Below are 230,686 nucleotides of genomic sequence, written 5' to 3'. Positions count from 1 at the left end.
CCAATCACTTCAGCCCAGGCCGGCATCACCGCGTGACGACCGCCCATGATGGTGGTCTTGATGGTTTCCGGCTCGCCGCCCCAGCGCCAGTCGGCGTCGGTCAGGTTAGGGAAACCGTAGGCACCCTTGGCGTCGGAACCGTGGCACACCGAGCAGTTGGAGGCGAACAAACGGCCACCCATCTTCAGTGCTTGCGGATCCTTGGCCACTTCTTCGATTGGCATGGCAGCGAACTTGGCGAAGATCGGACCGAACTTGGCGTCCGAGCGGGCCATTTCCTTTTCCCACTCGTGCACGCCGGTCCAGCCGGTCTGGCCATTGGCGAACGCGGTCTGCTTGTCGTTATCGAGGTAGTTGTAGCCCGGCAGCAGGCCTTTCCAGTTGCCCAGGCCCGGGTACAGCACCAGGTAACCCAAGGCAAAAATGATGGTGCCGACAAACAGCATGAACCACCATTTCGGCAGTGGGTTGTCGTACTCCTCGATCCCGTCGAAGGAGTGCCCAACCGTCTCGTCCGTCTGTTCGCTGCGCTGGCCCTTGCGGGTCGACAGCAGCAGCCAGGTCAGGGAAAAGATCGTACCGAGACTGAGGACTGTGACGTACAGACTCCAGAATGTAGTCATTCTTTGTTACTCCTAGAAGCTTGCTCGACGTGCTTGATGGCTTCGGGATCATCCGCAAAAGGCAACAAGGTCGCGTCTTCAAACTCCGACTTGCGCTTGGGGCTGAACACCCACAACGCCAGACCGATGAAGGCCACCATCACGACAACGGTGCCCAGGCCACGAATCATCCCGATATCCATCTAGATCACCGTTTGCTTTTGATGATGGTGCCCAGGCCTTGCAGATAGGCCACCAGCGCGTCCATTTCGGTTTTGCCCTTCACGGCATCCTTGGCCCCGGCGATGTCTTCGTCGGTGTAAGGAACGCCGAGCGTGCGCAACACTTCCATTTTCTTGGCAGTGTCTTTGCCGTCGAGCTTGTTTTCTACGAGGAACGGGTAAGCCGGCATTTTCGACTCAGGCACGACGTTGCGCGGGTTGTACAAGTGCGCACGCTGCCAGTCATCGGAGTAACGACCGCCAACACGGGCCAGATCTGGCCCGGTACGTTTGGAACCCCACAGGAACGGGTGATCCCAGACGCTTTCACCGGCTACCGAGTAGTGCCCATAGCGTTCGGTTTCGGCACGGAACGGACGGATCATCTGCGAGTGGCAGCCGACACAGCCGTTGGCGATGTAAACGTCGCGGCCTTCCAGTTCCAGCGCCGAACGCGGCTTCATGCCTTCGACCGGCTTGTTGGTGACGTCCTGGAAAAACAGCGGAACGATTTGGGTCAGGCCGCCAACGCTGACGGCGATGACCATGAAGAAGGCCAGCAGGCCAATATTCTTCTCGACAGCTTCATGCTTCATCAGTGAGCTCCAACGACAGCGATCTGGGCAGCGGCTTCGGCTTCAGCCGGGTTCGAGGCGCGCACGGTGCGCCAGACGTTGTAAGCCATCAGGAACATGCCGCTGGCGAAGAAAGCACCGCCCAAGGCGCGAACGATGTAGCCCGGGTGGCTGGCTTGCAGCGCTTCAACGAACGAGTAGGTGAGGGTGCCGTCGTCGTTGATTGCACGCCACATCAGGCCCTGCGTGATGCCGTTGACCCACATCGAAGCGATGTAGAGCACGGTGCCGATGGTCGCGAGCCAGAAGTGCGCGTTGATCAGGCCGACACTGTGCATCTGCGCACGGCCGAACAGGCGCGGGATCATGTGGTAGATCGCGCCGATTGAGATCATCGCTACCCAGCCGAGAGCGCCAGCGTGTACGTGGCCAATGGTCCAGTCGGTGTAGTGCGAGAGCGAGTTGACGGTCTTGATCGCCATCATCGGCCCTTCGAAGGTCGACATGCCGTAGAACGCCAACGAGACCACGAGGAAGCGCAGGATCGGGTCGGTGCGCAGCTTATGCCAGGCGCCCGACAGGGTCATCATGCCGTTGATCATGCCGCCCCAGCTTGGCGCCAGAAGGATGATCGACATCGCCATGCCCAGCGATTGTGCCCAATCCGGCAGTGCGGTGTAGTGCAGGTGGTGCGGACCGGCCCAGATGTACAGGGTGATCAGCGCCCAGAAGTGCACGATCGACAGGCGATAGGAGTAGATCGGACGCTCGGCCTGTTTCGGCACGAAGTAGTACATCATCCCGAGGAAACCGGTGGTCAGGAAGAAGCCCACCGCGTTGTGGCCGTACCACCACTGGATCATCGCATCGGTCGCGCCGGAGTAGGCGGAGTAGGACTTGAAGAAGCTCACCGGCAGGGAGGCGTGGTTGACGATGTGCAGCATCGCCGTGACGACGATGAACGCGCCGTAGAACCAGTTACCCACATAAATGTGCTTGGTTTTGCGCTTGGTGATGGTGCCGAAGAACACCAGACCGTAGGTGACCCAGACAATCGCCAGCAGAATAGCCAGTGGCCATTCCAGTTCCGCGTATTCCTTGGTGGTGGTGTAACCCAGCGGCAAGGTAATGATCGCGCCGACGATCACCGCTTGCCAGCCCCAGAAGGTGAAGGCCGCGAGGCTGTCGGAAATCAGTCGCGTCTGGCAGGTTCGCTGCACGACATAGTAGGAAGTGGCAAACAGTGCACAGCCACCGAAGGCAAAAATCACCAGGTTTGTGTGCAACGGGCGCAGGCGTCCAAAGCTCGTCCACGGCAGACCGAAGTTCAATTCCGGCCAGACCAGTTGCGAGGCGATGAAGACACCGAGCCCCATGCCAAGGATCCCCCAGACCACCGTCATGATGGCGAACTGGCGGACTACCTTATAGTTATAAGCAGTCGGACTGATTGCTGTGCTCATTCTAAGGTTCCACGGTTTGGGTGTTTTATTAGGATTAAAATCGGCCGCAAGTATGCAGAGAGCAGGGGGTCATTGCAACGCGCCATGACCTGGGTCAATGCTTTCCAACGCTGATTCTGCGGCCTTTCCATGCGCCGCGTAAGGACAAAATTGGCCTCGGACAAAATGTCGCAGCGGACGAAAAAAGCGAGGGGTTCAGGTCGCTTGTAACGGGGTGTGTTCAAACGCTCAGTTCGGGTGACGGACGGTAAATGGCACGACAGCCGGTATCTACCGGCGTTTGCGGCCACATCAGTCAGCCGGTTCGCGGAACACAGCAGTCAGCATTGACCTGGAACCGGCACAAGCCAGTCCGCATCGAGCAAGCGTAGACCCGAATCAGAGGAACCGAAAGGAGAGGGTGTGAAGGGGTGCGACAATGCGTCGCAAAGGGGCTGGATGCTGCCGCACCGAGAATGGTGCGGCAGAGGTGTACGCAATGATTACTTCTTGTTGTCTTCAGTAATAAGTTTTTCTGTATTCAATCCATGTGACAGGCTGTACACATAAGCGGCAAGTAATTGCACTTTATCGTTGCCCAACAGTTCGTTCTGCGCTGGCATGTGACCCTGGCGACCATGGCGAATGGTCTGCTCGAGTTGGGTCAGGCTGGTGCCATAGATAAACCCGGCCGGGTGCGTCAGATTCGGCGCCCCCATGGCTTCAGTACCTTGGCCGGTTGTCCCATGACAGGCCACGCAAGTAGTGCTGAACGCCTGCTGTCCGGCTTGCAGGTCAGCCTTGTTATCGGCTGGCAATGGCAGACCGGCCAGTTCGTGACGGACGTACGCCGCGACGTTTTTCACCCCGGCTTCGCCCAACACTTCGCCCCAGGCCGGCATTGCCGCCATCCGGCCACCCATGATGGTGGTCTTGATGGTGTCGGCGTCGCCACCCCAGCGCCAGTCGCTGTCGGCGAGGTTAGGGAAACCGAACGCGCCTTTGGCGTCTGAGCCGTGGCACACCGAGCAGTTGGAGGCGAACAGGCGGCCACCCATCTTCAGCGCCTGCGGATCCTTCGCCACTTCTTCCAGCGGCATGGCGGCGAACTTGGCGAAGATCGGCCCGAATTTGGCGTCGGCCTTGTTCATTTCCTTTTCCCACTCGTGCACGCCGGTCCAGCCATCCTCGTAACCCGGCAGGATGCCTTTCCAGTTGCCCAGGCCCGGATAGAGGATCAGATAGCCCACGGAAAACACCAGCGTGCCGGCGAACAGCATGAACCACCACTGCGGCAGCGGGTTGTCGTACTCCTCGATGCCGTCGAAGCTGTGGCCCATGGTCTGGTCGACGCTGCCCTTGGTCTCGCCCCGGCGCGTGCCGATCAGCAGCCACGTCAGGCCGATCAGGCTGCCGATGGTCAGTACGCAGATCCACGTACTCCAGAAGGTGGTCATGGCCGGGTACTCCTTGTCTCATTTACTGGGGTTGTGTCGGGTTGCGGCTCGTCGGCGAACGGCAGCAGACGCGCTTCGGCGAATTCCGGGGTGCGCTTGCGGTTGAATACCCACAAGGTCAAACCGACGAACGCTACAAACACGACAACGGTGCCTAAACCACGGATCAGCCCTGTGCTCATTTCAATGACCATGGCTCACCTCTTGCTCTTGATCGCAGTGCCGAGCACTTGCAGGTAGGAGACGAGGGCGTCCATTTCGGTCTTGCCCTTGAGGCTGGCCACCGCGCCGCTGATGTCGTCGTCGGTGTACGGCACGCCGAGGGTGCGCATGGTCTTGAGCTTGGTTTCGGTGTGGCTGCTGTCTACCGCTTGCGTGACCAGCCACGGATAGGCCGGCATTTTCGATTCCGGTACGACGTTGCGCGGGTTGTACAAGTGCGCGCGGTGCCAGTCATCCGAGTAACGCGCGCCGACCCGGGCGAGGTCCGGACCGGTACGTTTCGAACCCCACAGGAACGGGTGATCCCACACGCTTTCGCCCGCAACCGAGTAGTGCCCGTAGCGCTCGGTTTCGGCGCGGAACGGGCGGATCATCTGCGAGTGGCAACCGACGCAGCCTTCGCGGATGTAGATGTCGCGGCCTTCCAGTTGCAGCGCGGTGTAGGGCTTCATGCCTTCCACCGGTTTGTTGGTGACGTCCTGGAAGAACAGCGGGACGATCTGGGTCAGGCCGCCGATGCTCACGGCAAAGACCATGAGCAACATCAACAGGCCGACGTTCTTTTCAATCGTTTCGTGTTTCATGGCGGACTCCTCAGGCCATCTGCGCGGCAGCAACGACGTCAGCAGGCTGCGAGGCCCGCACGGTGCGCCAGGTGTTGTAAGCCATCAGGAACATGCCGCTGAGGAAGATCGCGCCACCAATCAGCCGCACGACGAAGCCTGGGTGGCTGGCCACCAGGGTTTCGACGAAGGAGTAGGTCAGCGTGCCGTCCTCGTTTACCGCGCGCCACATCAAGCCTTGGGCGATGCCGTTGACCCACATCGACGCGATGTAGAGCACGGTGCCGATGGTCGCGAGCCAGAAGTGCGCGTTGATCAAACCGACGCTGTGCATCTGCGCCTTGCCGAAGATTTTCGGGATCATGTGGTACAGCGCGCCGATCGAGATCATCGCCACCCAGCCGAGGGCGCCGGCATGTACGTGGCCGATGGTCCAGTCGGTGTAGTGGGAGAGGGCGTTGACGGTCTTGATCGCCATCATCGGACCTTCGAAGGTCGACATGCCGTAGAACGCCAGCGAGACCACAAGGAAACGCAGGATCGGGTCGCTGCGCAATTTATGCCAGGCGCCTGAGAGGGTCATCATGCCGTTGATCATGCCGCCCCAGCTCGGTGCCAGCAGAATCAGCGACATCACCATGCCCAGCGACTGTGCCCAGTCTGGCAGCGCGGTGTAGTGCAAGTGGTGCGGGCCGGCCCAGATGTACAGGGTGATCAATGCCCAGAAGTGCACGATCGACAGGCGATACGAATACACCGGACGCTCGGCCTGTTTCGGTACGAAGTAGTACATCATCCCGAGGAAACCGGCGGTGAGGAAAAAGCCTACGGCGTTGTGGCCGTACCACCATTGCACCATCGCGTCGGTTGCACCGGCGTACACCGAGTAGGACTTGGTGAAACTCACCGGCAATTCAAGGTTGTTGACGATGTGCAGAATCGCCACGGTGATGATGAACGCGCCGAAGAACCAGTTGCCCACGTAGATGTGCTTGGTCTTGCGCTGCATGATCGTGCCGAAGAACACGATGGCGTAGGCGACCCAGACGATGGTGATCAGGATGTCGATCGGCCATTCCAGTTCGGCATATTCCTTGGAGCTGGTGTAACCCAGTGGCAGGCTGATCGCCGCCAGCAGGATCACCAACTGCCAGCCCCAGAAGCAGAACGCGGCGATTTTTGGTGCAAACAACTGGGTTTGGCAGGTGCGTTGCACCGAGTAAAACGAACTGGCGAACAGCGCACAGCCGCCGAACGCGAAGATCACCGCGTTGGTGTGCAGCGGGCGCAGACGGCCGAAACTGGTCCAGGGTAAATTGAAGTTGAGTTCGGGCCAGACCAATTGAGCCGCGAGAAAAACCCCGAGGCCCATGCCGACGATGCCCCACACCACCGTCATAATGGCGAATTGGCGGACCACCTTGTAGTTGTAGGCGGTACTGATAGAAGTGTTCATGGTTCCCCATCCACGGTTCAGCCGAAGTGAGCGCGCGCAAGACACGCGGCGAATCCTTCGTCTGGAGTTATAGGCAGACTAAAAGCGAGGCAAGCATGGACAAACAGCACAAGGCCAGTATTGACGGGGATCAATGGGCGCAGTGTGTGCGTGATCATGGGTGGCTCTGGGATGCCGCCAACGGTAAGGCTGCGGCGACGTTGATCCTTGCTCACGGTGCTGGTGCGCCGATGGATAGCGAGTGGATGACGGATATGGCTGGGCGCCTTGCCGGGCTTGGGGTGAATGTGTTGCGGTTTGAGTTTCCTTATATGGCGCAGCGGCGCGTTGATGGGGTGAAGCGGCCGCCGAATCCTGCGGGGAAATTGCAGGAATGCTGGCGTGAGGTGTATGCCGAGGTGCGGCGTCATGTCGCTGGGGTTTTGGCCGTTGGCGGGAAGTCTATGGGTGGGCGGATGGCGAGTCTCTTGGCTGACGAATTGGGCGCTGATGCGTTGGTGTGTTTGGGGTATCCGTTTTATGCGGTGGGGAAGCCGGAGAAGCCTCGGGTTGAGCATTTGGCTTCTTTGCAGACGCGGACTTTGATTGTGCAAGGCGAGCGGGATGCGCTGGGCAATCGTGAGGCGGTTGAGGCTTACACCTTGTCTCCGAGTATTGAGGTGGCGTGGCTAGCGGCCGGGGATCATGACTTGAAGCCGCTCAAGGTTTCCGGATTTACCCATGAACAGCATTTGGCCAGCGCCGCGCAGAAAGTAGCCGAGTTTCTCAGCAAGTGACCGAGCTGGGCTGAGATTTTGAACTGCATGAAGATCTGCTCCCTTTCCCCCTCGCCCCCATGGGGGAGAGGGCTGGGGTGAGGGGGATCGATTTCAGCTGCGACATATTTTTTGGGTACATATCCGTTGCTGCGGTAACGGCCACTTAGGGTTCCGCCCTTACGGCGGGTCACCTTTTCCAAACGCCGAAAAGGTAACCCAAAAGGCTTGCTCCTACGTACGGCCCGCTCGCTAAGGCTCGGGGTCCCTTCGCTCCGGGATCGATCCGGGCGCAGCGCCTACGGTTTGCTTCGCTGCACCTCCTCTCGCTGTGTTTGGCTTCGCCAAACGGTCGCTGCGCTCCCACCCCCGGATCAATCCCTCACTCAGCCTTCCGACGTCGCCCGTGGATCAAGATCAAAAGCAGGCGAGCTGACACTCGGCCTATTGAGTGGTTAAGGGCCAAGCGGTGTTCGGCTGTTAATTTGTGTTGTGACTGCCCTCACACCAGCCCTCTCCCGAGGGAGAGAAAGCCGATTTGTGGGCTTTTCAAAGCCTGAGTTCAACGCGCTATTGCATGTCGGCGTACCTCTCCCAAACACCGCGATCAGTCCCCTCTCCCTCTGGGAGAGGGCTAGGGTGAGGGGCGATTTCGCTGACACGATAAAAAACTGGAAGCGCTCTCTGTCCAGCATTTCCTGCGCGTAAACATGATTCCGTGAGCGCGTTTAAAGTACACAGCCCGTTACGCCACGGGGCCTACAACACCTTGCGCCGTTACCTACGCGTACGCCAGAATCCGCCTGCTTACGCGGCTATGAGGTGGGTTGTATCGTGTCCCTGTCACTGAAAAACAGTGATCGGGTTTGGTAGCCCGCTTCGAAACCGTATGGCGTCACCGTATGCAGTCCCTTTTTGGGGGCTCAGATTTTTATGGTGGGCATGCGTGGGGCTCATTCGTGAGCGCCGGGTTTCCCGTTTCGACCGGTCTACCAACCCACGTATGGCCACCACCCACTCGTTTGGTAGCGAGGGTGATGGCTCCTAATATTCGAAACTGGAGTTACACCTATGTTCAAAATCACACCAAACCCGCCCGTTACCGATCCAATCCCACACGACCCCGCGATTAGCCCGCAAAAGATCAAAGAAGCAACCGACCGCGCCCTCGACTACTACCTCCGACCCGAAGCCCTGGGTGCTCCACCAAGCTCGCCAAAATTTCGCCCGGTCTATCTCGTCGACCCCACGCTGGATGACGAAACGCTGCTGGTCGAGGCGAGCGAGTCGCTTTCATACGCCCATGCCATGGCCGGTAACATCGCCCACTCAATCGGCGGCCCGGAGCGCAAACCGCTGCTGGCGCTGCAACAGGTGATCATGCTCAACGAACTTTTGGTCAATCGACTGCTGGATAAGCTGAAGTTGCCTCAGTAATTTCGCTGGCTGTTATGGCCTCATCGCGAGCAGGCTCACTCCTACAAGGGATTGTCGTTGGACACAAATCTGTGATCCCACTACGTTCCAAAGTGGGAGCGAGCCTGCTCGCGAAAAGCGCTCTGCCAAGCACTATCACTTTCAGACAAGCAACAAAAAACCCGGAAGCTTTCGCCGTCCGGGCTTTCAAGATCAAAAGATCGCAGCCTTCGGCAGCTCCTACATTGGAATGCATGTTCCTGTAGGAGCTGCCGAAGGCTGCGATCTTTTTGATTTACTGGGTAATGGGTAGCCTGCCAGTGATCACAAATTTATCGAACACTTTCTGACCATCGCGCGCAGCTTGTCGAACATCAAGGAATGTCAGCTCATCACGAACTTTCTGTTTTGCGGGTTTTCGGGCGGGGGTTGTATTCATGCTGGCCGGTCTGTGTGATTGGGTAGCGACCGGCAAACGATAGAACCTGGCTTCATCAAGCACCAGTCGGCGCATTCTGGGCGAGTTGTAGGCAGTGTCTGCATTGCTTGAGTGAGCTCGTCGTCGGCAGAGACGGCCTCATCGCGAGCAGGCTCGCTCCTACAAGGGATTGTGGTCGGGCACAAAAGCTGTGTTCATCGCAGACCCCATGTAGGAGTGAGCCTGATCGCGATGGCGGTCTGCCGGCCCCCAAAAATTCCAGATCACAAACAAAAGGCCCGGAAGCGCTCGCTTGCCGGGCTTTCAAATGTAAAACGGGCTACGCGGGATTGCTGCGCTATTTCAGCGTCCCGTCGCTGCCTACTTCACGCTTTGCACGTGCATATCCACCGCAATCCCGTCGCCTTTATCCGTACTAGCGTGATAGAAAAAACCGTAATCCACCAGATAGTAATAATGATCCATCGGCACGGGCTTCAAGCTCTTGCGCTGATCACGGCAACTGATCGCTTTGGCGTTACCACTCAACGCCGGGTTCAGCAGTTTGGCGGGTGATTCGCTGTCGACGGTGCAATCCACGGTAACCGGTTCTTCCCCCAGCGAGCCGATCAGGTTGCTGTTGATGCTGCCTTGGCGGGTGTAGCCCAGTTGGCTGCCGACGCGCATTTGCTGCCAATCACCTCGGAAACTCAAATTGTCGATCACAAGGGTGTTGCGGGACAGTTTGGCCTGTTCCCGACCGGACAGGGTGAGCAGGCCGCGCCAGCTGATTTGATGGCCGACGAGGTTTTCGCTCTTATGGTCAATGCTCAGTTGTTGGCTGGCCGGGTCGCTGGAAATGAAGTATTCGGTGCGTTCCGGCCAGCTCTTTTTGCTATTGCTGGCGGTCCCGACGAGGTCCAGGTAAGTCAGGGTCTTGAGTGGTTTCGGCAGGTGCAGCTGTTCGATGCTTTTCAGCACGTTCGGGTTGATGTCGGGGATAGCGTTGGCATCTACCGTCGCTTTGCTGCGTCGGGTCAGCGCCGGCAGGCTGGCGATTGACGTTGGTGCGTTGCACACCAGTTCAACCATCTTTGACTTGTCCGCCTCGGACGCCGTGATCGCTTTGGTCTCGGGGAACATGTCGACTTTGCCGTCGGTGACCTGGTTGTCGGCGTTGAGGAAATAGCGGGCCAGCAGCGTGGAATTGCGTGTGGCGCAATCGAACGTGTAATGCTCGCGAGTTTGGGTGAACGGTGCGCTATTGACCAGGTTGAGGCGGGTTTTCGGCTCGTCGTAGGCCATCCATACATCGACTTGCCCGGCCTTGTTTTGCAGGTTGTTTTTATCGACCAGCAACCAGCGACCCGTGTCGTCTTCCGCCACTTTGCGCCAATCGGCGACGGGCAGGTTTTTGCATGCCTGGAGGAAGTCGCGGTTGTTCAGCAGTGTGGCGTGGTAACGCTCGGGCAACGCCCTCGCCGGCGCATAGTGGCCCGGATTGCCCGGATAAATGTGGCGCATCAACAGGAATGAATACACTTCGTTGATCTGCGCCGTGCTGCAGGCCGCCGAGTACTGGAAGCGCTGTACCACCACGGATTGCGGATCGCGCGGCTCGATCACCTGAAAGTTGATGACGTCGCCTTCACGCATCAGGCTGTTGGGTGTCAACGGCTGGGCCAGCAACACTGCCTGGCGGTCGGTATTTTTGGGCTGGGTGACGCAAGCGGCCAGCAGCAATGTGCTGATGCAAAGAATGATGCGCTGCACGGAACTCTCCGGGGGATCGATTGAAAGAGGCATTACGATTCATATAGCTCTGCTTGGGCTCAGCGCAGCGCCATCACCCTTACTCGTTCAAATCCTTGACCAGATAGTCGCCGACAATCTGCGAAACACCGGTCAACGCGGTGCGTACCAGTTCCGGTTCAGTGCGATAGCGCAGCGGCTCATAACCGTAGGTGTTGGCGCCGTTAAACGCGGTGATCGGCTCGTTGCGCTGCCAGATCAACTCGTCGCCGCGCTTCATCACGCCGTTGACCGCGATGGTCGGGTAAACCACGCTGCTGAAGCCCTGGGTCAGGGCGAAGCCCCAGTTGAATACGGTCAGTTCAATCTGCGCGTCCGCCGGTTCGTTGTCGCCGACGATTTTGAAGCGGCCGCTGGCGGCGAGTTTTTCTTCGAAGCTCGTTTTCACCAAGTCGCCGAGGTTGATGTTGGCGGTTTCCATGTTGTACAGGATCGCATCGACGGTCGACATGGAGGCCAAGTCGCCGGCCTTCAAACCAGCGGCAAAACCGGCACCGCCGAGTGCCGCTGTACCGATTTTGCCAGCGCCCGCCGCCAGACCTACGCCGGTGCCGACGCCCGCGCCAATGGCGGCGCCCCATGCTTGTTCGCGTCCCATATAGCTCATTTCCCGGGGTTTCCATGACACCGCGAGGATTTTCACGGTGTGGATTTGGGTACGGTATTCGGGCTTGAATTTCTGGTTGGCGCATCCGGCCAGGAACAGAACGGCGAACATCAGGACAGCGATCTTCTTCATGAAGGACTCACAACAAGAAACGGACTTGCGGAGGTTGTCGTCCGCATGCAGGAATTCTGAAGGGGTAGTGGCTACTAATGTGCCACTATTGCGGCGATAGAGTTCCGGCGCCTGAATTCAGCTGCTGCCAGGACGTTGAAGCGCGCATCGGAAAACTCGCTGGACACACGCACAGCCCCATACGCTAGCGTCTCGCGCTCTAATGCGAGAGACCTGTCATGGATGACCTGTTGACTACATTATCCAGGCGCATGAAATACTGGTGTGCACGTCGTTCGCGGCGCTGTTGGCGAGTCAGCCGTTGCTGGTCCTGGCGGAAAACGTCAACGGGAAAACTCTCTATTCCCAGTGATGCGCGGTGTGCCAGACGTCACCAATCCCGGAACCAATAGAACCGGACAGCTTTCGCCGTCCGGGTTTCCAAGGTCAAAAAGATCGCAGCCTGCGGCAGCTCCTACACCGATTATCTGTAGGAGCTGCCGCAGGCTGCGATTTTTTGCTGTTAGCGGTTAAACCGCTCCACCAACGAGTACTGCGTATTCGCCGTCTTCGTCAGCTCTTCACTCAACAACGCCGAGTTATGCGCCTGTTCCGACGTCTGATCCGCCAGCTCCGAAATATTGCTGATGTTGCGGCTGATCTCTTCAGCCACCGCACTTTGCTCTTCGGTCGCGGCCGCAATCTGCGTGGTCATGTCGGTGATGTTGGCCACCGCTTCGCTGATGCCGACCAACGCCTGATCCGCTTCCAGCACCCGCGCCACACCTTCTTCAGCCTGGCGATGCCCGGCTTCCATGGTTTGCACGGCACTCGAAGCCGTCTGCTGCAACTTGGCGATCAGGGCATGAATCTGCCCGGTCGATTCGCTGGTGCGTTGCGCCAGTTGACGCACTTCGTCAGCCACCACGGCAAAGCCACGGCCCATCTCACCGGCACGCGCTGCTTCAATCGCAGCGTTCAGGGCGAGCAGGTTGGTCTGGTCAGCGATGCCTTTGATCACATCCACCACGCCGCCGATTTCGTCGCTGTCCTTGGCCAGTTGGGTCACGGTCAAACCGGTTTCACCGACAACTACCGACAGACGCTGGATGGCTTCGCGGGTTTCCCCGGCGATGTCACGACCGCGACCGGTCAGGCGATTGGCTTCCTGAGTGGCGTCAGCGGTGCGCTGGACGTGGCTCGCCACTTCCTGGGTGGTCGCGGCCATCTGGTTGACGGCGGTGGCGACTTGTTCGGTTTCCACACGCTGGCGTTCCAGGCCGGTGGAGCTGTTGTGCGCCAGGACGTCGGATTGCTTGGCCTGATCGGTCAAGTGTTCGGCGGTGTCCTGCAGACGGGTCAGGCAGGTTTTCAGGCGTGCTTCCTGGCTGAGGATCGACATTTCCAGACGCGCCTGGGCGCCACGGCTGTCGGTGTACATCTGCGCGATCAGCGGGTCGGAGGTGGTCTGCTCGGCCAGGCGCAGCAGGCGTTTGAGCCCGCGTTGCTGCCATTGCAGGCCCATCAGGCCCAGCGGCACCGACAGACCGGCGGCGAGGGCGAAGCCCCACTGCGAGTTCAGGGTCGCGCCGATCATGAAACTCAACTGGCTGACCAGAATGAACGGCAGCCAGTCTTGCAACACCGGCAGCCATTTATCAGTGGAAGGGATCGCCGACTTGCCTTGGTTGATGCGTTGGTAGAGCGCTTCGGCACGGCGGATCTGTTCGGCAGTGGGTTTGACACGCACTGACTCGTAGCCGATCACCTGACTGCCATCGAACACCGGAGTCACGTAGGCGTTCACCCAGTAGTGGTCGCCGGATTTGCAGCGATTCTTGACAATGCCCATCCATGGCAAGCCTTGTTTCAATGTGCCCCACATGTGCGAAAACACCGCCGCCGGTACGTCTGGGTGACGGACCAGGTTGTGCGGCGCACGGATCAGTTCTTCACGCGAAAACCCGCTGATCTCGACGAAAGCGTCGTTGCAGTAGGTGATCACGCCCTTGGCGTCGGTTGTGGAAATCAACCGCTGCTGAGCCGGGAAAGTCCGTTCGCGTTGTGTAATGGGCTGGTTGTTACGCATGGTTTTTCAATCCGCAAGGCTTTGAAAGGTTGTCGGCGGTGACAGCTTTTTATTGAAATTTTTTTTCAATAATCAGCACGGCGTCGCAAAATGGCGCTTGCTTCAGCCGGCGAGCATCGGATAGGTGAACAGGCCGAAATGCAGCAGGTTCAGGCCGAAATGCGTGGCGATCGCCGCGCCGAGCCCGCCAAAACGGTAGGCCAGACCATAGCCGACACCCGCCAGACCCGCCAGCAACACCCAGGTCCAGCCTGCGCCGGCATGCACCAGACCAAACAGCAGCGAGGCCAGCAGCAGGGCGAGATTTTCTCCGTAAGGAAGATTTTTGAAACGCTGACTGAGGCCGCCCTGTATATAGCCGCGAAACAGCGCTTCCTCGACCAAGGTCACCAGCAGCAGATTGTTCAGCACCCACAGCCACGCTTGATCAGGCCACTTCGGTGCCCAGGCGATCACGCCCAGCAACAGCGCGCCGCCAAGGGCAAGAACCGCGCTCAGCGTCAGGGCGAGGGCGGTGGCGTAGACGCTCAGGCGCAACGAACGTCGCCCGACAATCCACGGGCACACCAGCAACAACCAGAAGCCAACCAGCGGTTTGTCGAGGTTCAGGTACATCGCGAACGGCACGGCGTTGTCGGTGAAGCGTTGCGGATCAATGGCGCGACCGTTGGCGAAGCCCGGTAGCCAGTGTAGAGCCAGCGCCAAAGCCAGCACGATAAACAGACCATGGCCGAGAAAACGTGCGACCGGCACCTGTTGTTGGCGAACGGCAAAACCGGCGAACACCAGCAGCCCGATGGAAATCAGCGCCAGCCAGCCGAGGTGGCCGTAACTCAGCGCCCATCCGTAACCGAGGCTGAGAAGCGCCAGATAGAGCCATGGCAAAGCCTTCATCGAAAGTCCCTGTGCAAATTTGTGGAAGGGCTTTCTACACGGGTGGGGGCGTGGGGACAAGTGAAGGTGAAGGGGGAAACTGGGGCAGCACACAAACCTATGGTCAACCCCTTTACCTGTGGGAGCTGGCTTGCCAGCGATGAGGCCTGTTCAGCCGACATCTTCATCGACTGGTCCACCGCTATCGCTGGCAAGCCAGCTCCCACAGGGTTTTGTGTTTGCCTGGGAATCAACGCAAGTTAAGTTTCGCCGCCGCACGCTCGGTGATTTCCGTGCGCAGCTTCAGCGATGGCGCTGCACGCAAACGTGCCTCATCGACAATCTCACTCGGCGCAGTCTCCGGGCTGCCCGCGTTGAACGGCGGCGCCGGGGCATATTCCAATTGCAACTGGATCAGCTGCGCCGCATCGGCACCCACCAACTCTTCAGCCAGCACCAAGGCGAAATCAATCCCCGCCGTGATCCCGCCGCCGGTAAACAAATTGCCGTCACGCACCACCCGATCCTTCACCGCGATCGCCCCCAGCGTCGGCAGCAGATCGTGATACGCCCAATGCGTGGTCGCCCGTTTGCCTTGCAGCAGACCCGCCGCGCCGAGCACCAGCGAACCGGTGCACACCGATGTCACGTACTTTGCCAGCTCAGCCTGACGCTTGATGAAAGCCAGTGTCAGCTCATCTTCCATCAGCGCGCCGACGCCACCACCACCCGGTACACAGATCACATCCAGATCCGGGCAATCCTCAAACGTGGTGGTCGGTTTCAGCAGCAGTCCGGTACTGGCGGTGACCGGCATCAGATCCTTCCAGATCAAGTGCACCTGCACGTTCGGCAGCGAGGCGAGCACGTCATACGGCCCGGTCAGGTCGAGTTGCTGAACCTGCGGAAACAACAGAAAACCGATCTGCAACGTCATCGTTCTTACTCCATGAAAAGGGCTGGACGGCTTCACTGTAGGCGCGTAGGTTCTGGCGCATACGCCAATCACCCCACGAATTACGCCAAATGCCCAAAGCCATCCACGTACTCGCGTTTGCCAACATGCAGATCCTCGACGTCACCGGCCCCTTGCAGGTGTTCGCCTCGGCCAACGACATCGCCCGTCAGCGCGGCTTGCCGATCCCGTATGCGCCGAGCGTGATTGCCAGCGGCGGCGGGGCGGTGATGTCGTCGGCGGGGTTGGCGGTGTTGGCCGAGCCGTTGCCGCAACTGCCCAGCGACACGTTGATCATCGCCGGTGGCTGGGGCATTTATCCGGCGGCCGAAGATGTGCTGTTGGTGGATTGGGTGCGCGAACACGCCGGCAAATGTCGACGCGTGGCCTCCGTGTGTACGGGGGCATTTCTGTTGGCGGCGAGCGGCTGGCTCGATGGCCGTCGCGTGGTTACCCACTGGACGCGATGCGAACAACTGGCGCAGCAACATCCGAATTTGCACGTCGAGGCCAATCCGATTTTCATCAATGACGGCCCGGTCTGGACCTCGGCGGGGGTCACGGCCGGCATCGATCTGGCCTTGGCCATGGTTGAAGAGGATCTGGGCAGCGACATCGCCCTGGACGTCGCCCGGCACCTCGTGGTGTTTCTGAAACGTCCGGGCGGGCAATCGCAATTCAGCGTGACCTTATCCTTGCAGAATCAGGGCAATCGCTTTGATGAACTGCACGCGTGGATCGCCGAAAACCTCACCTGCGACCTTGGCATCCCGACCCTCGCAGAACAAGCCGGGATGAGCGAACGCAGTTTCGTCCGCCACTACCGCGCCGACACCGGCCAGACCCCGGCGCGGGCGATCGAATTGATTCGCGTCGAAACCGCCCGGCGCTTGCTCAGTGACACCGGTTTGCCGGTCAAACGCATCGCCGCCAATTGCGGTTTTGGCAGTGAAGAGACGTTGCGGCGCAGCTTCCTGCGGGCCATGGGGGTAACTCCGCAGGCTTATCGGGAGCGGTTTTCGGTCAAGGCTGGAGCAGATCCAGTGATGCCTTGAATCAAGCCTCAGCTTCCGCCACCTGATTAAAATACTTCGTCCGATCCGGGGTAAACGTCACCCGCATCTTCGTCCGCGAACACGTCAGCGCACGTTCTGCACTCAAATCAATATCCAGATCCTCACCGCGCAAGCCTTGCCACTGCGCCAGATACTTCAGCGAGCCAAATTTCTCGTTTTTCTTCAGGCTGCGGCTCACGCCACCTTTCCAGCCGAGCACGGGCAGTTCGCCGGCGAGACATTTTTGCGCGAGGTCGGGGAAGCGGGTGGCGCGCTGGCGGCCGATTTCCCAGCACTTGATCAGGCCTTTGTCCGCGGCTTCCCAGAGTTGGGTGCGGGTCAGGCCGCTGCGAAGCGGCGTGTCGATGGTGCGCTGGACGTGCTGGGACATTCTGGTTCCTTGAATTCGGGTTTTATTGGACAGCTCCGCTGTGCCCGTTGCGGTGGATGGTAGGGGTGGATGTAACAGCTGGCAACAGGGTATTTCCGGGTGTGACTGCGAGTTGCAGGGCAGGCACGGTTCAGGGGATGTTGACCATTTGTAGTCTTACGGCAGTTGAAAACTGTGCTGAGGGAGCTTGCTCCCGCTCGGCTGTGCAGCAGGCGCAAAGTCAGGCAACCCGGTGCTTCAGTGGGATTGGGGAGGCAGGTTTCAGGGCCGCTTCGCGACCCGGCGGGAGCAAGCTCCCTCGCCATAGGGGGTGGGAGTGAGCCTGCTTTTGCGTAGGTGTCAGTCCTACAATTGGCTGTTGATGCGGACTATTTCCTACAGCCTTTGGTGACAATTACGGCTGCCAGTAACTCTTTTCCCCACTCAGCTTGCGGTCGAGAAAACTCGCCGCACTGATCAACGCCAGATGCGTCAAGGCTTGCGGGGTATTACCCAAGTGCCGGCCATGGGCGTCGAACTCTTCGGCGTAGAGACCCAGCGGATTGGCATAGCGCAGCAATTGCTCAAACTCCAGATGGGCTTTTTCAACCTGCCCCGCGCGAGCAAGGCATTCGACGTACCAGAACGAACACGCGGCGAAGGCGCCTTCAGTGCCGGCCAGGCCATCGATATTGCTGTCGTCATTGCGATAGCGATAAACCATGCCATCGCGCACCAAGGTCTTTTCGATGGCTTCTAGGGTCGACAACCAGCGCGGATCCTTGGCGCTGACGAAACGCACCAACGGCATCAACAACATTGAGCCATCCAGCGCAGTGCCGCCCTTGTACTGAACGAAATGCCCGCGCTCCTCATTCCAGAAGTTGTCCCAGATGTCGGCGTAGATCGCCTGCCGGGTCGAGTCCCATTGCGCAAACGGTGCCGGTAGCGAGCGTTTCGAGGCCAGGCGAATCGCCCGGTCCAGCGCTACCCAGCACATCAGCCGCGAGTGCAGGAAGTGATGCTGCTCACCGCGCATTTCCCAAATGCCGACATCGGCGGTCTGCCACGTTTCACAGACTTGATCGACCACTTCGCGCACATGTTTCCAGCCCTCGTGGGAAATTGCGTCGCCGTATTTGTTGACCAGATACACCGCATCCATCAGCTCGCCGAAGATATCCAGTTGAATCTGATCGTAAGCGCCGTTGCCGATGCGCACCGGTTGCGCACCGCCGTGACCGGACAGGTGCGACAGCTCGGTTTCCGGCAATTCCTGACGACCATCGATGGCGTACAGAATGTTCAACTTCACCGGCTTGCCGCAGCAGTCGCTGACCCGTCCGCGCAGCCAGCCCATATAGGCGTTGGCCTCGCCGACAAAGCCCAGGCGCATGAACGCGTACACCGTGAACGAGGCATCGCGGATCCATGTGTAGCGGTAGTCCCAGTTACGTTCGCCGCCCGGCGTTTCCGGTAGACCGAAAGTGGCGGCGGCGAGAATGGCGCCGTGTTTGCGTGAGGTCAGCAGCTTCAACGCGAGGGCCGAGCGGTTGACCATTTCCCGCCAGCGCCCGCGGTAAATCGACTGACCGATCCAGTCGCGCCAGAACTTCAATGTGCGTTCCATGCACAAGTGTCCGGCGCCTTCGGCGAATCGTGGATCATCGGTCGCCCCGAGCATGAACGCCGCCGTTTCATTTTGCTTGAGCGTGAATTGTGCCACCGCCGCTTGCGCGTCGATCTGCATCGGCTGGTCCGAAGCCAGGCGCAGTGACGGTTGGCCGGAAGCGCTAAATGTCACGTCTTGTTGATCCATCTGAGCTCGGGTGTCGGCTCGGGCGTAATCGTGGCGCACGGCGCAGCGCATGGTGAAAGTCGCTTCGCCGCTGACCACGCGCACCCGACGCATCAACAGCGGCAGGTCATCGGCGTTGTCCGCCACTGGCAGCAGATCGGTGACTTCGACCACGGCGCGTTCACTCAGCCAGCGGGTTTGCAGAACGTTAGTGTCGGGCAGGTAAATCTGTTCGCGGCGGGCGTCGGGCAAGTCCGGCGCCAACTGGAAAATCCCCGCGTCCGGGGTGTCCAGCAACGAACAGAAAATCGACGGACTGTCGAACTCCGGCCAGCAGAAAAAATCCACACTGCCACGGTCGTTGATCAGTGCCGCGCTGCGCATGTCGCCGATGATGCCGTGGGCGTCGATTGGGCTTTGTCGTTCCAGGTGATGCTCAGCCATTGCCGCGAAACTCCGGATAGAGGCTCATGCCGCCGTCGATGAACAGGGTGGTGCCAACGATGTAATCGGCGGCATCCGAGGCGAGAAAGACCACGGCGTTGGCGACGTCTTGCGCGTCGCCGATGCGCCCGTAGGGAATCAGATCAAGCAGCTTTTCGCCGGCAGCGCCTTCGGTGGCATCTTTATTGATCGCCGTGCGAATCGCCCCCGGCGCGATGCCGTTGATGCGAATGCGTTGGTGGCTGACTTCCTGTGCAAGGGTCTGCATCAGCTGATCGACACCACCCTTGGACGCGGCGTAATTGACGTGCCCGGCCCAGGGAATGCGCTGGTGCACCGAACTCATGTGGATGATCTTGCCGGCCGCGCGGGACACGCCTTCACGAACGCCCTGGCGATTGAAAATCCGCAGGGCAGCGCGGGCGCAGAGGAACTGCCCGGTGAGGTTGACGCCGATCACCGCGTTCCAGTCGTCGAGGGTCATGTCCACAGCGGCGGCATCTTTTTGCATACCCGAGTTGGCCAGCAGAATATCCAGCGAACCGAAGGCATCGATGGCCGCCGAGAACAGACGCTCAACCTCGTCTTCCTTGGAGACATCAGCGCGAATGGCGATGGCCTGCCCACCGTCAGCAATGATTTGCCGGGCCAGTGCTTCGGCAGGTTCTGCCTGACGGTTGTAGTTGATGACCACTGCCGCGCCGGCAGCGGCCAGGGCTTTGGCGCACGCGTGGCCGATGCCGGAGCTGGCGCCGGTGATCAGGGCTGTTTGTCGGGCGAGGGAAATATGCATGCAAAATCGCGCCTTGAGTGAGGGCCTACATAGCTGACCGGTTGCCAATAGTGAGAGTTCATTCGGCAGAAAGGGCTGTGGTGATCTCGCCGACGCTTTCGCGAGCAGGCTCGCTCCCACACTGGATCGGCGTCGTACACAAATCCTCCTGTGGGAGTGAGCCTGCTCGCGATGGGGGCTTCACATTCCACCAACAATTCCGCGCTTCCACGCCACCCGACCCTATGGCAACTTGGCGGCCCTTGATGAGGCTGCAGTCCATGGCAAACCCCTACCGCGAATTGTTCAACGCCCCCGGCGCACGGAATTTTGTCCTGGCCGGAATGATCGCGCGCATGCCGATCTCCATGACCGGTATCGGCGTGATCACCATGCTGTCGCAGTTGAAGGGCGGGTATGCGCTGGCCGGCGCGGTGGCGGCAACCTTTGCCCTGGCCACAGCGTTTTGCGCGCCGCAGGTATCGCGTCTGGTTGACCGTTATGGGCAGCGACGCATTCTGCCGGTATCGGCATTGATCGGCGGCGGGGCACTGCTGATGTTGCTGCTGTGCACGCGGTTGCAGGCGCCGAACTGGACGCTGTTTATCTTTGCCGCGCTGGCCGGGTGCATGCCGAGCATGTCGGCGATGGTGCGGGCGCGCTGGACGGAGATCTATCGCGGCCAACCGCAGTTACAGACGGCTTATGCGCTGGAGTCAGTACTCGATGAAGTCTGCTTTATCGTCGGTGCGCCGCTGTCGGTGGGGCTGTGCGTGACGCTGTTTCCCGAGGCCGGACCACTGGCGGGACTGTTGATGCTGGCGGTCGGCGTCACCGCGTTTGTCGCCCAGCGCAGTACCGAGCCCTCGGTGCATCCGCATGAGCCACACCATCAAGGCTCGATCATTCGCTCCACGGACATGCAGTGGCTGCTGTTGTTGATGACCGCCATGGGCGTCATCGTCGGCGTGATCGATGTGGTCAGCGTCGCGTTCGCCCAGCAACAGGGGCAGCCGGCGGCAGCGAGCATCGTGTTGTCGGTGTACGGAATCGGTTCTTTCCTGTCCGGTATCGCGTTCGGTGCGATGCGCTCGAAGCTGCCGTTGCCGCAGCTGTTTTTGTACGGTGGAGTGGCGACGGCGGTGACCACATTGCCGCTGTTGCTGGCGAGCAATATTGTTGGATTGTCGGTGGCGGTATTCGTCGCCGGGCTGTTCTTCTCACCGACGCTGATTGTGGCGATGGCGTTGATCGAGCGCATTGTGCCGCCGGCCAAGCTCACTGAAGGCCTGACCTGGCTGGTGACCGGTTTGAGTATCGGCGTGGCGGTGGGCGCCGCCGGCGCAGGTGCGCTGGTCGATGCCTTCGGCGCGCGCAGCGGCTTCTGGCTGGCGATTGCTGCCGGGGCGGTAGTCCTCGCATCGGCGGTGCAGAGTTTCCGTCATTTGAAGTGATCGGCTAACCGACTAATTCCCGCGCTATCTCATCCGTTCTCTTTTACAGATAACCCTATTGAGGTAAACGCGGTGACAAAGCTGACACTGCTGTGCCTGCCCTATTCGGGCGCCAGCGCCATGGTCTACAGCCGCTGGCGGCGCCAACTGCCGTCGTGGCTGCACTTGCAACCGGTGGAATTGCCCGGGCGCGGTGCCCGTTTCGACGAACCCCTGCAGATCGACATGCGTGCGCTGGCCCGGCAACTGGCCCGCGAGCACAAGGCTGGCTTGCAGGCGCCTTACGCACTGTTCGGGCATAGCCTCGGCGCGCTGCTGGCGTGCGAGATGGCGCATGCCTTTCGCGAACTCGGAGTACCGGAACCGGTGGCGTTGTTCGCTTCCGGTACTGCTGCGCCGACGATGCGCAGTGACTACGATCGCGGCTTTGCCGAAGCGCGCAGCGATGAGGAATTGATCGATCAACTGCGCACCTTCCAGGGCACCAGCGAAGAAGTATTGGCCAACAAAGAACTGATGAGCCTGACCCTGCCGGTGCTGCGCGCCGACTTCATGATGTGCGGGCGTTTCACGCCGGCGCAGCGGCCGTTGCTCAATTGCCCGGTGCACGTGCTGGGCGGCAAGGAAGACCGCGCGACCACCGAGCAACTGATCGGCTGGAGCAAGGAAACCCTGGGCAGTTTTTCCGTGGACATGATGACCGGTGGGCATTTCTTCATTCATGAACACGAAGCCCGGGTCATCCGCACGATCAAGACCCATCTGGAAGTCCATCACCGCCGTCATGCGCAGGCTACGGCACCGGCGTTTTAGCGCGCGGTTCACCTATCGAGTGATTACAGGAGGCCAGTCATGGCTGTTGCTGTGGGATTTTCCGTTCGGCCACTGCTGCCGCAACGGGGGCGCTTGCCGTTGTTGGTGGAAGCGACCGATGCGGACACTGACTTGTTGGCGGTGTTCGATGAATTGAAAGAACTGGTGGACGAGCATCTGCTGCGCGACGGCGGGCTGCTGTTTCGCGGCTTCCGTCTGAACGGTGCCGAACAGTTCCGGCAGTTTGCGGCCAGTTTTGGCCATCCGTTGTTGAACTATGAATTCGGCTCGACGCCGCGCACCAACGTGACGCAGGGCGTGTACACCTCGACCGAATACCCGGCGCACCAGAGCATTCCGCTGCACAACGAGCAGGCTTATTCCCGCGACTGGCCGATGAAGATCTGGTTCTACAGCATGATCGCCGCCAAGTCCGGCGGCGAGACGCCGATTGCCGACAGCCGTGAAGTTTATCGGCGCATTCCGTTGGCAATTCGCGAGCGCTTCGTCAGCAAAGGGCTGATGTATGTGCGCAACTTCGGCAACGGCTTGGATGTGGCTTGGGAAGACGTGTTCAACACCGACGATCGCGAGGTCGTCGAGGCCTACTGCAAGGCTCACGGCATTGTCTGCGAATGGAAGGACGACGGTGAATTGCGCACCCGCCAGACTTGTCAGGCGGTGGCGGTGCATCCGGTGACCGGCGACAACGTCTGGTTCAATCAGGCGCACCTGTTCCACATTTCCAACCTGCAAGCGGAAGTGCGCGAAAGCCTGCTCGATATCGTCGACGAAGAGGACTTGCCGCGTAACGTCTATTACGGCGATGGTTCGGCGATTGAAGACGAGGTGCTGGCGCAGATTCGCGCGGTGCTCGATGAGTGCGCGATCAGTTTTCCTTGGCAGGAGGGCGATGTGCTGATGCTCGACAACATGCTCTCGGCGCATGCGCGTTCGCCATTCGAGGGGCCGCGCAAAGTGATTGTCGCCATGGCTGAAGGGCATTCACAGGGGCCGCTCTGAGCAATCCCCACACCTGGTGGTAAAGCAGCCGAAGCCGGTCTCGTACCGGCTTCGGCGTTTGTGTGCCTACCGTCGGGCCGCTGTTGCGCCAGCGCGCTAAATCATCGCGTTTGTCATTCGTTCTTGTTGATACGACCGGGTCTCCTGGTCACGCCGCCGATCAGCAAGGACCCCATGCATGAATGCCGCAGACGCCCAGAAACTAGCCCGTCGTTTTATCGAACTGCCACAGGACAAACGCCGTTTGTTCCTCGCCGGCATGGCCCGTGAGGGCATCGATTTTGCGCAGCTTCCCATGACTGCCTGTGACGGAATCGCCGAGCGCGACGGGCTTTCGTACGCCCAGCAGCGGATGTGGTTTCTTTGGCAACTGGACCCGCACAGTGCCGCTTACAACTTGCCGATGGCGGTGCGCCTGACGGGCGACCTGCAAGCGCAGGCGCTGGAGCAGGCGTTCAGTCTACTGGCGGCGCGGCACGAGTGCTTGCGCACCACCTTTGGTCAGGAGGGTGAGCGCGCGTTTCAGCGTGTCGCCGAACCGCAGCCGTTGAAACTGCCGATCACTGATCTGAGTGCGCTGCCCGAGACCCAGCGCTGGCCGCTGGCGCAACAGCACATGATGGCTGAGGCCGCTCAGGCCTTCGATCTCGAGAACGGTCCGCTGCTCAGCCTGCGCCTGTTGCGTCTGGCCGAGCAGGAGCATGTGTTGCTGCTGACCTTGCACCACATCATCGCCGATGGCTGGTCGATGAATATTCTCATCGATGAATTCATGCGCACTTACGATGCTCTGGTGGCGGGGCGCGAGCCGTCATTGCCGGCACTTACCGTGCACTACCGCGATTTCGCCCTGTGGCAACGCAGTTGGCTGGAGGCCGGTGAGCGCGAACGTCAGCTGGATTACTGGCGCACGCAATTGGGCGACGAGCATCCGCTGCTTGAGCTGCCGACCGATCGTGCCTATCCGGCGCAATCCAGTCATCAGGGCGCGCGTCTGGAAGCGGTGATCGACGCAGCGCTGCGCCAAGAGCTGAAAAGCCTCGCGCAACGTCAGGGCGTGACGCTGTTCGTGGTGCTGTTGGCGGCGTTCAAAACGTTGTTGCATCGCTACAGCGGCCAGACCGACATCCGCGTCGGCGGGTTGATTGCCAACCGTACGCGCAGCGAAACCGAAGGGCTGATCGGCTTCTTCGTCAACACGCAGATCCTGCGCAGTGAAGTCACCGCACAAACCCGTTTTGCCGATCTGTTGCAAAGCCTGCGTCAGGCTGCGCTCGGCGCCCAGATTCATCAGGATCTGCCGTTCGATGCCTTGATCGAAGCCTTACAACCGGCGCGCAGCCAAAGCCACAACCCGTTGTTCCAGGTGATGTTCAACCACCAGCCGCTGGTGACCGACTTGCACGATGTGCAACTTGAGTCCGGTTTGCAGGTGGGCTATTTGACTGAGGAGCAATTGGCCGGCAGCGGTCGCCAACATGCCGCCACCAGCGACCTGATGCTCGACACCCGCGAGGAGGGCGAGCAGTTGTTCGCGGCGTTCACCTACGCCACCGATATTTTTGATGCCACCACCATTGCTGCTATGGCCGGGCATTGGCGCAACATCCTCGCGTCCGTGTGCCGCGATCCGCAGCAAATCGTCGGCGAAGTCGAACTGCTGGCGGAGGCGGAACGTGCACAACTCATTCAGGCCACCGAAGCAGAACCTGTGTTCGCCAGCGTGCAGACCCTGTTCGAAGCGCAAGTAGCGCGCACGCCACAGGCATTGGCAGTGATTCTGGCGACCGAGCCGTCGCCGGCACTCAGCTATGCCGAGTTGAACACCCGCAGTAATCGTCTGGCCCATCAGTTGCGCGCTCGCGGTGTCGGCCCTGATGTGCTGGTCGGTGTCGCGTTGGGGCGCTCGCTGGAACTGGCGGTGGCGTTGCTGGCGGTGCTCAAGGCCGGCGGCGCCTACGTGCCGTTGGATCCGCAAACCCCGGCCGAACGCTTGCGCCATGTGCTAGATGACAGCGGTTTGAAATTGCTGCTGACCGATCACGCCAGCCTCGCCAGCCTGCCGGATCTGGATGGCGTCGATTGCCTGTGCCTGGAGCAACTGGCCGACAGTGATCAGGCCCACAATCTGCCGGTGACGGTCGCCGCGCAAAACCTCGCCTATGTGATCTACACCTCCGGTTCCACCGGGCGCCCGAAAGGAGTCGCGGTCAGCCACGGCGCGCTGAGCGAGTTCATCGCCCGCGCCATTGATTACAGCGACCTGCGTGAAGGCGATCGCGTTCTGCAGTTCGCCACCAGCAGCTTCGACGGCTTTGTCGAGCAGTTTTTCCCGCCGCTGTGCCACGGCGCCGCAGTCGTCCTGCGCGATGCGCGGTTGTGGGACAGCGCGGCGTTGCATCAAGTGATTGTCGATCACGGCATCACCTTGGCCGACTTGCCGGCGGCTTATTGGTATTGGCTGGTGCAGGAATTTGCCGCTAATCCACCGAGCGGCTTCGGTGCGCTGCGGCAGATTCACGTCGGCGGCGAAGCGATGGCGGTGGACGGTTTGCGCTTGTGGCAACAGGCCGGTTTGGGCCATGTGCACTTGCTCAATACCTACGGGCCGACCGAGGCCACGGTGGTGTCGAGCATTCACGATTGCACGGCATTGACGGCAGACGCCGTGTCGTGGCGCGGCATCCCGATCGGCCACGGTCTCGACGCGCGCCGTTTATACGTGCTGGACGATGATTTGAACCTTCTGCCGCAAGGCGCGGTGGGTGAGTTGTACATCGGTGGTCCGGGCCTGGCGCGGGGTTATCACCGCCAGCCGATGCTCAGCGCCGAGCGTTTTATCGCCGACCCGTTTGCCGATGGCCAGCGCCTGTACCGCACCGGTGACCGCGCGCGCTTGCGACCTGACGGAGCCGTGGAGTACATCGGTAGGGCCGATCATCAAGTGAAGATTCGCGGTTTCCGCATCGAGTTGGGCGAAATCGAATCGCGCCTGCAGCAATGCCCTGGCGTTCGCGAAGCCGTGGTGCTGGCGGTGCCGCTCAGCGGCGGCCAGCAACTGGTGGCCTACGTAGTCGCCGATCAGGCCACGCTCGAAAACGCCGCGACGCAAGCGGCGTTCCGTCAGCAAATTCGCGCTGCCCTGCAAGCCCATTTGCCGGACTACATGGTGCCGGGCCACTTGCTGTTGCTGGCGAACCTGCCGCTGACACCCAGCGGCAAGCTCGATCGCAAGGCGTTGCCGGCGCCGGATCCGGCGCAGTTGCAGGGCGATTATCGCGCCCCGCAATCGGACGCCGAGTTGTGTCTGGCGCAGATCTGGGCGGATGTTTTGCAAGTTTCGCGGGTGGGTCTTGACGATCACTTTTTTGAACTGGGCGGCCACTCGCTGTTGGCCGCGCAAGTGATTGCCCGGGTGAAAAGTCAGCAGGGCGTGGTGCTGCCGCTACGCAGCCTGTTCGAGAAACCGCTGCTGATCGATCTGGCCGCCGTGTTGGCGCAACTGGCAGATGGCGCAACGAACGACGACTGGTCCGACATGGATCAGTTCATGAGTGCTTTGGAAGGAGAAGAAGTATGAGCGGCACAATGTCGGAACGTATCGCGAAGAGGTTCGTCGGCTTGCCGCTGGAACAGCGTCGGCTGTTTCTGGCCAAGTTGCGCGAAGATGGCAAGGACTTCAGCCTGTTGCCGCTGCCGGTCAGTCGTCACGATATCGCGCCGATTCCGTTGTCGTTCGCTCAGCAGCGCCTGCTGTTTCTCTGGCAACTCGAACCGCAAAGCGCTGCTTACAACATGGCCGCCGGCCTGCGCCTGAATGGGCGTCTGGACGAAGCGGCGCTGCAGCGCTCCTTCGATCATCTGGTGGCGCGCCATGAGGTCCTGCGCACGGTGTTCCAGACTGACGGTGATCAGCCGCATCAGGTGATCCTTGAACAGCAACCGCTGGCCGTGGAGCGTATCGACCTGACCCGCCTGCCGGCAGCAGAACGCGAGCAAGCGTTGGCGCAACAGGTGCAGACCGTCACTGCAAGGCCTTTCGATTTGCGCCACGGGCCGCTGCTGCGCGCCAGTCTGTTTGCCCTGGCCGACGAGGAATTCGTGCTGGTGGTGAGCATGCACCACATCGTCTCTGACGGCTGGTCGATGGACGTGATGGTCAAGGAATTCGTCCAGTGCTATCAGGCGTTCAGCCTCGAACGCGAACCGCAATTGCCGGCGCTGGCGCTGCAATACGCCGACTATGCGATCTGGCAGCGCCGCTGGCTGGAAGCCGGCGAGGGCGAGCGTCAACTTGATTACTGGCGCCAGCAACTGGGTGAAGAACATCCGCTGCTGGAAGTGGCGCCGGACTTTGCCCGGCCACTGACGCAAAGCTTCGAAGGCCAGACCCTGAGTTTTGATTTCGGTGCGCCGCTATCCCTGCAACTCAACGCCTTCGCCCGTAGCCAAGGCATCAGTCTGTTCATGCTGGTGCTGGCCGGGTTCTCGCTGTTTCTGTCGCGGCAGGCCGGGCAGCGCGACATTCGTGTCGGCGTGCCGAATGCCAACCGTGGCCGTGCTGAAGTCGAAGGGCTGATCGGCTTTTTCGTCAACACCCAAGTGCTGCGTTGCGAGGTGGATGAGCGCGGCAGTTTCGAGGATTTGCTGGCGCGGGTGCGTGAAGCTTCGTTCGGCGCGCAGGCGCATCAGGAGTTGCCGTTCGAGCAACTGGTGGACGAGTTGGTGGCTGAACGCACCCTCGGCCACAACCCGCTGTTCCAGGCCAAGTTCAACCAGAACGTCGGCATGCAGAAACAGCGCGCGATGGCTCTGCCAGGGCTGACTGTCGCCGAGTATCCGCTGGACAAGGACGGCACCCACTTCGATCTGGCGCTGGACATCACCGATGACGGCACGCTGATTCACGGTCAGATGACCTATGCCAGCGACCTCTATCGCCCGCAGACCGTCGAAGCTTTCGTGCCGGCCTTGCTCGGTCTGTTCAGCGAATTGCTGAAAGCGCCGCAGGCACCGTTGCACAGTGTTGCGTTGATCTTGCCAGCACCGCTCCCGGCACCCGCCGAGCCGGCGTTGTTGGTGTTGCAGCACTGGGATCGTGAAGTCGCGCGCCAGCCCGAAGCATTGGCCGCGCGCGACTTGAATCAGGCCTTGAGTTTTCAGGGGCTGGATCAGGCGGCCAATCGACTGGCCCATCATTTGCGCGCCCAAGGCGTGCGCGACGGCCAGCCGGTGGCAGTGCTGATGGAGCGTTCGCTGGACTGGCTGACTTCTGTGCTGGCGATCTTCAAGGCGGGCGCGGTGTACATGCCGCTGGACGTCAAGGCGCCGGACGCACGCCTGCAGCAGATGCTTGGCGCTGCGAAAGCACGGCTGCTGTTGTGCGCCGAAGGCGATGCGCGTGTCTCCGCGCTGGCGGTCGATGGCTGTCAGGGCATCGCCTTTGCAGCGCAGCAGTGGCAGTCAATGCTGGACACTTGCCCAGCCGTGACGCTGTGCGCGCAATCACCGGCGTACGTGATTCACACCTCCGGTTCCACCGGGCAACCGAAAGGCGTACTGGTCAGCCACGGTGCGCTGGGCAGTTATGTGCGCGGTGTGCTGGAACGGATGGCGCCGACGGCGGACAGCAGCATGGCGCTGGTCTCGACCATTGCTGCGGATCTGGGCTTTACCGTGCTCTTCGGTGCGCTGTGTTCCGGGCGCCTGTTGCATGTCTTGCCGGAAGAATTGGGCTTCGATCCGGACCGCTTTGCCGAGTACATGGCCACGCATCAAGTGGGCATGCTGAAAATCGTCCCGGGCCATCTGGCCGCGTTGTTGCAGGCCGCGCGGGCTGCCGACGTGCTGCCGGAACACGCGTTGATTGTCGGCGGTGAAGCGTGCTCGCCGGCGCTGGTCGAGCGCGTGCGCCAGCTCAAACCGGGCTGCCGCCTCATCAACCACTACGGGCCGAGCGAAACCACGGTGGGCGTGCTGGCCCATGAAGTCGGTGATCTGAGCCTGACGCGCAGCGTACCGGTCGGTAGCACACTGGCCGGCGCTCACGTTTACGTGCTCGACGATGTGCTGAACAACGTCGCCGATCAGGTGGCTGGCGAGTTGTATATCGGTGGTGACAGCGTGGCGCTGGGCTACCTGAATCAGCCGGGGCTGACGGCCGAGCGCTTCCTGCCCGATCCGTTTGGCGCGCCGGGTGCGCGGGTGTACCGCAGTGGTGACCGGGTACGCCGCAATCGTCAGCAAACGGTGGAATTCATCGGCCGTGCCGACGATCAAGTCAAGGTGCGCGGTTATCGCGTGGAGCCGGCGGAAGTCGCGCGGGTGTTGCTGGGCCTCGACGGCATCAGTGAAGCGGCGGTGCTGGCGCTGTCACTGGATGACGACCCGACGCGTCTGCAACTGGTCGCGTGGTGTGTGCCGGCGGCGGGGCTGACCTTGCAGGCGCAGGCGCTGCGCGAGCAATTGCAGGCGTGCCTGCCGGATTACATGGTGCCGGCGCAGATTGTGCTGCTGGAAACATTGCCGCTGACGGCCAACGGCAAGCTCGACAAGCGTGCTTTGCCGGTGCCGGGCGTGGTCACTCAGCACTTCGTCGCGCCGCAAGGTGAAGTTGAAGAGAAACTCGCGGCGATCTGGGCCGATGTGCTCAAGCTTGAACGCGTGGGCAGCAGCGACAACTTCTTCGAACTGGGTGGTGATTCGATCCTCAGCTTGCAGATCATTGCCCGGGCCAAACGCCAGGGCATCAAGCTGAGCCCCAAGCAATTGTTCGAAAAACAGACCATCGGCCAACTGGCCGCCGTGGCCAAACTGATCGAAGCCAAACCTGTCGCGGCTGCGCTACCGGCGGCTCGCGGACCGTTGCCATTGCTGCCGATTCAGGCACGTTTCTTCGAGACCGCGATTGCCCAGCGTCAGCACTGGAACCAGTCGGTGATGTTGCAGCCGACCACGCCGCTCGACGCCGCGCATCTGCGCACGGCGCTGGCCGCGCTGATCGAACAGCACGACGCATTGGCGCTGAGCTTCCAGGCGTCCGCCGACGTGTGGCAGGCAATGCCGCAGACCCAGCGTGATCCGCAGCTGTTGTGGGTGCGTGAGCTGGACAGCCTGGACGCTTTGCCGGCATTGGCCGATGTGGCCCAGCGCAGCCTGAATCTGCAACAAGGGCACTTGGTGCGGGCGGTGTTGGTGAATCTGCCGAATGCTGAGCAACGCCTGTTGCTGGTTATCCATCACCTGGTGGTCGACGGCGTGTCGTGGCGCATTCTGCTCGAAGACCTGCAGCTCGCTTACGCCGCTTTGGCGGCGGGCACGCCGCTGGTCTTGCCGGGCAAAAGCAGCTCGCTGCACAGCTGGGCCGAACATCTGCAGCGTTACGCGCAGAGTGAGGCGCTGGCCGCTGAGAGCGCCTACTGGCGGCAAACCCTGGCGGCGGGCGACGCGCAACTGCCACGGGATTTCCCGCTGGACACCCAGACCCGCGCACAAGCGGCCCGGGCCAGCACGCGCTTGAGTCAGACGCTGACCCATAAGCTGCTAAAAGTGGCGCCAGCGGCGTATCGCACGCAGATCAACGACCTGTTGCTGACGGCCCTGGCGCGGGTGTTGTGTGACTGGAGCGAACAGCCTTCGGTACTGATTCAGCTCGAAGGTCATGGTCGTGAAGACTTGTTCGACGACATCGACCTGAGCCGCACCGTGGGCTGGTTCAGCAGCTTGTTTCCGGTGCGCCTGACCCCTGAATCGACGCCGGGTGCGTCGCTGTGCGCGATCAAGGAACAGTTGCGGGCGGTGCCGGGCAAAGGCATCGGGTTTGGCGTGCTGCGTTACTTGAGCCAATCCGCCGAGTTGCAGGGATTGCCGCAGCCGCGCGTGACCTTCAACTACCTCGGCCAGTTCGACGGCGCGTTCAACGCCGACGCGGGTGCGCTGTTCGTGCCAAGCGGCGAAAGCACCGGCGCTAATCAGGACGCGGCAGCGCCGCTGGGTAACTGGCTGAGCGTTGACGGTCAGGTCTACGGCGGTGAGCTGGAATTGACCTGGACCTTCGGCAGCGGCATGTATCGCGCAGAAACCGTCGCGGCGCTGGCCGAAGCCTACCGGCGCGAGCTGGAGCGTTTGATCGAACATTGCTGCGACAGTGGCGAGGCGGCTGTGACGCCGTCGGACTTCAGTCTGGCAACGCTGACCCAGGCACAACTGTCGGCGCTGCCGATCCCGGCCCGCGACATCGTTGACCTCTATCCGCTGTCGCCGATGCAGCAGGGCATTCTGTTCCACAGCGTCAACGATCCGGACAGCCCGGCGTACACCAATCAATTGCGTGTGGATGTGCAACAACTCGACGCCGAGCGCTTCAATCAGGCCTGGCAGCAAACCGTTGATGCCCACGAGATCCTGCGCACCGCATTTGTCTGGCCACAAGACGCTGGCGCCGCAGTACAAGTGGTGCGTCAAAGTGCGCAGATGCCATGGCGCGTGCAGGACTGGCGCGGTCGTGCTGACCTCGGCACGGCGCTGGAGCAACTGGCCAGCGAGGACTTGGCCAACGGTTTCGACCTGACTGGCGCGCCGCTGTTGCGGGTGACGCTGGTGCGCACGGACGAGGCCACGCATCACCTGATTTACACCTGCCATCACATCCTCATGGACGGCTGGAGCACCTCGCAGTTGTTCGGCGAAGTGCTGCAGCGTTATGCCGGCCTGACCCCGGCGGTCGGGCAGGGGCGCTATCGCGATTACATCGAATGGCTGGATCAGCGCGATCAGCAGGCCAGCCGCGATTTCTGGACGACAGCCCTCGCTGATCTTGATGAGCCGACGCGTCTGGCCAGTGCCGTGTCGGGCGGGCAGCACGCGGCCAGCGGTTACGCCGATCACGCGCATGTATTCAGCGAAACCTTGACGGCGAACTTGAACCGCTTCGCCCGCGAGCAGAAAGTCACCCTCAACACCTTGGTGCAAGCGGCGTGGCTGGTGCTGTTGCAGCGTTATACCGGGCAGGACCATGTGGCCTTCGGCGCCACGGTTGCCGGGCGTCCGACGGATTTGCCGGGCGTCGAGCAGCAGATCGGTCTGTTCATCAACACTTTGCCGGTGGTCGCGGCGCCGTCCGCCGAGATCGTCGTCAGCCAGTGGCTGCAACAGGTGCAGGACGTCAATCTGGCACTGCGTGAACACGAGCACACGCCGCTCTACGACATTCAGCGTTGGGCCGGTGCCGGTAACGGCGCGTTGTTCGACAGCATTCTGGTGTTCGAAAACTACCCGATGGCCGAAGCGCTGCAACAAGGCCCGGCCACCGGTCTGAAGTTCTCGGCGATTCGTCGTCAGGAACAGACCAACTACCCGTTGACGCTGGTGGCGGTCACCGGGCGTGAGCTGAGCCTGGGGATCAGTTACGACCGGGCCAGTTTCGATGCGGCCGCAATCAGCGGTTTGAGCGCGCAACTGGAGAGCCTGCTGACGCAGTTCCTCGCCGATGCTTCTCTGCCGCTGGGCGATTTGCAATTGCTTGCAGAACCGCAGCGTCAACAAGCCATCGCTTGGGGCAAGGCTGACCTCACGGCAACGGACGCGCGCACGGTGCTGGAACACCTCGCCGCGCAAGTGCAGCGCCAACCGCAAGCGCATGCGGTGCTGTTCGCCGAACAACAGATCGATTACCAAAGCCTCGATACTCGGGCCAACCGTCTGGCGCACAAGCTGCAGGCACTGGGTGTCGGACCGGAGGTGCGCGTCGGCGTGTGCATGCGACGCACGCCAGATATGCTCGTGGCGTTGTTGGCCATTCTCAAGGCCGGTGGCGCGTATGTGCCGCTGGATCCGGACTACCCGCAGGAACGCTTGCTGCACATGCTCGATGACAGCCGCGCCGCCGTGCTGATCACCGAACCGGCCGCACTGGCGCTGCTGCCTGAAAACTTGAGTGCGCAGGTGTTGTTGGTGGAAGAGGGCGCGTTGAGCGCGTTCCCGACAACGGCACCGCTGGCGAATGTCACTGCACAGAATCTGGCGTACGTCATCTACACCTCCGGTTCCACCGGCAAACCGAAAGGCGTAGCCATCACCCACGGCAACCTGTCGGCGCTGATTCAGTGGTCGGCCGGGGTCTATCGCGAAGAACAGTTGCGTGGCGTGCTGGCGTCGACGTCGATCTGCTTCGACCTGTCGGTCTGGGAGATTTTCGTCACCCTGGCCTGCGGGGGTTGCCTGGTGTTGGCGGACAATGCGCTGGCGCTGGCCGATTTGCCGGCCCGCGAACAGGTCACCCTGATCAACACGGTGCCGTCGGCGATTGCCGCGCTGCAACGGGCCGGGCAGATTCCGCATTCGGTGGCGACCATCAATCTGGCCGGTGAACCGCTCAAGCAGAGCCTGGTCGACACGCTGTACGCGAGCACGTCGGTGCAGCAGGTCTATGACCTCTACGGGCCGTCGGAAGACACCACCTATTCGACCTTCACCCTGCGCACAACCCAGGGGCAGGCGAACATCGGCAGACCGTTGCCGAACACCGTGGCCTATCTGCTCGACAGCCAGTTGCAAGTACTGCCGAGTGGCGTGCCCGCCGAGTTGTACCTGGGCGGTGCCGGTGTGACCCGGGGTTATCTGCTGCGCGCAGCGCTGACCGCCGAGCGCTTTGTGCCGAACCCGTACGCCAGCAACGGCGAACGCCTGTATCGCACCGGCGATCTGGTACGCCAGGGCAGCGATGACAACATCGAGTACATCGGCCGGGCCGACCATCAGGTGAAGATTCGCGGCTTCCGTATCGAACTCAGCGAAATCGAAGCGCGACTGCTGGAGCAGGACGACATCCGTGAAGCGGTGGTGCTCGCTCAGGACGGAGCCGCCGGCAAACACCTGCACGCCTATGTGGTGGTGGCGCAGGCTGTGGTCGATCAACCGGTGTTGGCGGAACACTTGCGCAATGCACTGGCCAGTCGCTTGCCGGCGCACATGGTGCCAGGCCACTTGCACCTGATCGACGCCATTCCGCTGACTCCCAACGGCAAGCTCGATCGCAAGGCGCTGATGGCCTTGGGCGACGGCCCGACGCAGCAGCACTATCAGGCGCCGCAAAGCGATTTGCAGTGGGAGGTGGCGACGATCTGGCAGGAGGTGCTGGAGGTCGAGCAGGTGGGCCTCGCGGACAACTTCTTCCAGCTCGGCGGGCATTCGTTGCTGGCCACGCTGGTGGTGACCCGGATCAAGGAGCGTCTGGGCGACAAGGTGCCGCTAAAAGAGTTGTTCGAAACCGATACCCTCAAGGCGTTCTGCGCGCGAATCGAGGCTCTGCGCGTCGAAATGTCGCCCGTTCAGGATGAATTGGCTAAATCCCTGGAGGCCCTCAAACGTCTATCCCTCGATGATCTGGAAAAACTGATTTCTTGAGAGGGAAAAACGCGTGCAAGAGTTAATCGAGTCGGTAGGACAACTTTCGGCTAAGCAAAGAAAGGCTCTGGCGGTTCTGCTCAAGCAGAAAGGCGTCAACCTCTTTGACATTGCCCCGGTTTTCAAGCGCACGGCTGAAGAGCCGTTGCTGCTGTCCTACGCTCAGCAGCGCCAGTGGTTTCTCTGGCAGTGGGCGCCGCACAGTGCGGCCTACAACATTCCGACGGCCCTGCGTTTGCAGGGTCCGCTGGATGTCAGCGCGCTGGAGCGCAGCGTTCAGGCGCTGATCGAACGACACGAAACCTTGCGCACGGTGTTCTCCCAGGAAACCGCGCAACCCTTGCAAGTGGTCCTGCCCGCAGGGCCCTTTGCACTGGAGATCCATCAACTGAGCGCTGAGCTGGCCAACGACGCGGATGCCTCGATCCAGACGTTCGTGCAGACCCAGAGCCAGAAAACTTTCGACCTGCAGCACGGCCCGCTTTTGCGCGCAGCGCTGCTGCAAGTCGGCCCCAATGACCATGTGCTGGTGCTGACCCTGCACCACATCGTCTCCGATGGCTGGTCGCTGCAAGTGATGATCGAGGAACTGGTGCAGCTCTACGCCGGTTTCAACCTCGATCACGACGCCGGTCTGCCGGCGCTGCCGATTCAATACGCCGACTACGCCTTGTGGCAGCGGCAGTGGATGGAGGCCGGTGAACAGGAGCGGCAACTGGCCTACTGGCAAGAGAAACTCGGTGGCGAACAACCGGTGCTGGAACTGCCGATGGATCGCCCGCGCACCATCGAGCAAAGCTTCGCTGGCGCCAGCCATAACCTGATTCTCGACCCGGCGCTGAGCAACGCGCTCAAAGCCTTCGCCCGGCAAGAAAACGTCACCCTGTTCGTGGTCTTGCTGGCCTCGTTCCAGGCCTTGTTGCATCGCTACAGCGGTCAGGCCGACATCCGCGTCGGCGTGCCAAATGCCAACCGTGGCCGGGTAGAGATCGAGCGGCTGATCGGCTTCTTCGTCAACACTCAGGTGCTCAAGGCCGACATCGATGGGCAGATGTCCTTTGTCGATCTGCTGCGTCAGGTCAAACAGACCGCGCAAGAAGCGCAGGCCCATCAGGACTTGCCGTTCGAGCAACTGGTCGAAGCGCTGGAACCGGGCCGCAGCCTCAGTCACAGCCCGCTGTTCCAGGTGATGTTCAACCATCAGGCCGAGCGCCGCGTGAGTGTCGAAACCCGTTTGAATGGCCTGAGCATCGAGCCACTGGAATGGCAGAGCCAGACCGCGCAGTTCGACCTGACCCTCAACACCACCGAACAAGCCCATGGCATCGAAGCCGTACTGAAATACGCCACCGATCTGTTCGACGCCGCGACCATTGAGCGTCTGGCACAACACTGGAACGCGCTGTTGCAGGCCATCGTCGCCGAGCCGACCCAGCGCATTGGCCAGTTGCTGATGCTCGATGCCGGCCAGCAGCAACAATTGCTCGCGCAGTGGAACCCTGAGCGCATCGAACAACCGCTCGGACAGTGCATTCACCAAGCCATTGAAGCGCAGGCCGAGCGTTATCCCGACGCGATCGCCGTGACGTACGACGGGCAACGCCTGACGTACGCCGAACTCAATCGCCGCGCCAACCAGTGGGCGCATGCGCTGATCGCCCGTGGCGTTGGCCCGGACGTGCGTGTTGGCGTGGCGGTCGAGCGTTCGCTGGACATGATTGTCGCCATCCTCGCTGTGCTTAAGGCCGGTGGCGCTTATGTGCCGCTGGATCCGGGCTACCCGGATGATCGCTTGAGCTACATGATCGCGGACAGCGGCATCGAGCTGCTGCTGACCCAAGGCCATCTGCTTGCGCAACTGCCGGTACCGTCAGGGCTGGCGTGCCTCGATCTGAATCAGACCCCAGAGCCCGACAACGAAACCAACCCGCTGTGCCTGACCACGTCGGACAGCCTGGCGTACGTCATTTACACCTCCGGTTCCACCGGTAAACCGAAAGGCGCATTGCTGCCGCACGGCAACGTCATGCGGCTGTTCAGCGCCACCGAACACTGGTTCGATTTCGGCCCGCAGGACAGCTGGACGCTGTTCCATTCCTACGCCTTTGACTTCTCGGTTTGGGAGATTTTCGGCGCGCTGTTGTATGGCGGCAAACTGGTGGTGGTGCCCCACGACGTCAGCCGTTCACCGGAGGATTTCTACACGCTGCTGTGCGATGAAAACGTCACCGTGTTGAACCAGACGCCGTCGGCGTTCAAGCCCTTGATGCAGGTCGCCAGCGAGTCATCGCGCAACAACGCTCTGCGCTACGTGGTGTTCGGCGGCGAGGCGCTGGAAGTGCAGAGCCTGCGCCCGTGGTTCGAACGTTTCGGCGACCGTGCGCCCACGCTGATCAACATGTATGGCATCACTGAAACCACCGTGCACGTGACCTACCGGCCGTTGTCGATGGCCGATCTTGAACAAAGCCACAGCAGCCCGATTGGCGAGCCGATTGTCGACCTGTCGTGGTACTTGCTCGATGGCTCGCTGAACCTGGTGCCACAAGGTTGCATCGGTGAGTTGTATATCGCCGGTGCCGGTCTGGCCCGGGGTTATCTGAATCAGGCCGGCATGACCGCCACACGTTTTGTGCCAGACCCCTTCAATCCGCAGGCCGGCGAGCGTCTGTATCGCACCGGCGACCTAGCGCGGCTGCGCGGCGACGGGGTGATCGAGTACATCGGGCGGATCGACCATCAGGTGAAGATTCGCGGTTTCCGTATCGAGCTTGGCGAAATCGAAGCGCAACTGCTCAAGCACGCCGACGTGCGCGAAGCGGTGGTGCTGGCGGTCGACGGTATCAGCGGCCAGCAACTGGCAACCTGGATTGTCGCCAACGAGGCGCTGGATACCGAAGGGCAGGGCACACTGCGCGATTCGATCAAGGCGCATCTGCGCGAAACCCTGCCTGATTACATGGTTCCGGTCAGTTGGGCGTTCCTTGAACGCCTGCCGCTGACGGCCAACGGCAAACTCGATCGCAAGCAACTGCCGCACCCGGAAGTTGCGCAGGCGCAGGAAGTCTATGCCGCACCGCGCAACGAACTGGAACAGCGTCTGGCCGAGATCTGGCAGGACGTGTTGAAGGTCGAGCGTGTCGGCCTCAACGACAACTTCTTCGAGCTGGGCGGCGACTCGATCATTTCGATTCAGGTGGTCAGCCGCGCGCGTCAGGCGGGCATTCGCTTCACCCCCAAAGACATCTTCCAGCATCAGACCGTGCAACGTCTGGCGACCGTCGCGCAACAGAGCGACGCGGTGCAAATGCAGCAGGGCGAAGTGCTCGGCGACGCAGTGCTGACACCGATCCAGCATTACTTTTTCAACAGCGACATTCCGGCGCGGCATCACTGGAACCAGTCGATCCTGCTGACCCCGGCCAGCGCACTGCACGCGGCGCCGCTGGAGCAGGCGCTGGTGCAGTTGCAGCGCCACCACGACGCCTTGCGCCTGCGTTACCGGCAAACCAACGATGGCTGGCAGCAGAGCCACGCGCCGGCGGATCAGGCGCAAACCTTGTTGCGCACGGTCACCCTGGACGACAGCGCAGCATTGCCAGCGCTGTGCCTGGACTTGCAACGCAGCCTCGATTTGCTCGATGGTCCGCTGATTCGTGCAGTGTTGGTTGACTTGCCGGACGCCACTCAGCGTCTGCTGCTGGTGATCCATCACCTGGTGGTCGATGGCGTGTCGTGGCGGATTCTGCTGGAAGATCTGCAAAGCGCTTATCAACAACTGAGCAGCGGTCAGGCTGTGCGTCTGCCGGCCAAGACCAGCGCGTTCAAGGATTGGGGCGAGCGTCTGCAGAAGCATGCCCGTAGCGCTGAACTGGAAAGCGAACTGGATTACTGGCGCGGGCAACTGCGCGATGAGTCGGTCGAACTGCCGCTGGACAACCCGCATGGCCAGTTGAGCAACCGTTTCGAGCGCAGCGTCGATACGCGTCTCGACGCCGAACGCACTCGCCAGTTGCTGCAACAGGCACCTGCGGTTTATCGCACCCAGGTCAACGACCTGCTGCTGACCGCGCTGGCCCGCGTGCTGTGCCAATGGACGAACACCGATAGCGCCCTGGTGCAGCTTGAAGGCCATGGTCGCGAAGACCTGTTCGATGACGTCGACCTCAGCCGCACGGTGGGTTGGTTCACCAGCATGTTCCCGGTGCGCCTGACCCCGGACGCCAGTCTGGAAACCTCGATCAAAGGCATCAAGGAGCAACTGCGCGCGATCCCGAACAAAGGCATCGGTTATGGCTTGCTGCGTCATCTGGGCAGCGCCGAGTCGCAAGGGGTCTTGAACGAACTGGCGCAACCGAAGGTGACGTTCAACTACCTCGGCCAGTTCGACAACAACTTCGATGAACACGCCCTGTGGGTGCCGGCCACTGAAGACAAGGGCGCCGGTCAGGACGAAAACGCGCCGATGGCCAACTGGCTGACCATCGATGGCCGGGTTTATCAGGGCCAGTTGAGCCTGACCTGGACTTACAGCGGCGATGTCTTTGAAGAGGCGACCATCAACGCGTTGGCCCGCGCTTATGAAGTAGCGCTGAGCGAGTTGATCGACCATTGCCTGAACCATCCGAGCGGCGGTTTGACGCCATCGGACGTGCCGTTGGCCGGGTTGTCCCAGGCGCATCTGGATAGCTTGCCGATCGCTGCCCAGCGCATCGAGGACATCTATCCGCTGGCGCCGATGCAGCAAGGCATCCTGTTTCACAGCCTGTACGACGCCGATGCCAGCGCCTATGTCTATCAGATGCTGCTGGATATCGACGGCCTCGACGTGGCGCGTTTCCAGCAGGCCTGGCAGCGCGTGGTGGATCGCCATGAAGTGCTGCGCGCCGGTTTTATCTGGGGCCGCGATGGCCTCGATGCGCCGCTGCAAGTGATCAATCGCCAGTTGACCCTGGAAATGCCCGAAGTCGATGTGCGCGGTGTGGCGGACTTGCCGGCCGTGCTCGAAGCGCGGGCGCAGGCTGATCGCGCACGCGGTTTCGATCTGCAGAACCCGCCGCTGCTGCGTCTGTGCCTGCTGCGCACCGGCGATGACCGCCATCGTTTGATTTTCACCTGCCACCACATCCTCATGGATGGTTGGAGCAACTCGCGGATGTTCGGCGAGGTGTTGCAGGATTACGCCGGTCAGCCGGTACCAAGCGCGCAGGGCCGTTATCGCGACTTCCTCGTCTGGCTGCAAGGTCAGGACAAGGCGGGCGCAGAGGCATTCTGGCGCGGACAACTGGCCGCACTGGACGAACCGACCCGACTGGCTTCGGCCTGTCACGGGCGTACCGTGCCGGGGCCTGGCAAACAGATGCATCGCCTGCATTTCGACCAAGCCTTCACTCAGCGCCTGAACGGTTTCTCCCGTCAGCAGCAAGTGACCCTCAACAGTCTGGTGCAAGCCGCGTGGTTGCTGGTGTTGCAGCGCTACACCGGCCAGGCCACGGTAGCCTTTGGTGCGACTGTGTCCGGACGTCCGGTGGATCTGCCGGGCATCGAGCAGCAATTGGGCCTGTTCATCAACACCTTGCCGGTGATCGCCAGCCCGCAAGCCACGCTCAGCGTCGGCGACTGGGTGCGCAGCGTGCAGGACAAAAACCTGTTGCTGCGCGACTACGAGCAGACGCCGTTGCAGGACATCCAGCGTCTGGCCCAGCTGAGCGGCGAAGCGTTGTTCGACACCTTGCTGGTGTTTGAAAACTATCCGGTGTCCGAAGCGCTGGAAGCCAATCCGGGCGGTCTGCGTTTCGCTGGCCTGGAGCATCGCGAGCAAACCAACTACGGCCTGACCCTGATCGCCGGGGCCAGCGATGTCTTGAACCTGGACTTCAACTACCTCACCGAACACTTTGCCGAACGCAGCGTGCTAGGTCTGGCGGGGCATCTGGAAGAAGTGCTGCGTCAATTCATCGAGGCGCCGCAGCGTCTGCTCGGTGAGATCGGCCTGTTGCCACTCGCCGAACGCCAGACCCTGGCGCAATGGAACGACCATCAGGCCGCGTATCCGGCTGAGCGGTTGATCCCGCAAAGTTTTGAACGTCGCGTCGCGGCACATCCGCAGGCACTGGCGCTGAGTCATGCCGGCGTCGCCCTGAGCTATGCCGAGCTCAATCAACGCGCTAACCAGTTGGCTCATCATCTTGTCGCACTGGGTGTCGGCGCGGAAATCCGTGTAGGCGTGGCGATGCCGCGTTCGGCGGAGCTGGTCATTGCCCTGATGGCGGTGCTCAAGGCCGGTGGCACCTATGTGCCGCTGGACCCGGATTACCCGGCGGATCGCGTGGCCTACATGCTCGACGACAGTCAGGCGAAAGTCTTGCTCACGCAGCAGTCGCTGCTGGCGCAACTGCCGCAGACCGATGCGCAGGTGGTGCTGGTCGAGGCGGGTGGTGCAGCATTTGCCGAGCAGCCTGCGGACAATCTTCCTGCGCGGGGAGATTCGGCCAATCTGGCCTACGTGATCTACACCTCCGGCTCTACCGGCAAGCCGAAAGGCGTGGCCATTGCCCATCGCAACGTGCAGGCGCTGATTCACTGGTCCGCCGAGGTCTACAGCGAAGACGATCTGCAAGGTGTACTGGCGTCGACGTCGGTGTGCTTCGACCTGTCGGTGTGGGAGATCTTCGTCACCCTCGCACGCGGCGGCTCGATCGTCATGGCGCGCAATGCCCTGGAACTGCCGGACTTGCCGGAGCGCGATCAGGTGCGCCTGATCAACACCGTGCCGTCGGCGATTGCCGCGCTGCAACGCACCGGGCAAATTCCGCCGGGCGTGCGCATTATCAACCTCGCCGGCGAGCCACTGAAGCAGAGCCTGGTCGACACGCTCTACCGCGAGACGGCGGTGGAGCACGTCTACGACCTGTACGGGCCGTCGGAAGACACCACCTATTCGACCTGCACCCGCCGCGAACTGGGTGGTCTGGCGAACATCGGCCGGCCGCTGGTCAACACCACGGCGTACCTGCTTGATGGTCAATTGCAGCAAGCGCCGCTGGGCGTGGCGGCCGAACTGTACCTGGCCGGCGACGGCATCACCCGTGGCTATTTGTTCCGCCCCGGCCTGACCGCCGAACGTTTCGTGCCCAATCCATTCTCGAGCAGCGGCGAACGCATGTACCGCACCGGCGACCTGACCCGCTTCAGCGATGACGGCCGGATCGAATACGTCGGCCGCATCGATCATCAGGTCAAGGTGCGCGGTTTCCGCATCGAACTGGGTGAAATCGAAGCGCGTCTGCTCGCTCAGGACAGCGTGCGCGAAGGCGTGGTGCTGGCGGTGGATGGCCACAGCGGTCAGCAACTGGTGGCGTATGTGGTGCCGAGTGACAGCAGCCTCAGCCTCGAACAATTGGACGATTTGAGTGAAACGCTGCAGGCCGCGCTGAAGGCGCATCTGCCGGAATACATGGTGCCGGCGCAGTGGCTGTTCCTCGAACAGTTGCCGCTGACCCCCAACGGAAAACTCGACCGCAAAGCCTTGCCTGCAGCGGACGTCAGCCAGTCGCAGCGCGAATACGTGGCGCCATCGACGCCGTTGGAGCAGCAACTCGCCGAGGTCTGGCAGGACATTCTGAAGATCGAACGGGTCGGCGTGACCGACAACTACTTTGCGCTGGGCGGCGATTCGATCATCTCGATTCAACTGGTCAGCCGTGCGCGCCAGCAGGGGATTCGCTTCACCCCCAAAGACCTGTTCCAGCAGCAGACCGTGCAGAAGCTCGCCGCTGTGGTTGCGCTCGAGTCGTCGACCGACGAGGCGCCGGCGGATTATCCGCTGGCGCAACTCGATCAGGCGCAGCTCGATGCGTTGCCGGTGCCGGCCGACCAGATCGAGGATGTCTACCCGCTGTCGCCGATGCAGGAAGGCATGCTCTTTCACACGCTGTCGGATAACGGCAGCAGCCTTTACGTGCAACAGGTCAGCCTGCCGATCAAGGGCCTGGACGTGGAGCGCTTCCGTCAGGCGTGGGAATTTGTCATCGCCCGTCAGGCGATTCTGCGCACCAGTTTCCATTGGCAGGACGGCCTGGCCAAACCGTTGCAGGTGGTGCATCGCCATGCGCCGTTGCAAATGCAGGTACTTGATTGGCGTGATCGGGAGACGAGCGAGGAACTGATTGCCGAGTTCGCCAGCGCTGACCGTGCGCTCGGTTTCAATCTGGCCGATGCGCGTTTGTTGCGGGTGACCCTGCTGCGCCTGAGCGAAGATCAGTACCAGATGATCTGGACCAGCCACCACATCCTCATGGACGGCTGGAGCAGTTCGCGGCTGTTCGGTGAGGTGCTGCAGTATTACGCCAAGGGCGAAATCATCGGCGAGAACGGTCGCTACCGCGACTTTATCGCCTGGTTGCAGGCGCAGGATCAGGACGCTCAGGAGCTGTTCTGGAAGGCGCGGCTGGCGGCGGTCAACGAGCCGACGGCACTGAGCCAGGCGATGCACCCGCGCCACAGCGCCGATGTCGCCGGTCACGATGCAATCTATTCGAACTGGGATAAAGCGCAGACCGCGCGGCTGTTGCAGTTCTGTCGCGACCTGCGCATCACCCCCAACACGCTGATTCAGGGTGCATGGTTGCTGCTGTTGCAACGCTACACCGGGCAGCAGACGGTGACCTTTGGCGCCACGGTGTCGGGGCGTCCGGAAAGTCTGGCGAATGTCGGCAACATGCTCGGTCTGTTTATCAACACCTTGCCGATCATTCAGACCCCGCAAGCCGATCAGCGTCTGGCTGACTGGCTGGGCGAAGTGCAGGCCTACAACCTCGACATCCGTGATTATTCCCAGGCGCCGCTGGCGGATGTACAGCGCTGGTCCAGCCTCGGTGGGCAGGCGTTGTTCGACAGCATCGTGGTGTTCGAAAACTTCCCGATCGACGATCGCTTGCAGGAAGACAACGACACCGATCTGACCTTCGGCAAATCCATCGGCCATGGCGTGACCAACGTGCCGATGGACCTCGCGGTGATGCTCGGCGACGAGTTGTCGATCGAATACCTGTACCTGCGCAGCCACTTCAGCGCCGAGGCGGTTGTCGGTATTCGCCAGACCATGGAAAACACCCTCGCCGCGATGCTGGCGGCGCCGTACGAACGCCTCGGTAATTTGCAGCGCCTGAGCGGCGAGCAATGGCAAGCGGCGCAAGCCTGGAGCGCTGAACCGGCACACACCCATCAAGCCGCGCTGTTGCCGGAACTGATCAGCCGTCACGCGCAACAGCAGCCGCAGGCCATCGCCCTGCAATGCGCCGGAATGAACCTGACCTACGCCGAACTCGAGCAACGCGCCAACCGACTGGCGCACTGCCTGATCGAACAAGGTGCCGGGCCGGAAGTGGTGATCGGCGTGGCCTTGCCGCGTTCGCTGGAAATGGTCGTGAGCTTCCTCGCCGTGCTCAAGAGCGGGGCGGCGTACGTGCCGCTGGACATCGACTATCCGCCGGAGCGTCTGGCCTACATGATCGAAGATTCCGGCATGGCGCTGTTGCTGACCCAGAGCAGTCTGCGCAGCACGTTGCCGGCGCCGCAAGGCCTGCTGCGCCTGGAAATCGATCACCTCGATGAAAGCCGCTACGCCGACCACGCCCCCGAACGTCGCGTGCAGGAGCAGGGCCTGGCCTATTTGGTCTACACCTCGGGTTCCACCGGCCGGCCGAAAGGCGTCGCGGTGACCCAAGGCCCGCTGAGCATGCACTGTCAGGCCATCGCCGAGCTGTACGAAATGGACGCCAGCAGTTGCGAGCTGCACTTTATGTCGTTCGCCTTCGACGGGGCCCATGAGCGCTGGTTGAGCACCTTGTACAGCGGCGGTCGTCTGCTGATTCGCGACGGTTGCCTGTGGACGCCGGAGCAGACCTATCAGGCGCTGCACGACTACGGCATCACCATTGCCTGCTTCCCGCCGGCCTATCTCAAGCAACTGGCCGAGTACGCGGCGGCCAGCGGTATTGCGCCGCCACCCGTGCGCATCTATTGCTTCGGCGGTGACGCGGTGCCGGATCAGACCTTCGAGCAGGTCAAAGCTGCGCTGCGTCCGCAGTACTTCACCAACGGCTACGGCCCGACCGAAACCGTGGTCACGCCGATGCTCTGGAAAGTCCCGGTCAGCCAGCATTGCGAAGCGGCGTACGCGCCGATCGGCCGCGCCGTGGGGGCACGCTCGCTGTACGTGCTGGACGAAGACCTGAACCCGCTGCCGCCAGGCTTTGCCGGTGAGTTGTACATCGGTGGCTATGGCGTCGCCCGGGGTTATCACGGCCGTCCGGACCTGACCTGCGAGCGCTTCGTACCCAATCCGTTCGCGGCGGGCGAGCGCCTGTATCGCAGCGGCGATCTGGTGCGTTTACGCGCCGACGGTGTGGTTGATTACGTCGGCCGTATCGACCATCAGGTCAAGGTGCGCGGCTTCCGCATCGAACTGGGTGAAGTCGAGGCCAGTCTGCGCCAGTTGCCGTCGGTGACTGATGCACTGGTGATCGCCCGGGACAATGCCTCCGGCAAGCAACTGATCGGTTATGTGGTCACCGCGACCGGTGCAGACATTGGCGATGAACTCAAGGCGGGCCTGCGCGCCTCGTTGCCGGAATACATGGTGCCGGCGCAGATCGTCTGCCTGAACGCTTTCCCGGTAACGCCTAACGGCAAGCTGGATCGCAAGGCGCTGCCGGAACCGGAATTCAAAACCGAAGAATACGTCGCCCCGCGCAATGAGCAGGAAAGCCTGCTCGCGGACATCTGGGCGCAGGTGCTGCAGGTCGAACAAGTGGGCATCAGCGACAACTTCTTCGAACTGGGCGGCGATTCGATTTTGAGTTTGCAGGTGATCTCCCGCGTCAGAAACCACCCGACGTTGCAGATGGATCTCAAGCTGCGCGACCTGATGCGTTATCAGACCATCGCCGGCATCGTCGAGCAGGAAGCGGCGAAGGAGGGCACGGCACAACCGCAGACGGACGTCACGCACGTGGCCGCCGAGGGCTTGTTCAATCTCTTGCCGATTCAGGAGTGGTTCTTTGCTGAAGGCATGGCCGAGGCGCATCACTACAACCAGTCATTACTGTTGAGCGCGCGCCAGCCGCTGGACCTCGATGCGCTCGAGCAGGCACTGGGCTGGATCGAGCAACATCACGACTCGTTGCGCCTGCGTTTCTCCCACGAAGGCGGGCGCTGGATGCAGCGTTACTGCGACCTCAGTGAACAGGGCGAGACGTTGCTCTGGCGCCGCGAGGCGGACAACAGCGAGCAGGTCGAAGCCTTGGCCAACCTTGCCCAGCGCAGCTTGAAACTCGATGACGGGCCGGTCTGGCGGGTGATGCACGTCGCCTTGCCGGATGGCCAGGCGCGCCTGCTCGTGGTGATTCATCACTTGGTGGTCGACACCGTGTCGTGGCGAATTCTGCTCGACGATTTGAAAGTGGCGTACGAGGCGTGCGTGCAGGGGCTGCAACCGAAACTGCCGATTCGCACCAGCAGTTACCGATCGTTCGCCGAAGCCTTGCAGGCGCAGGCGCCGGTGATTGCCGAGCAGGAACTGGGGTATTGGCTGGAGCAACTGGATCAGCCGGGCGTCGACTTGCCGTGCGACAACCTGCGCGGCAAAAACCTCGTGCGTCAGCAGGCGCAGGCGCGGCTCAAATTGTCTCGCGAGCACACTGAACAACTGCTCAAACAGGCCCCGGCGGTGTATGGCACGCAGATCAACGACCTGCTGTTGTCGGCGCTCAGCCGTGCCCTGTGCCGCTGGAGTCAACAACCGTCGGCACTGATCCTGCTCGAAGGCCATGGTCGTGAAGACCTGTTCGAGGCCATCGACCTGAGCCGCAGCCTGGGCTGGTTCACCAGCATGTTCCCGGTGCGTTTGCGCCCCGACAGCGACGACATCGGCCAGTCGATCGTCAATGTGCAGGCACAGTTGGCAGCGGTGCCGCAGAAAGGCATCGGCTATGGCGTGCTGCGGCATCTGGCAGGCGCTGAGGTGTCGAGGCAACTGGCCGAGCTGCCGCAAGCGCGGGTCACGTTCAACTACCTGGGGCAATTCGACCAGAGCTTCGACGAGCAGGCCCTGCTGGTGCCGGCGCTGGAAGAAACCGGTGACAACTACAGCCTCAAAGCCAATTTGGGCAACTGGCTGGAAATTGTCGGCCAGGTCTATGACGGTCAGTTGGCCTTGCGTTGCATCTACAGCAGCCAGCGTTATCGCGCCGGCACCATGGATGCCTTGATGAGCGATTACCAGCGTGAGCTGGAAGCGTTGGTCGAGCATTGCATGGCACGCGCGGGCTGATCGCCACACGTTCAGTCATCTTCGGGGGCGCTGCCGCGGCGCGCCCCTTTTTTGCCGATACAAGGATTTAAGCGATGTCGTTACACCCTGATCTGGAAGCCTTCCTCGATCTGGCCCAAGACAGCCAGGACGCCGGCCTGCCGGCCATGCACCAAATGACCCCGAACGAAGCCCGCGCGACTTTCGAACAGACCACTGCGCAACTGCGCTGGCCGGCGCCTGAAGACCTGTTGGTCAGCGCAATCGACACGTCGGCACGTGATGGTGCGCCGTTGGCATTGCGTCTGTATCGCCCCAATGCTGCGGTCTCGCCGATGCCGCTGCTGGTGTATTTCCATGGTGGTGGTTTTGTTGTCGGCAGCCTCGACTCTCACGACGGTGTGTGCCGCGAGTTTTGTCAGCGCACGCCGTGTGCGGTGTTGTCGGTGGGCTATCGACTGGCCCCGGAGCATCGTTTTCCAACGGCATTGGAGGATGGCGAAGACGCTTTGTCGTGGTTAGCGGAAAACGCCGTAAGTCTTGGGCTTGATACCTCGCGCGTGGCGTTTGGTGGCGATAGTGCCGGCGCGACGTTGGCTACGGTGCTGGCGATTCAGGCCGTGGTGCAACCGCATACTGTGGCCATCGCACCCAAGGCGCAGTTGTTGTGCTATCCGGTGACCGATGCTTCGCGTGTGCACGATTCGCGGTTGTTGTTTAGCGAGGGGTATTTGTTGGAGAGCGATACGCTTGACTGGTTTTATCAGCATTACGCCCGCAGTCCGCAAGATTATCTGGACTGGCGTTTTTCGCCGTTGTTGGCGGAGGATCTGCAGGGGGTGGCGCCGGCGATTGTGTTGTTGGCGGGTTTTGATCCGTTGTTTGATGAGGGGCAGGCTTACGCTGATAAGTTGCGGGGGCAGGGGGTGAGTGTTGAGGTTGAGCATTGTCCTGGGCTGACGCATGATTTGCTGCGGATGGCTTCGGTGATGCCTGATGTTTTGCGGGTGCATGAACGCCTGAGCCGGGCGTTGGCGGGGGTGTTGGTTTGATTTTTGGGGGGGGTGGTTTTTGGGTGAATATCCGTTGCTGCGGTAATGGCGGCTTAGGGTTCCGCCCTTACGGCGGGTCACTTTTTACAAACGCCTAAAAAGTAACCAAAAACGCTTGCTCCTACGTGCGGCCCGCTCGCTGGGGCTCGGGGTTCCTTCGCTGCGGGATCGATCCGGGCGCAGCGTCTCCGGTTTGCTTCGCTGCACCTCCTCTCGCTGTGTTTGGCTGCGCCAAACGGTCGCTGCGCTCCCACGCCCGGATCAATCCCTCCACTCAGCCTTCCGACGTCGCCTTACAGATCAAGAGCGGCAGCCGAGCTAACGCTCATCCTGTTGAGTGGTGAGGAGCAACAGCGTGCTCGGCTTTGGATTGGTGTTGGAGCTGCCCCTCACCCCAGCCCTCTCCCGGAGGGAGAGGGGGCCGATTTTTGGGCTTTTCAAAATCTGAGTTCAACGCGTCATCGCACCTCGGCGTAGCTCGCTCAATCATCTCGATCAGTCCTCTCTCCTTCAGGGATAGGGGGCTGATTTGTGAGCCTTTCAGAATCTGAGTTCAACGCGGTATCGCAAGTCGGCGTAGCTCGCCCAAACACCTCGATCGGCCCACTCTTTTTCTTGGAGGGTGAGGGGGCTGATTTGTTTGCTTTTTAGAGCCTGAGTTCAGCGCGGTATCGCATGTCGGCGTAGCTCGCCCAAACACCTCGATCGGCCCACTCTTTTTCTTGGAGGGTGAGGGGGCTGATTTGTTTGCTTTTTGGAGCCTGAGTTCAGCGCGGTATTGCATGTCGGCGTAGCTCGCCCAAACACCTCAATCAGTCCTCTCTTTTTCTTGGAGGGCGAGGGGCTGATTTGTTTGCTTTTCAGAGCCTGAGCTCAGCGCGGTATCGCACGTCGGCGTAGCTCTCCCAAACACCTCAATCAGTCCCCTCTCCCTCCGGGAGGGCTAGGGTGAGGGGCTTTTGATCTGGCTTTTGATCTGGCTTCGGCTTTTGATCTTTTGCCCCATCGGCAGGCCGAGCGGAGGTGTTCATCCGGGGGTTAGGCGCGCAGCGCCGTGCGGCGTAGCCGCATACATCGATAGGAGGTGCAGCGCAGCAAACCGTAGGCGATGCCCCCGGATGGACACCGTAGCGAGGGAACACTGAGCCTCAGCGAAGTGCCGTACGCCGGGGCAAAGCCTTTTGGGTTACCTTTTCGGCGTTTGGAAAAGGTAACTCGCTGTAAGAGCGAAACCGCCAGCGGCAACACCCGCAGCAACGGATATGCCCCCAAAACCCAAAGAGCATGGTCGGCCCGAAGGCCGCCAAGACCAACAGGCGAAAAAAAGCCCCGCCAAAGCGGGGCTCTCTCACATCACACCCAATCAGAAATCAGCCTTGACCGACATCACGAAGTTACGCGGATCACCATAGAAGTTACCGAACCCTTCGGTACCAATGGTCGAGTAGTAACGCTTGTCAAACAGGTTGTTCCCGTTAAGCGCCACCGACCAGGTGTCATCGATACGGTAGCCAATGCGACCGTTCCAGACCGCATAACCGGCGCCATCAATGTTGTCACCGCCCAAAGGCGAAGTCCGGTAGTTGCCCGTCTGCGCGTTGACACCCGCACCGATCGTCACGCGATCCAGCGGCCCGCTCAGGCTGTAGTCACCCCAGACACGCAGCAAATGGCGCGGCACGTAGGAGTTGTAGACCACGCCATCCTGCGTGGCGTCGGCATCTTCCAGCACTTTGGTCTGGGTGTAGGTGTAACCGGCGAGCAATTGCAGGCGATCAATCACCTCACCGCTGACTTCCGCTTCGAAGCCCTGCGCGCGAACCTTGCCGGAGTTGATCGAGCAAGAACTGTCTTCGCAACGCGGGTCATCCTGGGCGGCATCTTTCTGAATGGTGCGGAACAGGTTGAAGGAGCTGTTCAGACGACCGTCGAACCACTCACCCTTGATCCCCAGCTCGTAGCTCTGGCCAACCAATGGCTTGAGGGTGCTGCCATCGATGGTCTTGTAAGCGCCTTGCGGGGTGAAGATGTCGGTGTAGCTGGCGTAGGCGGTCAGGTTGTCGTTGAGGTCGAACAGCACACCGGCGAACGGCGTGACCTGGCCGGTTTCCGTGGACTTGGTGTCGACCTGGGTGCCTTCGCCACGGAAGTACTGCACCGAATCGGTGTCGGACTTGTACCAGCTGACACGGCTGCCCAGTACCAGGGTCAGCGGATCAGCCAGTTTCAGGCGGGCGATCGAGTAGGCGCCGTATTGCTTGATGTGCATGTCCACCGGGCCGCCACGGGAAGCGTTGGCCAGGTAGTAGCTTTCGTCCGGTTGCGGGATGTGGTGGTTCGGGTCGAGCACGTTCTGCCGTTGTGGCAGCGCGGCGACGGCGTAGAAGTCATCCTTGTGCGAACGGCTGGCGTTGGCGCCGATGGTCAGTTCATGTTGCTGGCCGAAGGCGTCGAATTTGCCGTCGACATAGGCATCGAAGCCGTAGTCGCGCTGGTCGTAGTCGTAAATGCTACCCAGCATCAGCGTATTCGAAGCCGTGGCACCGACCGGCACTGCACCGCTCGGGAAGGCGTATTCCATGTCCTGGGTGTTGCGCGAATACACCCCGGCGACTTTCAGCGACCAGTCGTCGTTGAACTGGTGTTTCAGGTCGGCGAAGTAGGTGGCGCGTTTGCTGCGCTGGTTGTTCCACGCGGTGTTCAGGCAGGTGGAGCGCTTGAGGTGCAGGTCGGATCCGTCGGCGTAACGCGGCAGGCCGCCCCAGCATGGCGTAGCGTCGACGTCTTCCCAGGCGAAACCCAGACCCAGGGTGGTGTCGGGGCTGAGGTCGAAGTCCAGGGCGCCGTAGTAGATCTGGTCTTTGCGGCTGGCCACGTCATAGAAATATTGACGGGTCTGTTCGGTGACCACGGCGCGACCACGGATGGTGCCGGAATCGTTCAGCGGGCCGCCGGTATCGACCTGGCCACGATAGTTGTCCCAGGTGCCTGCCGACAGCGAGAGCTGCGTGTGCGCAGTGTCCTGGCCGCGTTTGCGTACGAAGTTGACGCCACCGGCGGTGCCGCCTGCGCCTTTCATCATGCCGGCTGCGCCACGCAGAACTTCCACGCGGTCATAAATGGCCATGTCGCTGTTGAAGCTGTCGGCCTGCACGTAGCTGCTGCCGATATCCAGCGGCACGCCGTCGTACTGGTACTGGCCAGTCATACGGAAGCCGCGGGAGTAGAAATACTTGCCGCCCATGGGCGAGTCATACACGGTAATGCCCGGGGTCTTCTCCATCACCTGTTCGATGGTGTTGAGGTTCTGGTCATCGAGCATCTTGCGGGTCATCACCGTGACCGACTGCGGGGTTTCCTTCAGCGAGTGCACGCCCTTGCCAATGGTCACGCCGCCGGTGGTGTAGGAGTTGCTGCCCTCGGTGGTGGCACCGAGGCGGCTGGCGTTGACGTTGGTCGGGGCCAGTTCCATCGCGCTGCCGGTGGCCGGGCCGAGCACGGTCACGGTGTTGCCGTCACGCTGGTAGCGGATGCCGGTGCCGTTAAGCATCGCCTTGAGTGACTCGTCGTCCTGGTAGCGGCCGTTGAGCGCGGTCGAACGCAAACCTTGCAGGCTTTCCGGACTGTAGATGATTTGCAGGCTGGTCTGCTGGCCAAGGGTTTGCAGTGCCTGGGCCAGTGGCTGCGACGGGATGTTCAGGGTCCATTCCTGGGCCTGAACATACGGCGCTGCCGTGAATGTCAGTGCCAGACCAAGGCCGGTGCCGGCCAGTCGAGTGCGTGTCGCGCCGTGCATCAGCAGGGCTCGAGTCAGAGGGCGAAGCATGAAACGGGATGCGGACATGAGGTTAAGACCTTGGCAGGTATAGTTGTTAATGGTTCTTATTCATCTCATTAAGACGAGGAAGCCGCGGCAAACCGGAAAATTATTTTTCCGGCCCGGCCGCGGCCTCGTCGATCAAGCGGTTTGCAGTTCGCTCTTGACCTTGCCGGCCTCCATGCGCACCAGTTGATCGGCGACGTCGAAGTAACGGTCATCGTGGGAAATGACGATGATGGTCTTGCCCAGACGTTTGAGGTCAGGCAGCAACTCGGTGTAGAAAATTCGCCGGAAGGTCGGGTCCTGATCGGCCGCCCATTCATCGAACACCAGCACCGGCCGCTCTTCGAGCCAGGCATTGACCAGGGCCAGGCGCTTGCGCTGGCCGGTGGACAAATCGGTGGTGCTGAACGCGCCGTCGCGCACGCTGACCTTGTGCGCGATCTCCAGACGTTCGAGGTAGCGGGTCGCGTCCTGCGGGACTTCGCGGTCGCCCTGAATCAGATCGTCGAACAGGTAGTAGTCGGCAAAAATCGTCGTGAAATTCTGCCGGTAGTCATCGCGATTAAGCGCGGTGATCGGCTGATCGTTGACGCGGATTTCGCCTTCGGTTGGCGCGTACAAGCCCAGCAGCAGTTTGATCAGCGTGGTTTTGCCGCAGCCGTTTTCACCGACGATAAACACGATGTCGCCCTGTTCGATGCGCAGGTTGACCGGCCCCAGACGGAACGGTTCGCTGCCTTCCACGGGTGGGAAGGCGTAACGCACGTTGTGCAGTTCCAGGCTGTTGACCGCACCGGGTTTCTTGCCCTGATCCTCCAGCAGCAGATGCGGTTCGGGCGAGGAGAATTGCTCGCTCAGTTCGGCGATGCGGCGGAAGGCAATCTGCGCACGGCTGATGATCGGCAAGGTGCTGACCAGGTGCTCCAGCGGCCCCTTCATGTACAGCAGCACCAGGACGAAGCCGCTCATCACTGCTTTGTCGCCGCTGGGCCAGAAGGATTGCAGGGCCAGGGCCATGCCGATGACCACGAAGAACAGCATCGAACCGAAGGACTTGGCGATGACGAAGGTGTTGATGGATTTGATCTGGGTGTCGCAGATCTTCTCGGCGGTTTTTTGAATCCCGGCGACAAACATGCGCTGGCGACGCGGGCGATGAATGCGCAGTTCCTTAGCACCCTCGGCAATCGCGTTGTAATGCTTTTGCAGTTCATCTTCGGAATCGCGTGCAGCGTAGAAACCGCGCATGCCCTTGGCCCGGGCAATCGCCTGAATGGTCGTACCGATCGCAATCGCCACCAACATCATCAGGAACATCGGCCAGGACAGCAGCGCCAGATAGCCGAGGCAGCCGAGGGTAACGGTCATGGAAATCGCCAGCGGGGCGAAGGCGAAGGCGAAGTCGCTGATGGTGTCGACGTCGTGGGTCAGCACCGGGATCAAGCGATGGCTGCGGTAACGTTCGATCTGGTCGATCGGCGCCGACAGGACTTTCTCCCCCAGCTCTTTGCGCAATTTGGCGATGATGTGCTGGCCGACGTAGTTGGTGCCGATGTCGGACAAAATCGTCGTCAATAAGGCCAACGCACAGAGGCCAGCGAAGATCATTACCACGGTGCGGGTCAGGCCGTCGTCGGAGTGCAGGGCATTGTTGATGGTCGCCAGCAGCACGGTGACGCTCAGGCCGCCGATCATGCCGAGCACGATGGACACAGAGACGATCAGGCGGAAGGGCTTGAGCAAGGCGAACAATTCGTTGATCGCCCCACGCGTAGGCTTGGTCATGGAGGATTCCTGCTTCGGTGCGGAGGGAGTGCCGGTACTTAAGGAAAACGAATGGTCACGGACTTTCTTTAAACGACCGCAGGCGGGGCTGCGGTCGGGATGGGCAGGATCAGAGGTCGCGCACTACGCGAAACCCGAGCCAGTCGCCTTTGCTGGTCGGCCAGCTGCTGTTGCGGTTGCCGGAGCGCGAGAACACCGGCGCCTCGCCCCAATCGTTGCCGCGCATGACCTGACGCTCGCAGTTTTCCTGGGTCCATGGGCGACCGTCGTTGGGTACGCCGGAGTAATCCTTGTGATAGCAGTCGGCGGTCCATTCGTAGACGTTGCCGTGAGCGTCGTAAACGCCGAAGGCATTGGCCGGGAACGTCCCGGCAGGGGAGGTGAAGTTGTAACCGTCGGCGGCGCCATAGGTGTTGGCGTGTTTGGAGATCTGGTAGTTGTTGCCTTCATCGAACGGGAAAGGGAAGGGCCCGGTGCTGCCGCCGCGTGCGGCGTACTCGCGGATCGATTCGCTTTGCAAGCGATAGGCATGACCGGTTTTTTTCGACAACCAATCGATGTAGCCCTGGGCTTCGGCGACGTTCATGCACACGGCCGGGTCGCGGGCGGTCTGTTTGAATTCCGGTTTGCCGGCGGTGCAGCGGCGGCCCGGGCGATCATCGAAGTCGTAAGGCTTGTTGCCGGTTTCGCGCACGTACGCGTCCCACTCGCCGACCAGCACCTGGAAGCGGCTGATGGCGAAGGGTTTGCTGAAGGTCACTGCGTGGCGCGGGCCTTCGTCCGGTTCGCGGCCGACTTCGTCGTCCGGGGTGCCCATGGTGAAGGTGCCGGTTGGCAGCACGACCATTTCCGGGCAGTCCTTGCAGTCCTTGAACACTTTGCCTGGCGCCGGCACTGTCGCCGCTTGAGCTGCGCCGGGCAACAGGCCGGCGCACAGCGCGGTCAGGGCCAGCGCGGGCAAGGCCTTGAAGGTGAAACAGGCATGGGGCTTTTTCATGAGTCGTCTCTGTGAAAAGGAAACTGGAGTCGAGGGATCAGGCGCGGCGTTTTTTACCGAGCAGGGCCATGAAGCGGTCCACTTCGGCTTCGTTGTTGAGCAGGCCCGGCGCGGTGCGAATCACCGGGCCGACATCGCGGCTGACCGCATCGCAGATCACCCGGTTTTGCATCAGGTAGGCGGCTACTTCATCGCTGTCCTGACCCTTGGCCCGGAAGAAAGTGAAACCGGCAGAAAACTGCGGATCGAGCGGAGTCACCAGCTCGATGTTCGACTGTTCTTGCAGACGCTGCTTCAGGTAGCTGTTGAGCTGATGAATGCGCGCCTGAACGTCAGCCTTGCCCAGTTGCAGGTGCAACTTGAACGCTTCGTCCACCGCCCAGCGATGCTCGAAAGCGTGGTAACCGCCCGGGGTCATGATCGTGGCGAAAGAAGTGGCTTCGGAGAATGTCGGCACACTCGGGCTGACGTATTTCAGCTCTTCGCTGCGGCTGCACACGATGCCGGTGCCGCGCGGACCGAACATCCACTTGTGGGTGCCGGCGATAAAGAAGTCGCAGTTCATCTGCGGGAAACTCAGGTCGTCGACACCGAAACCGTGCACGCCGTCGACCACGTAAATCAGCCGATCCTTGTCGTCGCGTTGACGGTTGTGTTCATCGACCAGCCGCGAGATAGCGCTGATCGGCAATTTCACACCGCTGCCCGAATGCACCCAGGTCATGCCGAGTACGCGGGTCTCAGGGCGAATGTTGCGGTTGATCGTGTCGAGCACCTGATCCAGGGAAATGCTTTGCGGGTTGTCGAACAGCCTGAGTTTGCGCACCCGGGTGCCATCGCGGCGGCTGCGGAAATCGAGAATGTTGCGGGTGGAATAGTGCTCGTGCTCGGTGGTGAGGATTTCCTGATCCGCGCGCACTTGCACGCTGCCATAAATCATCGCCAGACCTTCGGTGGTGCTACCGGTGAGGGCGATCTGGCCGGGCTTGGCTTGCAGGTATTGGCCGGCCCAGACCCGCACGTTGTGCTGCAATTGTTCGTTGCTGCCCTGATCCCAATCCATCGCCAGTCCCGGATTGCGGTCGAGCGTGGCGCGATGGCGTTCGATGGCTTCGCGCACGGGTTTGGGGTGCGAGGTGATCAGGAAGTTAGCGAAGTGAATCGCCTGCGGGTCCTGATCGAACAGCTGGCGCAATTGCGTCCATTTGTTCACGGAGGCCACGGGCGCGGTCGCGGCCATTGCCGGCGCTGTGAGGCTGGCGCCGAACGGCAGAGTGGCCGCCATCATACCGACCTGTTTCAGAAAGGTCCGGCGGTCAGTCATGGCTTGGCAGTGTCCTGACGGGAAATCAGTGCCGGTTTCGCGGATTTCTGTACCTGATCCCAGACGCGCATAAAGTTGCCGCCCCACAGCTTGGCGATGTCCGCTTCGGAGTAGCCGCGCTGTATCAATTCGGCGGTGACGTTGCGGATTTCGCCAACGTTTTCCCAACCCTTGATGCCGCCGCCGTCGTTGAAGTCGGACGAGATGCCGACATGGTCGATACCGATTTTGCGCACGGTGTAATCGATGGCGTCACCGAGATCCTTGAGGGTGGCTTTCGGCTCTTCTTCAAGGATGCCGTAGAGGCCGCTGGCGTACTGGCCGAGTTTCTGTTCCGACCAGGCCGTGATGATCGGGTCGCCCGGCATCAGCGCCATGGCCAGGTTTGGCAGTGGCGGCAGATCGAAGCGTGCGCGCAGGGCATTGAGTTTGTCCTGCGTGCCCTGAGTCAGCGGTTTGAGGTACTGCGAGAAGCCGACCACCTGAACCACGCCGCCGCTGTTCTTGATCAGCTGCAATTCCTTGTCGCTGAGGTTGCGCGGAATATCCACCGCCGCACGCGGCGCCGAGTGTGAGGCCACCAACGGTGTGCGGCTCAGCTGTGCAACCTGTTCCAGGCCTTTGGTCGACATCTGCGAAACGTCGATGATCACGCCCAGATCGTTCAAACGCTGCACTGCTTGCTTGCCGATATCGGAGAGACCGTCGAGGGCGTCCGGCGAGTCATTGAAGAACGGCAGCGGCCGCGAGGAGTCCGCCCAGCTGTTGTTGCCGATGTAGCTGAAGCCGAACATGCGCATGCCGCGTCCGGCCCACAGGTCCAGTTTGCTCAGGTCGTTGCCCAGCGGGTAGGCGTTGAGCATGCTGATGAAAATCGCAAACTTGCCTTCGCCATGCAGGCGGCGGAAATCATCCGGGGTGTAGGCGATGCCGACCTGATTGGGGAAGTCGCGGACCATGCCGGTGATGATCTTGTAACGGACTTCCTGTTGGTTGCGGGCCTCTTCGACAAAACCTTCGGTGGGGCGATGCGGGGCGTTAGGGCCGTTCCACATTTCCGGCCAGCCGAACACCGTCAGCGCAGCGCCCGACAAGCGCCCGCGGTTGGCCTTGATCAGGTCGAACTGGCCGGAGCCGTCCTTGTCGGCTTCGTTGCCGTGGGCGCCGAAACTCAGCGGTACGGTGATGTGGCTGTCGAAGGAGAGAATGCGATCCTGCAACTCGGTCGCCTGTTTCATCACCTTTACCGGGTAGCCAGGGTTGTCCCGAAACCAGTAATCCCAGGCCAGAAACCCTGCGCCGGCGCTGATCGCCAAGGCCAGCGGCAGGCCGATAAATAGAGCCTTTTTCGAACGCGGTTTTGTCATTGCCATCTCATTCAGGTTCGCCGTCGAGGTGCAGGCGCAGGGGCCTTTGCTATCTGGGAGGAACGAGTGGCCGGGCGGGTAATTTAGTCGCGCGCAGGAAAAGCGCTGACGGCGCGTAGCGATCTTTTGCCGGGGCCGTAAATTTCCCCGGCGAGCAAACGTTCTAGCTTGGATAAAGCCTGCTTCATGGCTGACACAGGTAGGGCAATGACGATCTCTCGACGCTGGTTCATGGCGGGCATGGCACTCACGGGCGCCGCGCTGCCTGCCGCTTTTTATGCACATCGTGAGCTGACCCGCGAGGAGTTTCCGATCACCCCGGGCGAGGCTACGGTCGATCTGGCCGATACCGCCGGACAGCAGTTGGCGGACAACCTGCGCGGCGTCTGGGATATCCGTTTCAGCGGATCTGCGGCCGGGCTTGATGGCTTGCCACGCGACGGCCTCGAGTTGTTTCTCGACATTGCCCACCGGGGGCGCGGTTTGCGCGGGTTTCTCGATACCGGTGCCAACCTGCGCTCAGAAGCGCCTGCGCGTTACCAAGTGATCGGCGATCTGGCGCCGGGCAACGGCGCCGAAATGTACTGGCGGCTGATGCGCACCGATGCGTCGCAAGCGCCGCCGGTCTACGAATTCAAAGTCAAACTCGACGAAGTCTGGGCGGCGTTCGGTAATGCCGGCAGCGGCACGTTCACCGGGCAAGTGTTGCGCCTCGATCGGCCGTTGGCGCTGCCTGAACTGGACAATCATTTCATCGCCATCAAGCGACGTTTTCCCGAGGCCCGCGAACGCACCGGTTTGAACCCGACGCTGTTGGCGTGGCTGGTGGCGCCGGAACATCGCCTGTTCCACCAGCTCTGGCACGCCAGCCGCGACAAGTGGCACAAGCTCTCGGAGAAAAAACGCGACGCCCTGCGCGGTATTGGCTGGCAACCCGGCCCCCGTGACAAGGAGCGCGATGCCCGTGGGCCCAGCAAGGATCGTAACGGCTCTGGTATCGATTTTTTCTTCATGCACCGACACATGCTCGGCAAGGCCCGTTCGATGCAGGATTTGCCGTCATGGCAGGCCTTCCCGATGCCGCAGCCGGAACTGGAGCGTGACCGCCAGGGCTTCGCCCGTTACTTCGACAATCACGACGGCGATGCACTACCACCGACGTGGCTGACTGAAGGTGACGACGAGTACACCAAGTGGGTCAGCGATATCAAAGCGGCCGAGACCTATCACAGTAATTTCCAGGTGTGGGAATCGCAGTACCGCGACCCGCGCTACCTGGCGAAACTCAGCCTCGGCCAGTTCGGTTCGGAAGTCGAATTGGGTCTGCACGACTGGCTGCACATGCGCTGGGCGTCGGTGGCGCGGGATCCGTCCAACGACATTCCGGTGCCGATGGCGCGCGATCAGGCAGATTTTGCCGCGCGCTGGTATGCGCCGGAAAACGACTTTCTCGGCGACCCGTTTTCCTCGCACGTGAACCCGGTGTTCTGGCGTTTCCACGGCTGGATCGATGATCGCATCGAGGACTGGTTCCGCGCCCACGAGCGTTTTCATCCGGGCGAAGTCAGCCGGCTGGAAGTCAACGGTGTGCCGTGGTTTGCGCCGGGTCGCTGGGTTGAGGTCGATGACCCGTGGCTGGGGCCGGACACCCATGGCTGCAGCACCGTGCCGGGGTTGCAGATCGGGCGCTCGGTGGAGATGGATCCTGAGACGATGAAGCTGGCGTTGCGCATCACCTTTGGCGATGAAGACAACATGGCCGACCTGTTCCGCAAAGTGCCGCAGCGACCGTGGTACGCGCGGCATCTGAAAGTGAAAGGGCGGCAACTCTGAGCGCAAAAAAATCGCAGCCCGGTGCTGCGATTTTTTTTGCCTAGGGATCTTGGTTGCCTGACCTAGCGCCTTCGCGAGCAGGGGGGCTTTGTAAACGACGCAGATCCAATGTGGGAGCGAGCCTGCTCGCGAAGGCGTCAGTCCAGTCGATAATTTTCGCTCAGATAACCTGCCAGCCCCCGCCCAGCGCCTTGTACAGGGCAATGCTCGCCTGCAGTCGCGACAAGCGCAATTGCACATTCATATCCTGCGCCGCATACAAGGTGCGCTGGGTTTGCAGCACCGTCAGCAAGTCTTCGGCACCGGCCTGGTAGCGGCTCTGGGCAATGTCGAACGCGGTCTGCGCCTGGCTCAGTTCTTCGCTTTGCCACTGGCGCTGTTCGTCGAGGCCGCGAATGCTGCTCAGGGCTTTTTCCACGTCAGCGAAGCCATTGATGATCGCCCCTCGATAGGTTTCCAGCAGTTCGTCCTGACGCGCGTTGGCCTTGTCGCGCTCGGCGCTCAGGCGGCCGTTGTTGAAGATCGGCGCGGTCAATCCGGAAGACAGGTTGTAGAACGTGGTGCGCAGCAGATCCGCCGCCAAATCGGCGCCAGTGCCGAGGCTGGCGGTCAGGGTGATTTTCGGCAGCATGGCGGCGCGGGCCACGCTGACGTCAGCCTGGGCCGCCGCCAGTTTGGCTTCGGCGCTGGCGATGTCCGGACGCCGGCTCAGCAGATCGCTGGGCACACCACTGGCGATGTTCGGCCATTGCAACTGTTCGAATGACTGTTGCGGTGCCGACAATGCCTGCACCGGTTGGCCGAGCAGGGCGGCGAGGGTGATCAAGGCTTCGCGGGCCTGTTGCTGCACCAGTGGCAATTTGCGCTGCTGTTCCGCTACCAGGCTTTTTTGCTGGGCCAGTTCCAGTGCGGTGGCGCTGCCGGCGTCGAAGCGGGTTTGCACCAAGTGCAGGACGTTCTGCGCGTTGGCCAGATTGAGCTCGGCAATGCGTGCCTGTTCGCGCAATGCCAAGGCCTGCGTGTAACTGTTGGCGACGCCGCTTTGCAGGGTCAGTTCGACGGTGGCACGGTCGAATTCGCTGGCCTGTACACCGAACACGGCGCTGTCGCGCACCGCGCGTTTACCGCCCCAGAAGTCTATTTCGTAACTGGCGCTCAGCTCGGCGTCGTAGTAATCCAGCGAGCGATTATCCGGGCTGACGTCGAGTTGGCTGTAGCCTTTGCCGTGCAACAGTTTCTGCCGGTTGGCATTGAGACCGGCCTTGATTTCCGGGAGCAGCGGGGCGCCGGCAATCGTCGCGCTGGCCTGGGCTTGCCTGACCCGCGCAACAGCGGCGCCGAGGTCATGGCTGCCCAGTCGCGCCTGTTCGACCAGTCGATCCAGCTCGGGGCTGCCGAACTGGGTCCACCATTGGCGGTTGCTCTGCACGGCACCAGGCTGCTCAGGTGATTGCCACGCGGCCGGTGGCAGCACGCCGCTGTCGGGGCGTGGCGCAGGGCTGTTGCAGGCCGCCAGCAACAGGCTGGCGGCAAGAATTGTCAGTGGCGCTTTCATAGGTCGATCATTCACTGGTAAGGGCCGTGACCGGGTCGAGCCGGGCAGCCTTGCGGGCAGGCATGAAGCCGAAGAGGACGCCGGTGGCCAGCGCGCAGGCGAACGCACCGATGACGGCCAGCCATTGAAACGCGATCGCCACGCCGCTGAACAACAGCACGCCGCCGACCAGCATCGCCAGGCTGATACCGGCCAGGCCGCCAACCACCGAAAGCATCACCGCTTCGGTGAGAAACTGGCGCAGGATGTCGCGCTGACGCGCGCCCGTGGCCATGCGGATACCGATTTCCCGGGTGCGTTCGCGCACGGTCATGAGCATGATGTTCATCACCCCGATACCGCCGACCAGCAACGAGATCGCGGCGATGGCGCCGAGCATCAGCGACAGCGTGCCCTGCGTGCGTGCTTCGGCTTGAATCATTGCGGCGTTGTTGGTCAGTTCGAAATCCTTCTTGCCATTGTGTCGCCGCAGCATCGCCTGTTCGATCGCCTGCTCGGCGTCTTTGACTTTGCGTGCGTCCTTGGCGGCGATCACCACGTATTCCGGATTACGGCTGCCGAACAGGCGCGTGCTGGCCGCCGAGTAGGGCACGGCGATGCGGTTGTCGCTGTCGGAATCGCCGGAGCTCGAGCCCTTTTCCGCCAGAACACCGAGCACCTGAAACGGCACGTTTTCGATCAGGATGTATTGGCCGATCGGATCGGCGACATCCTTGAGCAGCTTGTCGCGCACCTTGGTGCCGATCACCGCCACGGCGGCGGCGCTGTCTTCATCGGCCTGGCTGAAGTAACTGCCCTGAACCACCGGCCAGTTGAAGATGCTCGGGAAATTGGTGTCGTTGCCACCGACGTAACTGCTGTGGTCGGCATTGCCGAAACGCACGCCAGCGGTCGAGCCGTTGACCGGCATGATCCGCTCGACCTGGGGCAGGGCAGCCAGCTCGGCGACGTCGTCGAGGGTGATGATGCCCGGTGGTGTGCGCGGATTGGGTGCGGCGCCGCTGAGGTAGATGATGTTGGAGCCGAAGGCGCCCATTTGCGCCATCACCTGGCGTTTGCTGCCTTCGCCCACCGCGAGCATCACCACCACCGATGCCACGCCGATGACGATCCCGAGCAGGGTCAGCGCGGTGCGAAAACGATTGATCCACATGACCCGCCACGCCGCTTGCACGGCGTCGACCAGTTCAGCTTTCCAGGCGCCGGTCTGGGTGCTGCCGCTGCTCAGGCGCTGGCGCAGATCCACCGCTTGCAGGGCGCCGGGGTTGGCGCTGCGCGGTGGGGCTGACGGGTGTTCGGCGGTGTCGCTGATGATCAGCCCGTCACGAATTTCAATGATGCGCTTGGCTCGTTGTGCGACTTCGCGGTCGTGGGTGATGAGAATCACCACATGGCCCTGACTGGCGAGCTCATCGAGCAGGGTCATGACCTCGGCGCCGCTGTGGCTGTCGAGGGCGCCGGTGGGTTCGTCGGCGAGGATAATGTGGCCGCCGTTCATCAACGCCCGGGCAATCGACACCCGCTGTTGCTGACCGCCGGAAAGCTGATGCGGACGGTTGCCGGTGCGGCTGCCCAGGCCGAGCCGCTCCAGCAAGGCGCTGGCGCGCGCGTGGCGTTCGGCGGCCGGGGTGCCAGCGTAGATGGCCGGCATCTCGACGTTTTCCTGGGCAGAACCGGACGGAATCAGGTGATAACCCTGGAATACAAAACCAAACGCTTCGCGGCGCAGCCAGGCCAGTTCGTCAGTGTCGAGTCGGGCGACGTCTTCCCCGGCGAAGCGATATTCGCCGCTGGTAGGGCGGTCGAGGCAGCCGAGGATATTCATTAATGTCGACTTGCCGGAGCCGGACGCCCCGACGATGGCGACGAACTCACCGGCATGAATCGACAGATCAATGCCGCGTAATACTTCCACCAGCGGGCTGTCATTGCCGCCATAGGATTTGCGGATCTGCCGCAGGTCAATCAGTGGCGTTTGCATTCAGCCTCCGCTGCCGGTGGCCGGCGCGCTGAGAATGTGATCGCCTTCGGCCAGGCCTTCAAGCACTTGGGTGCGCAAGCGGTCGCTGATGCCGGTGCGCACTTCGCGGGGCTGGATTTCGCCATTGGCGGCGACGATCTGCGCCCGTTGCCATTGTGGGCGTGAGCCGGGTTGCAGGGCGGCGCTGGGCACGGTGAGGGTGTCTTGCGCCTGTTGCGCCACAAAGAACACCTGCGCAGTCATGTCGGTCATCAGGCTGTTGTCGGCGTTGTCGACGTCGAGCAATACGGTGTAGAGCACCACGCGTTCGCTGCCGCTGCGCCCGCTGGTGGGGCTGCCACCCTGATTCTGTTCGAGCGGGCGCGGCGGCACCGGCAGAATTTGCCGGACGGTGCTGCTCCAGCGCCTACTGCCGCCGCTGAGCGTGGTGAAGTAGGCGGTCATGCCGGGTTTGACGTGGCCGATGTCCGCTTCGGAAACCTCGGCCCACACGGTCATCGGCGAAAGCCGGGCGATGCGCAGAATCAGCGGGGTTTGCTGCTGCGCGTTGAGCGTCTGGCCTTCGCGGGCGCCGACGGCGACGACGGTGCCGCTCATCGGCGCATAAATACGCGTGTAGCCGAGCTCCGCTTCATCACTGCGCAGGCTGGCTTGAGCCTGGCGGATCTGCGCCTGGAACATGTCGATGCGTGCCTGCGTGGCGCGGACTTCGGCGCGGGCGGTCTGCACGTCTTCCTCACGGGTGGCGCCACCGGCGGCGAGTTTCTGCTGGCGCTGGTATTTCTGTTGCGCGAGGTCGTGCTGGGCGCGTTGCTCCTGCAACTGTGCCTTGAGGTTTTCGATGGAAAACCGCCCGGCATCCAGTTTGGCCTTTTGCGTGGAGGGGTCGATCTCTACCAGTAACTGGCCTTCCTTGACCGTGTCGCCAGCCTCGACATGAATCTTCTGGATCTGCCCGGATGCCTGCGCACCGACGTCCACATAACGACGTGGCTGCAACGTACCCAGTGCGGTCACGCTGTTTTCGATACTGCTACGCGTCACCTGCACCGTGGCGAGGGCGTCGCGCCCGGGCGGCAGGACTTGCCACGCGGCAACGGCGATCACGGGAATCAGGCAAAGGGCGGCGAACAGGGCGCGTCGGGCGGGGCGGGGACGTTTCATGCAGGGTTCCGGCCAGTGGAATCGGCCCGTCATTCGGCCAGTACACAGGCGTGCAGGGGCGCTGAACGCTGTCGCATGGCACGACAGATACGGGGAGCTGTCCTGTAAACGATGAATGCACAAGGGAATTTAAGCGCCGTACACATCAAGTAACAGGTAGCCAGACGCGACTATTTGGGGCGGATGTGGAAACAACTCTTTAAATCTATATGAGAATTACTATAAATTACGCACCTCACGTTGCCACTATCTTGCTACTGCGTTTGCGGCGGCTGGATCAGTGTGCTCAAGGACAGGAACTGCATCGATGCGGTCGGGAGTCATGTTGGAAAACTACTATCGCGAGCTGGTGTGTTTCCTTAACGCCAAGCTGGGCAACCGTCAGGTGGCCGAAGATGTGGTGCATGACGCTTATGTACGGGTACTGGAGCGTTCCAGCGACACACCGATCGAACAACCGCGGGCCTTCCTTTATCGCACGGCATTGAACCTGGTTATCGATGATCATCGGCGCAACGCCTTGCGCCAGGTCGAATCGCTCGATGTACTGGACAGCGAAGAGCGCTATTTCACCCCGTCGCCCCACGGCACCCTCGACCACGGTCAACGTCTGGAGATGCTCCAGCGCGCGTTGGCCGAGTTGCCGCCGCGCTGCCGGGAAAGTTTTCTGCTGCGCAAGATCGAAGGTCTGTCCCATCCGGAAATTGCCGAGCATCTAGGGATTTCCAAGGCGTTGGTGGAAAAGCACATCGTCAACGCCATGAAACATTGCCGCTTGCGCATCAAACAATGGGACGCCCATTGATCCTTGCTGGTTAAATTTCCGTTCATCGTCCTCGTTCCTACTCAACAGACGACCTGCTGACCTGATTCAGGCCGGTCAGGCCACCCAGGCTTTATCCCCGCGTTGAGGGGTTCATCCAGAGGACACTGGAAATGACACAGGCAATTGCATCGCCCATCGTTCACGACCTGATCGGCGTCGGTTTCGGCCCTTCGAACCTGGCACTGGCCATCGCTCTGCAAGAGCGCGGCCCGACCCAGGGCGAGCTGGATGTGCTGTTCCTCGACAAACAGGCCAACTACAGCTGGCACGGCAACACCTTGTCGACGCAGAGCGAGTTGCAGATTTCCTTCCTCAAGGATCTGGTGACCCTGCGCAATCCGACCAGCCCGTACTCGTTCGTCAATTACCTCAAGTATCACGGTCGTCTGGTCGACTTTATCAACCTCGGCACCTTCTATCCGTGCCGCATGGAGTACAACGACTACCTGCGCTGGGTCGCCGGGCAGTTCACCGAGCAGAGCCGTTACGGCGAAGAAGTGCTGACCATCGAGCCAGTGCTGCACAACCACCAGGTTGAAGCGCTGCGGGTAATTTCCCGCGATAGCCAGGGCCTGCAACATGTACGCACCACCCGTTCGGTGGTGGTCAGCGCCGGTGGCACACCGCGTATTCCGGAGGCGTTCAAAGCGCTGAAGGGCGATAGCCGCGTGTTCCACCACTCGCAATACCTCTCGCAAATGGCCAGGCAGCCGTGCGTGAACAATCAGCCAATGAGCATCGCGATCATCGGCGGCGGGCAGAGCGCGGCGGAGGCCTTTATCGATCTGAACGATTCGTTCCCGTCGGTGCAGGTCGACATGATCCTGCGCGGCTCAGCCTTGAAGCCTGCTGACGACAGCCCGTTCGTCAACGAAGTGTTCTCGCCGGAGTTCACTGATCTGGTGTTCCAGCAGAACAGCGTCGAGCGTGAGCGTCTGGTCAACGAGTACCACAACACCAACTATTCGGTGGTCGACATCGACCTGATCGAGCGCATCTACGGCATCTTCTATCGGCAGAAAGTCTCGGGTGTTGCCCGCCACGCGTTCCGTACCCTGACCACCGTCGAGAAAGCCAGCGCCACCGAAAACGGTATCGAACTGGCCGTGCGCAACAACGCCACCGGCGAAGTCACTGTACGCAATTACGACGCGGTGGTCCTGGCCACCGGTTACGAGCGGCAGATGCACCGCAAACTGCTGGCGCCGCTGGAAGAATACCTGGGCGATTTCGAGGTCGATCGCAATTACAAACTGATCACCGACGAACGCTGCCAGGCCGGCATCTACATGCAGGGCTTCTGCCAGGCCAGCCATGGTCTGAGCGACACGTTGCTGTCGGTGCTGCCGATTCGTGCGGACGAGATTGCAGGTTCGTTGTATGAACACGGCAAGAACCGTGGGCATCGGTCGATGGCGGATTTGTTGTTGGCAACTGCCAGCTAACGCCGATTTCCAGGCCAGATCATTCCCACGCTCTGCGTGGGAATGCCTCAACGGACGCTCCGCGTTCGGCCTTCGATAGGGACGCGGAGCGTCCCGGGCTGCATTCCCACGCAGAGCGTGGGAACGATCATCCTGAACCCTTCCTGAACATCCCCCACATTCCCCGACACACTGCCTTTTGCGGGTTTACTCTCCAGACATCGGGGCGTAAGCTTCGCGCGTTTTCATCAATAGCGGAGACCCACAGTGGGTACTTGTTCGAGTGACAGTTGTCGGCCGGTCTCGGTAACCGGCAGATTCTCGGCAAGATAACGCGCAGCCTTTCTCTGCCGTTGTCTCGCCGTAACAGCGAGCAGCGGCATCCCGTGCATGACCCGTCCTGGGCCATGTCTGGACGTTCCTTCTCATCGACGCTGAACAGAGCGTGATTTCGACTACACAGTCGTGATCGCAGCCCTATCGACACGCCTGTCGTTTCTGACCGGCGCGCCAGGCCTTGCCGTGCCGGTTTTTCCGGTGGACGAGGCGCGGCCGTACCTGCTTGACGGTTTCCCGGCTGACCATAGGGGCAACAGCCATGAAACTTACGCTCAAGGAATTCTTCGCAGGTTTTCTGCGGACCCGCCACATCGCCCGGCACTTCCGTCGTCTGGCGCTGCTGGAATCGATCAACGACACCACGGTCAGCCGTGAAGTCCCGCCGACTTTGGCCAACACCCTGGTCGATGCCGCGCATTGCGACAGCGGTGTGTTGCTCTCGTCATTGGGCACGCACTCCGATGGCCTCACCGATTTCGAAGTCGATGCGCTGCGTGCGCAATACGGTCTCAACGAAGTCGAACACGAACAACCGCTGCCATGGTGGATTCACCTGTGGCACTGCTACAAAAACCCGTTCAACTTGCTGCTGACGTTGTTGGCGGTGATCTCGTGGCTGACCGAAGACCTCAAGGCCGCCGTGGTGATTTTCTCCATGGTGGTGCTGTCGACGTTGCTGCGCTTCTGGCAGGAAAGCAAATCCAACCAGGCTGCCGACGCGCTGAAAGCCATGGTCAGCAACACCGCCACGGTGATGCGCCGTGACGCCCCACGCAGCGAATTGCCGATCAAGCAATTGGTGCCGGGCGATCTGATCGTCCTCTCGGCCGGTGACATGATTCCTGCCGATTGCCGCGTGCTTAGCGCCAAGGATCTGTTCGTCAGCCAAGCGGCGATGACCGGCGAATCGATGCCGGTGGAGAAGTTTCCGCGTCAGGCTGATCGCGACACGCGCAATCCTCTGGAGCTGGACAACATCCTGTTCATGGGCACCAACGTTGTCTCCGGCACGGCGGTGGCGGTGATTCTCACCACGGGCAACAGCACCTATTTCGGTGCGCTGGCCCAGCGTGTCGGCGCAACCGATCGCGCGGTGACTTCGTTCCAGCAAGGCGTGAATAAAGTCAGCTGGCTGTTGATCCGTTTCATGTTCGTGATGGCGCCGCTGGTGCTGTTCATCAACGGTTTCACCAAGGGTGACTGGACCGAAGCATTGCTGTTCGCGCTGTCGATTGCCGTCGGCCTGACCCCGGAAATGCTGCCGATGATCGTCACCTCGACGCTGGCCAAAGGCGCGGTGTTCCTGTCGCGTAAAAAAGTCATCGTCAAACGTCTCGATGCGATCCAGAACTTCGGCGCCATGGACGTGCTGTGCACCGACAAGACCGGCACGCTGACCCAGGACAAGATCTTCCTCGCGCGCAATGTCGATGTCTGGGGCGAAGACTCCGATGACGTGCTGGAAATGGCTTACCTGAACAGCTACTACCAGACCGGCCTGAAAAACCTGCTCGATGTCGCGGTGCTGGAACACGTGGAAATCCACCGTGAACTGAAAGTCGGCACGGCGTTTCGCAAGGTCGACGAGATCCCGTTCGACTTCAATCGTCGGCGTATGTCGGTGGTGGTCGAAGGACGTGGCCAGCCACATCAGTTGATTTGCAAAGGTGCCGTGGAAGAAGTCTTGGCGGTGTGCAGCCGCGTGCGTCACGGTGAGGTCGATGAAGCCTTGAGCGATGAATTGCTGACCCGGATTCGTCAGGTCACCGCAGCATTCAACGCTGAAGGCTTGCGCGTGGTGGCGGTGGCCGCCCGCTCGATGCCTGAAGGTCGCGAGATTTATAGCCTGGCCGATGAACAGGAACTGACGCTGATCGGCTATGTGGCGTTCCTCGATCCCCCGAAGGAAAGCACCGCGCCGGCGCTCAAGGCCTTGGCCGAACATGGCGTGGCGGTAAAAGTGCTGACCGGCGACAACGAACTGGTGACCGCGAAAATCTGCCGCGAAGTCGGTCTGGCTCAGCAGGGTTTGCTACTGGGTAACGACGTTGAACGCATGAGCGATGCCGAACTGGCGGTTGCCGTAGAGACCACCAACGTCTTCGCCAAACTGACGCCGTCGCACAAGGAGCGCATCGTGCGCATCCTCAAAGGCAACGGCCATGTGGTCGGCTTCATGGGTGACGGCATCAACGACGCTCCAGCCCTGCGCACCGCCGACATCGGTATATCCGTGGACAGTGCGGTGGACATCGCCAAGGAAGCCGCCGACATCATCCTCCTGGAAAAGAGCCTGATGGTGCTGGAGGAGGGCGTACTCGAAGGGCGGCGCACCTTCGCCAACATGCTCAAGTACATCAAGATGACCGCCAGCTCCAACTTCGGCAATGTGTTCTCGGTGCTGGTCGCCAGTGCGTTCATTCCGTTCCTGCCGATGCTGCCGATGCATCTGCTGGTGCAGAACCTGCTCTACGACATTTCGCAGATCGCCATTCCATTCGATAACGTCGATGAGGACATGCTGAAAAAACCACAACGCTGGCAGCCGGGTGACGTCGGGCGCTTCATGCTGTTCTTCGGCCCGATCAGTTCGATCTTTGACATCACCACGTTCGCCTTGATGTGGTACGTATTCGATGCCAACACCCCGGATCACCAGACCCTGTTTCAGTCCGGCTGGTTCGTGGTCGGGTTGCTGACCCAGACGCTGATCGTGCACATGATCCGCACGCCGAAGATTCCGTTCCTGCAAAGCCGCGCGGCCATGCCGCTGCTGGTCATGACCGGGATCATCATGGCGGTCGGCATCTTCCTGCCGATGGGGCCGCTGGCGCATTACTTCAAACTGCAGGCGTTGCCATCGCTGTACTTCGTGTTCCTGCCGGTGATTCTGCTGGCGTACATGGCGCTGACCCAGGCAGTGAAAGGGTTCTACATCCGCCGGTTCGGCTGGCAGTAATGCTGCCCCCTGTAGGAGTGAGCCTGCTCGCGATAGCAATCGGTCAGTCAACATTGCAATGACTGACACACCGCTATCGCGAGCAGGCTCACTCCTACAAAGGTTATGTGTTTCAAGGACAAGACTATGCAAGCCATCAACAACCTCAACCTCGATTCGCTGCTCGACACCCTCGTCAGCCTCAGTGCCGCCTTCATCCTCGGTGGCCTGATCGGTTTCGAACGTCAGTACCGGCAACGCACCGCCGGCCTGCGCACCAACGTGCTGGTCGCCGTCGGCGCAGCGATTTTCGTCGACATGGCCAACCGTCTCGCTGGCGCCGAAGGTGCGGTGCGCGTGGTTGCTTACGTGGTCTCCGGCATCGGCTTTCTCGGCGCCGGGGTGATCATGCGCGAAGAGGGCAACGTGCGCGGTCTCAATACCGCCGCGACCCTGTGGACCTCCGCGGCGGTCGGTGCCTGTGCCGGGGCCGATCTGCTCGCCGAAGCCGTACTCGGCACGCTATTCATTCTGGCCGCCAACACCTTGCTGCGGCCGATCGTCAACAACATCAACCGCCAGCCACTGGACGTGGTCTCGGCGGAAGTCACCAACATCGTCTACGTCATCGCCCGACGCTCCCAGCAAACCGCCGTGTTCGCCTTGCTTGAGGCCGAGCTTGAACGCAGCAACTACCCGGCCAGCGATGTTGATGTGCATGCCTTCGGCGCCGATGAAATCGAAATCGAAGCGACGCTGGCGACAACGTCGGTCGATGGCGATGAACTGGATGCGCTGGTGGCGCGGATTTCCACATCGGCGCTGGTGGTGCAGGCGTTCTGGAGTCCGAGTACCACGGAATGATCGTTTTCGGTTGCTGAGAATTGTCCTACAAGGCGGCAAGAAAGAACCTACATTTTCACCCTTGGGTCTCGATCACTATTTGTTCCGGAGCAGAGATGCCCGGCGTCCTGATGACTCGATGCGTTATTACGGAAGTGCAATGAATACCTGGAAAGTTCGGCAGGGAATGGCCGGAAAGAGGGGGGAACCATTCGTTGCAGATTCCGTGATGAAGGTTGTTCGCTACAGCGAGCAAGCCTGTTGTCGCTGATGAGTAATTGGGAGAGCCAGGCCGCTGGGCCGAATAAACAACTATCCCAAGAGATGTAAAAAATGAAAAAGATCGTCGCTGTTACCGCCGCTACCGTTGTCATGGGTCTCGCTTCTTTCGCCAATGCTGCGACGCCGGCTTCCGGCAACCCTGGCACCGTACGTTTCATTGGTGAAATCGTATCCGGCGCCTGCGGTATCGACGCCAGCTCTCTGGACCAGACCGTTTCCCTGGGTCAGGTGCCATCGAACCAGTTCAAGGCGATCGGTGATCGTTCGACGCCGACCAAGTTCGACATCATCCTGACCGACTGCGACACCACCACCCAGAAGAACGCCCGCTTCACCTTCAGCGGTGTGCAGGATCCAGCGGTTCCGGGCCTGTTCGCCACTACCGGTCTGGCGCAGAACGTCGGCATCCGTCTGCAGGCCAGCGCTGGCGAAATGCTCGATAACGGCACCGAGCAGGTCGCTCCGGTTGTGCTGCAAAACGGCAACAACACCGTGACCTTCGCCGCCATGTATGAAGCCACCGCTGCGACCGTCACCACCGGTGAAGCAGACAGCGTTGCGAACTTCACCGTGGCCTACAACTGATACCTCGGTATCGCACGTTGTAAGAGAAAGGGGTGAAAACCCCTTTTTTCTTTTCCGTCAAAGTTCTGATAAAGGCTATTTCCCGTGTACGGCCGAAAACTTTTCGTGTCTTGCGTGTTGATCTCCTGTGCGCGTTATTCAAACGCTGTGGAGTTTAATTCGGAGTTCCTGAATATCGATAAAAACGACGATATCAGTCTCGGACAGTTTGCCCACGCCCAATACACTGTGCCCGGTCGTTACTTGCTGGATATCACCGTCAATCAGCGTTATTTCGGTTCACGTTCGATCGAGTTCAAGAGCGGCGCCAACCCGCAAGAAAGTTACGCCTGTCTGCCCGAAGACCTGGTGGCGACCTTTGGTCTCAAGCCTGCGTTGCTCAAAAGCCTGCCGCGTCTGGCTGAGGGGCAATGTGTGGATTTGCGTGGCATTGAAAATGCCTCGATCAAGTACATGAAAAACCTTGGACGTCTGTCGATCAGCCTGCCGCAGGCCTCGTTCGAGTATGACGATCCCAACTACATTCCGCCTGCCGCCTGGAGCGACGGGCTCAACGGCGCGTTGCTTGATTACCGAGTGATCGCCAACAGCCGCGAAACCAATACGCCGTCCGGCGATTCGCGTTCATTGCAAAGCTATGGCACGGCCGGGGTCAACCTCGATGCCTGGCGCATCCGCGCCGATTATCAGGCGCGGCAAGAGTCAGGTAGCCAGAATAATGATCCCCACGGCGAAGCGTTCCAGTTGAACCGCTTGTACGCCTATCGCGCGTTGCCATCGATACGTTCGAAGCTGTCGGTCGGTGAGGACTATCTGAACTCCGATGTGTTCGACACCTTTGCCCTGCGCGGAGCGACCCTGAGCAGCGATGACCGCATGTTGCCGCCGAACCTGCGCGGTTATGCGCCGCTGATCAGTGGCGTGGCGCGTACCAACGCGACCGTCACCGTATCCCAGCAGGGTCGTGTGTTGTACTCGACCACGGTGACACCGGGTGCGTTCAGCCTTCAGGATCTCAACAGCAGCGTGCAAGGCACACTGGATGTGACCGTGCGCGAAGAGGATGGCAGCGAACAAACGTTTACCGTAGCCACCGCCGCAGTTCCGTTTCTGTCCCGTGAAGGCGAGTTGCGTTACAAGGTTTCCGCCGGCCAGCCGCGCCTGACCGGTAACGGCGGCACAGAGCCTGAGTTTGTCGCCTCGGAAGCGGCCTATGGTCTGCCAAGGGACTGGACGATCTACGGTGGCGTGCTAGCTGCCTCGGGTTATCAGTCGAATGCCATCGGTATCGGCAAGGACCTTGGCGTATTCGGCGCAGTGTCTGGTGATGTCACCACGTCTCGGGCGAAGCTGCGCTGGAACGGCGAAACCGTGGCCGGCAACTCTTACAGAATCAACTATTCCAAGCGTTTTGACGCCATTGGCACCGACCTGCGGTTTCTGGGTTATCGCTTTTCCGACAAGACCTTCACCAACTTTTCGCAGTTTGTCGGCGATGCTGATTCCTATGCGATGAACTCGGGCAAGCAACGTTATTCGGTGACCCTGGCCAAGCATTTTTCCTGGTTATCGACGAGTTTTTCCTACGACCATTCGACTTATTGGGACGCGCCGGCAGCCGATCGTTTCGGCATGACCGTGGCGCGCAGTTTTTCCCTTGGCAACGTCAAGAACATCACCGCAAACCTGTCGGCTTACCAGACGCAAAACAGTCGGCAGAATGACTCGCAGATCTACCTCGGTGTGACGGTGCCACTGGGGGGCAATTCGATGGCCTCCAGTAACCTGCAGCGCTCGGGCTCCGGCGATTCGTCCGCCAGTGTCGGCTACAGCCATGACGACGGCGAAGGCGTGAACTATCAGGTGTATGGCGGCGTTGGCGACAACCGCTACGTCAACGCCTATGTCGGTAAACGCGCTTCGAGTTACCGCGCCAACGCGTCGGCCTCCACCGATGGCAGCACCTATCGCTCGCTGACCGGCGAACTCGACAGCTCACTGGTCGCCACCCGTTATGGGGTCTCGGCCCATGGCAATGGCACCAATGGCGATACGCGCCTGCTGGTGTCCACCGATGGCGTACCGGACGTGGCCTTCACCGGGCAGACCCGCACCAACCGGGACGGCTATGCGGTGATGGATGGCTTGCCCTCGTTTCAGGCTTACGAAGCGCGGGTCAACGTCGAAAAACTGCCGCTCAACACCGAAGTGTCCAACCCGATCCAGCGTCTGGCGCTGACCGAGGGGGCCATCGGCTACGTCAATTTCGCCACAGGGCAGGGCCGCAACGCATTTGTCGTATTGACCCGCAACGACGGTAAGCCGGTGCCTTTCGGCGCATCGGTGCAGGACAAGAACACCAACCGGGAGGTGGGCATCGTCGGCGAGGCGGGCGTCACTTATCTGTTGGGCATCAAGGTTGGGGCTGAACTGGTAGCGCGTTGGGATGACGCCGGCCAATGCAGTCTGGCCAAACTCCCTGAGGAGGACGTGGTGAGCAATATCGCCAAGCCTGCCCAGTGTCTGTAACCGCGTCTTCCAATGAACCCGGAGTCATCATGTCTCGTTTTGCCTTGTTTACTGCTCACCGTCTGTTTCTGGCCGCGGGCCTTAGTCTGCCGCTGTTGGCCAGCGCCGCTGTGGTGCCGGATCGCACCCGGCTGGTGTTCGAGGAAAGTGCACCATCGGTCAGCGTCACAGTCAGCAACAAAAACCCGCAGCTGCCATTCATTGTGCAGTCGTGGATCGAAAACGAGAGTGGCCAGAAAGTCACCTCACCGTTCATGGTCCTGCCACCGCTGCAGCGCATCGAGCCGAACGAAAGCAGTGTGCTGCGTATCGTGAAATTGCCCGAACTGGCCCTGCCGGCTGACCGCGAGTCAGTGTTCTATTTGAACATTCGCGAGATTCCGCCGAAGAGCCAGGCCGTCAACTCGATGCAGATCGCCTTGCAGTCGAAGATCAAATTGTTCTATCGCCCGGCAGCGGTGAAGCGTGAGCGTGGTGAAGACCTCGCGCTGGGCCTGAACCTGAAAATCGACCCGGCAGCGAAACAGCTGATTGTCGATAACCCGACACCGTTTCACATCACTGTGGTCGGGCTGCTGGCCGGCCCGGAAAAAACCAGAATGCCGATCGATACGGTGATGATCGCGCCACGCGGCAATGCGCGCTTTGCCCTGAGCAACACCGCGTTCAGCACCTTGCGGGTGTCGAACATGAATGACTTTGGTGGCCAGTCCGACACGCTGTTCAACTGCGTGGCGAACGTCTGCAAAGGCGTGAGACCGTGAGCCTGTTCTCTACGCTGACCCGGCTGGCCGCGGCCGCAGTGCTGCTGGGCGCGTCGCAGTTGGCTTCGGCGATGGTCTGCAAGTCGCTGGACGGCGGCAGCTACCTGAGCGAATACATTGGCCCGGTGTCGGTGCCGGACACCGTGCCGGACGGCACGATCATCTGGCGCTCGAAAACCCATGTGGTGCCGGCCGACTGCTGGAAACTCTTCGATCTGCACTTCAGGGAAGACGATCCGATCTACTTCTATGGCAACCCGGCAGGACTCAATGCCACCCCGTGGGGCATCGAATTCGGTCTGGTGTATCGCGGCGTGACAGCCTGGGACGGCGACTGGAGCTCCAACCCGACCCAGGGCGTGAACAGCGGATTCGTATCCCGTGGTTGCCCGGACGCGACCAGCGGCGCTGACATGCTCGCGTGTTCACGGGTGACGCCCAGCATTGCGTTTCAGGTGGTGATCCGCAAACGCGGATTGTTGCCCTTGCAGCGTCCCTCGCAAGACACCTACGACGTGTTCCAGTTCGACGGTCTCTATGGCTTGAATGGCGGGCCGAGCAACCCGGCGGGCAACTTCCGTTTTCAACTCTCCGGGTTGCAGAACATTGTCGGCACTGCGTGCACAGTCGACGTCACGGTGACGCCGGAGCCGGGCATTGTCGACTTTGGCGTGATCCAGAAAACCACCACCGGTTTTTCCCCACCCAATCCGACCGGCCCCTTCAACCTGGCCCTGGAGAAAAAGTGCAGCAGCGCGATCAACATCGGTGCGACGTTTGTGACCACCCACCAACAGGGCCTCTACAACATCTTGCCATCCGCCGATAGTCAGTTCGGCATTCAGGTGCGCGATGCCCACAACAATCTGGTGCAGATCAACGAGCCTTTCCCTCTGGCGAATTTTCCGGCGGACGTCAGCCATATCGATGTGCCGTTCAGCGCGTCGGTGGTGTCGCTGGGCAATCCCGAGGTCGGACCGTTCGAAGCGATCATGGTTGTGCAGATCGTTTACTACTGATGACGCATTAGCTTCTGGGAAATTTCCTACATTGACGCAGGATAAGTCCTGCGTTCAACCCTGCTGGCGCAGGCCACTATCCGGTCTCCCGGGTCAATTGAGTGATTAAAGGAAGATGACCTCCCCACGTATTCTGGTGCTGGAAAATCATGAGTTTGCCCGCAACGTGCTGGTCAGGATGTTGCAACGCCTGAGCGTGCGTGACGTGTTGCAAGCACCGGATGCCGAGCAGGCCATGGTGCAGATGCACCTGCAGGGCGGGGTCGATATCGTGATCTGCGACCTCACTGACCGGGGCCTCGATTGCCTGGAATTCCTCCGTGTTGCCAGCCACAGCGGTATGGTGCGCGCGGTGTTGCTGTGCAGTGAACTCCCCCCGGAGCTGGCGCGTACCTTGGGGCAAATGGCCTCGCTGGGCGGTCTGCAATTGCTCGGAGTGCTGAGCCGGCCGGTGCAGCTGCGTGCGTTGAACCGCCTGTTGTATCGCTATAAACACGGGCGGATCCCGCCAGTGCTGGCGCCACCGAGCAAAGAGTTGCCCCACGAAGATGAAGTGCGCCGCGGGCTGGCGCTGGGTGAGTTTCGGGCGTGGTTTCAGCCGCAGTTTCAATTACACAGCGGTGCGGTGATCGGCGTGGAAGCGCTGGTGCGTTGGCAGCATCCCGCGCGCGGGACGCTGTTGCCTTGCGACTTTCTCTCCGCCGTGCTGGCGTATGACTTGACCGACCAGATGTTCAAACAGTTGCTTGAGCAGGGCCTGAACCTGCTGGACATTTTGCGTCATCGTGGTGTGGCCTTGCAGTTGGCGTTCAATCTGCATGCCTCGCAACTGACCCATAGTGCTCTGGTGGAACACATCAAACGGGCGCTGGAGCGGCACGGGTTCAACGGATCGGTTCTGATGCTCGAACTGGCGGAGAACGGTTTGCTCGATTGCCCGCCCGGCACGCAGGAGAACTTGTTGCGTTTGCGCCTGCTCGGCTGCGGATTAGCGGTCGACGACTTCGGTGTCGGGTTTTCCTCGTTGAAGCTGATGTGCCAGTTACCGTTCACCCAGATAAAACTCGATGGCCGTTTTGTCCAGCACCTCGACCGTCAACGCAACCGGGCGATGGTCGCCAGTACGAGGGTGCTGGCTCGTTCGTTAGGAATGGATCTGGTGATCGAAGGCATCAGCAGCCCAAAGGTGCTTGAGCATGTGCGCGAGCTGGAGTGCGAAATGGGTCAGGGTTATTACCTGTCCCGTCCCATGAGCGGACATGACTTGCTGCAATGGCTGGAGAAGCCAGAGGGCGAGCGCTGATCGTTGTGCGGTGCTGTGCGGTGTTTTCCAAGAATTTTCCTACAATTCTGTGGTGCTCGTGTATGTTCTGCACGTGGAGCATCTGGACTGCTGTCCCATTGTTATTTGTGGCGTTGCCAAGTAGTTGATCAACGTCTTACAGGGGTTTTTATGTTGAAAGCGATCATCGTGGACGATCACCCGTTCATTCGCTCTGCGGTCAAGATGCTGTTGAAACAGGAACATTTCGAAGTCGTCGCGGAAGCGGACAATGGCGCCGATGCTGTGCAGCTGGCCCGCGAACATACCCCCGACCTGATCATTCTGGACATCGCCATGCCCAAGCTCGACGGCCTGGAGGTGATCTCGCGTATCCGCGCGCTGAACCTGTCTTGCAAGGTCCTGGTGCTGACGTCGCAGTCGGCACAGTTCTATTCCATGCGCTGCATGAAGGCTGGCGCAGCCGGATACATGTCGAAAACCAACGACCTCGACGAGTTGGTCAAAGCCATCAAGGTGGTGATGGACGGCTATACCTTCTTCCCCAATCTGGCCAGTAGCTCGGTGCGCCGCAGCGATGCGCAGGCCACCGATCTGGAACTGATTCAAAGTCTGTCTGATCGCGAGTTGACGATCCTGCAGCAACTGGCCAAGGGTTTGAGCAACAAGGAAATCGGCGAAGCCATGCTGTTAAGCAACAAAACTGTCAGCACTTACAAGACGCGGCTGATTGAGAAACTCAACGTCAAGTCGGTGGTGTACCTCGCCGATTTTGCCAAGCGTAACAACCTGCTCTAGATGATTATTTTCGTCAGAAATTGCCTGGCCGGTCTGGCACTGTTCGGCTCAATGTCGTTGCTGCAGGCCATGGCCGCGACGCAGCCCGATACATTGCAATTGCTCGGTCGCTCGGATGTCGACGAGTATGCCGTGCCACTCGATGAGCCGGACTGGAGCTGGTTGCGCCGTAAGGGGCGTCTGTTGCTCGGCGACAGCAGCCCTGATTACGCGCCTTTTGCGATCACCGGCAACGGCAATGATTACGAAGGCCTGACGGCCGATTACGCACAACTGATCGAACAATTGCTGCACGTCACGGTCGAGGTCCGGCGCTACGCCTCGCGCGGCGATCTGCTGACGGCGCTGAAGCACGGCCAGATCGATATGATCGGCACCGCTAACGGTTTTGAGGCGGCGGATCCCGAACTGGCAATCTCTTCGCCTTACGCTGACGATAACCCGACCCTGGTGACGCGCATCGATGAGAGTCAAAACCTGCCGGAAGACCTGGCGGGCAAACGGGTGGCGATGCTCTATCACTACCTGCCACCGGAAACGGTCAAGGCGTTTTACCCAAAAGCCGACGTGCAACTGTATCCCTCGACACTGACGGCGATCGGTGCCGTGGCGTTCGGTCAGGCTGACGTCTATCTGGGCGACCTGCTCAGCTCCAATTACCTGGTCAAGAAGAACTACCTCAACAACGTTCAGCTCAGCGATTTTTCGCGCATGGAAACCCAGCCCTTCAGTTTTGCCGTGACCCGGGAAAACACCCGGTTGTTGCACATTCTCGATGCGGCGTTGAAGGTTATTCCTGCGGAAGAGCGTATGAGCATCCGGCGCCGCTGGAGTGTCGGCGGGGTGGCCATTCCCGGCCAGCATCGGCTGCATTTCAGCGTGAACGAACAGCGTTGGCTGGATCACCATCCGCGTATCAAAGTCGCGATCAACGAAAACTTTCTGCCGTTGACCTTTGTCGATCAGGCCGGAAACTTTCGCGGCATCAGCGCTGACGTGCTGGCCAAGATCAGCCTGCGCACGGGTCTGCAATTCGATATGCAGCGCGTAGATTCGGTGGGCGACCTGATCGGCGAGGTGACCAGCGGCAAGGCCGACATGCTCGCCGCTTTCACCCCGAGTACTGAGCGCGAAGGCGAACTGCGCTTTACCCGGCCGTACCTGATCAATCCGTTCGTGTTGGTCATGCGCCGTGGCGACGAGCCGCAGACGCTCGATCAACTGGCCGGCAAACGTCTGGCGCTGATTCGCGGCAATGTCTTGCGTGAATACCTCGTCGAGCAATACCCCAATGTGCAGTTGGTGCCGGCGGACAATGCTGCCGAAGCCATGGAGATGGTCGCGCTGGGAGAGGTCGACGGCGCGATCAACTCACTGGTCAGTGCCCGCTACACGATCTCGCGTCAGTACCGCGACAAATTGCAGGTCACCAGTACCGTCGGCACCCAGCCTGCACGCATCGCACTGGCCACCAGTCGCGGTGCGCTGGAGCTGTACTCGATTCTCGACAAGGCCCTGTTGAGCATCAGCCCGGAGGAAATGGATGAGCTGACCAACCGCTGGCGCAGCGAAGTGGTGGTGAATGACAGTTATTGGCTGCGCAATCGCGGCATGATCATCCAGGGCTTCGTGATCGCCGGCGTGTTGCTGTTGGTGGCGCTGGGCTGGATCGCTTATCTGCGTCTGTTGATGCGCAAGCGCCGTCAGGCGGAAATCGCGCTGAACGATCAGATGGAGTTCATGCGCGTGCTGATCGACGGCACGCCGCATCCGATCTACGTGCGCGATCGCGAAGGTCGCCTGGTGATCTGCAACAGTGGTTATCTGCAAGTGTTTGGCACCGAGCGCGAAGCGGTCATCGGCAAGTTGGTCACGGACGGCGTGCTCAGCGATATGCAGCAAGCACAGACGTTTCAGGATGATTATCTACGGGTGATGGAGGACGGCTTGCCGAGCATCCAGGACCGCAGCCTGAATCTGGCGGACGGCCGCGCGCTGACCATCTATCATTGGATGCTGCCATACCGTGGCAGCGATGGTGCCGTCACCGGCATGATCGCTGGCTGGATCGATGTCAGCGAGCGTCAGCATCTGTTGCAGGAACTGCAAATCGCCAAAGATGTTGCCGATGACGCCAACCGCGCCAAAACCACGTTCCTGGCAACCATGAGCCATGAAATTCGGACGCCGATGAACGCCATCATCGGCATGCTCGAACTGGCGCTGAAAAAGGCCGATCAAGGTGTGCTGGATCGCTTTGCCGTTGAAGTGGCCTCGGGCGCAGCGCGGGGCTTGCTGGACCTGATTGGCGACATTCTCGATATTGCACGGATCGAGTCCGGGCGCCTGTCGCTGGCGCCGGAACGCGCCAATCTGCGTGAACTGATTGAATCGGTTGCGCGCATTTTTGAAGGCCTGGCGCGCCAGAAACAGTTGCGTCTGCAACTGGATCTGGACGCCCTGAGCAACGTCGACGTGTTGATCGATCCGCTGCGTTTCAAGCAAGTGTTGTCGAACCTGTTGAGCAATGCGATCAAGTTCACCGATGTGGGCAAGGTGGTATTGAGCGTGCAGGTCGAGACCGGCAGTGATGATCGACTGCGCCTTTGCTTGCGCGTGACCGACAGTGGGCGCGGCATCTCGCTTGTGGATCAGGCGCAATTGTTCACGCCGTTTTCCCAGGCTGCCAACCATGGTCAGTCGGCCCAGGGCGGCTCCGGGCTGGGGCTGATGATCAGTCGCACCTTGTGCGAAATGATGGGCGGCAGCCTCACGCTGACCAGCGAGTTGGGGCAGGGCACGCAGATCGAGGTGCGGTTGAATCTACCGACACTCGATCCTCTGGACGCCGCGCCGGTCGAGGAAAACGTGGCACTGCAGGCCAGTCACTGTCTGAATATTCTGGTGATTGACGATTACCCGGCCAACCGTCTGCTGCTGTCGCAGCAGTTGAGTTATCTGGGCCACCGGGTGACGGATGCCGAGGACGGCGCCCATGGTCTGCGTGCCTGGCGCAATCAGACGTTCGACGTGGTCATCACCGACTGCAACATGCCGATCATGAATGGTTACGAACTGGCCCGGGCGATCCGCGATGAAGAGGCGACGCGAGGATTGGCGCGCAGCCTGGTGTTGGGGTTTACCGCCAATGCGCTGGCCGAGGAGAAGGATCGTTGCGCAGAGGCCGGCATGGACGATTGCCTGTTCAAACCGATCAGCCTCAGGGATCTGAATCTGCGTCTGGCCGCAGTCGTTCCACGGCCTCGTTCACCGACTGAAGACGAGCCCGGCGATGTCGGCATCGGTGACATCGATCTGGGCAGCCTCGAACAATTGACCCGTGGCGACCGCGCGTCGATCAACAGTCTGTTGAGCGATCTGGCCACGAGCAATGCGCAGGACATGGCCAAACTGATGCGCCTGTTTACCCAGCACGACATGCCCGGGCTCGCTAATCTGGCCCACCGGGTCAAGGGCGGCGCACGCATTATCAAGGCGCACTCACTGATCCAGGCTTGTGAAGCGCTGGAAGTTGCCAGCGAAGGTCTCGACACGCAGGTTCTGACCGAAGCGGTGGATGCCTTGCAGCAATCGATGGAGCGTTTGGCGGCACAACTGGATGAGCGTCTGGCGTAGCAATCTATTTCCATTTTCCCTGTCGTTCTTGCGAATTTTCCTACATTCGTCACTGGCTCTCTGTCGCTAACGTGCGGTGGTCTCGGCATACAGCCGAGCTCACTTCACTGGTTAACATTTGGAGCTGTTGATGACCCTTCCACGTATGTCTTCCCGTGCACGATTGGCCGTCTGTGGACTGGCCGTCGCTGCGGCGTTGAGTGCCTGCGCCAGCGCGCCGCTTCCAGAGCAACAGATCAGCTTGTCCAAGGACGCGGTCAACCGTGCGGTGTCGGCCGAAGCAACCCAATACGCACCGTTGGAAATGAAGGCAGCGCAAGACAAGATGTTCCAGATGGAACGCGCCCTCGGTGAGAAAAATTACCCGCAAGCCAAGTTGTTGGCCGAACAGATCGAAGCCGATGCCAACCTCGCCGAACGTAAATCGCGCGCTGTGAAATGGCAGAAACAATTGGCTGACGCGCGCAATGGCATTGAGGTGCTCAAGCAGGAAATGCTGCAAGACCCGGTCACCGGTTTCAATCCGCCAGCCAGCGCTCAATAAGGACTTGTTCATGTCGAATTTCAAACTGTTGCCCATCGCTTCGCTGATCGCTCTGACACTGGCCGGTTGCGCCACGCCGCCTGAAAACCCGCAACTGCTGCAAGCCCGCGAACAGTTCGCGGCGCTGCAAAACAAGCCGGAAGCCAACACCCTCGCAGCTATTGAAACCAAGTCTGCCTTTACGGCGTTGAACGCGGCCGACCAGGCGTCGCAGAAGGACCGCCAGGCACCGCAAGTCGATCAATTGGCCTATCTGGCCAGCCAGAAAATCGCCCTGGCCGAGCAGACCATTGCCGGCCGCCAAGCCGAGGCGGGTCTGAAGAAAATCGACGCCGAGCGTACCCAGGTGCAACTCGACGTGCGCACTCAGCAGCTCAAGGCGCTGCAAGCGATGAAAGCGCAGAAAACCCAGCGCGGGGAAGTCGTGACCTTCGGCGATGTGCTGTTCGACACCGGCAAGGCCGATCTCAAGTACGGCAGCCAGCGCAACTTCGAACAACTGGCGCAGTATCTGGCGGCCAACCCTGAACGCAAGGTGCGCATCGAAGGGTTTACCGACGATGTCGGCGGTGACGATTTCAATCAGCGTCTGTCGGAGCGGCGCGCAGACGCCGTGGCTTTCGCGCTCAAGCAAATGGGCATCGGCGCTGATCGGCTGATCACCAAAGGCTACGGCAAGCAATTTCCGATTGCCGATAACGGCAATGCTCGCTCCCGTCAGCTCAACCGTCGGGTGGAGGTCATCATCTCTTACGGTTCAAGCGTGGTCGGTGCACGCGGCTGATGAGCGATCAAGCGAGCCTGCAACGGGCTCGCTTTCTTGCATCTGAGCATGGGTCAAGACCGATCAATGTTCTTGGGAAATTTCCTACAAAGACAAGGAAAAATCCTACTCAGAAAGTCCCTTCGATTCTCTAAATTGCCGGTTCCCCGAGTGCGAACCGGTTCCCTCAAAGGTTCTGACTCAACTCTATTTACGCCGTTGCCCAAGAGGGCGCACGTGAGGTTCTGTTGATGAAAACCCGTTCCCCGTTGTTCCAGCGCAACCCTGTCGCCGTGGCCGTCGCCATTGCGTTTTTGCTGCCACTGCACGCCAGTGCCTATACCTCTTCAGTCAATGGCGGGGCAGTGATTTATGACGAAAGCGTTACCACCGGCGTGCAATCGATCGGAACCAACGGCACGGCCCATCGCACCACGGTCAGCGGTAGTGGGACGCAGAGCGTATTTCAGAACGGTGTGACCTACGACACCGTAGTAGACAGTGCGACACAAAACGTTCTCAGTGGCGTCAGCCATGGCACGGTGGTCAATAACGGCGGCTCACAGATGGTGGGCACCAGCGGTATTGCCAATGACACCGTGCTCAATGCCAGTCAGCAGACCGTCACTCGTTCCACGGCCAACCGCACGCTGATCAATGCGGGCAGCGTACAGACGCTGGATATCATGGCGATTGCCAACGATAGCCAGGTCGGTGCTGGCGGTACGCAAAACCTGATCAACATGGCGGTGGCTAACGGCAGCGTGATTAACGCAGGCGGTGAGCAAACCCTGCGCCGTGGCCTGGTCGGCGGGGCGGTGGCCAATGACACGCGCGTGCAGGGTGGTACCCAAAGCGTGTACGCCACTGGCACGGCCAATAACAGTACGGTCAGCAACGGTGGTCAGGTCAATCTCTACACGGGTGCCCAAGCCAATGGCCTTGTGGCAGACGCAGGTGGCACGGTGAATGTCATGGAGAACGGCGTGAACACGGTGGACTCGCTGACCCTCAATGGCGGGCGTCTGGCATTCGCGCCGGGCAGCGACGGTACGTTCAAGACGCTTACGGTCAATGCTCTTTCCGGTAGCGGCAGCATTTTGATGAATACCGATATCGCCAATCAGCGTGATGATTTGCTGATCGTGCAAGGCGCCGGCATGGCCAGTGGTGATCACACGTTGATCGTCGGCGATAGCGGTAATGAACCGACGACCTCCGATGGCCGCTTGCTGTTGGTCGATACGAACGGCGGCAGCGCGAAATTCGCCCTGTATGGCGGCCACGTCGATGCGGGTGCATTCCGCTATACCTTGCGCCAACAGGGTGATGACTGGGTACTGGCGAGCGGGGGAGCGATTCCGGTTGATCCGGTAACGCCGGTGGATCCAGAGACGCCAGTAGACCCCGGCAATCCTGTGGAGCCAGTGACGCCAGTTGATCCGGTCAATCCAGTGGATCCGGTGGGCCCTGTGACGCCACCGCCGCGCCCGATCGACCCGGCGCCGGAAAACCTGTCCAAAGGGGCCAACGCCGCCATCGCCGCGCACACCGCCGGCGCCAGCCTGTGGAACGCGCAGATGAACGCTCTGGTCAAGCGCCTCGGCGAGTTGCGCATGGGCGAGGATGACGGGGGGCTCTGGACCCGCGCCATCGGCAAGCGTTTCGATGTGAGCGAGCATTCCAGCCGCGCCTATTCCCAGGACGTCAGCGGTCTGGAAATCGGTGCCGACAAGGCTTTCGCAGTGGACAGCGGCAAGATTTATGTCGGTGGCATGGTCGGTACTGCGCGTTCCGATCTGGATTTCGGTGAAGGGGCGTCGGGCGATATCGACAGCCGCATGTTCGGCATTTACGCCACTTACCTCAATGACAATGGCGTCTACGTTGACAGCGTCCTGAAGTACAGCCGTTTCGATACGGACATCAAAACGCCGAACAATCTGGGGCAAGCGGTAAAAGGTTCCTACAGCACTAATGGTGTCGGTGCTGATATCGAGGTTGGCAAGCGCATCAATCTGAAGGATGGCTGGTTCGTCGAGCCGCAACTGGAAATCACTGCGACCCGCACCCAAGGGGCCAGTTACACCGCCAGCAACGGCCTGCGCGTCAAGTCCGATGATCTGGATTCACTGCAAAGCCGTGTCGGTTCGCTGTTCGGTCGCAGCCTGGAGCTGAGCAATGGCATGAAGGCCCAACCGTATGTCAAAGCGTCGTACATCACCGAGCATGCCGGCAGCAGCAAGGTCAGCGTCAATGGCAACAAACTCGATGCCGAGCTGCCGGGCAACCGCGTCGAACTCGGCTTCGGCGGCGTATTGCAGGTCAGTGAGAAAAGCAAGATCTCGCTGGATGCCGAGTACGCCAAGGGCAATGGCATCGAACAGCCATTCGGAGTGAGCCTGGGGTATCGCTACCTTTGGTGAGGCGGGTTGCCACGTCGGATCCTTCCGACGTGGCGTTGTTCTTCAAAGGGTGTCGGAGATTTCTTGGTGTTTTTTCAGACTCGTCCTACATGCTTTGACGACTGTTTTGCCTAGTGTGTCGCCTCTTACGCCGCGAGCGGCGACCTTTTCTACCTCTGTCGAAACCAATGTCCTACAAAAGCTGGCGAATTCTGATTGCCGACGAGGAGCCTGCGTTGCACGCCCGAATCGGCAAGACCTTTAAAGAACTGGGCTGTCGCGAACTGACGCGGGTGCACTCGTTTCGTGAGTTGTTGGGCGTGACCCATTACTCCAGCGAGCCCTTCCAGCACTTTGACCTGATGATCATCAACGCGGGGTTGATCGCCGCCACTGGCGTGGATTGGGTGCGGTTCTTTGCAAGCAATGCACAGATTCGCCACGGCGTGATTCATGACACCGTTCGCGGCCAGCCGCAGGCTCAGACGATTTATGCCAACCACCGACGACAGTTGATGCTGATCCGTACCCCGGACCGGCAAACCCTTGGCCCTTTGCTGGAGCACCTCGATGTTCATGAACAATCCCACAACCGTTGAGATCTCTGCTGGCGAGTCGAATACGCGATTGGCCACGACACACCATGCTCCCGGCATCGACGACTCAATCGCCGTGCCTGCTCTGCCGCTGCGTGTGTTGGTGTTGGAAGACCATGCGTTCCAGCGCTCGGTGGCGGTCAACATGCTGCGTACGCTGGGTTGTCGCGAAATCTTCGAGGCCAGTGACGGAGCTCAGGCGCTGGCGCTCTTGCAGGAAGTCGGTACCGTCGATGTCGCCCTGTGCGATTTGCAGATGGAGGGGATGGACGGGCTGGAGTTTCTGCAGCGGGTGGGGGCCTCGGGGCAGGTCAAGTCGGTGATCATCAGTAGTTCGCTGTCGGCAGACCTACGTCGTGCGGTGCATCAGATGGTGGCGTTGCTTGGCCTGGAACTGCTGGGCGATGTAGGCAAGCCTTTGCATGTGCAAGTGCTGGCGAATCTGCTGAGCAAATCCCTCGACAGGCCTGCTCTGGCGCAACCCACGGCCGCTGCCGTGACGCTGGCCAGTGAGGCATCGGTTCGTCAGGCGTTGGCGCAGCAGCAATTGCAGGCCTGGTATCAGCCCAAATTCAACCTGCAGACCGGTGAGGTCTGTGGTGTAGAGGTGCTATGCCGCTGGCTCCATCCGACCCACGGCATCCTTTCGCCCGCTTTGTTCATGCCTGTACTGGAGCGTTGCGGGTTGCTCGACGAGCTACTGTTTGCGCAGATCGAGCAGGCACTGGGCGTGCAACGAAGTGCCCGTGCACAGGGAGTTTTCCTGAATGTTGCGTTCAATCTGCACGCTGTGCAGTTGGCCAATGCGCAGCTCACGACCACGTTGAAGAACCTTCTGGCGCACCACGGCGCTTGCGGTGCAGGCCTGACTTTCGAACTGACCGAAAGCGGTCTGCTAGAAGCGCCGGCCACCAGCCTGGAAAGCCTCGTCCGCCTGCGAATGATGGGCTGTCGTCTATCGATCGATGACTTCGGCGCCGGCTTCTCATCTTTGCAGCGCTTGTGTCAGTTGCCGTTCAACGAGATCAAGCTCGACGCCGAATTCATCCGCAATCTTGAGCACGAACCGCGATGCCGGGCGGCGATCAGCAGCACACTGGCGTTGGGTGAAACCCTCGGCATGAGCGTGGTGATCGAAGGGATCGAGACCGATGCACAGCGCCGTGAACTGTTGGCATTGGGGTGTTCCCAAGGGCAGGGCTATTGGTATGCGCGGCCGATGTCCGGGGCTGATCTGTTGCTTTGGTTGCAGCAGCACAGTGATCGGCGTGACTTGGATGAGTGAACCTTCTTTTAGGAAAAGTCCTACAGATCCTGTCGTGTGGCTTGCGTAGTCTTGCCGCACCCAAAAACCGTGACACCGGGAGATTGAGCATGATCAATAAAGCCCTGCGCATCCTGATAGCAGATTCGCAGCATTTCCACCGGATGAAAATCGAGCGTCTGTTCAACAGCCTCGATTACTACCGCGTGGCCCCGGTGCAAAGCCTCACTGAGCTGTTGACGCTGGTGGACTACGGTTGTGAGCCGTTCGATGTGGTGGTCATCAATGCCGAACTGGCGGCGCGTTCGCTGGATCTGCTGGGGTTTTTCCTTGATAACCCGCAGATTCGTCAGGCGTTGATCTATAACGAAGGCACGGCGCCGTTGCAACAGACCTCGGGGTTCGCTCAGGAGAATGTGCAGATCAGTCATTTGACGTTGCCTTCAAAACAGTCGATCAGTCAGTTGATGGCGCTGGTCGATGTGCCCGCAAAACCAGGTAAACCGGCCGCTCACAAGCCACACCCGCTGATGCAGTACGTTGCGCATGCATAAAAAGTCCCCGGCCGCAACTGTCAGACCTGACAGGTGCTTTGCTCCCCGTTCCATGCAACAGTCCCTGTGCAGCCACTGAGTCTGGATCAGCCCCCATCGGTGGCCTGACCGTCAGTCTTTGCACCGGGAGTGGCCATGAAGTTAGCGCTGATCGTCGACGATCATCCGGTGGTGCGTGCCGCCATCCGGATCGTGTTGCAAGCCGAAGGATTCAAGCAGATCTACGAGGCGTCCCAAGGCAACGAGGTGATCTCGCTTATTCGTGAACACAAGCCTCAATTGGTGATCCTCGACCTGAATCTGCCAGTGCTCGGCGGGCTGGAGGTGCTGGCCCGGATCAAGGCCAATGATCTTCATTGTCGAGTGCTGGTGTTCAGTACACACGAGCCGATGTTCTATCAGGAACGCTGTGTGCGCGCCGGGGCCATGGCCTACGTGACCAAAACCAATCAGTTGGAGCAGTTGCGCAATGCCATCCGGGCGGTGGTGTCGGGGCATACCTTTTTCTCTGCGCTCCCGGACCATTTCAGTACGCTGAATGCCGTGCAGATCACGGAAAAACAGATGATCGAGCAGCTCTCCGACCGTGAGTTGAGCATTTTCGCGCAACTGGGGCGGGGCAAGTCCAACAAGGCGATTGCTGAGGACATGCACCTGAGTCACAAAACCGTCAGCACCTATAAGACCCGTCTGATGAAAAAACTCGGGGTGAACTCAGCGGTACACTTGCGCGATTTCGCCAAGCGCAATCATGTGATCTGAGCGGACAGACATGAGGCAGGGGCGCCGGATTGTCTGGCTGTGGCTGTGGCTGTGGCTGACGCTGATGGCCACCTGTTGGGCAAGCGACACGCCGCAGGTGCTGCAAGTGCTGACCCGTACCGGACTGGAAAATGTCCAGCTGCGCCTGGATGAACAGGACCGGCAATGGCTGCGTCAGCATCCGGTGTTGCGCATGGGCATTTCCGGGCCGGATTACCCGCCGTTCGAGATCACCCGTAATCAACAGGAACTCGAAGGGCTGACCGCCGATTACGCCGACCTGCTGGGGCAGTTGCTCGGCGTGCGCATCGAAGTCCGCCGTTTCGCCAACCGCGATGCCGTGATGGCGGCACTCAAACGCGGCGATCTCGATCTGCTGGGGACCTCCAACAGTTTTGAAGCCGCCGACCCGGCCTTCATCCTGTCCCGTGCCTACGCCGAAGATCAGCCGATGCTGGTGACTCGACTCGATGAACAATTGCCCACCGATCTGGCCGGCAAGCGCCTGGCCATGGTCGAGGACTATCTGCCTCTGGCCAGCGTGCAGGCGTTTTATCCCCGGGCAAGTGTGCAGCGTTACCCGTCGGCGATGGATGCGCTCGGTGCGGTGGCCTTCGGCGCGGACGATGTTTATCTGGGCGACTTCATCAGTGCCAACTACCTGATCAACACCAATTATCGTAACGACCTGCAATTGGCCGGTCCGGCCGGGCTGGACGCCAATTCGTTCGGCTTCGCGCTGTTGCGCAGCGATGGGCGCCTCAAACGCATCGTCGACAAGGCATTGACGGCCATCCCCATGGAGCGGCGCCAGCGCATCGAGCTACGCTGGAGCGTCGGCCTCGCCGATATGGCTGAACAGTCGCGGGTGCAGCTCAGTGCGAATGAGCAGGAATGGCTGGACCAGCATCCAGTTGTCCGAGTTGGAGCCATCGAAGATTTCGCGCCGCTGACATTTTTTGATGCCGATGGCCGTTTCAGCGGACTGTCGGCGCAACTGCTGAGTCTGATCAGCCAGCGCAGCGGGTTGAACTTCGAGATCGTGCGCGGGACGTCGCTGGATCGGCAGATCGAACAGCTCAAGGCCGGTGAACTGGATGTATTGCCGGTGGTGACACCGAGCAGCGAGCGCGAAGCCGAACTGCAATTTACCCGTGCCTACCTGAATAATCCGTTTGTGCTGGTCAGCGCAATCACCGCGCAGGGACCGCTCAACCTCGATGATCTGGCCGATAAACGGCTGGCGATTTATCGCGGCCATCCGTTACGTGCTTACCTGTTAAGCCGCGTGCCGCGCATCCGTCTGGTCGAAGTCAAAAGCCCCGCTGAAGGCGTGGCGTTGATTGCCAAGGGTCAGGTCGATGCCACGGTGAGTTCATTGCTGGTGGCGCGCTTTCTGATCGCACGTCACTACCGTGAGCGTCTGCGCATTACCGGCACCATCGGCGATCAACCGGCGCGCATTGCGTTGGCGACGGCACCGCAGATGACGGCATTGCATTCGATCCTGAACAAGGCGTTGTTGAGCATCGCCCCGCCACAGATGGACGAACTGGTAGAGCGCTGGAGCCACGATGTGGTGGTGGAAGACAGTTATTGGTTACGCCATCGTCGCGAGATTCTCCTCGGTTTTGCCGGTGCGGCGGTGTTGCTGGCGCTTGCGCTGGCCTGGATCGTTTTTCAACGCCAACAGATTCGCCGGCGCCAGCAATGGTTGCAGCAATTGCAGGAAGCCAAGGACGTGGCAGATGATGCCAATCGCGCCAAGACCACGTTTCTGGCGACCATGAGCCATGAAATTCGCACGCCGATGAACGCCTTGATCGGCATGCTCGAACTGGCCTTGAAGCGCGCCGAGGAAGGCGTGACCGATCGCTTGGCGATTCAGGTGGCATCCAACGCCGGGCAACAGTTGCTGGCGTTGATCGGCGACATCCTCGACATCGCGCGGATCGAGACCGGGCATTTGTCCCTCGTGCCTGAGCGTGCCAACCTGCGTGAGCAGGTGGTGTCGGTGTGTCGAGTGTTTGAAGGGCTGGCGCGGCAGAAGCGCTTGTTGTGGCACATCGAACTTGATGCCCGCAGCAACATTGACGTGCTGATTGATCCGACGCGCTTCAAACAAGTGCTGTCGAATCTGTTGAGCAACGCGATCAAGTTCACCGAGGAGGGCGAGGTCAGTCTACGGCTGACGGTGACCACCGCGACGGCGGAACGCCTGAGTGTGAAAGTGCTTATTGAAGACAGCGGGGTGGGGATTAACGCCGACGACCGACGACGGCTGTTCAACCCTTTCGTGCAGGCGAGCCATGACTCGCAATCAGCCCGCAGTGGTTCCGGGCTGGGGCTGGTCATCAGTCGCAACCTCTGTGAAATGATGGGCGGTACGCTGCGGCTTGACAGTGCACCGGGTGAAGGCACACGCGTCGAAGTCAGTCTTGAACTGCCGTTGTTGGCTGCTCTGGCTCGCGCGCCAAGTGCTCCGCAAGCAGCGCTTGCGGTAACGGCTTCACTGAGTGTTCTGGTGGTGGACGATCATCCGGTGAACCGATTGCTGTTGTGCTGGCAGTTGAGTGAACTCGGCCATCGCACCGTCGACACCGAGAACGGTGATGAAGGCCTGAAGCAGTGGCGGGCGCAGGCGTTCGATGTGGTGATCACCGATTGCAACATGCCGCGGCGCAACGGTTACCAACTGGCGCGGGCCATCCGCGATGCCGAGTCGCATGCCGGCCGCAAGCCTTGTCTGATCCTCGGCTTTACCGCCAATGCGCAAGCTGAGGAAAGGACGCGCTGCCTGAATGCCGGCATGGACGAATGCCTGTTCAAACCGATCCGCTTGCACGACCTGGCGCAGGCGTTGACGGCTGCCAGTCATTGCGAGAAGACGGTGGACCCCGGCGAGGTGGCCGCGCTGACGGAAATCGACCTGAGCACGCTGGAGCAAATGGCTGGGGATGATCGTGCCTTGATCGAACAGTTGCGCAAGGAAGTGTTGAACAGCGTGCGCCTCGATCTGCAACGTCTGGAGCTTTTGCAGCAGGAGCAGGATCGCGCAGGGTTGCGCGAGCTGGCGCATCACATCAAGGGTGGGGCGCAGATGGTCGGCGCGGCGCGGGTGGTGGCGGCATGTGTAGCGCTCGAGCAGGCGTGTCGCGAGACGCACGCGGCGCCGCTGGACGTGGCGAGCGAGACGTTGCGCAAGGCCATGGCCGGACTCGCGCAACGCTTGCAAATCTGACGGGCGCCGGCTCAGTCCCAGTGCGGCGCGATGCCTTTCGGGCTGGTCAGGCGATGGTCGCGATCAAGCGTGGCAATCAGCGCCATATCGGCGTCGCTCAGTGTCAGCGCTGTAGCGGTAAGGTTGCTTTGCAGGTTGGCGCGCTTGGTCGACGACGGAATCACCGCGTAGCCAGACTGCATGGCCCAGGCCAGGGTGATTTGCGCCGGGGTGGCTTGCAGGCGCTGGGCGATCTGCTGGATCAGCGGATCTTGCAGCACTTCGCCGTAGGCGAGGGTCATGTACGAGGTGATGTGGATGCCTTGGCTCTGGGCGAACTCGACCACTTTGCGGTTTTGCAGGTACGGGTGCAGTTCAATCTGATTAGTAGCGATGTTGTCGGCACCGACCGCCGCGATCGCCTGTTGCATCAGCTCGATGGTGAAGTTGGAAACACCGATCTGTCGGGTCAGGCCCAGACGCTTGGCTTCGAGCAGGGCGCCCATAAACTCTTCGACCGGCACTTGGTTTTCCGGCGACGGCCAGTGAATCAGCGTCAGGTCGAGGTAGTCGGTCTGCAGTTTTTGCAGGCTTTCCTTGAGGCTGTCGATCAAGCGATCCTGGGCGAAGTTGGCGACCCAGATCTTGCTGGTGATGAACAGCTCTTCGCGCGGTATGCCGCTGGCTGCGATGGCCTCGCCGACGTCGGCTTCGTTTTCGTAGATTTGCGCGGTGTCGATGGCCCGGTAGCCGAGTTCGAGAGCGGTGCTCACCGAATCAATGACGACCTGGCCTTGCAGGCGAAATGTACCCAGACCAAAAGCGGGAACAGACATGAAAAACTCCAGGGTTGCAGTGGGAATGGGCAGGAGTATCGGCGTCTGCATCGTTGAGAAAAACCGCTGGCGGGGCAAAGCACTGTTGATCAGAAGTCATGAATCATTTTCAGGATTTGTGTTGTCCGGGCTGGCCTCTTCGCGAGCAGGCTCGCTTCCACAGGAGATCTGTGGTGTTCACAAAATCCTTGTGGGAGCGAGCCTGCTCGCGAAGGGCGCACCACCGATTCAGGCAATGTCACTGTGGGCAAATTCCTCGCCGAGAAAATCAATCAACGTGCGCACCGACGGCAATAACCCGCGCCGCGAAGGGAAAATCGCATGCACTACGCCGCACTTCGGCGCCCAACCGGGAATCAACTCCACCACACGACCGGCCGCAATGTCCTCACGCACCACCACACTCGGCAAATGCGCCACGCCAACGCCGGCAATCACCGCCTGACGCAGGGCAATCAAATCATCGGTGACCATGCGTGGCGTATGGCGAATCAGTGCCGTGTTGTCATTCGGCCCGAGCAGCTCCCATTGATATTCGCGCTGCGCCGCGCCCCAGTGCAGGCTCGGCAAGCCGTTGAGGTCGGCAGGTGAGGGCGGTGACGACAGGCGTTCGACAAACTGCGGGCTGCCGACCACCGATTGCGTGCTGTTGCCCAGCACCTTCATGACCATGTCGGTGTTCTCCAGCGGCGGAAAACGCACGCGCAAGGCAATGTCGAAGCCTTCGTGCAGCAGATCGACGCGGCGGTTGGTGCTCTCGATAAACAATTCCACTAGCGGGTATTTGAGCATGTAACGGGTGAGCATCGGCCCGACCCACGAGTTGAGCAGCGCTGTCGGGCAACTCAGGCGCACCAGTCCCTGCGGTTCGGAGCGGTTGCGTTCGATCAGCTCGGCGGCGCTTTCGGCTTCGACGCGCATGGCCAGGCAGCGCTGGTAATAGGCCTGACCGATTTCGGTCAACGAACAATGGCGGCTGGTGCGGTGAAGCAAGCGCACGCCAAGGCGTTCTTCCAGTTCGGAAATCCGTCGGCTGAGCTTCGATTTGGGCATGTCCAGTGCGCGCCCGGCGGCGGCGAAACCATGATGTTCGACCACTTGGGTAAAGTAGTAAAGGGTGTTGAGGTCTTCCACCATCGTTCTCCATATAGAACGCTAAGGCTGATTTTTGCAGTCTAGTGCATTAATGGTCATGGATTTAAGCTTGATCCATCGCGTCACTCACCCAAATTGGAGACAACCATGAAAAACATCATCGGTATCTACACCAGCCCGCGCGGCCATTGGGTCGGCGATGGTTTCCCGGTTCGCACGCTGTTTTCCTACGACAACCTGGGCAAACACATCAGCCCGTTCCTGCTGCTCGATCACGCCGGTCCAGCCGATTTCACCCCGACCATCGAACGGCGTGGCGTTGGTCAGCATCCGCACCGTGGTTTCGAAACCGTGACTATTGTTTATGAAGGCGAGGTTCAGCACCGCGATTCGACCGGTAGTGGCGGTGTGATCGGCCCGGGCGATGTGCAATGGATGACTGCGGCTTCCGGGATCCTCCACGAGGAATTCCATTCGGAAAACTTCGCCAAAACCGGCGGCAAACTGGAAATGGTCCAGTTGTGGGTCAACCTGCCGGCCAAAGACAAAATGGCCGCGCCGGGCTACCAGACCATTCTCGACAGCGACATCCCGAGCATTGCGCTCAAGGACAACGCCGGTCGCCTGCGCCTGATCGCCGGTGAGTTCGATGGCCACACCGGCCCGTCGCGGACTTTCACACCGATTGATGTGTGGGATCTGCGCCTGAACGCCGGCAAGTTGCTGACGCTGGATTTGCACGAAGGCCGCAACACCGCGCTGGTGGTGCTCAAAGGTTCGGTGCAGGTCAACGGTGTGGAATCGGTGCGTGAAGGGCAGTTGGCGCTGTTCGAGCGTGACGGCCATCAACTGACACTCGAAGCCAGCCAGGACGCGGTGGTGTTGCTGCTCAGCGGCGAGCCGATCGACGAACCGATCGTCGGCCACGGCCCGTTCGTGATGAACACCGAGCAGGAAATCCACCAGGCCTTCGCCGACTTCCAGTCCGGCCGCTTCGGTCAGATGCACGCTTAACGCACCACCACTGCGCTCTACACAGGACGCGTAGGCCGGTTCGCAGGCCAGGGATGGCTGTTGCCAATAGAAAAGAGGAAACGCCCATGAACACGCCCGTCCGGGCCAGATCAACGCCTGGGACAACGAAGATTTCGTCAAGGCGATCAAGGCCACTGGCAAGAAGCAATTGATCATTGCCGGTGTGGTGACTGAGGTTTGCGTGGCGTTCCCGGCGCTGTCGGCGCTGGAAGAGGGCTTCGATGTGTTCGTGGTGACGGACGCCTCCGGCACATTCAACGAACTGACCCGTGAATCGGCGTGGAACCGCATGTCCAGCGCTGGCGCGCAATTGATGACCTGGTTCGGTCTGGCCTGCGAGCTGCACCGCGACTGGCGCAACGACATCGAAGGGCTGGGCACGTTGTTCTCCAATCACATCCCGGATTACCGCAACCTGATGACCAGCTACAGCACCGACTAACGGTACATAACTCAAGTCCTATGCAATAAATGTAGGAGTGAGCCTGCTCGCGATGGCGGAGTGTCAGTCGAACTCTCTTTGACTGATACCCTGCCATCGCGAGCAGGCTCACTCCTACATGGGTTTTGTGGTGTTTTTGCGGGCGGGTTCATCCTCTGAAATCAATTGCTCCTACACTTGCTCAATCTGTGCGATCTTCTCGCGATTGGCCCCCGTCGGAGTTGTTTGATGCTGTCTCTGCTCACCGAACATCCGTTGTTCTGCGCGTTGATCCTGATCCTCCTCGATCTGGGTTTATGGCGTCTGATCAGTTCCCATGGCAGCGAGTGGAAACTGCTGGTGCGGGTGCTGATTTTCAGCCTGTTCAGCGTGCTGCTGTTCAACGAAGGCCTCAATCCCATGGAGCCGGCGCCGTGGGCCGACAACGTGCCGCTGCACCTAGCGGCGACTGGCCTGCAGATTGGCTGGTGGCTGTTCGGTGCGCGCACCCTGACGGTGTTGATCGGCGCGGTGATGATGCAGCGGGTCGGCCACACCGGGCGGTTGTTGCAGGACTTGCTCGGCGCGGTGATTTTCCTCATCGCGATCATCGCGGCGCTGGCCTATGTGCTGGATCTGCCGGTCAAAGGCGTACTGGCGACCTCCGGGGCGTTGGCGATCATTGTCGGTCTGGCCTTGCAGAGCACGCTCAGCGATGTGTTTTCCGGGATCGTCCTCAACACCACCAAGCCTTATCAACTCGATGACTGGATTTCCATCGACGGCACCGAAGGCCGGGTTACCGATATCGACTGGCGCGCCACGCGCCTGCAAACCAGTCAGGGCAGCATGGCGGTGATCCCCAACTCGCTGGCGGCCAAGGCCAAGATCATCAATTTCAGCCGGCCGAGCAATATGTTTGGTGTCGCGGTCAGCGTGCAGGTAAGCCCGCATGCGCGGCCCAATTCGGTGATCGATGCGCTGGAGCGGGCGATGCAGGGCTGTCGCCAGTTGCTCGACATACCTGCGCCGAGCGTCGCACTGAAAAGCTCCGGCAGCAGTGGCGCGGAATACGAGATCAGCGGTTTCGTCGCCTCAATGGGCGAGAAACGGGTGGTGCGCAATCAGTTGTTCGATCTGGCCTATCGGCACTTGCAGGCCTCCGGGGTCAATCTGCTGTCGAGCGATGAAAGTGCTGCGCCGACCAACCTGTCGCGGCCCCGGGCGTTGCTCGACAGCTCGCCGATTTTCTCAACCCTGCGCCAGGAAGAGAAGGACACCTTCAGCCAGAACATGAGCCTGCAAACCTTCCGCGCCGGCGAAGTCATTCTGGCGGGCGGGGAGGTCAGCGATCACTTGTTCATTATCGAGTCCGGTGTGGTGTCGGTGACGTTGAAGCGCCACGGTACACCGTTCGAGTCCGGGCGCATGGGGCCGGGCGAGGTGATTGGCGAGGCAGGAATCTTGTCCGATACCGCGTTGCCGGCGGACTTTTCGGCGAAGACCTTTTGCGCGTTGTATCGCATCGAGAAGTCGTACCTTAAACCGTGCCTCGATGCGCGTCATGACATCCACGACGCGATGCAGACGCTGCTCGATTTCCGCCTGCACAAGGCGCAATCCCTGACCGAGGAAGCGCCGGCGGTTGTACCCAAAAGAGGCTTTTTGCAGTGGCTGCGTAATCGCGCCTGAAGGGTCAGGTAGCGAGTTTCTGTTCCAGGTGCAGACGCACCTGTGGCCATTCGTCATCGATGATGCTGAAGCGCACCGAGTTGCGCTTGCGCCCGTCCGGCATGATCCGCTCGTGGCGGACAATACCTTCCTGCTGCGCGCCAAGCCGCAGGATCGCGTTGCGCGACTTCTGGTTGTTCTCGTCGGTGGTGAACTGCACGCGCACGCAGTCGAGCACTTCGAAGGCGTGACGCAGCATCAGGTATTTGGCTTCGGTGTTGACGAAGGATTTCTGCCAGCTCGCGGAGATCCAGCTGCTGCCGATTTCCAGTTTGCGATTGAGCGGGTCGATCTTCCAGAAGCGCGTCGAGCCGATGACTTGGCCGCTATCTTTCAACACGATCACGAACGGCATCACCGTGCCGGCGTCACGGCCATCGAGTGCCTTTTTCAGATAACTGTCGACAGTGCTGGGCGAAGGCACCACGGTGACGGTGAGGTTCCACAACTCGCCGTCAGCGGCAGCGTGGAGCAGGGCGTCGGCATCTGAATACTGGAGCGGGCGCAAGAGGATGCGCTGACCTTGCAGCGTGGTTTGCATGGGATTCCGGTCTCGGCAGTGCGGGCAAAAGGCGAGTGCCCATTACGCCGCACGAGAATGATCCGATGCAACCGGCGCGATGATCACGGGGTCACAATTTTTACAGCCCTTGGGCAGGAGCCTCAGCCGATGAAAAACCTGCGAATCGCCACTTACAACGTCAACGGTTTACGCGCACGTCTGCCGAACCTGCTGGATTGGCTCAAGCGCGAGCAGCCGGACATCGCCTGCCTGCAAGAACTCAAATCCGTCGACACGGCGTTTCCCGCCGCCGAACTGGAAGCCGCCGGTTACGGCGCAATCTGGCAGGGCCAGGCCGCGTGGAACGGCGTGGCGATTCTCGCCCGTGACGCGCAACCGCTGGAGAGCCGCCGCGGACTGCCCGGCGACCCTGATGACAAGCACAGTCGTTATCTGGAAGCGGCGGTGCATGGCGTGTTGGTCGGTTGCCTATACCTGCCCAACGGCAACCCGCAGCCGGGGCCGAAATTCGATTACAAACTGGCCTGGTTTGAACGATTGATCAGCTACGCCAAAGACCTGCAAAGCAGCGATCACCCGGTGGTGCTGGCCGGCGACTACAACGTCGTGCCCACCGACATGGACATCTACAACACTCGCTCCTGGCTCAAGGATGCGCTGCTGCAACCCGAGAGCCGCGAGTGTTATCAGCGCTTGCTCGATCAGGGCTGGACCGATTCGCTGCGGCATCTGTATCCCGAGGATCGGCTCTATACGTTTTGGGATTACTTTCGGCAGCATTGGCAAACCAACTCCGGTCTGCGCATCGATCATCTGCTGCTCAACCCGGCGCTGAGTCCTTATCTGCATGAAGCCGGCGTAGACGCCTGGGTGCGCAATGAACCGCACGCCAGCGACCATGCGCCGACGTGGATTCGCATCGGTTCCCGCAAGAAGCGCTAGCGGGCGATTGGCGAAATCAATTGTCGAAAACAGTGCCTGATCCCGTATACATGGCGACCATCAACGCAGTGACCTGCGGCCCCATGCATAAGGATCGAGCAATGAGTGAGCCCCGCCTGACGAATCTGAAGCTGTACCTGCAACGTCTGGGTTTTGAAACGCCACCGGAACCGACACTGGTGACCCTGCGCTTGCTGCAACTGCGCCATACCGGCGTGTTCCCTTTCGAGAATCTTGCGACGATTACCGGCGCGCCGGTGTTGATCGATCTGCCGTCCATTGAAGAGAAAGTCCTGCTCGGTGGGCGCGGCGGTTACTGCTATGAACTGAATAACTTGTTCTTTGCCCTGTTGCTGGAACTGGGCTTCGACGCTCGGGCCATCAGCGGGCGCGTGGTAATGAATCAGCCCGAAGGCAGCTGGACAGCGCGCACACACCGTTTGAGTCTGGTGACTATCGACGACGTGCGCTACATCACAGATGTCGGCTTCGGTGGCATGGTGCCGACTGCACCGCTGCTCCTTGACACCGAGACTGAGCAACCAACGCCTCACGAACCTTATCGCATTGAGAAACAGGCCGACGGCTACATGCTGCGTGCCAACGTGGCGGGTGAATGGCGGCCGATGTACCTGTTCGACCTGCAACGCCAGGAAGACATCGATTACACCATTGGCAACTGGTACGTCTCGACCCATCCTGAGTCACCGTTCAGTCAGCGCCTGATGGTTGCGCGCACCGGTGAGGGCTGGCGCAAGACGCTGAACAACGGCAGCTTCGCTGTTCACCGCATGGGCGCCGAGAGCGAGCGGCGTGATATCGCGGACGCCGGGGATCTACTCGGTCTGCTTGAGGTTGAGTTCGGGATTCGGGTCGCGAGCCCGGAGTTGTTGAGGCCGGTGCTAGGACGCCTTATCGAGTCTGGTCAGGGATCTTCAGCGTAAGCATCGACCTGGATCGTGAACAGATTGATCTTGGCCCACGACTCCCGTTGCCTGACCTCTGTCTCCTCTGAGCCAATGCTGATGAGGTAGTTGATGCCTGTTGCCGGGTCTCTGAAACCATTTTGGGTCGAGTCCCAGACACAACAGGCGCGCGTGATCGGCGAAATCCCGAAGTGCTGTTCAAGGTACTGTTCGGCTTTCGAAGCATTGGCCCCGGACACTTCATAGCTGGCGGAAAATGGCTGGCCCATGCGGTCAAGCGCCTGTGTGCAGCCTTTGAATTCAACAAACGATGGCTTGTCTGCGAGCTTCGACAGAAAGTCATCACAGCCAAAGTCGGCACTGGCGCTGTTGGCAACGACCAGCAACAGCGCGGGTATTAATCGGATAAGTAGCAACCGTTTCAATTATTTCTCCACCAGCAATTCACCGACATATTTCCCGCCTTCACCTTTAACTCGCCGGCAGATCAGGTAGTCGTAGATGTCGTTCCATTTGATCAGCTCATAAAAGGTGACACAGCCGTCGGACAAATGACCGACGTGGATGTAACGACTGCTGTTGCCTTTTGTGCCTTGCAGTTCGATTGGAAACCAGACGTCGGTGCAATGCAGATTACCTTGTGCCTTGTAGCCATCCGTGGAGATATTTCCGTGGGAGCGGTCCGGGGCCATGATCCGGTGGCGTCCGGGAGGGATCGGGGTAAATTCGCCGCCCCACTGGCTGTTCAGCGTCACCTTCGCCGTTTTGCCATTGAAACTGACCTGTGCCCATTGCTGCAGGAGTTTGCCTTTAAATTCCGAGACCGCATGAACCGGTGCACCGGTGTACTTGACCTTGACGGTGGCCGGCGCCGTTGGCGGGGTATCCATCAGGTACTTCAAGGCATTTTCGGTTTTCAGGCTGGCCGTCTGCCCGACGAACTCCGAATTGCCGTCGGCAATCCGGAAGTAGGTTCGACCACCGGACTCTTTGGTGAAGGTCACTTTGGTGTATTCGCAGAGGGCGATGAGCGTGCCTTTTGGTTCGAGTTTTACACTCAGCCAGCCGTTTTCGTCGGCTCGTTTGGTGTATTTGGTGACAACGGCTGCGGGATGCGTACTGCCACCCTGTCGATTCGAGGGAGCCCGGTTATTGCTGAGGATTGCCTGCGCCATGCTGGTTACAACTCCTTTCAGGTGAATTCAGCCACTGGTTCTTCCTGTTCAGGCCAGGTCGTCAGGCTCCAGATGCAGCAGTTCGCTCGCTCGGGTCGATACTCTCTGGGTCAGTCCGCGCTCATTGGTGACGCCACGGATTACCTTGCCAGACGCGGTGGTGATTTTGTAAGCAAAGTCGGGGACAGGCTCGCCGTCGGCGTCCAGTAACGTGAACTGTTCATCGAAACCCAAGTTGATCGGCGGAACGGGACTGATCGGCGCGCCACCACCACTCTGGCCAATGATGACGGTGCCGGAACCGCCGACGATAACGTCGCCGTGGCTGCCCTGACTGCCTTGGGTGGCGGCGTTTTTACCGTTGATGAAGACGGTTGCGGAAATGTTGCCGCTGATGGCGCTGCCGCAAGAGGCTGGATCGCCAAGGCGCGCGGCAGGCAGACCATCGAAGAATACGTCGGGAGAACCGGCAACTATTTTCTGCGCCGCATGGGCAGGGCATGTTGTGGCGTCTGTGGCGCGTGCAGCGGGTTTTCCACTCATGGTGACTTCCTTTTCTTGCCCGGCTGGGGGCATCCGTTGGTCCGTACAGCATGGCTTCTGATCGTGCCACGTGATGAGGGGGTACTCAAGACATCAGGCCGTTTGAGTGACGAGTAACCCGTGCCTGATATTTTGTATACAAAACCATGGACACTTGTCGCGAGTTTTGAATACAGTGTGCGCATAACAAAAACCAGGGAACCCCCCACCATGAAAACGCCCCATGTTTCACACCAACGGCCCGAGGACGAAAATCTCGGGGTCGGCGCGAATATGGCTTACGGCCTGCAACATGTTCTGACCATGTACGGCGGTATCGTTGCGGTGCCACTGATCATCGGCCAGGCGGCCGGCCTGTCGCCGGCGGACATTGGTTTGCTGATTGCTGCTTCATTGTTTGCGGGGGGGCTGGCGACGCTGCTGCAAACCCTGGGTCTACCGTTTTTTGGTTGTCAGTTGCCGCTGGTGCAGGGCGTGTCGTTCTCCGGTGTGGCGACCATGGTCGCGATCGTCAGCAGTGGCGGGGAGGGCGGCTTCCAGTCGGTGCTTGGCGCAGTGATTGCCGCGTCCTTGATCGGCTTATTGATTACGCCGGTGTTCTCGCGAATCACCAAGTTCTTCCCGCCGCTGGTCACCGGCATCGTGATCACCACCATCGGCTTGACGCTGATGCCGGTGGCCGCACGCTGGGCCATGGGCGGCAACAGCCATGCGCCGGACTTCGGCAGCATGCAGAACATCGGTCTGGCGGCGGTCACGCTGGTGCTGGTGTTGCTGCTGAGCAAGGTCGGCAGCTCGACCATCTCGCGTCTGTCGATCCTGTTGGCCATGGTGATCGGCACGGTGCTGGCGGTGTTCCTTGGCATGGCGGATTTCTCCAGCGTCACCACGGGGCCGATGTTTGGCTTCCCGACGCCGTTCCATTTCGGCATGCCGACCTTCCACTTCGCCGCAATTCTGTCGATGTGCATCGTGGTCATGGTGACCCTGGTGGAAACTTCGGCGGACATTCTTGCGGTCGGTGAAATCATCGGCACCAAGGTCGATTCCAAACGCCTGGGCAATGGCCTGCGGGCAGACATGCTGTCGAGCATGTTTGCGCCGATTTTCGGTTCGTTCACCCAGAGCGCCTTCGCCCAGAACGTCGGGCTGGTGGCGGTTACCGGGATCAAGAGCCGTTACGTGGTCGCTACTGGCGGTATCTTCCTGGTGATTCTTGGTCTGCTGCCGTTCATGGGCCGGGTTATCGCAGCAGTGCCGACGTCGGTACTCGGCGGCGCCGGTATCGTGCTGTTCGGCACGGTGGCAGCGAGCGGTATCCGTACGCTGTCGAAGGTTGATTACCGCAACAACGTCAACCTGATCATCGTCGCCACTTCGATCGGTTTCGGCATGATCCCGATTGCCGCACCGAACTTCTACGATCACTTCCCAAGCTGGTTCGCGACCATTTTCCACTCGGGCATCAGCTCGTCGGCGATCATGGCGATCCTGCTCAACCTGGCTTTCAACCACTTCACCGCCGGTAACTCGGATCAGCAGTCGGTGTTTGCGGCGGCGGAAGAGCGGACCCTGCGCTATCGCGACTTGGCGGCGCTGCGTGAAGGCGATTACTTCAGCGACGGCAAGCTGCATGACTGCGATGGCAAGGAAGTGCCGGTCATTGAGCCTGATGATCACGATCATGGGCAGGGTGCGTCGAAGGTGCAGGTAAAGAGTAGCGAGCACGTCTGACGGCTGTCTCTAAACAAAAAGGGCCGATCTATTACACACAGATCGGCCCTTTTTCATTTCAAGATCAAAAGATCGCAGCCTTCGGCAGCTCCTACACAGATCTCATGCTCCGCCGATTCTGCGGATGAACGCTGAATCTGTAGGAGCTGCCGAAGGCTGCGATCTTCAGATCTTTTCGAGCGCCCACAAAAAAGCCCCTGAATCTTTCGATTCAGGGGCTTTGCTATTTGGCTCCACAACCTGGACTCGAACCAGGGACCCAATGATTAACAGTCATTTGCTCTACCAACTGAGCTATTGCGGAATTGGTGCGTATGTTACTGATTCAAAAAGAGAAGTCAAGCGCCGGTTGTAAAATTAGCTGAATCCTCGGGACGAACGGTGACTTGTCAGCGATTGGCGGTTACCAGAACTGCGGTAGAGGTCTACCATGGGCGCCCGGAAGTGGTCACACGCGCTGCCGGCCATTCGCCGAAAAAGGTCTGCGTCATGAACCATTTATCCCGCAACAGCGAGGTGTTCGCATGAGCATCGCGCAAATCAGCCTACCCAAGGGCGTTGGCCCTCACGCCGAAAAACTCTTCGATGCAATCACCCAGGCCAGCACCGCTGAGGAATTGAACCGCGCCGGTGGCAAGGCCGAAGGCTTCGTCCTGGGTCTTGAAAGCACCAAGGCGATCAAGAGTCAGATCGCCGAATCGCTGTACGTCGTTTATGACGACGCCGCGAGTCAGCGTGCGATCGAACTGGCTTAACTGCCGAAGGTGATGGTGCCCATCATCAGTTTGGCGTAAGCCGCGGTGGCGGCCAGTTGCACCAGCCACAGGACCAGGCCACCCAGGAACACCCCGGCGGCGACTTGCAGTACCAGGCTCTTTTCGCGCTTGGCCGATGCGCGGGGGATGAAATCATCCAGATCGTCACGGTCGGCGCGCAGGTTGTCGTTTTTCATATTGGGTCTCTTCAGAAATCTCGGGTGTACACAAAACCTGTAGGCCTTCGCCTGCTCGCGATAGCGTCGTGTCAGTCGAAGCTTCATTACCTGACACGCCGCTATCGCGAGCAGGCTAACTCCTACATTTTGGATTTGTGTGCAGTCTAGAGGGTATGGGGCGTTATCCGGGACAAATAAAAAACGGGAAGCCCCAAGGCTTCCCGTTTTTCATCACAGTGCGAAATCAGATGACCTGAACAATCGCATCCGTTACCGCCTTGATGTTGCTCTGGTTCAGCGCAGCCACGCAGATGCGGCCGGTGTCCAGGGCGTAGATGCCGAACTCGTTACGCAGGCGATGCACTTGTTCAGTGGTCAGGCCTGAGTAGGAGAACATGCCGCGCTGACGACCGACGAAGCTGAAGTCGCGGCCCGGGGCTTTCTCTGCCAGCAGGGCAACCATCTGCTCGCGCATGCCGCGAATGCGCAGACGCATTTCCGCCAGCTCGGCTTCCCATTGTGCACGCAGTTCCGGGCTGTTCAATACAGCTGCAACGATGCTTGCGCCGTGGGTCGGCGGGTTGGAGTAGTTGGTGCGGATCACACGCTTGACCTGCGACAGCACGCGCGCGCTTTCTTCTTTCGATTCGCTGATGATCGACAGCGCACCAACGCGCTCGCCGTACAGCGAGAACGATTTGGAGAACGAGCTCGAAACGAAGAAAGTCAGACCGGACTCAGCGAACAGGCGCACGGCCGCGGCGTCTTCATCGATGCCGTCGCCAAAGCCTTGATAGGCCATGTCGAGGAACGGCACGTGACCTTTGGCTTTAACCACTTCCAGCACGTTGTTCCAGTCCGCCGGGGTCAGGTCGACGCCGGTCGGGTTGTGGCAGCAGGCGTGCAGGACAACGATCGAGCCGTTCGGCAGGGCGTTGAGGTCGTCGAGCATGCCGGCACGATTCACATCGTGGCTGGCTGCGTCGTAGTAACGGTAGTTCTGCACCGGGAAACCGGCGGTTTCGAACAGGGCGCGGTGGTTTTCCCAGCTTGGGTCACTGATCGCCACAACGGCGTTCGGCAGCAGTTGCTTGAGGAAGTCGGCACCGATCTTCAGTGCGCCGGTCCCGCCGACGGCCTGAGTGGTGATGACGCGACCGGCGCTGATCAGCGGCGAGTCGTTGCCGAACAGCAGCTTTTGCACGGCCTGGTCGTAGGCGGCGATACCATCGATCGGCAGGTAGCCGCGCGAAGCGTGTTGAGCGGCGCGAACGGTTTCGGCTTCGATCACGGCGCGCAGAAGTGGAATTCGCCCCTCTTCGTTGCAGTAAACACCCACGCCCAGGTTGACCTTGGTGGTCCGGGTATCGGCGTTGAATGCTTCGTTGAGGCCCAGGATTGGATCGCGGGGTGCCATTTCGACAGCGGAGAACAGGCTCATTATTGCGGCGGCTCTGAATGGAGAATGGAGGGACGTGTCGCGCTCCAGCCGGATGCACTAGAGCGGTGCACAAACGGGGAGCTAGTATAGAGGCCATTACTGAATAATGGCGACAGGCGATTCGGCTTTTAGGGTAAGTTTTTCCGATTATTTCTTGACCGTTAGTCGACTGCTCGTGTCAGAGTCTTTACCGGATGTAGGACGTTTGCCTTGAAAGGTGAGGCAATCGCCACCACATTGAGCACAATCCAGGTTTTTTCTTGCGCGACACCGGTCGTTTGCGGTCGTCCCCGTGGTGTTCCGCTTTGCTCGGAATGCCGCGATCCCAGAGGTGTATATGTCCGAATTCCAGCTCGTCACCCGCTTCGAGCCCGCCGGCGACCAGCCAGAAGCCATCCGCCAATTGGTGGAGGGCATCGAGGCCGGGCTGGCGCACCAGACGCTGCTCGGTGTGACCGGCTCGGGCAAGACCTTCAGCATCGCCAATGTCATTTCGCAGATTCAGCGCCCGACCCTGGTGCTGGCGCCGAACAAGACCCTTGCTGCGCAGCTGTACGGTGAGTTCAAGGCGTTCTTCCCGAATAACGCCGTCGAGTATTTTGTTTCCTACTACGACTACTACCAGCCCGAAGCCTATGTGCCGTCGTCCGACACCTTCATCGAGAAGGATGCGTCGATCAACGACCACATCGAGCAGATGCGCCTGTCCGCAACCAAAGCGTTGCTGGAACGTAAAGACGCGATCATCGTCACCACGGTGTCGTGCATCTACGGTCTGGGTAGCCCGGAAACCTATTTGAAGATGGTGCTGCACGTCGATCGCGGCGACAAACTCGATCAGCGTGCGCTGCTGCGGCGGCTGGCCGACTTGCAATACACGCGCAATGACATGGACTTTGCCCGCGCGACTTTCCGTGTGCGCGGCGACGTGATCGACATCTATCCGGCGGAATCCGATCTGGAAGCGATCCGCATCGAGCTGTTCGATGACGAGGTCGAAAGCATTTCCGCGTTCGACCCGCTGACCGGCGAAGTCATCCGCAAGATGCCGCGCTTCACCTTTTACCCGAAGAGCCACTATGTAACGCCACGCGAAACCCTGCTCGACGCCATCGAACACATCAAGGTCGAATTGCAGGAACGCCTCGAATACCTGCGCAGCAACAACAAACTGGTCGAAGCCCAGCGTCTTGAACAGCGCACCCGTTTCGACCTGGAGATGATCCTCGAGTTGGGTTATTGCAACGGCATCGAGAACTACTCGCGCTACCTGTCCGGTCGCCCGGCCGGCGCGGCGCCGCCAACGCTCTACGATTATCTGCCGGCCGATGCTTTGCTGGTGATCGACGAATCCCACGTCAGCGTGCCGCAGGTCGGCGCGATGTATAAGGGCGACCGTTCGCGTAAGGAAACCCTCGTTGAATACGGCTTCCGTTTGCCGTCGGCGCTGGACAACCGGCCGATGCGGTTTGACGAGTGGGAAGGGGTCAGCCCGCAGACCATTTTCGTCTCGGCGACGCCGGGCAACTACGAAGCCGAGCACGCCGGGCGGGTGGTTGAGCAAGTGGTGCGGCCGACTGGCCTGGTCGACCCGCAGGTTGAAGTGCGTCCGGCGCTGACTCAGGTCGACGATCTGCTCTCGGAAATCAGCAAACGCGTGGCGGTCGAGGAGCGGGTGCTGGTCACCACGCTGACCAAACGCATGGCCGAAGACCTTACCGATTACCTCGCCGATCACGGCGTGCGCGTGCGTTATCTGCACTCGGATATCGACACCGTTGAGCGCGTGGAAATCATCCGTGATCTGCGCCTCGGTACCTTTGATGTGCTGGTCGGGATCAACTTGCTGCGTGAAGGCCTGGACATGCCGGAAGTGTCGCTGGTGGCGATCCTCGACGCCGACAAAGAAGGCTTTCTGCGTTCCGAGCGTTCGCTGATTCAGACCATCGGCCGGGCGGCGCGTAACCTCAATGGTCGGGCGATTCTTTACGCCGATCGGATGACTGGTTCGATGGAGCGGGCGATTGGCGAAACCGAGCGGCGTCGCGACAAGCAGATCGCCTTCAACCTGGAAAACGGCATCACTCCGCGCGGGGTGATCAAGGACGTCGCCGACATCATGGAAGGCGCCACCGTGCCGGGTTCGCGCAGCAAGAAGCGCAAAGGCATGGCCAAAGCCGCCGAAGAGAACGCCAAGTACGAAGCAGAACTGCGTTCGCCGAGCGAGATCACCAAGCGTATTCGTGCGCTGGAAGAGAAGATGTATCAGCTGGCGCGGGATCTGGAGTTTGAAGCGGCGGCGCAGATGCGCGACGAGATTGCCAAACTGCGCGAACGGCTTTTGGCTGTGTAAGGAGGATCGTTCCCACGCTCTGCGTGGGAATGCAGCCCCGGACGCTCCGCGTCCGCTGTGACGCAGAGCGTCGCCGGAGTCATTCCCACGCGGAGCATGGGAACGATCAGTTGCAGTTAGTGGGACTCCCCAGCCTTCAGCCCTTGCGGCAATTTCTTGGTCAACAAAATCGCCAACATGCTGATCCCCAGCGCAATCCCGACAAAGTGAAACGCATCGTTGTAAGCCATGATCGCCGCCTGCTGATGGACGATCTCGCTCAGCTTGCCCAACGCCGCCGTATCACTGCCAAACCGATCAGTCATCGACGCCAACCGCTCGGCCACCTGCGGATTGGTCGGCACCACCGCCTCGCGCAAATAATCGAAGTAAGTCTTGGTGCGCGCATCCAGAAGCGTCGCCAACAAAGCAATCCCGATCGCACCGCCGAGGTTACGCAGAATATTGAACAGACTCGACGCCGACCCCGCATCCTGCGGCAAAATGTAAGCCGTGGCGATCAGCGAAATGGTCACCATGATCAGCGGCTGCCCCAGCGCTCGAATGATCTGGATCTGATTGAACTGCGGCCCGGCAAAATCCGGGTTGAGCACCCCCGATGAAAAACTCGCCAACCCGAACAGCCCAAAGCCGATCGTGCACAGCCATTTCGGCGAAACAAACTTCATCAGTTTGGGCACCAGCGGAATCAGGAACAGCTGCGGCACGCCCATCCACATGATCACTTCGCCGATCTGCAGGGCGTTGTAGTTCTGGATCTGCGCCAGATACAGCGGCAACAGATAGATTGAACCGTACAACCCGACACCCATGCCCAGACTGGAAATACTCGACAGACCGAAATTGCGATTACGCAGGATGCCCAGATTGATCAGCGGATTCGGTTTGGAAATCTGCACGATCACAAAGGTAATCAGGCTGAGCAGGGCAATGCTGCCCAGGGTCACGATCAGGCTCGACTCCAGCCAATCCTTGCGATGGCCTTCTTCAAGGAATACCTGCAGACAACCGAGGCCAATCCCCAGCGTGAGAATGCCGGTGTAGTCGGTGCTTTTCAGCAGTTCCCAGTGCGCTTCTTTCTTCTCCAGCCCGTACATCAGGCCGGCAATCATGATCAGGCCCGGCGGAATGTTGATGTAGAAGATGTATTCCCAACCCCAGTTTTCCGTGAGCCAGCCGCCCAGCGTCGGGCCGATGGATGGGGCGAAGGTCGCGGTCATGGCAAACATCGCCATGCCTTTGGCGCGGTGGTGTTCGGGGAGTTTGATCAAGGTCAGGGTGAACGCCAGCGGGATCAGCGCGCCGCCGGTAAAACCCTGCATGGCGCGGAAGACGATCATGCTCTCCAGGCTCCAGGCCATCGAGCACAGCAGCGATGAAACCAGAAAGCCCAGCGACACCCACACCGCCAGCCGTCGTGCCGACAGCAGTTGCACCAGCCACGCGGTCAGCGGAATCATGATGATTTCCGCGACCAGATACGAGGTGGAAATCCACGAGCCTTCTTCCAGCGTCGCCGACAGTGCACCCTGAATATCTTTCAGTGACGAGTTGGTGATCTGGATGTCGAGCACGGCCATAAAGGCTCCGAGCATCACGCTCATCACCGCAATCCAATCGCGCCGGGTCGGTTCGCCGACCGGGCGGATCAGTGCATCACCGGCCATTGTCCGGGGCGTCTTTGATGTTCACTTTGGCAGTGACGGACATGCCCGGGCGGATCTTGCCGTGCAGCGGGTTGTCGGCCTTGAAGGTCAGTTTCACCGGAATCCGTTGCACGACTTTGGTGAAGTTGCCGGTGGCGTTGTCCGGCGGCAGCAGGCTGAATTGCGCGCCGGACGCGGCGAACAGGCTGTCGACCCGCGCTTCGATCGGCGTGTCGCCATAGGCATCGAAGGTCAGCTCGGCTTTCTGCCCGGGTTGCATGCGGCCGATCTGGGTTTCCTTGAAGTTGGCCTGCACCCAGATATCTTCGTCCGGGACGATCGACAGCAGGTAAGCGCCAGCCTGCACCACTTGGCCGTTACGGGCGGCGCGCTGGCCGACCAGACCACTGATTGGTGCGTGGATTTCGCTGCGGGTCAGGTTGAGTTCGGCTTGCGCCAGATCGGCGCGGGCGTTGGCGATCTGTGCGTCGAGGCGTTTGATTTCTGCGTTCAGGGCGTTGACCTGCTGACGCTGACCTTGCGCATCGGCCTGCGCCTTGGCCACTTGCGAACGGGCGATATGAGCGTCAGCGGAGAGGGTGGTCACGCGTTCTTCGGAAACGTAACCGGGCTTGCGCAGGGTTTCGGCACGCGACAAATCCATCTGCGAGCGCCCGAGCGTTGCTTGGGTGGTTGCCACTTGTGCGTCGCTGGAAGCAATCAGACTGGCTTGCTGAGTCAATTTGCTTTGCGCTTGCAGGCGCTCGGCTTCGCGGGTGGCGAGGGCGGCATTGGCGCGATCGATGGCCAGACGGAAGTCATTCGGTTCGAGGCGCACCAGCAACTGGCCTTTTTCCACGTGTTGATTGTCCTGCACCAGCACTTCATCGATGCGCGCGCTCAACTGGCTCGAGACACGGGTGATTTCGCCCTGGACATAAGCGTTGTCGGTGCTTTCATAAAAGCGTCCCTTGAAGAACCAATGGGCGAAAAAGCCCCCGGCGACCAGCAGGACGAGCAGTAGGAAAATCAACAGGCGACGCTTGAGTTGGGCAGGCATGGGCAAACTGTAGTCGATGAATTGTAAGGAAAGTTATCAGCAGGCGAATCTGGCATACAGCCGATAAACGGTAAATGCCATCCGCTGATATTTGCCCATTCACCACGGCTTACGGGCGTTCCAGACGCAAACTTGGCTTAAATGCCCTGCCCGCTGGAGCGGGGCGGGTGTCGCCTGTTACCATTCGCCGCTTGATTGTTTTGCTTTTCATTCTTTTCGAGACATGCCATGACCACCGTCCGCACTCGCATCGCGCCATCGCCTACCGGGGACCCCCACGTAGGTACCGCTTACATCGCATTGTTCAACTACTGCTTTGCCAAGCAGCATGGCGGTGAGTTCATCCTGCGCATCGAAGACACCGACCAGTTGCGTTCGACCCGCGAGTCCGAACAGCAGATCTTCGACGCCCTGCGCTGGTTGGGTATCGAATGGAGCGAAGGCCCGGACGTTGGTGGCCCGCACGGTCCATACCGTCAGAGCGAGCGCGGCGACATCTATCAGAAGTACTGCCAGCAACTGGTCGACATGGGTCACGCGTTCCCGTGCTTCTGCACCGCTGAAGAGCTGGATCAGATGCGCGCCGAGCAAATGGCTCGCGGCGAGACCCCGCGCTACGACGGCCGCGCACTGTTGCTGTCGAAAGAAGAAGTCGCCGCCCGTCTGGCCGCTGGCGAGCCGCACGTTATCCGCATGAAAGTGCCGAGTGAAGGCGTTTGCGTGGTGCCGGACATGCTCCGTGGCGACGTCGAGATCCCGTGGGATCGCATGGACATGCAAGTGCTGATGAAGACCGACGGCCTGCCGACATACTTCCTCGCCAATGTGGTTGACGACCACCTGATGGGCATCACCCACGTGCTGCGGGGCGAAGAGTGGCTGCCATCGGCACCGAAACTGATTCTGCTTTACGAGTACTTCGGCTGGGAGCAACCAGAGCTGTGCTACATGCCGCTGCTGCGTAACCCGGACAAGAGCAAGCTGTCCAAGCGCAAGAACCCTACCTCGGTGACATTCTACGAGCGCATGGGCTTCATGCCGGAAGCGATGCTCAACTACCTCGGCCGCATGGGCTGGTCGATGCCGGACGAGCGCGAGAAGTTCTCGCTGCAGGAAATGGTCGACAACTTCGATCTCAAGCGTGTCTCGCTGGGCGGGCCGATCTTCGACATCGAGAAGCTGTCGTGGCTCAACGGCCAGTGGCTGCGTGATCTGCCGGTGGAAGAGTTCGCTGCACGCGTGCAGAAGTGGGCGTTCAATTCCGAATACATGATGAAGATCGCGCCGCACGTTCAGGGCCGCGTTGAAACCTTCAGCCAGGTTGCCCCGTTGGGCGGGTTCTTCTTCGCCGGCGGCGTCAATCCGGATGCCAAGCTGTTTGAATCGAAAAAGCTTTCGGGCGATCAGGTTCGCCAGTTGATGCAGTTGATCCTGTGGAAGCTGGAAAGCCTGCGTCAGTGGGAGAAGGACAACATCACCGCGACGATTCAGGCCGTGGTCGAATCGCTGGAGTTGAAACTGCGCGATGCGATGCCGCTGATGTTTGCTGCGATCACCGGTCAGGCGAGTTCCGTCTCGGTGCTCGATGCCATGGAAATCCTTGGCCCGGATCTGACCCGTTATCGTCTGCGGCAGGCGATTGACCTGCTGGGTGGCGTGTCGAAGAAAGAAAACAAAGAGTGGGAAAAGCTGCTGGGCGCTATCGCCTAAGCGCTTGCGGCTTTGTGCAGGAGCTGCCGAAGGCTGCGATCTTTTGATCGTGCCTTCGGCGCTTCTCCCGAATTTACGGGGGGAGGGCGGTAAGTGATTGTTATGCCGACGAAAAATTTTGAAATTTTTCAAAAATAAGTTTGACAGGCTTTCGATACGCCCTTAAGATTCGCCCCGTCCTCAGCGATGACATCAACGATGAGGGGCTATAGCTCAGCTGGGAGAGCGCTTGCATGGCATGCAAGAGGTCGACGGTTCGATCCCGTCTAGCTCCACCAATTTACACTTCGAAGCCTGGCCACACCGGCTCCGAAGCGATCAACACTCAGCGTTGATCAGTTGTATAGAAGGGTTTGCGTCCCCTTCGTCTAGTGGCCTAGGACACCGCCCTTTCACGGCGGTAACAGGGGTTCGAGTCCCCTAGGGGACGCCAGTTTTACAGAAGTGATGTTGCAAAATGTCACTCCGCCGCGAGGCGAAAAATCCGGGGCTATAGCTCAGCTGGGAGAGCGCCTGCATGGCATGCAGGAGGTCAGCGGTTCGATCCCGCTTAGCTCCACCAATTTACAGTTCAAGGTCTGGCCACACCGGCCTTGAATCGATCAGTTCTCAGCGCTGATCAGTTGTATAGAAGGTTTGTGTCCCCTTCGTCTAGTGGCCTAGGACACCGCCCTTTCACGGCGGTAACAGGGGTTCGAGTCCCCTAGGGGACGCCACGATTACCCGCTCTGCGGGATTTTATAAGGGTCATTCAATTATTGAATGGCCCTTTTGTTTGTCTGGCGTTTGGCCAATTCTCCTTTTTCCTTACACTGTGCATCAGACCAGCGGTCATATCCTTGACTTGCGGAATATTATTATGCGAATAATATTCTAGTCGTAATATTCGGAGGCAACGATGAACGATAAAAAAGCTCAAACCCGCGAACGCATCCTCAAGGCTGCCAGCGCCGCACTGATCCAGCGTGGCCCGGCTGACCCTAGCGTGGGCGAAGTGATGGGCGCGGCCGGCCTGACCGTTGGCGGTTTCTATGCGCACTTCGAAAGCAAGGACGCGATGATGCTGGAAGCGTTCAAGCAGCTTCTCGGCCGCCGCCGCGACCTGATTGCCGACATGGATGCCGAACTGACCGGGGAAGAGCGCCGCGCCTTGGTCGCCGCGTTTTACCTGTCGCGCAAGCATCGTGATTCCAGCGACGCGGCATGCCCGATTCCAGCGTCGATCGGCGAGCTGGGGCGTTTGCCGGAATCGTTCCGCATCGCGCTGAACGAGCACCTGGAATTGATGATTGCGCAGTTGGCGTCCAGCCCCGAGGACACCGACAAAGCCCTGGCCGACGTGGCCTTGATGGTGGGTGGTCTGGCACTCGCAAGAGCGCTCGGCCCGGGAGATTTATCCGATCGATTGCTGCGCGCTGCTAAGTCGGCGGTGCGTTGACCTGAAGGCAACACGCCTGAGGAGAGAGCGATGAACACGTTGAAGTGGGTTCGTGGCGTTAATGGCACCTTGGGCTGGATTGCACCGAAACGCGTGGCGAGCAAAATGCGTCTGGCATTCATGACGCCACGTTCGCTGCCTCTTCGTGATTGGGAGTTGCCGCTGCTGGCCAGTTCCGAACGCATCACTTTGCGCTTTGGCCTCTCGGCGCTGCGCTGGGGCCAAGGCCCGACAGTGCTGCTGATGCACGGCTGGGAAGGGCGGCCAACCCAGTTCGCCGCGCTGATTACTGCGCTGGTCGATGCCGGGTATACCGTCGTCGCGTTGGATGGTCCGGCTCACGGTCGTTCGCCGGGGCGTGAAGCCAATGTCGTGTTGTTCGCTCGGGCAATGCTCGAAGCCGCTGCCGAGTTGCCGCCATTGCAAGCGGTGATCGGTCACTCCATGGGCGGCGCCAGCGCCATGCTCGCCGTGCAACTGGGCTTGCGCACCGAAACCCTCGTCAGCATCGCCGCACCTGCGCGAATTCTGGGTGTACTGCGCGGTTTCGCCCGCTACGTCGGTATGCCGCCGCGAGCGCGCTCCGCCTTCATCCGTCAGGTCGAGCAAGATGTCGGTATGCGCGCCGCGACGCTCGACGTTGCCCACTATCAACTGGATATGCCCGGCCTGATCGTGCATGCCGAGGACGACAATTTCGTCTCGGTCAAGGAATCGCAACTGATCCACGAATCCTGGTTCGACAGTCGCCTATTGCGTCTTGAAGGCGGCGGGCACCAGCGCGTGCTAGCCGACCCTCGGGTGATTGATGGCGTGTTATCACTGCTGGCCGGCCGCAGCCTTCAGGCGCGCCAATCGGCCTGAGCTCCGTTACACTGCTCCGGTTGAATACTTTGACCAGGAGTGGGGCATGGGTTGGGATCGGGCAACGCCGTTTACCATTGATCTGCAAGTAGGCGCTGAGGATATCGACGGGTTGGGCCACGCGAATAACGCCGTATACGTGACCTGGCTCGAGCGCTGCGCCTGGCGCCACTCGCAGCGTCTGGGCCTGGATCTGGTCGAGTATCGGCGACTGGATCGGGCGATGGCCGTGGTCCGTCACGAGATCGATTATCTCGCCGCCGCCTATGAAGGCGACGAACTGCAATTGGCAACCTGGATTGTCGATTGGGATCAACGCTTGAAGATGACCCGGCATTTCCAGCTCAAGCGCCCGAGCGACAACACCACGTTGTTGCGCGCGCAGACCACGTTTGTCTGTATCGAGCTGTCCACGGGCAAGCCAAAGCGCATGCCGGCCGAGTTCGTCGAGGGCTACGGACCGGCGATCCTGGCACTAGCCTGACCCGATCCCTGTAGGAGCTGCCGAAGGCTGCGATCTTTTGATCTTGATCTGCAAACAGCAAAATCAAAAGATCGCAGCCTTCGGCAGCTCCTACAAGGGATCTGCGGATTTGCGCGATATCCAGTAAACTGCCGCACGTTTTTCTTCAAGTAGTGTTTTCCCATGCAAATTGCTCTGGCGCCCATGGAGGGGTTGGTCGACGACATTCTCCGCGACGTGCTGACCCGCGTTGGCGGCATCGACTGGTGTGTGACCGAGTTCATTCGGGTCAACGACCAGTTGCTCACGCCGGCCTATTTCCACAAGTTCGGCCCGGAGTTGCTCAACGGTGCCCGCACCGCCTCCGGTGTGCCATTGCGCGTGCAATTGCTCGGTTCCGACCCGGTTTGCCTGGCGGAAAACGCTGCACTGGCCTGCGAACTCGGCTCCGAAGTCATCGACCTCAACTTCGGCTGCCCGGCCAAGACCGTGAACAAGTCCCGTGGCGGCGCGGTACTGCTCAAAGAGCCGGAGCTGCTTAACCAGATCGTCGAGCACGTGCGTCGCGCTGTACCCGCGCACATTCCCGTCACCGCAAAAATGCGCCTGGGCTTCGACAGCCCCGACGGTTCGCTGGTCTGCGCCACTGCGCTGGCTGAAGGCGGCGCCGAGCACATTGTGGTTCATGCCCGAACCAAAATGGACGGCTACAAGCCGCCGGCGCATTGGGAGTGGATTCCGCGCGTGCAGGAGGTGGTCAAAGTCCCGGTGTTCGCCAACGGTGATATCTGGAGCGTCGAAGACTGGCGGCGTTGCCGCGAAATCAGTGGCGTGGAAGACATCATGCTCGGTCGCGGTCTGGTCTCGCGCCCGGATCTGGCCAAACAGATCGCTGCCGCTCGCGCTGGTGAAGAAGTGGTTGAGATGACCTGGGCCGAGCTGATGCCGCTGATCCAGGACTTCTGGCTGCAAGCCAAAGCGCAGATGACTGCACGCCAATCGCCAGGCCGCTTGAAGCAATGGCTGGCCATGCTGACGCGCAATTATCCCGAGGCTGCCGAGCTGTTCACCGTTCTGCGTCGTGAAACTGAGCCGGATCATGTCTCGCGTCTGCTCGGTCTGCCAGTGGCTGAAGCGGCCTGAAAAAAATCTGCAAATAATCTCTTGAAATCATTTCAGCGGTCCCTATCTAAGGGGTACGCGATGCCGAATTCGGGTCGCGGAGTCAAAAAACCTTGCTGATTGTTTTCAGGAGATTTGAACCATGAGTACTGCATTTTCCCTCGCGCCACTGTTCCGTTCCTCGGTAGGTTTCGACCGTTTCAACGACCTGTTCGAAACCGCCCTGCGCAACGAGCCAGGCAGCAGCTACCCACCTTACAACGTCGAAAAGCACGGTGATGACCAATACCGCATTGTCGTAGCGGCAGCCGGTTTCCAGGAAGAAGACCTGGAACTGCAAGTCGAGAAAGGTGTGCTGACCATCAGTGGCGGCAAGCGTGATGCCAACGAAGGCGTGACCTTCCTGCACCAGGGCATCGCCCAACGTGCTTTCAAGCTGTCCTTCCGCCTGGCCGATCACATCGAGATCAAGGCTGCGGATCTGAAAAACGGTCTGCTGAGCATCGACCTGTTGCGAGTGATCCCGGAAGAAGCGAAAGCCAAACGCATCCCGATCAACGGGGTGGAGAAGCCGGCGTTGCAGCACTGAGTCATGTGCCGCAACACAATCGTCTGAACCGGCGATGAGCCGCTGAATGAAGGCCCCGATACGTCGGGGCCTTTTTTGTGCGCGCAAAGAAAGCGGACGCAACGTTTGCCGCTGCCTCTGTGGCTCTTTACAATCCGCGCCAACAAAGCCGGCACTCCCTAATTCCCGCTGGCCCCGGAGCCTTTGTTCATGGACGAAATGGAACAGCGCTGGCTATACGCGCTTTCTGCGCCTTTGGTCGCCCTCAATCCCGACGCCGATTACACCGCACCCACCTATTGCTTTGACCTCAAACATGTCGATGTCGAAGGTGGTTGGGGCATCACTACGCGCGAACAACTGTTGGACATGCTGCGTACTGCCGATGACGGCCACGCTACGCAGTTGAACGAAGCCTATCGGCAATGGGAGCGGTGTCTGCCGTCCGAATGGCAGGCCTTGCTCGCAACACTCGACACTCGCCAGCGAGCTTTCTACGAATTCGCCAGTCGCACATTTGGCGAGTGCGGTTCAGGTGGCATCCGTGCCTGGGACCTTGGCCGCATGGGTTTTCTGCTGCGTTCTGCGGTGCTGCACGGCTGGATCGATCTCACCGAAAGCCTTTGGCTGCATGGTCGCATGGCGGCACGCGCGCGCTACTACTACGACAGTTGGACGAGCTACCTTAACGGCTTTGTCTTCGGCAAAGCCTTCTGGCATTGCCTGGGCAACAAGGATGAAGAGCTGGAACACGAATATGACCGGCAAGGCGATTACATAGGCACCACCGTGGTCATCAGCAAGCTTGATCGTGATGCGCGCGCGCTGTTCGCACAATTGCCGTGGGACATGCCCCTGCATCCACCCGAGCGGCCTGATTCGCTAGGGGAGTTCGACTGGTCATGAGCTGCTGGATTCGCTTGGGTATCGAGCCCACCAAAGACAACGACGTCATTCGCGGCGCCTATCGCGCGCGCTTGCCGCAGCACCACCCGGAAACCGATCCGGAAGGTTTTCAGGCGTTGCGTGAGGCCTATGAACTGGCACTACGCTTTGCCCGCGAGGAAGCCGAGGAACCGGATCAACCGGTTGCAGGTGAGGTCAGTCCTGCCGATCAGACGATGGCCGACTTTGAAGCATTGCTGCTTGATCCAGCGCGTCGCTTTCACCCGGTGGCCTGGCAGGCATTCAACCTTGAGCTGGACCGTCTGCCGCTGGAGGTACTGGACGAAGTTTGCTGGCCATTGCTACGTGAGTTGCTCGACGCCGGCCCGATTTCCCATGTCTGCGCCCGTTTGTTGGCCCAGCGCCTGGGATGGGCAAGCCGCATGCTGGATCTGGATTTCGACAACGCACGGCATGTCGACGAGTTTTTGCAGCGGATCAGCGCGGCGGATCCGTTCGACACCTCGTTGATGAGCCATTGGCCCGCTGTCGCGCAACTGGAAACTCTCTGGTATGTGCGCACCCTGAATCACCTGCACCGAGAGGCGTCGCTCGACGACTACCGTCATTTCGCCGGCCTGCACACTTGCATCCCGCTGCCTGCTGATGACGGGTTATTACAACGCCTGGCCATACAGTTCAGTCAGGCTGATATCGCCAACAAAGACTTTCTCGACATTATCAGCGAGCAGCACCGGCTTGCACCTGAAGATGTCGACTGGCTGTATCTGTTGGCCTGTCAGCGCAGTGCGCTGGGAATGGAAGAGTTGGCACTGCAGGCGTGGGTGCGGCTCTGGCGCGAACATCAGCATCCGAAAGCGGCGACGTGGTTACTGGCATTGTGCGCGCGACATCAGCCTCAGCGCCTGCCGCTGCTGATTCAGGCCTTTGATCGTCTGGAAAACTTCCGCGACTGGTCCGAGGATCTGAGCGATGTCAGCCAAGAGTACGGCAGTCCATCGCAGCGCCCGGAGACACTCGGGCGTTGGTTTAGGGCCAGGCAACTCGAGTTGCAGGACATTGCCGGTGCATTTGTCGAATGGCGTATCAGTGGTGACGAGTTGCCGTTGTTGGCGGCGCTGATCATTGACAGTGATGACCGGCCGCTGCAAACGCTTTACCAGCATGCCTGGGCTTTGCACCGTGGTGATGTGCCATTGCTGCGACGCATCATGGAGGCATCCGAGCCGGAGGATGTGCTCGATCAACTGGTGCTGGAAGGCTTGCAGTATCAGGCCGGGCAGCAGATCTGCTGGTTGACCCGGGCGCCGATTCCTCAGGCCCTGGAAGCGTTTCTGGCCAGTGACTCGACACTGCCGCCGGCGCTGGAAAAGGGCGAACCGCTTGAGCTCAGCCTGCTGTGGATGCGCCGTTTGCGCACTTACGACGCCCGATCGCTGGCGCGGCTTGCCGAAGCGTTCAGTCTCGACAAACGTGACGAACGGCTTGCGGGGTTCAAGTTGCAAGCGCAACTGGCCGCGCAAGGCATGCTGCTTCCGGCCGTCGATAGCTATTCTGATGTCTGGGAATGGCATCGTCAGGCGATTTACCTGCTGGCCACCCTCGACGATCCGACGCGTTGGCTGGACGCGCAATCGGCACACTGCGTCGACACCATGAATATTGCGCGTGAACACCCCTTGGCCCGTTTGCAGCCGCTGCTCTGTCGCCTGAATCGCGAGCAGGGCTGTGCCAGTGGCCTGCTCGGCTGGCTGCAAGCAGCGGATCCGGTGCACTCGCTGCTCGCGCGCAAGTTGTTCAGTGTGCATGAGGCGCTCGACAGCACTCGGCTGTTGGGTAATGACCGTTTGTTCGAGTGCATGCGCAGCGACATCGCCAGCTTCAACGAAGATTTGCTCGGGCGCATGCTCTTGGGTGGAGTCCTTTACCACGACCCGTTGCTCACTGCGCAACAGCGCAAATACCTGCTGGAAAGTATCACCGAGGTGGTCAATCCTCAGGACTGGTTCGACGGCTTCCGTCACAGTCTGATCAAGGGTGAGCCTGTTCACCCGCCCCGTGAGGCTCTCACGGAGGAGGGTGTCAGCGACGCCTTTTACCTGGCGCTGGATGTGCTGAAGGATCTGGTGCGTTTTGGCAATCTGGGCGTGCCAAGGCAGAAAGTTCTGTTGCGCATGCAGCGGGCCAAGGATGACCCGGAGAATGGACTCGGTCTGCGCTTCGCATTCAGCGCATTGCTGTCGTGGTCTGAGCGTTTGCTGCTGGCCAAGGCAGAGACCCGTCCAACCCCCGCCGGAGCGTTCTGGCGCCTGGGTACCCGGCTGGGGCGCGGGGCGTTTATCTGGCAGGTGATTGGCGCGTTGCTGGTGACGCCCGTGGCGGCGTTGCTCAGCGGTACGCCCGTGTCCGGCATCGTCGTGTTGCTACTGGGCCTGGCGTTTCTGCTCGGTGCGGTCCTGCGCCGTTTGCATGACATGGGGCGGGGCATTCCGATGTTACTGATTTTGGTAATGCTGGCGCCGGTGTTGCCGTTCCTGCCGCTGATACTGTTCGGTTTTCCCGGAGAGAAGCTGCCCAATCGTTATGGCGTGCCACCGGACAGTGGCGGTGAAGACACCTTGTCCGGTGGTTTGCAGGCGACCTTGCGGCGACTTATCGGCTAGAGGCGCAACTCATCCAGTACCTTGTTGAGTTGTGAGCGGTGGCTGGCGATTTCTTCCGATCGCTGGCCGCCCAGCACCGTGGTGAAACTGTCCAGCCAGTCGGCAATCCGCTGGCGTTCTTCGCCCAGACTCTGCGTCCACGCCCGTTCCAGTCGAGCCAGCAGGGTTCGGTTGGGCAGAGTGTCGCGGGGGTGAATTTTCAGTGTACTCAAGCGTTCATGACTGGTTTGCCGCGATTGCGCATCGAGTCCGGTCGGGCTGCGGTCAATGCTGTGGCTGTGGCGTTCGCCCGTCCCTGGCAGGGTGACGTCAACTTCGAGCAAACCGTTGATGTCATAACTGAAGCGCACATCCAGCGCCTGGATATCATCGCTGGGCGTCAGCGTGACATCGAAAGCATCGATAAAAATGTTGTCGCGTACCCACGGACGTTCGCCCTGATAGACCGCAATACGAATGACTTCCTGCCGTGGAGATGTCGTGTGGTAACGCTCCACCCTTGAGGTCGGAATGATGGTATTGCGCTCGATGATGGGCGAGAAAGCGCCTTTGATGTCTTCGCCGCGCATGGTCGAAATGCCCAGCGTGTAAGGGCAGACATCCGTCAGAATCAACTCTTCAACCGCCCCGTCACGCGCCTTGCACGCCGCTTGCGTCGCCGCCCCGAGCGCAACAATGGTATCCGGATCAAGATGCCGGTAAGGCAGGCGCCCGAACAGCGTGGCGACCATTTGCTGCACCGCCGGCATGCGCGTCGCGCCGCCGACCAGTACCAGGCTGTCGAGGTCGCGCGGCTTGAGTCGGGCATCGCGCAGGGCCTGTTCGATCGGCGCGCGCAAACGCGCCAGCAACGGCTCCCAGATTTTCACCGCAGCGGCTTCGTCCAGCGACCGTTCGAACGTCTGGTCAGCATGACGCCAGCTCAGTTGTTGAATGCCTTCGCCGAGTTTGCATTTCAGTTGCTCCAGCGCGTCGCCGAGGCTGGCCATGCTTTGCGCATCGACCATGGCCGGGGTCAGTTGCCAGTGCTTCAGGCAGGCCTGCAACAGCGCGGCAGTGAAGTCTTCGCCGCCGAGAAAGTTGTCGCCGGTGGAGGCGTGCACTTCGATCAGTGGCAACGCGTATTCCAGTACCGTGACGTCGAAGGTGCCGCCGCCCAGATCGAAGATCAGCGTGCGTTCGAATTTCTGTTCATGCAGCCCGTAAGCCATCGCGGCGGCGGTCGGCTCGTTGATCAGGCGTGTCACCGAGAGCCCAGCCAGTTCGGCGGCAAACAGCGTGCGTTTGCGTTGTTCGTCGCTGAAGTACGCCGGCACGGAAATCACTGCTTCCGAAACCGCGTGGCCGAGAAAGGCTTCGGCGTCCTGCTTGAGTGAGCCGAGTACCAGCGCCGACAACTCTTCCGGGCTGAACTGACGTGTACCGAGCTGGACTTGTTTATCGCTGCCCATGAAGCGCTTGAACGCTGCAGCGGTGCGATCAGGGTGCGTGGTCAGGCGCGCGCGCGCGGCTTTACCGACCAGAATCGTGTCGTCTTCATCAATACTGACTACTGATGGCGTCAGCACATCACCCAGGGCGTTGGGAATCAGTCGGGCCTGACCGTCCTGCCAGACGGCGATCAGACTGTTGGTGGTGCCAAGGTCGATGCCCAGCAGAGCCGGGCGGGGGAGGGTTGCATCCTGCATGAAAGATCTCGAAACGGCGCAAAAACCGCGACCCTACAGGTTGCCGCAAACCGTGGCAATTGTGCGTCTGTTGCAACGTGCACCGGTTATGGCAGGAGCTTTTTCAGATCCTCCAGAGCAACCGGTCGACTGTGCAGATAACCCTGATACAAATGGCAGCCCAAGCCTTGCAGGAACGCCAATTGCTCCGGGGTTTCCACGCCCTCGGCAATCACCTCCAGCTCCAGACTGCGCGCCATGGCGACGATCGCGCGAATGATCTCGGCATCGTTCGGATCGGTCGTGGCATCGCGAATAAACGATTGATCGATTTTCAACGTGTCCACCGGCAGGCGCTTGAGATAGGTCAGCGACGAATAACCGGTGCCGAAGTCATCCATCGCAAAGCTCACACCGAGCTTTTTCAGCCGGCGCATTTTACTGATGGTGTCTTCGAGGTTCTGGATGACGATGCCTTCGGTGATTTCCAGTTTCAGCAACGAGCACGGCAGGCCGTGGCTGCTCATGCTGTGCTCGATGCGTTCGACGAAGTCGTTCTGGCGGAACTGCCGTGGACTGATGTTCACGCACAGGCTGAAATTCAGCGGGTCGACCAGTTTCAGCGCAATCAGTTGTTTGAAGGCATTGCAGGCTTCGTCGAGGATCCAGGTGCCGACTTCGAGAATCAGGCCGCTGTCTTCCAGCACTTTGATGAACTCGGTAGGCGACTGCGCGCCCAGTTCCGGGTGATTCCAGCGCACCAGGGCTTCGGCACCGATGATGCGGTTGTCGCGGGCATCCACCTGCGGCTGAAAGTGCACGTTGAACTCACCGCGCGACAGCGCCAGGCGCAGGTCGGTCTCCATGCGCAGCCGTTCGCTGGCCGCTTTCTGCATGGTGTTGTGGTACATCTGCGTGGTGTTGCGCCCGGAATCCTTGGCTCGGTACAGCGCGATGTCGGCGCGCTTGAGCAGGTCGGTCGGCGTCGAGCCATGATCGGGAATCAGCGCCACGCCGATGCTCGGCGTCACTTGCAGGCGCTGGCCGTCGAGGAACATCGGTTCCGACAACAATTCGCGCAGAGTGTCGGCCAGATTGCGCACTTGCGCGCTGACTTCATTGCGCGAGCCTTCGAGGCCGCTGAGCAGTACGACAAACTCATCGCCGCCGAGGCGCGCGACCGTGTCTTCCATGCGCACGCTGGCTTCGAGCCGCGCGGTAATGATCTTCAGCACGGTGTCGCCGACCGGATGGCCGAGGGAATCGTTGATGTGCTTGAAATGGTCGAGGTCGAGAAACAGTAGCGCGCCGCGCAGATTGTGGCGCTTGAGCAGGGCGATCTGCTGGCTCAGGCGATCCATCAGCAAAGCGCGGTTGGGCAGGTTGGTCAGCGGGTCGTGATAGGCCAGATGACGAATCTGCGCTTCGGCGTTTTTCAGCAGGCTGACGTCTCGGGCGGTCAGCAGCAGGCACGCGGTTTCATTGAGGGTGATCGGCTCGACCGAGACTTCTACCGTCAGCATTTCCCCGCGTTTGTTGCGCCCGAGCATTTCCTGATGGTGCACGCGACCCTTGATCTGCAATTCGGCGAGTAATGCTGAACGCTGTTTCTCTTCAGCCCAAATACCCACCTGATAAACCGTTTTGCCCACGACTTCTTCAGCGCGATAGCCAGTGAGACGGCAGAAGCCGTCGTTGACCTCCAGATAACGCCCGGTGTCGCGCTCGGTGATGGTGATTGCGTCGGGGCTGGAGTGGAACGCCTTGGCGAATTTCTCCTCACTGGCTTTCAGCGCTGCTTCCGAGCGCTGCTGCTGGGTGATGTCGCGCAGAGTGGTGACGATACAAGCCTGGTCGCCGACGCTGATCTGCCGGCTGGAAATCACACAGGTCAGCGACTGGCCGTCCTTGTGTTGCACGATGATCGCGACATTGCTCAAGCCCTGTTCGCGGATGACCCGTTCAATCCGTTGCAGGCTTTTTGCCGAGGCGTCCCACAGGCCGATTTCTTCGGCGGTGTGGCCGATAACGTCGGCGGCGCTCCAGCCGAAAGTCTGGGTAAAACTGTTATTGATCTCGATGAACTCGCCGCTGTCTTGGCGGGTGACGCAGATCGGGTCCGGGCTGACCTGGAACAGCGTGGCAAATTTCTCTTCCGAGGCCACCAGCCGCTGTTCACGCTCGACCTGATCGGTGATGTCGAGCAGGGTGCCGGCCATGCGCAGCGGTGCGCCGTTGTCGTCGCGGTAGAGGCGGGCGCGGCTTTCCAGATAGCGCGAACTGCCGTCCGGCAATTGCACGCGATAAGTCAGTTGATAATTGCCCGCCGGGCCTTCGCGCAGGCTGCGGTAGGCGTCGCGCATGCTGTCGCGCTCTTCGCCGGGCACGCCTTCGAAAAACTCTTCGAACGATTCATGAAACGGTATCGGTTCGAGCCCGTGCAGTTGCGCGGCGCGGGCCGAGCCGTAGAGCATGCCGCTGGGGATGTGCCAGTCCCAGGTGCCGAGTTGCGCGGAGTCCAGCGCCAGGTCGAGGCGTTCCTGGCTGTCCTTCAAGGCGTGTTCGGCGGCTTTGCGTTCGGTGGTGTCGAGGAAGGTGCTGAGCAGATACGGCTGGCCTTCAAGTTCGACTTTTTGCGCACTGAGAATGCCATCGTGAACTTGCCCGTTGCTGGCGCGAAACTGCACCTCCATGCTGATCAGTTCGCCCTTGGTGTTGGTCTTCTTGACCAGTTCGGCGCGCTGCTCGGGGTGCACCCACAGGCCCAGTTCCAGCGTGGTGCGGCCAATAGCGTTTTGCACCGGCCAGCCGAACAGGCTTTCGAAATACTGATTGGCTTCGGTGATCAGCCCGTCTTCCTGACGGGTCAGCAGGACCATGTTCGGGCACAGGTGAAAAAGTGTCGCGAAACGTTTCTCCGAACTGCTCAGCGCCTGTTCGCGCTGGCGCTGGTGGGTGATTTCGCGAATCACCCCGATCATTCGGGGGCGGCCGTTTTTATCCGGCAGCAGACTGCCGCTGATCTCCAGCCAGTGCAGGCTGCCGTCAGGCCAGCGGATGCGGTGGTGCATCGCTTGTTCCAGCGGCGCCCCGGCAATCACCGCGTGGAAGGCGCGAACGGTTTTCGCGCGGTCTTCCGGGGGCAGCAGATCAAGGTATTCAAGGTCTGCGGGCAACGGCTGGCGCGGGTCGAAGCCGAACAAGGCCTGGGTGCCACGCGACCAACTGATCTGCCCGCGCTCGATGTCCCAATACCAGGCGCCGAGCCGCGCGCCGTTGAGCGCCGCCAGCAATTGCGGCGCGCTCTCCCAGCTCTGCTCGGAATGTCGCGGGTCAATCGCCTGAATACGCGGCATCGGCGGAATTCGGTCAACAGATTTCGGCATTGTGGACAGGCCTTGAGCTGATGGTGGCGTTAGGCACAGGGGCAGCGGCTCTATAGGAGTAGCACAAGTTGGCCTCAAGTCCCTGGCAGATCGATTTGTGCGTCCAGCAGTGCCATAAAGGCTTTTGCCGCATTCGATAGCGTCCGTTCGGTGTGCAGGATATAGCCTAGCTGGCGAGTGAGCTGTATGCCCGGTAAAGCGATGCTCGCCACCTGCTCATCGAGCATGGTGCGCGGCAAAACGCTCCAGGCCAGGCCAATCGAGACCATCATCTTGATGGTTTCCAGGTAGTTGGTGCTCATGGCGATGTTCGGCGTCAGGCCCTGAGCCTCGAATAACCGTTGGACAATATGGTGGGTAAAGGTGTTGCCACCGGGGAAAACCGCCGGATGACCGGCAATGTCCGCCAGGCTGACGGCGCCGTTATTGATCAGCGAATGCTCCGGGGCGACCACAAAGTCCAGCGGGTCGTCCCACACCGGCGTGGCTTTGACCAGTGCGTGCGGCTCCGGCGCGAGGGTGATGACCGCCAGTTCGGCGCGGCCATGGAGAATTTCCTCGTAGGCCACTTCCGAATCGAGGAACTGAATATCCAGCGCCACCTGTGGGTAACGGCGGGTGAATTCCCTTAACAGCGGCGGCAAGCGGTGCAAGCCGATGTGGTGACTGGTGGCCAGGGTCAGGCGCCCGCTGACTTCGCCCGTCAGGTTGGTCAGGGCGCGCCGGGTGTCGTCCAGCACATTGAGAATCTGATAAGCCCGCGGCAACAGGGCGCGGCCGGCCTCGGTCAGGCCGACTTCGCGGCCCAGCCGATCGAACAGGCGTACTTTCAATTGCTGCTCCAGCCCGGCGATGCGTTTGCTGATCGCCGGCTGCGTCAGGTGTAGCCGTTCGCCGGCGCCGGAGAAGCTGCCGGTCTCGGCAATCGCGATAAAAGCGTTGAGGTTGGCCAGATCCATGTTCGTATTCCAGTTGGTTATCCAAAGCATAAAAAATATGAATTTGAGTTATTTAATCTAACCCCATAGGATCGGCCTCACAAGCCAAAGGGTTATTGATAAGCCCAGGGCATAGAAACAAGCTGATGAGGAACCGTCTGATGGCCGGCAAAACGCTCTACGACAAGCTCTGGGATTCGCATTTGGTCAAACAGCGCGACGATGGCTCGGCGCTGATCTACATCGATCGTCACATCATTCACGAAGTGACCTCGCCGCAAGCCTTTGAAGGCCTGCGTCTGGCCGGGCGCAAGCCTTGGCGCATCGATGCCAACATCGCGACCCCGGACCACAACGTACCGACGACTCCAGAGCGCAAGGGCGGCATCGAAGCCATTGCCGATCAGGTCTCGCGTTTGCAGGTTCAGACCCTCGATGACAACTGTGATGAGTACGGCATCGTCGAGTTCAAGATGAACGACGTGCGCCAAGGCATCGTTCACGTGATCAGCCCGGAGCAGGGTGCAACCTTGCCGGGCATGACCGTGGTCTGCGGCGACTCGCACACCTCGACCCACGGCGCCTTCGGCGCGTTGGCTCACGGTATCGGCACTTCCGAGGTCGAGCACGTGCTCGCCACCCAGTGCCTGGTCGCGAAGAAAATGAAGAACATGCTGGTGCGCGTTGAAGGGCAATTGCCGTTCGGCGTGACCGCCAAGGACATCGTCCTCGCGGTGATCGGCAAGATCGGCACCGCCGGCGGTAATGGCCACGCCATCGAATTCGCTGGCAGCGCGATCCGCGATTTGTCCGTTGAAGGCCGCATGACCATCTGCAACATGTCCATCGAAGCCGGCGCCCGCGTCGGTCTGGTGGCGGCGGATCAGAAGACCGTCGATTACGTGAAGGGCCGTCCTTTTGCACCGAAAGGCGCCGAATGGGACATGGCCGTCGAGGCCTGGAAAGACTTGGTCTCCGACTCTGACGCCAAGTTTGACACCGTGGTGGAACTCGACGCCGCGCAGATCAAACCGCAAGTCAGTTGGGGCACTTCGCCGGAAATGGTTTTGGCCGTTGATCAGAACGTGCCGGATCCAGCCAAAGAGATGGATCTGGTCAAGCGCGACTCGATCGTCCGTGCCTTGAAATACATGGGTTTGACCGCCAATCAGGCGATCACCGACATTCAACTGGATCGCGTGTTTATCGGTTCCTGCACCAACTCGCGGATCGAAGATTTGCGCGCTGCAGCCGTCATCGCTAAGGGCCGCAAAGTCGCTTCGACCATCAAGCAAGCGATCGTGGTGCCTGGCTCGGGTCTGGTCAAGGCGCAGGCTGAGGCCGAAGGTCTGGACAAGATTTTCCTCGAAGCCGGTTTCGAATGGCGTGAGCCGGGCTGCTCGATGTGCCTGGCGATGAACCCGGATCGTTTGGAGTCCGGCGAGCATTGCGCCTCGACCTCCAACCGTAACTTCGAAGGCCGTCAGGGTGCCGGTGGCCGTACCCACCTCGTCAGCCCGGCCATGGCTGCTGCGGCAGCGGTGAACGGTCGTTTCATCGACGTCCGTGAATTGATCTAAAGGAGCGCAGCATGAAAGCTTTTACCCAGCACACTGGTCTTGTCGCGCCTCTGGATCGTGCCAACGTCGACACCGATCAGATCATTCCGAAACAGTTTTTGAAGTCGATCAAGCGCACTGGTTTTGGTCCGAACCTGTTCGATGAGTGGCGTTACCTCGACGTTGGCCAGCCGTATCAGGACAACTCCAAGCGCCCGCTGAACAAGGACTTCGTCCTCAACGCCGAGCGTTATCAAGGCGCCAGCGTGTTGCTGGCCCGTGAGAATTTCGGTTGCGGTTCCAGCCGTGAGCACGCGCCGTGGGCGCTGGAAGAATACGGTTTCCGCAGCATCATCGCGCCGAGCTACGCCGACATCTTCTTCAACAACAGCTTCAAGAACGGTTTGTTGCCGATCATCTTGAGCGATGCGGAAGTCGACGAGTTGTTCAAGCAGGTCGAGGCTGAGCCGGGCTATCAATTGCAGGTCGATCTGCAGGCGCAGACTGTGACTCGCCCGGATGGCAAGGTGTACAGCTTTGAGATTGATGCGTTCCGCAAGCACTGCCTGTTGAATGGTCTGGACGATATCGGTTTGACCTTGCAGGACGGCGATGCGATTGCGACGTTTGAGGCCAAGCACCGTGTGAGCCAGCCTTGGTTGTTCCGCGACGCGTGATTTGCGTATGGCGAATGGCGCCATCGCGAGCAGGCTCACTCCTACATTTGAAATGCGTTCCCCTGTAGGAGTGAGCCTGCTCGCGATGAGGTCCGCAAAGGCAATACAAGACTCCAACCCAAAAGGAAGTCCCCATGACCAGCACCGCCCAACACAGCCAGGTCGTACAAAAGCAATTCGGTGAACAGGCCGCCGCCTACCTGAGCAGCACCGTTCACGCTCAAGGCACCGAATTCGCTCTGCTACAAGCTGAGCTGGCCGGGCAGGGCAACGCACGGGTGCTGGACTTGGGCTGCGGCGCCGGTCACGTTAGTTTTCACGTCGCACCGCTGGTCAGGGAAGTGGTCGCCTACGACCTGTCGCAGCAGATGCTTGATGTAGTCGCCGCCGCGGCCGTTGATCGCGGTTTCACCAACATTGCCACGGTCAACGGCGCCGCCGAGCGTCTGCCGTTTGCCGATGGCGAGTTCGACTTCGTGTTCAGCCGTTATTCGGCGCATCACTGGAGCGATCTCGGCGTGGCCCTGCGCGAGGTGCGTCGGGTGTTGAAGCCGGGCGGTGTGGCGGCGTTCGTTGATGTGTTGTCACCGGGCAGTCCGTTGTTCGACACTTACCTGCAAAGCGTCGAGGTGCTGCGTGACACCAGCCATGTGCGCGATTATTCCGCCGCCGAATGGCTGCGTCAGGTCAGCGAGGCCGGTTTGCATGTACGCAGTACCACCCGTCAGCGCCTGCGTCTGGAGTACACCAGTTGGGTTGAGCGCATGCGCACGCCTGAAGTGATGCGCGCAGCGATCCGCCAGTTGCAGCAGTCGATGGGCAATGAAGTGCGCGAATATTTTGAGATTGATGCCGACGGCTCGTTCAGTACAGATGTAATCGTGCTGATGGCTGAGCGATAAGAATTTTTCCGGGCGCGCTTAAGATGGCGCACCGACTGAAGACACGAGGAAAGCATGAGCAAGCAGATTCTGATTCTCCCAGGTGACGGTATTGGTCCGGAAATCATGGCCGAAGCGGTCAAGGTGCTGGAGCTGGCCAACGACAAATACAGCCTGGGCTTCGAGCTGAGCCATGACGTAATCGGTGGCGCCGCCATCGACAAGCACGGCGTGCCGCTGGCCGACGAAACCCTCGACCGTGCCCGCGCTGCTGACGCCGTGTTGCTGGGCGCCGTCGGCGGCCCGAAATGGGACACCATCGAGCGTGACATCCGCCCTGAGCGTGGCCTGCTGAAAATCCGTGCGCAACTGGGCCTGTTCGGCAACCTGCGTCCGGCGATTCTGTACCCGCAACTGGCCGATGCTTCGAGCCTGAAGCCGGAAATCGTTGCTGGCCTGGACATCCTCATCGTCCGAGAACTGACCGGTGGCATCTACTTCGGTGCGCCACGCGGCGCCCGTACCCTGGAAAACGGCGAGCGTCAGTCCTACGACACGCTGCCGTACAGCGAAAGCGAAATCCGCCGCATCGCCCGCGTCGGTTTCGACATGGCCATGGTCCGTGGCAAGAAGCTCTGCTCGGTGGACAAGGCCAACGTGCTGGCGTCCAGCCAACTGTGGCGTGAAGTGGTCGAGCAAGTGGCCAAGGATTACCCGGAAGTCGAACTGAGCCACATGTACGTCGACAACGCCGCCATGCAACTGGTGCGCGCGCCGAAGCAGTTCGACGTGATCGTCACCGACAACATGTTCGGCGACATCCTCTCCGACGAAGCGTCGATGCTCACCGGTTCCATCGGCATGCTGCCGTCGGCCTCGCTGGATTCCAACAACAAGGGCATGTACGAGCCTTGCCACGGTTCAGCCCCGGACATCGCTGGCAAAGGCATCGCCAACCCGTTGGCGACTATTTTGTCGGTGTCGATGATGCTGCGTTACAGCTTCAATCTGCACGACGCGGCCGATGCTATCGAAAAAGCTGTCAGCGTTGTCCTTGATCAAGGGCTGCGTACTGGCGACATCTATTCGGCCGGTTGCACCAAAGTCGGTACGCAGGAAATGGGCGACGCAGTAGTCGCCGCGCTGCGGAATCTGTAATCTCTCGGGCCCGCTGCGAAATTCAATACAAAGCAGCGGCCCACTTTTCAAGAAGGTGTAGTTGCGATGAAACGTGTAGGTCTGATCGGTTGGCGCGGGATGGTCGGTTCCGTGCTCATGCAGCGGATGCTGGAAGAGCAGGATTTCGATCTAATCGAGCCGGTGTTTTTCACCACGTCCAACGTCGGTGGCCAAGGCCCGTCCGTGGGCAAGGACATTGCTCCGCTCAAGGATGCTTACAGCATTGACGAGCTGAAGACCCTCGACGTGATTCTGACCTGCCAGGGCGGCGACTACACCAGCGAAGTGTTCCCCAAGCTGCGCGAAGCCGGCTGGCAGGGTTACTGGATCGACGCGGCCTCGAGCCTGCGCATGAACGATGACGCGGTGATCATTCTCGATCCGGTCAACCGCAAGGTCATCGACCAGCAGCTCGACGCGGGCACCAAGAACTACATCGGCGGCAACTGCACCGTCAGCCTGATGCTGATGGGCCTGGGCGGTCTGTTCGAGGCCGGTCTGGTCGAGTGGATGAGCGCCATGACCTATCAGGCGGCCTCCGGTGCCGGCGCGCAGAACATGCGTGAACTGATCAAGCAAATGGGCGCGACCCACGCCGCTGTCGCCGATCAACTGGCCGATCCGGCCAGCGCGATCCTCGACATCGACCGTCGTGTCGCTGACGCCATGCGCAGCGAAGCGTACCCGACCGAAAACTTCGGCGTACCGCTGGCCGGCAGCCTGATCCCGTGGATCGACAAGGAACTGCCGAACGGCCAGAGCCGCGAAGAGTGGAAGGCCCAAGCCGAGACCAACAAGATCCTCGGCCGCTTCAAGAGCCCGATTCCGGTCGACGGCATCTGCGTGCGCATTGGTGCGATGCGTTGCCACAGCCAGGCGCTGACCATCAAGCTGAACAAAGACGTGCCGATCGCCGATATCGAAGGGCTGATCAGCCAGCACAACCCTTGGGTCAAACTGGTGCCAAACCAGCGCGAGATCAGCATGCAGGAGCTGAGCCCGACCAAGGTTACCGGCACCCTGAATGTGCCGGTGGGTCGTCTGCGCAAGCTGAACATGGGTTCGCAGTTCGTCGGTGCCTTCACCGTCGGCGACCAACTGCTGTGGGGCGCGGCCGAACCGCTGCGTCGCATGCTGCGGATTTTGCTTGAGCGTTGATTGCTTGAAGTAATGAAAGAACCCGTGCCTTGAAAGAGGTGCGGGTTTTTTTATGCCGATCGTTCCCACGCTCTGCGTGGGAATGCATCCCGGGACGCTCCGCGTCCCTTTACAAGCCGAACGCAGAGCGTCCGATGTGGCATTCCCACGCAGAGCGTGGGAACGATCTGGGTGGGCAGAAATTGCCTGTGCGCCAGTCACCCGGTAAAGTGCCGCTCCCCCCGTTTCGCCAGAGGCTCGCACCATGACCCAGACCCTAGATATTGCCGTGATCGGCGCCACCGGTACTGTCGGCGAAACCCTCGTGCAGATTCTCGAAGAACGCGACTTCCCGGTCGGTACCCTGCACCTGCTGGCGAGCAGCGAATCCGCCGGCAGCTCGGTGCTGTACCGCAACAAGAACGTGCGCGTTCGCGAAGTCGACGAGTTCGATTTCAGCAAGGTCAAACTGGTGTTTTTCGCCGCAGGCCCGGCGATTACCCTGAGCTACGCCGCCCGTGCCCACGCCGCCGGTTGCTCGCTGATCGACTTGTCCGGCGCGCTGCCGGCCGATCAGGCGCCGCAAGTAGTACCCGAAGCCAACGCCGAAGTGCTCGCTGGTTTGAAAGCGCCGTTTCAGATCAGCAGCCCAAGCCCGTCGGCCACTTCGCTCGCCGTGGTATTGGCGCCACTGCTTGATCTGCTTGACCTGCAATATGTCAACGTCACCGCCAATCTGGCTGTTTCCGCCCAGGGACGCGAAGCCGTGACCGAGCTGGCGCGGCAGACCGCCGAGCTGCTGAACATGCGTCCATTGGAGCCGACTTTCTTTGATCGGCAGATGGCGTTCAACTTGCTGGCTCAGGTCGGCACGCCCGACGCGCAGGGCCATACGCTGCTGGAAAAACGTCTGGTGCGCGAGTTGCGTCAGGTGCTGGCCAAGCCTTTATTAAAGATTTCCGCAACTTGCGTTCAAGCCCCGGTGTTTTTTGGCGATAGCCTTAGCGTGACCTTGCAGTCAACGTCGGCTGTCGACCTGGCAAAAGTCAACGCTGCACTCGAAGATGCGCCGGGTATCGAGCTGGTCGAGGCCGGTGATTACCCGACTGCGGTCGGTGACGCGGTAGGGCAGGATGTTGTCTATGTCGGTCGCGTGCGCAGCGGTGTCGACGATCCGGCGGAACTAAATCTGTGGCTGACGTCAGATAACGTACGCAAAGGCGCGGCCCTTAACGCTGTGCAGGTGGCTGAATTGTTGATAAAAGACCTGCTGTAAAAGATACTTGGCAACAATTTGTCGACTGATTCTAGGTGAGCGCTATGCTTGCCCAGATCGCTTGATAACGTGTCACCCTCCGGGACATTCCGGGGCATCAAAGAAATGATCGCGCGCGACATCTGTCGTCGTCGCGCGCAATGCCTTACGGCAGCGGTATTCAACATCTTCTCGCTGGCCGAGGAACGTTCAAACAAAGGATGAGGCTATGGTTCAAGTTCGCAAACTGGTGTTAGCAATAGCGGCCGCCTCGGCGCTGTCCTCCGGTATGGCGCATGCCCTCGGGCTCGGGGAGCTGACCCTGAAGTCGACCCTGAACCAGCCGCTGGTGGCTGAAATCGAGCTGCTCGACGTCAAGGATCTCACTGCTGCCGAAGTGGTGCCGAGCCTGGCGTCACCCGAAGATTTTGCCAAGGCCGGCGTCGACCGCCAGGCCTTCCTCAACGATCTGACCTTTACCCCGGTGCTCAACGCCAGCGGCAAAAGCGTGCTGCGCGTAACGTCGAGCAAGCCGTTGTCCGAGCCGATGGTCAAATTCCTCGTGCAGGTGATGTGGCCGAACGGCCGTCTGCTGCGCGACTACAGCGTGCTGCTGGATCCGTCGAAGTTCTCGCCACAGACCGCTGACGCCGCCGCACAGCCAGCGCCGTCGCAGACCATCGCCGCGCCGACCACTGGCGCCACGCACCCGACGCAATACACCACCACGCCGCGCGATACCCTGTGGGAAATCGCCGCGAAGGCGCGTACCGGCGGCTCGGTGCAGCAGACCATGCTGGCCATTCAAGCGCTGAACCCGGATGCATTCATCGGTGGCAACATCAACCGCCTGAAAACCGGCCAGGTGTTGCGTCTGCCGGATGCGGTGCAAAGCACGGCATTGCCGCAGTCGAAAGCGATTGCCGAAGTCGCTGCGCAGAACGAAGCCTGGCGTCAGGGCCGTCGTTATGTGGCCAAACCGGGCACTGGTCAGCAGCAGCTCGATGCGACCAACCGTGGTCGCGGTAACACCGGTGCAGCACAGAACGCCCAGGACAATCTGAGCCTGGTCTCCGCTGAGAGCGCCAAGGCGCGCGGCAAAGGCCCGGCAGGTGATGCCAAGGCACTGAGCAACAAGCTCGCGGTGACTCAGGAAAGCCTCGACACGACCCGTCGTGACAACGAGGAACTGAAAAGCCGCATGTCTGATCTGCAGAGTCAGCTGGACAAGCTGCAAAAGCTGATCGAGCTGAAGAACAATCAGTTGGCAAAACTGCAAGCTGAAGGCGCGGGCGCTGCGCCGGCCACCAATCCTGCCACACCGGCGGTGCCTGCAATCACGGCTGAGCTGGCCGCCACCCCGCCAGCTACTCCGGCAGACGCAGCGCCGACGCCAGAGTCCGCCATTGCACCACCGGCTGAAACGCCAGTCGTCGAGCCAGTGGTCGCGCCGAAACCGGTTGCCGAAGACGAGAAAACCTTCAACGAACTGCTGACCAATCCGATCCTGCTGGGTCTGGTGGGTGGCGGTGCTGTGGTTCTGCTGCTCCTGTTGTTGCTGCTGGCGCGTCGCCGCAAAGCACAGCAAGAGGCCGAGAAACACATGCGCATGGCCCGCGCGCTGTCGGAAGAGCAAGATTTCTCCGCCGAGCAGGATCTGCCGGAAAGCAGCTTCGAAGGTCTGGAAACTCCTGCGGCGAGCGTCAAGCTCAACACCCCGGCGCCTGCTCCTGCTCCAGTCGTGGCTCCGGTAGTTGCCCCGATCGTGATGGCTGAGCCGATTGCCGCGCCGCTGGTAGCTCCCGCCGCCGAGCGATCCGATGACGTGCTCGACAAGGCGCAGTCGCATATCAACGCCGGTCGCCTGAATCAGGCTGCCGCGCTGCTCGAAGAGGGCGTCAGCCTGGAGCCGCAGCGCAGTGATCTGCGTCTGAAGCTGATGGAAGTCTACGGTCAGCAGGGCGACCGCGACGCGTTCGTTGGTCAGGAGCGTCAACTGGTGGCCAACGGCGACAACTTCGCCAAGGTCGAAGAACTGAAAAGCCGCTTCCCGGCCATGGCCGTCGTCGCTGCCAGTGGTCTGGCCGCTGCCGCCGTGGCTGCCGAGTTGGACGCGCAATACGTCAAGGATCTGCTGCTCGATGAGCCTGAAGCACCGGCGCCAGCGCCAGTGGAAGACGACCTCGACAGCGCGTTTGATCTGAGCCTGGACGATCTCGACAACATCACGCCGGTAGAGCCTGCGCCGGTGGTTGAGCCTGAAGCGCCGGTCGAGCTGGACGAATTCCCGGCGGACGACGACCTGAGCTTCGAATCGGTGCTGCAACAGCAGACCGACATCAAAGAGAATCTGGATGATCTGTCGGACTTCGACCTCGATCTGGACCTCGGTGCCGAGCCGGCAGCTCCAGCGGTTGATCTGGCGGACGATGACTTCCTGCTGGACCTGGACGAAGGCGTGAAGGATCTGCCGCCGGTCGAGGCGCCAGTGGTGGCTGACGTGCCACAAGATGATCTGGAGCTGCCGGCCGATTTCGATCTGTCGCTGGCCGACGAAATGGACAGCAATCCAGCGGCCGAACCGGATGCGTTCGCTGCTGAGCTGGATGACGTCAACGCTGAACTGGATCGCCTGTCGCAAAGCATCGCTGAACCGACCTTCACCCAAGCCGATGCAATGAAGGGTGATGATCTGGGTGAAGATGATTTCGACTTCCTCGCCGGCACCGACGAAGCGGCGACCAAGCTCGATCTGGCTCAGGCCTACATCGACATGGGCGACAGCGATGGTGCGCGCGACATCCTCAACGAAGTGTTGACCGAGGGTGACGAGAAGCAACGTGGCGAGGCCAAGGAAATGCTCTCGAACCTGGCTTAAGTTCACAGCGGTAAATCAAAAACGGCAGCCCGGTGAGGCTGCCGTTTTTGTTTCGGTTGGATTATGGGTTGTCTGATTTGCCGTCTTCGCGAGCAGGCCGGCACTGCTGATAGAGAACTCTGGCATCCCTGAACCACAGCCTTATAATGCCCGCCTTTGCACAAACAGCAGGCTGTCCCACCTTGGCAAACATAGATAACCCGGTCGCCGAAATGGCCCCCGACGGCTTTTACCGCGTCGCACTGGGCGTTGAGTACAAAGGCTCGCGCTACAGCGGCTGGCAGCGTCAGTTGACGGGTGTGGCGACGGTGCAGGAAGAACTCGAAAAAGCGCTGTCGAAAGTCGCCAATTCACCGGTTTCGCTACAGTGTGCCGGGCGCACCGATGCCGGCGTGCATGCCTGCGGGCAAGTGGTGCACTTTGATACGACCGTCGATCGTTCGCTGAAAGCTTGGGTCATGGGCGCCAATATCAATCTGCCTCACGACATCAGTGTCAGTTGGGCGCGGGTGATGCCAGCGCATTTCCATGCGCGGTTCAAGGCCATCGCCCGGCGCTATCGCTATGTAATCTACAACGACCAGATCCGCCCGGCGCATCTCAACGAAGAAATCACCTGGAACCATCGCCCGCTCGACGTCGAGCGCATGGCCGAAGCCGCGCAGTACCTGATTGGCACCCACGATTTCAGTGCTTTCCGTGCCGGCCAGTGCCAGGCCAAGTCGCCGATCAAAAAAATGCATCACCTGCGCGTGACCCGTCACGGCAAGATGATCGTGCTCGATATTCGCGCCAACGCGTTCCTGCATCACATGGTGCGCAACATCGCCGGTGTGCTGATGACCATTGGAGCCGGAGAGCGGCCGGTGGAGTGGATGAAGGAAGTGCTGGAAAGCCGCGAGCGCCGTTCCGGTGGCGTTACGGCGCATCCGTACGGCTTGTATCTGGTGCAGGTCGAGTACCACGACGAATTCCCGTTGCCCGAGCGTTTTATCGGGCCACATTTCCTTACGGGTTTCTCCGAACTTGACGGCTGACGGCCTCGAACGCTTTTGTTACCATCCGGGACTTTCCCGGATTTTACCTCGGAGTTTTTCTCGTTATGCCAGCCGTTCGCAGCAAGATCTGCGGGATTACCCGCATAGAAGATGCGCTGGCCGCCGTTGAGGCCGGGGCGGATGCGATCGGGTTCGTGTTCTACGCCAAGAGTCCACGTGCGGTAACCGTGCAGCAGGCGCGGGCGATTACTCAGGCATTGCCGCCGTTCGTGACCACCGTGGGCCTGTTCGTCAACGCCAGCCGCTGCGAGTTGGGGGAAATCCTCGATGCCGTACCGCTGGATCTGTTGCAGTTCCATGGTGACGAGGTCGCTGAAGACTGCGAAGGCTGGCATCGTCCGTACATCAAGGCGTTGCGGGTCAAGGCCGGCGATGACATTGCGGCGGCGGTTGATGCCTATCCGAGCGCCAGTGGCGTGCTGCTCGACACCTACGTTGAGGGCGTCCCCGGTGGAACCGGTGAGGCGTTTGACTGGTCATTGATTCCGCATCGTTTGAGCAAACCATTGATTCTCGCGGGTGGTTTGACCCCGGAGAACGTTGCAGACGCCGTGGCTCGGGTGAAACCGTACGCGGTAGACGTCAGCGGTGGGGTAGAGGCGAGCAAGGGCATCAAGGATCACGCAAAGATTCACGCGTTCATCAACGCGGTACGCAAAGCGCCATATTGATGTGACGGCTGGCAGTCTGCCGCCGTCCATCAATGCACTTGCACAAAGCAGGCGCGGCTGAGGGTTTCTGGATGGCACGCAGGTCATGTTTCGCGCTGATCGTGGCAGTCCGGCAACCATCGCCACACACATGAATTTAGCTGAAGGGCATACGCGGGGCTGCGAACCAGAGCGTTCGGGCCGCCGGTACTGGAGAAAGAAAGCATGAGCAACTGGTTAGTAGACAAACTGATCCCTTCGATCATGCGTTCCGAGGTCAAGAAGAGCTCGGTCCCTGAAGGTCTGTGGCACAAATGCCCGTCTTGCGAGGCGGTGTTGTATCGTCCAGAGCTGGAAAAGACCCTGGACGTTTGCCCTAAATGCAACCATCACATGCGCATCGGCGCACGTGCGCGCATCGACATTTTCCTCGATGCCGAAGGTCGCAACGAACTGGGCGCCGATCTGGAGCCGGTTGACCGTCTGAAATTCCGCGACGGCAAGAAGTACAAGGATCGCCTGACCGCTGCACAGAAGCAGACCGGCGAAAAAGATGCGCTGATCTCGGTCAGCGGTACTTTGCTGGGCATGCCGGTGGTGGTTTCGGCCTTTGAATTCGCCTTCATGGGCGGTTCCATGGGCGCCATCGTCGGTGAGCGCTTTGTACGCGCGGCCAACTACGCGCTGGAAAACCGCTGCCCGATGATCTGCTTCGCTGCCTCCGGTGGTGCGCGCATGCAGGAAGCGCTGATCTCGCTGATGCAGATGGCCAAGACTTCGGCTGTGCTGGCGCGTCTGCGTGAAGAAGGCATTCCGTTCATCTCCGTACTGACCGACCCGGTCTACGGCGGTGTTTCCGCGAGTCTGGCGATGCTTGGCGACGTGATCGTTGGTGAGCCGAAAGCTCTGATCGGCTTCGCTGGTCCGCGCGTTATCGAACAAACCGTGCGTGAGAAGCTGCCGGAAGGCTTCCAGCGCAGCGAGTTCCTGCTGGAACACGGCGCGATCGACATGATCATCCACCGTCAGGAACTGCGCCCACGTCTGGGTAACCTGCTGGCACAAATGACTGGCAAGCCGACGCCGAAATTCGTCGCCGCGCCAATCGAGCCGATTGTGGTTCCACCGGTACCTGCTGGCCTATGACCGAGCGCACCCTTGGCGAATGGCTCGCCTACCTTGAGCAGTTGCATCCGTCGGCCATCGACATGGGCCTGGAGCGTTCGCAACAGGTAGCGTCCCGCATGGGGCTGGGCCAGCCGGCGCCTCGGGTGATCACGGTCACCGGCACCAACGGCAAGGGTTCGACCTGCGCTTTCGTGGCTTCATTGCTGCGGGCGCAGGGCCTGAGCGTTGGTGTCTACAATTCTCCGCACCTGCTGCGTTACAACGAGCGGGTGCAGCTCAATGGCGTCGAGGCCACTGACGCGCAGCTGTGCGAAGCCTTTGCAGCAGTCGAGGCCGGCCGCGGCGACACTTCCCTGACTTACTTCGAAATGGGCACCCTCGCGGCGTTCTGGCTGTTTCAGCAGGCCGGGCTTGATGCGGTGGTGCTGGAAGTCGGGCTGGGCGGGCGTCTGGACACGGTCAACGTGGTCGATGCCGATATCGCACTGGTCACCAGCATTGGCGTCGATCACGCCGATTATCTGGGCGACACCCGCGAATCCGTGGCTTTCGAGAAAGCCGGAATTTTCCGTCAGGGCAAACCTGCCTTGTGCGGCGATCTGAATCCTCCGCAACCGTTGCTCGACAAGGCACGTGAACTGGCTTGTCCGTTCTTCCTGCGCGGGCGCGACTTCGATCTCGGCATCACTGATCAGCACTGGCAATGGCGCGGCACCGATGCGCGCGGTCAGGCTGTTGAGCTGCGTGACTTGCCGCTGCTCGATCTGCCGATGGAAAACGCCGCACTGGCGTTGCAGGCGTATCTGCTGCTCGGTTTGCCGTGGGATGCGTCGCAGATTGTCGCTGCGTTGCAGGACACTCGCGTGGTCGGGCGACTGGATCGCCGCTCATTCGAGTGGAACGGCAAACGCCTGAATCTGTTGCTGGATGTGGGGCATAACCCGCATGCCGCCGAGTATCTGGCCCGTCGTCTGGCCTCGCGACCACCGGTCGGCAAGCGCCTGGCGGTGTTTGGTCTGTTGGCCGACAAGGATCTGGATGGTGTTGTCAGCGAATTGAATGCTAGTGTCGAGCATTGGGCGGTGGCGCCGCTGGATTCTCCGCGTGCCCGTCCGGTGGCTGAATTAAACGCTGCATTGCAGAACCTTGGTGCGTCGGTCACGTCTTACGACAGTGTCGCCGCTGCGCTGGAAGGGCAGTGCGCAGTAGCCACCAGTGACGACGAGATTCTGTTGTTCGGATCATTTTATTGTGTCGCCGAGGCCCTTGAATGGCTGGCCCGGCGCTCCACGGAGGAAGCGGCAAATGGCTTTGCTGGATAAAGCGTACAAGCAGCGCATGGTTGGCGCTTTGGTGCTGGTCGCGCTGGCAGTGATTTTCCTGCCGATGCTGTTTTCCCGTCAGGACGAGCAACGTCAGGTGACCGTCGAAGCACCCGCCGCGCCGCAAGCGCCTGTCGTGCCGCAAGTGCAGATGGAAACGGTGGCTGTTCCCGAGCCGCAAGCCTTGCCGCAGGAGCCAGTGCCAACGGATGAAGAGGTCGCCGAAGACACGGCGTCTGCTGCGCCCGTCGCAGCGACGCCGACGGCTCCCATCATGATCACCAAGCCTGTTGCGCCGCCGGCGGTGGCCAAGCCGATTCCGGCTCCTGCTCAGCCGATCACTGCGGCCTCGACCAAGCCGGACACCACGCAAAGCCGCGTCGATGCCAATGGCCTGTCGGTGAGCTGGTCGGTGCAGTTGGCCAGTCTGTCGAGCCGCGCCAGCGCCGAGAGCTTGCAGAAAACCCTGCGCAGCCAAGGCTACAACGCCTATATTCGTTCGGCCGATGGCAAGAATCGGGTGTTTGTCGGCCCGCTGATCGAGCGTGCCGAGGCTGATCGTCTGCGTGATCTATTGGGGCGTCAGCAGAACCTCAAGGGTTTTGTCGTGCGCTTCCAGCCTGAGCGCGGCTAAAAACTATCGCCTCGATTGAAATGCACTGACAATCGCAGCTTACCGAGAGGCATGCGCTCTGCTAAAATGCGCCGCCTTATCCGTCTGTAGGCTGCACTGTGCCATTTACCTGGGTTGACTGGGCGATCGTTGCAATCATCGCCATCTCCGCTTTGATCAGTTTGAGCCGCGGCTTCGTCAAGGAAGCATTATCGCTGGTGACCTGGATCATCGCAGGAGTCGTCGCCTGGATGTTCGGTGGCTCATTGTCCGAGTACCTCGCCGGATACATCGAAACCCCATCGGCTCGCGTGATCGCGGGCTGTGCCATCATGTTTGTCGCCACACTGATCGTGGGCGCAATGATCAATTATCTTATCGGCGAGTTGGTTCGCGTCACCGGGTTGTCCGGGACCGATCGATTCCTCGGCATGGCCTTCGGCGCTGCGCGTGGCGTGTTGCTGGTGGTCGTGGCGGTCGGGCTGTTGAGCCTGGGGCCGGTACAGCAGGACGGGTGGTGGAAAGAATCACAGCTCGTACCAAAATTTCTATTGGTCGCTGATTGGTCCAAAAACCTGATTCTCGGGTGGAGCAGTCAGTGGCTTGCCAGCGGAATCAGCGTACCCGCTGATATTCCGTTCAAGGAGCAACTCTTGCCGTCGGCGAAAACGCCTCAGTGAGTGTTGTTCAGTTCAGATCCATTAAGTAGGGGTTGCGTCGCATGTGTGGCATCGTCGGTATCGTCGGTAAGTCGAACGTCAATCAGGCGCTGTATGACGCGCTAACCGTGCTCCAGCACCGCGGCCAGGACGCTGCCGGTATCGTGACCAGCCATGATGGCCGGTTGTTCCTGCGCAAGGACAATGGCCTGGTGCGTGACGTGTTTCAACAGCGTCACATGCAGCGTCTGGTCGGTCACATGGGGATCGGCCACGTCCGTTACCCGACTGCGGGTAGCTCGACTTCGGCCGAAGCCCAACCGTTTTACGTCAACTCGCCTTACGGCATCACTTTGGCGCACAACGGTAACCTGACCAACGTTGAGCAGTTGGCCAAAGAGATTTACGAATCCGATCTGCGTCACGTCAACACCAGTTCCGACTCGGAAGTGCTGCTCAACGTGTTCGCCCATGAGCTGGCCCAGCGCGGCAAGCTGCAACCGACCGAAGAAGACGTGTTTGCCGCCGTGACCGACGTGCACAACCGTTGCGTCGGCGGTTACGCGGTAGTCGCCATGGTGACCGGTTACGGCATCGTCGGTTTCCGTGACCCGCACGGCATTCGCCCGATCGTGTTCGGTCAGCGTCACACTGACGAAGGCGTTGAATACATGATCGCCTCCGAAAGCGTTTCGCTGGACGTGCTCGGTTTCACCCTGATTCGCGACCTGGCGCCGGGCGAAGCGGTCTACATCACTGAGGACGGCAAGCTGCACACCCGTCAGTGCGCGACCAATCCGTCCCTGACCCCGTGCATTTTCGAACACGTCTACCTGGCGCGTCCGGACTCGATCATCGACGGCGTGTCGGTCTACAAGGCCCGTCTGCGCATGGGTGAGAAACTCGCCGAGAAGATTCTGCGCGAGCGTCCAGAGCACGACATCGACGTGGTTATCCCAATTCCGGACACCAGCCGTACCGCGGCACTGGAACTGGCCAACCACTTGGGTGTGAAATTCCGCGAAGGTTTCGTCAAGAACCGTTACATCGGTCGTACCTTCATCATGCCGGGCCAGGCGGCGCGCAAGAAGTCGGTTCGCCAGAAGCTTAACGCCATCGAGCTGGAATTCCGCGGCAAGAACGTGATGCTGGTCGACGACTCGATCGTGCGCGGCACCACTTGCAAGCAGATCATCCAGATGGCCCGCGAAGCCGGCGCGAAAAACGTCTACTTCTGCTCGGCAGCGCCAGCGGTACGCTTCCCGAACGTTTATGGTATCGACATGCCAAGCGCGCACGAACTGATCGCACACAACCGTTCGACTCAGGACGTGGCGGATTTGATCGGCGCTGACTGGCTGATCTATCAGGACCTGCCTGACTTGATCGAAGCGGTTGGCGGCGGCAAGATCAAGATCGAGAATTTCGATTGCGCGGTGTTCGACGGCAAGTATGTTACCGGTGACGTCGACGAGGCTTACCTGGACAAGATCGAGCAGGCACGCAACGATGCCTCGAAGGTCAAGACCCAAGCGGTCAGTGCGATCATCGATCTGTACAACAACTGAGTTATCACCGGCCCTGAGGGGCCGGTTTTGTATCTGACTTTCAATTTTCGAGAACAGGGCAAGGAGTGACAGCATGAGTCAGGAATGGGATGCCGGTCGGCTGGACAGCGACCTCGAAGGCGTAGCGTTCGATACCCTGGCCGTACGTGCCGGTCAGCACCGTACGCCGGAAGGCGAGCACGGTGATCCGATGTTCTTCACCTCCAGCTATGTGTTCCGCACCGCTGCCGACGCGGCCGCACGGTTCGCCGGGGAAGTGCCGGGTAACGTTTACTCGCGTTATACCAACCCGACCGTGCGCGCGTTCGAGGAGCGCATTGCTGCGCTGGAAGGCGCCGAGCAAGCCGTTGCGACCGCAACCGGCATGGCCGCCATCATGGCGGTGGTGATGAGCTTGTGCAGCGCCGGCGATCACGTGCTGGTTTCGCGCAGCGTGTTCGGTTCGACCATCAGCCTGTTCGAGAAGTACTTCAAGCGTTTCGGTGTGGAAGTCGATTACGTGCCTTTGGCCAACCTGTCGGGTTGGGATGCGGCAATCAAATCCAACACCAAACTGCTCTTTGTCGAGTCACCGTCGAATCCGTTGGCCGAGTTGGTCGACATCCCCGCACTGGCTGAAATCGCTCACGCCAAAGGCGCGATGCTGGTCGTCGATAACTGCTTCTGCACGCCAGCGTTGCAGCAGCCGCTGAAAATGGGCGCAGACATTGTCGTGCACTCGGCGACCAAGTTCATCGATGGCCAGGGCCGTTGCATGGGCGGTGTGGTGGCCGGTCGCAGTGAGCAGATGAAAGAAGTCGTCGGCTTCCTGCGCACTGCCGGGCCGACCTTGAGTCCGTTCAACGCGTGGATCTTCCTCAAAGGTCTGGAAACCCTGAACCTGCGGATGAAGGCGCACTGCGCGAATGCTCAGGCGCTTGCCGAGTGGCTGGAGCAGCAGGACGGCATTGAGAAGGTGCATTACGCCGGTCTCAAGAGCCATCCGCAGCACGAATTGGCCCAGCGTCAGCAGAAGGGCTTCGGTGCGGTAGTGAGCTTTGAAGTCAAAGGTGGCAAAGAGGGCGCTTGGCGCTTCATCGATGCGACCCGGCTGATTTCGATTACCGCCAACCTCGGCGACAGCAAGACCACGATCACGCACCCAAGCACCACCTCTCACGGCCGTCTGGCGCCGCAAGAGCGTGAAGCGGCGGGCATCCGTGACAGCCTGATTCGCATCGCGGTCGGTCTGGAAGACGTCGCTGACCTGCAAGCCGACCTGGCGCGCGGTCTGGCCGCGTTGTGATCGAGTTGTCTACGCCGACAGCAGGTACCCATGGCCGCGTTGCGCTGGTCACGGGTGCTGCGCGCGGTATCGGTCTGGGCATCGCTGCCTGGCTGATCAGCGAGGGCTGGCAAGTCGTGTTGACCGACCTGGATCGGGCGCGCGGTTCAAAAGTGGCGAAAGTGCTGGGTGAAAACGCCTGGTTTATTGCCATGGACGTTGCCGAGGAAAGTCAGGTGGCGCTCGGCGTGGCTGAAGTGCTGGGTCAGTTTGGTCGTCTCGATGCACTGGTGTGCAACGCGGCGGTCGCTGATCCGCACAACATCACACTGGAAAGCCTAGATCTGGCTTACTGGAATCGGGTGCTGGCGGTGAATCTCAGTGGGCCGATGCTGTTGGCCAAGCACTGTGCGCCGTATCTGCGTGCGCACAACGGTTCGATCGTCAACCTGGCGTCGACCCGTGCCGGGCAATCAGAGCCTGATACCGAGGCTTATGCGGCGAGCAAGGGCGGTTTGCTGGCGCTCACGCATGCGTTGGCGATCAGTCTGGGGCCGGAGATTCGTGTTAACGCCGTCAGTCCGGGCTGGATTGATGCGCGTGATCCTTCTGCGCGTCGCGCTGAGCCATTGGCCGATGCCGACCATGCTCAGCATCCTGCGGGCAGGGTAGGGACGGTCGAGGATGTAGCTGCGATGGTTGCCTGGTTGCTGTCGAGGAATGCCGGGTTTGTTACCGGGCAGGAATTTGTCGTCGACGGCGGCATGACGAAAAAGATGATCTACAGCGAGTAGGTCGCTTTTTTCGCCTGAATTTGCGTTGAATGAACTGACGCCTTCGCGAGCAAGCTCGCTCCCGCATTTGGAATGCAATCCCCTGTGGGAGCGAGCTTGCTCGAGAGGGCGGTCTTGCAGGATCGAAACAATTTCGTCTTTTTCAGAAAAACTTCAATCCTGCTATTGACTTAGGTTCGCTACCTGCGTAAATTTCGCGGCCTCGGAGATGCAAACGGGTGATTAGCTCAGCTGGGAGAGCGTCTGCCTTACAAGCAGAATGTCGGCGGTTCGATCCCGTCATCACCCACCACTCCCCGAGAAACTTGCGTAAGCAAGAGCGTAGGCTGAAAGTGCCTGCACCGACGCGCAGCGGTAGTTCAGTCGGTTAGAATACCGGCCTGTCACGCCGGGGGTCGCGGGTTCGAGTCCCGTCCGCTGCGCCATATTTTACGAATCAGACTTGTCTGGTTCGCGATTGCAAAGCACCGAAGCTTGCAGTCAACACGAGTTACTTGAGCGCAAGCTCAAAGCGATACGCAGCGGTAGTTCAGTCGGTTAGAATACCGGCCTGTCACGCCGGGGGTCGCGGGTTCGAGTCCCGTCCGCTGCGCCATATCTGCTCCAAGGACCACTGAACGCCTTGAAGCACCGAAAACAGCCGTTGGCTGATTCGGAATCGATAGCAAAGACCCTGGTCGAAAGACCGGGGTTTTTTGTGTCTGAAATTTGGCTATCCACCTCTTTTTCTCCTGCCTAAATCCTGAATCCAATACAAATCCCTGTAGGAGTGAGCCTGCTCGCGAAAGCGGTGTGTCAGCTAATAATGTGCTGGCTGACACTACGCCTTCGCGAGCAGGCTCGCTCCCACAGGGGGGATATCTATTGGTTTGGTAATCTGCTGCGGTCTCACGTCGCATTGATTTTCTGATCCTTTAGTCAAATTTTTGTAACTGGTTGTTTGCTGCGAGCGCAGAAACCTTTAAAGTTAACCTTTCGGTCAGCTTTGCACTGTCATCACGCCTTTCGTTTAGCCAAGAAAGGCTTCTGCAAGACTCGAGATTCCCCAGTAGATAACCAGAAGGGCGGACACATAACCGCCCAGAGGATGATCCATGTCCAACCGTGAAATATCCCGGCGCTCGTTTCTCCAGGGCGGGCTGGTGGCGGGTGTGAGCGTCACGCTCACGCCGCTCAGCAGTCAGGCGCTGGCTGCCTTGATGGAAAACACTGTCACCGTGCCGTCCGAGAAGTGGCTCGGCAGCAACGGCAAGGCGCGTCAGCGTAACGACGCACTGTCCAAGGTCTGCGGCAGCAAAGTCTTTGCCCGCGACATCCGTTCCAAGGACATGCCGGGCTGGCCCGAGCAGCAAGGCCACGCCATGCTGCTGAAAACCATCAAGGCTGACCGCATCTACGACGGCTACGACCTGTCGTGGCTTGGCGCTGACTTGCAGCCTGACCGCATTGTCACCGCCGCTGATCTGGACAAGGACGGTATCGTCTTCCCTGAAGAGCACGCGCCGGATCCACTGCTGCCAGAAGGCAAAGTGCCGATGTTCATCGGTCACCCGGTGGCAATCCTGATCTGGAACGACTTCGAGCGTTTCCGTCAGGCGAAGAACAAACTCAAATTCAATGACAAAGCGATTCGTTACGGTGCCAAAGTGCCGTTCTACGAAGGCGACCCCTACGGCAGCTTCCGCTACGTGCGCGTCGGCGGCGCGACCTCGGCCGACGAAGACGAATTCGCCAGCCTCAAAGACTCGATCCTGTTCCCGATGCTGAAGAACCGTCGTCCGGTGTGGAATTCCCAGCCGAACTTGCACGGCAATCTGACCGAGCGCGGCTTGTTCTACGCCGACCGCATGAAGCAAGAGATCGACACGCCGTCGGACAACTGGCTGGTGTTCGACGAGCGCTACAAGACCCCGTCGATTGAGCCGGCCGCCATGGAGCCGGACAACGGCAACGGCTGGTACGACCCGAAAACCAAAACCCTGCATTTCGTCGTGGCCACCCAGTGCCCGCTGGAGGCAGCGACCGAAACCGCGAAGATGATCGCGCCGTCGCGTTTTGGCCTCGACAACCTGAACATGCACCCGGGTTACACCGTCGGTTACGGATCCAAAGACCACAACATCTTCGTCTACTACGCAGCCCTGGCGGCGCTGTATGGCGCGGGTGTGCCAGTGCGTCTGGCCAACGACCGCTACGAGCAGTTCCAGAGTGGCATCAAGCGCCACCCATTCGACATCCGCTACCAGTTGGCCGTGGACAAGAATGACTACACCTTCAAGATTTTCCGCGCTGAGATGAGCGTCGACGGTGGCGGCCGAATCAATTACAGCCCATCCGTAGCAGCAGTAGGTGCCACGGCGGCGCAATCGATCTACTACATGCCGCAGAACGACCTGCAAGTCACCGCTTACCACTCGCGTGGCGTTGAGGCCGGTTCGATGCGCGGTTACGGCACCCTGCAAAGCATGGCGGCAACCGAGATGATGGTCGATGAAATCGCCAACCGTCTCGGTGTCGATGCGATCGACCTGCGTCGCAAGAACGCCCTGCGTTCCGGTATGAAAAACACGCAAGGCGCGATCCCGGCCGGTGCCTTGCGCCTGCATGAAATTCTCGACAAGGCCGCGGTGCACGAAGTCTGGAAAAACCGCGACGCGATCAAGAAACAGCGCGAAGCGGCCGACCCGGACAACTGGTACGGCGTTGGTTTTGCCATTTGCCAGAAAGACTTCGGCACCGGTTCCGAAGCGCCGATGGCCAGCATCGAATTCACTGCTGACGGTCGCATCACTCTGCGTCATATCGGCATTGAGATCGGCACTGGCATGTCTACCTCGCAGGCGCTGGTGGTGGCCGATTTCCTCGGTAGCCCGGCGCACGAAGTGAAGACCGGCGAAACCGAATGGAAGGAAATGCAGCTGATCACCAGCGGCAACCCTTACATCATGAGTCAGGCCGAGCAGGACAGCCTGCTGCGCAACCCGCGCTGGGTCGGCAAACTGGCTTCGGCCTCGTCGGCGACCAACTCGGCGTACTACTTCAGTCACGCCACCCGTGAAGCGGCACGCGTGCTGTTCAATAACGGTCTGTGGCCGGCGGCCATGGAAATCTGGCGTCAGGGCCCCTATGGCGGCCAAGCCAACCCTTACGTCGTGCGTCGCGAAGATGCGCATTGGGTCGACGGCAAACTCACAGCCAACGGCATGCAACCGTTGAGCTTCGAAGAACTGGCCAAACACGCTCATGAGCGTGGTCTGGTGACCGGCGCCACCGTTCACGCATTCAACCGCTGGAGCTGGGCCGAGGCCGAATACAGCATCGACGGCGTGCGCGAGCGTCTGCCGCTCGACGGTCTGGCGGTGAAATATGGCGATGGCGCGCCGAAGGCGAAGAAGGCGCTGATGAACACCGCTGGTTTCCACCTGTTGGATCGCCAGAACATCAATTACCCGGTTGTCCAGTTGAACAACGCTGCGGTGACTTACTACAGCCCGGTCGCGACACTGGTCGAACTGAAGGTCAACAAAGGCTCGGCGGAAGTCGAAGTGCTCAACCACCATTCGTGGGTCGAGTGCGGTCGGGTGCTGGTCGAGGAACTGGTCAAGGGCCAGCTCGAAGGTGGTATCGCCATGGGCATCGGCCACGCCTTGATGGAAGAAATGCCGCTGTATGAAGGTGGACCGGGGGAGGGTGACTGGAACTTCAACCGTTACCGTTTGCCGATGGCGCGTCACGTTGCCGTATGGAAACAGACGTCGGAGATTCTGCCGGCGCTGTCGCCAAGTGATCCGTCCAAAGGCATCGCCGAAGTGGTGATGATCCCGATCGTCGGTGCCATCGGTAACGCCGTGGCGCACGCCATCGGTAAACGTGTTCGCGATCTGCCAATCACTGCTGCGCGCATCAAGGAGGCCCTCAATGGCTAACCGTCCGCTTCAACTGACCCTCAATGGTCAATCCGTCGGCCCGGTGGACATCCCTGATGACCTGCCGATGATCGACTACCTGCACGAATACAAGAACCTCACCGGTTCGCGCCTGGGCTGCGGCCAGGGCATCTGCCACGCCTGCGTGGTGATCGTCGATAACCCGGACGGGACCAGTGAAGAAGTACGCACCTGCATCACTGGTGCGCACTACTTCGAAGGCAAGAAAGTCCGCACCATCGAATCTCACGCCAAGCGTGACGAGAGCGGTCAGGTCACCGAGCTGAATCCGATCCAGCAACGCTTCGTCGACGAGTTCGCCTTCCAGTGCAGCTACTGCGCACCAGGCTTCGTCAACGCCGCGACCGTGCTGGTCGAGAAGCTGCAGCGCCAGCCGACCGTGCAAAGCAAGCTCGAACAAGTCATCGAGGACAGCCTCGGCCATCACGTCTGCCGTTGCACCGGGTACGTGCGTTACTACAACGCCACCCGCAACGTGCTGACCGATCTCGGCCTGGTCAAGGAGGGTTAAGCATGAAGCTTTTACTGACCCGCCTGACCCTGGCGGTCGGCCTTGCTGCGCCGCTGTTGTTTGCCCACGCCGATGACCAGGTCAAGCGCGGCGAATACCTCGCCCGCGCCGCTGACTGCATGGCTTGCCACACTGCACCGGGCGGCGCGCCGTTTGCCGGCGGCCTGCCGATCGTCTCGCCGTTCGGCACAATCTACGGCACCAACATTACCCCGAGCAAAGAGCACGGCATCGGTTTGTACAACGATGATGAGTTCTTCGCGGCGCTGACTGAAGGCAAGCGTCGCGATGGCGCGAATTTGTATCCGGCGATGCCGTATACCTCGTATCACCTGATGCCGCGTGAAGACTCGGATGCGATCCATACGTATCTGAAAACCATCGAGCCGATCGAGCGTGCAGCCCCGGTCACCAGCCTGAGCTTCCCGTTTAACGTGCGTCCGGGCCTGATCGGCTGGAACATGATGTACGGCAAAGCGCTGAAACTGGAGCCGGCCGAAGGCAAAAGCGAAGCCTGGAAGCGCGGCCAGTACATGGTCGAAGTGCTCGGTCATTGCGGCGAATGCCACACGCCGCGTGGCCTCCCGGGCGCAATGCAGCTGGACAAGCGTCTGACTGGCGGCATCCTCAATGGTTATCTGGCGCCGAGCCTGTTGGCCACCGATCTGGCCGCTCGCGGCTGGAACGAGCAGGACCTCGGCACGTTCCTCAAGCACGGCATGAGTGCGCAAGGGACGATGTTCAACGAGATGTTCCCGGTGTTCCACAACAGCACTCAAGGCCTGAGCGATGCCGATCTGGCGGCGATGGCGACGTTCCTGCTCGGCGACAAACCGCCGGCAGCCAAAGCCCTCGTTGAAGTGCCAGTCGAGAAACTCAGCGCCAGCGCCCAGCGCGGCCAGCAGGAATACCTGAACGTCTGCGCCGGTTGCCATGCGGTCGGTGGCGAAGGCAAGCCGCATATCGCGGTGGCCATGCGCGGTAATACCACGTTGCGTCTGGAAGACCCACGCAACCTGTTGCGCGTGATTGAGGACGGTATCGGTGAGCAGAAGTTCTCCGGGTTCGAGCACATGCAACCGATGCCGGGCTTCGCTGGCAAGCTCAGTCCTGAGCAACTGACTGATCTGCTCAACTACCTGCGTCAAGGTTGGGGTGGTCAATCCGCTGAGTTGGCGGTGAGTGAAGTGCAGAAGCTGCAAGCCGACGCACCGTCCATCGAGCACAAGGCGCACTGACATGCAGCATCTCGATCTACAAGTGGTGCGGCGAGCGCTGGAGTGGTCGGTGGCGGGGCAGCGCATCTGGCTCTGCACTGTGCTGACCACTTACGGCTCGGCACCGCGTGCGCCGGGTTCGCTGCTGGCAGTGAATGACAGCGGACAGTGGATCGGTTCGCTGTCCGGCGGCTGCGTCGAGGAGGATTTTCTCGAGCGCGTCGCCGAAGGTGCGTTTCTCGATGCGGTGAATGTCGTGCGTTACGGCGAAGGCGACGATCCGCGCTCGCGGGTCAGTCTGCCCTGCGGTGGCATCCTTGATGTATTGGTAGAGAAATTTGACGCCGACTGCGAGGTGCAGGCGCATCTGCGTGAATTGGAGTCGGCGCTGCTCGGTCAGCGCCGTTTGATTCGCGAGGTCGATCTGGCCAGCGGTGCGCGCAGTCTGTTCGCTGATCGCGAGCAGGGTGCGCGGATTGAGCGTGAGATTGATCGGGTGTGCATTCGCGTTGGCGCGGCGCAGCGCTTGTTGCTCGCCGGGTATTCCAGTGTGGCGCAAGCGTGTGCCGAGTTTGCCGTTGGATTGGGTTTTGAGGTGATTCTCTGCGATCCGCGCGACGAGGTGCTTGAAGGCGTGGTGCTGGATGGTGTGGAGATTCGTCGGCAGTTGCCGTCGGTGTTTATTGCTGACGGTGGCTGTCATCGTGACACGGCGGTCGTAGCGCTCACTCACGATCCGCGTATCGATGACCTGGCGATGATGGAGGCGGTGCGCACCGAAGCGTTCTACATTGGCGTGATGGGCTCGCTGCAGACGTCACAGAAGCGCTTCGAGCGTTTGCGTCGGATTGGCGGCTTGGGCGAGGCGGAGTTGGCGCGGATTCATGCGCCGATTGGCCTTAACCTCGGCAGCAAGACGCCAGCGGAAATTGCCTTGGCGGTGCTGGCGGATATCCTGCGGATCCGTAGCGGGATTGCTCGGGATCAGCTCTGAGTGCTGAGTTCAATAAATAGGGCCGCGATCAGCGGCCCTTTTTTACATCCCGAATTTATCGCGTAGCCCGTAATACCACGCACCCAGTGCGGCAAACGGCGTGCGCAACAGTTGTCCGCCGGGGAACGGATAGTGCGGCAAATCGGCAAACGCATCAAAACGCTCGGCCTGGCCGCGCAACGCTTCGGCGAGGACCTTGCCTGCCAAATGCGTGTAGGTCACGCCATGGCCGCTGCAGCCTTGCGAGTAATAGATGTTGTCGCCCAGGCGTCCAACCTGAGGCAAGCGCGACAGGGTCAGCAGGAAGTTTCCGGTCCAGGCGTAGTCAATCTTCACATCCTTGAGCTGCGGGAAGGCCTTGAGCATTTTCGGGCGGATGATTGCTTCGATGTTCGCCGGATCGCGCGCGCCATACACCACGCCGCCGCCGAAGATCAGGCGTTTGTCGCCCGTGAGGCGGTAGTAGTCGAGCAGGTAATTGCAGTCTTCGACGCAGTAGTCCTGCGGCAGCAGCGCTTTCGCCAGCTCGTCACCCAGTGGCTCGGTGGTGATGACTTGCGTGCCGCACGGCATCGACTTGGCAGCAAGCTCCGGCACCAGATTACCGAGGTAGGCATTGCCCGCGACGATGATGAATTTGGCCCTGACCTTGCCCTGCGGCGTGTGTACAACTGGGTTCGCGCCGCGCTCGATGCGCACGGCGGGTGATTGTTCGTGGATCGTGCCGCCGAGAGACTCGACTGCCGCCGCTTCGCCCAGCGCAAGGTTCAGCGGGTGGATGTGCCCACCGCTCATGTCGAGCATGCCTCCGACGTACTGATCGCACGCAACCACTTCGCGAATGCGGCGCTGATCGAGCAGTTCCAGTTGCGTATGACCGAAGCGCTCCCAGAGGCGCTTCTGCGACTCCAGGTGGCCCATCTGTTTGGCCGTCAGCGCGGCGAACACGCCGCCGTCCTTCAGGTCGCATTGAATGTTGTACTTGGCCACGCGCTCGCGAATGATCCGGCCACCTTCGAATGCCATCTGCCCGAGCAGTTGCGCTTGCTTGGGGCCGACGCTGCGTTCGATCACATCAATGTCACGGCTATAACTGTTAACGATCTGCCCGCCATTACGCCCGGAGGCGCCGAACCCGACCTTGGCCGCCTCCAGCACGGTGACGCGAAAACCGTTCTCCAGCAGGAACAGCGCTGAGGACAATCCGGTATACCCGGCGCCGATCACACAGACGTCCGTCTCCACATCATCCTGCAAGGCAGGGCGGGGCGGTACGGCATTGGCCGACGCAGCGTAATAAGACTCTGGGTAAGGGGTGTTCGCCATCCTGCAGCCTCTGTTTAATATATTTTACGAGTGCGTCGATCCTACCCGAGTTGAAAAACCTCCGCCAGCCACCGGAAAATCTCCGTCGGCGAGCCGAAATTAAATATTTTGCATATTCATAGGGTTAGGTGAAAAAAAGGTGTTGACACCCCTCCGGAATTCCGTAGAATGCCGCCTCACAGCAGGCACGTAGCTCAGTTGGTTAGAGCACCACCTTGACATGGTGGGGGTCGTTGGTTCGAGTCCAATCGCGCCTACCAAACAAAATCCGCTCTGCTGGGCGGTCTAGAAAGGCTCACCGAAAGGTGGGCCTTTTTTTGTTGTCTGCGATTTGCAAAACCCTCTTCAGGGCGCTAGCTGGACTCCGCGTTTAGTCGATCTCAGGGCATTCGAAATTCCATGCGAGGCCTGTTGATCCACTGCGAGTCGTGCTTCACCGTTTAGCGGGCCTTGCTGAATGGCGTGCGCAAGTCTTCGTCGTGCCTCCCACCTATGATCGAATTTCTGCGTCGTCGGGTCAGGCAGTTGGTTGACGATTCACCGTTCGTCGCCAGCGCCCTTTGAAAAAGTGTGGATATTGAACAGGTTACGAGTGTTACTAACCAGCCAGTTATCAAAAAAATGTTGTTACTGTTCGTGGGATTAAGTAACATTCGTCCCGCGTTCACCACCACGGTTTATGCATTTTTAAATCCCAAGCTTCCATCAGCTGCTTGGGATTTTTTTTGCCTGCGATTTGCCTCAACTGGCTGAAATTTCTCCTTTCGATCCTTCCTGAAAGCCTGGTGACACCCCGCAGGCAAATCCTTGTTTTTTCAACTACTACTGACTGGCCGATTTTCAACTCTGCAATGAGGGGGTGTCGATGCTGGTTCATTGGTTTCTTGCAGCTGTTCATCTGCTGGCATTTGCCTTGGGTTTTTGGGCGGTGCTGACGCGTGGCACGGCGTTTAATCGCCTTGCTGCCGGTTCAGGCGAGGCCCGGCGCGTTTTGCAGGCCGATAACCTATGGGGCATCTCTGCATTGGTTCTGCTGGTGACAGGCGGGATGCGGGCTTTTGGAGGCTTTGAAAAGGGTACTGACTATTATCTTGATCAGCCACTGTTTCATCTGAAGATGACGCTGTTCGTGCTGATCCTGATTGTAGAACTCGCCCCGATGATCGCGTTGGTCAAGTGGCGGATCGCTTCCGCACGCGGCGCAGCAATCGATACCGGGCGCGCGAAGCTGTACGCACGAATCAGTCATGTCGAGGCGTTGTTGCTGGTGCTGATGGTGATTGCGGCCACAGGCATGGCACGTGGTGTGACATTCGGTTAGAGGGCGAATTCTCTGCGCTCTATCGGAAATGTCCGACAGCCAGCCTCGGGGATGGCAGGTAGTATCGGGCAGCAAGAGCATGCGGGGAGAGGTAGGAAGGGGAGTCGGGTTTTGCGTGTCAGGCGCCGTGCCCAACAGAGTGGGGAGCGGATGGCAATACGGCGCGTGAATCTCTAGCCAGTCATTCCACAAGGTAAACGGACTGGCTACTGACTGCGATCTGGCTCAGGGAGTTTGTGGCTTGTCCGGGGCGGTCAGGCCAGCCTGAATGCGCTGGTAAATCTCTTCACGGTGCACGGCAACGTTTTTCGGAGCGTTGATACCAATGCGGACCTGTTGGCCGCTTACGCCCAGAATGGTGATCGTAATGTCATCACCAATGTTTATGCTTTCACCGACTTTGCGGGTGAGTATCAGCATGGTCTTCTCCTTGATTGCTTTGTAGGGCACCTGATTCAGACAGTGCAGAGGTCGGTGTACGTATAGATTAGTGCGAAGTCTCACGGTTTGGGTGCCTCTTTCTGACGCGCAGAAGCGGCATTAATTCCCAGGGCGTAACTATACAGAGGCTGCAAGCATCAATCTCGTTGTTTTGTGCCCATTTTGCGGGGCTCGCGAAGTATTTATGAATGATAAGATCGCGGCTTTGAGAATTTCGAGGAAAGCGTTGTGCGCAAATTGGTTTGGGTAGTCGCGGCACTGGTATTGGCAGGGTGTGGTGAAGGCAAGAATGTAGAGGCGCCAAAACCACAATCGGCTGCAGTAACCGCGCCGGCGGCGGCTGCAGCACCACAATGGGATCTAGAAGTGCGCGGCGAAACGCCACAGGCTGTCAGCGACCTGAGTGGCTGGCTGATCGAGCACGCCTTCGTGCCTACGGTGATCAAGGACGGCAGCGGAAAAACGCGAATTCTGATTGGTCCGTTCAACTCTCAGGCTGAAGCTGAAGCACGTAAGGTGCAAGTGGATGCGGCGTTGGTGAAGGCCAAGAAGCAGAACGTTGAGTCGGTGCTGGTCGAGCATCCGCTCACGCCGTAAACGAATGGGCGGTGACTTTGCCAGTTGATATGGCAGCGGTGGGGCAAGCGATTGAATTGGCTGACGTCGATATGGAAAAGGACACTTTCTGGGAAATCGCCGACACCGCCACTGAGGGTTTTTACGGCTGGATTGCCGGGGAGTCGGCAGCCGTCATGAAGATTGCGCAGATACCTGATCAAAGAGCGTGGCATACCTCGTGAGTCACTCAATTTGATGGGCTGCTGGCGATACAATAAAGCGGCTAATCAAGCGTAAATGAAAAGGCCTCGAACATCGCGTTCGAGGCCTTTTTTGTCTGCACTGCAATCAACCGCAGGCTTTCATGTTCACCGGGCCGACAAACTCGTTGCCTCGCCCCATCACGCACGCCACGCTCTGATTACGCTGACGCTCCCAGTCCTGCACCGGGTAAGTCTTGTCCCATGCCTCATACAATTGTCGATCCTGTTTTGACAGGCGCAAGCCGTACTGCTTGCTCATGTAGAAGTACGTGCGGGCAATCATGCCGCGAATCGACGGGCGGGGCATGACCTTCTTCGCCTTGAAGTCGACCTGGGTCAGGCACGAACCGTATTGCCCGGATTGCACTGGCAGCCAGCCGTAGCTGAAATTGCTGCGATCGCCATTGACCTCGCCGATGCTCGGCACCAGGTTATGCAGATCGGCTTCGGCCTTCTGATAGCTTGGGTCGTATCGGGTGCAGTTCTTGCGGCCGCCTTCCTGCCAGCACTGACGCTGATGGCCGAACTGCCAGGCCGGCACAATGTGTTCCCATTCAATACGTGACGCACGCTTGGCATTCTTGCGCGGTACGTAACCGCACGCCTTCAGATCCACCTTGTTGCCGGTGTACTTGCACCCGCAATAGAACTCTGTGGACTGCGGTGCATACAGCTTCCAGGCGACCTTCTTGGCTTCGGTAAATGTGCGGGGTGCGCCAGCCTGGGCACCCATGGCGATGAACAGCAACAGCAGAGCAAAACAGCGGACACTCATTGAATCAATCTTCCTTCGGCACAACCCAAAAAATCTGCACGCCACCGTCGTCGCGATAAGCGAGGGTGACGTTGTCGTTCTCGTCGATTTCCTCAAGCAGGCGCTCCCACTCGTCCATCGGCTCGTCCGGAAGACGAAAGATCAGTGCGGCTTTGGCTTTCTGTGCGGTGGGGGAATTGATGATTTTCTGAACGCGCATGCCTATGCGTTCGTAAGCGTCAGGAGCATCAGGGGAGGTGGCCACGAGGTTATCCTTATTAAGCTGTACGTGCATACAGTATTTAACTGTAAGCATTTTCGCAACTGCTTAAAATTCAAGAAAATCCTCTGACAGCGGTTTTCCGGATTTGGTGTAGGTCGTGTCGAGTTTTTTGTAGGAAAAGTGCGAGAGCTTTGTGAGCGTTGCACCACCCGCCCGTCAGGCGAGTGGTGCAGGGTGCCCAATCAAGAATTGACCGGGCGAAAGTCCATCAGTATTCCCAGAACATCCGTTGCAGCTCTTTGCTGTCATTGGTTTTGGTCAGGGCGACCATTGCCAGGATGCGGGCTTTCTGCGGGTTCAGGTCGTGAGCGACAACCCAGTCGTATTTGTCGTCTGGTTGTTCGGCGTTACGCAGAACGAAGCCGCCAGCGTTGACGTGGGACGAACGAATGATTTGCACGCCATCCTTGCGCAGCGCTTGCAGGGCTGGAACAACGCGGGAGGAGACCGAGCCGTTACCGGTACCGGCATGGATGATCGCCTTGGCACCGGATTGTGCGAGAGCCTTGTAGGCAGTATCGCTGACGTTGCCGTAGGAATAAGCGATTTCTACGTCAGGCAGGCTCTTGATATTTTTGATATCGAATTCCGAATCCATGGTGTGACGCTTGGCTGGCAAGCGGAACCAGTAGGATTTGCCTTCAACCACCATGCCCAGTGGGCCCCAGGCGCTTTTGAACGCTTCGGTCTTGATGTTGATCATCTTGCTGACGTCACGACCGGACTGGATTTCATCGTTCATGGTCACCAGTACGCCTTTGCCTTGCGCTTCTTTGCTGCTGGCCACGGCCACGGCGTTGTACAGGTTGAGCATGCCATCGGCGGACATCGCGGTGCCCGGACGCATTGAGCCGACGACGATGATTGGCTTGTCGGTTTTTTCTACCAGGTTGAGGAAGTAAGCGGTTTCTTCCAGGGTGTCGGTGCCGTGGGTGATGACGATGCCATCGACGTCTTTGCTATCGGCCAGTTCGGCCACGCGACGACCCAGTTGCAGCAGGTTTTCGTTGGTGATGCTTTCCGAGGCAATCTGCATGACTTGTTCGCCACGCACGTTTGCCAGTTTGCTCAGCTCGGGAATGCCGGCGATCAATTGTTCGACGCCAACCTTCGCCGCTTGATAGGTGGCGCTGTTGGCGGCGCTCGCGCCGGCGCCGGCGATGGTGCCGCCGGTGGCAAGGACTACGACGTTAGCGAGCTTGGTCTGGGTTTCGACTTCTTTCGCCTGAAGGGCGGTGGGCAGGAGTAGGAGAAGGGCCAAAGCGCCCGGAACCAAAGTGTTGAAAGCAGATTTCATTATTTTTCTCTCTAGTAGTGAGACGGTGCTGATGCAGGTTCATCTAGATGCGCCCCAAGCCGATCTGAATGCTCGGGGTGCAGGCTAGGGAGCAGGATCTGTACCAGCCCTACTTTGCTTTAGAGAAATGTTTAACTTGATGATTTACATCAATATTTTATGGATTTGCAAATGGTGGGGCGAAGCGTTTATCCGGGTTTCCGAACAATGGAGGCTTTCGCGTTCGGTTCACCGAAAGGGACTACGGCTTCTTTCGAATGAAACCGGTTGCCGGCTCGGGATTCTCTACTAAAGAAATCGGCCTTGAGGCCGATGGTTGTTCTGGGAAACGCTTTTTTAGGGAGTTCACATGTCACTGACGATCGGTTTTTCAAACCCGGGTACAGTCACCATCGGCGGTAAAACCGCAGCGACGATCAATGCGATGAACCAGGCAGAGGCGGACGCTTCCGACGAGGCGCTGGGCGTTGAAAAAGAACCGAGCAAACAAGTCAGGACTGGCGGCCCTGCGCAAGAAGCCAGCCAGGCCGATAGCGCGGACAGCGGCGACAGTCTCAATGTCACCGTGAAAATGCTGCTCAAGCGGATGAAAGAGTTGCAGAAGCAACTGCAGGAGCAGCAACAGCAACTGGCGGCGGCCCAGGCTGCGAGCTATCCGACGCCTGAGGCCAAGTCGCAGGCGGTGATGTCCATTCAGGGTCAGATCGCGCAGACCAGCGGCGCACTCATGGAGGTCGCGGCGGCGTTGCTCAAGGAAATGTCCCAGGGCTCCACCAGCGGCAACGTGGTCAACACCACGGCCTGAGCATTGAAGGGCGAAGCAGCGGATTCGTCCTTTAATCAATACCGATTTCTGATTGTTGACAAATGACGGCGGGATTCGCATAGTTCGGTCTACGCAAACGTTTGCGCGGCTTTCCCGGCGCATTATGGCCATGGGGAAAGCGAAGTAGCTTACGCCAGCGCAAGCGTTGCTCACAATAATCATAAGATCGGAGTGAACCCATGAAGCTGCCATTCGCTGGACGTCTTCTTGCTGTCGCTATGCTGGCTGCCACAGCCGCCGCACTACCTGTCTCCTCGGCATTCGCCGAATCCGCCGAAAAACCTAAAGTCGCGCTGGTCATGAAGTCTCTGGCCAACGAATTCTTCCTGACCATGGAAGATGGCGCCAAGGCGTACCAGAAAGAACACTCCGCCGATTTCGACCTGATCTCCAATGGCATCAAGGATGAAACCGACACTGCTGGCCAGACCCGCATCGTCGAGCAAATGATCCTGGCCAAGGTCAATGCACTGGTGATCGCGCCTTCTGATTCCAAGGCCATGGTGCCGGTGATCAAGAAAGCCGTCGATGCTGGTATCACCGTGATCAACATCGACAACCAACTTGATCCGGCCATCGTCAAAAGCAAAAACATCAGCGTGCCCTTCGTAGGTCCGGACAATCGCAAAGGCGCCCGTCTGGTCGGCGAATACCTGGCCAAGCAGCTTAAGGCTGGTGACGAAGTCGGCATCATTGAAGGTGTGTCCACCACGACCAACGCTCAGCAACGTACCGCTGGCTTCAAGGATGCGATGGACGCCGCACAGATCAAGATCGTTTCCCTGCAATCAGGTGACTGGGAAATCGACAAGGGCAACAAGGTTGCCGCTTCGATCCTCAGCGAATACCCGGACGTCAAAGCACTGCTGGCCGGTAACGACAGCATGGCCGTCGGCGCCGTTTCCGCAGTACGTGCCGCTGGCAAGGCCGGTCAGGTTCAGGTGGTCGGTTACGACAACATCAACGCTATCAAGCCAATGTTGAAGGATGGCCGCGTGTTGGCCACGGCTGACCAGTTCGCTGCCAAGCAGGCAGTGTTCGGCATCGAAACCGCGCTGAAAATCATCAAGGGCGAGAAAGTCGACAGCGGCGCCAACGGCGTGATCGAAACACCGGTCGAGCTGGTCACCAAGTAAGTCTTCTGGCGACACAACGGCGCTCGTCCGTCCGGGCGAGCGCATGGAGAGTTTTTATGTCAGTTTCCGCCCCGAACGCTGTCCTCTCGGTCAGCGGTATCGGTAAGACCTATGCGCAACCGGTGCTCACCGGCATCGATCTGACGCTGATGCGCGGTGAAGTGCTGGCGCTGACCGGCGAGAATGGTGCCGGCAAAAGTACCCTGTCGAAAATCATTGGCGGACTGGTCACGCCGACCACCGGCCAGATGCAATTCCACGGCAAGGACTACCGTCCGGGCAGCCGCACCCAGGCTGAAGAACTCGGCGTGCGTATGGTCATGCAAGAACTCAATCTGTTGCCGACATTGTCGGTCGCGGAAAACCTGTTTCTCGATAACCTGCCAAGCAACGGCGGCTGGATCAGCCGCAAACAACTGCGCAAAGCGGCGATCGAAGCCATGGCGCAAGTCGGTCTCGACGCGATTGATCCGGATACGCTGGTCGGCGAGCTGGGGATCGGGCATCAGCAGATGGTTGAAATCGCCCGTAACCTGATTGGCGATTGCCATGTGCTGATTCTCGATGAGCCGACCGCGATGCTGACCGCACGTGAAGTCGAAATGCTGTTCGAGCAGATCACCCGGTTGCAGGCGCGCGGCGTTTCAATCATTTACATTTCCCACCGTCTCGAAGAGCTGGCCCGTGTCGCACAGCGCATTGCCGTGCTGCGTGACGGCAATCTGGTCTGTGTCGAGCCGATGGCCAATTACAACAGCGAGCAACTGGTTACGCTGATGGTTGGTCGTGAACTGGGCGAACATATCGACATGGGCCCGCGCAAGATCGGTGCTCCGGCGCTGACTGTCACGGGTTTGAATCGCTCTGACAAAGTGCGCGATGTTTCATTCGAAGTCCGTGCCGGCGAGATCTTCGGGATTTCCGGATTGATCGGGGCAGGGCGCACAGAACTGCTGCGACTGATTTTTGGTGCGGACGTTGCCGACAGCGGCACCATCGCGCTCGGCTCCCCGGCCAAAGTGGTCAGTGTGCGCTCGCCGGTCGATGCGGTGCGCAACGGTATCGCGTTGATTACCGAAGACCGCAAGGGTGAAGGCCTGCTGCTGAGTCAATCGATCAGCGCCAACATCGCACTGGGCAACATGCCGGAAATCTCCAGTGGCGGTGTCGTCAACAATGGCGACGAGATCGCTTTGGCGCAGCGTCAGATCGACGCCATGCGCATTCGTAGTTCGAGTCCGACACAACTGGTTTCAGAGTTGTCCGGTGGCAACCAGCAGAAGGTTGTGATCGGCCGCTGGCTGGAGCGCGACTGTTCGGTGCTGCTGTTCGATGAGCCGACCCGTGGCATCGACGTCGGCGCCAAGTTCGACATTTATGCCTTGCTCGGCGAACTGACGCGCCAGGGCAAAGCGCTGGTGGTGGTCTCCAGTGATCTGCGTGAGTTGATGCTGATCTGTGACCGCATCGGCGTGTTGTCGGCCGGCCGGTTGATCGACACCTTCGAGCGCGACAGCTGGACCCAGGATGACTTGCTTGCCGCCGCGTTCGCCGGCTACCAAAAACGTGATGCGTTGCTCAATGAAGCGGCGCCTAGGGATCTCCCATGAAAACTGCATCTCCTGCCGGCAAACGTAGTGGCAACTTCTACGGTCTGGGCACTTATCTGGGCCTGGCCGGCGCCTTGCTGGCGATGATTGCGCTGTTCTCGGTCTTGAGCAGCCACTTTCTGTCCTATAACACCTTCAGTACGCTGGCCAACCAGATCCCTGATCTGATGGTGCTGGCGGTCGGCATGACCTTCGTGTTGATCATCGGCGGCATCGACCTTTCGGTGGGTTCGGTATTGGCGCTTGCCGCTTCGACGGTCAGCGTCGCCATTCTCGGTTGGGGCTGGGGTGTGTTGCCGTCAGCGTTGCTCGGCATGGCAGTGGCCGCACTGGCTGGCACCGTCACCGGTTCGATCACGGTGGCGTGGCGGATTCCATCGTTCATCGTTTCTCTCGGTGTGCTGGAAATGGCTCGGGGTCTGGCTTATCAGATGACGGGATCGCGCACCGCGTACATCGGTGATTCGTTTGCCTGGCTGTCGAACCCGATCGCGTTCGGCATCTCGCCATCGTTTATCATTGCCTTGCTGGTGATTATCATCGCTCAGGCCGTGTTGACCCGTACCGTGTTCGGTCGCTACCTGATCGGCATTGGCACCAACGAAGAGGCGGTGCGCCTCGCGGGGATCAATCCGAAACCCTACAAGATTCTGGTGTTCAGCCTGATGGGGCTGCTGGCCGGTATCGCTGCGCTGTTTCAGATTTCCCGTCTGGAAGCTGCTGACCCGAATGCCGGTTCCGGTCTGGAGTTGCAGGTAATCGCAGCTGTGGTTATCGGCGGTACCAGCCTGATGGGCGGGCGTGGTTCGGTGATCAGCACATTCTTTGGGGTCTTGATCATTTCGGTCCTGGCGGCAGGTCTGGCGCAGATCGGTGCGACTGAACCGACCAAACGAATCATCACCGGCGCCGTCATCGTGATCGCGGTGGTGCTCGACACTTATCGCAGTCAGCGCGCCAGTCGCCGGGGCTAAGAGATGGCAACGATCAAGGATGTGGCAGCCCTCGCGGGGATTTCCTACACGACGGTGTCGCATGTGGTGAACAACACCCGTCCGGTGAGTCAGGAAGTGCGGTTGAAAGTCGAGGCGGCGATCAAGAGCCTCGACTATGTGCCGAGTGCGGTGGCGCGCTCGCTCAAAGCCAAGACCACTGCAACCATCGGCCTGCTGGTGCCCAACAGTCTCAACCCGTACTTCGCCGAGTTGGCGCGGGGCATCGAGGATTATTGCGAGCGTAACGGCTATTGCGTGATCCTCTGCAACTCCGACGACAATCCCGACAAGCAGCGCAGCTATTTGCGCGTGTTGCTGGAGAAGCGCATCGACGGTTTGATCGTTGCTTCCGCTGGCGGTGACAGCGGCCTGGCGCAGGGGTTGGCCGGGGTGAAAACGCCGATGGTCATCGTCGACCGAGGCCTGGATGGCGTCGATGCCGATCTGGTGCGTATCGACCACGAATACGGCGCTTACCTCGCGACCCGGCACTTGCTTGAACTGGGGCACCGCGACATCGCCACCATCGGCGGCCCGGCCAGCACCAGTGTTGCGCAGATGCGTTTGGCCGGCTATTGCCGAGCGCTGAAAGAGGCGGGCGTTGACGTCCGTCAGGAGCGCATGCTGGAAAGTGATTTCACCAGTACTGGCGGGTACAACGCAGCGGCGATTCTGCTCGAGCGCAATCCGCCGAGCGCAATCTTTGCCGGTAACGACATGATCGGCATTGGTGTGCTGCGAGCGGCGGCGGAGCGCAATGTGCGCGTGCCGAGCGAGCTGTCGGTGATTGGGTTCGACGATATCCAGATGAGTCGTTACGTCTACCCGGCACTCACCACGGTGGGGCAATCAATCCTGCAACTGGGCGAGATGGCGGCCGAAGTACTGCTGCGCAGGATTGCCACGCCGAACCTGGGCACTGATCAACGGATCGTGACCCCGAGTATTGTCTTGCGCGAATCCACTGCACCGTTGTCCGGCGTGTTCACCGAATACCGCTGAAACCGAATTGACGAGTAATGATGTATGCCAGCAAATGTAGTGGTAATAGGCAGCCTGAACATGGATCTGGTGACCCGGGCGCCACGGCTGCCGGTCGGTGGCGAAACGTTGATCGGTCATTCGTTTGCCACGGTTTCCGGCGGCAAGGGCGCCAATCAGGCGGTGGCCGCAGCGCGTTTGGGCGCGCAGGTGGCGATGGTTGGCTGTGTTGGCAGCGACGATTATGGCGTGCAACTACGCAACGCCTTGTTGGCCGAACAGATCGATTGCCAGGCAGTGAGCGCTGTCGATGACTCCAGTGGTGTGGCGTTGATCGTGGTCGATGACAACAGTCAGAACGCCATTGTCATCGTCGCCGGCGCCAATGGCGCCATGACGCCCGCAGTGATCGACCGGTTTGATGCGGTGCTGCAAGCCGCAGACGTGATCATCTGCCAGCTCGAAATTCCGGATGCCACGGTGGGGCATGCGCTCAAGCGCGCGCGCGCGCTGGGTAAAATCGTGATCCTCAATCCGGCGCCGGCCAGTCGTCCACTGCCGGCAGACTGGTTTGCGGCGATCGACTACCTGATCCCCAATGAGAGCGAAGCGACCGTGTTGAGCGGGTTGCCGGTGGACTCGCAGGAAACGGCAGAAAGTGCAGCCAGTCAGTTGATCGCCATGGGTGCGGGCAAAGTCATTATTACCCTTGGTGCGCAAGGCTCGCTGTTCGCCAATGGCCAAAGCTTTGAGCATTTCCCGGCGCCCAAAGTGAAGGCCGTCGACACCACGGCCGCAGGCGACACGTTCGTGGGTGGTTTCGCCGCTGCGCTGGCCAATGGCAGGTCCGAGGCCGAGGCGATTCGTTTCGGGCAGATCGCCGCCGCGTTATCGGTAACCCGCGCCGGCGCGCAGCCGTCCATTCCAACCCTATCCGACGTACAGGCCTTTAAACCCGCATGAAAAAGACTCCTCTGCTCAACGTCGCATTGTCGCGACTAATCGCGTCCCTGGGCCATGGCGACATGGTGGTCATTGGTGATGCCGGGCTGCCGGTGCCGCCGGGTGTCGAGCTAATTGATCTGGCGCTGACCCACGGTGTCCCGGATTTCGTCAGTACCCTGAAAGTCGTGCTCAGCGAGATGCAGGTGGAAAGCCATGCACTGGCCAAAGAAATCTTCGACAAGCAACCGACCGCACTGAATGCGCTGGACGCGTTGAATGAAGAGGGCGCTCTGGGCCGTCGTGATCTGCTCAGTCACGAGCAATTCAAGGTTCTCAGCCGACAGGCACGGGCGATTGTTCGTACAGGCGAATGTCAGCCGTACTGCAATATCGTGCTGGTCGCTGGAGTCACCTTTTAACTTTTGATTTCACAAGCACAAGGAATGCGCCATGCAACGCTATGCTCAGAAACTGCATCAACTCATCCGGGGTTTACTGCTTTTGTCCGTAATCACTGCGACCGGCGCTCAGGCGGCGGAAAAAATCGACCTGATCATCGATACCGATCCAGGGGCCGACGACGTGGTCGCCCTGTTGTTCGCGCTGGCCTCGCCGGAAGAACTGAACATTCGCGCGCTGACCACCGTCGCCGGCAATGTGCGCCTCGACAAGACATCGCGTAACGCACGACTGGCGCGCGAGTGGGCAGGGCGCGAGGACGTACCGGTTTATGCTGGCGCGCCGAAGCCGCTGATGCGCACACCGATCTACGCCGAGAACATCCATGGCAAGGAAGGTCTGTCGGGTGTCACCGTGCACGAACCGAAAAAGGGGCTGGCTGAAGGCAATGCGGTCAATTACTTGATCGATACCCTGAAAAAAGCCAAGCCGCACAGCATCACGATCGCCATGCTCGGTCCACAGACCAACCTGGCGCTGGCGCTGATCCAGGAGCCTGAAATTGTTCAGGGCATCAAGGAAGTGGTGATCATGGGTGGTGCGCACTTCAACGGCGGCAACATCACCCCGGTGGCTGAATTCAACCTGTTTGCTGACCCGCAAGCGGCCGAAGTGGTCCTGAAAAGCGGCGTGAAACTGACCTACCTGCCACTGGACGTGACCCACAAGATTCTCACCAGTGACGCGCGACTGAAGCAGATCGCTGCGCTGAACAACAACGCGAGCAAGATTGTCGGCGACATCCTCAATGAGTACATCAAAGGCGACATGGAGCACTACGGTATTCCGGGTGGCCCGGTGCATGACGCTACGGTTGTGGCCTACCTGCTCAAGCCGGAACTGTTCACCGGTCGCTCGGTGAATGTCGTGGTGGATAGTCGTGAAGGGCCGACTTTCGGTCAGACCATCGTCGATTGGTACGACGGCCTGAAGGCGCCGAAAAACGCCTTCTGGGTGGAAAATGGCGACGCGCAAGGCTTCTTTGACTTGCTGACCGAGCGTCTGAAACGTCTGAAGTAAGCCGCTCCCCCGCAGGTGCCAGCCTGCGGGTTTTTACACCCTCTCAGTGTGTTCAACCTGTTCGGTCGGGTAGCGCTCGAAAATCTGCTTGATGAATTGCTGAGCCGCCTCCGTGCCCAGCTCCTTGACCAATAGATCGATACCAATCAGCGCAAGCTCCTCGGTGGTTCCCGGGCTGTAAGAGCTGTGTCCGTCTGCCCATTTGGCATTAATGGCGGCGTCGATGCTGATGGTGGTCATGAGAGCGCTCGAATAGTCGGAAGATCTTGGGTTTGAGTTAACCATTTTGTCGGGCGTTTGGCACTGCGACTTAGGCATGAACGGAGCGCTATGCGACACTTGGTCTTTTAAGGCTTCCAAGGATTGTGCTGTGCAGATCGATTTGAACACCCCTGACGGCCTCACGCTCGACGCGGTGCGCCAGTTGCTCGCCTCGGCCAGTGATGACGAACACACGCAGCTGCGCGTGACCAAGGGCGGTATCGCTTACATTTCTTCGGGTATCACCGGTGGGCAGGATATCGACGGTTTGCTGTTTCGCCTGGAAACCTGGGCTAAGGGCTCGGGCTACGTGGGCAACGTCGCGGCCAGTGATGAGGTGTGGGTGATGCAGATTTTCAACGCGTTGAAGGAGAACTGGCCGAATCCGCCGTATGACTACATCGATGTCTATTGAGCACCGTTAATATTCAGTCACGATTGATTGATGAAGTGGTACGTGCCGCTCAGGCACACTCGGCGCTTTTCCGGTCGTGGGGCAGGGTGATGGCCTTGGCTGTGAAACCAATCGCTTGAATGGCGGTCGCACGATCTCAGCTTAACCATTTTGAAAACAAGGAGGCTTCATGCCTTTGAAGTTCGCGACACTGGGTGCACTTATGGCCGCTGTGATGTTGGCCGGTTGCAGCACGACCTCCAGCGAGTCGGCAAAGGAATCTGTGGCGACCGAAGCCGGTCATAGCCGCTGTGAAGCATCGGCGGCGGAGTTCGCCATTGGCAAGAAAGCTTCGCCAGAGTTGCTGGAGCAGGCGCGCAACAAAGCCGGGGCGCAAAATGCTCGCTTCCTCAAGCCGAACGACATGATCACGCTCGAGTACCGCTCCGATCGCTTGAATCTGAACACCGACAACAACCTGGTGATCACTCGTGTCAACTGCGGCTGATTAGCGAAGGCTTTTATTGCAGGCATAAAAAACCCCGTCACATGGACGGGGTTTTTTTAGTGCGCGCAGAAATTACTCTGGGCGAACCTGTGCAGCTTGCATACCCTTTTGGCCTTTCTCAGCCACGAAAGAGACGGTCTGGCCTTCTTTCAGGCTTTTGAAACCGTCGGATTCGATAGCTTTGAAGTGTACGAACAGGTCGTCACCGCCACCTTGAGGAGTGATGAAGCCGAAGCCTTTTTCATCGTTGAACCACTTAACGGTGCCGGTTTGGCGATTAGACATGGTGTATCTCCAAGAAACATATATTTTTCAGTACTGTGCTGCTCAGGCCAACTGGGCACACCCGGGTATCATAGTCGAAATGTTCGCTTTGGTAGCCCCCCGGACGTGCTGTTTGCCAATCAGTCGTGTTTTCTTTACTGCCTTTATCGGCTGAAAGCCCCGGTTTACAAGGCTTTTGGCGGAACGTAAAGACGATAAAAAAACCTGTAAAACCTGCATAAATCATCTGAAAAGGCTCAAATTCAGCCCTTTTTAGCGGCGCTGAGCCAACTCAGAAGACTTCTTTGATCACTTTTTCGCCGGAGTATTTGCCTTGCATTTGGCGATTTGGCCCAGTGCTTTCTGCTGCAATTCAGGAGTGGCTTTGTTGTCCATCAGCGCCTGAATGTCGCTCGCTGGATAAGACTTGATGGCGTCAGCGCCGCAAGCACAATGGGATTTGGCAGCCGCAGCACCGATTTGTTGGGTCGCCGCCTGGGTGCACTGGGCCATGTACTTCTCGCGTTCGCCCTTCGGCCAGTCGGCGTGGGCGCTCAGCGGCAGCAACATAACGATAGGGGCGACTACGGCGAACAGGGTATTCAGACGCATGCGAGGATGCTCCTTGTGGGTCAATGTCTTGTTATCTGAGGGCTGAAAGGCCTATCAAGTTCAGCACTCTGGCATAAAAACAGACGATTTGCCTTCTGATCAAACAGAGGCATAAGTGACCGCTCATCTGTGCTAGCATGCCGAGCTCAAGCGTTCTCAGGCGCCGGATGACCTTCAGTCCCGGCAGCGGTCAACGTGCGAATATTTTCGATTTGAATCCCAGTCACTCTGGTTCGGTTTTCCGGTTGGCCGCAAGGCTCCTGCCGCTGTAAGGCAGGCGTTCGTCATTGAATGGCCTGGATCGGATCTTGTACTGGCTCATCCCAACCCACGTGACCTTTGGTAGGGGTCACCACTAGGAGAGGAGGCGCCATGCCAACTATTACTCTTCCCGACGGCAGTCAACGTTCATTCGATCACCCGGTTTCCGTAGCCGAGGTCGCCGCATCCATTGGTGCCGGTCTGGCCAAAGCCACACTGGCCGGCAAGGTCAATGGCCAACTGGTCGACGCCAGCGACATCATCAGCAGCGACGCGACCCTGCAAATCATCACGCCAAAGGATGAAGAGGGGCTGGAGATCATTCGCCACTCCTGCGCGCACCTGGTGGGTCACGCGGTCAAACAGCTGTACCCGACTGCGAAAATGGTCATCGGGCCGGTCATCGACGAAGGCTTCTATTACGACATCGCCTTCGAACGTCCTTTTACTCCGGACGACATGGCCGCTATCGAACAGCGCATGCAACAGCTGATCGAAAAAGATTACGACGTCATCAAGAAAGTCACTCCGCGCGCCGAAGTGATCGAAGTGTTCAAGGCTCGTGGCGAAGACTACAAGTTGCGCCTGGTCGAGGACATGCCGAACGAGCAGGCCATGGGTCTGTACTATCACGAAGAATACGTCGACATGTGCCGCGGTCCGCACGTGCCGAACACGCGCTTCCTGAAATCCTTCAAGCTGACCAAGCTGTCCGGTGCCTACTGGCGCGGCGACGCCAAGAACGAGCAGTTGCAGCGCGTTTACGGCACCGCTTGGGCAGACAAGAAGCAACTGGCGGCTTACATTCAGCGCATCGAAGAAGCTGAAAAGCGCGATCACCGCAAGATCGGCAAGCGTCTGGGCCTGTTCCACACCCAGGAAGAATCCCCGGGTATGGTGTTCTGGCACCCGAACGGCTGGACTCTGTACCAGGTGCTCGAGCAGTACATGCGCAAGATCCAACGCGACAACGGCTACCTCGAAATCAAGACGCCGCAAGTCGTTGACCGCAGCCTGTGGGAGAAATCCGGGCACTGGGCCAACTACGCCGACAACATGTTCACCACGCAGTCGGAAAACCGCGACTACGCGATCAAGCCAATGAACTGCCCATGCCACGTGCAGGTGTTCAATCAGGGCCTGAAGAGCTACCGCGAGCTGCCGATGCGTCTGGCCGAGTTCGGTGCCTGCCACCGTAACGAGCCATCGGGTGCGCTGCACGGCATCATGCGCGTACGTGCGTTCACTCAGGACGACGCCCACATCTTCTGCACCGAAGAGCAGATGCAGGCTGAGTCCGCCGCGTTTATCAAGCTGACCATGGACGTTTATCGTGACTTCGGCTTTACCGATGTCGAGATGAAGCTGTCCACTCGTCCGGAAAAACGCGTCGGTTCCGACGAGCTGTGGGATCGCGCTGAAGCTGCATTGGCTGCAGCCCTTGATTCTGCGGGCCTGCCGTACGATCTGCAGCCGGGTGAGGGCGCGTTCTACGGTCCGAAGATCGAGTTCTCGCTGAAAGACTGCCTTGGTCGGGTCTGGCAATGTGGTACTCTGCAGCTCGATTTTAACCTGCCTGTCCGTTTGGGCGCTGAATACGTCTCTGAAGACAACAGCCGCAAACACCCAGTGATGTTGCACCGTGCGATCCTCGGTTCCTTCGAGCGTTTCGTCGGGATTCTGATCGAGCACTACGAAGGTGCGTTCCCTGCCTGGCTCGCGCCAACGCAGGCGGTGATCATGAATATCACTGATAAACAGGCAGATTTTGTTGCAGAAGTTGAAAAAACTCTCAACGAAAGCGGATTTCGTGCCAAGTCCGACTTGAGAAATGAAAAGATCGGCTTTAAAATCCGCGAGCATACTTTGCTCAAGGTTCCCTATCTCTTGGTAATCGGAGATAAGGAAGTCGAGATGCAGACTGTCGCTGTGCGTACTCGTGAAGGTGCTGACCTGGGCTCGATGCCCGTCGCCCAGTTCGCTGAGTTTCTCGCGCAAGCGGTTTCCCGGCGTGGTCGCCCAGATTCGGAGTAATTATTATTAAGCGTGAAATGAGACAAGATAAACGAGCTGCACCGAAAGCCCCGATCAACGAGAATATCTCGGCACGCGAGGTTCGGTTAATTGGGGCTGAAGGTGAACAGCTTGGGATTGTGTCAATTGAAGACGCGCTTCTTAAGGCTGAAGAGGCCAAACTGGATTTGGTGGAAATTTCCGCCGATGCAGTACCCCCTGTTTGCAAACTGATGGACTACGGCAAATCGATCTTCGAGAAGAAGAAACAGGTTGCCGCAGCCAAGAAAAACCAGAAGCAGATTCAGGTTAAAGAAATCAAGTTTCGTCCAGGGACGGAGGAAGGGGATTACCAGGTAAAACTGCGCAACCTGGTACGTTTCCTGAGTGATGGGGACAGGGCCAAGGTATCCTTGCGATTCCGCGGCCGTGAGATGGCCCACCAGGAGCTGGGGATGGAACTCCTCAAGCGGGTTGAAGCTGACCTGCTCGAGTACGGTTCGGTCGAACAGCATCCTAAGATGGAAGGACGCCAGCTGATCATGGTCATCGCCCCGAAAAAGAAGAAGTAATCAACAGGGCACGGCAGGCCTTCTGATTATGTTTATCAACTGAATGCGGAGTATCCGAACATGCCAAAAATGAAAACCAAAAGTGGTGCTGCTAAGCGGTTTCTGAAAACTGCTAACGGTATCAAGCACAAGCACGCTTTCAAGAGCCACATCCTGACTAAAATGTCGACCAAGCGTAAGCGTCAACTGCGCGGTAGCAGCTTGCTGCATCCGTCTGACGTGGCAAAAGTCGAGCGCATGCTGCGCCTTCGTTAATTTTAGTCAAGAATAGAGGAAGTAACTCATGGCTCGTGTAAAGCGTGGCGTCATTGCCCGTAAGCGTCACAAAAAAATTCTGAAACTTGCTAAAGGCTACTACGGCGCACGCTCCCGCGTATTCCGTGTTGCCAAGCAAGCGGTAATCAAGGCAGGCCAATACGCCTACCGTGACCGTCGTCAGAAAAAACGTCAGTTCCGCGCTCTGTGGATCGCTCGTATCAACGCTGGTGCTCGTGTTAACGGTCTGTCCTACAGCCGTTTCATCGCTGGCCTGAAAAAAGCGTCCATCGAGATCGACCGTAAGGTTCTGGCTGATCTGGCAGTGAACGAAAAAGCGGTGTTTGCTGCGATTGTCGAGAAAGCTAAAGCCACCTTGGCTTAAGTACCCCCGACAATCACCCGGCCTCACTTCCGTGGGGTCAGGTGGTAAACGTCTTAAATAGGGGAAGAGCCTTCAAGCTCTTCCCCTATTTTGTATCTGGAGTCTGTACATGGAAAACCTGGATGCGCTGGTCTCTCAAGCACTAGAGGCTGTGCAAAGCGCTGAAGATATCAATGCCCTGGAGCAAATCCGGGTTCAATACCTTGGCAAAAAGGGCGAATTGACTCAGGTGATGAAGACCCTGGGGAATTTGCCGGCAGAAGAGCGTCCGCAAGTCGGCGCCCTGATCAACGTTGCCAAGGAACGTGTTACAGGCGTTCTCAATGCGCGCATGGCTCTGTTTGAAGAAGCCGAACTGGCTGCCAAACTGTCTGCCGAATCCATTGACGTGACATTGCCGGGCCGTGGTCAGACCTCCGGTGGTCTGCATCCGGTGACCCGGACTCTGGAACGTGTCGAGCAGTTCTTCACCCGCATCGGCTACGGCATTGCCGAAGGCCCTGAGGTCGAAGACGACTATCACAACTTTGAAGCGCTCAACATCCCAGGCCATCACCCGGCCCGGTCGATGCATGACACCTTCTATTTCAACGCCAACATGCTGCTGCGAACCCATACCTCGCCGGTACAGGTCCGCACCATGGAATCGAAGCAGCCGCCGATCCGCATCGTCTGCCCAGGCCGCGTGTATCGCAGCGACTCCGATATCACCCACTCGCCGATGTTCCACCAGGTCGAAGGCCTGCTGGTTGATCGCGACATCAATTTTGCCGATCTCAAAGGCACCATCGAAGAATTCCTGCGGGTATTCTTCGAAAAAGAGCTGGCCGTACGTTTCCGTCCTTCGTACTTCCCGTTCACCGAGCCATCCGCTGAAGTCGACATGGAATGCGTGATGTGCAGCGGTAAAGGCTGCCGTGTCTGCAAGCAGACTGGCTGGCTGGAAGTGATGGGCTGCGGCATGGTTCACCCGAACGTGTTGCGCATGTCCGGCATTGATCCGGAAGAGTTCTCCGGTTTTGCTTTCGGCATGGGTGTCGAGCGTCTGGCCATGCTCCGTTACGGCGTGAACGACTTGCGTCTGTTCTTCGACAACGACTTGCGGTTCCTCGCGCAATTTCGCTAGTCGTAACGAATTCTTAGGAGAGCAGGATGAAATTCAGTGAACAATGGCTGCGTGGCTGGGTTAGCCCGCAGGTAGATCGCGATGAGCTGGTTGCTCGTCTGTCGATGGCGGGCCTTGAGGTCGATAGCGTGACCCCGGCCGCCGGTGTTTTCAGTGGTGTGGTGGTGGGCGAGGTGCTGAGCACCGAGCAACACCCTGATGCCGACAAGCTGCGTGTGTGCCAGGTCAGCAATGGCGCGGAAACTTTCCAGGTCGTGTGCGGTGCGCCAAACGTGCGTCCGGGCCTGAAGATTCCGTTCGCCATGATCGGCGCTGAGCTGCCGGGCGACTTCAAGATCAAGAAGGCCAAGCTGCGCGGCGTCGAGTCGAACGGCATGCTGTGCTCGCAAGCCGAGCTGCAGATCGGTGAAGGCAATGACGGTCTGATGGAACTGCCGGTCGATGCACCGGTGGGCGAAGACTTCCGTGTGTACCTGGATCTGGAAGACGCCAGCATCGAGGTCGACCTGACCCCGAACCGCGGCGACTGCCTGTCCCTAGCCGGTCTGGCCCGTGAAGTTGGCGCGCTGTACGACGCACCAGTGACCCGTCCAGTGGTCATGACCATTCCTGCCGTGCACGATGAAGTGCGTTCGGTAGAAGTGCTGGCGCCTGCCGCGTGCCCACGTTACCTGGGCCGCGTTATCCGTAACGTTGACCTGTCCAAGCCGACGCCGCTGTGGATGGTGGAGCGTCTGCGTCGCGCTGACGTGCGCAGCATCGACGCTGCCGTCGACATCACCAACTACGTGATGCTCGAACTGGGTCAGCCACTGCACGCTTTCGATCTCGCCGAAATCAATGGCGGCATCCGTGTGCGCATGGCGGAGGAGGGCGAGAAGCTGGTACTGCTCGACGGTCAGGAAGTCAGCCTGCGTAGCGATACGCTGGTGATTGCCGACCACACCCGCGCGCTGGCGATTGCCGGTGTGATGGGTGGTGAGCACAGTGGTGTCTCCGCGACCACTCGCGATGTATTCCTGGAAAGTGCGTTCTTCGACCAGATCGCTGTGGCGGGCAAGGCTCGTTCCTACGGCCTGCACACCGATGCGTCGCACCGCTACGAGCGTGGCGTTGACTGGCAACTGGCCCGTGAAGCCATGGAGCGCGCCACTGGCCTGCTGCTGGACATTACTGGCGGCGAAGCCGGCCCGATCATCGAGACCGTCAGCGAGCAGCATCTGCCGTCGATCGCGCCGATCACTCTGCGTTCCCAGCGCATCACCCAGATGCTCGGTATGGAAATGGATTCCGCGCAGGTTGAGCGTTTGCTCGGCGGTCTGGGTCTAGGTATTACTGCCAATGGCGAAGGCCAGTGGCGCGTAGAAGTGCCAAGCCATCGCTTCGACATCAGTCTGGAAGTCGATCTGATCGAAGAACTGGCGCGTCTGTACGGCTACAACCGTCTGCCGGTTCGTTACCCGCAAGCGCGTCTGGCGCCACAAGCCAAAGCTGAAGCGCGTAGCGATCTGCCGGAACTGCGTCGCCTGCTGGTAGCGCGTGGTTATCAGGAAGCGATCACTTACAGCTTCATCGATCCGCGTCAGTTCGAACTGTTCAATCCGGGCGTCGAGCCGCTGTTGCTGGCCAATCCGATCTCTAATGACATGGCTGCCATGCGCTCGTCGCTGTGGCCGGGCCTGGTCAAGGCGCTGCAGCACAACCTCAACCGTCAGCAAGATCGCGTGCGTCTGTTCGAAAGCGGTCTGCGCTTCGTCGGTCAGCTCGAAGGCCTGAAGCAAGAGCCGATGCTGTCCGGCGTGGTTTGCGGTAGCCGGCTGCCGGAAGGTTGGGCGCAAGGTCGCGACACGGTTGATTTCTTCGACGTCAAGGCTGACGTGGAAGCGGTGCTGGGCTTTGCCGGTGCACTGGATTCGTTCACCTTCGCTCCGGGCAAACACCCTGCGTTGCACCCTGGTCAAACCGCGCGCATTGAGCGCGAAGGGCGTGAAGTCGGTTTCATCGGCGCCATTCACCCGGAATTGTCGAAAGCCTTGGGTCTGGACCGTCCGGTCTTCGTTTTCGAGCTGGTTCTGGCTGAAGTGGCACTCGGTAAAATGCCGAAATTCCACGAGTTGTCGCGCTTTCCTGAAGTGCGTCGTGACCTTGCACTGATTGCGCACAAAGACGTCGCGTCCGCGGCCGTACTGGACGTAATCCGTGAAAATGCAGGCGAATGGCTCACGGATCTCAGGCTGTTTGACGTGTATCAGGGTAAAGGCATTGATCCTGATAGAAAAAGCCTTGCAGTTGGCTTGACCTGGCAGCATCCATCGCGCACTCTTAATGACGATGAGGTGAATTCGACGACGCAAAATATCCTCACCTCGCTCGAACAAAGGTTGAACGCCACGTTAAGGAAGTGACGTATGGGGGCTTTGACGAAAGCTGAGATGGCGGAACGTCTGTATGAAGAGCTGGGCCTGAACAAGCGGGAAGCCAAGGAATTGGTAGAACTGTTTTTCGAGGAAATCAGGCACGCTCTTGAAGACAACGAGCAGGTCAAATTGTCCGGTTTCGGCAATTTCGACCTTCGGGACAAACGCCAGCGGCCTGGCCGCAACCCGAAAACGGGGGAAGAAATCCCGATCACGGCTCGCCGTGTGGTCACCTTTCGTCCAGGGCAGAAGTTGAAGGCCCGAGTTGAGGCTTATGCTGGAACCAAGTCATAACGACGAACTACCCGTCATCCCGGGCAAACGCTACTTCACCATTGGTGAAGTCAGCGAGCTGTGTGCCGTAAAGCCACACGTGCTGCGCTACTGGGAGCAGGAGTTTCCTCAACTCAACCCCGTCAAACGCCGCGGAAACCGCCGGTATTATCAGCGCCAGGACGTGCTGATGATCCGGCAGATCCGCGCGCTCCTTTACGATCAGGGTTTCACCATCGGCGGCGCACGCTTGCGCTTGTCCGGCGATGAAGCCAAAGACGACACGACCCAATACAAGCAGATGATTCGGCAGATGATTGCCGAATTGGAAGATGTGCTGGTGGTTCTCAAGAAATAAAAAGCAGCGTTTGAATACTTCCAGTTTTCAAACGCTTGCGCTATATTCTTGAGCGTTCTTCGAGGTGAAGAACAGTTGCAAAACCAGTCGGGGCGTAGCGCAGTCCGGTAGCGCACTAGCATGGGGTGCTAGGGGTCGAGTGTTCGAATCACTCCGTCCCGACCATATAATTCAATGACTTAGCCCAATCTGAAAAGATTGGGCTTTTTCATGCGCAGTGATTTTTGGCTCTCTATAGAAGAGCATTCCCCGTCAGCTTCTTCCATTCGCCGTTTTCTGCGCCGAATCGATGCAAAGCGAATAAAAAGTTTTCTGAAAGTCAGCCACCACCTTCTCCTGCTTCCTCGCGTCCGACTCCCTCGGCATGTCGTAGGCCTGCCCGATCAAGGCTTTGTACAAACTACCCACATACTCGCTCTCCTTTCCTGCGTTGTCGGCCAGTTCCAGAACGGAAGAGAGGGGCACGCCTCCTTGCCTGGCTTTCATGATGGCTTTGGCCGAATTTTCGACTCGCTGGCACTCTTCCAGATATTCGCTGGGCAAGGGTGCGCTGTGTGCTGCAAAGCTGAAAGTGAGCAGTATTGCCGTTGTCGCCAGAAACCGATTGAACATGGCACGCCATCCCTGAATGTTGGCCGGGAACGTTAGCATTCATGGCTCGGCGCTACCATCTGTTCATCGGCCAAGAGCAGCGGTTCACTGGCTGGGTTTTTTGATATCTGCGGAATCGCTCGAGGTGTTGGCATCCTTCTGTGTTTCGTGTGCCTCGGCACCGGAATTTGATCCGGATGCTTCCTCACCTTTCTTGTCAGCTTTGTCTTCTTTTGACTCGGTTCCGCCTTGGTTTACGCCGGGAATCGCAGTGGCTGGAACTGAGGAGCCGCCTGTTTTTTCAGCCGCAAGGGAAAACAGTGGGCACAGTGAAAGCAGGCTTGCCAATCCGATAGCAATCATTCGCTTGTTCATGAGGTTGTCTTCCAGGTCGGGGATGTACTGCATTGGAAGAACTCACAGGGCGAAGGTGCGGTACATCAGACCAGCGGCATCCGGTCAAGTAAGGTGGCCAGGCGTTATACGTCTCAGAGATCTACGGCGACAACTGGCTCCATTCAATCCCGAACCGGCCCAGGTACTTGCGCAAGCGGTCCGCATCATTAGGCTGCGCCTTGGCCAGGCGTGAGATGCCGAACAAGCGGCGACCGGCATCTGACAGGCTGTCTGCTTGCCGGCAGACCTCAAGCACTGCCCGCAACTGCAAGCGGTCAAACAGATCCATGCTCTCTTCATTCCCTGGCAAATCTTCTGACTTGCTTCCCTCTTGGGTCAGGCCCCAGGCATAACGCAACCGCTCAATCTCTTCCTGCACCTGCGCCTCATCAATTCTCCCGCTATCCGCCAATGTCGCCATGCGCGTGATCGACGCAGACAGTTCGCGGAAATTGCCCAGCCACGCCGCTTCGCTAGAGCTGGCGAAGGCCAGATAGCGGCGGCGTGCTTCAAGGTTGAAGCGCACCAATTGCCCATGCTCACGGGCATGGCGCTGCAACTCGAAATCAATATTCGGCTCGATATCCTCGCGGCGGCCGGCGAGGCCGGGAAGGTCGAACGTCCAGAGGTTGATGCGTGCGTACAAGTCTTCGCGAAACAGGCCTTCAGCGACCCGGCTGCGCAGGTCGCGATGGGTGCCGGCGATGATCAGGAAGTCGCTCTCCACCTCCTTGTCAGAACCCAGTGGAAAGAAGCGTTTTTCTTCAATCGCTTTGAGTAGCATCGCCTGCTCGTCGGCGCCCAGTTCGCCGATTTCATCGAGAAACAGCATGCCGCCATCGGCCGCACGCAGCAGGCCGTCGCGGGCGTTCTGTGCGCCGGTGAAGGCGCCTTTGCTGTGGCCGAACAAGGTCGACATCGCGCCGTCGCCACGCAGGGTGGCGCAGTTGACTTCAACAAAGCGGCCCTGCATCTGATGGCGGTTGCGTTTGAGTTCGTAGATGCGTCGAGCCAGAAAGGATTTGCCGGCACCGGTCGGGCCGATCAGCAACATGGGGGCTTTCGAGCGCACCGCAACGCGTTCGATCTGCTCGATGGAACGGTTGAACGCGGCATTGCGTGTGGCGATGCCGGATTTCAGAAATGCCAGTCCTTCCAGGCGTTTATTGGCAAAGCGTGAGGCGATGCGATCGTATCGCGACAAGTCGAGGTCGATCAGGGCATGGGTGCCGCAGGCGTGCTCGTCTTCGCTCTTGCGCTTGGCGGGGGAGGTCTGGATCAGGCGAGCGGGCAGGTAGCGCGCCTCGGTCAACAGGAACCAGCAGATCTGCGCGACGTGGGTGCCGGTGGTGATGTGGACGAGGTAGTCCTCGCGTTCGGTGTCGAACGCGTAGGCAGTGGTGAAATCGTGCAGCGCGCCGTAGACCTCTTCAAAATCCCACGGATTGCGCAACGCCATCGAGTGCAGGCGCACTTCGGTTTCCGGTGAAACCTGCTGGATGTCGGCGCGCACCCGCTCGGCGAGACTGACGTCGCGGGCGTCGATGCCGTGAATCAGCTCAAGCCGATTGATTAGCACATCCGGCTGCTGGCAGAGGCCCACGCTCGGCCGCCAATGGCTCCAGCGATTGGCGCCTTTACCGACGCGATCAAGGGTGGCTCCGATAAAACCGATGGCGACGGTACGTCTATTTTGCATGCTTATCTCAAAAGATAAAAAACGATATCTAATGATAATTTTTCTACGCAGGGTTTGTCGTCAATTCAAACACTCAAAAAGTCGATAGATAATAAATGTCATTTAAAACAGAGAGTTATGAAGTTTTTTCAGGGAAATTGAAAACCTGGCACGGCCGCTGCTATGTCTATCGCAACGAACAGCAAAACCCAGCGAGACGCCATGATGGCCAACTCAAATTTCTTTAATACGCAGTCGAATAAAGACATGAAAGATCACACTTACCAATTGCTCGAAGTCGCCAACGGCAAACCGATCAAACTCTGGACCGAAGGCGTTCCGGTGGAAAACGAGGCCCGCGAGCAGTTGATGAACACCGCAAAAATGCCGTTCATCTTCAAACATCTGGCGGTCATGCCGGATGTGCACTTGGGCAAGGGCTCGACCATCGGCAGCGTGATCCCGACAGTCGGCGCGATCATTCCGGCAGCGGTCGGCGTCGACATCGGCTGCGGCATGATTGCCGCGCGTACCTCGCTGACCGCCGCTGATTTGCCGGACAACCTGCTCGGTCTGCGCAGCGCTATCGAGCAAGCGGTGCCGCATGGCCGCAGTTCGACCCGTTCGCGACGCGACAAGGGCGCCTGGGATGAGATCCCGCAGCAAGCAGATCAGGCCTGGGCGGGGCTGCAGCCACGGTTCAAATTGATCACTGACAAGTACCCGAAACTGGCCAACACCAACAACCGCGGGCACCTCGGTACGCTCGGCAGCGGCAACCACTTCATCGAAGTGTGCCTGGATGAAGCCAACCGGGTCTGGTTCATGTTGCACAGCGGCTCGCGTGGCGTCGGCAATGCCATCGGCAACCTGTTCATCCAGATGGCTCAGGCGGATATGCGCCAGCACATCGCCAACCTGCCGGATCGTGATCTGGCCTACTTCGAAGAGGGCAGTCAGCACTTTGATGATTACGTGGAAGCGGTGGGTTGGGCGCAGGACTTCGCCAAACAGAACCGCGAGCTGATGATGCGCGCGGTGATTCAAGCGACACGGCAGATTATCCGCAAGCCGTTCGAAGTGGCGCTGGAAGCGGTCAACTGCCACCACAACTACGTGCAGAAAGAGCTGCATTTCGGTGAAGAGGTACTGGTCACGCGCAAAGGTGCGGTGTCGGCGAAGAAGGGCGAGCTGGGGATTATTCCAGGCTCGATGGGCGCCAAGAGTTTCATTGTCCGCGGCCTGGGTAACGAAGAATCCTTCAGTTCCTGCAGCCACGGCGCCGGCCGCACCATGAGTCGGACCAAGGCCAAGAATATGTTCACTGTCGAGGATCAGATTCGCGCCACGGCCCATGTGGAGTGCCGCAAGGACGAGGCGGTGATCGACGAGATTCCGATGGCCTACAAGGACATCGACAAAGTCATGCACGCCCAGCGTGAGCTGGTGGAAGTGCTGCACACCTTGCGTCAGGTGGTGTGCGTCAAAGGATAAAAGGAAAGCAAGTCATGGAACTGGAAGAGCGTCACCCGCTGTGCGCCACGATGCGCGCGCGGGTTCTGGCAGAGCTTGCGCGGATAGAACGCGAGCGCAATGTCACGGTGTTGTACGCCTGTGAGTCCGGCAGTCGGGCCTGGGGTTTTGCCTCGACCGACAGCGATTACGACGTGCGGTTTGTCTACGTGGAGAAGCCCGAGTGGTTCGTTCAGGTCGATGCGCCGCGCGATGTGATCGAACGTCCGCTGGACGATGAACTTGATGTCAGTGGTTGGGAGCTGCGCAAGACCCTCGGATTATTGCGCAAATCCAATCCGACCTTGCTGGAGTGGCTCGACTCGCCGCTGGTTTATCGCAGTGAAACCGCGCAGGTGGCACAGCTGCGCGAACTCGCCGAAGCGTTCTACAGCCCGCCAGCAGCGCGCAATCACTATCTGTCGATGGCAAAGAAGAACTTTCGCGGTTACCTGCAAGGTGAAACCGTGCGTTTCAAAAAGTACTTCTACGTGCTGCGACCATTATTGGCCGTGCGCTGGATCGATCAGGGACGAGGCCGGCCACCGATGACGTTTGCCGACCTCCTGACCACCGTCGACGACCGCGCGTTGCTCGATGAAGTCGACGAATTGCTCGCCCTTAAACGCAATGCCGATGAGAGCGCCTATGGGCCGCGTCGACCGGCGTTGCACGGGTTCATCGCGGCCGAACTCGAGCGCGAAGTGCCCACATTACTCAGAACTCAGGAAGACTCGCGACGGCTGGATCAGTACCTGCGGGATACCGTCGGGCTGTACGCGTAAGGAATGCCATGAAACAGGAAGTGATAGAACTGGACGGTGCCATCGGTGGCGGCCAGGTGTTGCGCAGCGCCTTGAGCCTATCGATGGTGACGGGCAGGGCGTTTCGCATTAAACAGATTCGTGCCAGGCGCAGCCGTCCGGGACTGCTGCGCCAACACTTAACGGCGGTGATGGCGGCGGCCGAGGTGTGTGGTGCAACGGTTGGCGGTGCACATTTGGGTTCGCAAGCCTTGAGCTTCGAACCCGGCGCGATTCGCGCTGGCGACTTTCAATTCGCCATCGGCACGGCCGGCAGTTGCACACTGGTGTTACAGACTTTGTTGCCAGCACTGTTACGGGCACCGCAGGCGAGTCGGCTGCGGATTTCCGGTGGCACGCATAACCCGCTCGCGCCGCCGGCCGATTTTCTCACGCGCAGTTGGCTGCCGCTGCTGCGCCGCATGGGGGCCAACGTTGAGTTGGACTTGTTGCGCCATGGTTTTGCCCCGGCCGGCGGGGGCGAGATTGAGGTGAATGTGCAACCGGCGAACCTGACGCGACTCGATCTGTGTGACCGTGGCGAAGCGATTTCACCAAGCGCGTGGGCTCTGACCGCTGGGCTTGGACCTACGGTCGCCCAACGTGAGCTGAGCCGAGTGGCCAAGCGATTGAAGCTTCCGGCTACGGCGCTGCACTCTGTGACGCTCGATCCGGCTCGCGGGCCAGGCAACGTGTTGCTCCTGGAGTACGCTTTCGAACACGTCACCGAGGTGTTCAGCGCGTTTGGCCAAGTGTCACTGCGCGCAGAGAAGGTTACCGATGCTGCGATCAGTCAGGCTGCCGACTGGTTGCGCAGTGGCGCTGCGGTCGCTGAGCACCTCGCCGATCAGTTGCTGTTGCCAATGGCGCTGGCCAGCGGTGGCTCGTTCACCACGCCGCGAATGACCGAGCATTTGCACAGCAATATCGCGGTGATCGAGCTGTTCTTGCCGGTTCGTATTGATTGTCGCGAGGAGGGTGCCGATCGACTGCGCGTTGAGGTCATTGTCAATTGATCGGTCATGAACGGGGCGACGGGATTTTATCGGGAAATCCTGTCGCCCTTTTTTTGGCCCGCAAAAAACTCTGAAAAGGCGGCAAATTGCTGGCCCCCGGACGTTCGCTTCCCCGGCAAAATCGCCTTTTTTCAAAAGGTTAGGTGGGCTCTATGCGGACGATTGTTATCACCGTTGCAACGCTTTCCCTGGCTGTCTTCGCCACAGGCGTGCAGGCGAAAGAGTTAAGCAAAAGCCATCGCTTTGCCTGCACCTGGGGTTCGGATATCGCTGCCGGTGCTCAGCAATCGAAGCTGTCAGGCGTCTCGCTGTATGGCGCGCGCAAACAATTGCAGGTACGACGATTCCAGCAACCGTGGATGCGTATGACCGCGATGGGAATCACCGAGCAAACCTACAACAGCACGTCGAAGCTCAAGCCGGCGGCGGTCAAACAGACCTATTACGAACAATGTGTACGCCACGAATTGGCCCAGCGCTGAAGCAAAAAGCCCAACCTGAACCGGTTGGGCTTTTTCATGGCTGACGAAATTTCAGCGTCACTTTTCGCTTTCGCAGTTGACCATCCACGACACGCCAAAACGATCGACCAGCATGCCGAAACGCGCCGCCCAGAACGTCGCTTCCAGCGGCATGTCGATGCGGCCGTCGCTGGCCAGTGCGTTGAACACGCGCTCGGCTTCGGCGATGCTGTCGACGTTCAGCGAAATCGAGCAGCCACTCATGCCCAGAGTCGGGCGATCGGGTGTGGTGTCCGAGGCCATGATCATCTGCTCACCCACCTTTAGACAGGTGTGAATGATCAGGTCGTGGTGTTCTTCGGGCACGTGTTCGGTGGCGGGCGTTTCGCCGAACGTCATCATCGCCTCAAGCTTTCCTTGCAAGGCTTGCTCGTAAAAGGTGAAGGCCGCGCGGCAATCTCCGTTGAAGATCAGGTAGGGATTGATTCTCATGTCTCTGCTCCCGGCAGTCAGGCGCGGAGCGGGCGGGTGTCGCCGGGTTCCGCGTAGGGCGGTTAAACCATAGCAGAGCGTTGGACGCCGGAAAGGGCAGGGTCTTCCAGATGTTTTTGTTCTGAAAAGCACGTCGACGATAACGCGGTCGTCGTTTGAAATTCAGTCGTAGCGCTGGAGTACCATGACGCACAATCATCACCTGCAGAGTCCAATGCCCCATGCCTGATCTATCGCGCTTCACGTCCTTGTTCGATCAGGCGCAGCGAGCCTTGCGCTTGGTCTGGGGGACATCGCGTGGCTTGTTTCTGGGGCTGGTGCTGGCAACGTTGGTTGCCGGTTTGCTGCCGGCACTGGCGGCATGGTTGGGCCAGCGGATTGTCGATGCGGTGGTGGCAGCGATGCAGTTGCACGCGCAGCACGGCAGTGCGCCGCTGTGGCCCGTGTTGCGTTATGTGTTATTGGAGGCCGGAGTGTTGGCGCTGTTGTCCGGCACGCAACGGGCACTGTCGGTGCAGCAATCGCTGTTGCGGGTGCAGCTGGGGCAGAAGGTCAATACGCTGATTTTGCAGAAAGCGCAGACCCTGTCACTGGTGCAGTTCGAAAACTCCGAGTTCTACGACAAACTGGTGCGTGTCCGTCGCGAGGCTTCGACCCGGCCACTGGCGCTGGTCATGAAGTCGTTGGGCTTGATTCAGAACCTGATCATGCTGATTAGCTTCGGGGTGCTGCTGGTGCATTTTTCCCCTTGGGCGCTGGCGTTGCTGGTGGTAGGTGCGTTACCGGTGTTTTTTGCCGAAGCGCATTTTTCCGGTGACGCCTTTCGTTTGTTTACTCGCCGTGCGCCGGAGAGTCGGCAGCAGAATTACATCGAAACCCTGCTGTCCCACGAAACCTATATTAAAGAGGTCAAGCTATTCGGCTTCGCGCCGCTGTTACTGCAACGCTACCGCGACACGTTCGCCAGGCTGTATGCCGAAGACCGCCGTTTGACGTTGCGGCGCGATGGCTGGGGTTTCGGCCTTGGCCTGCTCGGTACTGCGGCTTTTTATGTGGCCTATGCCTGGGTGGTCATCGATGCCGTACATGGCCAGATCAGCCTTGGTCAGATGACCATGTATCTGGTGCTGTTCAAGCAAGGCCAAAGCGCTGTGAGCAGCAGTCTGAGTGCGATCAGTGGCCTGTACGAAGACGGCCTCTACCTGACCAGTCTGTATGAATACCTGGCCGAACCGGTTCAGGTCGAAAGCGGCCACCTGACGGTCGGCGTCTGCCCGGGTGATGGCTTGCGTTTCGAGAACGTCGGTTTCCGTTATCCGGGTGCCAGTCGGCCAGCGCTGGAAAACATTGATCTGCAACTGGTGCCAGGCAAGAGCGTGGCGCTGGTCGGCGAGAACGGCTCGGGCAAGACCACGCTGATCAAGTTACTGACCCGGCTCTATCGTCCTGATCAAGGGCGCATCCTGCTCGACGGCAGCGATTTGCAGGATTGGCAGGAGACCGCGTTACGTCGACGCATTGGGGTGATTTTTCAGGACTACATCCGCTACCAGTTCAGCGTCGGAGAAAACATTGGCGTTGGCGATACCCTGGCGTTCAACGACGCGCAGCGCTGGAAGGAGGCCGCAGCCCAAGGCATGGCGGCTCCCTTCATCGAAGGGCTCGACAAGGGTTATGCCACGCAGTTGGGACGCTGGTTTGCCGGTGGCCAGGAATTGTCTGGCGGGCAGTGGCAGAAGATTGCCTTGTCCCGCGCGTACATGCGTCGTGATGCCGACATTCTGATCCTCGATGAGCCAACGTCCGCCCTTGACCCGGCGGCCGAGGCGGCGGTGTTCGAGCATTTCAGCCAACACAGCGAAGGTCGCATGACGTTGCTGATTTCCCATCGTTTTTCCAGCGTGCGCAATGCCGACCACATCATCGTGCTGCAACAAGGCCGGATTCTGGAGCAGGGTGGCCACGATCAATTGATCGCCGCCGCTGGGCATTACGCGCAACTGTTCGATTTGCAGGCTCGCGGCTACCGTTAAGTGTCCCGCCCGTTGCGCACGGTGGCAGGTCCGGCCACCCGGGGGGCCGGTTTGCTCTGCATCAGGCTGTCGAGCGCCTTGCGGTAATTCTGCCCGCCAAGCGCCATGCTGTTGTTGTGCGTCGCGCCCGGCACCAACAGCAGGCGCTTGGGTTGTTGCGCGGCGTTGAACAGTTGCTCGCTGAAGCGCGGCGGCACGAAAGCGTCAGCTAAACCGTGGACCACCAGCAGCGGCATGTGGATATCAGCGATCTTGTCGATCGAGTCGAATTTCTGCGACAGCAGCCAGCGCACCGGCAGCGAAGTGTTGGCCACCGACGCGGCAACATCCGCCAGCGTGGTGAATGTGGACTCGATCACCAGTCCGCGAACCGGCAATGCAGAATGATCGCGAGCAGCGGCCTGGCCGAGTTCCGCGGCCAGATCGATGGCCACGGCGCCACCGAGGGAGTGCCCGTAGATCAGGCGTTTGGCTGGGTCCGGTTGCAGCAGTTTGAAGCGTTCCCACGCCACCCGCGCATCTTCGTAAACGCTGCTTTCCGACGGCAGATCACCATGGCTCTTGCCGAATCCTCGGTAGTCGATGGCCAGCACTGAATAGCCCGCAGCACGCAGTTGCTCGATACGGAACAACTGCCCGGTGAGGTTCCAGCGCACGCCATGCAGATAGAGAATGGCCGGCGCATTGGCTTTTTCCGCCGGCCACCACCAGGCATGAATGTTTTCCCCGGCCTTGAAACTCTTCGGTTGCAGGTCGAGTTCCTGCACGCTCCCGGGCAAGCCGCGATACCAACCGGCGGTGCCCGGTTCGATGCGAAACAGCAGTTTGCGTTCGGTGTGTTCGAGCACGGCACAACTGGTCGGCACGCCGATTATCAGCGCGGCCATGCAGGCAAACGCCAAACGGCGGCGTCGCAGACGCGTCATGAAGGACAGGAACATTAAACGTTTCACCCAGGCGCAGATAAAGAAGGCTTTTTACCAGATGCCTCGGTCTGCGCGTGAGTTTTTCGACCACCGCCCCGGCGCAACGATTACCAAATGCTGCAAAGACTCACACGACCTGCAGAACGATCTTGCCGATATGGTCGCCAGCCTCCATGTGCGCGTGAGCCTGAGCGGCGTCGGCGAGCGGGTAGACCTTGTCGATCATCGGCAGGCAGCGCCCGGCAGCCAGCGCCGGCCATACGTGCTCGCGCAGTTGATCGGCAATCGCAGCTTTTTCAGCAGCGGTACGGGCGCGCAAGAGGGAGCCGGTGATCACCGCACGTTTGGCCATCATTGCCAGCAAGTCAAAGTCATTGGCTCGCGCGCCGCCGAGGAAACCGAGCATGACCAGACGGCCATCCATCGCCAGGGCGCTGACGTTATCGTTGAGGTACGAGCCGCCCATTATGTCGAGGATCACATTGACGCCTTGGCCTGCGGTTTTCTCGGCGATGACTGCCGCGAAATCCTCATCGCGATAATTGATCGCTTCGCCACCGAGATCGCGAATCGCTGCGCATTTGTCCGGGCTGCCGGCGGTGGCAAACGCTTCAATACCGAATTCGCGGCACAGCATCAGTGCGGTTGTGCCGATGCCGCTGGTGCCACCGTGAATCAGTGCGCGCTGACCACGACTGGCGCCGCCGAGGCCGAACAGGTTGGCCCACACGGTAAAGAAGGTTTCCGGGATTGCGGCGGCGTGCACCCAGTCCAGACCGTGTGGAATCGGCAGGGTCTGGCCGGCGGGGACGGTGCAGTATTCGGCATAACCACCGCCGTTGGTCAGCGCGCAGACTTTGTCGCCCACGGCGAACTGATTGACACCCGCCCCGAGCGCCACGACTTCACCGGCGACCTCCAGCCCGGGAATCGGGTTCATGCCGGGTTTCATCGGGTATTTGCCGGCACGCTGCAAGGCGTCCGGCCGGTTGATTCCGGCGGCGTGTACGCGGATCAGCACCTCGCCTTCTGCGACAGCTGGAAGCGCCACGCGTTTGGGTTGCAAGACGTCGGGGCCACCGGGTTCGCTGATTTCGATTCGGGTCATTTCGTTGGGCAGGGACATATCGATTCCTGTTGGCATAAGTTCTGTAGATGGGAGCGTGCTGTGCAAGCAATGATTCCCTTCAATTTGCACAGCAGCGCGACTCAGTAGGAGCGGGCAACCATTTCATGGCTTGCTCCAGCAGCAGCGCCACGATGATTGCGCCAGCGGCAATGACGAACAACAGCGCGTAATGACCGCCGCTGGCATTGAACAGCGCTGAATAGGCAAATCCGGCCAGCGCCTGAAAGGTGGCGAATGACACCGTGGCACGGCTCCAGGCGATCTGCTGACGATGGTGTTCCGGCACCAGCTCATGCACTCGCGCCAGAGCCAGCGGCACAATGCCGGGCGGAAATGAACCAAGAATCACCGCCAGCAACGCCAGCGCCAGAAACGAGTGAGTCATTGCCAGCAACCCAAGGACAATCGCCTGCACCACCAGCACCAGGCGAATGCCGGAGCGTGCGCCAAGCTTATCGGCAAGAAAGCCATAACTCACCGGGCCGACAATTGCGCCCAAACCGTACATCACCCAGATCAGCGCGCCGATATGCGCCCCGGCACCGAGTCCACGTGCCACGTAATCCACCAGAAACACCATGGCCGGCACCAGTCCGGCGGCCATGAAGGCGTATTGGGCGAACAGCAAATACACACCGCGCGGCGTCGGTTCTGCGGACACCGTTTCTTGCGCAACGACCGGGTGCGGGAAATCGGACGGCCAGCCGAACCAGCTCAGCGCCGTCAGCAACAAAGCCAACGCCCCCAGGCCCAGCCATGTCGCTTGCAAGCCGAGGCTCAACAGCGGCGGCACCAGCGTCCCGGAGCCGGCAATGCCAAGACCGATGCCGAGAAAGATCGCGCCACTGGCCAGCCCTTTACGCGCCGGCGGAACATGCGGCAGTACGGTCGCGGCCACCAGCACCATGATCGCACCGCCGGCAATCCCCGACAGCAGTCGCCAGCCGAAGAACCAGCTCACCGACAACGGAAACGCGCAGGCAAAAAATGCCGCCGTGACCACCAGCATCATCAATCGCAAGGCATTTTTATTGCCGAGCTGGCGCGCTGTCGGCCGGCCGAGCAGGGCGCCGATCAGGTAGCCCACCAGATTGGCCGCACCGAGGTAGACCACATCGTTGGCGCTGAACCACTGCGCCTCAATCAGCGAAGGGATCAATGGGGTATAAGCGAAACGCGCCAGCCCGATGCTGACCAGGCTGGCGCAGAGCCCGGCGAAGATCGGCAGCCAGATACCGGTGGAGGTTGAAGTGCGCATGATAGCGATCTCGCGGAAGGTTTATGGCGTTCAGCATATCGGCTATTGTTGCTGCGTTAATGCGGCGATTTAGCGTCGCTGCGATGCGAATTTGCATCACTGGGAGGCAGCATGAATTGGGATGACGCACGGGTATTTCTGGCCGTTTGCCGCGATTCGACGCTACGTGGCGCTGCGCGGGTTCTGGGGGTGGATCAGGCCACTGTCGGGCGACGGATCACAGCACTGGAAAAGTCCCTGAGCGCGACGTTGTTCCTGCGCACCTCCGACGGCTACGCGTTGACCGCTGTCGGTGAGGCGGCGCTCAGGAGTGTGGAGAAAATGGAGCATTCGGCACTGGAGTTGGAGCGGCAGATTCAAGGTCTGGACGATCGCCTGACCGGCACGGTGCGCGTCAGTACCACGGATTCGCTGGCGATCGACTTTCTGATCCCGGCCATCGCCCGTTTGCACGAGCAGCACCCGGACGTACGAGTGCAACTGGATGCGTCCACGCAGATCCTCAGCCTGGCCAAGCGCGAGGCGGATATCGCGGTGCGCAACACCCGGCCGGACAATCCTGATCTGATCGCTCGGCGAATCGCCCGATGGCCGGTGGGCTTGTTCGCCTCTCAGGCCTATATAGACGCCAATGGCGTGCCGCAACCGGACACTGCGTTTGAGGGGCATGATCTGGTGGTCTATCAACCGTATCTGCAAAGCAAAAAGGACCTGACCCTGGTGTCGGAACCGCTAAGTCGCGGCCGCATCGTCGCCAGCCTCAGTTCCAGCTTGCTCGTTCGCCGGTCAATTGCGGCTGGGTTGGGTGTAGGAGAAATCCCGGTGTACATGGGTGAGCGCGATGGTCTGATCAGGCTCTGGCCGGAGCGCACTCGACCATTGCCGTATGAAGTGTGGTTAGTGACCCACGCGGATTTGCGGCATACCGCGCGGGTGAGGGCGGTGATTGAGCAGATTGTCGACGTGTTCGCGTCGGAGAATGACTAGGCAGATGTTCTTTTGGCAGGGCTACAAGCTCTGACGAAACGGCCTACATCAGAGGCAGAATCTCCCGGCTTGTGAGGAGGTTGGATGGGGCCTATTGTTTCGTCATGTCGGTGAGGGGCGCAAGGCTCGCACTGATGTTGATACCAGGGACGGTATCGGTAAACCCAGGAAGGTGTCGAATTGAGAACCACGGAATTCAGTCAAAACCCAATCAGTGACCTTGCGAGCAAAGGTCGGAATACTCAAGCCATGAACGCTATCAGTCGTGAAGAATTCAATGCCAGGATCGAGACCATTGAGAGCAGGATGGACGCTCGGGTCGAAGGTGTGTCGGCGAGAATCGATGCTTATCTTTTGACTCAGGCGGAGAGGGACAAACGATACGATTTGATGTGGGACGGCGTACAACAAATCGCCGAAGACTCAAAAGAAGCCATCAAACATGTCTCGACAGTGAAGGCACATTACTGGGCGACGACCGCCGTCCATTTTCTCGGAATGATCACCGTCGTCGTAGGGGCGCACTTTGCCAATCAAGCAGCGGTATTAACCACCTTGCAGACAACACTCGCGGCGATCCAGATCGGCAAGGATATAAGTGCACCAAGACCTGCTTCGCAACAAGTACCCGAATCACCACAATAGAAAACGGCCTTCAAAGAAGGCCGTTTTTCGTGAGCATTGAAACACCGCATCATGGCATTTCTGGCAACTCCTGCGGCCGCAAGTCGAACACCAGCACTTCGGCATCGACACCATTGCTCAAGGTCAGCAACTGTTCTTCGCGAACCCGTACGCCGTCACCTTCCTGCAACGACTGGCCATTGAGTTCAACACTGCCGCGCGCCACATGCACGTAGGCATAACGGTTGGCTGGCAGCTCCAGCGTGGCAGTTTCTTTACCGTCGAACAGCCCGGCAAAGACCCGTGCGTCCTGACGCACTTTCAGCGAACCGTCGTTGCCGTCCGGCGAGATGATCAATTGCAGGCGACCGCGTTTTTTCTGTGCGCTGAAATGCTCCTGTTGATAGCGCGGTTTGGCACCGCTGACATCTGGCACGATCCAGATTTGCAGGAAATGCACCGGTTTGGTCGCCGAGTGGTTGAACTCGCTGTGCGCTACGCCGCTGCCGGCGCTCATCAACTGCACGTCGCCCGGGCGAATGACCGAGCCGGTGCCCAGTGTGTCCTTATGTTCCAGTGCGCCTTCCAGCACGTAGGAAAAGATCTCCATGTCGCGATGCGGGTGCTGTCCGAAGCCTTTACCAGCGGCAACGCGGTCGTCGTTAATCACCAGTAGATCGGAAAAACCTTGCTCACGCGGGTCACGGTAGCTGGCAAAGGAAAAGGTGTGAAAGGACTTCAACCAGCCATGATTGGCGAGGCCACGATCGGAGGCTTTGCGAAGGGTCAGCATGATGAAATCTCCTTGTGGGACGTGAATTCGTCCGAGTGAGGAGAAGGTTACTGTTTACTGTGTTGCGCAATAAGTAGATGAAAATTGAAAGACTGTCCCTGTCAGGTTGACAGTTTTGCGATAGCCTTCACACAAAACTTTTGCGCTCAAACGGCTACAGTTGGCCATAATGTCTGGTCCGTATCATGTCTCTCTGATTGAAGTGATGTCTTCCCATGAAAACCGTGGCAATGGTGCTGTTTCCCGACTTTCTTCTGCTCGACATGGCCGGGCCATTGGAGGTTTTTTCGGTTGCCAATCGCTACCTGAAACCCGAAGCGCATTATCAATTGATCACCCTTGGCACCGAAGAGGGCCCGCTGCGGGCGTCAAATGGTGTGATGGTGCAGGCCGACCGGATCATTGGCGACGACACCGAGCGTTATGATTTGCTGCTGGTGCCGGGAGGCCCCGGTGCCTACAACCAGCAGTTCCCGTCGTTGTTTGCCTGGCTCAAAGAAGCAGTCCGGCGGGTCGAGTACTACGGATCAATCTGCACTGGCGCTTTTGTCCTGGGGCACGCCGGTTTGCTTGACGGTTACCGTGTAACCACGCACTGGAACTACACCGAACGCCTGATCAAGGGGTTCCCGAAGGCCCATGTCACGACCGATCAGATCTATGTCGAGGATCGCAACCTGATCACCTCGGGAGGTGTTACGGCGGGGATCGATATGGCGCTGGCCGTGATCGCCCGCGATCACGGCAAGAAGCTCGCGCAGGATGTGGCCAAAGTCCTGCTGGTGGTGATGAAGCGCCAGGGCGGGCAGGCGCAGTTCAGCCCGTTGATGGCTGCCGTGGCACCGCAGGAAACGCCGATTACCCGCGCGCAGAGTTACGTGCTGGAACACCTCGACGAAGCCTTCACGGTCGAGCGCATGGCGGCGATTGCCAATATGAGCGCGCGGCACTTCGCGCGGGTGTTCACCCGCGACATCAACATGACGCCGATGGAGTTTCTGCAAAGTGCGCGCATCGACTGCGCACGAAACTTGCTGGAAACCAGCGATCTGCCGCTTAAAACCGTGGCTTACAAAAGTGGTTTCGGCAGTGTGCGGCATATGCGTTCGTTGTTCGCTGAAAAGCTCGGCCTGACGCCCGCGCAATACCGCGAACAGTTCAGCTAGAGCGCTGTTGTCCGTCTGGCGCACCCGTATGTCCGAATTGAGTCTCGTGTAGCGGTTGTCGCGTCATCTGAGGCTGCCAATATAGTTGGCATGGATAGCCTCATCGATTTGAACACGGCGTCGGTGCTGCATTTCGGCCCCTACGCCTTCCACCTGCGCCAACGGCTGATACTCGACGGAGATCGGCCTTTGCGCATGGGTGGTCGTGCGCTGGATATTTTGCAAGTGCTGGTCGAGCGTGCCGGGCGAGTGGTCAGGAAGGAGCAATTGATTGCCCTGGTTTGGCCAACGTCGGTGGTCGAGGAGATCAACCTGCGCGTGCACATCGCCGCGCTCAGGCGTGCCTTGGGTGACGGCGAAAACGGTCAGCGCTACATCGTTAATGTGCCGCAATGCGGTTACAGTTTTATCGCCCCGGTGCGCTGCGACAGCGTCGCGCAAGTGGTCTTCGAGGGTCTGCAAACGCCCGAACATAATCTGCCGGCGCGATTGACCCCGGTCGCCGGGCGCGACTCGCTGGTCGGCGGGCTGGTGCGGCAAATGCCGCTGTGTCGGCTGATGACCGTCACGGGCGCGGCTGGTGTGGGTAAATCCACTGTCGCGTTGCGGGTCGCGGAACTGCTGTTGCAGTACTACAGAGACGGCGTGTGGCAGATTGATCTGAGCTTGACCGACGATGACACACCGCTGCTCGATCAGGTGCTGGGCACCCTCGAAAGCGATTTGCCCGGACTGTCCACTCGCCATGCGTTGCTGCTGCTGGATAACTGTGACCACCGTCTCGCCGCTTGCCGGGCAGCGGTTGAAACGTTGCTTGAGGCCGCTCCCCGGCTGTCGATTCTCGCCACCAGCCGCGAGGCCTTGCAGGTCGGTCTGGAAACCCTTCAGGGCGTGCCACCGCTGACCCTGCCGAAACGTTCCGCAGGCGATTGCATCACTGAAGCCATGGGCCATTCTGCGGTGCAATTGTTTGTCAGCCGCGCTCGGGCGCGACAGCATGATTTCTGCTTGCGTGAACAGGATGTCAAAGCCGTCCTTCAGATATGTCGCCAACTCGACGGTTTACCGCTGGCGATCGAACTGGCGGCGGCGCAGATCGATGCCTTGGCATTGGTCGGCTTACAGGCGCAAATGAGCAATGGCCTGCATGTGCTCAGCCATGGCCGGCGCACGGCGGTGCCGCGGCACCAGTCGATGCAGGCGGCACTCGACTGGAGCTATCAACGCTTGAGCGAGCAGGAGCAACGCGCGCTGCAGCGTTTATCGGTGTTCAAAATGGCGTTTACCCTGGAGGCGGCACTGGCGGTGATCAGTTGCCCGCAACTCGCGTCGTCGCGGCTTGCCGCGATCATTGAAGGCCTGACGTGCAAGTCATTGCTGGTGGTGGAACGAGGCGGCAGTGCAGGCCGATACCGAATGCTCCACACCACTCGCTGCTATGCGCGCAAGCAACTGGAGCGTTGCGGTGAAGGGATTGATCTTGAGCGCCGGCATACGCTCTATATCAACCGGATACGCCGGGCCTCAGGCGTGCCTGTGCTCGCGTAGTTCGTCAATGAGCAAGCGTACCTTGCGCAAGTCCGGAGTCGCGTAGCCTTCGGTGAAGCGCTGATAGATCGGCGTGAGCAAATCCAGCGCCTCTTGGCAGCGCGATTGGCGCCGCCAGAGTTGCGCCAGTGAGGTGGCACTGCGCAGTTCCCAGGCGAGCGCGCCTTGGCTGCGGGCGATGGTCAGCGATTGTTGCAGGAGTGCTTCGGCTTCCTTGAGGGCCTCTTCGCGAGCAGGCTCGCTCCCACATGGGTTCTGAGTACACCCAAAATTCCTGAGGGAGCGAGCTTGCTCGCGAAGGGCCCCGTCCAGGCAATCCGGATCGTCTTTCAATAACGCAGCAGCCCGAGCCCGCAAAATCTCCGCCGTGCTCCATCCCGCATCACCACTCAGCGCTCGCTCAAACAGTGCGTCATCCACAAAGCGGTCATCCAGCGTCACCATGATTTCACGAATCAGCCCACTGCTGTCCTTCGGCACGGGCGTGCTGGTTTGCGTGTCGATCACCTGCGCGTAATGTCGCGCCCACGTGTTGAACAGCAGCACCGAATGCTTCTGCGATTGTTCCAGCAGCAGTTGCAACAGCGCCCGGGCGTTCTGCTGATCGCCGTTGTAATGAGCGATCAGGCAACTGGCCAGTGCCAGGGTGTAACAAATCGAGGTGCCATGGTCGATCTGCACGGCAATATCCAGGGCCAGTCGCGCCGAATGCCACGCTTGCTCCGGCAATCCCTGCATCCATAGCACCCGCGCCAGCACCGTCAGCGACGCGACACTCTGGTCGTACTGCACACCAAAACCGTGGGTGAAGCGGTTGACGTGGCCGCTGTGCGCCATGCGCTGCAGCACCTGCTCGGCATGAATGCGCGCCTGCGGCTGGTCGCCGGCATAGTGCAGGGCCAGGACCCGTAAACGGTGGGTGCTCAATGACAGCAGTGGGTCGCCGTGCACGCCGAGGCGATCGAAGTGCTCACTCTGCGCCAGCGCCATGCGGTAGTGTCCGCAACTGAGGTTGACCGCCATGTGTCCGGACACCGCGCGCAATTGCCCGGCGACGTCGTCGTGCTCAATGGCCAACTGGCGAGCCTCAACGAACGCCTGGATGGTTTCCGGGGTGCCTCCCCACGTGTGATAACAGGCACTGCCGAGGGCCAGTTTCAGGGAGATTTTCAGACGCGGGCAGGGTTCGCCGAGTTCATCGAGCAGGCTCAGCGCCCGCCGCACATAGCCGCCATACTCCTTGAGCAGCGACAACTCTTGCCACAGGGGCGCCGACGCTGCTGTCAGGCGAATCCCCAGACTACCCGGGCCGACACCGTTCAGGCTCCAGTCCAGCGCCGCGCGCAGGTCTTCCAGCCCTCGGGCGTAACGCTCGATCCACAAAGCCGTCGGTGTCATTTCCCAATCGCTTTGCGCCTGTTGCATCAATGCCAGGCAGCGTTCGGCATGGCGTTCGCGGGTTTCTTCGCATTCGGCGGCGTGCTCGAGTTTTTCCAGTGCATAGCGGCGGGTCGTGTCGAGCAGACGATAGAACACCTCTTCATCACCGACTTCGACGCTCAGCAGGGATTTCGCCACCAGTTGGGTGATCGACACAAACACCACGCCGGGGTCGATTTGTTGGCCGACGATTACCGCCGCTGCGGACTCCAACGTAAAACCACCGCAAAACACGCCCAGACGGCGCAGGCAGGTTTGCTCGCAAGGGGCGAGCAGGTTGAAACTCCAATCCAGCGTGGCGCGCAGAGTAAGGTGTCGCTCAAGACTGCTTTGATTACCCGCTGCCAGCGGTGGCAAACGGCCCTGCAGTTGGCTCAGCAACCCTTCCAGGCCCAGTTCGGCGACCTGCGCTGCCGCCAGCTCCAGCGCCAGTGGAATACCGTCGAGTCGGTGGCAGATTTCGATCGCTTGCGGCAACTGCGCATCGCTCAGTTCAAAGCTTTCCTGCGCGGCCGTGGCCCGTTCGATGAACAGTTGCAGCGCCGAATATTCCAGCGCTTGCTGACGATTCAATGTCGCGTTCATCAATGGGTATTCGAGCGAATCGAGACGCTGCACGAATTCGCCTTCCGCCCGCAGGCTCTCGCGGCTGGTGGCGAGGATATGCACCTTCGGCGCGCCGCGCAGAATGCTTTCGCTGAGCATCGCGACGGCATCGATCAGGTGTTCGCAGTTGTCGAGCAGTAACAGCATCTGTCGCTGTTGCAGGCCATTGACCAGCGCCGCCAGCGGATCGCCTTCGGGGAGCGCCAGATCGAGCAGGGCGGCCAGGTGTGAGCAAATCAGCCGTGGATCGTTGAGCGGTGCCAGGTCCACCAGCCGAATACCGTCGCGGTAATGCCCGATCAACTGCTCGGCCACGCGCAAGGCCACCGTGGTCTTGCCGATCCCGCCGGGGCCGACCAGGGTGATGCAGCGTTGGCGCGGTAACTGCGTCATCAAGCTATCGACCAGCGCTTGGCGGCCGATCATGCGCGTGCGCCGCAAGGGCAAATTGTGCCGACCGCCAGCATCGCCCACAGGACGCTCCTCCATGGATTGCGGTAGAACCGGGGCGACGAAACTGTAACCGCGTTGCGCCACGGTGATGATGTAACGCTGGCCGGCCTGACCGTCGCCGAGGGCTTTGCGCAGTGCCGCCATGTGCACACGCAGGTTGATGTCCTCGACCACGCTGTCCGGCCAGACCCCGGCCATCAGTTGTTGCTTGCTCACCACTTCGCCGGCATGGGCCAGCAGAATCAGGAGGATGTCCATCGCCCGTCGGCCCAGGCGCAATGGCTGCTCGCCTTCGAGCACCAGGCGTTGGCCGGGATGAATCCGATAGGGGCCAAAACCGAGGGCCTGATTCGGGGAAAGACTCAACAGCTCACTCCTGCGGTGCTGCGGCGGACAGAGCGGAGTAGGGCCGGGCGCGTGCGCAGGCCTTCTATTCCGGGGTGTCCCGGCATAATCCTCAGGTTTGAGCGTCAGTGCAACGGGGGCCGCGATCAAAACATGGCGGGTTGTGAACGCTGGGCTTTGGGTTCACGCATGATCTGGCAGCGCCAGGCAAACGGATTAATGCCCTCGCTGCGGGTAAACATATGGCAGAAATGCGCCTGATCGCAGAACCCGCATTCCAGGCTGATTTGCGTCAGGCTCAGGTCGGTGTGCTGGATCAGCAGCTTGGCTCGCGCGAGGCGCTGGGTGCGAATCCAGTCCTGCGGCGATAACCCGGTACTGCATTTGAAGGCGCGGGAAAAATGGCTGCGTGACAGTGAACAGGCGCGGGCCAGTTCGGTCACTTCCAGGCTTTCGCCCAGACGTTCTAGGATCAGTTGTTTGACCTGTCGTTCGCGCTGCGGACTGAGTCCGCCGATCCCGGTCTTGCGTGGTTCGTTGGCAGGGGCGAGGGCGACGCTGTGCTGTAAGTGAGCCATGGCCAAAGTCCGTGTCGATGGGGAATGCACGTCGGCGCATCCCCTCAGGTCAAAAAAACAACGCTGCGCAGAGGGTTTCATTGTTGGCCGAGGGCGGGCGGCTGACGAGTTAATCGTTGTTAATTCCATGCTGGAGTTGCGCCCACAGTCCGGTTCATCGCGTAAAGTGCGTAGCACTTGCGTCTGGCTGGCTATAAGGAATCCGTGCCCATGAACCGTAACGATCTGCGTCGCGTCGACATGAACCTGCTGGTGATTTTCGAAGCGCTGATGTTCGAAAAGAACCTGACCCGCGTCGCCGAAAAGCTGTTCATGGGGCAACCGGCCGTCAGCGCCGCGTTGGGGCGTTTGCGCGATCTGTTCGACGATCCGTTACTGCTGCGCAATGGTCGCGGCATGGAGCCGACCGCGCGGGCGCTGGCGATTCTCAAAGAGCTGCAACCGGCGATGGACGTCATCTCTGGTGCGGTCAGCCGGGCCAAGGAGTTCGAACCGGCGAGCAGTTGCGACGTGTTCCGCATCGGTTTGTCGGACGACGCCGAGTTCGGCCTGTTTCCACCGCTGCTGCGCCAGCTTCAGCAAGAGGCGCCGGGGATTGTCGTGGTCGTGCGCCGTGCCAACTACCTGCTGATGCCGGCACTGTTGGCCTCTGGAGAAATCTCCGTCGGCGTCAGTTACACCACGGAGTTGCCGGCCAACGCCAAGCGCAAAAAACTGCGCGACATTCCCTGCAAAGTCCTGCGCGGCGACGACCGTCCGGGGCCGCTGTCCCTCGACGAATACTGCGAGCGCCCGCATGCAATGGTGTCGTTCTCCGGCGACCTGAGCGGCAACATCGACATGGACCTGGCCAAGGTCGGCCGTACCCGCCGCGTGGTCTTGGGCGTGCCGCAATTCAGCGGCCTGCGCGCCTTGCTTGCCGGCACCGAGATGATCGCCACCGTGCCGGATTACGCTGCCTGCGCGTTGGTTGAGGGCTGTGCGTTGCGCGCCGAAGATCCGCCGTTCCCGATTGATGCTGCGCAATTGTCGATGGCATGGAGTGGGGTGCATGACAACGATCCGGCGGAAAAATGGTTGAGATCACGGATCAGCCAGTTCATGGCGGCGCCGCTGGATATTCCCGTGATGTGAGCGTCCGTTCGTCTGAAAAAGAGCCAGACCTGTTAGTTCTGACAGTGGCGCATCTACGTGTTCCGATGTCTGATTGGCCCATGCCGAAGGGTAACCAAAAAGGACGTGAACATGGACGCGCTAATACCTGCGCTGAACAACAGCAGTCTGCCTCCGCTCTCCATCAAAGAAAGTCGCCCTGACGGCTTGTTGGATCCAGAGGCCGCTCGGTACAACCTGACGGTAGAAATCGACTTCGACTGGCAGGCAGAAGACAGTCTCACGATCACGTGGGCGGGTACGCCAGGTTCTGGATCCTACACATCACCGCGCATACCGATCGGCCGATTTGCACGACCTTTCCAGACCCATATTGACAACCTCTTGGTGGCTTTCAACTTCGAGCAAACCGTCATTGTCACCTACACGGTTTACCGTGGCACTGAACCGCCTGTAGCTTCACAGCCTTTGCCGCTTTACATCACCCGCATCAATCAATTGAATCTGCCTCGTCCATTTATCCGACAGGCCGACAACGACGGTCAGGGAAGTGAGCTGAATGTCAGTAACCTTTCCGAGTTCACCTTGCGAATCAATGCGTGGTTACTGGGCAGGCGCGGCAATCCCTTCTGGCTGAAGCTCAAAGGCATCCATGCCGATGGCAGTGATTTCGAGGCGTCGTACTGGCAAGCGCCGGACAATGTGGTCGATGACGAATTCAACCGCTTCGGTTTCTTCGAACAGAACTTCCCTGCTGCACCACTGCAACGTCTGCATGATCGCAGCGTGCTGTCGCTGAGCTTCATGGCCGGGCTGCAAGGCAGTCAGGATGCATCCCTTGCGCAGCCATTTGCACATCGGAACTACATCGTACTGACAAGCGCCCCCAGTGGGCCGAGGATATCGTCAGTCACCGATCTTGATGGAGACATACTCGATGGCGCGGACACCCGATACACCACTGTCACGCTGAGCGGCAGTGCTAGCGACACAGTGGCTGTGTTCGATGGCCCGACCAGGCTCGACACGGCCGATGTTGTTGACGGTATCTGGCAGTACGTCGCGGCTGACCTGACCGGTGGATCGCATGAGTTTACGGTGAGGTTGGCGGATGGCAGCGGAAGCGCCTCAAATGCAAGGCGAATCAACGTCGTGACGCAAAACCTGCCGGTGAGGATTGCCGAGGCTCCCGATAACCTCAACCTCGATCCGCTTAGCGCTGTCACAACCCTGACTGCTTTGGTGGATCTCGACGTGCAGCCCAGCGATATGGTTTCAGTGACGGTGAAAGCTGCTGATGGCACTCCTCCCGCAGGTTCGCACACCACCACGCCGGTTGCGGCCGGCACCACAAGGCCGATCAGAATCAGTTTGCCCGTATCGTTGGTGCCATTCAGCATTGGAAAAATAATGGAGGTGACGGTTACCTGGACCCGAGGCACTTCCGCGCTGGAGACCTCGCAACCTCTGCGTCTCAACGTGTTGCCGATTACGCTGAGTCGACTCGCGGCTCCGGTGATCACTCAGGCCAACGGCACTGACATTCTCGATCTGAAAGATGTCCCGTCCGGCGCGAGTCTGATGTTTGGAATATGGCCGCATATTTCTATGGGACAACGAATCTGGCTTTTTTTGGAGGGGGAGAGAAACACCGGCGCACACAATCTGCAGATGTGGGTGGGCACCACTAACATGGTGCATCGGGCCTGGGTGACGAACAGTGGTTACACCGCGCTTGTTTCGGCCAATTATCTACGGCTGCTGAAGGATGGCAGTAAGCTGATCATTCGGTTCCGCGTCAATCTGGATCAGGTTGCAAATTTTGATACGGCAACGGTATTTCAGACACAGGAGTACACAATCCGAGCAGTGCCTTGAAATCAAAACCTCAGCCAGTGTCATCGTGTAACAGTCGTCGCAACTGAGCACATCCGTGCAATTTCCCCCCACCCGTCATTGGCATGATTCAGGCCAATGACATTTCAAGGGTGGGGTCATGAACGCTTCGCAACGAGAAGAACGGTCGCGGGACCTCGGTTTGCTGTTCCTGCGGGTTAGCGGCGGGTTGTTTCTGCTGTGGGTGCACGGCTTGCCCAAGCTGCTGGACTTCACCGCGCAACTGCAACTGATCGAAGACCCGTTCCACCTTGGATCGCACCTCACCTTGATCCTGGCGATCTTCGCCGAAGTCCTCTGTCCACTACTGATCGTCGCCGGGTTACTGGCGCGATTGGCCTGCGTGCCTATTCTCTTTGTGCTGCTGGTGGCGCTGTTGGTCGTGCATCCGCAATGGAGTGTGGCTGAAGGGCAGTTCGGCTGGTTGCTGTTGATCCTGTTTACCACTGTGTTGATCGCCGGGCCGGGTCGGCTGGTGATTCCTGTTCGTTTGCCCGGAGTGCTGCGTTATGCCTGAAGTCCTCAATCCACAAACGCCGGGGGCCGATGAGACGGTCACGCTGATCATCAAGCATCGGGTCAAGGCCGGTTTCGAGTCAGCGTATGAGGCCTGGCTGCGCAATATCGTCCGCGTCGCGAGCCAGCGTGAAGGCCATTTGGGTGTGGACGTGGTGCGCGGCAAGCGCGGGCGTCTCGATTTTTACACTTGCGTGCTGCGTTTCAGCTCTACCGAAGCGATGCAAGGCTGGCTGGAGTCGCCGCAGCGTCAGGCACTGGTCGCCGAAGCGGCGCCGATGCTGGCTGACGGCGATCAGACTGAAGTCGCGCCGATCAAGGAATTCTGGTTTACACCACTGGCCGATGCCGCTTCGCCGCCGCCGCGCTGGAAGCAAGCGGTCGTCACGCTGCTGGTGATTCTGCCGCACACCTTGCTCGTGCCGCTGATCTGGGGGCCGCTGCTGGCGCTGCATCCGCTTCTTTCCAACTACGTGGTCGCCACGTTCCTGATCACCCTGACCATCGTTCTGTCGGTGGTGTACGTGGTGATGCCACCGGTCACCCGCTTGTTTACGCCGTGGCTCGAAGCCAGCCAGGCCCATGAACACCTCGATTCCCAAGAAACCTCGCCACGCTGAGCGCGCGGGGTTTGCTCCTTTTTACTTTGCTTGAGGAACTGCGATGAGCGCCGATCTGATTCTCTTCAATGGCCAATTTCATACCGTCGACCGCACCAAACCGCTGGCCAGTGCCGTGGCCATCACCGACGGCCGCTTCGTGGTCGTTGGCAACGACAACCAAGCCATGGCCCTGCGTGGGCCGAACACGCAAGTGGTCGACATGCATGGTCGCTGCGTTATTCCGGGTCTCAACGACTCGCACTTGCACCTGATCCGTGGCGGTTTGAACTACAACCTCGAACTGCGCTGGGAAGGCGTGCCGTCGTTGGCCGACGCCCTGCGCATGCTCAAGGATCAGGCCGACCGCACGCCGACCCCGCAATGGGTGCGCGTAGTCGGTGGCTGGAACGAATTCCAGTTCGCCGAAAAACGCATGCCGACCCTCGAAGAAATCAATCAGGCTGCGCCGGACACCCCGGTGTTCATCCTGCACCTGTACGACCGCGCGCTGCTCAACCGCGCCGCGCTGCGCGTGGCCGGCTACACCCGCGACACGCCGAACCCGCCGGGTGGCGAGATCGTTCGCGATGCCAACGGCAATCCGACCGGCATGCTGGTCGCGCGGCCTAACGCGATGATCCTCTACTCGACGCTGGCCAAGGGGCCGAAGCTGCCGCTGGAATATCAGGTCAACTCGACCCGCCAGTTCATGCGCGAACTCAATCGCCTCGGCCTGACCAGTGCAATTGATGCCGGCGGCGGTTTCCAGAACTACCCGGACGATTATCAGGTGATCGAGCAACTGGCCAAAGACGACCAGTTGACCGTGCGCATCGCCTACAACCTGTTCACCCAGAAACCGAAAGAAGAGCTGAGCGATTTCCAGAACTGGACCGGCAGCGTCAAGTTACATCAGGGCGACGACTTCCTGCGCCACAACGGCGCCGGGGAAATGCTGGTGTTCTCGGCAGCCGATTTCGAAGACTTCCTCGAACCGCGCCCCGATCTGCCGCAAACCATGGAAGAAGAGCTGGAGCCAGTGGTGCGCCACTTGGTCGAGCAGCGCTGGCCGTTCCGTTTGCACGCGACTTACAACGAATCGATCAGTCGCATGCTCGACGTGTTCGAGAAGGTCAATCGCGACATTCCGTTCAACGGACTGCCGTGGTTCTTCGACCACGCTGAAACCATTACCCCGCAGAACATTGAACGGGTGAAAGCGCTGGGCGGCGGCATCGCGATTCAGGATCGCATGGCGTTCCAGGGCGAATACTTTGTCGACCGTTACGGCAAACAAGCCGCCGAAGCGACGCCACCGATCAAACGCATGCTCGCCGAAGGCGTACCGGTCGGCGCCGGCACCGACGCCACGCGGGTGTCCAGCTACAACCCGTGGACTTCGCTGTACTGGATGGTCAGCGGTCGCACCGTCGGCGGTCTGGCCTTGTACGAAGAAGGTTTGCCACGCACCACCGCGCTGGAACTGTTCACCCATGGCAGTGCCTGGTTCTCCTCGGAGCAGGGCAAGAAGGGCCAGATCAAGGTCGGCCAATTGGCGGATCTGGCGGCGCTGAGCGCGGACTTCTTCCATGTCGAAGAAGAAGCGATCAAGTGGATCGAGTCAGTCATGACCGTGGTCGGCGGCAAGATCGTTTACGCCGCCGGCGACTTCGAAGACCTCGGCCCGCGCTCGATTCCGGTGCTGCCGGACTGGTCGCCGGTGGTGAAAGTCCCGGGCCACTGGCGGCAAAATTCGCCGTTGCAGGCGCAGGTTCATCAGTGCAGCGGGCCGTGTGCGGTGCACACCCACAGCCATGAAAAGGCGCGGATGTCGAACGCACCGGTCAGCGACTTCGCCGGTTTCTGGGGCGCGTTCGGCTGTTCCTGCTTCGCTTTCTGATTTCCCCTGAAGCGCCGGCCATCCGGTCGGCGCTTCACGCTTCATCCATCCGTCCATCAGGAGTTTTCCCATGAGCGTTCCTTACACACGTCTGAACAAAGATGATGCGGTTGTATTGCTGGTCGATCACCAGACCGGTCTGATCTCGCTGGTCCAGGATTTCACTCCGAACGAATTCAAGAACAACGTGCTGGCGCTGGGCGACATCGCCAAGTTCTTCAAGCTGCCGACCATCCTCACCACCAGTTTTGACGCAGGTCCCAATGGTCCGATCGTGCCTGAATTGCGCGAGCAGTTTCCGGATGCGCCGTTCATTCAGCGCCCGGGGCAGATCAATGCGTGGGACAACGAAGATTTCGTCAAAGCAATTAAGGCTACCGGGCGTAAGCAACTGATCATTGCTGGTGTGGTGACTGATGTTTGCGTGGCGTTCCCGACTCTGTCGGCCATCGCTGAAGGTTATGAAGTGTTTGTGGTGACGGACTCGTCGGGCACCTTCAACACTACCGTGCAGCAGGCGGCGTGGGCGCGGATGTCGGCGGCGGGTGCCCACCTGCTGAACTGGTTCTCGGTGGCGTGCGAGCTGCAGGGTGACTGGCGCAATGATATGGAAGGCTTGGCGCATCTGTTGTCGGAGCGTCTGCCTAACTATCGCAATTTGATCAACAGCTATACCAAGTTCACTGCCAAGTAATCGGCTGATCCTGAAAAGCCCCTCACCCTAGCCCTCTCCCGGAGGGAGAGGGGACTGACCGAGGGGTTCTTGCGAGGTACACCGACGTGCGATACCGAGCTGAACTCGGGTTCTGAATTGCATGCGGTCTGCTCCCTTTCCCTTTGATGTCTTGGGTAGAGGGGACTGACCGAGGTGTTTTTCTAGATACGCCGACCTGAAACTTCGAGCCGAACTTCAGTTTTGAACCGCATGAAGATCGGCTCCCTTTCCCCTCGCCCCCTTGGGGGAGAGGGTTGGGGTGAGGGGGTAGGCTTTTGATCTTAAAATCCCCGCATCAGCGCTTTTGAAGCCACCCCAAAAACCCGCCTTTCCTCACCGCCACCGGTTTAGCCATCAACGCGAGGCGACTGTTCTGCTGACGCACCGCCTGCAATTTATTCAACGCTCGACCCACCTCCGTGCGCTGTTCCATGCACTCACGAGTGAGATTCTTGTCGAGCCGATAAATGATGCTCGAGGTCAGCGCCGTGAACGTCGCTTGCGACGGCGTATCCGCCAGAATGCTCTGTTCACCCATGACCTCGCTCGGCCCCATCCGCCCGGCCTCAACCTTGCTGTCGCCGTCCGCCACGGTCGCACTGACCACCCCGGTGGCAATCACGAACAGACTCTCCGGCACCTCGTCCAGATCCAGCACCACCTGGCCCGCCGCGTACTGCTGCGCAACCATCGATTCGGCGAGGCGATCACGTTCCTCACTGCTCAGCGAGCGGAAGATTTTCACTTCATCGAGCAACGCACGAGCCCGGGTCGAGGGTTCGATCACGCCGTCCGGATGCCGCGAAATTCCCGCCGCTTCCAGATGCCGGTGGGCAAGGTCGAACAATTGATTGCGCACTTCGCTTTTCTTGCCAAGCTCGGCGATGAAACCGCTGGCGACGTATTCCGACATGGTTTCACCGGCCTCTTTCAGCACGGCTTTCGGCGCTGGCGTCAGCAACAGCGAACTGCTGCCCTGCAAAGTGCGATCAAGCGCATCGAGTACCCGCCGCGGGCGGATGTGATTCGGCACTTTGATGCTGATCGACACGCCGTGCATGTTATTCGGGCGACTGAGGTTGACGATCTTTGCCTTGGCCGCCACCGAGTTCGGCACCACGGCCATTGTCCCGGCGCTGGTCAGCAGGTGGGTGGCGCGCCAGTCGATGTCGAAGACTTTGCCTTCGACGCCGTCGATCACCACAAAATCATCCACCTGATACGGCTTGGTGGTGTTGAGCACGATCCCGGAAAACACATCGGCCAGGGTGCTCTGCAGCGCCAGACCGACAACGATGGCCACCACGCCCGAGGTTGCCAGCAGGCCTTTTACCGGCAATTCCAACACGTAACCGGCTGCGGCGACGGTGGCGACCAGAAACACAAGGGCGCCGATCACGTCCTGCAGCAAACGACCGCTGTGGCCGATGCGGCGCATCAGCGCCAGGCCGATCACCTCGGTCAGCACCCGCGCAGCGTACAGCCACCAGAGAATCCCCAGCGCCGTCGCACCCAGTTGCGCCACGCGGTCATCGGTGAATTGTGGTGCTTGCAGCGGACTGACGCCGGCGTTGATCACCAGCGCCGTGAACGCCAGGAACAGCACCAGGCGCACACCGACTCTCGGGGCGCGATGGGTGAAGGGCGAGAAGTGCCAGAGCACCGCGTCGAGCAGCAGCAAAGCGGCGCTGAAGGACAGAAGGTGGGTGTAGAAAAAGGTCATGGCCGGTGCTCCGCAGTGTCTGCCAATAAAAAGATCGCAGCCTGCGGCAGCTCCTACAGAAAATTGCATTCCAAAGTAGGAGCTGCCGAAGGCTGCGATCTTTTGCTGTTAAGGGTTCAGATGAGTCTTCAGCTCAGCCGCCGCCTGACGCACTGCCGCTTTCACCTCAGGAATCTGACTCAGCGGATTGAGCAGGCCGAAGTCATGAATCATCCCGTTGTAACGCACCGAGGTCACCGCCACGCCGGCCGCATCCAGGTGCCGCGCGTAGCCTTCGCCTTCGTCACGCAGTACGTCGAACTCGGCGGTCTGCACCAATGCGGCAGGCAAGTCCTTGAGCTGTTCGGCGCTGGCATTCAGCGGCGAGGCATGGATCTGCGCACGCTCGGCCGGGTTGGTGGTGTAGTTGTCCCAGAACCACTGCATCATGCCTTTGGTGAGGAAGTGACCCTCGGCGAATTGCTGGTACGAACCGTCGTCGAACTGTGCGTTGGTCACCGGCCACATCAGCAACTGGAAGCGCAGCGCCGGGGCTTTTTGTTCCTTGGCCATCAACGCCACAACCGCCGCCATGTTGCCGCCGACGCTGTTGCCCGCTACTGCCAGGCGCTTGCCGTCGACACCGATCTCCTTGCCGTGCTCAGCCACCCATTTCGTCGCGGCGTAGGCCTGGTTGATCGCGGTCGGGTACTGCGCTTCCGGCGACGGCGTGTAATCGACGTACACCGCAACCGCGCCAGAGCCCACCACCAAGTCACGAATCAAGCGTTGGTGGGTCGGGAAATCACCGAGCACCCAGCCTCCGCCGTGGAAGAACATGAACACCGGCAACTCGCCTTTGACCTTGGCCGGCCGCACCACTTTCAGGTTGATCGTCTGGCCGTCGACCTTGATCGCCTTGTCGCTGACTTCAACGCCCGACAGATCCACGTTCACCGAAGCCTGGGCGCCGGTCAGCACCGCACGGGCGTCTTTCGGGCTCAGTTGCTCCAGTGGTTTGCCACCGCCGGCGGCGCGGGCGTTGAGGAAGGCCTGGGTGTTGTGTTCGACACCGCTGCTTTCGGCGGCGAAGGCATTGCCGATGGACAGGGCGAGGAGGGACGCGGTGAGGGTTTTCTTGACGATGTTCATGGTGGAAATCCTTTTGAATGTTTTTGAATTTTTATGCCTGGGTTGCGGGCTGCTGTGGCGCTGGGCTTCAGGCCTCAGCAACACCGTGAGCACAGATTAATGAGCTGCCGAAAAGTGAAAAAGCGGCTATAAAGCGTTTAACTGTCCACCAGAGAGTGACAATGAACCCATTCGAAGACATGCGTATTTTTTGCCAGGTCATGGACTCCGGCAGCTTCACCTCAGCGGCCGATCAATTAGGCCTGTCCAAGCAGTTCGTCAGCCGACGCTTGATGCAACTGGAAGAGCGCCTCGGTGTGCGGTTGTTGAACCGTTCGACCCGGCGTCTGGACGTCACGCCGCTGGGGCAGAGCTATTACGAATCGGCGCTACGGCTGTTGGGCGAAGTCGAGCAAGTGGAGCAGGGCATCGCCGGGCAGACCGCCGAGCCACGCGGGACGATTCGTGTGAGTGCGCCGCTGTCGTTTGCCGTGGCGCATCTGGGGTGTCTGCTGCCGATGTTTTTGCAGCGCTATCGCGAGGTCACGGTCGAGGTGGATTTGAGTGACCGCCCGGTGGATTTGCTCGGTGAGGGCTACGATCTGGCGCTGCGCATTGGCGTGCTGGAAGACTCGACCCTGATTGCCCGGCGCATCGCGCCGATCGAGCGGGTGTACTGCGCCAGTCCGGCGTACCTCGCCGAGCGCGGCACGCCGCTCAAGCCTGAAGACCTGCACAGCCATGATTGCTTGCCGTATGGGCATGGGCGTTCGGTGCAATGGCGCTTTAACGCGGGGCAGGGTAAGCCGTTGTTGGTGAATGTCACCGGGCGCATGCGCGTGAACAACGGCGAGTTGCTCAGGGATGCGGCGGTGCAGGGGATGGGCATTACTTATCTGCCGACGTTCATCGTTGGCGCGGCATTGAGAGATGGCCGGTTGGTGCCGGTGCTGGATGATCTGCGGCCGGAGCCGCTGACACTTTCAGCCGTTTACCCACAGCATCGCCAGGCCTCAAGGCCGGTTCAGGCGCTGGTCGAGTTCTTGCGCGAACGCCTGAACGAGAGCCACGTCGCCCTCTGAGCCTTACAGTAGATTTTCAATCCCTGCAAAACCCTTGTGGGAGCGAGCCTGCTCGCGAAAGCGGTGTGTCAGTCAAAACAATATTGGCTGACCCCCAGCCTTCGCGAGCAGGCTCGCTCCCACAGTTGATGGTGGTTGTCTGCTGATTGTTTGCACACCAAAAAACCCTGTGGGAGCTGGCTTGCCAGCGATGGCGGTGTGTCAGGCAATACAGCGTTGCCTGATCGGGCCTCATCGCTGGCAAGCCAGCTCCCACAAGGGTTGCGGTGTTTCAGGATGGATCAGTTGGCGCGCTTGTCATCGCCCGGCTCGCCGCCGACATGTACGCCACGATCATCCCCCGGTTCGCCAGCTGCATGCAGGCCCCGGTCGTCACCGACTTCACCCGCGCGATGGACGCCATGGTCGTCGCCGACTTCGCCTGCCCGGTGCACGCCGCGGTCATCGCCTGGTTCGGCGTGGGTGCCGTTGCGTCCTGAGGAGGCGGAGTTGCCGGCGTGTCCGGAGCCCTGGCCGCCGCCGCTGTGACCACTGCCGCCGTCACCGTGGCCACTTCCGCCATTGCCACTGCCGCCGTGTCCACCACCATTGCCGCCACCGCCACCGCCACCGCCACCGCCACCGCCACCGCCACCGCCACCGCCACTTCCGCCGCCTCCACCACTACCACCATGCCCGCCGCCATTTCCTCCACCGTTACCGCCGCCCCCTCCGCCATGTCCACCGCCGCCACTCCCTCCACCACCACTGCCACCTTCCTTGGCCTGAACACTGGAAATGCCGGAAAGGCTATCTGGAATCAGCACGATGGACGCCGACAGAACTGCGCCGATGGCCATTGCGAGCACGAGCTTTTTAATGTGCATATCGTTCTCCGTCTTTGTGGTTTTGTTTGGGAACGTAAAAGTGCGTTGTTGCAGGGGGCGGACCCGTTCCCGGAGTCAGTGAATACTCGAAGCCAGTTCGAAAATCGGGATGTACATCAGGATCACGATGACCCCGATCAGCAGGCCGATAAACGTCATCAGCAGCGGCTCGAACAACTTCACGAACCACTCCAGCCAGCGGCTGATTTCCTCGTCGTAGAAATCGGCGCTGCGTTCCATCATCTGCCCGAGGTTGCCGGACTGTTCGCCCGCGCGCAGCAGGCGCAGGGACACCGGCGTCACCAGGTGATTTAGCTCCAGCGCGGTCGACAATGATTGCCCCTCGCGCACGCGCTCGCAGGCCTGATCGAGCCGCACCCGCGAAGCCACGGTGAGCAAGCCGCGCACCATGCTCATGGCGGTCACCAGCGGAATCCCGCCTTGCAGCAGAATCCCCAGCGAGCGATAAAACCGCGCCAGCTCATACATGAAAATCCGTTGATGCACGGCCGGCAGTCTCTCCACCAGCCGATCCAGTCCCCGGCGAAACGCCGGTTGCTTTTGCAACACGGCGAGGGCGATGACAATCGCCGCCAACCCAGCGAAGAATTCAGCCTGATGCGCATGCAAAAACATGCCACTGCTCATCAACACCTGCGACAGCCACGGCAGGTTATCGCCCAAGCCTTCAAACACCAGACTGAAACGCGGCACCACATAACCCATCAAGAACAGCACCACGCCACCGCCGACCACCAGCAACAGCATCGGGTAGATCGACGCGCTGATGATCTTCTGCCGCACCTCGTCCATGCGCTGGCGATAGCTGACGTAGCGCCCCAGCGCATCGCCGACCGCGCCGGTCTTTTCGCTGGACTGCACCAGCGCCACGTACAGCGGCGGGAACACCGCCGACAACTGGCCCAGCGCCTGCGAAAAAGACTTGCCCTCGTACAGCAGGCGCACCAGCTCACTCAAGGTTTTGCGGGCGGCGGGGGCGGTTTCTTTTTCGGCGAGGCTTTCCAGCGCATCGATCAACGGTAGGCCGGCATTGAGCAAAGTGGTCAGTTCCTGGCTGAACAACACCAGATTGAACGTCTCGCGCTGGCGTAGTTTCAGCGAACGCCAATGCTTGTCGGCGTGCGAGCTGAGCACACGTAAACCCTGATCCTCGGCAATGCGCCGCGCCTCGCTGTCCCCCGGCGCCTCCACACTCAAGGACACCACGCCTGCCTTGCCGACCGCTTTCACATGAAATCGCATGGGCCGCGCTCCGCTCACTGCCAGTTGGTCACTTCGGCGTTTTCGCCTTCGCCGCCGGGCTGGCCGTCCTTGCCCATCGACAGCAGGTCGTACTCGCTGTTTTCGCCGGGATAGCGGTAAGCGTAATTACGCCCCCACGGATCCTGCGGCAGTTTTTTCTGCAAGTACGGGCCGGTCCATTTCGCCTCGTCACTCGGCGCGATGACCAAGGCCTGCAAGCCCTGCTCGGTGGACGGGTAGTGGCCGACTTCCAGTCGATAGATATCCAGCGCTTTGCTCAGACCTTCGATCTGCGCCTTGGCCACTTTCACTTCGGAGCGACCGAGTTGGGCGAAGTATTTCGGCGCGACGATCCCGGCCAACAGGCCGAGGACCACCAGCACCACGAGCAATTCGAGCAGAGTAAAACCGCGTTGGCTACGCGGACGAAATTGCAGCTTCATGATGACCTCCCGTGAGTGGCAGCCGTGTCGCCAGAACGGCTTATGCAATTGCCATGCTCAGCCCCCAATGAAAATCACCTGATTGGCTGAAACCCTTGTAATCCGGGCATCTCCAGAGTCGGCACAGTGCTTGCGTATGGCTCAAACGTGATCGGCCATTGGGGCATTTCCCCCAATTTATCGGGGTCGATCCGGGGAGGCCCGACATGAAATTTCTCGCCAGCGGATTGCTCGGATGTGTGCTGCTCAGCGGCGCCGCGCAAGCCGATGTGTTCATTTCGGTGGACGCCAAGGGCAGCTATGTACTGTCCAACGTTCACCGGCCCGGACGCACTTACGAACGGGTGGTCCGCGAGGCTGAAATGCCTGTGGCCAGCCTCGATCAGCAGCCGCAAATGATCGCCAACCAGCCCTACGCGGAACTGGTTTCGGCGGCGGCCAAGGTCAATCAATTACCCGAGGCGCTGCTGCATGCAGTGATCAACGCCGAGTCTCGCTACAACCCCGGTGCCACTTCACCCAAAGGTGCGGGCGGGCTCATGCAGTTGATGCCCGACACCGCACGGGAGCTGGGCGTCACTGACGTCTACGACCCCAAGGCCAACATCCAGGGCGGGGCCAAATACCTCAAGCGCCTGATGACCCTGTTCGACAACGACATTGCCCTCGCCGTGGCGGCCTACAACGCCGGGCCAGACGCGGTGCTCAGCCGTGGCCGGGTGATTCCGCCGTTCGCCGAAACCCAGCGTTATGTACCGAATGTGTTGCGTCAGTACCGGCGTTTGCAGGGCCTGGCGATGGACGCGCCGTTGTGACCCCCAACCCGGTTTTCCCCACTTTCGGGGTAAACCGTGGAGGCCCGAAAAGTGGGGAAAACGGGTGGGGAATATCCCCCGGATTCTCAAGTGGCCGCAGTAACTGATTGAACGCTAATGCAATTTTTTGTGGCACGCGGATTGCTCCGAGGCATTTGTCGAGAAGTGTTCCCAAGAGCACCCACTACGAGGTTACTGATCATGGCTGGCTTTCCTCACGCTCCGTCCCTGATTAACTGGCTGCTGATTCTGGCCTCGATGCTCAGCGTCGAGCTGGCCGGCGCGGCCGTACGTTGCGAGCGCAACCTGGTGGCCAACGTCGTCGCCTTCGATCAGCCACTGATGTTCAACCGCCTCGGCGCGCAGAACATCAACGGCATGATGTTCGCCCTGCGCCGCGATGTGGTGGATGAACATGAGCAGTCACTGGCTTACGGCGGCGCCGCAGTGCCAGGCAAAGTCTCGTTGCGCCCGGACAAGCGTCCACGGCCGCTGGTGCTGCGCGTGGCCGCCGGCGATTGCCTGACGATCAATTTGCAGAACCTGCTCGACTATCAGGCCAACCCGAACAAGCACTTTGAAAACGAGGGCGAAGAAGAGGGCGCGGAAAACGCCAACGGCGCCGAAGACTTCAAAGTCGATGAGCAGGTGGCGGATCGTCACGTCGGTTTCCAGGTCAATGGCCTGCAAGCGGTGAACAGCATCGATGACATTTCTTCGTTCACCGGGCGTAACGCCAACACCCTTGTGCCTCCCGGCGCGAGCCGTTCCTACACCTTGTTCGCCGAACGTGAAGGCGCGTTTGCCGTGAGCAGCCGTGGCGCAACGTTTGGCGGCGAGGGCGCGGCCGGCAACGTTGCCAACGGACTGTTCGGCCAGGTTGTCGTACTGCCCAAGGGCGGTCGCACCTATCGCAACACCCTTACCGAAGAAGAAATGCGCCTGGCCACGACTGGCCGCGCACCCACCGGCCAACCGATCGTTGATTACCAGGCGCGCTACCCACAGCGCGAACCGTGGTTGCGCGAAGGCAAGGCTGGCACGCCGATCATCGGCATGGTCGACGGCAATGAAATCATTTCCAGCGAGAGCGATGCGATTGTCATGGGCAGCAACGCCGACGGCAGCTTCCCATCCAGCACCTATCCGCTGGAATCGGTCGGCAAACGCAACCCGGCAATCCCCAACCGCCTCGAAGCGTTCCGTGATTTTGCCTCGCAATTCCAGGATGAAACCGCCGCCACTCAAGCATTCCCGGCGTACTGGGCTGATCCGGTGATGGCCCATGTGCTGGAGCCGACCCGCGACTCGTTCATGATCAACTATGGCTCCGGCGGCATGGGTGCCGAAGTGGTCGCCAACCGCTTGGGCGTGGGGCCGATGCACGACTGCCTGTCGTGCGCCTATGAAGAATTCTTCCTCAGCTCGCACACCGTCGGCGATGTGGCGATGCTGGTGGATGTGCCGGCCAACACCGGGCTTGAGAACATCGCCCCCGACCAGATACCGCGCGCCGATCAGATCGGTGTGAAAGCCACCATGGCGCTGTATCCGTCGGAGCCGTCGAACGTCAACCACAGCTACATCGGTGACTTCGTCAAATTCCGCAATACCCACAATGGCCACGAGCAACACATCTTCCACCTGCACGGCCATCAGTGGCTGTTCAACCCCAACGACGACAATTCCGATTACGTCGACGCCCAGGGCATCGGCCCGGGCGCCGGTTATACCTATGAAATAGCCAACGGTGGTTCGGGCAACCGCAACCGCGTGGCCGGCGATGCAATCTATCACTGCCATTTCTATCCGCACTTTGCCCAAGGCATGTGGGCCATGTGGCGGGTGCACGATGTGTTTGAAGAAGGCACCCGACTCGATGTTTCGCAGCAGGGCGCCGACGGCTATCACAGCGAACCGTTTGCCTTGCGCAGCGGTAAACCGGCGGCCGGCGCGCGGGCCTTGCCTGACGGCGAGATCGTTGCCGGCACACCGATTCCGGCGATTGTGCCGCTGCCGGGCAAAGCCATGGCGCCAATGCCGGGCAAAGTCGTGGTGGTGCCGAAAATCGGCGAAACCCTGGTCGCCGGCAATGATGACGACGATGACGAAGAAGAGGGCGATGACGACGGCGAGCACCATGGTGGCAACGCCGGCGGTCAAGCCATCGGCTCGCTGGCGCTGGTCGATCGCAGCGAAGCCAACCGCAATGCCGACGGCAGCCTGAAAAACCCTGGCTACCCATTCTGGATCGGCGGCATGGAGAGTTCGGTCGGCCAACGGCCACCAACTCCGCCACTGGACATGCTCGACGCCGCCACCGCGCAATCGCTCAAGGCCAGCGGCAAAGCGCTGTGGGCCAATCTTGATCCGGCGCAGTCCGGCGGTTGGGATGGCGGCTTGCAACGGCACGCACTCGACGGCGTCGCGGCCGGTGGCGAAGCGCACACCGTCACCACTTCGCTGGACTTCTCCAAAGAAGTCACTCGCGCCAAACCAATTTATCTGCCGGAAGAAGGCACCGAAGTCGAACAGGCCGCGATGGCTTTCCACGCGAAAAAAGACCATCCAAGCTATGCCTTGCTGCCCGGCAATCAAGTGGTGGCCAAGGCGTTCCGTACCAACGGCGCCTTGCCAATGGCCGGTGCGCCGTACTACGAGCCGTGCATGGACGATCGGCAAAAACGCCTGACCGCCAGCGCCGGTAGCGGTGAATTCGCCAGCGGTGAGCGCATCGACGGCATGTCCTTTGTCGGCGCCTCGAGCTTCACCGCCGACCGCCCACGCATTTACAAAGCCGCGAACATCCAGTTCGACGCGGTGTACAACAAGGTCGGTTATCACTTCCCGCAGGCGCGCATTCTCGCGCTGTGGGAAGACGCCTGGCCGGTGATCACCAAGCAGCGTCCGCCAGAGCCACTGGTGATGCGCATGAATACCTTCGATTGCGTGCAATACCAGCAAACCAACCTGGTGCCGGCCACCTATGAGATGGACGACTATCAGGTGCGCACGCCGACCGATGTGATCGGCCAGCACATCCACTTGCCGAAGTGGGATCTGACCTCGGCGGACGGCTCGTCCAACGGCTGGAACTACGAGGACGGCGTGCTCTCGCCCGGCGCCGTGCAGGAACGCATTCACGCGATCCGCGAGTTCAACCAGTGCGCCGGCACCGATCCACGTGACGGCACTCAGGCCTGCCCGAAAGCCAAGAACCATCCATTCTTCGGTCAGTACGGCCGCGCCGATTGGGTCGGTGCGCGCACGGCCATGCAGCGCTGGTTCGTCGATCCGGTGGTCAATATCAAAGGCGTCGATCGCGGTCTCGGCACGATTTTCACTCACGACCACTTAGGCCCATCGACGCACCAACAGATTGGTCTGTACGCCACCGTTCTTGCAGAGCCGGCCGGTTCCACCTGGTTCCACGCCGAAACCGGCGAGCCTTTGTACAGCGGGGCGCGTCAGGATGGCGGCCCGACCTCGTGGCAAGCGGTGATCAACACCGGCGACCTCGATGGCGATGGCAAGAACGACAGCTTCCGCGAGTTCTTCCTCGAATACAGCGACTTCCAGCACGCCTATGAAGCCGGCGTCTATGTGGGGGCTGGTCCTAACGGCGTGCCGAATGCGCAGGCGTTCCCGGCCACCGCCGACAGCTTCCGCTACGCAATCAACCCGCCAGTGCGCAACAACGCCAGCAACTTGTTAGAAGGCGTGCTGGAAGTGCAGGGCGGTCAGGTCCCGGGCTGTCCGAGCCGGCCATGTCCGCAGGCGATTTCGGTGGATGACCCGGGCATGTTCGTCGTCAACTATCGCAACGAACCGCTGGCTCTGCGCGTGTACGACCCGAACAAGGTCGGCCCGGATGGCAAGCGCGGCATGCAGGCCGATGGCCTCGGTGGCGATCTGTCGTTCGCCATGCAAAGCCGCACCGACCGCGCAATTCCGGCGATGAACCTGGCGCCGAATCTGCTCACCTCTGCGACCGGCCCTACCGGCGGCACCACGTTGTTCCCGCCACACATCAACAAGGGCGGCGCCGAACCGGGCGATCCGTTCACACCGATGCTGCGCACCTATACCGGCGACAACGTGCGGCTGCGGGTGCATGCCGGCGGCCATGAAGAAGAGCACAACGTCACCCTGCACGGCGTGAAATGGCTGCAGAGCGGTTCCGGTTTCGGCAACAGCTCCAACTCCGGCTGGCGCGCGTCGCAAATGATCGGCATCTCCGAGCAGATGGGCTTCATTGCGCCGGTGTCGATGCTGTCCAGTTCGGCGGCGACCACGGGCGACTATCTGTACTCGATGGACGCCTCGATCGAAGGCTACTGGAGCGGTATCTGGGGCGTGATGCGCAACTACACCGCCAAACGCGCCGACCTGTTCGCCATCCCGAACAACCCGAGCCCGGCGGGCATGCGCAACACAGTGGCGTTCGAGGGCAGTTGCCCGCGCTATGGCGCCAACCCTAACGGCATTGGCACCCGGCCAACCGTACAGCGCAACTATGAAGTGGTCGCGGCGCTGGCCAACGACATTCTCGGCAATACGCTGGGCCTGACCATCGGCGATCCCGAAGGGCTCGGCCAGCATGTCGGTGGGCCGCTGAATCCGGCGGGGGGCACCCTGGTGCTGAACTCGCGCACGGTGAGCATTCCGCAGGTCACGGTGACCGATCCCGAGGATGGCGAAACCATCACCATCGGCGGGCAGAGTGGTCCGTTGCATGATCCGACCGCGATTCTGTATGTGCGCAAATCCGATCTCGATCCGGTGAGTGGCAAGCTCAAACCCGGCATTCCGGTCGAGCCGTTGGTGCTGCGTGCAGCCGCGGGGGATTGCATCAACATCACTCTGGAAAACCGTCTGCCGAGCGTGATGCCTGACCTGACCCAGACTGCCGTGATGCAGGGCATGGTCAAGCGTGATCGCAACAGCGGTCTGGGTTCGACCACCTTCAGCAACAACCTGATGCGGCCGTCCAGCCACGTCGGTCTGCACGCGCAATTGTTGGCGTACGACATCACCAAATCCGACGGCGCCAACGTCGGCGCCAACCCGATCCAGACCGTGCCGCCGCGCATTGGCAGCAGCGGCGCGTACCCGACCCGTACCTATCAGTACTACGCCGGGCACCTGGAGCGTGAAGGCAAACCGGTGACGCAACTGGGGCGCAGCGTCGACAACATCAACGCCACGGCGGTCGAGTTCGGCGGCTTGAACATCACCCCGGCGGACGTGATCAAGCAACCGCAAAAAGGCCTCGGTGGGGCGATGAGCATTCTGCCGATCGGCGCGACCTGGGTTGACGATGCGCGCAAGGTCAACGCCACGGTTACGGCGCCGGGGCAAACCAGCTACCGCGACTTTGCGATGGTCTGGCACAAGGCGTTGAACACCCGTTGGGCCAATGGCCGGCCGGTGGAAGGGATTGCCGCTGAGGGCTTCGGCGTGCCGACCGATCCGCAGGACAACTCGAGCATGGCGATCAACTACAAGACCGAACCGCTGTGGTACCGCTTCGGCCTCGCCCCGGATGCACCGTTCGGGCATGCCGATGGTGCAGGTTACGGCGACATGGTCAACGCGCACATGGCCTACAGCAATGCGCTGGTCGGCGGCGATCCGCAGACACCGGTGCTCTACGCCAAACCGGGGCAGCCGTTGCGTACGCACATTTTGATGCCAAGCGGTGGCAGTCGCGGCACCACGTTCCAGCTCGACGGGCACGTCTGGTCGGTGAACCCGTTCCAGGCCGAGAAGAGTGATGTTGGTGGTTATCCGATGGGCTCGCCGGGCGTGGGCTCGGTGCGCTTCGGCTACAACCCGATGTCGATGTACATCGGCGCCCACGAAAGCATCCTGCCGGCCGCGCACTTCAGCTTCATGATCCCGAGTGCTGGCGGCAGTAATGCGATCCCGGGGGATTACCTGTTCCGCGACTACGGCGCCTACGGCAATACCTCCGGGTTATGGGGACTGCTGCGGGTGACCAACGAACCGGAACCGGCGCCGCAGGGGCAGTAGAAATGGGTGCAACGACAATATCCCTGTGGATGCAAATCCTTGTGGGAGCTGGGGTGCCAGTGAGTTTGACGGGCTGGATAAAAAACCTGTGGGAGCTGGCTTGCCAGCGATGACGGCGGCGCAGGCGCAATTGATGTGACAGGAAGGACGCCATCGCTGGCAAGCCAGCTCCCACAAAGGGCCAGGTGTGGCAATGAGATTGCGGCATGAATGCAAAACCTGTGGGAGCTGGCTCTCCAGCGATGACGGCGGCGCAGGCGCAATTGATGTGACAGGAAGGACGCCATCGCTGGCAAGCCAGCTCCCACAAGGGGCCAGGGGTGCCAGTGAGATTGACGGGATGGATACAAAACCTGTGGGAGCTGGCTTGCCAGCGATGACGGCGGCACAGGCGCCATTGATGTGACAGGACGGACGCCATCGCTGGCAAGCCAGCTCCCACAGGGGGCGTGGTAGGCAATGAAGAGGGTGGGATGAATGCAAATCCCATGTAGGAGTGAGCCTGCTCGCGATCGGGACAACTCGGTTTCGGATGGTGAGGCGGATGACGCCATCGCGAGCAGGCTCACTCCTACAGAGGGGTGAGGGTAGGCAGTGAGGGCGGCAGTAGTTGGAAGTGAATGTTACAGGGGAGGGTGGTATGAACAGGATCATCAACATCATCGGTATTTGCACCCTGGTTACGGCCGGGGCGTTGTTGACGCTGAGTGAGATTGCGCTGGCGCAAACCGCTGGCGAGCAGACGCTGAACCGCGACGGTGTGGCGGTGGATTTCAATCTCAAGCCGCTGGCCGCCGACGGTAAACTGCGCGAAGGCGAATTCGCCGATGTGCAGTTCCACGTCACTGACAGCGCTTCCGGCCAGCCGTTGTCCGGGGTAGCGCCGGGCGCCTGGGTCGATCCGCAAACCCTCGCCGCCGATAAAGCCCAGGGCCGCGACCAGAGCTGCAAAGCCCGGGTCGGCGTGTTTCTCAAGTCCAACATCGGCGCGCGGCCGTTGCTCGACCTCAACAGCTATTTCCTGCTGGTGATGAACCGCGACGCCAGCATCGCCGTGGTCGATCCGTCGGTGTCAGTGGGCGGCATCACCAGCACCCTGGCGCGGATCGAACTCAAGCAACCACCGATGGATTGGGTCACCCCAAAAGACAACAAACGCGTGTTCGTCTCGATGCCGACAGCGGGCGAAGTGGCCGTTATCGACAGCGAACAATTCAAGGTTCTCGATTCGGTCAAAGCCGGCAGCCAACCGGTGCGCGTGGCGCTGCAACCGGACGAACGCCTGCTGTGGGTCGGCAACAACGCCAGCAAAGCCGAAGACTCCGGCGTAACGGTGATCGACAGCCAAAGCCTCAAACCCCTCAAACATTTGCAGACCGGGCGCGGCCACCACGAAATCAGCTTCAGCAAGGACAGCCGCTTCGCCTTCGTCAGCAACCGTGACGATGGCACCGTCAGCGTGATCGACATCGCCAGCCTGAGCATCGTCCAGCAGATCAAAACCGGCTCTCATCCCTTGTCAGTCGCCTACTCAGCGCTGTCCGGCGCGGTCTACGTCGCCGATGGCAAGGACGGCACCGTCACCGTGATCGACGCCAGCACCCACGCCATCCGCCGGGTGATCAAACTGCAGCAAGGCCTCGGCCCGATGGGCTTCAGCGCCGACGGCCGCTTCGGTGTAGTGCTCAACACCGTGGAAAACCGCGCCAGCATCATCGATGCCGCCACCAACAGCGCCATACACGACCTGGACGTCAGCGCCGAACCCTACCAAGTGGTGTTCACCCAGGCCTACGCCTACATCCGCGGACTCGCGTCACCCAAAGTCACCATGATCAACCTGTCCTCCCTCGGCGAAGGTCGCCAGCCGATCAGCCAGGGTTTCGAAGCCGGCCCGCAAGCGCCGCGTCTGGCCGGGGATTTGCCGCTGGCCTCAAGCCTGGCGGTGTCGCGTGACGACAACGCGGTGTTCGTGGTCAACCCGGTCGACAACACCACCTATTTCTACGCCGAAGGCATGAACGCGCCGATGTCCGGTTACCCCAACCGTGGCCAGATCGCCCGCGCCGCCATGGTCATCGATCGCAGCCTGCGCGAGGTCTCTCCGGGCTTGTACAGCGCACGGGTAAAACTGCCGGCAGCGGGGCGCTTTGACGTGGCGTTCCTGCTCAACCAACCGAACATCATTCACTGCTTCACTGCGCAGATCGAAACCAATGGCGCCGTGGCAAAACACCTCGGCCAACCGAAAGTCGAGTTCCTCCTCGACAAGACTGCCGTGGCACTCAACGACCCGTACGTTGTGCGTTTCCGCATTGTGCAAGGCAAAGACAAAAGCCAACGCAGCGGCGTCAAAGACGTGCAACTGCGCTACTACCTCGCGCCCACCTCGCACCCCCGCGAAGTGGCGGCGCTGGAAGTCGCCGACGGCGTGTACGAAGCGCCGATCACCCTCGACCGCAGCGGCGCCTGGTATCTGCATGTGCGCGCGGCGTCGCTGGGCGCCGGTTTCGATGACAAGACCTTTGCCAGTGTTCGGGTAGCCCCCGGCCAGGCCCGTTGAAGAGGAGTTTCGACATGAACCGATTTGCATCCACTGGCATGCTGACCCTGTGCCTGTTGAGCCTTGGCGTTCAACACGCCAACGCTCATTCGGCCGACGAACACGCCGGACACAAGGCCCCGGCCAGCAGCACTCAGGAACACGCCCAAGTGAAATTCGCCAACGTGCCGCTGCTCGACCAGAACGGTAAAACCGTGCGCCTCGAACAAGACTTGGTGCAGGGCAAAATCGTTGTTATGAGCTTTATCTACACCAGTTGCACCACGGTGTGCCCGGTGGTCTCGTCGATCATGGGCAAGGTGCAGAAGCAGCTCGGCGCGCGGGTCGGCGAAGAAGTGCAGTTGGTCTCAATCAGCATCGACCCACAGCGCGACGACCCGAAACGTCTGCAGGATTATGCGCGTACCTTCCAGCGCGGGCCGGGCTGGAGTTGGCTGACCGGTTCGCCACAGTCGATCAATGAAACCCTCAAGGGCCTCGGCAGTTTCAGCGGTGACCTGAAGAGTCATCAACCGCTGATCCTCGTCGGCGACGGCGACAGCCGCCACTGGATGCGCTACTACGGCTTCACTGATCCGGCGCTGCTGGCCAAGGAAGTGGAAAAACTCAGCGGCCTGCGCACCCACGCCAAACACACCGCCATCGCCATGGAGCAGCAGCCATGAGAACGCTCGACTGGATCTCCCTGACCGTGTGTTTCTGGATTCTTGGTAACGTCGCGTTCGCCCACGAAGGCCACGTCTCCGAGCCGCCAGCCGCTGTCGCTGCCGCGCCGGCCAAAGGCACCCACGACGCGAAAACCTGGTTCACCGACACGCCGTTGCAGGATCAGAACGGCGAGACCCTGCGCTTCTACAGCGATGCGCTGCAAAACCGCATAGTGCTGCTCAACGTGATCTTCACCAGTTGCAACGACGCCTGTCCGCTGATCACCCAAAAGCTCAAAGAAGTCCGCGAGCTGCTGGGTGACAAGGCACAGGACATTACCTTCATTTCCCTTACCAGTGACCCGCTGCGCGACACGCCGGCGGTGCTCAAGGCTTACACCTTGAAGCAGGGTTCCGATGACCCTCATTGGCTTTTTCTTACCGGCGACAAGGCGCAGATGGATCTGGTGCTGAGCCGCATCGGCCAGATCGTGCCGACGCCCGAGCAGCACTCGACGCAGTTGATCGTCGGCGATGTCGCCAATAAACGCTGGAGCAAGATCCGTCCCGACGCCCCGGCCGCCGCCATTGCCCAGCGCTTGCAGTTGCTGACAATGCCCGTGGCTGGCCGTTGACTCCGCGCCATGAAACGCTGCCGCGTACTCGCCCTGATCCTGCTCGCTGGCGTCAGCCTTGGCGCGAGCGCTGCGCCGCTGACTGCGGAGGAAGCGGCAGGCAAGCGCCTGTACCGCCAAGGTCTTTCAGCTAGCGGCGAAGCGATCATGGCGCGGGTTGGCGCGGCGGATATGTTGCTGCCGGCAACCAGCCTGCCGTGCGCCAATTGCCACGGCGCCGACGGCCTCGGGCGACCCGAAGGCGGGGTGCGTCCGCCGCCGCTGAACTGGGCGCGACTGACCAGCGCTTATGGTCAGCAGCAGGTCAACGGGCGCAGCTATCCGGCTTACAGCGAAAGCACTCTGGCCATTGCCATCGAGCAGGGCCGCGACCCCGGGCACAATCGCCTCGACCCGAGCATGCCGCGCTTTGTGCTGTCGATGAAGGATCAGCGCAATCTCACCGCGTACCTCAAACGCCTGGCCGATGAGCGCGACCCCGGCCTCGACGCCGAGACCTTGCACCTCGGCACGCTGCTGCCCAGTCAGGGCCCGCTGGCGGAAGAGGGCATGACCATCGCAGCGATACTTAACGGCAGCGTGGCGCGGATCAATCAGGCCGGAGGCATTCATGGACGGCAGCTGCGTCTGACCGTTGTCGATCCCGGCCCGGATCGCGCCAGTGCCGAACAAGCCCTGCAGCAGTTGATCGAGCAGGAACAGGTGTTCGCCCTGATCGCACCGCTGGCACCGGCTCTCGACAGCGAACTGGGGCCGCGCCTGGAACAGGCCGGCGTGCCGCTGATCGGCGCCTTGTCGTTGCTTGGGGCGGTGCAGGCCAGTCCGCAGATTTTCGAGCCGCTGCCGGGCTTGCGCGAGCAACTGATCGCCTTGGCCGATTACGCCACGGCGAGTTTGCGCGTGCTGCAAGGGCCGACCCTGATTGCCTATCCCGATGACCCTGCACAAACGCTGGCCGCGCAAAACCTCGGCCAGTATTTGCAGGATCACGGCTGGCAAAAAGTCCAACTGCAAGCCTACGACCCGACGGCGGATGCGCTGCCGCTGGGTTCGCGATCGGTGTTCTATCTGGGCAGTGGCGGCGGTTTCAGTCGTCTGGCGACACGGCTGCAAAGCGCCGGGCAAGTGCCTTATCTGTTCGCCGCTTCAAGCCAGGTGGCCGGCGATCTGCTGCAAGTGCCCGACGGATTCACCCGACGGGTGTTTCTCGCCTATCCGTTCGTGCCCAGCGACTGGACCCAGACCGGGCGCATGGCCCTGACGCTGCTGCGCGAAGGCCAGGGCCTCGGCGCCCAGCATGCGGTGCTGCAAGTCGGCGCCTACGCTTCGATGTTGCTGCTCAGCGAAGGCATGAAACAGGCCGGCCGCGACGCCAGCCGCGAAAAACTGGTGACGGCGCTGGAAGGTCTGCACGACTTCGACACCGGTCTGACCCCGCGCCTGAGCTTTGGCCCCGGCCGACGCCTGGGCTTGAGCGGCGCCCATGTGGTCACCGTGGATTTGCCCGATCAGCGCTTTTATCTGGTCGCACCCTATAAACCGATTGTTGCCAGCCCCTGAATGGAGGGCCCGATCATGAAGCTCACAACGCTGATAATGCTGCTGACCTGCTGGCTGCCGCTGGCGTGGGCCAATAACGAGCCGGCCGTGGCGCGAGTCAACGGCGAGGAGATTTCCGGGTTTCGCTTTGAGCGCTTCTTTGCCGAATACCTGGAAGATCAGGGCCGCGCGGTGGCGAGCATTCGTAATCCCAAGGCCTACAAACAGCTGCGTCAGGCGGCGCTGCAAGCGCTGATCGACAAAGAACTGCTGTGGCAGGAAGCGCAAAAACGCGGGCTGCAGATCGACGATCAAGTGGTACTTCAGCAAGTCGAGCAGACCCGCAGTGCTATCGGCGGCACGGATAAATTCGTCCGCCGCTTGCAGGACGCCGGTTTCGATGAGGCGTCCTTCACCGAGTACAGCCGCCGCGAACTGGCGGCGCAGCAGATGTTCGCCGAGTTGATCCGCGCCAATACCTTGCAACCGCGCCACCTGTTGATCCGCGTGCCCGCGCAAGCGGATGCAGCCACAGTCACCGAAGCGCGTCTACGCTTGTTGCAAATGCGCGCCTCGATTGCCGGAGGGGCGAGTTTTGCCAGCGATCCGGTGCGCTCACCGTTTGGCTGGCATGTGATTTATTTGCCGAACCACTTGGAGGCCGCCGATGTCCCAGATTTGCAGGGGCTGGACACAGTCAGGGCACAGCTCGCCCGACAGCAACAGACCCAGGCTCGTCGTCAGGTGCTCGCGCAATTACGGGTGCAGAACAGGATCGAACGAATTGACGACGACTGAAGGTTCCCCCCCAATAGTGGGGAATGGCTTCGATGCCCATTCAGGTGCTTCCCCGTTTCTGGGGAACGGGGTACCGGGACGAGCGGGCATTGTCATTAAATTCAAGGACATGAAGACGTAAAATTACCGGCACTCAGCCTGGCATGAAGTGTGCGTTACCGATGGTAAGGCGCACTCTCAGGGCGGGGTCATCGGACCTGCTGTTTCAAGGAGTCGACCTTGGTTAACAAAGTACTGGTTGTCGAAGACGAACAGCTGCTTGCACAGAACCTTCAGGATTATCTGTCGGCGCAGGGGCTGGACGTCCGGATTGCACATGACGGAGCGACGGCTATCGGTTTGGCCGAAACGTTTGCCCCCGACGTGCTGGTGTTCGATTACCGCTTGCCCGATATGGAAGGCTTTGAGGTGCTCGACGCGGTCCGCCAGAACAGGACGTGCCATTTTGTGCTGATTACGGGTCACCCGACCGCTGAAGTCTGTGAGCGGGCGCGGCAACTGGGGGTCAGCCACATCCTGTTCAAACCGTTTCCTTTGGCGGAACTGGCCCGAGCTGTCTGCGACCTTCTGGGCTTCAAGCGCGAAGCGAAACCTGGTGCAAACCCTTCCGAGGGTTTCGTCGAACGACGCCAGAGCAGGACCGAGAGCTTCCCGTTGCAGTTGTACGATGGCAGTTGGGTGTTGGCGGATCGGCGACGGCAGTCGCGATCCATGGCGCCGGACGACGATCAAATGCTCACCGGGGAGTAATGGCGCGAACAGACGTTCCGGCACTTGCCGCCAAGGTTTGCCGCGCCGACAGGGCACCAAGCCCCGGTTGGAGAGCAAGCCATGGAACGTCTGTCCGTTGTCGTCGAACCTCTGCTGGCGCCGAGCGCGCCGGAACGCTTTTCCAGTGAACAGCTTGCCCAGGCCCGGGCGCGGGCCGCCACCTCCGGCGAACGCGTGCTTGAAGCCCTTGGCGTACTCTGTGAACTGGCGCCGATGCCGTTCATTCACACCCTCGGCGCCACCCTGCATTACCCGGTGCTCGACACCGACAGCCTGTTTCAAGCGACGCCGGTATTTGACCGGGTCACCCTCGCACAATGCCTCAAACGTGAATTCATCCTGCTGCGCCACAACGACGAAGTCATCGGCGTGTTTGCCGACCCCTTCGACCCGGCGCGGCTGGCCTGGATCGATGACTGCCTGCACGGCGCGCCGCTGCATCTGGTGCACGCCGATGACCTCAAAGCCTATCTGGCCCGTCACGAAGAAAGCTTCCACGCCGTCGAATCGCTGAACGCCCAAGGCGATACCCACCACGAAATCGACACCCTGCAAAGCCTGTCGCTGACCAGCATCAGCGAAGACGCCAGCAGCGTGGTGAAACTGGTCAACTCGACCCTCTACGACGCGCTGAAAATGCACGCCAGCGACATTCACCTCGGCACTACCGGCCACGGTCTGGTGATCAAGTACCGCATCGACGGTGTGCTCAATAACATCAGCAAAGTCCAGGGCAGCGAGTTCGCCGAGCAGGTGATTTCGCGGGTCAAGGTCATGGCTGAACTGGACATCGGCGAAAAACGCGTGCCGCAGGACGGTCGTTTCAAGATTGGCATCAGCGGCCGCCAGATCGACTTCCGCGTATCGATCATGCCGAGCATCTTTGGCGAAGACGCGGTGCTGCGGGTACTCGACAAACAGGATCTGGCCGACAAGGTCTGCGGTGTGCAATTGCAGGCGCTGGGCTTTGAGGACGAAACCCTGCGCCAGTTGCGCCGCCTCGCTGCCGAACCCTACGGCATGGTCCTGGTGACGGGCCCGACCGGCAGCGGCAAGACCACCACGCTGTACGCGATGATCACCGAGATCAACCACGGCGTGGACAAGATCATCACCATCGAAGACCCGGTCGAATATCAATTGCCGGGGGTGCTGCAAATCCCGGTCAATGAGAAAAAAGGCCTGACCTTCGCCCGGGGTTTGCGCTCGATCCTGCGCCACGACCCGGACAAGATCATGGTCGGCGAAATCCGTGACCCGGACACCGCGCAGATCGCCGTGCAATCGGCGCTCACCGGCCATCTGGTGTTCACCACCATCCACGCCAACAACGTTTTCGACGTGATTGGCCGCTTCACCCAAATGGAAATCGACCCGTACAGCCTGGTCTCGGCGCTCAACGCGATTCTCGCCCAGCGCCTGATTCGGCTGGTGTGCGCCAGTTGCAGCGCGCCGGTCAATCCAAGCGATGAAGAGCTGTGCGCCTCGGGCCTCGATCCGCAGAAAGTCGATCACTACCACTTCGTCCACGGCAAAGGCTGCGGCCACTGCCGGGGCAGCGGTTATCGCGGGCGCACGGCGATTGCCGAGTTGCTGCACCTCGACGACGAGCTGCGCCAGATGATCGTCGAGCGCCAACCGATCAAACAAATCAAAGCCCTGGCCTGTGCCCGTGGTTTGCGCCTGTTGCGTGAATCGGCGCTGGAGCTGGTGGAACAAGGTCGCACCACGCTGGAGGAGATCAATCGTGTCACTTTTATCGCGTGAGCGTTTTGTCGCCGTGCTCGGCGCCAGCGGTGTTGGCCTCGGTCAGCGGCGCGGCAGCGACACCCTGTGGCTGGGCAGCGTCGGCTACATCGACGAAGGCTTCCAGAGCTACGCGGTGGCGCTGGATACCCTCGACTGCCTGCTCGGTGAACACGCCCGTGCCGGTGCCGAACTGAGCGTGGTCATCTCCGGGCACTTCAGCCGTTTCTGCCTGGTGCCGTGGAGCGCGCAGATCAGCAGCCCTGAGGAACTGCGCGGCTTTGCCCAACTGTGTTTTGAAGACCTGTTTGGCGCGCCTACACAACCGTGGAGTCTGGTGCTGTCCGCCGAGCCGGCCGGTTACGACCGCATCGCCAGTGCCTTGCCGCAAGACTTGCTCGAACGCCTGCGCACGCTGGTCAGCGGTCGCGGTTTGCGTCTGCGTTCAGTGCAGCCGTACCTGATGGCGGCGTTCAACCGCTTCGACAAAAGCCTCGATGCCGGCGACTTCCTCTTTGTCGTCGCCGAGCCGCAACGCAGCGTGTTGTTGCTCGCAAGGGAAGGGCGCTGGGCCGGTGTGCGCTCAGTGGGCGGCAGCGACAGCGATGCCGCGTTGAATGCCCTGATCGGTCGCGAACGCCAGCTGCAAGCCTCGACCAGCGAACGCGCGTTCAACGTTTATCTGCATGCCCCTGCGCGCCTCGATGCGCATCCGGACGTGGCGGGTGTGCAACTGCGCACCCTTGAAGACGACTCGATGACCGTGCGTGACGGCTTGTACGTCATGTCCCGGGCGGTGGCCTGACATGCGCGCGCTCAATCTCGACTTTCAGCCACGGCCACGTTCCGGCCCGTTGGGTTGGAGCCTGCTCGGCGGCGGTGTACTGCTGGCGCTGCTGTGCTTCGGCGTGCAACAGCACCTCGACGCGCACACCGAACAGCAACAAGGCCACCTGCAAACCACTCAGCGTCAGCTCACCGGCGACAGTGGCGCCAAGTCCACCTTGAGCCCGGCAGAAACCCGCGAGCAAGCGGCAAACCTCGCTGAGATGCGCAAGGTCTCGCAGCAACTGCGCCGCCCATGGGAACGCCTGTTCGCCATGCTCGAAGCGATGCCCCGCGATGACGTCGCGCTGCTGACCCTGACCCCGGATGCGCGCAAAGGCCAGGTACGGATCAGCGCCGAAGCGCGGGATCTGCAAGCGATGCTCGACTTCCACAAACGTCTGGAAGCCAGCGACGAGCTGTCCGACGTGTCGCTGCTCAGCCACGAAATCGTCGTCAAATCGCCGGAACAACCGGTGCAATTCAACCTGTCGGCGACTTGGGAGATTGGCGATGCGAATCCCTAGACTGATCGTCCACGAATACCTGCAAGGCATCGGCATTCCGGGCCTCGCCGGGCTGGCATTGCTGCTGGTCGCCGTGGCTTGGGCACTCGGTGGCTTGCTGCCGGGTTGGCAATCATTGCAGCACCTGAGCCTGCAGACTCAGGAAGCCACCGCGTACCTGGCCAAGGTTGAAGACGGCAGCATCGCGCCGCCGGTAGTGCCGCAGCGTCAGCTCGACGACTTCCGCAACAAACTGCCGGCGCAGCCGCAAGCCACCGTCGCCATCGACCGCATCTACGCCCTCGCAGCGCAAGAACACATCACCCTGGCGCGCGGCGAATACGCCCTCGGCGTCGACCCGAAAACCCATCTGGCACGCTATCAGATCCTCCTGCCAGTGCGCGGCAGCTACCCGCAACTGCGCCGCTTCCTGCACGCCTTGCTCGGCCAGTTGCCGGCGGTGGTGGTGGAAGACCTCGAGTTGCAACGCAAGAAGATTGGCGACACCGACCTCAATGGCCGGATCCGTATGACCCTTTACCTGTCGAGGTCGTGATGAATACCAAGCGCGTGACAGGTTGGTTGGCGTTCTTCGGCGTAGCTGCTGCGCTGGCGTGGTTGCCGGAATATTTCTCGCCAAGCGAAGACGCCGATTCCAACGAAGTCGCCGTCGCCACGCCGGGGAAAACCCGTGGCGCGCTGCCGGCCAGTACCGCCAAGGCCAAGGATGCGTCGATCAAGGACCTGAGCCCGGCCGGCGACTTGTTCGCGGCCAAATCCTGGAAGGCCGCGCCGACTCTGGCCACGGTCACCGAAATGGCCATCAATCCAGCAACTGTGGTGCAAGCCCCGAGCCTGCCACCGGTGCCGTTTCAGTTCGTCGGCAGGCTGCATGACCGCAGCGACCTGCAAGTGTTTTTGCAGAACGGCGAAAAGATCTACGTCGTGCGCAACGGGGATGTGATCGACGACACCTGGAAGATCACCGGCATTTCCGATCTGGAATTGAGTCTGGTCTACCTGCCTTTGCATTTGTCGCAGACCCTGTCTGTGGGGAGTACGCAATGAACCGTTCCCGTTTGCTGATGAGCCTGGGCCTGTGTGCCGGGCTGGCCGCGTGCAGTTCCGCACAAGTGGCCAACAAGGAAGCCGCCGACCTGATTGAACAGGGTCAGTACGAGGCGGGGCTGGCCCGAATCGAAGAAGGCCTGCGCGAAAACCCACGGGACACCGAGCTGCACTTGCTGCTCAACAGCGGTCGGGCCAAGGCGATCACGGCGTTGCTGACGACCGGCGACACTGACCGTTCGCGCCGCGACTTCGCTTCGGCGCGCGTGGCCTACAACCGCGCGCTGACCATCGAGCCGAACAACCGCCGGGCTCAGGATGCCCTGAAGCAGATGGATTACCTGCGCAGCATGGACGAAAAACTGGAACTGGCGCGTGGCGACCTGCGTCGTGGCGACATCTACGGCGCTGATCGCCAGGTCAAACAGATCCTCGAACTCGACCCGAATAACGAAGGAGCGCTGGAGCTGCAAGGCAACATTCGTCTGGTGCAGAGCCGCAACGTGATTGCCTACCCGCAACTGCGCACCAAGCTTGACCGCCCGGTGACCCTGGAGTTTCGCGACGCCAACCTCAAGACCATTTTTGAAGTGCTGTCGCAGGTCGCCGGGCTGAACTTCATCTTCGACAAAGACCTGCGCCCGGACATGAAAGCGACGATCTTTGTGCGTGACGTGCGCATCGAAGACGCCGTGACCCTGCTGCTGCAACAGAACCAGTTGCACCAGAAAGTGGTGAACGAAAACACCTTGCTGATCTACCCGGATTCGCCGCAGAAGGTGAAGGATTACCAGGAATTGGTGATGCGCACCTTCTACCTGACCAGCATCGATGCCAACACCGCGCTCAACATGGTGAAAACCATGCTCAAGACCCGCGACGTGTTCGTCGACGAACGCCTCAACACCCTGACCATGCGCGACACCGAAGACGCCGTGCGCATGGCCGAGAAACTCCTGCAGTCGCAAGACCAGTCGAACCCGGAAGTGGTGCTGGAGGTGGAAGTGATGGAAGTCGCCACCCAGCGCATTCTCGACCTTGGCCTGCAATGGCCGAACACCTTCGGCGTGGTCAACAGCGACGGTTCGGCGGTGACCCTGCTTGATCAACTGAAAGGCATCAACTCCAGCCGGATTTCGATCTCGCCGTCGCCGCAAGCCAAGATCAACGCCCAGGACAACGACATCAACACCCTCGCCAGCCCGGTGATTCGTGTGAGCAACCGTGAGCAGGCGCGGATCCACATCGGTCAGCGTGTGCCGATCATCAGCGCGACTTCGGTGCCGTCGACGCAAGGCCCGGTGATCACTGAAAGCGTCACTTACCTCGACGTCGGTCTGAAGCTCGAAGTGCAACCAACCGTGCACCTGAACAACGAAGTGGCGATCAAGATCGCTCTCGAAGTGAGTAACGCGACACCGCTGGAACCGACCCGTCAGGGCACGATCCCGGTGCAGGTCGACACCCGCAACGCACAAACCTCACTGCGCCTGCATGACGGCGAAACGCAGATCCTCGCCGGCCTGATGCGCAACGACCACGGCGCGACCGGCAACAAGATCCCGGGCCTCGGCGACATCCCTGGCATTGGCCGGCTGTTCGGCAGCAACAAGGACACTGTCGGCAAATCGGAACTGGTGCTGTCGATCACCCCACGGATCGTGCGCAACCTGCCGTACCAGAGCCCGTCGGACATGGAGTTCTCCACCGGCACCGAAACCAGCATGCACATTCAGGCACCGGATCGTTCGCAGAGTTACGTGATGCCATCGCCTGCCGCGCAGCCGCGTGCCGTCGGTGAGTCGGCCGTGGCCACCACCCGTATCACCGTCGAGAAGCCTTGATCATGAACGCCTCCCAGCGCGGTTTCACCCTGATCGAAGTCGTGGTGACGCTGGCCCTGATCGGCCTGTTGGCGAGCATGGCGGCGCCGCTGACCGAGACTTTGGTGCGGCGTGGCAAGGAGCAGGAATTGCGCAACGCGCTGTACCAGATTCGCGATGGCATCGACGCCTATAAACGCGCGTTCGATGCTGGCTATATCGAGAAATCGCTGAACAGCAGCGGCTATCCGCCGAATCTGCAAGTACTGGTCGAAGGCGTGCGCGATGTGCGCAGTGCCAAAGGCGCCAAGTTCTACTTTTTACGCCGCATCCCGCGCGATCCGCTGGTGCCGGCCAAACGTGACGACGAAGGGGGTTGGGGCGTGCGCGCCTACAACAGTTCGGCTCAAAACCCGCGCGATGGCGAGGACGTTTTCGACGTCTACTCCCACGCCCGGGGCAAGGGCCTCAACGGTGTCGCTTACCGCGAGTGGTGAACCTCATGCGCCGGGAAAAAGGTTTTACCTTGCTGGAGCTGATGGTGGTGATGGCGATCATCGCCACGCTGATGACCATCGCGCTGCCGCGCTACTTCAACAGCCTCGAAGCGTCGAAGGAAACCACCCTGCGCCAGAGCCTGTCGGCGATGCGCGAGGCGCTGGATCACTACTACGGCGACACCGGCCGCTATCCGGATTCCATCGAGCAACTGATCGAACAACGTTACCTGCGCAACGCGCCACTCGATCCGATCACCGAACGCAAAGACCAGTGGGTGCTGATCGCGCCACCGGACGGCGTCGCCGGTGGTGTGGCCGATATCAAAAGCGGTGCTACCGGGAGGGCGCGTGATGGCAGCCAGTATTCCGAGTGGTAACCGTGCGCAGCAGGGTGGTTTCACCTACCTCGGCGTGCTGTTCCTCATCGTAGTGATGGGCATGGGCCTGGCCAGTGCCGGCGAGTTGTGGTCGACCGCGTCGCGCCGCGACCGTGAACGCCAGTTGCTCTGGGTCGGCACCCAATACGCCCAGGCGCTGCGCAGCTACTACCGCAGTTCGCCGGGGTTGGCGCAGTACCCGAAAGAGTTAGTCGATCTGCTCGACGATCAGCGTTTTCCCGAGGCGAAGCATCACCTGCGTCAGCTCTATCCTGATCCGATTGGGCAGGGTGAATGGGCGCTGCAACGCGGGTTTGATGGCCGTATCACCGGCCTCAACAGCCCATCGACCGAGCTGCCGTTGAAGCAATCCGGGTTCCCGACGCAGTGGTCGGATTTCGATGGCATGCAGCGTTATTCGGATTGGCAGTTCGTCGCTGAAAAAGCCTTTCTTGAGGGCACTAATGGCCCGGCCAAAGGCCAATCGAATCTGCCGCAGGCGTTGCAGCCATGATTCGCCAATGGTGGTGCGCGCTGATCCTCACCGCTGTGGCGTGCTGCGCCAGCGCCAGTGAAGAAGACGAAATGATGGGTTTCATCGTCGATGACACGATCTCGCACATCGGCCACGACTTTTACTACTCGTTCAGTGAACGCCTGCGCGACACCAGCCCGATGGATTTCAACCTGGTGGTGCGCGAGCGGCCCGACGCGCGCTGGGGCAGCCTGGTGACCGTGGAATATCAGCAACGCCTGGTTTATCGGCGCTTCCTGCCGCCGAACACCGTGGAACTGAAGGACGAGGCCTACGCGGCCGCCGACTGGGTTCGACGCCAGGTTGTCCAGCGCAAGCTGGAGGCTCTGTTGCAGGACACCACCGACCTTGAGAAGGACGAACTATGAACAGCACAACGTTCTCACGGCGCAGCGGATTCTGGATCTCGGGGTTGTTGATCGGGCTCGCCAGCGCTGCCGCTGTCCAGGCCACTGAACTGGTCTACACGCCGGTCAACCCGTCGTTCGGCGGCAACCCGCTCAACGGCACCTGGCTGCTCAACAACGCGCAGGCGCAAAACGATTACGACGACCCTGATCTCAAGAGCCGTTCGACCGTGGCCGGCACCTCGGCGCTGGAGCGTTTCACCAGTCAATTGCAATCGCGGCTGCTAGGGCAGTTGCTGGACAACATCTCCACCGGCAACACGGGGAGCCTGTCCACCGACTCTTTTATCGTCAACGTCATCGACGACTCCGGGGCACTGAGCATTGAAGTGACCGATCGAGCGACCGGTGAGGTTTCGGAAATTCAGGTGAACGGCCTCAACCCATGACGGGCTGACGGTTCCGGGGAGAACGGACATGAAAAAGATCATCG

The 230,686-nt window shown here is 60.2% G+C and carries 182 protein-coding genes, 10 tRNA genes and 1 pseudogene (2 of these 193 only partly in view); 132 read left to right on the top strand and 61 right to left on the bottom strand.

Annotation, left to right across the window (positions count from 1 at the left end; all coding sequences use genetic code 11):
* The 8 genes from ccoP (CKW14_RS05035) to ccoN (CKW14_RS05000) form a co-directional block, all read right to left on the bottom strand.
* A protein-coding gene (ccoP, locus tag CKW14_RS05035) for a cytochrome-c oxidase, cbb3-type subunit III (protein ID WP_093431872.1) crosses the window boundary here: on the bottom strand, positions 1-623 show its 5' portion. The gene continues 361 nt to the left of window position 1, outside the view; the window shows 623 of its 984 coding nt (coding positions 1-623); its start codon is at positions 621-623; the stop codon falls past the left edge of the window.
* A complete protein-coding gene (locus CKW14_RS05030) occupies positions 620-805 on the bottom strand; it encodes a CcoQ/FixQ family Cbb3-type cytochrome c oxidase assembly chaperone (protein WP_003175465.1) in 186 nt (61 codons plus the stop codon). The genes ccoP (CKW14_RS05035) and CKW14_RS05030 overlap by 4 nt, the downstream gene beginning before the upstream one ends.
* 5 nt (positions 806-810) lie before the next feature.
* Complete coding sequence (ccoO, locus tag CKW14_RS05025) at positions 811-1,419, bottom strand: cytochrome-c oxidase, cbb3-type subunit II (protein WP_095047713.1); 609 nt, start codon at positions 1,417-1,419, stop codon at positions 811-813.
* A complete protein-coding gene (gene ccoN / locus CKW14_RS05020) occupies positions 1,419-2,861 on the bottom strand; it encodes a cytochrome-c oxidase, cbb3-type subunit I (RefSeq protein WP_093431876.1) in 1,443 nt (480 codons plus the stop codon). Before ccoN (CKW14_RS05020) ends, ccoO (CKW14_RS05025) begins: the two co-directional genes overlap by 1 nt.
* A 482-nt stretch (positions 2,862-3,343) precedes the next feature.
* On the bottom strand, positions 3,344-4,297 hold the full coding sequence (gene ccoP, locus CKW14_RS05015; protein ID WP_095124865.1) for a cytochrome-c oxidase, cbb3-type subunit III: 954 nt from the start codon (positions 4,295-4,297) through the stop codon (positions 3,344-3,346).
* Entirely contained in the window at positions 4,294-4,491 is a 198-nt protein-coding gene (locus tag CKW14_RS05010) for a cbb3-type cytochrome c oxidase subunit 3 (RefSeq protein ID WP_095124863.1), read from the bottom strand. Before CKW14_RS05010 ends, ccoP (CKW14_RS05015) begins: the two co-directional genes overlap by 4 nt.
* Positions 4,492-4,494: 3 nt before the next feature.
* Positions 4,495-5,103, bottom strand: coding sequence for a cytochrome-c oxidase, cbb3-type subunit II (ccoO, locus tag CKW14_RS05005; RefSeq protein WP_003223389.1), 609 nt, complete (start codon positions 5,101-5,103; stop codon positions 4,495-4,497).
* Between the two features lie 10 nt (positions 5,104-5,113).
* Complete coding sequence (gene ccoN / locus CKW14_RS05000) at positions 5,114-6,538, bottom strand: cytochrome-c oxidase, cbb3-type subunit I (protein WP_008082029.1); 1,425 nt, start codon at positions 6,536-6,538, stop codon at positions 5,114-5,116.
* A 95-nt stretch (positions 6,539-6,633) separates the two neighbouring features.
* On the opposite strand from ccoN (CKW14_RS05000), the gene CKW14_RS04995 reads away from it, so the two are divergent.
* A complete protein-coding gene (locus CKW14_RS04995; protein ID WP_095124861.1) occupies positions 6,634-7,314 on the top strand; it encodes an alpha/beta family hydrolase in 681 nt (226 codons plus the stop codon).
* 1,050 nt (positions 7,315-8,364) lie between these two features.
* The gene (locus tag CKW14_RS04990) at positions 8,365-8,730 is read left to right on the top strand and encodes a DUF6124 family protein (protein ID WP_095047709.1); all 366 of its coding nucleotides are present in this window, start codon (positions 8,365-8,367) and stop codon (positions 8,728-8,730) included.
* 778 nt (positions 8,731-9,508) lie between these two features.
* Here the strand turns inward: CKW14_RS04990 and CKW14_RS04985 are convergent.
* The 5 genes from CKW14_RS04985 to inhA form a co-directional block, all read right to left on the bottom strand.
* Positions 9,509-10,900, bottom strand: coding sequence for a surface-adhesin E family protein (locus tag CKW14_RS04985; RefSeq protein ID WP_095124860.1), 1,392 nt, complete (start codon positions 10,898-10,900; stop codon positions 9,509-9,511).
* A 79-nt stretch (positions 10,901-10,979) separates the two neighbouring features.
* Positions 10,980-11,678, bottom strand: a complete 699-nt coding sequence (locus CKW14_RS04980) for a hypothetical protein (RefSeq protein WP_064389790.1) — start codon at positions 11,676-11,678, stop codon at positions 10,980-10,982.
* Between the two features lie 502 nt (positions 11,679-12,180).
* Positions 12,181-13,746, bottom strand: a complete 1,566-nt coding sequence (locus tag CKW14_RS04975) for a PAS domain-containing methyl-accepting chemotaxis protein (RefSeq protein ID WP_095047707.1) — start codon at positions 13,744-13,746, stop codon at positions 12,181-12,183.
* Positions 13,747-13,848: 102 nt separating this feature from the next.
* Positions 13,849-14,640 carry a CPBP family intramembrane glutamic endopeptidase gene (locus CKW14_RS04970; protein ID WP_095047706.1) on the bottom strand — a complete coding sequence of 264 codons (792 nt, stop codon included), beginning with the start codon at positions 14,638-14,640 and terminating at the stop codon, positions 13,849-13,851.
* 229 nt (positions 14,641-14,869) lie between these two features.
* Entirely contained in the window at positions 14,870-15,556 is a 687-nt protein-coding gene (gene inhA / locus CKW14_RS04965; protein WP_095047705.1) for an isonitrile hydratase, read from the bottom strand.
* An 89-nt stretch (positions 15,557-15,645) separates the two neighbouring features.
* On the opposite strand from inhA, the gene CKW14_RS04960 reads away from it, so the two are divergent.
* Complete coding sequence (locus CKW14_RS04960; protein ID WP_095047704.1) at positions 15,646-16,629, top strand: GlxA family transcriptional regulator; 984 nt, start codon at positions 15,646-15,648, stop codon at positions 16,627-16,629.
* Position 16,630: 1 nt separating this feature from the next.
* Here the strand turns inward: CKW14_RS04960 and CKW14_RS04955 are convergent, their stop codons facing one another.
* The 3 genes from CKW14_RS04955 to CKW14_RS04945 form a co-directional block, all read right to left on the bottom strand.
* Entirely contained in the window at positions 16,631-17,020 is a 390-nt protein-coding gene (locus tag CKW14_RS04955) for a hypothetical protein (protein WP_095124858.1), read from the bottom strand.
* 394 nt (positions 17,021-17,414) lie between these two features.
* Positions 17,415-19,241, bottom strand: a complete 1,827-nt coding sequence (locus tag CKW14_RS04950) for a glycoside hydrolase family 15 protein (protein WP_095124856.1) — start codon at positions 19,239-19,241, stop codon at positions 17,415-17,417.
* Positions 19,234-20,034, bottom strand: coding sequence for a glucose 1-dehydrogenase (locus CKW14_RS04945; RefSeq protein ID WP_093431918.1), 801 nt, complete (start codon positions 20,032-20,034; stop codon positions 19,234-19,236). Before CKW14_RS04945 ends, CKW14_RS04950 begins: the two co-directional genes overlap by 8 nt.
* Before the next feature lie 260 nt (positions 20,035-20,294).
* On the opposite strand from CKW14_RS04945, the gene CKW14_RS04940 reads away from it, so the two are divergent.
* From CKW14_RS04940 to CKW14_RS04910, 7 genes are all read left to right on the top strand, one after another.
* Positions 20,295-21,467: an MFS transporter gene (locus CKW14_RS04940; protein WP_095047701.1), complete on the top strand. Its 1,173-nt coding sequence runs from the start codon at positions 20,295-20,297 to the stop codon at positions 21,465-21,467.
* A gap of 72 nt (positions 21,468-21,539) precedes the next feature.
* A complete protein-coding gene (locus CKW14_RS04935; protein WP_095047700.1) occupies positions 21,540-22,280 on the top strand; it encodes a thioesterase II family protein in 741 nt (246 codons plus the stop codon).
* Positions 22,281-22,319: 39 nt separating this feature from the next.
* On the top strand, positions 22,320-23,303 hold the full coding sequence (locus tag CKW14_RS04930; protein WP_095047699.1) for a TauD/TfdA family dioxygenase: 984 nt from the start codon (positions 22,320-22,322) through the stop codon (positions 23,301-23,303).
* A gap of 178 nt (positions 23,304-23,481) precedes the next feature.
* A complete protein-coding gene (locus CKW14_RS04925) occupies positions 23,482-26,883 on the top strand; it encodes a non-ribosomal peptide synthetase (protein ID WP_095124855.1) in 3,402 nt (1,133 codons plus the stop codon).
* On the top strand, positions 26,880-34,706 hold the full coding sequence (locus CKW14_RS04920) for a non-ribosomal peptide synthetase (protein WP_095124853.1): 7,827 nt from the start codon (positions 26,880-26,882) through the stop codon (positions 34,704-34,706). Before CKW14_RS04925 ends, CKW14_RS04920 begins: the two co-directional genes overlap by 4 nt.
* A gap of 13 nt (positions 34,707-34,719) precedes the next feature.
* A complete protein-coding gene (locus CKW14_RS04915; RefSeq protein ID WP_095124851.1) occupies positions 34,720-47,040 on the top strand; it encodes a non-ribosomal peptide synthetase in 12,321 nt (4,106 codons plus the stop codon).
* Between the two features lie 74 nt (positions 47,041-47,114).
* Positions 47,115-48,071, top strand: a complete 957-nt coding sequence (locus CKW14_RS04910) for an alpha/beta hydrolase (protein WP_095124850.1) — start codon at positions 47,115-47,117, stop codon at positions 48,069-48,071.
* Between the two features lie 1,363 nt (positions 48,072-49,434).
* Here CKW14_RS04910 and CKW14_RS04905 read toward each other — a convergent pair.
* The 5 genes from CKW14_RS04905 to pvdM form a co-directional block, all read right to left on the bottom strand.
* The gene (locus tag CKW14_RS04905) at positions 49,435-51,915 is read right to left on the bottom strand and encodes a TonB-dependent receptor (RefSeq protein WP_176471252.1); all 2,481 of its coding nucleotides are present in this window, start codon (positions 51,913-51,915) and stop codon (positions 49,435-49,437) included.
* 114 nt (positions 51,916-52,029) lie between these two features.
* Positions 52,030-53,679: a cyclic peptide export ABC transporter gene (locus tag CKW14_RS04900; protein WP_095047693.1), complete on the bottom strand. Its 1,650-nt coding sequence runs from the start codon at positions 53,677-53,679 to the stop codon at positions 52,030-52,032.
* Between the two features lie 109 nt (positions 53,680-53,788).
* Complete coding sequence (locus CKW14_RS04895) at positions 53,789-54,676, bottom strand: formylglycine-generating enzyme family protein (protein WP_095047692.1); 888 nt, start codon at positions 54,674-54,676, stop codon at positions 53,789-53,791.
* Between the two features lie 37 nt (positions 54,677-54,713).
* On the bottom strand, positions 54,714-56,000 hold the full coding sequence (locus CKW14_RS04890; RefSeq protein ID WP_095124849.1) for an aminotransferase class V-fold PLP-dependent enzyme: 1,287 nt from the start codon (positions 55,998-56,000) through the stop codon (positions 54,714-54,716).
* Positions 55,997-57,367, bottom strand: a complete 1,371-nt coding sequence (gene pvdM / locus CKW14_RS04885; RefSeq protein ID WP_093431958.1) for a pyoverdine-tailoring dipeptidase-like protein PvdM — start codon at positions 57,365-57,367, stop codon at positions 55,997-55,999. Before pvdM ends, CKW14_RS04890 begins: the two co-directional genes overlap by 4 nt.
* Positions 57,368-57,574: 207 nt before the next feature.
* Here pvdM and CKW14_RS04880 point away from each other — a divergent pair, with 207 nt between their 5' ends.
* Positions 57,575-59,200 carry a PvdJ/PvdD/PvdP-like protein gene (locus CKW14_RS04880; protein WP_095124847.1) on the top strand — a complete coding sequence of 542 codons (1,626 nt, stop codon included), beginning with the start codon at positions 57,575-57,577 and terminating at the stop codon, positions 59,198-59,200.
* A 160-nt stretch (positions 59,201-59,360) separates the two neighbouring features.
* Here CKW14_RS04880 and CKW14_RS04875 read toward each other — a convergent pair whose 3' ends face one another.
* Genes CKW14_RS04875 through CKW14_RS04865 form a run of 3 tightly spaced genes read right to left on the bottom strand, consistent with a single transcriptional unit; the run spans position 59,361 to position 63,900 of the window.
* Entirely contained in the window at positions 59,361-60,755 is a 1,395-nt protein-coding gene (locus tag CKW14_RS04875) for an efflux transporter outer membrane subunit (RefSeq protein WP_095124845.1), read from the bottom strand.
* 7 nt (positions 60,756-60,762) lie between these two features.
* Positions 60,763-62,736 carry a MacB family efflux pump subunit gene (locus CKW14_RS04870; RefSeq protein WP_095124843.1) on the bottom strand — a complete coding sequence of 658 codons (1,974 nt, stop codon included), beginning with the start codon at positions 62,734-62,736 and terminating at the stop codon, positions 60,763-60,765.
* Positions 62,737-63,900: an efflux RND transporter periplasmic adaptor subunit gene (locus CKW14_RS04865; protein WP_095047687.1), complete on the bottom strand. Its 1,164-nt coding sequence runs from the start codon at positions 63,898-63,900 to the stop codon at positions 62,737-62,739.
* A 322-nt stretch (positions 63,901-64,222) separates the two neighbouring features.
* Between CKW14_RS04865 and CKW14_RS04860 the strand changes: the two genes are divergently transcribed.
* The 19 genes from CKW14_RS04860 (at position 64,223) to CKW14_RS04770 (ending at position 91,294) form a co-directional block, all read left to right on the top strand.
* Positions 64,223-64,705 carry a sigma-70 family RNA polymerase sigma factor gene (locus tag CKW14_RS04860; RefSeq protein WP_042704912.1) on the top strand — a complete coding sequence of 161 codons (483 nt, stop codon included), beginning with the start codon at positions 64,223-64,225 and terminating at the stop codon, positions 64,703-64,705.
* Positions 64,706-64,836: 131 nt separating this feature from the next.
* Entirely contained in the window at positions 64,837-66,171 is a 1,335-nt protein-coding gene (locus CKW14_RS04855) for a lysine N(6)-hydroxylase/L-ornithine N(5)-oxygenase family protein (RefSeq protein WP_095124842.1), read from the top strand.
* 577 nt (positions 66,172-66,748) lie between these two features.
* Positions 66,749-69,448, top strand: coding sequence for a magnesium-translocating P-type ATPase (gene mgtA / locus CKW14_RS04850; RefSeq protein ID WP_095047685.1), 2,700 nt, complete (start codon positions 66,749-66,751; stop codon positions 69,446-69,448).
* Between the two features lie 126 nt (positions 69,449-69,574).
* Positions 69,575-70,291, top strand: a complete 717-nt coding sequence (locus tag CKW14_RS04845) for an MgtC/SapB family protein (RefSeq protein ID WP_007913384.1) — start codon at positions 69,575-69,577, stop codon at positions 70,289-70,291.
* A gap of 312 nt (positions 70,292-70,603) precedes the next feature.
* The gene (locus tag CKW14_RS04840; protein WP_095047684.1) at positions 70,604-71,137 is read left to right on the top strand and encodes a fimbrial protein; all 534 of its coding nucleotides are present in this window, start codon (positions 70,604-70,606) and stop codon (positions 71,135-71,137) included.
* A 147-nt stretch (positions 71,138-71,284) separates the two neighbouring features.
* Positions 71,285-73,666: a fimbria/pilus outer membrane usher protein gene (locus CKW14_RS04835; RefSeq protein WP_245398032.1), complete on the top strand. Its 2,382-nt coding sequence runs from the start codon at positions 71,285-71,287 to the stop codon at positions 73,664-73,666.
* Between the two features lie 29 nt (positions 73,667-73,695).
* Complete coding sequence (locus tag CKW14_RS04830; RefSeq protein ID WP_095047683.1) at positions 73,696-74,430, top strand: molecular chaperone; 735 nt, start codon at positions 73,696-73,698, stop codon at positions 74,428-74,430.
* Entirely contained in the window at positions 74,427-75,449 is a 1,023-nt protein-coding gene (locus CKW14_RS04825; protein WP_245398033.1) for a fimbrial protein, read from the top strand. The genes CKW14_RS04830 and CKW14_RS04825 overlap by 4 nt, the downstream gene beginning before the upstream one ends.
* 115 nt (positions 75,450-75,564) lie before the next feature.
* The gene (locus tag CKW14_RS04820; RefSeq protein WP_095124840.1) at positions 75,565-76,752 is read left to right on the top strand and encodes an EAL domain-containing protein; all 1,188 of its coding nucleotides are present in this window, start codon (positions 75,565-75,567) and stop codon (positions 76,750-76,752) included.
* 150 nt (positions 76,753-76,902) lie between these two features.
* Positions 76,903-77,529: a response regulator transcription factor gene (locus CKW14_RS04815; RefSeq protein ID WP_093431991.1), complete on the top strand. Its 627-nt coding sequence runs from the start codon at positions 76,903-76,905 to the stop codon at positions 77,527-77,529.
* Positions 77,530-81,165, top strand: a complete 3,636-nt coding sequence (locus tag CKW14_RS04810; protein WP_256587180.1) for a transporter substrate-binding domain-containing protein — start codon at positions 77,530-77,532, stop codon at positions 81,163-81,165. It abuts the gene before it with no gap.
* A 130-nt stretch (positions 81,166-81,295) separates the two neighbouring features.
* Positions 81,296-81,709, top strand: a complete 414-nt coding sequence (locus CKW14_RS04805) for a DUF4398 domain-containing protein (RefSeq protein ID WP_245398035.1) — start codon at positions 81,296-81,298, stop codon at positions 81,707-81,709.
* Positions 81,710-81,719: 10 nt separating this feature from the next.
* Positions 81,720-82,493: an OmpA family protein gene (locus tag CKW14_RS04800; RefSeq protein WP_095124838.1), complete on the top strand. Its 774-nt coding sequence runs from the start codon at positions 81,720-81,722 to the stop codon at positions 82,491-82,493.
* A gap of 230 nt (positions 82,494-82,723) precedes the next feature.
* Positions 82,724-84,898 carry an autotransporter outer membrane beta-barrel domain-containing protein gene (locus tag CKW14_RS04795; RefSeq protein ID WP_095124836.1) on the top strand — a complete coding sequence of 725 codons (2,175 nt, stop codon included), beginning with the start codon at positions 82,724-82,726 and terminating at the stop codon, positions 84,896-84,898.
* 167 nt (positions 84,899-85,065) lie between these two features.
* Positions 85,066-85,476, top strand: coding sequence for a hypothetical protein (locus tag CKW14_RS04790; protein WP_095047679.1), 411 nt, complete (start codon positions 85,066-85,068; stop codon positions 85,474-85,476).
* Between the two features lie 73 nt (positions 85,477-85,549).
* Positions 85,550-86,758: an EAL domain-containing protein gene (locus tag CKW14_RS04785; protein ID WP_176471256.1), complete on the top strand. Its 1,209-nt coding sequence runs from the start codon at positions 85,550-85,552 to the stop codon at positions 86,756-86,758.
* Between the two features lie 89 nt (positions 86,759-86,847).
* A complete protein-coding gene (locus CKW14_RS04780; protein WP_095047678.1) occupies positions 86,848-87,291 on the top strand; it encodes a chemotaxis protein CheY in 444 nt (147 codons plus the stop codon).
* 135 nt (positions 87,292-87,426) lie between these two features.
* Entirely contained in the window at positions 87,427-88,053 is a 627-nt protein-coding gene (locus CKW14_RS04775; protein WP_095047677.1) for a response regulator transcription factor, read from the top strand.
* 10 nt (positions 88,054-88,063) lie between these two features.
* Complete coding sequence (locus CKW14_RS04770) at positions 88,064-91,294, top strand: transporter substrate-binding domain-containing protein (protein ID WP_095124834.1); 3,231 nt, start codon at positions 88,064-88,066, stop codon at positions 91,292-91,294.
* Between the two features lie 11 nt (positions 91,295-91,305).
* Here the strand turns inward: CKW14_RS04770 and dkgB are convergent, their stop codons facing one another.
* Both dkgB and CKW14_RS04760 read right to left on the bottom strand, forming a co-directional pair.
* On the bottom strand, positions 91,306-92,109 hold the full coding sequence (gene dkgB / locus CKW14_RS04765; protein WP_095047675.1) for a 2,5-didehydrogluconate reductase DkgB: 804 nt from the start codon (positions 92,107-92,109) through the stop codon (positions 91,306-91,308).
* A 228-nt stretch (positions 92,110-92,337) separates the two neighbouring features.
* A complete protein-coding gene (locus CKW14_RS04760; RefSeq protein ID WP_095047674.1) occupies positions 92,338-93,246 on the bottom strand; it encodes a LysR substrate-binding domain-containing protein in 909 nt (302 codons plus the stop codon).
* Positions 93,247-93,351: 105 nt separating this feature from the next.
* On the opposite strand from CKW14_RS04760, the gene CKW14_RS04755 reads away from it, so the two are divergent.
* The 3 genes and pseudogenes from CKW14_RS04755 to CKW14_RS04745 all read left to right on the top strand — a co-directional run bounded on the left by CKW14_RS04755 (position 93,352) and on the right by CKW14_RS04745 (position 96,352).
* Positions 93,352-94,218, top strand: coding sequence for a pirin family protein (locus tag CKW14_RS04755; protein WP_095047673.1), 867 nt, complete (start codon positions 93,352-93,354; stop codon positions 94,216-94,218).
* A gap of 94 nt (positions 94,219-94,312) precedes the next feature.
* A pseudogene (locus CKW14_RS04750) lies at positions 94,313-94,681 on the top strand (isochorismatase family protein); the annotation flags it as partial.
* Positions 94,682-94,909: 228 nt separating this feature from the next.
* Entirely contained in the window at positions 94,910-96,352 is a 1,443-nt protein-coding gene (locus CKW14_RS04745; RefSeq protein WP_095047672.1) for a mechanosensitive ion channel family protein, read from the top strand.
* Between the two features lie 4 nt (positions 96,353-96,356).
* On the opposite strand, the gene CKW14_RS04740 is transcribed toward CKW14_RS04745, so the two are convergent.
* Entirely contained in the window at positions 96,357-96,932 is a 576-nt protein-coding gene (locus CKW14_RS04740; protein ID WP_095047671.1) for a GNAT family N-acetyltransferase, read from the bottom strand.
* Between the two features lie 129 nt (positions 96,933-97,061).
* Here CKW14_RS04740 and xth point away from each other — a divergent pair, with 129 nt between their 5' ends.
* Both xth and CKW14_RS04730 read left to right on the top strand, forming a co-directional pair.
* Positions 97,062-97,856, top strand: coding sequence for an exodeoxyribonuclease III (xth, locus tag CKW14_RS04735; protein WP_038363581.1), 795 nt, complete (start codon positions 97,062-97,064; stop codon positions 97,854-97,856).
* A gap of 101 nt (positions 97,857-97,957) precedes the next feature.
* The gene (locus tag CKW14_RS04730; RefSeq protein ID WP_095047669.1) at positions 97,958-98,800 is read left to right on the top strand and encodes an arylamine N-acetyltransferase; all 843 of its coding nucleotides are present in this window, start codon (positions 97,958-97,960) and stop codon (positions 98,798-98,800) included.
* Here CKW14_RS04730 and CKW14_RS04725 read toward each other — a convergent pair.
* Genes CKW14_RS04725 through CKW14_RS04715 form a run of 3 tightly spaced genes read right to left on the bottom strand, consistent with a single transcriptional unit; the run spans position 98,782 to position 100,500 of the window.
* Positions 98,782-99,207 (bottom strand): DUF4952 domain-containing protein, encoded by a 426-nt coding sequence (locus CKW14_RS04725; RefSeq protein WP_095047668.1) that lies wholly within the window; start codon positions 99,205-99,207, stop codon positions 98,782-98,784. The two genes, CKW14_RS04730 and CKW14_RS04725, sit on opposite strands and share 19 nt — an antisense overlap.
* Positions 99,208-99,957 carry a hypothetical protein gene (locus CKW14_RS04720; RefSeq protein ID WP_095047667.1) on the bottom strand — a complete coding sequence of 250 codons (750 nt, stop codon included), beginning with the start codon at positions 99,955-99,957 and terminating at the stop codon, positions 99,208-99,210. It lies immediately after the preceding gene.
* A 48-nt stretch (positions 99,958-100,005) separates the two neighbouring features.
* Positions 100,006-100,500 carry a PAAR domain-containing protein gene (locus CKW14_RS04715; protein ID WP_095047666.1) on the bottom strand — a complete coding sequence of 165 codons (495 nt, stop codon included), beginning with the start codon at positions 100,498-100,500 and terminating at the stop codon, positions 100,006-100,008.
* 210 nt (positions 100,501-100,710) lie between these two features.
* Between CKW14_RS04715 and CKW14_RS04710 the strand changes: the two genes are divergently transcribed.
* A complete protein-coding gene (locus CKW14_RS04710) occupies positions 100,711-102,234 on the top strand; it encodes a nucleobase:cation symporter-2 family protein (protein WP_095047665.1) in 1,524 nt (507 codons plus the stop codon).
* A 228-nt stretch (positions 102,235-102,462) separates the two neighbouring features.
* Here CKW14_RS04710 and CKW14_RS04705 read toward each other — a convergent pair.
* Positions 102,463-102,538 (bottom strand) — tRNA-Asn (locus CKW14_RS04705).
* A gap of 220 nt (positions 102,539-102,758) precedes the next feature.
* On the opposite strand from CKW14_RS04705, the gene CKW14_RS04700 reads away from it, so the two are divergent.
* Positions 102,759-102,989: a hypothetical protein gene (locus CKW14_RS04700; RefSeq protein WP_093432041.1), complete on the top strand. Its 231-nt coding sequence runs from the start codon at positions 102,759-102,761 to the stop codon at positions 102,987-102,989.
* Here CKW14_RS04700 and CKW14_RS04695 read toward each other — a convergent pair.
* On the bottom strand, positions 102,986-103,186 hold the full coding sequence (locus CKW14_RS04695; RefSeq protein WP_095047664.1) for a hypothetical protein: 201 nt from the start codon (positions 103,184-103,186) through the stop codon (positions 102,986-102,988). The genes CKW14_RS04700 and CKW14_RS04695 overlap by 4 nt on opposite strands.
* A gap of 226 nt (positions 103,187-103,412) precedes the next feature.
* Positions 103,413-104,609, bottom strand: a complete 1,197-nt coding sequence (locus CKW14_RS04690; protein ID WP_095124833.1) for an amino acid aminotransferase — start codon at positions 104,607-104,609, stop codon at positions 103,413-103,415.
* Positions 104,610-104,946: 337 nt separating this feature from the next.
* On the opposite strand from CKW14_RS04690, the gene uvrB reads away from it, so the two are divergent.
* Positions 104,947-106,962 (top strand): excinuclease ABC subunit UvrB, encoded by a 2,016-nt coding sequence (gene uvrB, locus CKW14_RS04685; protein ID WP_007913411.1) that lies wholly within the window; start codon positions 104,947-104,949, stop codon positions 106,960-106,962.
* A gap of 116 nt (positions 106,963-107,078) precedes the next feature.
* On the opposite strand, the gene CKW14_RS04680 is transcribed toward uvrB, so the two are convergent.
* Together CKW14_RS04680 and CKW14_RS04675 are read right to left on the bottom strand one after the other, a co-directional pair.
* Positions 107,079-108,569, bottom strand: coding sequence for an MDR family MFS transporter (locus tag CKW14_RS04680; protein WP_176471255.1), 1,491 nt, complete (start codon positions 108,567-108,569; stop codon positions 107,079-107,081).
* A gap of 49 nt (positions 108,570-108,618) precedes the next feature.
* Positions 108,619-109,668, bottom strand: coding sequence for an HlyD family secretion protein (locus CKW14_RS04675; RefSeq protein WP_095124829.1), 1,050 nt, complete (start codon positions 109,666-109,668; stop codon positions 108,619-108,621).
* Positions 109,669-109,896: 228 nt separating this feature from the next.
* On the opposite strand from CKW14_RS04675, the gene gltX reads away from it, so the two are divergent.
* The 12 genes from gltX to CKW14_RS04615 all read left to right on the top strand — a co-directional run bounded on the left by gltX (position 109,897) and on the right by CKW14_RS04615 (position 119,402).
* Positions 109,897-111,378 carry a glutamate--tRNA ligase gene (gltX, locus tag CKW14_RS04670; protein WP_095124828.1) on the top strand — a complete coding sequence of 494 codons (1,482 nt, stop codon included), beginning with the start codon at positions 109,897-109,899 and terminating at the stop codon, positions 111,376-111,378.
* A 202-nt stretch (positions 111,379-111,580) separates the two neighbouring features.
* A tRNA-Ala gene (locus CKW14_RS04665) sits at positions 111,581-111,656 on the top strand.
* Between the two features lie 79 nt (positions 111,657-111,735).
* A tRNA-Glu gene (locus CKW14_RS04660) sits at positions 111,736-111,811 on the top strand.
* Positions 111,812-111,864: 53 nt separating this feature from the next.
* Positions 111,865-111,940, top strand: a tRNA-Ala gene (locus CKW14_RS04655).
* Positions 111,941-112,018: 78 nt separating this feature from the next.
* A tRNA-Glu gene (locus tag CKW14_RS04650) sits at positions 112,019-112,094 on the top strand.
* A gap of 182 nt (positions 112,095-112,276) precedes the next feature.
* Entirely contained in the window at positions 112,277-112,816 is a 540-nt protein-coding gene (locus CKW14_RS04645) for a TetR/AcrR family transcriptional regulator (protein ID WP_007913421.1), read from the top strand.
* 30 nt (positions 112,817-112,846) lie between these two features.
* Complete coding sequence (locus CKW14_RS04640) at positions 112,847-113,680, top strand: alpha/beta fold hydrolase (RefSeq protein ID WP_095124827.1); 834 nt, start codon at positions 112,847-112,849, stop codon at positions 113,678-113,680.
* A 46-nt stretch (positions 113,681-113,726) separates the two neighbouring features.
* Positions 113,727-114,164: a thioesterase family protein gene (locus CKW14_RS04635; RefSeq protein ID WP_095047659.1), complete on the top strand. Its 438-nt coding sequence runs from the start codon at positions 113,727-113,729 to the stop codon at positions 114,162-114,164.
* Positions 114,165-114,326: 162 nt separating this feature from the next.
* Positions 114,327-115,286, top strand: coding sequence for a tRNA-dihydrouridine synthase (locus tag CKW14_RS04630; protein ID WP_038363617.1), 960 nt, complete (start codon positions 114,327-114,329; stop codon positions 115,284-115,286).
* 121 nt (positions 115,287-115,407) lie between these two features.
* On the top strand, positions 115,408-115,854 hold the full coding sequence (locus CKW14_RS04625) for an Hsp20 family protein (RefSeq protein WP_093432063.1): 447 nt from the start codon (positions 115,408-115,410) through the stop codon (positions 115,852-115,854).
* Between the two features lie 189 nt (positions 115,855-116,043).
* Positions 116,044-116,739, top strand: a complete 696-nt coding sequence (locus CKW14_RS04620) for a DUF1266 domain-containing protein (RefSeq protein WP_095047658.1) — start codon at positions 116,044-116,046, stop codon at positions 116,737-116,739.
* Positions 116,736-119,402 carry a DUF805 domain-containing protein gene (locus CKW14_RS04615; protein WP_095124826.1) on the top strand — a complete coding sequence of 889 codons (2,667 nt, stop codon included), beginning with the start codon at positions 116,736-116,738 and terminating at the stop codon, positions 119,400-119,402. Before CKW14_RS04620 ends, CKW14_RS04615 begins: the two co-directional genes overlap by 4 nt.
* Here the strand turns inward: CKW14_RS04615 and CKW14_RS04610 are convergent.
* The 3 genes from CKW14_RS04610 to CKW14_RS04600 all read right to left on the bottom strand — a co-directional run bounded on the left by CKW14_RS04610 (position 119,399) and on the right by CKW14_RS04600 (position 125,414).
* Positions 119,399-121,090 (bottom strand): molecular chaperone HscC, encoded by a 1,692-nt coding sequence (locus CKW14_RS04610; protein ID WP_095124824.1) that lies wholly within the window; start codon positions 121,088-121,090, stop codon positions 119,399-119,401. The genes CKW14_RS04615 and CKW14_RS04610 overlap by 4 nt on opposite strands.
* 86 nt (positions 121,091-121,176) lie before the next feature.
* Entirely contained in the window at positions 121,177-124,455 is a 3,279-nt protein-coding gene (locus tag CKW14_RS04605; protein WP_095124823.1) for a PAS domain S-box protein, read from the bottom strand.
* 74 nt (positions 124,456-124,529) lie between these two features.
* A complete protein-coding gene (locus CKW14_RS04600; RefSeq protein WP_095124821.1) occupies positions 124,530-125,414 on the bottom strand; it encodes a LysR family transcriptional regulator in 885 nt (294 codons plus the stop codon).
* Between the two features lie 140 nt (positions 125,415-125,554).
* On the opposite strand from CKW14_RS04600, the gene leuC reads away from it, so the two are divergent.
* The 23 genes from leuC to CKW14_RS04485 all read left to right on the top strand — a co-directional run bounded on the left by leuC (position 125,555) and on the right by CKW14_RS04485 (position 150,684).
* Positions 125,555-126,973: a 3-isopropylmalate dehydratase large subunit gene (gene leuC / locus CKW14_RS04595; RefSeq protein WP_095047654.1), complete on the top strand. Its 1,419-nt coding sequence runs from the start codon at positions 125,555-125,557 to the stop codon at positions 126,971-126,973.
* 11 nt (positions 126,974-126,984) lie between these two features.
* On the top strand, positions 126,985-127,629 hold the full coding sequence (leuD, locus tag CKW14_RS04590; RefSeq protein WP_007913445.1) for a 3-isopropylmalate dehydratase small subunit: 645 nt from the start codon (positions 126,985-126,987) through the stop codon (positions 127,627-127,629).
* A 134-nt stretch (positions 127,630-127,763) separates the two neighbouring features.
* On the top strand, positions 127,764-128,531 hold the full coding sequence (locus tag CKW14_RS04585) for a class I SAM-dependent methyltransferase (RefSeq protein ID WP_095124820.1): 768 nt from the start codon (positions 127,764-127,766) through the stop codon (positions 128,529-128,531).
* A gap of 54 nt (positions 128,532-128,585) precedes the next feature.
* Positions 128,586-129,668 carry a 3-isopropylmalate dehydrogenase gene (leuB, locus tag CKW14_RS04580; RefSeq protein WP_095124819.1) on the top strand — a complete coding sequence of 361 codons (1,083 nt, stop codon included), beginning with the start codon at positions 128,586-128,588 and terminating at the stop codon, positions 129,666-129,668.
* 66 nt (positions 129,669-129,734) lie between these two features.
* Positions 129,735-130,847, top strand: a complete 1,113-nt coding sequence (asd, locus tag CKW14_RS04575) for an aspartate-semialdehyde dehydrogenase (RefSeq protein WP_007913448.1) — start codon at positions 129,735-129,737, stop codon at positions 130,845-130,847.
* A gap of 244 nt (positions 130,848-131,091) precedes the next feature.
* Entirely contained in the window at positions 131,092-132,102 is a 1,011-nt protein-coding gene (locus tag CKW14_RS04570; protein ID WP_093432083.1) for an aspartate-semialdehyde dehydrogenase, read from the top strand.
* A 208-nt stretch (positions 132,103-132,310) separates the two neighbouring features.
* A complete protein-coding gene (locus CKW14_RS04565; RefSeq protein WP_095124818.1) occupies positions 132,311-134,959 on the top strand; it encodes a FimV/HubP family polar landmark protein in 2,649 nt (882 codons plus the stop codon).
* A gap of 212 nt (positions 134,960-135,171) precedes the next feature.
* The gene (gene truA, locus CKW14_RS04560; protein ID WP_034152768.1) at positions 135,172-135,996 is read left to right on the top strand and encodes a tRNA pseudouridine(38-40) synthase TruA; all 825 of its coding nucleotides are present in this window, start codon (positions 135,172-135,174) and stop codon (positions 135,994-135,996) included.
* Positions 135,997-136,061: 65 nt separating this feature from the next.
* Complete coding sequence (locus CKW14_RS04555) at positions 136,062-136,688, top strand: phosphoribosylanthranilate isomerase (RefSeq protein WP_095124817.1); 627 nt, start codon at positions 136,062-136,064, stop codon at positions 136,686-136,688.
* Between the two features lie 204 nt (positions 136,689-136,892).
* Positions 136,893-137,813: an acetyl-CoA carboxylase, carboxyltransferase subunit beta gene (gene accD / locus CKW14_RS04550; RefSeq protein WP_007913458.1), complete on the top strand. Its 921-nt coding sequence runs from the start codon at positions 136,893-136,895 to the stop codon at positions 137,811-137,813.
* Positions 137,810-139,117: a bifunctional tetrahydrofolate synthase/dihydrofolate synthase gene (folC, locus tag CKW14_RS04545; RefSeq protein ID WP_095047649.1), complete on the top strand. Its 1,308-nt coding sequence runs from the start codon at positions 137,810-137,812 to the stop codon at positions 139,115-139,117. Before accD ends, folC begins: the two co-directional genes overlap by 4 nt.
* Positions 139,101-139,751, top strand: coding sequence for an SPOR domain-containing protein (locus CKW14_RS04540; protein ID WP_095124815.1), 651 nt, complete (start codon positions 139,101-139,103; stop codon positions 139,749-139,751). The genes folC and CKW14_RS04540 overlap by 17 nt, the downstream gene beginning before the upstream one ends.
* A gap of 98 nt (positions 139,752-139,849) precedes the next feature.
* The gene (locus tag CKW14_RS04535) at positions 139,850-140,410 is read left to right on the top strand and encodes a CvpA family protein (RefSeq protein WP_007913461.1); all 561 of its coding nucleotides are present in this window, start codon (positions 139,850-139,852) and stop codon (positions 140,408-140,410) included.
* A gap of 41 nt (positions 140,411-140,451) precedes the next feature.
* Complete coding sequence (gene purF / locus CKW14_RS04530; RefSeq protein ID WP_016984539.1) at positions 140,452-141,957, top strand: amidophosphoribosyltransferase; 1,506 nt, start codon at positions 140,452-140,454, stop codon at positions 141,955-141,957.
* Positions 141,958-142,030: 73 nt separating this feature from the next.
* A complete protein-coding gene (locus CKW14_RS04525; protein ID WP_095124814.1) occupies positions 142,031-143,242 on the top strand; it encodes an O-succinylhomoserine sulfhydrylase in 1,212 nt (403 codons plus the stop codon).
* A complete protein-coding gene (locus CKW14_RS04520) occupies positions 143,239-144,015 on the top strand; it encodes an SDR family oxidoreductase (protein ID WP_095047646.1) in 777 nt (258 codons plus the stop codon). The genes CKW14_RS04525 and CKW14_RS04520 overlap by 4 nt, the downstream gene beginning before the upstream one ends.
* 216 nt (positions 144,016-144,231) lie before the next feature.
* Positions 144,232-144,307 (top strand) — tRNA-Val (locus tag CKW14_RS04515).
* Between the two features lie 56 nt (positions 144,308-144,363).
* A tRNA-Asp gene (locus CKW14_RS04510) sits at positions 144,364-144,440 on the top strand.
* 93 nt (positions 144,441-144,533) lie between these two features.
* Positions 144,534-144,610 (top strand) — tRNA-Asp (locus CKW14_RS04505).
* A 499-nt stretch (positions 144,611-145,109) separates the two neighbouring features.
* On the top strand, positions 145,110-147,941 hold the full coding sequence (locus CKW14_RS04500) for a xanthine dehydrogenase family protein molybdopterin-binding subunit (RefSeq protein ID WP_095047645.1): 2,832 nt from the start codon (positions 145,110-145,112) through the stop codon (positions 147,939-147,941).
* Positions 147,934-148,473: a (2Fe-2S)-binding protein gene (locus CKW14_RS04495; RefSeq protein WP_038369461.1), complete on the top strand. Its 540-nt coding sequence runs from the start codon at positions 147,934-147,936 to the stop codon at positions 148,471-148,473. The genes CKW14_RS04500 and CKW14_RS04495 overlap by 8 nt, the downstream gene beginning before the upstream one ends.
* 2 nt (positions 148,474-148,475) lie before the next feature.
* Positions 148,476-149,711, top strand: coding sequence for a cytochrome c (locus CKW14_RS04490; RefSeq protein WP_095124813.1), 1,236 nt, complete (start codon positions 148,476-148,478; stop codon positions 149,709-149,711).
* Between the two features lies 1 nt (position 149,712).
* A complete protein-coding gene (locus tag CKW14_RS04485) occupies positions 149,713-150,684 on the top strand; it encodes an XdhC family protein (protein ID WP_095124811.1) in 972 nt (323 codons plus the stop codon).
* A 42-nt stretch (positions 150,685-150,726) separates the two neighbouring features.
* Here the strand turns inward: CKW14_RS04485 and CKW14_RS04480 are convergent, their stop codons facing one another.
* A complete protein-coding gene (locus CKW14_RS04480; protein WP_093432114.1) occupies positions 150,727-152,010 on the bottom strand; it encodes an FAD-binding oxidoreductase in 1,284 nt (427 codons plus the stop codon).
* Between the two features lie 183 nt (positions 152,011-152,193).
* Here CKW14_RS04480 and CKW14_RS04475 point away from each other — a divergent pair.
* Together CKW14_RS04475 and CKW14_RS04470 are read left to right on the top strand one after the other, a co-directional pair.
* A tRNA-Val gene (locus CKW14_RS04475) sits at positions 152,194-152,270 on the top strand.
* Between the two features lie 605 nt (positions 152,271-152,875).
* A complete protein-coding gene (locus tag CKW14_RS04470) occupies positions 152,876-153,331 on the top strand; it encodes a DUF2214 family protein (protein ID WP_095047642.1) in 456 nt (151 codons plus the stop codon).
* A 225-nt stretch (positions 153,332-153,556) separates the two neighbouring features.
* Here CKW14_RS04470 and csrA read toward each other — a convergent pair whose 3' ends face one another.
* On the bottom strand, positions 153,557-153,751 hold the full coding sequence (gene csrA / locus CKW14_RS04465; protein WP_003179932.1) for a carbon storage regulator CsrA: 195 nt from the start codon (positions 153,749-153,751) through the stop codon (positions 153,557-153,559).
* 249 nt (positions 153,752-154,000) lie between these two features.
* Here csrA and CKW14_RS04460 point away from each other — a divergent pair, with 249 nt between their 5' ends.
* The gene (locus tag CKW14_RS04460; protein WP_095047641.1) at positions 154,001-154,369 is read left to right on the top strand and encodes an SPOR domain-containing protein; all 369 of its coding nucleotides are present in this window, start codon (positions 154,001-154,003) and stop codon (positions 154,367-154,369) included.
* Between the two features lie 11 nt (positions 154,370-154,380).
* Positions 154,381-154,572, top strand: coding sequence for a hypothetical protein (locus CKW14_RS04455; protein ID WP_371857726.1), 192 nt, complete (start codon positions 154,381-154,383; stop codon positions 154,570-154,572).
* 106 nt (positions 154,573-154,678) lie between these two features.
* Here the strand turns inward: CKW14_RS04455 and CKW14_RS04450 are convergent, their stop codons facing one another.
* The 3 genes from CKW14_RS04450 to CKW14_RS04440 form a co-directional block, all read right to left on the bottom strand.
* Positions 154,679-155,368: an endonuclease gene (locus tag CKW14_RS04450; protein ID WP_034152754.1), complete on the bottom strand. Its 690-nt coding sequence runs from the start codon at positions 155,366-155,368 to the stop codon at positions 154,679-154,681.
* 4 nt (positions 155,369-155,372) lie between these two features.
* Positions 155,373-155,642 carry a DUF1654 domain-containing protein gene (locus CKW14_RS04445; protein WP_371748305.1) on the bottom strand — a complete coding sequence of 90 codons (270 nt, stop codon included), beginning with the start codon at positions 155,640-155,642 and terminating at the stop codon, positions 155,373-155,375.
* Between the two features lie 196 nt (positions 155,643-155,838).
* Positions 155,839-156,927, bottom strand: coding sequence for an asparaginase (locus CKW14_RS04440; RefSeq protein ID WP_095047640.1), 1,089 nt, complete (start codon positions 156,925-156,927; stop codon positions 155,839-155,841).
* A 349-nt stretch (positions 156,928-157,276) separates the two neighbouring features.
* On the opposite strand from CKW14_RS04440, the gene CKW14_RS04435 reads away from it, so the two are divergent.
* The 8 genes from CKW14_RS04435 to CKW14_RS04400 all read left to right on the top strand — a co-directional run bounded on the left by CKW14_RS04435 (position 157,277) and on the right by CKW14_RS04400 (position 164,899).
* Positions 157,277-157,732: a hypothetical protein gene (locus CKW14_RS04435; RefSeq protein ID WP_095047639.1), complete on the top strand. Its 456-nt coding sequence runs from the start codon at positions 157,277-157,279 to the stop codon at positions 157,730-157,732.
* Positions 157,733-157,932: 200 nt separating this feature from the next.
* A complete protein-coding gene (locus CKW14_RS04430; RefSeq protein WP_016984936.1) occupies positions 157,933-158,889 on the top strand; it encodes a sugar ABC transporter substrate-binding protein in 957 nt (318 codons plus the stop codon).
* Between the two features lie 56 nt (positions 158,890-158,945).
* Positions 158,946-160,499: a sugar ABC transporter ATP-binding protein gene (locus tag CKW14_RS04425; RefSeq protein ID WP_095124810.1), complete on the top strand. Its 1,554-nt coding sequence runs from the start codon at positions 158,946-158,948 to the stop codon at positions 160,497-160,499.
* The gene (locus tag CKW14_RS04420) at positions 160,496-161,473 is read left to right on the top strand and encodes an ABC transporter permease (protein WP_007913478.1); all 978 of its coding nucleotides are present in this window, start codon (positions 160,496-160,498) and stop codon (positions 161,471-161,473) included. Before CKW14_RS04425 ends, CKW14_RS04420 begins: the two co-directional genes overlap by 4 nt.
* A gap of 3 nt (positions 161,474-161,476) precedes the next feature.
* Positions 161,477-162,496: a LacI family DNA-binding transcriptional regulator gene (locus CKW14_RS04415; protein ID WP_095124809.1), complete on the top strand. Its 1,020-nt coding sequence runs from the start codon at positions 161,477-161,479 to the stop codon at positions 162,494-162,496.
* 24 nt (positions 162,497-162,520) lie between these two features.
* Positions 162,521-163,438, top strand: a complete 918-nt coding sequence (gene rbsK, locus CKW14_RS04410; RefSeq protein ID WP_095047637.1) for a ribokinase — start codon at positions 162,521-162,523, stop codon at positions 163,436-163,438.
* Positions 163,435-163,839, top strand: a complete 405-nt coding sequence (gene rbsD, locus CKW14_RS04405; protein ID WP_095047636.1) for a D-ribose pyranase — start codon at positions 163,435-163,437, stop codon at positions 163,837-163,839. Before rbsK ends, rbsD begins: the two co-directional genes overlap by 4 nt.
* Positions 163,840-163,870: 31 nt before the next feature.
* Positions 163,871-164,899, top strand: coding sequence for a nucleoside hydrolase (locus CKW14_RS04400; RefSeq protein WP_095047635.1), 1,029 nt, complete (start codon positions 163,871-163,873; stop codon positions 164,897-164,899).
* A gap of 33 nt (positions 164,900-164,932) precedes the next feature.
* Here CKW14_RS04400 and CKW14_RS04395 read toward each other — a convergent pair whose 3' ends face one another.
* Positions 164,933-165,139 carry a hypothetical protein gene (locus CKW14_RS04395; protein WP_077571950.1) on the bottom strand — a complete coding sequence of 69 codons (207 nt, stop codon included), beginning with the start codon at positions 165,137-165,139 and terminating at the stop codon, positions 164,933-164,935.
* 130 nt (positions 165,140-165,269) lie between these two features.
* Between CKW14_RS04395 and CKW14_RS04390 the strand changes: the two genes are divergently transcribed.
* Positions 165,270-165,575 (top strand): hypothetical protein, encoded by a 306-nt coding sequence (locus CKW14_RS04390; protein WP_095047634.1) that lies wholly within the window; start codon positions 165,270-165,272, stop codon positions 165,573-165,575.
* Between the two features lie 169 nt (positions 165,576-165,744).
* Positions 165,745-166,062, top strand: a complete 318-nt coding sequence (locus CKW14_RS04385) for an I78 family peptidase inhibitor (RefSeq protein WP_034152742.1) — start codon at positions 165,745-165,747, stop codon at positions 166,060-166,062.
* Positions 166,063-166,134: 72 nt separating this feature from the next.
* Here CKW14_RS04385 and CKW14_RS04380 read toward each other — a convergent pair whose 3' ends face one another.
* Positions 166,135-166,347 carry a cold-shock protein gene (locus CKW14_RS04380; RefSeq protein WP_003179963.1) on the bottom strand — a complete coding sequence of 71 codons (213 nt, stop codon included), beginning with the start codon at positions 166,345-166,347 and terminating at the stop codon, positions 166,135-166,137.
* A gap of 288 nt (positions 166,348-166,635) precedes the next feature.
* Positions 166,636-166,938, bottom strand: a complete 303-nt coding sequence (locus CKW14_RS04375) for a hypothetical protein (protein WP_095047633.1) — start codon at positions 166,936-166,938, stop codon at positions 166,636-166,638.
* A 372-nt stretch (positions 166,939-167,310) separates the two neighbouring features.
* Here CKW14_RS04375 and thrS point away from each other — a divergent pair, with 372 nt between their 5' ends.
* The 9 genes from thrS (at position 167,311) to CKW14_RS04330 (ending at position 174,763) form a co-directional block, all read left to right on the top strand.
* Positions 167,311-169,233, top strand: coding sequence for a threonine--tRNA ligase (thrS, locus tag CKW14_RS04370; protein ID WP_007913488.1), 1,923 nt, complete (start codon positions 167,311-167,313; stop codon positions 169,231-169,233).
* Positions 169,233-169,784: a translation initiation factor IF-3 gene (infC, locus tag CKW14_RS04365; RefSeq protein WP_170947229.1), complete on the top strand. Its 552-nt coding sequence runs from the start codon at positions 169,233-169,235 to the stop codon at positions 169,782-169,784. The genes thrS and infC overlap by 1 nt, the downstream gene beginning before the upstream one ends.
* Before the next feature lie 60 nt (positions 169,785-169,844).
* Positions 169,845-170,039 carry a 50S ribosomal protein L35 gene (gene rpmI / locus CKW14_RS04360; protein WP_002553160.1) on the top strand — a complete coding sequence of 65 codons (195 nt, stop codon included), beginning with the start codon at positions 169,845-169,847 and terminating at the stop codon, positions 170,037-170,039.
* 28 nt (positions 170,040-170,067) lie between these two features.
* Positions 170,068-170,424 carry a 50S ribosomal protein L20 gene (gene rplT, locus CKW14_RS04355; protein ID WP_007913489.1) on the top strand — a complete coding sequence of 119 codons (357 nt, stop codon included), beginning with the start codon at positions 170,068-170,070 and terminating at the stop codon, positions 170,422-170,424.
* 109 nt (positions 170,425-170,533) lie between these two features.
* Positions 170,534-171,550 carry a phenylalanine--tRNA ligase subunit alpha gene (gene pheS, locus CKW14_RS04350; protein WP_003226365.1) on the top strand — a complete coding sequence of 339 codons (1,017 nt, stop codon included), beginning with the start codon at positions 170,534-170,536 and terminating at the stop codon, positions 171,548-171,550.
* Between the two features lie 26 nt (positions 171,551-171,576).
* On the top strand, positions 171,577-173,955 hold the full coding sequence (gene pheT / locus CKW14_RS04345) for a phenylalanine--tRNA ligase subunit beta (RefSeq protein WP_095124807.1): 2,379 nt from the start codon (positions 171,577-171,579) through the stop codon (positions 173,953-173,955).
* 3 nt (positions 173,956-173,958) lie between these two features.
* On the top strand, positions 173,959-174,261 hold the full coding sequence (gene ihfA, locus CKW14_RS04340) for an integration host factor subunit alpha (RefSeq protein WP_002553164.1): 303 nt from the start codon (positions 173,959-173,961) through the stop codon (positions 174,259-174,261).
* Positions 174,242-174,598 (top strand): MerR family transcriptional regulator, encoded by a 357-nt coding sequence (locus CKW14_RS04335; protein WP_003179985.1) that lies wholly within the window; start codon positions 174,242-174,244, stop codon positions 174,596-174,598. Before ihfA ends, CKW14_RS04335 begins: the two co-directional genes overlap by 20 nt.
* An 88-nt stretch (positions 174,599-174,686) precedes the next feature.
* A tRNA-Pro gene (locus tag CKW14_RS04330) sits at positions 174,687-174,763 on the top strand.
* 87 nt (positions 174,764-174,850) lie between these two features.
* On the opposite strand, the gene CKW14_RS04325 is transcribed toward CKW14_RS04330, so the two are convergent.
* The 3 genes from CKW14_RS04325 to rtcR form a co-directional block, all read right to left on the bottom strand.
* Positions 174,851-175,210: a hypothetical protein gene (locus CKW14_RS04325; protein WP_095124806.1), complete on the bottom strand. Its 360-nt coding sequence runs from the start codon at positions 175,208-175,210 to the stop codon at positions 174,851-174,853.
* Between the two features lie 84 nt (positions 175,211-175,294).
* Positions 175,295-175,564: a hypothetical protein gene (locus tag CKW14_RS04320; RefSeq protein ID WP_095124987.1), complete on the bottom strand. Its 270-nt coding sequence runs from the start codon at positions 175,562-175,564 to the stop codon at positions 175,295-175,297.
* Positions 175,565-175,685: 121 nt separating this feature from the next.
* Complete coding sequence (gene rtcR, locus CKW14_RS04315) at positions 175,686-177,284, bottom strand: RNA repair transcriptional activator RtcR (RefSeq protein ID WP_095124805.1); 1,599 nt, start codon at positions 177,282-177,284, stop codon at positions 175,686-175,688.
* 246 nt (positions 177,285-177,530) lie between these two features.
* Between rtcR and CKW14_RS04310 the strand changes: the two genes are divergently transcribed.
* From CKW14_RS04310 to CKW14_RS04295, 4 genes are all read left to right on the top strand, one after another.
* The gene (locus tag CKW14_RS04310; RefSeq protein WP_095047605.1) at positions 177,531-178,757 is read left to right on the top strand and encodes an RtcB family protein; all 1,227 of its coding nucleotides are present in this window, start codon (positions 177,531-177,533) and stop codon (positions 178,755-178,757) included.
* A gap of 14 nt (positions 178,758-178,771) precedes the next feature.
* Positions 178,772-179,560, top strand: a complete 789-nt coding sequence (locus CKW14_RS04305; RefSeq protein WP_093439371.1) for a nucleotidyltransferase domain-containing protein — start codon at positions 178,772-178,774, stop codon at positions 179,558-179,560.
* Positions 179,561-179,568: 8 nt separating this feature from the next.
* On the top strand, positions 179,569-180,594 hold the full coding sequence (gene rtcA, locus CKW14_RS04300; protein ID WP_095124804.1) for an RNA 3'-terminal phosphate cyclase: 1,026 nt from the start codon (positions 179,569-179,571) through the stop codon (positions 180,592-180,594).
* Between the two features lie 152 nt (positions 180,595-180,746).
* A complete protein-coding gene (locus tag CKW14_RS04295) occupies positions 180,747-181,076 on the top strand; it encodes a hypothetical protein (protein ID WP_093439361.1) in 330 nt (109 codons plus the stop codon).
* Positions 181,077-181,133: 57 nt separating this feature from the next.
* Here the strand turns inward: CKW14_RS04295 and CKW14_RS04290 are convergent, their stop codons facing one another.
* Positions 181,134-181,547: a VOC family protein gene (locus CKW14_RS04290; RefSeq protein WP_095124803.1), complete on the bottom strand. Its 414-nt coding sequence runs from the start codon at positions 181,545-181,547 to the stop codon at positions 181,134-181,136.
* A 221-nt stretch (positions 181,548-181,768) separates the two neighbouring features.
* On the opposite strand from CKW14_RS04290, the gene CKW14_RS04285 reads away from it, so the two are divergent.
* On the top strand, positions 181,769-183,580 hold the full coding sequence (locus CKW14_RS04285; protein ID WP_095124802.1) for an ABC transporter ATP-binding protein: 1,812 nt from the start codon (positions 181,769-181,771) through the stop codon (positions 183,578-183,580).
* Here CKW14_RS04285 and CKW14_RS04280 read toward each other — a convergent pair.
* From CKW14_RS04280 to CKW14_RS04270, 3 genes are all read right to left on the bottom strand, one after another.
* Positions 183,577-184,521: an alpha/beta hydrolase gene (locus CKW14_RS04280; RefSeq protein WP_093439350.1), complete on the bottom strand. Its 945-nt coding sequence runs from the start codon at positions 184,519-184,521 to the stop codon at positions 183,577-183,579. The genes CKW14_RS04285 and CKW14_RS04280 overlap by 4 nt on opposite strands.
* A gap of 112 nt (positions 184,522-184,633) precedes the next feature.
* The gene (locus CKW14_RS04275; RefSeq protein WP_095124801.1) at positions 184,634-185,632 is read right to left on the bottom strand and encodes an NAD(P)H-quinone oxidoreductase; all 999 of its coding nucleotides are present in this window, start codon (positions 185,630-185,632) and stop codon (positions 184,634-184,636) included.
* A 61-nt stretch (positions 185,633-185,693) separates the two neighbouring features.
* Positions 185,694-186,893 carry a YbfB/YjiJ family MFS transporter gene (locus tag CKW14_RS04270; RefSeq protein WP_095124800.1) on the bottom strand — a complete coding sequence of 400 codons (1,200 nt, stop codon included), beginning with the start codon at positions 186,891-186,893 and terminating at the stop codon, positions 185,694-185,696.
* A 111-nt stretch (positions 186,894-187,004) separates the two neighbouring features.
* Between CKW14_RS04270 and CKW14_RS04265 the strand changes: the two genes are divergently transcribed.
* A complete protein-coding gene (locus tag CKW14_RS04265; protein ID WP_095124799.1) occupies positions 187,005-187,880 on the top strand; it encodes a LysR family transcriptional regulator in 876 nt (291 codons plus the stop codon).
* Positions 187,881-188,129: 249 nt separating this feature from the next.
* A complete protein-coding gene (locus tag CKW14_RS04260) occupies positions 188,130-188,525 on the top strand; it encodes a hypothetical protein (RefSeq protein WP_095047770.1) in 396 nt (131 codons plus the stop codon).
* A gap of 49 nt (positions 188,526-188,574) precedes the next feature.
* On the opposite strand, the gene CKW14_RS04255 is transcribed toward CKW14_RS04260, so the two are convergent.
* The gene (locus CKW14_RS04255) at positions 188,575-189,297 is read right to left on the bottom strand and encodes a pirin family protein (RefSeq protein ID WP_095047598.1); all 723 of its coding nucleotides are present in this window, start codon (positions 189,295-189,297) and stop codon (positions 188,575-188,577) included.
* A 215-nt stretch (positions 189,298-189,512) separates the two neighbouring features.
* Between CKW14_RS04255 and CKW14_RS04250 the strand changes: the two genes are divergently transcribed.
* Together CKW14_RS04250 and CKW14_RS04245 are read left to right on the top strand one after the other, a co-directional pair.
* Positions 189,513-190,463: a GlxA family transcriptional regulator gene (locus CKW14_RS04250; protein WP_095047597.1), complete on the top strand. Its 951-nt coding sequence runs from the start codon at positions 189,513-189,515 to the stop codon at positions 190,461-190,463.
* A gap of 90 nt (positions 190,464-190,553) precedes the next feature.
* Complete coding sequence (locus CKW14_RS04245) at positions 190,554-192,011, top strand: winged helix-turn-helix domain-containing protein (protein WP_095124798.1); 1,458 nt, start codon at positions 190,554-190,556, stop codon at positions 192,009-192,011.
* On the opposite strand, the gene CKW14_RS04240 is transcribed toward CKW14_RS04245, so the two are convergent.
* On the bottom strand, positions 191,988-194,876 hold the full coding sequence (locus CKW14_RS04240) for a winged helix-turn-helix domain-containing protein (RefSeq protein WP_095124797.1): 2,889 nt from the start codon (positions 194,874-194,876) through the stop codon (positions 191,988-191,990). The two genes, CKW14_RS04245 and CKW14_RS04240, sit on opposite strands and share 24 nt — an antisense overlap.
* Before the next feature lie 125 nt (positions 194,877-195,001).
* Entirely contained in the window at positions 195,002-195,433 is a 432-nt protein-coding gene (locus CKW14_RS04235; RefSeq protein ID WP_095124796.1) for a helix-turn-helix domain-containing protein, read from the bottom strand.
* A 210-nt stretch (positions 195,434-195,643) separates the two neighbouring features.
* Here CKW14_RS04235 and CKW14_RS04230 point away from each other — a divergent pair, with 210 nt between their 5' ends.
* The 6 genes from CKW14_RS04230 to ycaC all read left to right on the top strand — a co-directional run bounded on the left by CKW14_RS04230 (position 195,644) and on the right by ycaC (position 202,154).
* Positions 195,644-196,567, top strand: a complete 924-nt coding sequence (locus tag CKW14_RS04230; protein ID WP_095047593.1) for a LysR family transcriptional regulator — start codon at positions 195,644-195,646, stop codon at positions 196,565-196,567.
* A 111-nt stretch (positions 196,568-196,678) separates the two neighbouring features.
* Complete coding sequence (locus CKW14_RS04225; RefSeq protein ID WP_095124795.1) at positions 196,679-198,424, top strand: hypothetical protein; 1,746 nt, start codon at positions 196,679-196,681, stop codon at positions 198,422-198,424.
* A 118-nt stretch (positions 198,425-198,542) separates the two neighbouring features.
* Entirely contained in the window at positions 198,543-198,959 is a 417-nt protein-coding gene (locus CKW14_RS04220; protein WP_095124794.1) for a DoxX family protein, read from the top strand.
* Positions 198,952-199,578, top strand: a complete 627-nt coding sequence (locus CKW14_RS04215; protein ID WP_095124793.1) for an antibiotic biosynthesis monooxygenase — start codon at positions 198,952-198,954, stop codon at positions 199,576-199,578. Before CKW14_RS04220 ends, CKW14_RS04215 begins: the two co-directional genes overlap by 8 nt.
* 43 nt (positions 199,579-199,621) lie before the next feature.
* Positions 199,622-201,460 (top strand): amidohydrolase, encoded by a 1,839-nt coding sequence (locus CKW14_RS04210; protein ID WP_095124792.1) that lies wholly within the window; start codon positions 199,622-199,624, stop codon positions 201,458-201,460.
* A gap of 70 nt (positions 201,461-201,530) precedes the next feature.
* Positions 201,531-202,154: an isochorismate family cysteine hydrolase YcaC gene (gene ycaC / locus CKW14_RS04205; protein ID WP_007913541.1), complete on the top strand. Its 624-nt coding sequence runs from the start codon at positions 201,531-201,533 to the stop codon at positions 202,152-202,154.
* 316 nt (positions 202,155-202,470) lie between these two features.
* On the opposite strand, the gene CKW14_RS04200 is transcribed toward ycaC, so the two are convergent.
* Both CKW14_RS04200 and CKW14_RS04195 read right to left on the bottom strand, forming a co-directional pair.
* Complete coding sequence (locus CKW14_RS04200) at positions 202,471-203,898, bottom strand: mechanosensitive ion channel family protein (RefSeq protein WP_095047588.1); 1,428 nt, start codon at positions 203,896-203,898, stop codon at positions 202,471-202,473.
* 108 nt (positions 203,899-204,006) lie between these two features.
* The gene (locus CKW14_RS04195) at positions 204,007-205,029 is read right to left on the bottom strand and encodes an alpha/beta hydrolase (protein WP_095124791.1); all 1,023 of its coding nucleotides are present in this window, start codon (positions 205,027-205,029) and stop codon (positions 204,007-204,009) included.
* 161 nt (positions 205,030-205,190) lie between these two features.
* Here CKW14_RS04195 and CKW14_RS04190 point away from each other — a divergent pair, with 161 nt between their 5' ends.
* Positions 205,191-206,090 (top strand): LysR family transcriptional regulator, encoded by a 900-nt coding sequence (locus CKW14_RS04190; protein ID WP_095124790.1) that lies wholly within the window; start codon positions 205,191-205,193, stop codon positions 206,088-206,090.
* 281 nt (positions 206,091-206,371) lie between these two features.
* Here the strand turns inward: CKW14_RS04190 and CKW14_RS29920 are convergent, their stop codons facing one another.
* The 3 genes from CKW14_RS29920 to gspG all read right to left on the bottom strand — a co-directional run bounded on the left by CKW14_RS29920 (position 206,372) and on the right by gspG (position 208,662).
* Positions 206,372-206,956 (bottom strand): hypothetical protein, encoded by a 585-nt coding sequence (locus tag CKW14_RS29920; protein ID WP_176471251.1) that lies wholly within the window; start codon positions 206,954-206,956, stop codon positions 206,372-206,374.
* A gap of 75 nt (positions 206,957-207,031) precedes the next feature.
* A complete protein-coding gene (locus CKW14_RS04180; RefSeq protein ID WP_095124789.1) occupies positions 207,032-208,219 on the bottom strand; it encodes a type II secretion system F family protein in 1,188 nt (395 codons plus the stop codon).
* A gap of 14 nt (positions 208,220-208,233) precedes the next feature.
* Positions 208,234-208,662 (bottom strand): type II secretion system major pseudopilin GspG, encoded by a 429-nt coding sequence (gene gspG, locus CKW14_RS04175; protein WP_095124788.1) that lies wholly within the window; start codon positions 208,660-208,662, stop codon positions 208,234-208,236.
* Between the two features lie 206 nt (positions 208,663-208,868).
* On the opposite strand from gspG, the gene CKW14_RS04170 reads away from it, so the two are divergent.
* From CKW14_RS04170 to CKW14_RS04075, 20 genes are all read left to right on the top strand, one after another.
* A complete protein-coding gene (locus tag CKW14_RS04170; RefSeq protein WP_095124787.1) occupies positions 208,869-209,477 on the top strand; it encodes a lytic transglycosylase domain-containing protein in 609 nt (202 codons plus the stop codon).
* 201 nt (positions 209,478-209,678) lie between these two features.
* Positions 209,679-215,513 (top strand): manganese-oxidizing multicopper oxidase MnxG, encoded by a 5,835-nt coding sequence (gene mnxG / locus CKW14_RS04165; RefSeq protein ID WP_095124786.1) that lies wholly within the window; start codon positions 209,679-209,681, stop codon positions 215,511-215,513.
* 640 nt (positions 215,514-216,153) lie between these two features.
* Positions 216,154-218,076: a YncE family protein gene (locus CKW14_RS04160; protein ID WP_095124785.1), complete on the top strand. Its 1,923-nt coding sequence runs from the start codon at positions 216,154-216,156 to the stop codon at positions 218,074-218,076.
* A gap of 14 nt (positions 218,077-218,090) precedes the next feature.
* Positions 218,091-218,741 (top strand): SCO family protein, encoded by a 651-nt coding sequence (locus tag CKW14_RS04155; RefSeq protein WP_095124784.1) that lies wholly within the window; start codon positions 218,091-218,093, stop codon positions 218,739-218,741.
* Positions 218,738-219,358, top strand: coding sequence for an SCO family protein (locus tag CKW14_RS04150; protein ID WP_095120161.1), 621 nt, complete (start codon positions 218,738-218,740; stop codon positions 219,356-219,358). Before CKW14_RS04155 ends, CKW14_RS04150 begins: the two co-directional genes overlap by 4 nt.
* A gap of 9 nt (positions 219,359-219,367) precedes the next feature.
* Positions 219,368-220,918 (top strand): ABC transporter substrate-binding protein, encoded by a 1,551-nt coding sequence (locus CKW14_RS04145; RefSeq protein WP_095124783.1) that lies wholly within the window; start codon positions 219,368-219,370, stop codon positions 220,916-220,918.
* 15 nt (positions 220,919-220,933) lie between these two features.
* Positions 220,934-221,695: a SurA N-terminal domain-containing protein gene (locus CKW14_RS04140; RefSeq protein WP_095124782.1), complete on the top strand. Its 762-nt coding sequence runs from the start codon at positions 220,934-220,936 to the stop codon at positions 221,693-221,695.
* 219 nt (positions 221,696-221,914) lie between these two features.
* The gene (locus CKW14_RS04135) at positions 221,915-222,445 is read left to right on the top strand and encodes a response regulator (RefSeq protein WP_095124781.1); all 531 of its coding nucleotides are present in this window, start codon (positions 221,915-221,917) and stop codon (positions 222,443-222,445) included.
* 81 nt (positions 222,446-222,526) lie between these two features.
* On the top strand, positions 222,527-224,233 hold the full coding sequence (locus CKW14_RS04130) for a GspE/PulE family protein (protein WP_095124780.1): 1,707 nt from the start codon (positions 222,527-222,529) through the stop codon (positions 224,231-224,233).
* Positions 224,214-225,017 carry a hypothetical protein gene (locus CKW14_RS04125; protein WP_095124779.1) on the top strand — a complete coding sequence of 268 codons (804 nt, stop codon included), beginning with the start codon at positions 224,214-224,216 and terminating at the stop codon, positions 225,015-225,017. Before CKW14_RS04130 ends, CKW14_RS04125 begins: the two co-directional genes overlap by 20 nt.
* 1 nt (position 225,018) lies before the next feature.
* Positions 225,019-225,564 carry a PilN domain-containing protein gene (locus CKW14_RS04120; RefSeq protein ID WP_095120166.1) on the top strand — a complete coding sequence of 182 codons (546 nt, stop codon included), beginning with the start codon at positions 225,019-225,021 and terminating at the stop codon, positions 225,562-225,564.
* On the top strand, positions 225,551-226,099 hold the full coding sequence (locus CKW14_RS04115; RefSeq protein WP_095124778.1) for a GspMb/PilO family protein: 549 nt from the start codon (positions 225,551-225,553) through the stop codon (positions 226,097-226,099). The genes CKW14_RS04120 and CKW14_RS04115 overlap by 14 nt, the downstream gene beginning before the upstream one ends.
* Positions 226,099-226,611 carry a hypothetical protein gene (locus tag CKW14_RS04110; RefSeq protein ID WP_095124777.1) on the top strand — a complete coding sequence of 171 codons (513 nt, stop codon included), beginning with the start codon at positions 226,099-226,101 and terminating at the stop codon, positions 226,609-226,611. Before CKW14_RS04115 ends, CKW14_RS04110 begins: the two co-directional genes overlap by 1 nt.
* On the top strand, positions 226,608-228,455 hold the full coding sequence (locus tag CKW14_RS04105) for a secretin N-terminal domain-containing protein (protein WP_095124776.1): 1,848 nt from the start codon (positions 226,608-226,610) through the stop codon (positions 228,453-228,455). The genes CKW14_RS04110 and CKW14_RS04105 overlap by 4 nt, the downstream gene beginning before the upstream one ends.
* A 2-nt stretch (positions 228,456-228,457) precedes the next feature.
* Positions 228,458-228,931 carry a type II secretion system protein gene (locus CKW14_RS04100; protein ID WP_095124775.1) on the top strand — a complete coding sequence of 158 codons (474 nt, stop codon included), beginning with the start codon at positions 228,458-228,460 and terminating at the stop codon, positions 228,929-228,931.
* Positions 228,932-228,936: 5 nt separating this feature from the next.
* Entirely contained in the window at positions 228,937-229,311 is a 375-nt protein-coding gene (locus CKW14_RS04095) for a type II secretion system protein (protein ID WP_095124774.1), read from the top strand.
* On the top strand, positions 229,286-229,825 hold the full coding sequence (locus CKW14_RS04090; protein WP_095124773.1) for a type II secretion system protein: 540 nt from the start codon (positions 229,286-229,288) through the stop codon (positions 229,823-229,825). The genes CKW14_RS04095 and CKW14_RS04090 overlap by 26 nt, the downstream gene beginning before the upstream one ends.
* Positions 229,822-230,214 carry a curli production assembly/transport protein CsgE gene (gene csgE / locus CKW14_RS04085; protein ID WP_095124772.1) on the top strand — a complete coding sequence of 131 codons (393 nt, stop codon included), beginning with the start codon at positions 229,822-229,824 and terminating at the stop codon, positions 230,212-230,214. Before CKW14_RS04090 ends, csgE begins: the two co-directional genes overlap by 4 nt.
* Entirely contained in the window at positions 230,211-230,642 is a 432-nt protein-coding gene (locus CKW14_RS04080; RefSeq protein WP_095124771.1) for a curli assembly protein CsgF, read from the top strand. The genes csgE and CKW14_RS04080 overlap by 4 nt, the downstream gene beginning before the upstream one ends.
* Before the next feature lie 28 nt (positions 230,643-230,670).
* Positions 230,671-230,686 carry the 5' end (the start) of a CsgG/HfaB family protein gene (locus CKW14_RS04075; RefSeq protein ID WP_095124770.1) on the top strand. 845 nt of this gene lie beyond the right edge of the window, so only the first 16 of its 861 coding nucleotides appear in the window; its start codon is at positions 230,671-230,673; its stop codon lies off the right edge, out of view.

The organism is Pseudomonas sp. Irchel s3a12, assembly GCF_900187485.1.
GTDB lineage: Bacteria > Pseudomonadota > Gammaproteobacteria > Pseudomonadales > Pseudomonadaceae > Aquipseudomonas > Aquipseudomonas neuropathica.
This window is presented reverse-complemented; position numbering and strand designations above follow the sequence as displayed.

What these genes read in the sequence shown, in the direction of transcription:
- CKW14_RS04470 (WP_095047642.1), top strand. Translation starts at nt 152,876, where the DNA reads ATGCTGGTTCATTGGTTTCTTGCAGCTGTTCATCTGCTGGCATTTGCC.
- CKW14_RS04395 (WP_077571950.1), bottom strand. Translation starts at nt 165,139, where the DNA reads ATGACCACCATCAGCATCGACGCCGCCATTAATGCCAAATGGGCAGAC.
- CKW14_RS04945 (WP_093431918.1), bottom strand. Translation starts at nt 20,034, where the DNA reads ATGCATATTTCCCTCGCCCGACAAACAGCCCTGATCACCGGCGCCAGC.
- CKW14_RS04540 (WP_095124815.1), top strand. Translation starts at nt 139,101, where the DNA reads ATGGCTTTGCTGGATAAAGCGTACAAGCAGCGCATGGTTGGCGCTTTG.
- ccoN (WP_008082029.1), bottom strand. Translation starts at nt 6,538, where the DNA reads ATGAACACTTCTATCAGTACCGCCTACAACTACAAGGTGGTCCGCCAA.
- CKW14_RS04100 (WP_095124775.1), top strand. Translation starts at nt 228,458, where the DNA reads ATGAACGCCTCCCAGCGCGGTTTCACCCTGATCGAAGTCGTGGTGACG.
- CKW14_RS04335 (WP_003179985.1), top strand. Translation starts at nt 174,242, where the DNA reads ATGCTGGAACCAAGTCATAACGACGAACTACCCGTCATCCCGGGCAAA.
- CKW14_RS04320 (WP_095124987.1), bottom strand. Translation starts at nt 175,564, where the DNA reads ATGAACAAGCGAATGATTGCTATCGGATTGGCAAGCCTGCTTTCACTG.
- CKW14_RS04150 (WP_095120161.1), top strand. Translation starts at nt 218,738, where the DNA reads ATGAGAACGCTCGACTGGATCTCCCTGACCGTGTGTTTCTGGATTCTT.
- CKW14_RS05030 (WP_003175465.1), bottom strand. Translation starts at nt 805, where the DNA reads ATGGATATCGGGATGATTCGTGGCCTGGGCACCGTTGTCGTGATGGTG.
- CKW14_RS04215 (WP_095124793.1), top strand. Translation starts at nt 198,952, where the DNA reads ATGCCTGAAGTCCTCAATCCACAAACGCCGGGGGCCGATGAGACGGTC.
- CKW14_RS04955 (WP_095124858.1), bottom strand. Translation starts at nt 17,020, where the DNA reads ATGTCCCAGCACGTCCAGCGCACCATCGACACGCCGCTTCGCAGCGGC.
- CKW14_RS04195 (WP_095124791.1), bottom strand. Translation starts at nt 205,029, where the DNA reads ATGAACATCGTCAAGAAAACCCTCACCGCGTCCCTCCTCGCCCTGTCC.
- CKW14_RS04975 (WP_095047707.1), bottom strand. Translation starts at nt 13,746, where the DNA reads ATGCGTAACAACCAGCCCATTACACAACGCGAACGGACTTTCCCGGCT.
- CKW14_RS04140 (WP_095124782.1), top strand. Translation starts at nt 220,934, where the DNA reads ATGAAGCTCACAACGCTGATAATGCTGCTGACCTGCTGGCTGCCGCTG.
- CKW14_RS04200 (WP_095047588.1), bottom strand. Translation starts at nt 203,898, where the DNA reads ATGACCTTTTTCTACACCCACCTTCTGTCCTTCAGCGCCGCTTTGCTG.
- CKW14_RS05010 (WP_095124863.1), bottom strand. Translation starts at nt 4,491, where the DNA reads ATGGTCATTGAAATGAGCACAGGGCTGATCCGTGGTTTAGGCACCGTT.
- CKW14_RS04810 (WP_256587180.1), top strand. Translation starts at nt 77,530, where the DNA reads ATGATTATTTTCGTCAGAAATTGCCTGGCCGGTCTGGCACTGTTCGGC.
- dkgB (WP_095047675.1), bottom strand. Translation starts at nt 92,109, where the DNA reads ATGTCTGTTCCCGCTTTTGGTCTGGGTACATTTCGCCTGCAAGGCCAG.
- CKW14_RS04270 (WP_095124800.1), bottom strand. Translation starts at nt 186,893, where the DNA reads ATGCGCACTTCAACCTCCACCGGTATCTGGCTGCCGATCTTCGCCGGG.
- inhA (WP_095047705.1), bottom strand. Translation starts at nt 15,556, where the DNA reads ATGACGTTGCAGATCGGTTTTCTGTTGTTTCCGCAGGTTCAGCAACTC.
- mnxG (WP_095124786.1), top strand. Translation starts at nt 209,679, where the DNA reads ATGGCTGGCTTTCCTCACGCTCCGTCCCTGATTAACTGGCTGCTGATT.
- CKW14_RS04120 (WP_095120166.1), top strand. Translation starts at nt 225,019, where the DNA reads ATGCGCGCGCTCAATCTCGACTTTCAGCCACGGCCACGTTCCGGCCCG.
- CKW14_RS04230 (WP_095047593.1), top strand. Translation starts at nt 195,644, where the DNA reads ATGAACCGTAACGATCTGCGTCGCGTCGACATGAACCTGCTGGTGATT.
- CKW14_RS04425 (WP_095124810.1), top strand. Translation starts at nt 158,946, where the DNA reads ATGTCAGTTTCCGCCCCGAACGCTGTCCTCTCGGTCAGCGGTATCGGT.
- CKW14_RS04840 (WP_095047684.1), top strand. Translation starts at nt 70,604, where the DNA reads ATGAAAAAGATCGTCGCTGTTACCGCCGCTACCGTTGTCATGGGTCTC.
- CKW14_RS04645 (WP_007913421.1), top strand. Translation starts at nt 112,277, where the DNA reads ATGAACGATAAAAAAGCTCAAACCCGCGAACGCATCCTCAAGGCTGCC.
- CKW14_RS04910 (WP_095124850.1), top strand. Translation starts at nt 47,115, where the DNA reads ATGTCGTTACACCCTGATCTGGAAGCCTTCCTCGATCTGGCCCAAGAC.
- CKW14_RS04635 (WP_095047659.1), top strand. Translation starts at nt 113,727, where the DNA reads ATGGGTTGGGATCGGGCAACGCCGTTTACCATTGATCTGCAAGTAGGC.
- CKW14_RS04180 (WP_095124789.1), bottom strand. Translation starts at nt 208,219, where the DNA reads ATGCGATTTCATGTGAAAGCGGTCGGCAAGGCAGGCGTGGTGTCCTTG.
- CKW14_RS04220 (WP_095124794.1), top strand. Translation starts at nt 198,543, where the DNA reads ATGAACGCTTCGCAACGAGAAGAACGGTCGCGGGACCTCGGTTTGCTG.
- CKW14_RS04620 (WP_095047658.1), top strand. Translation starts at nt 116,044, where the DNA reads ATGGACGAAATGGAACAGCGCTGGCTATACGCGCTTTCTGCGCCTTTG.
- CKW14_RS04400 (WP_095047635.1), top strand. Translation starts at nt 163,871, where the DNA reads ATGCAACGCTATGCTCAGAAACTGCATCAACTCATCCGGGGTTTACTG.
- ccoP (WP_095124865.1), bottom strand. Translation starts at nt 4,297, where the DNA reads ATGACCACCTTCTGGAGTACGTGGATCTGCGTACTGACCATCGGCAGC.
- CKW14_RS04305 (WP_093439371.1), top strand. Translation starts at nt 178,772, where the DNA reads ATGGAACTGGAAGAGCGTCACCCGCTGTGCGCCACGATGCGCGCGCGG.
- CKW14_RS04930 (WP_095047699.1), top strand. Translation starts at nt 22,320, where the DNA reads ATGGCTGTTGCTGTGGGATTTTCCGTTCGGCCACTGCTGCCGCAACGG.
- CKW14_RS04155 (WP_095124784.1), top strand. Translation starts at nt 218,091, where the DNA reads ATGAACCGATTTGCATCCACTGGCATGCTGACCCTGTGCCTGTTGAGC.
- thrS (WP_007913488.1), top strand. Translation starts at nt 167,311, where the DNA reads ATGCCAACTATTACTCTTCCCGACGGCAGTCAACGTTCATTCGATCAC.
- CKW14_RS04250 (WP_095047597.1), top strand. Translation starts at nt 189,513, where the DNA reads ATGAAAACCGTGGCAATGGTGCTGTTTCCCGACTTTCTTCTGCTCGAC.
- CKW14_RS04720 (WP_095047667.1), bottom strand. Translation starts at nt 99,957, where the DNA reads ATGGCGCAGGCAATCCTCAGCAATAACCGGGCTCCCTCGAATCGACAG.
- CKW14_RS04615 (WP_095124826.1), top strand. Translation starts at nt 116,736, where the DNA reads ATGAGCTGCTGGATTCGCTTGGGTATCGAGCCCACCAAAGACAACGAC.
- CKW14_RS04880 (WP_095124847.1), top strand. Translation starts at nt 57,575, where the DNA reads ATGACGATCTCTCGACGCTGGTTCATGGCGGGCATGGCACTCACGGGC.
- CKW14_RS04820 (WP_095124840.1), top strand. Translation starts at nt 75,565, where the DNA reads ATGACCTCCCCACGTATTCTGGTGCTGGAAAATCATGAGTTTGCCCGC.
- CKW14_RS04245 (WP_095124798.1), top strand. Translation starts at nt 190,554, where the DNA reads ATGGATAGCCTCATCGATTTGAACACGGCGTCGGTGCTGCATTTCGGC.
- rplT (WP_007913489.1), top strand. Translation starts at nt 170,068, where the DNA reads ATGGCTCGTGTAAAGCGTGGCGTCATTGCCCGTAAGCGTCACAAAAAA.
- CKW14_RS04105 (WP_095124776.1), top strand. Translation starts at nt 226,608, where the DNA reads ATGAACCGTTCCCGTTTGCTGATGAGCCTGGGCCTGTGTGCCGGGCTG.
- CKW14_RS04895 (WP_095047692.1), bottom strand. Translation starts at nt 54,676, where the DNA reads ATGAAAAAGCCCCATGCCTGTTTCACCTTCAAGGCCTTGCCCGCGCTG.
- CKW14_RS04950 (WP_095124856.1), bottom strand. Translation starts at nt 19,241, where the DNA reads ATGGCTGAGCATCACCTGGAACGACAAAGCCCAATCGACGCCCACGGC.
- pvdM (WP_093431958.1), bottom strand. Translation starts at nt 57,367, where the DNA reads ATGACAAAACCGCGTTCGAAAAAGGCTCTATTTATCGGCCTGCCGCTG.
- CKW14_RS04830 (WP_095047683.1), top strand. Translation starts at nt 73,696, where the DNA reads ATGTCTCGTTTTGCCTTGTTTACTGCTCACCGTCTGTTTCTGGCCGCG.
- CKW14_RS04860 (WP_042704912.1), top strand. Translation starts at nt 64,223, where the DNA reads ATGTTGGAAAACTACTATCGCGAGCTGGTGTGTTTCCTTAACGCCAAG.
- CKW14_RS04920 (WP_095124853.1), top strand. Translation starts at nt 26,880, where the DNA reads ATGAGCGGCACAATGTCGGAACGTATCGCGAAGAGGTTCGTCGGCTTG.
- CKW14_RS04715 (WP_095047666.1), bottom strand. Translation starts at nt 100,500, where the DNA reads ATGAGTGGAAAACCCGCTGCACGCGCCACAGACGCCACAACATGCCCT.
- CKW14_RS04780 (WP_095047678.1), top strand. Translation starts at nt 86,848, where the DNA reads ATGATCAATAAAGCCCTGCGCATCCTGATAGCAGATTCGCAGCATTTC.
- CKW14_RS04435 (WP_095047639.1), top strand. Translation starts at nt 157,277, where the DNA reads ATGTCACTGACGATCGGTTTTTCAAACCCGGGTACAGTCACCATCGGC.
- CKW14_RS04490 (WP_095124813.1), top strand. Translation starts at nt 148,476, where the DNA reads ATGAAGCTTTTACTGACCCGCCTGACCCTGGCGGTCGGCCTTGCTGCG.
- CKW14_RS04610 (WP_095124824.1), bottom strand. Translation starts at nt 121,090, where the DNA reads ATGCAGGATGCAACCCTCCCCCGCCCGGCTCTGCTGGGCATCGACCTT.
- CKW14_RS04480 (WP_093432114.1), bottom strand. Translation starts at nt 152,010, where the DNA reads ATGGCGAACACCCCTTACCCAGAGTCTTATTACGCTGCGTCGGCCAAT.
- CKW14_RS04630 (WP_038363617.1), top strand. Translation starts at nt 114,327, where the DNA reads ATGCAAATTGCTCTGGCGCCCATGGAGGGGTTGGTCGACGACATTCTC.
- CKW14_RS04090 (WP_095124773.1), top strand. Translation starts at nt 229,286, where the DNA reads ATGGCAGCCAGTATTCCGAGTGGTAACCGTGCGCAGCAGGGTGGTTTC.
- CKW14_RS04495 (WP_038369461.1), top strand. Translation starts at nt 147,934, where the DNA reads ATGGCTAACCGTCCGCTTCAACTGACCCTCAATGGTCAATCCGTCGGC.
- CKW14_RS04675 (WP_095124829.1), bottom strand. Translation starts at nt 109,668, where the DNA reads ATGCCTGCCCAACTCAAGCGTCGCCTGTTGATTTTCCTACTGCTCGTC.
- mgtA (WP_095047685.1), top strand. Translation starts at nt 66,749, where the DNA reads ATGAAACTTACGCTCAAGGAATTCTTCGCAGGTTTTCTGCGGACCCGC.
- folC (WP_095047649.1), top strand. Translation starts at nt 137,810, where the DNA reads ATGACCGAGCGCACCCTTGGCGAATGGCTCGCCTACCTTGAGCAGTTG.
- CKW14_RS04730 (WP_095047669.1), top strand. Translation starts at nt 97,958, where the DNA reads ATGAGTGAGCCCCGCCTGACGAATCTGAAGCTGTACCTGCAACGTCTG.
- ccoO (WP_003223389.1), bottom strand. Translation starts at nt 5,103, where the DNA reads ATGAAACACGAAACGATTGAAAAGAACGTCGGCCTGTTGATGTTGCTC.
- purF (WP_016984539.1), top strand. Translation starts at nt 140,452, where the DNA reads ATGTGTGGCATCGTCGGTATCGTCGGTAAGTCGAACGTCAATCAGGCG.
- CKW14_RS04940 (WP_095047701.1), top strand. Translation starts at nt 20,295, where the DNA reads ATGGCAAACCCCTACCGCGAATTGTTCAACGCCCCCGGCGCACGGAAT.
- CKW14_RS04295 (WP_093439361.1), top strand. Translation starts at nt 180,747, where the DNA reads ATGCGGACGATTGTTATCACCGTTGCAACGCTTTCCCTGGCTGTCTTC.
- CKW14_RS04845 (WP_007913384.1), top strand. Translation starts at nt 69,575, where the DNA reads ATGCAAGCCATCAACAACCTCAACCTCGATTCGCTGCTCGACACCCTC.
- gspG (WP_095124788.1), bottom strand. Translation starts at nt 208,662, where the DNA reads ATGAAGCTGCAATTTCGTCCGCGTAGCCAACGCGGTTTTACTCTGCTC.
- CKW14_RS04415 (WP_095124809.1), top strand. Translation starts at nt 161,477, where the DNA reads ATGGCAACGATCAAGGATGTGGCAGCCCTCGCGGGGATTTCCTACACG.
- CKW14_RS04190 (WP_095124790.1), top strand. Translation starts at nt 205,191, where the DNA reads ATGAACCCATTCGAAGACATGCGTATTTTTTGCCAGGTCATGGACTCC.
- CKW14_RS04770 (WP_095124834.1), top strand. Translation starts at nt 88,064, where the DNA reads ATGAGGCAGGGGCGCCGGATTGTCTGGCTGTGGCTGTGGCTGTGGCTG.
- CKW14_RS04805 (WP_245398035.1), top strand. Translation starts at nt 81,296, where the DNA reads ATGACCCTTCCACGTATGTCTTCCCGTGCACGATTGGCCGTCTGTGGA.
- CKW14_RS04790 (WP_095047679.1), top strand. Translation starts at nt 85,066, where the DNA reads ATGTCCTACAAAAGCTGGCGAATTCTGATTGCCGACGAGGAGCCTGCG.
- CKW14_RS04445 (WP_371748305.1), bottom strand. Translation starts at nt 155,642, where the DNA reads ATGCACGTACAGCTTAATAAGGATAACCTCGTGGCCACCTCCCCTGAT.
- CKW14_RS04450 (WP_034152754.1), bottom strand. Translation starts at nt 155,368, where the DNA reads ATGAGTGTCCGCTGTTTTGCTCTGCTGTTGCTGTTCATCGCCATGGGT.
- CKW14_RS04980 (WP_064389790.1), bottom strand. Translation starts at nt 11,678, where the DNA reads ATGAAGAAGATCGCTGTCCTGATGTTCGCCGTTCTGTTCCTGGCCGGA.
- CKW14_RS04605 (WP_095124823.1), bottom strand. Translation starts at nt 124,455, where the DNA reads ATGCCGAAATCTGTTGACCGAATTCCGCCGATGCCGCGTATTCAGGCG.
- CKW14_RS04485 (WP_095124811.1), top strand. Translation starts at nt 149,713, where the DNA reads ATGCAGCATCTCGATCTACAAGTGGTGCGGCGAGCGCTGGAGTGGTCG.
- accD (WP_007913458.1), top strand. Translation starts at nt 136,893, where the DNA reads ATGAGCAACTGGTTAGTAGACAAACTGATCCCTTCGATCATGCGTTCC.
- CKW14_RS04525 (WP_095124814.1), top strand. Translation starts at nt 142,031, where the DNA reads ATGAGTCAGGAATGGGATGCCGGTCGGCTGGACAGCGACCTCGAAGGC.
- pheT (WP_095124807.1), top strand. Translation starts at nt 171,577, where the DNA reads ATGAAATTCAGTGAACAATGGCTGCGTGGCTGGGTTAGCCCGCAGGTA.
- ccoO (WP_095047713.1), bottom strand. Translation starts at nt 1,419, where the DNA reads ATGAAGCATGAAGCTGTCGAGAAGAATATTGGCCTGCTGGCCTTCTTC.
- CKW14_RS04695 (WP_095047664.1), bottom strand. Translation starts at nt 103,186, where the DNA reads ATGAAAAACGACAACCTGCGCGCCGACCGTGACGATCTGGATGATTTC.
- CKW14_RS04430 (WP_016984936.1), top strand. Translation starts at nt 157,933, where the DNA reads ATGAAGCTGCCATTCGCTGGACGTCTTCTTGCTGTCGCTATGCTGGCT.
- CKW14_RS04500 (WP_095047645.1), top strand. Translation starts at nt 145,110, where the DNA reads ATGTCCAACCGTGAAATATCCCGGCGCTCGTTTCTCCAGGGCGGGCTG.
- CKW14_RS04740 (WP_095047671.1), bottom strand. Translation starts at nt 96,932, where the DNA reads ATGCAAACCACGCTGCAAGGTCAGCGCATCCTCTTGCGCCCGCTCCAG.
- CKW14_RS04815 (WP_093431991.1), top strand. Translation starts at nt 76,903, where the DNA reads ATGTTGAAAGCGATCATCGTGGACGATCACCCGTTCATTCGCTCTGCG.
- asd (WP_007913448.1), top strand. Translation starts at nt 129,735, where the DNA reads ATGAAACGTGTAGGTCTGATCGGTTGGCGCGGGATGGTCGGTTCCGTG.
- CKW14_RS04690 (WP_095124833.1), bottom strand. Translation starts at nt 104,609, where the DNA reads ATGAGCCTGTTCTCCGCTGTCGAAATGGCACCCCGCGATCCAATCCTG.
- CKW14_RS04990 (WP_095047709.1), top strand. Translation starts at nt 8,365, where the DNA reads ATGTTCAAAATCACACCAAACCCGCCCGTTACCGATCCAATCCCACAC.
- CKW14_RS04900 (WP_095047693.1), bottom strand. Translation starts at nt 53,679, where the DNA reads ATGACCAAGCCTACGCGTGGGGCGATCAACGAATTGTTCGCCTTGCTC.
- CKW14_RS04700 (WP_093432041.1), top strand. Translation starts at nt 102,759, where the DNA reads ATGAGCATCGCGCAAATCAGCCTACCCAAGGGCGTTGGCCCTCACGCC.
- CKW14_RS04890 (WP_095124849.1), bottom strand. Translation starts at nt 56,000, where the DNA reads ATGACTGACCGCCGGACCTTTCTGAAACAGGTCGGTATGATGGCGGCC.
- CKW14_RS04555 (WP_095124817.1), top strand. Translation starts at nt 136,062, where the DNA reads ATGCCAGCCGTTCGCAGCAAGATCTGCGGGATTACCCGCATAGAAGAT.
- CKW14_RS04865 (WP_095047687.1), bottom strand. Translation starts at nt 63,900, where the DNA reads ATGAAACGTCCCCGCCCCGCCCGACGCGCCCTGTTCGCCGCCCTTTGC.
- ccoN (WP_093431876.1), bottom strand. Translation starts at nt 2,861, where the DNA reads ATGAGCACAGCAATCAGTCCGACTGCTTATAACTATAAGGTAGTCCGC.
- CKW14_RS04755 (WP_095047673.1), top strand. Translation starts at nt 93,352, where the DNA reads ATGAAAAACATCATCGGTATCTACACCAGCCCGCGCGGCCATTGGGTC.
- CKW14_RS04875 (WP_095124845.1), bottom strand. Translation starts at nt 60,755, where the DNA reads ATGAAAGCGCCACTGACAATTCTTGCCGCCAGCCTGTTGCTGGCGGCC.
- leuC (WP_095047654.1), top strand. Translation starts at nt 125,555, where the DNA reads ATGGCCGGCAAAACGCTCTACGACAAGCTCTGGGATTCGCATTTGGTC.
- rpmI (WP_002553160.1), top strand. Translation starts at nt 169,845, where the DNA reads ATGCCAAAAATGAAAACCAAAAGTGGTGCTGCTAAGCGGTTTCTGAAA.
- rtcR (WP_095124805.1), bottom strand. Translation starts at nt 177,284, where the DNA reads ATGCAAAATAGACGTACCGTCGCCATCGGTTTTATCGGAGCCACCCTT.
- truA (WP_034152768.1), top strand. Translation starts at nt 135,172, where the DNA reads ATGGCCCCCGACGGCTTTTACCGCGTCGCACTGGGCGTTGAGTACAAA.
- CKW14_RS04260 (WP_095047770.1), top strand. Translation starts at nt 188,130, where the DNA reads ATGAACGCTATCAGTCGTGAAGAATTCAATGCCAGGATCGAGACCATT.
- ycaC (WP_007913541.1), top strand. Translation starts at nt 201,531, where the DNA reads ATGAGCGTTCCTTACACACGTCTGAACAAAGATGATGCGGTTGTATTG.
- CKW14_RS04570 (WP_093432083.1), top strand. Translation starts at nt 131,092, where the DNA reads ATGACCCAGACCCTAGATATTGCCGTGATCGGCGCCACCGGTACTGTC.
- leuB (WP_095124819.1), top strand. Translation starts at nt 128,586, where the DNA reads ATGAGCAAGCAGATTCTGATTCTCCCAGGTGACGGTATTGGTCCGGAA.
- CKW14_RS04130 (WP_095124780.1), top strand. Translation starts at nt 222,527, where the DNA reads ATGGAACGTCTGTCCGTTGTCGTCGAACCTCTGCTGGCGCCGAGCGCG.
- CKW14_RS04285 (WP_095124802.1), top strand. Translation starts at nt 181,769, where the DNA reads ATGCCTGATCTATCGCGCTTCACGTCCTTGTTCGATCAGGCGCAGCGA.
- CKW14_RS04235 (WP_095124796.1), bottom strand. Translation starts at nt 195,433, where the DNA reads ATGGCTCACTTACAGCACAGCGTCGCCCTCGCCCCTGCCAACGAACCA.
- rbsK (WP_095047637.1), top strand. Translation starts at nt 162,521, where the DNA reads ATGCCAGCAAATGTAGTGGTAATAGGCAGCCTGAACATGGATCTGGTG.
- CKW14_RS04380 (WP_003179963.1), bottom strand. Translation starts at nt 166,347, where the DNA reads ATGTCTAATCGCCAAACCGGCACCGTTAAGTGGTTCAACGATGAAAAA.
- rbsD (WP_095047636.1), top strand. Translation starts at nt 163,435, where the DNA reads ATGAAAAAGACTCCTCTGCTCAACGTCGCATTGTCGCGACTAATCGCG.
- CKW14_RS04600 (WP_095124821.1), bottom strand. Translation starts at nt 125,414, where the DNA reads ATGGATCTGGCCAACCTCAACGCTTTTATCGCGATTGCCGAGACCGGC.
- CKW14_RS04095 (WP_095124774.1), top strand. Translation starts at nt 228,937, where the DNA reads ATGCGCCGGGAAAAAGGTTTTACCTTGCTGGAGCTGATGGTGGTGATG.
- CKW14_RS04565 (WP_095124818.1), top strand. Translation starts at nt 132,311, where the DNA reads ATGGTTCAAGTTCGCAAACTGGTGTTAGCAATAGCGGCCGCCTCGGCG.
- CKW14_RS04325 (WP_095124806.1), bottom strand. Translation starts at nt 175,210, where the DNA reads ATGTTCAATCGGTTTCTGGCGACAACGGCAATACTGCTCACTTTCAGC.
- CKW14_RS04625 (WP_093432063.1), top strand. Translation starts at nt 115,408, where the DNA reads ATGAGTACTGCATTTTCCCTCGCGCCACTGTTCCGTTCCTCGGTAGGT.
- CKW14_RS04970 (WP_095047706.1), bottom strand. Translation starts at nt 14,640, where the DNA reads ATGAAGGCTTTGCCATGGCTCTATCTGGCGCTTCTCAGCCTCGGTTAC.
- CKW14_RS04925 (WP_095124855.1), top strand. Translation starts at nt 23,482, where the DNA reads ATGAATGCCGCAGACGCCCAGAAACTAGCCCGTCGTTTTATCGAACTG.
- uvrB (WP_007913411.1), top strand. Translation starts at nt 104,947, where the DNA reads ATGTCCGAATTCCAGCTCGTCACCCGCTTCGAGCCCGCCGGCGACCAG.
- CKW14_RS04440 (WP_095047640.1), bottom strand. Translation starts at nt 156,927, where the DNA reads ATGAAATCTGCTTTCAACACTTTGGTTCCGGGCGCTTTGGCCCTTCTC.
- leuD (WP_007913445.1), top strand. Translation starts at nt 126,985, where the DNA reads ATGAAAGCTTTTACCCAGCACACTGGTCTTGTCGCGCCTCTGGATCGT.
- CKW14_RS04905 (WP_176471252.1), bottom strand. Translation starts at nt 51,915, where the DNA reads ATGTCCGCATCCCGTTTCATGCTTCGCCCTCTGACTCGAGCCCTGCTG.
- CKW14_RS04080 (WP_095124771.1), top strand. Translation starts at nt 230,211, where the DNA reads ATGAACAGCACAACGTTCTCACGGCGCAGCGGATTCTGGATCTCGGGG.
- CKW14_RS04585 (WP_095124820.1), top strand. Translation starts at nt 127,764, where the DNA reads ATGACCAGCACCGCCCAACACAGCCAGGTCGTACAAAAGCAATTCGGT.
- CKW14_RS04745 (WP_095047672.1), top strand. Translation starts at nt 94,910, where the DNA reads ATGCTGTCTCTGCTCACCGAACATCCGTTGTTCTGCGCGTTGATCCTG.
- gltX (WP_095124828.1), top strand. Translation starts at nt 109,897, where the DNA reads ATGACCACCGTCCGCACTCGCATCGCGCCATCGCCTACCGGGGACCCC.
- CKW14_RS04800 (WP_095124838.1), top strand. Translation starts at nt 81,720, where the DNA reads ATGTCGAATTTCAAACTGTTGCCCATCGCTTCGCTGATCGCTCTGACA.
- CKW14_RS04290 (WP_095124803.1), bottom strand. Translation starts at nt 181,547, where the DNA reads ATGAGAATCAATCCCTACCTGATCTTCAACGGAGATTGCCGCGCGGCC.
- CKW14_RS04310 (WP_095047605.1), top strand. Translation starts at nt 177,531, where the DNA reads ATGAAAGATCACACTTACCAATTGCTCGAAGTCGCCAACGGCAAACCG.
- CKW14_RS04710 (WP_095047665.1), top strand. Translation starts at nt 100,711, where the DNA reads ATGAAAACGCCCCATGTTTCACACCAACGGCCCGAGGACGAAAATCTC.
- CKW14_RS04385 (WP_034152742.1), top strand. Translation starts at nt 165,745, where the DNA reads ATGCCTTTGAAGTTCGCGACACTGGGTGCACTTATGGCCGCTGTGATG.
- CKW14_RS04255 (WP_095047598.1), bottom strand. Translation starts at nt 189,297, where the DNA reads ATGCTGACCCTTCGCAAAGCCTCCGATCGTGGCCTCGCCAATCATGGC.
- CKW14_RS04145 (WP_095124783.1), top strand. Translation starts at nt 219,368, where the DNA reads ATGAAACGCTGCCGCGTACTCGCCCTGATCCTGCTCGCTGGCGTCAGC.
- CKW14_RS04855 (WP_095124842.1), top strand. Translation starts at nt 64,837, where the DNA reads ATGACACAGGCAATTGCATCGCCCATCGTTCACGACCTGATCGGCGTC.
- CKW14_RS04795 (WP_095124836.1), top strand. Translation starts at nt 82,724, where the DNA reads ATGAAAACCCGTTCCCCGTTGTTCCAGCGCAACCCTGTCGCCGTGGCC.
- CKW14_RS04110 (WP_095124777.1), top strand. Translation starts at nt 226,099, where the DNA reads ATGAATACCAAGCGCGTGACAGGTTGGTTGGCGTTCTTCGGCGTAGCT.
- csgE (WP_095124772.1), top strand. Translation starts at nt 229,822, where the DNA reads ATGATTCGCCAATGGTGGTGCGCGCTGATCCTCACCGCTGTGGCGTGC.
- CKW14_RS04870 (WP_095124843.1), bottom strand. Translation starts at nt 62,736, where the DNA reads ATGCAAACGCCACTGATTGACCTGCGGCAGATCCGCAAATCCTATGGC.
- xth (WP_038363581.1), top strand. Translation starts at nt 97,062, where the DNA reads ATGAAAAACCTGCGAATCGCCACTTACAACGTCAACGGTTTACGCGCA.
- csrA (WP_003179932.1), bottom strand. Translation starts at nt 153,751, where the DNA reads ATGCTGATACTCACCCGCAAAGTCGGTGAAAGCATAAACATTGGTGAT.
- CKW14_RS04960 (WP_095047704.1), top strand. Translation starts at nt 15,646, where the DNA reads ATGCCCAAAGCCATCCACGTACTCGCGTTTGCCAACATGCAGATCCTC.
- CKW14_RS04115 (WP_095124778.1), top strand. Translation starts at nt 225,551, where the DNA reads ATGCGAATCCCTAGACTGATCGTCCACGAATACCTGCAAGGCATCGGC.
- CKW14_RS04210 (WP_095124792.1), top strand. Translation starts at nt 199,622, where the DNA reads ATGAGCGCCGATCTGATTCTCTTCAATGGCCAATTTCATACCGTCGAC.
- CKW14_RS04760 (WP_095047674.1), bottom strand. Translation starts at nt 93,246, where the DNA reads ATGGTGGAAGACCTCAACACCCTTTACTACTTTACCCAAGTGGTCGAA.
- ihfA (WP_002553164.1), top strand. Translation starts at nt 173,959, where the DNA reads ATGGGGGCTTTGACGAAAGCTGAGATGGCGGAACGTCTGTATGAAGAG.
- pheS (WP_003226365.1), top strand. Translation starts at nt 170,534, where the DNA reads ATGGAAAACCTGGATGCGCTGGTCTCTCAAGCACTAGAGGCTGTGCAA.
- CKW14_RS04275 (WP_095124801.1), bottom strand. Translation starts at nt 185,632, where the DNA reads ATGTCCCTGCCCAACGAAATGACCCGAATCGAAATCAGCGAACCCGGT.
- CKW14_RS04170 (WP_095124787.1), top strand. Translation starts at nt 208,869, where the DNA reads ATGAAATTTCTCGCCAGCGGATTGCTCGGATGTGTGCTGCTCAGCGGC.
- CKW14_RS04775 (WP_095047677.1), top strand. Translation starts at nt 87,427, where the DNA reads ATGAAGTTAGCGCTGATCGTCGACGATCATCCGGTGGTGCGTGCCGCC.
- CKW14_RS04225 (WP_095124795.1), top strand. Translation starts at nt 196,679, where the DNA reads ATGGACGCGCTAATACCTGCGCTGAACAACAGCAGTCTGCCTCCGCTC.
- CKW14_RS04640 (WP_095124827.1), top strand. Translation starts at nt 112,847, where the DNA reads ATGAACACGTTGAAGTGGGTTCGTGGCGTTAATGGCACCTTGGGCTGG.
- CKW14_RS29920 (WP_176471251.1), bottom strand. Translation starts at nt 206,956, where the DNA reads ATGCACATTAAAAAGCTCGTGCTCGCAATGGCCATCGGCGCAGTTCTG.
- rtcA (WP_095124804.1), top strand. Translation starts at nt 179,569, where the DNA reads ATGAAACAGGAAGTGATAGAACTGGACGGTGCCATCGGTGGCGGCCAG.
- CKW14_RS04265 (WP_095124799.1), top strand. Translation starts at nt 187,005, where the DNA reads ATGAATTGGGATGACGCACGGGTATTTCTGGCCGTTTGCCGCGATTCG.
- CKW14_RS04375 (WP_095047633.1), bottom strand. Translation starts at nt 166,938, where the DNA reads ATGCGTCTGAATACCCTGTTCGCCGTAGTCGCCCCTATCGTTATGTTG.
- CKW14_RS04420 (WP_007913478.1), top strand. Translation starts at nt 160,496, where the DNA reads ATGAAAACTGCATCTCCTGCCGGCAAACGTAGTGGCAACTTCTACGGT.
- CKW14_RS04995 (WP_095124861.1), top strand. Translation starts at nt 6,634, where the DNA reads ATGGACAAACAGCACAAGGCCAGTATTGACGGGGATCAATGGGCGCAG.
- CKW14_RS04160 (WP_095124785.1), top strand. Translation starts at nt 216,154, where the DNA reads ATGAACAGGATCATCAACATCATCGGTATTTGCACCCTGGTTACGGCC.
- CKW14_RS04280 (WP_093439350.1), bottom strand. Translation starts at nt 184,521, where the DNA reads ATGTTCCTGTCCTTCATGACGCGTCTGCGACGCCGCCGTTTGGCGTTT.